The organism is Lysinibacillus sp. FSL M8-0134 (assembly GCF_038069745.1).
Classification (GTDB): domain Bacteria; phylum Bacillota; class Bacilli; order Bacillales_A; family Planococcaceae; genus Lysinibacillus; species Lysinibacillus irui.
In genome coordinates, this window is sequence record NZ_JBBPAJ010000001.1 from 519,043 (window position 1) to 749,728 (window position 230,686).

202 protein-coding genes, 1 pseudogene and 1 other annotated feature (1 of these 204 cut by a window edge) are annotated in these 230,686 nt (G+C 37.0%); of the genes and pseudogenes, 158 read left to right on the top strand and 45 right to left on the bottom strand.

Features of this window, described 5'->3' with window-relative positions; all coding sequences use genetic code 11:
- Window positions 1-131: 131 nt before the first annotated feature.
- The 30 genes from MKY49_RS02655 to MKY49_RS02800 all read left to right on the top strand — a co-directional run bounded on the left by MKY49_RS02655 (window position 132) and on the right by MKY49_RS02800 (window position 26,150).
- Window positions 132-629, top strand: coding sequence for a manganese efflux pump MntP (locus MKY49_RS02655; protein ID WP_274795549.1), 498 nt, complete (start codon window positions 132-134; stop codon window positions 627-629).
- 22 nt (window positions 630-651) lie between these two features.
- Window positions 652-1,092, top strand: a complete 441-nt coding sequence (locus MKY49_RS02660) for a low molecular weight protein arginine phosphatase (RefSeq protein ID WP_322604788.1) — start codon at window positions 652-654, stop codon at window positions 1,090-1,092.
- A gap of 8 nt (window positions 1,093-1,100) precedes the next feature.
- Complete coding sequence (locus tag MKY49_RS02665) at window positions 1,101-2,384, top strand: methyl-accepting chemotaxis protein (protein WP_341385555.1); 1,284 nt, start codon at window positions 1,101-1,103, stop codon at window positions 2,382-2,384.
- Between the two features lie 356 nt (window positions 2,385-2,740).
- On the top strand, window positions 2,741-3,178 hold the full coding sequence (rpiB, locus tag MKY49_RS02670; protein WP_274795552.1) for a ribose 5-phosphate isomerase B: 438 nt from the start codon (window positions 2,741-2,743) through the stop codon (window positions 3,176-3,178).
- A gap of 85 nt (window positions 3,179-3,263) precedes the next feature.
- The gene (locus MKY49_RS02675; protein WP_274795553.1) at window positions 3,264-3,806 is read left to right on the top strand and encodes a TIGR01440 family protein; all 543 of its coding nucleotides are present in this window, start codon (window positions 3,264-3,266) and stop codon (window positions 3,804-3,806) included.
- A gap of 55 nt (window positions 3,807-3,861) precedes the next feature.
- Entirely contained in the window at window positions 3,862-5,103 is a 1,242-nt protein-coding gene (glyA, locus tag MKY49_RS02680) for a serine hydroxymethyltransferase (RefSeq protein WP_274795554.1), read from the top strand.
- Between the two features lie 285 nt (window positions 5,104-5,388).
- Window positions 5,389-7,545 (top strand): EAL domain-containing protein, encoded by a 2,157-nt coding sequence (locus tag MKY49_RS02685; RefSeq protein WP_341385556.1) that lies wholly within the window; start codon window positions 5,389-5,391, stop codon window positions 7,543-7,545.
- A 127-nt stretch (window positions 7,546-7,672) separates the two neighbouring features.
- Window positions 7,673-8,302 carry a uracil phosphoribosyltransferase gene (gene upp, locus MKY49_RS02690; protein WP_004269470.1) on the top strand — a complete coding sequence of 210 codons (630 nt, stop codon included), beginning with the start codon at window positions 7,673-7,675 and terminating at the stop codon, window positions 8,300-8,302.
- A 170-nt stretch (window positions 8,303-8,472) separates the two neighbouring features.
- On the top strand, window positions 8,473-9,594 hold the full coding sequence (gene wecB / locus MKY49_RS02695; protein ID WP_274795556.1) for a non-hydrolyzing UDP-N-acetylglucosamine 2-epimerase: 1,122 nt from the start codon (window positions 8,473-8,475) through the stop codon (window positions 9,592-9,594).
- 536 nt (window positions 9,595-10,130) lie between these two features.
- Window positions 10,131-10,502 carry an ATP synthase subunit I gene (locus tag MKY49_RS02700; protein ID WP_004269472.1) on the top strand — a complete coding sequence of 124 codons (372 nt, stop codon included), beginning with the start codon at window positions 10,131-10,133 and terminating at the stop codon, window positions 10,500-10,502.
- Between the two features lie 36 nt (window positions 10,503-10,538).
- On the top strand, window positions 10,539-11,249 hold the full coding sequence (gene atpB / locus MKY49_RS02705; protein ID WP_322604785.1) for a F0F1 ATP synthase subunit A: 711 nt from the start codon (window positions 10,539-10,541) through the stop codon (window positions 11,247-11,249).
- 65 nt (window positions 11,250-11,314) lie between these two features.
- Window positions 11,315-11,539 carry a F0F1 ATP synthase subunit C gene (gene atpE / locus MKY49_RS02710; RefSeq protein ID WP_004269474.1) on the top strand — a complete coding sequence of 75 codons (225 nt, stop codon included), beginning with the start codon at window positions 11,315-11,317 and terminating at the stop codon, window positions 11,537-11,539.
- A gap of 172 nt (window positions 11,540-11,711) precedes the next feature.
- Entirely contained in the window at window positions 11,712-12,230 is a 519-nt protein-coding gene (atpF, locus tag MKY49_RS02715) for a F0F1 ATP synthase subunit B (RefSeq protein WP_274795558.1), read from the top strand.
- Complete coding sequence (locus MKY49_RS02720) at window positions 12,227-12,763, top strand: F0F1 ATP synthase subunit delta (RefSeq protein ID WP_274795559.1); 537 nt, start codon at window positions 12,227-12,229, stop codon at window positions 12,761-12,763. The genes atpF and MKY49_RS02720 overlap by 4 nt, the downstream gene beginning before the upstream one ends.
- Window positions 12,764-12,791: 28 nt before the next feature.
- A complete protein-coding gene (gene atpA, locus MKY49_RS02725; protein ID WP_274795560.1) occupies window positions 12,792-14,300 on the top strand; it encodes a F0F1 ATP synthase subunit alpha in 1,509 nt (502 codons plus the stop codon).
- Window positions 14,301-14,346: 46 nt separating this feature from the next.
- Window positions 14,347-15,204, top strand: a complete 858-nt coding sequence (gene atpG / locus MKY49_RS02730; protein WP_274795561.1) for an ATP synthase F1 subunit gamma — start codon at window positions 14,347-14,349, stop codon at window positions 15,202-15,204.
- A gap of 51 nt (window positions 15,205-15,255) precedes the next feature.
- The gene (gene atpD, locus MKY49_RS02735; RefSeq protein WP_274795562.1) at window positions 15,256-16,671 is read left to right on the top strand and encodes a F0F1 ATP synthase subunit beta; all 1,416 of its coding nucleotides are present in this window, start codon (window positions 15,256-15,258) and stop codon (window positions 16,669-16,671) included.
- Window positions 16,672-16,695: 24 nt separating this feature from the next.
- Window positions 16,696-17,103 (top strand): F0F1 ATP synthase subunit epsilon, encoded by a 408-nt coding sequence (locus MKY49_RS02740; protein ID WP_274795563.1) that lies wholly within the window; start codon window positions 16,696-16,698, stop codon window positions 17,101-17,103.
- Window positions 17,104-17,174: 71 nt separating this feature from the next.
- Window positions 17,175-17,414, top strand: coding sequence for a DUF1146 family protein (locus MKY49_RS02745; protein ID WP_274795564.1), 240 nt, complete (start codon window positions 17,175-17,177; stop codon window positions 17,412-17,414).
- A 444-nt stretch (window positions 17,415-17,858) separates the two neighbouring features.
- Window positions 17,859-19,169 (top strand): UDP-N-acetylglucosamine 1-carboxyvinyltransferase, encoded by a 1,311-nt coding sequence (gene murA / locus MKY49_RS02750; protein ID WP_312504963.1) that lies wholly within the window; start codon window positions 17,859-17,861, stop codon window positions 19,167-19,169.
- A gap of 136 nt (window positions 19,170-19,305) precedes the next feature.
- Window positions 19,306-20,190, top strand: coding sequence for a stage II sporulation protein D (gene spoIID, locus MKY49_RS02755; protein WP_341385559.1), 885 nt, complete (start codon window positions 19,306-19,308; stop codon window positions 20,188-20,190).
- 37 nt (window positions 20,191-20,227) lie between these two features.
- Entirely contained in the window at window positions 20,228-20,905 is a 678-nt protein-coding gene (locus tag MKY49_RS02760; protein ID WP_274795568.1) for a M23 family metallopeptidase, read from the top strand.
- Between the two features lie 156 nt (window positions 20,906-21,061).
- Window positions 21,062-21,322 carry a sporulation transcriptional regulator SpoIIID gene (locus MKY49_RS02765; protein WP_004269485.1) on the top strand — a complete coding sequence of 87 codons (261 nt, stop codon included), beginning with the start codon at window positions 21,062-21,064 and terminating at the stop codon, window positions 21,320-21,322.
- A 208-nt stretch (window positions 21,323-21,530) separates the two neighbouring features.
- Entirely contained in the window at window positions 21,531-22,526 is a 996-nt protein-coding gene (locus MKY49_RS02770; protein ID WP_274795569.1) for a rod shape-determining protein, read from the top strand.
- A 21-nt stretch (window positions 22,527-22,547) separates the two neighbouring features.
- Window positions 22,548-23,381, top strand: coding sequence for a flagellar hook-basal body protein (locus MKY49_RS02775; protein ID WP_274795570.1), 834 nt, complete (start codon window positions 22,548-22,550; stop codon window positions 23,379-23,381).
- Between the two features lie 24 nt (window positions 23,382-23,405).
- Window positions 23,406-24,245 (top strand): flagellar hook-basal body protein, encoded by an 840-nt coding sequence (locus MKY49_RS02780; protein WP_274795571.1) that lies wholly within the window; start codon window positions 23,406-23,408, stop codon window positions 24,243-24,245.
- A 46-nt stretch (window positions 24,246-24,291) separates the two neighbouring features.
- The gene (locus MKY49_RS02785) at window positions 24,292-24,576 is read left to right on the top strand and encodes a DNA-directed RNA polymerase subunit beta (protein WP_274795572.1); all 285 of its coding nucleotides are present in this window, start codon (window positions 24,292-24,294) and stop codon (window positions 24,574-24,576) included.
- A 55-nt stretch (window positions 24,577-24,631) separates the two neighbouring features.
- On the top strand, window positions 24,632-25,075 hold the full coding sequence (gene fabZ, locus MKY49_RS02790; RefSeq protein WP_274795574.1) for a 3-hydroxyacyl-ACP dehydratase FabZ: 444 nt from the start codon (window positions 24,632-24,634) through the stop codon (window positions 25,073-25,075).
- 154 nt (window positions 25,076-25,229) lie between these two features.
- Window positions 25,230-25,613: a hypothetical protein gene (locus MKY49_RS02795; RefSeq protein ID WP_274795575.1), complete on the top strand. Its 384-nt coding sequence runs from the start codon at window positions 25,230-25,232 to the stop codon at window positions 25,611-25,613.
- A gap of 108 nt (window positions 25,614-25,721) precedes the next feature.
- Window positions 25,722-26,150: a hypothetical protein gene (locus tag MKY49_RS02800; protein WP_274795576.1), complete on the top strand. Its 429-nt coding sequence runs from the start codon at window positions 25,722-25,724 to the stop codon at window positions 26,148-26,150.
- Window positions 26,151-26,856: 706 nt separating this feature from the next.
- Here MKY49_RS02800 and MKY49_RS02805 read toward each other — a convergent pair.
- Complete coding sequence (locus tag MKY49_RS02805; RefSeq protein WP_341385560.1) at window positions 26,857-27,828, bottom strand: nuclease-related domain-containing protein; 972 nt, start codon at window positions 27,826-27,828, stop codon at window positions 26,857-26,859.
- Between the two features lie 82 nt (window positions 27,829-27,910).
- The gene (locus tag MKY49_RS02810) at window positions 27,911-28,336 is read right to left on the bottom strand and encodes a YwpF family protein (protein ID WP_274795578.1); all 426 of its coding nucleotides are present in this window, start codon (window positions 28,334-28,336) and stop codon (window positions 27,911-27,913) included.
- Window positions 28,337-28,634: 298 nt separating this feature from the next.
- Between MKY49_RS02810 and MKY49_RS02815 the strand changes: the two genes are divergently transcribed.
- Window positions 28,635-29,033: a single-stranded DNA-binding protein gene (locus MKY49_RS02815; RefSeq protein WP_274795579.1), complete on the top strand. Its 399-nt coding sequence runs from the start codon at window positions 28,635-28,637 to the stop codon at window positions 29,031-29,033.
- Between the two features lie 245 nt (window positions 29,034-29,278).
- Here the strand turns inward: MKY49_RS02815 and MKY49_RS02820 are convergent, their stop codons facing one another.
- Both MKY49_RS02820 and MKY49_RS02825 read right to left on the bottom strand, forming a co-directional pair.
- Window positions 29,279-32,047 carry a DEAD/DEAH box helicase gene (locus MKY49_RS02820; protein WP_341385561.1) on the bottom strand — a complete coding sequence of 923 codons (2,769 nt, stop codon included), beginning with the start codon at window positions 32,045-32,047 and terminating at the stop codon, window positions 29,279-29,281.
- Window positions 32,044-33,618, bottom strand: coding sequence for a hypothetical protein (locus MKY49_RS02825; RefSeq protein ID WP_312504951.1), 1,575 nt, complete (start codon window positions 33,616-33,618; stop codon window positions 32,044-32,046). Before MKY49_RS02825 ends, MKY49_RS02820 begins: the two co-directional genes overlap by 4 nt.
- 205 nt (window positions 33,619-33,823) lie before the next feature.
- On the opposite strand from MKY49_RS02825, the gene MKY49_RS02830 reads away from it, so the two are divergent.
- Complete coding sequence (locus MKY49_RS02830; protein ID WP_274795582.1) at window positions 33,824-34,300, top strand: transcriptional regulator; 477 nt, start codon at window positions 33,824-33,826, stop codon at window positions 34,298-34,300.
- Between the two features lie 214 nt (window positions 34,301-34,514).
- Complete coding sequence (locus tag MKY49_RS02835) at window positions 34,515-35,345, top strand: flagellin N-terminal helical domain-containing protein (protein WP_341385562.1); 831 nt, start codon at window positions 34,515-34,517, stop codon at window positions 35,343-35,345.
- A gap of 40 nt (window positions 35,346-35,385) precedes the next feature.
- Here the strand turns inward: MKY49_RS02835 and csaB are convergent, their stop codons facing one another.
- The 5 genes from csaB to MKY49_RS02860 all read right to left on the bottom strand — a co-directional run bounded on the left by csaB (window position 35,386) and on the right by MKY49_RS02860 (window position 42,894).
- Window positions 35,386-36,465, bottom strand: a complete 1,080-nt coding sequence (gene csaB, locus MKY49_RS02840; protein ID WP_341385563.1) for a polysaccharide pyruvyl transferase CsaB — start codon at window positions 36,463-36,465, stop codon at window positions 35,386-35,388.
- The gene (locus MKY49_RS02845; protein WP_341385564.1) at window positions 36,465-38,378 is read right to left on the bottom strand and encodes a DUF5693 family protein; all 1,914 of its coding nucleotides are present in this window, start codon (window positions 38,376-38,378) and stop codon (window positions 36,465-36,467) included. Before MKY49_RS02845 ends, csaB begins: the two co-directional genes overlap by 1 nt.
- Before the next feature lie 20 nt (window positions 38,379-38,398).
- On the bottom strand, window positions 38,399-39,955 hold the full coding sequence (locus MKY49_RS02850; protein WP_341385565.1) for a putative polysaccharide biosynthesis protein: 1,557 nt from the start codon (window positions 39,953-39,955) through the stop codon (window positions 38,399-38,401).
- Window positions 39,952-40,692 (bottom strand): WecB/TagA/CpsF family glycosyltransferase, encoded by a 741-nt coding sequence (locus tag MKY49_RS02855; RefSeq protein WP_322604775.1) that lies wholly within the window; start codon window positions 40,690-40,692, stop codon window positions 39,952-39,954. Before MKY49_RS02855 ends, MKY49_RS02850 begins: the two co-directional genes overlap by 4 nt.
- 351 nt (window positions 40,693-41,043) lie before the next feature.
- On the bottom strand, window positions 41,044-42,894 hold the full coding sequence (locus tag MKY49_RS02860) for an S-layer homology domain-containing protein (RefSeq protein WP_341385566.1): 1,851 nt from the start codon (window positions 42,892-42,894) through the stop codon (window positions 41,044-41,046).
- A gap of 630 nt (window positions 42,895-43,524) precedes the next feature.
- Between MKY49_RS02860 and MKY49_RS02865 the strand changes: the two genes are divergently transcribed.
- The gene (locus MKY49_RS02865; protein WP_341385567.1) at window positions 43,525-47,190 is read left to right on the top strand and encodes an S-layer homology domain-containing protein; all 3,666 of its coding nucleotides are present in this window, start codon (window positions 43,525-43,527) and stop codon (window positions 47,188-47,190) included.
- Between the two features lie 421 nt (window positions 47,191-47,611).
- Here MKY49_RS02865 and MKY49_RS02870 read toward each other — a convergent pair.
- Window positions 47,612-48,958 (bottom strand): annotated as a pseudogene (locus MKY49_RS02870) (IS3 family transposase).
- A gap of 324 nt (window positions 48,959-49,282) precedes the next feature.
- On the opposite strand from MKY49_RS02870, the gene MKY49_RS02875 reads away from it, so the two are divergent.
- From MKY49_RS02875 to MKY49_RS02885, 3 genes are all read left to right on the top strand, one after another.
- Window positions 49,283-49,504, top strand: a complete 222-nt coding sequence (locus MKY49_RS02875) for a hypothetical protein (protein WP_341385568.1) — start codon at window positions 49,283-49,285, stop codon at window positions 49,502-49,504.
- A gap of 1,034 nt (window positions 49,505-50,538) precedes the next feature.
- The gene (locus tag MKY49_RS02880; RefSeq protein WP_322611272.1) at window positions 50,539-52,428 is read left to right on the top strand and encodes a copper amine oxidase N-terminal domain-containing protein; all 1,890 of its coding nucleotides are present in this window, start codon (window positions 50,539-50,541) and stop codon (window positions 52,426-52,428) included.
- A gap of 68 nt (window positions 52,429-52,496) precedes the next feature.
- Entirely contained in the window at window positions 52,497-54,989 is a 2,493-nt protein-coding gene (locus tag MKY49_RS02885; protein ID WP_341385569.1) for an S-layer homology domain-containing protein, read from the top strand.
- Window positions 54,990-55,392: 403 nt separating this feature from the next.
- On the opposite strand, the gene MKY49_RS02890 is transcribed toward MKY49_RS02885, so the two are convergent.
- Entirely contained in the window at window positions 55,393-56,652 is a 1,260-nt protein-coding gene (locus tag MKY49_RS02890) for an HlyD family secretion protein (protein ID WP_341385570.1), read from the bottom strand.
- A complete protein-coding gene (locus MKY49_RS02895; RefSeq protein WP_341385571.1) occupies window positions 56,652-57,329 on the bottom strand; it encodes a hypothetical protein in 678 nt (225 codons plus the stop codon). Before MKY49_RS02895 ends, MKY49_RS02890 begins: the two co-directional genes overlap by 1 nt.
- A 489-nt stretch (window positions 57,330-57,818) precedes the next feature.
- Between MKY49_RS02895 and MKY49_RS02900 the strand changes: the two genes are divergently transcribed.
- The 4 genes from MKY49_RS02900 to MKY49_RS02915 all read left to right on the top strand — a co-directional run bounded on the left by MKY49_RS02900 (window position 57,819) and on the right by MKY49_RS02915 (window position 66,346).
- Window positions 57,819-61,811 carry a cell wall-binding protein gene (locus MKY49_RS02900; RefSeq protein WP_445928400.1) on the top strand — a complete coding sequence of 1,331 codons (3,993 nt, stop codon included), beginning with the start codon at window positions 57,819-57,821 and terminating at the stop codon, window positions 61,809-61,811.
- 188 nt (window positions 61,812-61,999) lie between these two features.
- Window positions 62,000-63,067 (top strand): CAP and S-layer homology domain-containing protein, encoded by a 1,068-nt coding sequence (locus MKY49_RS02905; protein ID WP_341385573.1) that lies wholly within the window; start codon window positions 62,000-62,002, stop codon window positions 63,065-63,067.
- Between the two features lie 221 nt (window positions 63,068-63,288).
- On the top strand, window positions 63,289-64,194 hold the full coding sequence (locus MKY49_RS02910; RefSeq protein WP_274795596.1) for a C40 family peptidase: 906 nt from the start codon (window positions 63,289-63,291) through the stop codon (window positions 64,192-64,194).
- A 232-nt stretch (window positions 64,195-64,426) separates the two neighbouring features.
- The gene (locus tag MKY49_RS02915) at window positions 64,427-66,346 is read left to right on the top strand and encodes an N-acetylmuramoyl-L-alanine amidase (protein WP_341385574.1); all 1,920 of its coding nucleotides are present in this window, start codon (window positions 64,427-64,429) and stop codon (window positions 66,344-66,346) included.
- A gap of 359 nt (window positions 66,347-66,705) precedes the next feature.
- Here the strand turns inward: MKY49_RS02915 and MKY49_RS02920 are convergent, their stop codons facing one another.
- Together MKY49_RS02920 and pruA are read right to left on the bottom strand one after the other, a co-directional pair.
- On the bottom strand, window positions 66,706-68,673 hold the full coding sequence (locus MKY49_RS02920; protein ID WP_341385575.1) for an S-layer homology domain-containing protein: 1,968 nt from the start codon (window positions 68,671-68,673) through the stop codon (window positions 66,706-66,708).
- 274 nt (window positions 68,674-68,947) lie between these two features.
- Window positions 68,948-70,492, bottom strand: coding sequence for an L-glutamate gamma-semialdehyde dehydrogenase (gene pruA, locus MKY49_RS02925; RefSeq protein WP_274795599.1), 1,545 nt, complete (start codon window positions 70,490-70,492; stop codon window positions 68,948-68,950).
- A 180-nt stretch (window positions 70,493-70,672) separates the two neighbouring features.
- Between pruA and MKY49_RS02930 the strand changes: the two genes are divergently transcribed.
- On the top strand, window positions 70,673-72,010 hold the full coding sequence (locus MKY49_RS02930; protein WP_341385576.1) for a sigma 54-interacting transcriptional regulator: 1,338 nt from the start codon (window positions 70,673-70,675) through the stop codon (window positions 72,008-72,010).
- Window positions 72,011-72,066: 56 nt separating this feature from the next.
- Here the strand turns inward: MKY49_RS02930 and MKY49_RS02935 are convergent, their stop codons facing one another.
- Window positions 72,067-73,041, bottom strand: coding sequence for a proline dehydrogenase family protein (locus tag MKY49_RS02935; RefSeq protein WP_341385577.1), 975 nt, complete (start codon window positions 73,039-73,041; stop codon window positions 72,067-72,069).
- A gap of 549 nt (window positions 73,042-73,590) precedes the next feature.
- Between MKY49_RS02935 and MKY49_RS02940 the strand changes: the two genes are divergently transcribed.
- Window positions 73,591-74,190 (top strand): TetR/AcrR family transcriptional regulator, encoded by a 600-nt coding sequence (locus MKY49_RS02940; protein WP_274795601.1) that lies wholly within the window; start codon window positions 73,591-73,593, stop codon window positions 74,188-74,190.
- A gap of 50 nt (window positions 74,191-74,240) precedes the next feature.
- Here the strand turns inward: MKY49_RS02940 and MKY49_RS02945 are convergent, their stop codons facing one another.
- Both MKY49_RS02945 and brnQ read right to left on the bottom strand, forming a co-directional pair.
- Entirely contained in the window at window positions 74,241-75,614 is a 1,374-nt protein-coding gene (locus tag MKY49_RS02945) for a S41 family peptidase (RefSeq protein ID WP_274795602.1), read from the bottom strand.
- A 179-nt stretch (window positions 75,615-75,793) separates the two neighbouring features.
- Window positions 75,794-77,113: a branched-chain amino acid transport system II carrier protein gene (brnQ, locus tag MKY49_RS02950; protein ID WP_274795603.1), complete on the bottom strand. Its 1,320-nt coding sequence runs from the start codon at window positions 77,111-77,113 to the stop codon at window positions 75,794-75,796.
- 250 nt (window positions 77,114-77,363) lie between these two features.
- Here brnQ and MKY49_RS02955 point away from each other — a divergent pair, with 250 nt between their 5' ends.
- Window positions 77,364-78,257 (top strand): C40 family peptidase, encoded by an 894-nt coding sequence (locus tag MKY49_RS02955; RefSeq protein WP_274795604.1) that lies wholly within the window; start codon window positions 77,364-77,366, stop codon window positions 78,255-78,257.
- Window positions 78,258-78,353: 96 nt separating this feature from the next.
- Here MKY49_RS02955 and MKY49_RS02960 read toward each other — a convergent pair whose 3' ends face one another.
- Together MKY49_RS02960 and secA2 are read right to left on the bottom strand one after the other, a co-directional pair.
- Complete coding sequence (locus MKY49_RS02960) at window positions 78,354-79,250, bottom strand: accessory Sec system S-layer assembly protein (RefSeq protein WP_274795605.1); 897 nt, start codon at window positions 79,248-79,250, stop codon at window positions 78,354-78,356.
- Complete coding sequence (gene secA2 / locus MKY49_RS02965; RefSeq protein WP_274795606.1) at window positions 79,250-81,613, bottom strand: accessory Sec system translocase SecA2; 2,364 nt, start codon at window positions 81,611-81,613, stop codon at window positions 79,250-79,252. Before secA2 ends, MKY49_RS02960 begins: the two co-directional genes overlap by 1 nt.
- 227 nt (window positions 81,614-81,840) lie before the next feature.
- Between secA2 and MKY49_RS02970 the strand changes: the two genes are divergently transcribed.
- The gene (locus MKY49_RS02970) at window positions 81,841-82,908 is read left to right on the top strand and encodes a glycosyltransferase family 4 protein (protein WP_312504916.1); all 1,068 of its coding nucleotides are present in this window, start codon (window positions 81,841-81,843) and stop codon (window positions 82,906-82,908) included.
- A 420-nt stretch (window positions 82,909-83,328) separates the two neighbouring features.
- On the opposite strand, the gene MKY49_RS02975 is transcribed toward MKY49_RS02970, so the two are convergent.
- Complete coding sequence (locus MKY49_RS02975) at window positions 83,329-84,381, bottom strand: LCP family protein (protein WP_341385578.1); 1,053 nt, start codon at window positions 84,379-84,381, stop codon at window positions 83,329-83,331.
- Between the two features lie 148 nt (window positions 84,382-84,529).
- A complete protein-coding gene (locus MKY49_RS02980; RefSeq protein WP_274795609.1) occupies window positions 84,530-85,165 on the bottom strand; it encodes a YigZ family protein in 636 nt (211 codons plus the stop codon).
- Between the two features lie 165 nt (window positions 85,166-85,330).
- On the opposite strand from MKY49_RS02980, the gene MKY49_RS02985 reads away from it, so the two are divergent.
- The 39 genes from MKY49_RS02985 to prfB all read left to right on the top strand — a co-directional run bounded on the left by MKY49_RS02985 (window position 85,331) and on the right by prfB (window position 122,305).
- The gene (locus MKY49_RS02985; protein ID WP_274795610.1) at window positions 85,331-86,479 is read left to right on the top strand and encodes a sensor histidine kinase; all 1,149 of its coding nucleotides are present in this window, start codon (window positions 85,331-85,333) and stop codon (window positions 86,477-86,479) included.
- 35 nt (window positions 86,480-86,514) lie between these two features.
- The gene (locus MKY49_RS02990; RefSeq protein ID WP_274795611.1) at window positions 86,515-87,189 is read left to right on the top strand and encodes a response regulator transcription factor; all 675 of its coding nucleotides are present in this window, start codon (window positions 86,515-86,517) and stop codon (window positions 87,187-87,189) included.
- Window positions 87,190-87,473: 284 nt separating this feature from the next.
- Window positions 87,474-88,019, top strand: a complete 546-nt coding sequence (locus MKY49_RS02995; RefSeq protein ID WP_312504913.1) for a DUF3225 domain-containing protein — start codon at window positions 87,474-87,476, stop codon at window positions 88,017-88,019.
- A 228-nt stretch (window positions 88,020-88,247) separates the two neighbouring features.
- Window positions 88,248-89,090 carry a DegV family protein gene (locus MKY49_RS03000; protein ID WP_341385579.1) on the top strand — a complete coding sequence of 281 codons (843 nt, stop codon included), beginning with the start codon at window positions 88,248-88,250 and terminating at the stop codon, window positions 89,088-89,090.
- Between the two features lie 45 nt (window positions 89,091-89,135).
- Window positions 89,136-90,524, top strand: coding sequence for a DEAD/DEAH box helicase (locus MKY49_RS03005; RefSeq protein WP_341385580.1), 1,389 nt, complete (start codon window positions 89,136-89,138; stop codon window positions 90,522-90,524).
- A gap of 160 nt (window positions 90,525-90,684) precedes the next feature.
- On the top strand, window positions 90,685-91,107 hold the full coding sequence (locus tag MKY49_RS03010) for a ComF family protein (protein ID WP_341385581.1): 423 nt from the start codon (window positions 90,685-90,687) through the stop codon (window positions 91,105-91,107).
- A gap of 69 nt (window positions 91,108-91,176) precedes the next feature.
- Window positions 91,177-91,590, top strand: a complete 414-nt coding sequence (locus MKY49_RS03015; protein ID WP_274795618.1) for a TIGR03826 family flagellar region protein — start codon at window positions 91,177-91,179, stop codon at window positions 91,588-91,590.
- Window positions 91,591-91,713: 123 nt separating this feature from the next.
- Window positions 91,714-91,974 carry a flagellar biosynthesis anti-sigma factor FlgM gene (gene flgM / locus MKY49_RS03020; RefSeq protein ID WP_274795619.1) on the top strand — a complete coding sequence of 87 codons (261 nt, stop codon included), beginning with the start codon at window positions 91,714-91,716 and terminating at the stop codon, window positions 91,972-91,974.
- Window positions 91,975-92,001: 27 nt separating this feature from the next.
- Window positions 92,002-92,502, top strand: coding sequence for a flagellar protein FlgN (locus tag MKY49_RS03025; RefSeq protein WP_322604745.1), 501 nt, complete (start codon window positions 92,002-92,004; stop codon window positions 92,500-92,502).
- Window positions 92,503-92,518: 16 nt separating this feature from the next.
- A complete protein-coding gene (gene flgK / locus MKY49_RS03030) occupies window positions 92,519-94,165 on the top strand; it encodes a flagellar hook-associated protein FlgK (RefSeq protein ID WP_341385582.1) in 1,647 nt (548 codons plus the stop codon).
- A gap of 30 nt (window positions 94,166-94,195) precedes the next feature.
- Window positions 94,196-95,113 (top strand): flagellar hook-associated protein FlgL, encoded by a 918-nt coding sequence (gene flgL, locus MKY49_RS03035; protein WP_341385583.1) that lies wholly within the window; start codon window positions 94,196-94,198, stop codon window positions 95,111-95,113.
- A gap of 79 nt (window positions 95,114-95,192) precedes the next feature.
- Entirely contained in the window at window positions 95,193-95,756 is a 564-nt protein-coding gene (locus tag MKY49_RS03040; RefSeq protein ID WP_341385584.1) for a DUF6470 family protein, read from the top strand.
- A gap of 16 nt (window positions 95,757-95,772) precedes the next feature.
- The gene (gene fliW / locus MKY49_RS03045) at window positions 95,773-96,216 is read left to right on the top strand and encodes a flagellar assembly protein FliW (protein ID WP_341385585.1); all 444 of its coding nucleotides are present in this window, start codon (window positions 95,773-95,775) and stop codon (window positions 96,214-96,216) included.
- Entirely contained in the window at window positions 96,216-96,434 is a 219-nt protein-coding gene (gene csrA, locus MKY49_RS03050) for a carbon storage regulator CsrA (RefSeq protein ID WP_066036316.1), read from the top strand. The genes fliW and csrA overlap by 1 nt, the downstream gene beginning before the upstream one ends.
- A 187-nt stretch (window positions 96,435-96,621) precedes the next feature.
- Window positions 96,622-97,539 (top strand): flagellin Hag, encoded by a 918-nt coding sequence (gene hag, locus MKY49_RS03055; protein WP_341385586.1) that lies wholly within the window; start codon window positions 96,622-96,624, stop codon window positions 97,537-97,539.
- 86 nt (window positions 97,540-97,625) lie between these two features.
- Window positions 97,626-99,332 (top strand): motility associated factor glycosyltransferase family protein, encoded by a 1,707-nt coding sequence (locus MKY49_RS03060; protein ID WP_341385587.1) that lies wholly within the window; start codon window positions 97,626-97,628, stop codon window positions 99,330-99,332.
- Window positions 99,325-99,672: a hypothetical protein gene (locus tag MKY49_RS03065; protein ID WP_341385588.1), complete on the top strand. Its 348-nt coding sequence runs from the start codon at window positions 99,325-99,327 to the stop codon at window positions 99,670-99,672. Before MKY49_RS03060 ends, MKY49_RS03065 begins: the two co-directional genes overlap by 8 nt.
- Window positions 99,672-100,835: a motility associated factor glycosyltransferase family protein gene (locus tag MKY49_RS03070; protein WP_341385589.1), complete on the top strand. Its 1,164-nt coding sequence runs from the start codon at window positions 99,672-99,674 to the stop codon at window positions 100,833-100,835. The genes MKY49_RS03065 and MKY49_RS03070 overlap by 1 nt, the downstream gene beginning before the upstream one ends.
- 90 nt (window positions 100,836-100,925) lie before the next feature.
- A complete protein-coding gene (gene pseB, locus MKY49_RS03075; RefSeq protein WP_341385590.1) occupies window positions 100,926-101,897 on the top strand; it encodes a UDP-N-acetylglucosamine 4,6-dehydratase (inverting) in 972 nt (323 codons plus the stop codon).
- Between the two features lie 27 nt (window positions 101,898-101,924).
- Window positions 101,925-102,929 carry a TylF/MycF/NovP-related O-methyltransferase gene (locus tag MKY49_RS03080; protein WP_341385591.1) on the top strand — a complete coding sequence of 335 codons (1,005 nt, stop codon included), beginning with the start codon at window positions 101,925-101,927 and terminating at the stop codon, window positions 102,927-102,929.
- A gap of 50 nt (window positions 102,930-102,979) precedes the next feature.
- Complete coding sequence (locus MKY49_RS03085; protein WP_341385592.1) at window positions 102,980-104,119, top strand: CDP-glycerol glycerophosphotransferase family protein; 1,140 nt, start codon at window positions 102,980-102,982, stop codon at window positions 104,117-104,119.
- A 3-nt stretch (window positions 104,120-104,122) separates the two neighbouring features.
- On the top strand, window positions 104,123-104,839 hold the full coding sequence (ispD, locus tag MKY49_RS03090) for a 2-C-methyl-D-erythritol 4-phosphate cytidylyltransferase (protein WP_341385593.1): 717 nt from the start codon (window positions 104,123-104,125) through the stop codon (window positions 104,837-104,839).
- A complete protein-coding gene (locus MKY49_RS03095) occupies window positions 104,840-105,871 on the top strand; it encodes an alcohol dehydrogenase catalytic domain-containing protein (RefSeq protein ID WP_341385594.1) in 1,032 nt (343 codons plus the stop codon).
- Between the two features lie 12 nt (window positions 105,872-105,883).
- Window positions 105,884-106,531 carry a CDP-alcohol phosphatidyltransferase family protein gene (locus MKY49_RS03100; protein WP_341385595.1) on the top strand — a complete coding sequence of 216 codons (648 nt, stop codon included), beginning with the start codon at window positions 105,884-105,886 and terminating at the stop codon, window positions 106,529-106,531.
- Window positions 106,528-107,463, top strand: coding sequence for an ATP-grasp domain-containing protein (locus tag MKY49_RS03105; RefSeq protein ID WP_341385596.1), 936 nt, complete (start codon window positions 106,528-106,530; stop codon window positions 107,461-107,463). Before MKY49_RS03100 ends, MKY49_RS03105 begins: the two co-directional genes overlap by 4 nt.
- A complete protein-coding gene (locus MKY49_RS03110; protein ID WP_341385597.1) occupies window positions 107,460-108,158 on the top strand; it encodes an HAD family hydrolase in 699 nt (232 codons plus the stop codon). Before MKY49_RS03105 ends, MKY49_RS03110 begins: the two co-directional genes overlap by 4 nt.
- A 1-nt stretch (window position 108,159) precedes the next feature.
- A complete protein-coding gene (locus MKY49_RS03115; RefSeq protein ID WP_341385598.1) occupies window positions 108,160-108,882 on the top strand; it encodes a glycosyltransferase family protein in 723 nt (240 codons plus the stop codon).
- Entirely contained in the window at window positions 108,883-109,839 is a 957-nt protein-coding gene (gene pseG / locus MKY49_RS03120) for a UDP-2,4-diacetamido-2,4,6-trideoxy-beta-L-altropyranose hydrolase (protein WP_341385599.1), read from the top strand.
- Window positions 109,836-110,888, top strand: a complete 1,053-nt coding sequence (gene pseI, locus MKY49_RS03125; RefSeq protein ID WP_341385600.1) for a pseudaminic acid synthase — start codon at window positions 109,836-109,838, stop codon at window positions 110,886-110,888. The genes pseG and pseI overlap by 4 nt, the downstream gene beginning before the upstream one ends.
- A gap of 150 nt (window positions 110,889-111,038) precedes the next feature.
- Window positions 111,039-112,175, top strand: a complete 1,137-nt coding sequence (pseC, locus tag MKY49_RS03130) for a UDP-4-amino-4,6-dideoxy-N-acetyl-beta-L-altrosamine transaminase (protein WP_445928413.1) — start codon at window positions 111,039-111,041, stop codon at window positions 112,173-112,175.
- A gap of 260 nt (window positions 112,176-112,435) precedes the next feature.
- Window positions 112,436-112,822, top strand: coding sequence for a flagellar protein FlaG (locus MKY49_RS03135; RefSeq protein ID WP_341385602.1), 387 nt, complete (start codon window positions 112,436-112,438; stop codon window positions 112,820-112,822).
- A 21-nt stretch (window positions 112,823-112,843) separates the two neighbouring features.
- On the top strand, window positions 112,844-115,171 hold the full coding sequence (gene fliD / locus MKY49_RS03140) for a flagellar filament capping protein FliD (protein WP_341385604.1): 2,328 nt from the start codon (window positions 112,844-112,846) through the stop codon (window positions 115,169-115,171).
- 20 nt (window positions 115,172-115,191) lie between these two features.
- On the top strand, window positions 115,192-115,551 hold the full coding sequence (locus tag MKY49_RS03145; RefSeq protein ID WP_341385605.1) for a flagellar protein FliT: 360 nt from the start codon (window positions 115,192-115,194) through the stop codon (window positions 115,549-115,551).
- Between the two features lie 210 nt (window positions 115,552-115,761).
- Window positions 115,762-116,172, top strand: a complete 411-nt coding sequence (gene fliS / locus MKY49_RS03150) for a flagellar export chaperone FliS (protein WP_274795655.1) — start codon at window positions 115,762-115,764, stop codon at window positions 116,170-116,172.
- Between the two features lie 194 nt (window positions 116,173-116,366).
- A complete protein-coding gene (locus MKY49_RS03155) occupies window positions 116,367-116,747 on the top strand; it encodes a PilZ domain-containing protein (RefSeq protein WP_341385606.1) in 381 nt (126 codons plus the stop codon).
- 198 nt (window positions 116,748-116,945) lie between these two features.
- Complete coding sequence (gene hpf / locus MKY49_RS03160) at window positions 116,946-117,497, top strand: ribosome hibernation-promoting factor, HPF/YfiA family (RefSeq protein WP_274795657.1); 552 nt, start codon at window positions 116,946-116,948, stop codon at window positions 117,495-117,497.
- A 141-nt stretch (window positions 117,498-117,638) separates the two neighbouring features.
- Window positions 117,639-120,152 carry a preprotein translocase subunit SecA gene (gene secA, locus MKY49_RS03165; protein ID WP_274795658.1) on the top strand — a complete coding sequence of 838 codons (2,514 nt, stop codon included), beginning with the start codon at window positions 117,639-117,641 and terminating at the stop codon, window positions 120,150-120,152.
- Window positions 120,153-120,536: 384 nt separating this feature from the next.
- Complete coding sequence (locus MKY49_RS03170; protein WP_274795659.1) at window positions 120,537-121,070, top strand: competence protein ComK; 534 nt, start codon at window positions 120,537-120,539, stop codon at window positions 121,068-121,070.
- 130 nt (window positions 121,071-121,200) lie between these two features.
- Window positions 121,201-122,305 (top strand): peptide chain release factor 2 gene (gene prfB, locus MKY49_RS03175; RefSeq protein WP_396631728.1). Its coding sequence is split into 2 segments (ribosomal slippage): window positions 121,201-121,275 and window positions 121,277-122,305, totalling 1,104 coding nucleotides; the frame shifts between segments, so codons are not numbered across the junction.
- A 45-nt stretch (window positions 122,306-122,350) separates the two neighbouring features.
- Here the strand turns inward: prfB and MKY49_RS03180 are convergent.
- A complete protein-coding gene (locus MKY49_RS03180; RefSeq protein WP_274795660.1) occupies window positions 122,351-122,860 on the bottom strand; it encodes a competence protein ComK in 510 nt (169 codons plus the stop codon).
- A gap of 226 nt (window positions 122,861-123,086) precedes the next feature.
- Between MKY49_RS03180 and MKY49_RS03185 the strand changes: the two genes are divergently transcribed.
- The 13 genes from MKY49_RS03185 (at window position 123,087) to MKY49_RS03245 (ending at window position 138,682) form a co-directional block, all read left to right on the top strand.
- On the top strand, window positions 123,087-123,326 hold the full coding sequence (locus tag MKY49_RS03185) for an IDEAL domain-containing protein (RefSeq protein WP_274795661.1): 240 nt from the start codon (window positions 123,087-123,089) through the stop codon (window positions 123,324-123,326).
- An 842-nt stretch (window positions 123,327-124,168) separates the two neighbouring features.
- Window positions 124,169-126,148, top strand: a complete 1,980-nt coding sequence (gene uvrB, locus MKY49_RS03190) for an excinuclease ABC subunit UvrB (RefSeq protein ID WP_274795662.1) — start codon at window positions 124,169-124,171, stop codon at window positions 126,146-126,148.
- 7 nt (window positions 126,149-126,155) lie between these two features.
- Entirely contained in the window at window positions 126,156-129,023 is a 2,868-nt protein-coding gene (gene uvrA / locus MKY49_RS03195; protein WP_341385608.1) for an excinuclease ABC subunit UvrA, read from the top strand.
- Between the two features lie 90 nt (window positions 129,024-129,113).
- Window positions 129,114-129,308, top strand: a complete 195-nt coding sequence (locus MKY49_RS03200) for a hypothetical protein (protein ID WP_322604724.1) — start codon at window positions 129,114-129,116, stop codon at window positions 129,306-129,308.
- A gap of 241 nt (window positions 129,309-129,549) precedes the next feature.
- A complete protein-coding gene (locus MKY49_RS03205) occupies window positions 129,550-130,737 on the top strand; it encodes a DUF4097 family beta strand repeat-containing protein (RefSeq protein WP_341385609.1) in 1,188 nt (395 codons plus the stop codon).
- 247 nt (window positions 130,738-130,984) lie between these two features.
- Complete coding sequence (gene ftsE, locus MKY49_RS03210; RefSeq protein ID WP_341385610.1) at window positions 130,985-131,671, top strand: cell division ATP-binding protein FtsE; 687 nt, start codon at window positions 130,985-130,987, stop codon at window positions 131,669-131,671.
- Window positions 131,661-132,545 carry a permease-like cell division protein FtsX gene (gene ftsX, locus MKY49_RS03215; protein ID WP_274795665.1) on the top strand — a complete coding sequence of 295 codons (885 nt, stop codon included), beginning with the start codon at window positions 131,661-131,663 and terminating at the stop codon, window positions 132,543-132,545. The genes ftsE and ftsX overlap by 11 nt, the downstream gene beginning before the upstream one ends.
- Before the next feature lie 54 nt (window positions 132,546-132,599).
- Window positions 132,600-133,916, top strand: a complete 1,317-nt coding sequence (locus tag MKY49_RS03220) for a murein hydrolase activator EnvC family protein (RefSeq protein WP_341385612.1) — start codon at window positions 132,600-132,602, stop codon at window positions 133,914-133,916.
- A 235-nt stretch (window positions 133,917-134,151) separates the two neighbouring features.
- Window positions 134,152-134,784: a hypothetical protein gene (locus MKY49_RS03225; RefSeq protein ID WP_341385613.1), complete on the top strand. Its 633-nt coding sequence runs from the start codon at window positions 134,152-134,154 to the stop codon at window positions 134,782-134,784.
- Complete coding sequence (locus tag MKY49_RS03230) at window positions 134,781-135,368, top strand: redoxin domain-containing protein (protein ID WP_274795668.1); 588 nt, start codon at window positions 134,781-134,783, stop codon at window positions 135,366-135,368. Before MKY49_RS03225 ends, MKY49_RS03230 begins: the two co-directional genes overlap by 4 nt.
- 346 nt (window positions 135,369-135,714) lie before the next feature.
- Entirely contained in the window at window positions 135,715-137,157 is a 1,443-nt protein-coding gene (locus MKY49_RS03235; RefSeq protein WP_274795669.1) for a S41 family peptidase, read from the top strand.
- A gap of 122 nt (window positions 137,158-137,279) precedes the next feature.
- A complete protein-coding gene (locus MKY49_RS03240) occupies window positions 137,280-138,461 on the top strand; it encodes a PDZ domain-containing protein (RefSeq protein WP_274795670.1) in 1,182 nt (393 codons plus the stop codon).
- The gene (locus MKY49_RS03245) at window positions 138,461-138,682 is read left to right on the top strand and encodes a DUF2198 family protein (protein ID WP_341385614.1); all 222 of its coding nucleotides are present in this window, start codon (window positions 138,461-138,463) and stop codon (window positions 138,680-138,682) included. The genes MKY49_RS03240 and MKY49_RS03245 overlap by 1 nt, the downstream gene beginning before the upstream one ends.
- 34 nt (window positions 138,683-138,716) lie before the next feature.
- Here the strand turns inward: MKY49_RS03245 and MKY49_RS03250 are convergent, their stop codons facing one another.
- Window positions 138,717-139,043 (bottom strand): AzlD domain-containing protein, encoded by a 327-nt coding sequence (locus MKY49_RS03250; RefSeq protein WP_341385615.1) that lies wholly within the window; start codon window positions 139,041-139,043, stop codon window positions 138,717-138,719.
- Window positions 139,040-139,771, bottom strand: coding sequence for an AzlC family ABC transporter permease (locus tag MKY49_RS03255; protein ID WP_341385616.1), 732 nt, complete (start codon window positions 139,769-139,771; stop codon window positions 139,040-139,042). Before MKY49_RS03255 ends, MKY49_RS03250 begins: the two co-directional genes overlap by 4 nt.
- 124 nt (window positions 139,772-139,895) lie before the next feature.
- Here MKY49_RS03255 and MKY49_RS03260 point away from each other — a divergent pair, with 124 nt between their 5' ends.
- The 8 genes from MKY49_RS03260 (at window position 139,896) to MKY49_RS03295 (ending at window position 153,078) form a co-directional block, all read left to right on the top strand.
- Window positions 139,896-140,447: a helix-turn-helix domain-containing protein gene (locus MKY49_RS03260; protein ID WP_312504855.1), complete on the top strand. Its 552-nt coding sequence runs from the start codon at window positions 139,896-139,898 to the stop codon at window positions 140,445-140,447.
- Window positions 140,448-140,458: 11 nt separating this feature from the next.
- On the top strand, window positions 140,459-141,097 hold the full coding sequence (locus tag MKY49_RS03265; RefSeq protein ID WP_341386909.1) for a TVP38/TMEM64 family protein: 639 nt from the start codon (window positions 140,459-140,461) through the stop codon (window positions 141,095-141,097).
- Window positions 141,098-141,376: 279 nt separating this feature from the next.
- Window positions 141,377-144,886 carry a helicase-exonuclease AddAB subunit AddB gene (gene addB / locus MKY49_RS03270; protein ID WP_322611320.1) on the top strand — a complete coding sequence of 1,170 codons (3,510 nt, stop codon included), beginning with the start codon at window positions 141,377-141,379 and terminating at the stop codon, window positions 144,884-144,886.
- 1 nt (window position 144,887) lies between these two features.
- Window positions 144,888-148,604 carry a helicase-exonuclease AddAB subunit AddA gene (gene addA / locus MKY49_RS03275; protein WP_341385617.1) on the top strand — a complete coding sequence of 1,239 codons (3,717 nt, stop codon included), beginning with the start codon at window positions 144,888-144,890 and terminating at the stop codon, window positions 148,602-148,604.
- Between the two features lie 86 nt (window positions 148,605-148,690).
- Window positions 148,691-149,857, top strand: coding sequence for a DUF418 domain-containing protein (locus MKY49_RS03280; protein ID WP_341385618.1), 1,167 nt, complete (start codon window positions 148,691-148,693; stop codon window positions 149,855-149,857).
- A gap of 124 nt (window positions 149,858-149,981) precedes the next feature.
- Window positions 149,982-150,884 (top strand): fumarylacetoacetate hydrolase family protein, encoded by a 903-nt coding sequence (locus MKY49_RS03285; RefSeq protein WP_341385619.1) that lies wholly within the window; start codon window positions 149,982-149,984, stop codon window positions 150,882-150,884.
- Between the two features lie 169 nt (window positions 150,885-151,053).
- The gene (locus MKY49_RS03290) at window positions 151,054-151,422 is read left to right on the top strand and encodes a YisL family protein (protein ID WP_274795681.1); all 369 of its coding nucleotides are present in this window, start codon (window positions 151,054-151,056) and stop codon (window positions 151,420-151,422) included.
- A gap of 129 nt (window positions 151,423-151,551) precedes the next feature.
- Entirely contained in the window at window positions 151,552-153,078 is a 1,527-nt protein-coding gene (locus MKY49_RS03295) for an alpha-amylase family glycosyl hydrolase (RefSeq protein WP_341385620.1), read from the top strand.
- A gap of 78 nt (window positions 153,079-153,156) precedes the next feature.
- On the opposite strand, the gene MKY49_RS03300 is transcribed toward MKY49_RS03295, so the two are convergent.
- Window positions 153,157-154,014: a DegV family protein gene (locus MKY49_RS03300; protein ID WP_341385621.1), complete on the bottom strand. Its 858-nt coding sequence runs from the start codon at window positions 154,012-154,014 to the stop codon at window positions 153,157-153,159.
- Window positions 154,015-154,142: 128 nt separating this feature from the next.
- Window positions 154,143-154,952 (bottom strand): Cof-type HAD-IIB family hydrolase, encoded by an 810-nt coding sequence (locus MKY49_RS03305; RefSeq protein WP_274795684.1) that lies wholly within the window; start codon window positions 154,950-154,952, stop codon window positions 154,143-154,145.
- A gap of 121 nt (window positions 154,953-155,073) precedes the next feature.
- Here MKY49_RS03305 and MKY49_RS03310 point away from each other — a divergent pair, with 121 nt between their 5' ends.
- Both MKY49_RS03310 and MKY49_RS03315 read left to right on the top strand, forming a co-directional pair.
- Window positions 155,074-155,838, top strand: a complete 765-nt coding sequence (locus MKY49_RS03310; RefSeq protein WP_341385622.1) for a prolyl oligopeptidase family serine peptidase — start codon at window positions 155,074-155,076, stop codon at window positions 155,836-155,838.
- Between the two features lie 53 nt (window positions 155,839-155,891).
- Window positions 155,892-156,200: a metal-sulfur cluster assembly factor gene (locus MKY49_RS03315; protein WP_103117491.1), complete on the top strand. Its 309-nt coding sequence runs from the start codon at window positions 155,892-155,894 to the stop codon at window positions 156,198-156,200.
- A gap of 60 nt (window positions 156,201-156,260) precedes the next feature.
- Here the strand turns inward: MKY49_RS03315 and MKY49_RS03320 are convergent, their stop codons facing one another.
- Window positions 156,261-156,956, bottom strand: a complete 696-nt coding sequence (locus MKY49_RS03320; RefSeq protein WP_274795687.1) for a Crp/Fnr family transcriptional regulator — start codon at window positions 156,954-156,956, stop codon at window positions 156,261-156,263.
- Window positions 156,957-157,217: 261 nt separating this feature from the next.
- Between MKY49_RS03320 and MKY49_RS03325 the strand changes: the two genes are divergently transcribed.
- Window positions 157,218-159,344: an ATP-dependent Clp protease ATP-binding subunit gene (locus MKY49_RS03325; protein WP_312504845.1), complete on the top strand. Its 2,127-nt coding sequence runs from the start codon at window positions 157,218-157,220 to the stop codon at window positions 159,342-159,344.
- Between the two features lie 49 nt (window positions 159,345-159,393).
- On the opposite strand, the gene MKY49_RS03330 is transcribed toward MKY49_RS03325, so the two are convergent.
- Complete coding sequence (locus MKY49_RS03330; RefSeq protein WP_004227469.1) at window positions 159,394-159,588, bottom strand: YjzD family protein; 195 nt, start codon at window positions 159,586-159,588, stop codon at window positions 159,394-159,396.
- 171 nt (window positions 159,589-159,759) lie between these two features.
- On the opposite strand from MKY49_RS03330, the gene MKY49_RS03335 reads away from it, so the two are divergent.
- The 5 genes from MKY49_RS03335 to MKY49_RS03355 all read left to right on the top strand — a co-directional run bounded on the left by MKY49_RS03335 (window position 159,760) and on the right by MKY49_RS03355 (window position 163,000).
- Complete coding sequence (locus MKY49_RS03335; protein ID WP_341385623.1) at window positions 159,760-159,903, top strand: hypothetical protein; 144 nt, start codon at window positions 159,760-159,762, stop codon at window positions 159,901-159,903.
- Between the two features lie 226 nt (window positions 159,904-160,129).
- Window positions 160,130-160,336 (top strand): hypothetical protein, encoded by a 207-nt coding sequence (locus MKY49_RS03340; RefSeq protein ID WP_341385624.1) that lies wholly within the window; start codon window positions 160,130-160,132, stop codon window positions 160,334-160,336.
- Between the two features lie 121 nt (window positions 160,337-160,457).
- Window positions 160,458-161,396 (top strand): beta-ketoacyl-ACP synthase III, encoded by a 939-nt coding sequence (locus MKY49_RS03345; protein ID WP_313469404.1) that lies wholly within the window; start codon window positions 160,458-160,460, stop codon window positions 161,394-161,396.
- A 30-nt stretch (window positions 161,397-161,426) separates the two neighbouring features.
- Entirely contained in the window at window positions 161,427-162,668 is a 1,242-nt protein-coding gene (gene fabF, locus MKY49_RS03350; protein WP_274795691.1) for a beta-ketoacyl-ACP synthase II, read from the top strand.
- Window positions 162,669-162,778: 110 nt separating this feature from the next.
- Window positions 162,779-163,000, top strand: a complete 222-nt coding sequence (locus MKY49_RS03355; RefSeq protein ID WP_274795692.1) for a hypothetical protein — start codon at window positions 162,779-162,781, stop codon at window positions 162,998-163,000.
- Between the two features lie 4 nt (window positions 163,001-163,004).
- Here MKY49_RS03355 and trpS read toward each other — a convergent pair whose 3' ends face one another.
- Window positions 163,005-163,994: a tryptophan--tRNA ligase gene (gene trpS / locus MKY49_RS03360; protein ID WP_274795693.1), complete on the bottom strand. Its 990-nt coding sequence runs from the start codon at window positions 163,992-163,994 to the stop codon at window positions 163,005-163,007.
- A gap of 117 nt (window positions 163,995-164,111) precedes the next feature.
- Window positions 164,112-164,333, bottom strand: a binding site (T-box leader).
- Window positions 164,334-164,822: 489 nt separating this feature from the next.
- Here trpS and spxA point away from each other — a divergent pair.
- The 4 genes from spxA (at window position 164,823) to pepF (ending at window position 169,494) form a co-directional block, all read left to right on the top strand.
- Entirely contained in the window at window positions 164,823-165,218 is a 396-nt protein-coding gene (gene spxA / locus MKY49_RS03365) for a transcriptional regulator SpxA (protein ID WP_025116803.1), read from the top strand.
- Window positions 165,219-165,653: 435 nt separating this feature from the next.
- On the top strand, window positions 165,654-166,322 hold the full coding sequence (mecA, locus tag MKY49_RS03370; RefSeq protein WP_274795694.1) for an adaptor protein MecA: 669 nt from the start codon (window positions 165,654-165,656) through the stop codon (window positions 166,320-166,322).
- Window positions 166,323-166,503: 181 nt separating this feature from the next.
- Window positions 166,504-167,625 (top strand): competence protein CoiA, encoded by a 1,122-nt coding sequence (locus MKY49_RS03375; RefSeq protein WP_341385625.1) that lies wholly within the window; start codon window positions 166,504-166,506, stop codon window positions 167,623-167,625.
- A gap of 51 nt (window positions 167,626-167,676) precedes the next feature.
- Window positions 167,677-169,494 carry an oligoendopeptidase F gene (pepF, locus tag MKY49_RS03380; RefSeq protein ID WP_341385626.1) on the top strand — a complete coding sequence of 606 codons (1,818 nt, stop codon included), beginning with the start codon at window positions 167,677-167,679 and terminating at the stop codon, window positions 169,492-169,494.
- A 399-nt stretch (window positions 169,495-169,893) separates the two neighbouring features.
- Here pepF and MKY49_RS03385 read toward each other — a convergent pair whose 3' ends face one another.
- The 4 genes from MKY49_RS03385 to MKY49_RS03400 form a co-directional block, all read right to left on the bottom strand.
- Window positions 169,894-170,703: a DsbA family protein gene (locus MKY49_RS03385; protein WP_274795697.1), complete on the bottom strand. Its 810-nt coding sequence runs from the start codon at window positions 170,701-170,703 to the stop codon at window positions 169,894-169,896.
- Entirely contained in the window at window positions 170,696-171,103 is a 408-nt protein-coding gene (locus tag MKY49_RS03390; protein WP_012292959.1) for a globin domain-containing protein, read from the bottom strand. The genes MKY49_RS03385 and MKY49_RS03390 overlap by 8 nt, the downstream gene beginning before the upstream one ends.
- Window positions 171,104-171,411: 308 nt before the next feature.
- Window positions 171,412-172,194 (bottom strand): lytic transglycosylase domain-containing protein, encoded by a 783-nt coding sequence (locus MKY49_RS03395; RefSeq protein WP_274795698.1) that lies wholly within the window; start codon window positions 172,192-172,194, stop codon window positions 171,412-171,414.
- A 32-nt stretch (window positions 172,195-172,226) separates the two neighbouring features.
- Window positions 172,227-172,814, bottom strand: a complete 588-nt coding sequence (locus MKY49_RS03400; protein ID WP_274795699.1) for a CYTH domain-containing protein — start codon at window positions 172,812-172,814, stop codon at window positions 172,227-172,229.
- A gap of 126 nt (window positions 172,815-172,940) precedes the next feature.
- Here MKY49_RS03400 and MKY49_RS03405 point away from each other — a divergent pair, with 126 nt between their 5' ends.
- The 6 genes from MKY49_RS03405 (at window position 172,941) to MKY49_RS03430 (ending at window position 177,883) form a co-directional block, all read left to right on the top strand.
- On the top strand, window positions 172,941-173,324 hold the full coding sequence (locus MKY49_RS03405) for a UPF0738 family protein (protein WP_274795700.1): 384 nt from the start codon (window positions 172,941-172,943) through the stop codon (window positions 173,322-173,324).
- 54 nt (window positions 173,325-173,378) lie between these two features.
- Window positions 173,379-174,050, top strand: a complete 672-nt coding sequence (locus MKY49_RS03410) for a GTP pyrophosphokinase (protein ID WP_341385627.1) — start codon at window positions 173,379-173,381, stop codon at window positions 174,048-174,050.
- Complete coding sequence (locus MKY49_RS03415) at window positions 174,047-174,841, top strand: NAD kinase (RefSeq protein ID WP_274795702.1); 795 nt, start codon at window positions 174,047-174,049, stop codon at window positions 174,839-174,841. The genes MKY49_RS03410 and MKY49_RS03415 overlap by 4 nt, the downstream gene beginning before the upstream one ends.
- Before the next feature lies 1 nt (window position 174,842).
- Window positions 174,843-175,751, top strand: coding sequence for an RluA family pseudouridine synthase (locus MKY49_RS03420; protein ID WP_312505135.1), 909 nt, complete (start codon window positions 174,843-174,845; stop codon window positions 175,749-175,751).
- Between the two features lie 300 nt (window positions 175,752-176,051).
- The gene (gene mgtE, locus MKY49_RS03425; protein WP_312504826.1) at window positions 176,052-177,428 is read left to right on the top strand and encodes a magnesium transporter; all 1,377 of its coding nucleotides are present in this window, start codon (window positions 176,052-176,054) and stop codon (window positions 177,426-177,428) included.
- A gap of 53 nt (window positions 177,429-177,481) precedes the next feature.
- Entirely contained in the window at window positions 177,482-177,883 is a 402-nt protein-coding gene (locus MKY49_RS03430; protein WP_312504825.1) for a hypothetical protein, read from the top strand.
- 63 nt (window positions 177,884-177,946) lie between these two features.
- Here the strand turns inward: MKY49_RS03430 and MKY49_RS03435 are convergent, their stop codons facing one another.
- On the bottom strand, window positions 177,947-178,471 hold the full coding sequence (locus MKY49_RS03435; protein WP_008174263.1) for a CotY/CotZ family spore coat protein: 525 nt from the start codon (window positions 178,469-178,471) through the stop codon (window positions 177,947-177,949).
- 133 nt (window positions 178,472-178,604) lie between these two features.
- Between MKY49_RS03435 and MKY49_RS03440 the strand changes: the two genes are divergently transcribed.
- The 6 genes from MKY49_RS03440 (at window position 178,605) to MKY49_RS03465 (ending at window position 181,459) form a co-directional block, all read left to right on the top strand.
- Window positions 178,605-179,009 carry a YhcN/YlaJ family sporulation lipoprotein gene (locus tag MKY49_RS03440; RefSeq protein ID WP_274795706.1) on the top strand — a complete coding sequence of 135 codons (405 nt, stop codon included), beginning with the start codon at window positions 178,605-178,607 and terminating at the stop codon, window positions 179,007-179,009.
- Window positions 179,010-179,465, top strand: a complete 456-nt coding sequence (gene spoVAC, locus MKY49_RS03445) for a stage V sporulation protein AC (protein WP_274795707.1) — start codon at window positions 179,010-179,012, stop codon at window positions 179,463-179,465.
- Complete coding sequence (locus MKY49_RS03450; protein WP_274795708.1) at window positions 179,459-180,454, top strand: stage V sporulation protein AD; 996 nt, start codon at window positions 179,459-179,461, stop codon at window positions 180,452-180,454. The genes spoVAC and MKY49_RS03450 overlap by 7 nt, the downstream gene beginning before the upstream one ends.
- A gap of 16 nt (window positions 180,455-180,470) precedes the next feature.
- Entirely contained in the window at window positions 180,471-180,830 is a 360-nt protein-coding gene (spoVAE, locus tag MKY49_RS03455; RefSeq protein WP_274797271.1) for a stage V sporulation protein AE, read from the top strand.
- Between the two features lie 65 nt (window positions 180,831-180,895).
- Complete coding sequence (locus tag MKY49_RS03460; protein ID WP_274795709.1) at window positions 180,896-181,072, top strand: YjcZ family sporulation protein; 177 nt, start codon at window positions 180,896-180,898, stop codon at window positions 181,070-181,072.
- 138 nt (window positions 181,073-181,210) lie between these two features.
- Complete coding sequence (locus MKY49_RS03465) at window positions 181,211-181,459, top strand: stage VI sporulation protein F (RefSeq protein ID WP_274795710.1); 249 nt, start codon at window positions 181,211-181,213, stop codon at window positions 181,457-181,459.
- A gap of 190 nt (window positions 181,460-181,649) precedes the next feature.
- On the opposite strand, the gene MKY49_RS03470 is transcribed toward MKY49_RS03465, so the two are convergent.
- The 3 genes from MKY49_RS03470 to MKY49_RS03480 form a co-directional block, all read right to left on the bottom strand.
- Complete coding sequence (locus MKY49_RS03470; RefSeq protein WP_274795711.1) at window positions 181,650-182,078, bottom strand: GNAT family N-acetyltransferase; 429 nt, start codon at window positions 182,076-182,078, stop codon at window positions 181,650-181,652.
- A 3-nt stretch (window positions 182,079-182,081) separates the two neighbouring features.
- Window positions 182,082-182,597, bottom strand: a complete 516-nt coding sequence (locus MKY49_RS03475; protein WP_274795712.1) for a YjcG family protein — start codon at window positions 182,595-182,597, stop codon at window positions 182,082-182,084.
- An 83-nt stretch (window positions 182,598-182,680) separates the two neighbouring features.
- Entirely contained in the window at window positions 182,681-183,400 is a 720-nt protein-coding gene (locus tag MKY49_RS03480; RefSeq protein WP_274795713.1) for an alpha/beta hydrolase, read from the bottom strand.
- 112 nt (window positions 183,401-183,512) lie between these two features.
- Between MKY49_RS03480 and MKY49_RS03485 the strand changes: the two genes are divergently transcribed.
- Window positions 183,513-184,094 carry a phosphatidylglycerophosphatase A family protein gene (locus MKY49_RS03485; protein WP_274795714.1) on the top strand — a complete coding sequence of 194 codons (582 nt, stop codon included), beginning with the start codon at window positions 183,513-183,515 and terminating at the stop codon, window positions 184,092-184,094.
- A gap of 70 nt (window positions 184,095-184,164) precedes the next feature.
- Here MKY49_RS03485 and MKY49_RS03490 read toward each other — a convergent pair whose 3' ends face one another.
- The 3 genes from MKY49_RS03490 to MKY49_RS03500 are packed head-to-tail and all read right to left on the bottom strand — an operon-like array spanning window position 184,165 to window position 188,929.
- A complete protein-coding gene (locus MKY49_RS03490; protein ID WP_341385629.1) occupies window positions 184,165-185,976 on the bottom strand; it encodes an ABC transporter substrate-binding protein in 1,812 nt (603 codons plus the stop codon).
- Window positions 185,977-185,988: 12 nt separating this feature from the next.
- Complete coding sequence (locus tag MKY49_RS03495) at window positions 185,989-187,485, bottom strand: ABC transporter permease (RefSeq protein WP_274795716.1); 1,497 nt, start codon at window positions 187,483-187,485, stop codon at window positions 185,989-185,991.
- 13 nt (window positions 187,486-187,498) lie between these two features.
- Window positions 187,499-188,929 (bottom strand): ABC transporter permease, encoded by a 1,431-nt coding sequence (locus tag MKY49_RS03500; RefSeq protein ID WP_341385630.1) that lies wholly within the window; start codon window positions 188,927-188,929, stop codon window positions 187,499-187,501.
- 121 nt (window positions 188,930-189,050) lie between these two features.
- On the opposite strand from MKY49_RS03500, the gene MKY49_RS03505 reads away from it, so the two are divergent.
- The 13 genes from MKY49_RS03505 to MKY49_RS03565 all read left to right on the top strand — a co-directional run bounded on the left by MKY49_RS03505 (window position 189,051) and on the right by MKY49_RS03565 (window position 203,890).
- The gene (locus MKY49_RS03505; RefSeq protein WP_313469381.1) at window positions 189,051-190,790 is read left to right on the top strand and encodes an ABC transporter ATP-binding protein; all 1,740 of its coding nucleotides are present in this window, start codon (window positions 189,051-189,053) and stop codon (window positions 190,788-190,790) included.
- A gap of 363 nt (window positions 190,791-191,153) precedes the next feature.
- Entirely contained in the window at window positions 191,154-191,936 is a 783-nt protein-coding gene (locus tag MKY49_RS03510) for a thermonuclease family protein (protein ID WP_341385631.1), read from the top strand.
- Between the two features lie 572 nt (window positions 191,937-192,508).
- Entirely contained in the window at window positions 192,509-193,660 is a 1,152-nt protein-coding gene (locus MKY49_RS03515; RefSeq protein WP_341385632.1) for a Gfo/Idh/MocA family protein, read from the top strand.
- A 19-nt stretch (window positions 193,661-193,679) separates the two neighbouring features.
- A complete protein-coding gene (locus MKY49_RS03520) occupies window positions 193,680-194,672 on the top strand; it encodes an ABC transporter permease (RefSeq protein WP_313469374.1) in 993 nt (330 codons plus the stop codon).
- 13 nt (window positions 194,673-194,685) lie between these two features.
- Window positions 194,686-195,564 carry a carbohydrate ABC transporter permease gene (locus MKY49_RS03525; RefSeq protein WP_313469372.1) on the top strand — a complete coding sequence of 293 codons (879 nt, stop codon included), beginning with the start codon at window positions 194,686-194,688 and terminating at the stop codon, window positions 195,562-195,564.
- A gap of 19 nt (window positions 195,565-195,583) precedes the next feature.
- Window positions 195,584-197,197, top strand: coding sequence for an extracellular solute-binding protein (locus tag MKY49_RS03530; protein ID WP_341385633.1), 1,614 nt, complete (start codon window positions 195,584-195,586; stop codon window positions 197,195-197,197).
- 216 nt (window positions 197,198-197,413) lie between these two features.
- Window positions 197,414-198,079, top strand: coding sequence for a YesL family protein (locus MKY49_RS03535; RefSeq protein ID WP_341385634.1), 666 nt, complete (start codon window positions 197,414-197,416; stop codon window positions 198,077-198,079).
- Window positions 198,076-199,254 carry an N-acetylglucosamine-6-phosphate deacetylase gene (nagA, locus tag MKY49_RS03540; protein WP_341385635.1) on the top strand — a complete coding sequence of 393 codons (1,179 nt, stop codon included), beginning with the start codon at window positions 198,076-198,078 and terminating at the stop codon, window positions 199,252-199,254. Before MKY49_RS03535 ends, nagA begins: the two co-directional genes overlap by 4 nt.
- Before the next feature lie 69 nt (window positions 199,255-199,323).
- Window positions 199,324-200,055, top strand: a complete 732-nt coding sequence (locus tag MKY49_RS03545; protein ID WP_313469364.1) for a GntR family transcriptional regulator — start codon at window positions 199,324-199,326, stop codon at window positions 200,053-200,055.
- A gap of 66 nt (window positions 200,056-200,121) precedes the next feature.
- The gene (locus tag MKY49_RS03550; protein ID WP_341385636.1) at window positions 200,122-200,964 is read left to right on the top strand and encodes a class II fructose-bisphosphate aldolase; all 843 of its coding nucleotides are present in this window, start codon (window positions 200,122-200,124) and stop codon (window positions 200,962-200,964) included.
- Window positions 200,961-201,890 carry a 1-phosphofructokinase gene (gene pfkB, locus MKY49_RS03555; RefSeq protein WP_313469360.1) on the top strand — a complete coding sequence of 310 codons (930 nt, stop codon included), beginning with the start codon at window positions 200,961-200,963 and terminating at the stop codon, window positions 201,888-201,890. Before MKY49_RS03550 ends, pfkB begins: the two co-directional genes overlap by 4 nt.
- Before the next feature lie 40 nt (window positions 201,891-201,930).
- Entirely contained in the window at window positions 201,931-202,926 is a 996-nt protein-coding gene (locus tag MKY49_RS03560) for an SIS domain-containing protein (RefSeq protein ID WP_313469358.1), read from the top strand.
- A gap of 88 nt (window positions 202,927-203,014) precedes the next feature.
- Window positions 203,015-203,890: an ROK family protein gene (locus MKY49_RS03565; RefSeq protein ID WP_341385637.1), complete on the top strand. Its 876-nt coding sequence runs from the start codon at window positions 203,015-203,017 to the stop codon at window positions 203,888-203,890.
- A gap of 450 nt (window positions 203,891-204,340) precedes the next feature.
- Here MKY49_RS03565 and MKY49_RS03570 read toward each other — a convergent pair whose 3' ends face one another.
- Both MKY49_RS03570 and MKY49_RS03575 read right to left on the bottom strand, forming a co-directional pair.
- Window positions 204,341-205,438, bottom strand: a complete 1,098-nt coding sequence (locus MKY49_RS03570; RefSeq protein WP_341385638.1) for an ABC transporter ATP-binding protein — start codon at window positions 205,436-205,438, stop codon at window positions 204,341-204,343.
- 83 nt (window positions 205,439-205,521) lie between these two features.
- Window positions 205,522-206,427: a PucR family transcriptional regulator gene (locus MKY49_RS03575; RefSeq protein WP_313469351.1), complete on the bottom strand. Its 906-nt coding sequence runs from the start codon at window positions 206,425-206,427 to the stop codon at window positions 205,522-205,524.
- A gap of 305 nt (window positions 206,428-206,732) precedes the next feature.
- Between MKY49_RS03575 and MKY49_RS03580 the strand changes: the two genes are divergently transcribed.
- The gene (locus tag MKY49_RS03580; RefSeq protein WP_322611332.1) at window positions 206,733-206,912 is read left to right on the top strand and encodes a thermonuclease family protein; all 180 of its coding nucleotides are present in this window, start codon (window positions 206,733-206,735) and stop codon (window positions 206,910-206,912) included.
- Window positions 206,913-207,023: 111 nt separating this feature from the next.
- Here the strand turns inward: MKY49_RS03580 and MKY49_RS03585 are convergent, their stop codons facing one another.
- On the bottom strand, window positions 207,024-207,899 hold the full coding sequence (locus MKY49_RS03585; protein WP_322611333.1) for a glycine betaine ABC transporter substrate-binding protein: 876 nt from the start codon (window positions 207,897-207,899) through the stop codon (window positions 207,024-207,026).
- Between the two features lie 227 nt (window positions 207,900-208,126).
- On the opposite strand from MKY49_RS03585, the gene MKY49_RS03590 reads away from it, so the two are divergent.
- From MKY49_RS03590 to MKY49_RS03615, 6 genes are all read left to right on the top strand, one after another.
- On the top strand, window positions 208,127-208,699 hold the full coding sequence (locus MKY49_RS03590) for a manganese efflux pump (protein ID WP_341385639.1): 573 nt from the start codon (window positions 208,127-208,129) through the stop codon (window positions 208,697-208,699).
- A gap of 313 nt (window positions 208,700-209,012) precedes the next feature.
- Window positions 209,013-209,540 carry a YceI family protein gene (locus tag MKY49_RS03595; protein WP_274795722.1) on the top strand — a complete coding sequence of 176 codons (528 nt, stop codon included), beginning with the start codon at window positions 209,013-209,015 and terminating at the stop codon, window positions 209,538-209,540.
- 185 nt (window positions 209,541-209,725) lie between these two features.
- Window positions 209,726-210,667 carry an NAD-dependent epimerase/dehydratase family protein gene (locus MKY49_RS03600; RefSeq protein ID WP_322604711.1) on the top strand — a complete coding sequence of 314 codons (942 nt, stop codon included), beginning with the start codon at window positions 209,726-209,728 and terminating at the stop codon, window positions 210,665-210,667.
- 103 nt (window positions 210,668-210,770) lie between these two features.
- The gene (locus tag MKY49_RS03605) at window positions 210,771-212,048 is read left to right on the top strand and encodes an AAA family ATPase (RefSeq protein WP_312504808.1); all 1,278 of its coding nucleotides are present in this window, start codon (window positions 210,771-210,773) and stop codon (window positions 212,046-212,048) included.
- Window positions 212,045-212,620 (top strand): RloB family protein, encoded by a 576-nt coding sequence (locus MKY49_RS03610; protein ID WP_274795725.1) that lies wholly within the window; start codon window positions 212,045-212,047, stop codon window positions 212,618-212,620. The genes MKY49_RS03605 and MKY49_RS03610 overlap by 4 nt, the downstream gene beginning before the upstream one ends.
- A gap of 141 nt (window positions 212,621-212,761) precedes the next feature.
- The gene (locus MKY49_RS03615) at window positions 212,762-214,828 is read left to right on the top strand and encodes a catalase (RefSeq protein WP_341385640.1); all 2,067 of its coding nucleotides are present in this window, start codon (window positions 212,762-212,764) and stop codon (window positions 214,826-214,828) included.
- A 395-nt stretch (window positions 214,829-215,223) separates the two neighbouring features.
- Here the strand turns inward: MKY49_RS03615 and MKY49_RS03620 are convergent, their stop codons facing one another.
- Window positions 215,224-215,379, bottom strand: coding sequence for a hypothetical protein (locus MKY49_RS03620; RefSeq protein WP_274795727.1), 156 nt, complete (start codon window positions 215,377-215,379; stop codon window positions 215,224-215,226).
- A 209-nt stretch (window positions 215,380-215,588) separates the two neighbouring features.
- Here MKY49_RS03620 and MKY49_RS03625 point away from each other — a divergent pair, with 209 nt between their 5' ends.
- The 7 genes from MKY49_RS03625 (at window position 215,589) to MKY49_RS03655 (ending at window position 227,549) form a co-directional block, all read left to right on the top strand.
- Entirely contained in the window at window positions 215,589-216,977 is a 1,389-nt protein-coding gene (locus tag MKY49_RS03625; RefSeq protein WP_274795728.1) for an aldehyde dehydrogenase, read from the top strand.
- A 313-nt stretch (window positions 216,978-217,290) separates the two neighbouring features.
- Window positions 217,291-218,757: a UDP-N-acetylmuramoyl-L-alanyl-D-glutamate--2,6-diaminopimelate ligase gene (locus MKY49_RS03630; protein ID WP_341385641.1), complete on the top strand. Its 1,467-nt coding sequence runs from the start codon at window positions 217,291-217,293 to the stop codon at window positions 218,755-218,757.
- A 135-nt stretch (window positions 218,758-218,892) separates the two neighbouring features.
- Entirely contained in the window at window positions 218,893-220,470 is a 1,578-nt protein-coding gene (locus tag MKY49_RS03635; RefSeq protein ID WP_312504803.1) for a peptide chain release factor 3, read from the top strand.
- A 188-nt stretch (window positions 220,471-220,658) separates the two neighbouring features.
- Window positions 220,659-223,712, top strand: coding sequence for an efflux RND transporter permease subunit (locus MKY49_RS03640; protein WP_341385642.1), 3,054 nt, complete (start codon window positions 220,659-220,661; stop codon window positions 223,710-223,712).
- Between the two features lie 18 nt (window positions 223,713-223,730).
- A complete protein-coding gene (locus MKY49_RS03645; RefSeq protein WP_274795732.1) occupies window positions 223,731-224,816 on the top strand; it encodes an SDR family oxidoreductase in 1,086 nt (361 codons plus the stop codon).
- 322 nt (window positions 224,817-225,138) lie between these two features.
- Window positions 225,139-225,903 (top strand): TerC family protein, encoded by a 765-nt coding sequence (locus tag MKY49_RS03650; protein WP_274795733.1) that lies wholly within the window; start codon window positions 225,139-225,141, stop codon window positions 225,901-225,903.
- Window positions 225,904-226,193: 290 nt separating this feature from the next.
- Window positions 226,194-227,549 carry a TrkH family potassium uptake protein gene (locus tag MKY49_RS03655; protein ID WP_274795735.1) on the top strand — a complete coding sequence of 452 codons (1,356 nt, stop codon included), beginning with the start codon at window positions 226,194-226,196 and terminating at the stop codon, window positions 227,547-227,549.
- 316 nt (window positions 227,550-227,865) lie between these two features.
- On the opposite strand, the gene MKY49_RS03660 is transcribed toward MKY49_RS03655, so the two are convergent.
- Window positions 227,866-229,605, bottom strand: coding sequence for a B12-binding domain-containing radical SAM protein (locus tag MKY49_RS03660; protein ID WP_341385643.1), 1,740 nt, complete (start codon window positions 229,603-229,605; stop codon window positions 227,866-227,868).
- 310 nt (window positions 229,606-229,915) lie between these two features.
- Here MKY49_RS03660 and MKY49_RS03665 point away from each other — a divergent pair, with 310 nt between their 5' ends.
- A protein-coding gene (locus MKY49_RS03665; RefSeq protein WP_341385644.1) for an ATP-binding protein crosses the window boundary here: on the top strand, window positions 229,916-230,686 show its 5' portion. It continues 597 nt past the right edge of the window; the window shows 771 of its 1,368 coding nt (coding positions 1-771); it begins with the start codon at window positions 229,916-229,918; its stop codon lies off the right edge, out of view.

The window sequence follows — 230,686 nt, forward strand, 5'->3', positions numbered from 1 at the left end:
AAAGACATTGAAAATTTCATGTGTTTTGTCCTTTTTTTGTTCATATAAGAAATTCTATAAGAGGCAATTATGATAATAATGTATTTGCTAGCATAAAATGATAAAATATTAGGGAGCGAAGGAGTGCGTTCTTGCAGGGAATTCTTGCAGGTATATTAACGTCTGTTGATGTGATTGGTCTATATGTTTTGCTGCCAAATGTTAGGTATCGCTTATTTTTATCACTATGGACGGCTGCATTGCATATGCTTTTTCCATTATTAGGATTTGAATTAGGGAGTTATTTAGTACGTTTTCTTTTAGAATGGGGACAATGGATTTCAAGTATTTTATTATTTTGTATTGGTATGCATTTACTATTATTCTCTCATCGAGATGAAAAAGTAACGATTTCTCCAGTACTTTTAGCTGTGACTGCAAGCCTAGATACCTTTTCAGTTAGTGTTTCTTTTGGTATGCTTAACTTAGAAAAAACAATTTTTATCATGAGTGCAGGGTTAAGTGCTCTAATTTGTGCTTATGGGTCATTAGTCATTGCACGTAGAAGCCAAGTCTTTTTTGGTAATAAAATTCAAATAGTTGCTGGGATTATATTCATCATCATGGGTATTCTAGCTATTCAACAATAGATCAAACTGGAGAGTGATAAGTGTGAAAATATTATTTGTTTGTACAGGCAATACTTGTCGCAGTCCAATGGCCGAAGTCATTTTAAAACATAAACAAGTAGACAATGTAGAAGTACGATCAGCAGGTATTTATGCAATGCCAAATGCACATATGTCAGCACATGCGCAACAAGTACTAAATGAAGCCCAAATGTCACATCAACATTTAGCAACTCAATTATCATTTGCTGAAATAGAGTGGGCTGACTTGATTTTGACAATGACGTCTGCTCATAAAGACACCGTCATTTCTAATTATCCAGGATCCGAATATAAAGTGTATACATTGAAAGAGTATACAAATGAAGGTAGTCTCGAAAATGTAGTAGATCCTTATGGGGGCAATAAAGCAATATACGAAGCAACATTTGCAGAATTAAAGGAATTGATTGATCAACTAATTAAAAAACTAGAAAAGAATTGAGGGGCCCTATGAAAAAACAATTTGGTTTACGACTTAAATTAGTGTTGTTTGTTAGTGTTCTTGCATTAATTACCTACAGTGTCAGTTTTATATTCATTGAGTTTTTACAACCGACTTTTTTCCCTGAAACTAATGGAAAATTGTTTCAAGTGATTACTTACACATTAGGTATTATATGGTCAGGTATATTGGCTGCTATTTTTAGTGTGATTTTAATCAAACCTTTACAGCAGCTTGAGCATTCTGCAACTCTTGTGGCAGAAGGGAAAATTGGACAGGATGTGCAAATGCCTAGAACAAATGATGAAATTCGATCAGTAGCAGAGGCATTCCAACTAATGGTGTTAAATTTACGTCAAATGGTGGAAAGTATTGATCATAACTTCCAACAAACAAATCAGTCCATTATTCAACTCTCTGATGAGGCAGGAGTGGCGACAAAAAAGGCAGAAGGTATTGCCTCTACAGTGAAGCATATTTCTGCTGGTGCAGAAGCATCTGCAACAGCGGTACAAGATACTGCTGAAGCAATTGAGGATGTACGAGCACTTGCGACTGAAGTAAATAGTAGAGCAGAGGCATCCGCATCGCAATCAAAAGAGATCCTACATAATTTAACGACAACAACAAAAGCCATCGAAACACTAGTAAATAGTATCCAGCAAATTGCAACGGGTAATAATGAAGCATTAAAAAGCATTCATGCATTAGAAGAAAATGCTGGCCAAGTAGAACGCATTATTAGCTTAGTCGGTGACATTGCGGCACAAACAAATTTATTAGCATTAAACGCCTCAATCGAAGCAGCACGTGCAGGAGAGCATGGAAAGGGCTTTGCGGTAGTAGCGGAAGAAGTACGTGGTTTAGCTGATGAAAGTGCGAAAGCAGTCCAAGGCATTACAACTTTAATCCAGTCCATGCAGCAGAATGTAGAAGTAGTTGTTAAACAAATGAACGAACAAGTGGCTTTTGCAACAAAGGAAGCTGATCGTGTTTCTGAAACAACGACAGCAGTAGAAGGAATGGCATCTAATGTCCATGAAATGGCGACAGCAATTGTTGAGATTTCTACTTTAATTGAACAGCAAATGCATAATATTGAAACGACAGCACGACAATCACAGGAAGTCGCAGCCATAGCAGAAGAAACATCAGCGGGAGCACAAGAAGTTCGAAGTGCTGCTGAAGAGCAAGCCCATGCAATTGAACAGGTTGAACATCTTGCGCAAAGTTTAAAAAAGCAATCAGAAGCATTGCATAAAATGATTCAACAATTTGATAGACAAGCATAGTCCTATGGGCTATACATAATTGCGATGAAAATCGGATTATGTATAGTCTTTTTTTCTTCCCTTTTGTCAGTAGTAAACTTCTATCTAAAAGTCGCCTTTATGTCCACTGTAAGTAAAAAGCTGAAAAAACTTTAGTAGATGGAATATTACAACAAAAGACTGTTATCCGAACTTATTAACACGATATTCACATTATCCACAGAAAAATAGGTTTAAAAGTGAATGTTTTTATGTTAATATACAATAAACGTTCGTCTTTCGTGGGAAATCAACGTAAAAATACAAGAAAAATCATGTTATTATTCGAAAAGAAGTGGTACACTAAGGTTGACTATAATTCGAAAAGAGGGAACCCAGTGAGAATAGCAATTTCTTCTGATCACGGAGGCAATAACTTACGTCGTGAGATTATGCAGCTATTAGATGAACTTCAAATTAGCTACGAAGATTTTGGTCCACAATCTGCGGATTCAGTAGACTATCCAGATTACGCAAAACCAGTTTCAGAGGGTGTTGCTAATGGAGAATTTGATAAAGGAATTTTAATTTGTGGTACAGGAATTGGTATGTCCATTGCTGCAAATAAAGTGAAAGGCATTCGTTGTGCATTAGTGCATGATGTATTTAGTGCCAAGGCAACACGTTGCCATAATGATTCAAATATTTTAGCGATGGGTGAACGCGTCATTGGTCCGGGCCTTGCAAGAGAAATTGCACAAACTTGGCTAGAGACAGATTTCGAAGGTGGCCGTCATGCACGCCGCATTGAAAAAATTACAGAACTAGAGCAATAAAGATTTATTATTCCGTGAATGGCATTCGGAAAGGATGTCATTCATGGCATGATTTTAATGAATATAGATGAAGGAGCTGAGCTTAATGGTTGTAAAACAAATACGAACGCATTTGACTCAGTTACTCAGTGAATTTGAAGAGCAAGTCACTTTACGACCCCATACAATTTTTGTCGTAGGATGCTCTACATCTGAAGTGATTGGTCAGAAAATTGGCACAGCGGGTGCATTGGAAATAGCTGAAGCCATTTACGAGCCGTTACAAGAATTTGCATCAAAACACCAGCTATATTTAGCATTCCAAGGTTGTGAACATATTAACCGTGCTATTACGATGGAGGCATCAGCAGCTGAAAAGTTTGGCTATGATCCAGTAGCGGTAGTCCCAATACGCACGGCAGGTGGGTCAATGTCCGCTTATGCCTACACAAGATTTGCAAGCCCTGTGGTTGTGGAAACAGTCCAGGCACATGCTGGTATTGATATTGGACAAACATTAATTGGTATGCATTTAAAAGCGGTAGCTGTTCCAGTTCGAACATCAGTAAAAATGGTGGGCGAAGCAGTTGTCACAATTGCTACAACACGTCCGAAGCTAATTGGCGGAGAACGTGCAGTATATAAATAATTACCACTTTTATCTGTGGTATAGATAAACGATACTTTAGGAGGCTTTTTCTAACATGGCATATGAAAAATTAGCAGTACAAGACAAAGCAGTATTAGATGGAATTCTTGCAGAGAAAAAACGTCAACAAGCAAATATTGAATTGATTGCATCAGAAAACTTTGTATCAGAAGCAGTTATGGAAGCACAAGGCTCTGTACTGACAAATAAATACGCTGAAGGCTATCCGGGTAAACGTTACTATGGTGGATGTGAACATGTAGACGTTGTAGAAGATATCGCGCGTGACCGTGTGAAAGAAATCTTTGGTGCGGAATATGCAAACGTCCAACCTCACTCAGGTGCGCAAGCAAATATGGCTGTGTACCACACAATTTTAGAACCAGGTGACACGGTTCTTGGTATGAACCTTTCTCATGGTGGTCACTTAACACACGGATCACCAGTAAACTTCTCTGGTATTCTATACAATTTTGTGGAATACGGTGTAACAAAAGATACGCAAGTAATTGATTATGAAGATGTACGTCAAAAGGCATTAGAACATAAGCCAAAACTTATTGTTGCAGGTGCTTCAGCTTATCCACGTGAAATCGATTTCTCTAAATTCCGTGAAATAGCAGACGAAGTAGGCGCATATTTCATGGTTGATATGGCGCACATTGCTGGTCTAGTTGCGGCTGGCGAACACCAATCACCAGTGCCATATGCTGATTTTGTTACATCAACAACACATAAAACATTACGTGGACCTCGTGGTGGACTAATTCTTGCTTCAAAAGAATGGGAGCAAAAACTAAATAAATCTGTTTTCCCTGGTATACAAGGTGGTCCATTAATGCATGTTATTGCAGCTAAAGCTGTAGCATTTGGCGAAGCATTACAACCAGAATTTAAAGACTATGCGAAGCAAATTAAAGCGAATGCAAAAGCGTTAGCTGAAGTTCTAATTGCTGAAGGTGTTGAAATTGTATCTGGTGGTACAGATAACCACTTATTACTACTTAATGTTAAATCTCTTGGTTTAACAGGTAAAGTTGCTGAGCATGCACTTGATGAAGTAGGTATTACAACGAATAAAAACACGATTCCTTACGATACTGAATCTCCATTTGTTACTTCTGGTATTCGTATTGGTACGCCAGCTGTTACTTCTCGTGGCTTTAAAGAGGAAGATATGAAAGAAGTTGGAGAAATTATTGCAGCTGTTCTAAAAAATCCTGAAGATGAAGCAGTTAAAGCGGAAGCAAAAGAGCGCGTGAAAGCATTAACGGATAAACATCCATTATACGCATAATAGAATAATAGGGCTGTGTTTAGAGTACATTTTTTACTTTAAACACAGTCTTTTATTTTTCGGAAATATAGGGTTAAACTGTAAAATGCATCTTTTTTCTAATAAAGTAGAATAATCCTCTTATTTTTGAATAAATTTACATAAAACAGGTATAAAGGGATATATTATAGTATGCTGAGGACAGATAATGTCCTAGAAAAGAAGTTTTTTTTCACAAAAGTGAAAATTTAATTAAATTTTATGTACAATGGAAATGGGATGAAGTGATAGAGACGGAGGGGTTGGATGGTCACTAAATCGTTAGACATAGATCATGATGTTTTATTAAACAGCATTCGCAAGTTAGGGGATAATTCGAAAGAAAGTTACGTTATTTTTGATGCAACCAATTGTCAGTGCATACTGGAATGTAGTGATTCTTTTTGTACGCTTACAAATGCTTCGCGGTCACAAATCCTAAATACTAATTTTTTTTCATGGCTTTCTATGGATGAAGAAAAGACAACCATTGAAATGATGAAAGAAAAAATACATAACGGCATAATGGTACAAGCGAAGCTTACTCATAATACCATTAATAAACACCCCTTTTGGGCGGAAATACAAGCATTACCATTTTGTAATGAGGCAAATGTAACGCAATTTGTTCTAGTACTTGTGAAGGATGTTACCTATTATCATACAGAAGATTTCTTTATGCGTTTAGAAAATGATATGTACAAGGCGATTGAAAGAGATAGCAGCTTTGAACAAAAAATGAAAATGATATGCCGTGGACTTGATGAATTTTTCATGCCGAATATTTCAAGTATGGTTCTCATTAAAAAGGACGCAAAACAATTGCAAGTATTTACAGGTGAGGATGAATCACGATGTGTACCAAAATGTTGTGAAAACAATGAATTTTTTACGGAAATTATGCAGTCAGAAACATCTACGTTCATTGAAAATTTAGATGAAGTAGATATTCCTGTAGAACATAAAAAATATGCAACATTGTCTCAAATGCCATATGGTTGGTTTATACCAATACGCAATCAACAACGGCAAGTGATAGGACTTTTTTCGATATTTGGTCAAAAAACGTTAAGTGACCAAAAGTTTTTGAAAAATATGTTTCGGAAAATGGGGGCACTAGTTGCCTTAGCTTTTTCGTATGCGAAGACGCAGAAAAAAATATGGAGTTTAGCCTACACAGATATTACAACGGGTTTACCAAATCGCCACAGCTTCGTTAATTCTCTCGAAAAAGTAGTTGAACAGGGTCAAAGTGGCTTTATTAAAATATTAAAACCAAGTGAATTTCACCAAGTAGTCGAATTATACGGACGGGAAATTGGTGATGAACTTTTAAGACAACTTGCCAAACGACTTGAGCAAGACAAGCCTGAATACCATGAATATGTTGCTAGATTTACAAGTTCTAGTCTCATTATGTCTACAATAGCACAGCATGAAAATTTACAAGATTACGAAGTGCGGATAAAGGAAACAATTCGTCAGCCATTTGTTATTGGAGGAAAGCAAATCTATATAACGTTAAAAACAGGTATTGCTTCTTATAATAATAGTACAAAAATCAATGATGCAATCCGTTTTGCTGACAATGCTCTCTCCTTTGCTATCGATAAGCCAGGTACACATACAGAAATATTTACGACAGAGAAAAATGATGCACTTGTGCAGAAAATGACCATTTTAAACCATTTATCTCAAGCGATTAAAAATAAAGAAATTACAGTCCATTTACAGCCTAAAGTAGATTTACGTAATGGCGAAATTAAAAGTATTGAAGCTCTAGCACGTTGGATTTCTCCTAAGCTAGGTTTTGTTTCACCAGCAATCTTTATTCCAGTAGCAGAAAGTGTGGGAAAGGTTCGGGAAATTGATGTTCAAGTTCTAGAAACTGTACTCTCATGGCTTTCACAGCGTCAACGGTTAGGAAAAAAATTAGTGAGAGTAGCAGTCAATATTTCACCAGATCATTTTTACTATCCACATTTTGTTCAGGATACAGTAAAACTAGTTTGGAAATATAAGATTGATCCTAGTTATATCATTTTAGAGGTAACAGAAAATATTGGCCTAGTAGATTTCCAATCTGCCTATAAAATTATTCAAGAGCTAAAGAGCTATGGCTTTAAAACATCAGTAGATGATTTTGGCACAGGTTTTTCATCATTAAGTTATTTGCAACAATTACCGTTCTCTGAATTAAAGATTGATCGGAGCTTTATTAATGCAATTGAAGATGCTGCAACACTGGCTATAGTGCGCTCTATTATTCAACTGGCATTAAATTTAGGGATGACATCAGTAGCAGAGGGGATTGAAACAGAGGAACAGGTTGAAATTTTACGTACGCTTGGCTGTACTGTGGGACAAGGGTATTTCTACTATAAACCAATGACAATTGAACAATTAGATACAATCCTTGAATAATAACTTATTTTTGTCAAAAGAACTATAACAAAAGGAGTCGTCCTAAATTTATTTTTGAGGCGACTCCTTTTTTCTGTTATACTAGTTGAGATAAAAATGAAATCCGAACGGTTAGGAGAGAATCCCTTTGAGCAAAGTCTATGTATTTGATCATCCACTAATCCAACACAAGTTAACTTATATTCGTGATAAGAACACAGGAACTAAAGAATTTCGTGAGCTAGTAGACGAAGTAGCAACACTTATGGCATTTGAAATCACACGTGATATGCCTGTAGAAGAAATTGAAATTGAAACACCTGTAACCATTGCAAAAACAAAAGTACTATCTGGTAAAAAGCTTGCTATCGTACCAATTCTACGTGCAGGTATCGGCATGGTAGATGGCGTATTAAAGCTTATCCCAGCTGCAAAAGTTGGACATATTGGTCTTTATCGTGACCCTGAAACATTAAAGCCAGTTGAATATTATGCAAAATTGCCTGCAGATGTTGAAGAACGTGATTTCATTATTGTAGATCCAATGCTTGCAACTGGTGGTTCAGCAGTGGAAGCTATCCATTCATTGAAGAAACGTGGAGCTAAAAACATTAAATTCATGTGCTTAATCGCTGCACCAGAGGGCGTAAAAGCTATTCAGGAAGAACATTCGGATGTAGATATTTACATTGCTGCTCTTGATGAAAAATTAAATGATCATGGCTATATTGTTCCTGGTCTAGGTGATGCAGGAGACCGCCTATTCGGTACAAAATAAACATCAATACATGAAATTCCTTTATTTAGGAAGAAACTAATAACTTGTGAAAGCGTCCTTCAAATTGAAGGGCGTTTCATAGTATGTTTGGGCAAGTACATCTCTTGATAGCAATCAACGGATGTGGCTAACCTTCTCATACAATAACAAAAAGGACGGTGCAGATCGTTTTGACAAAGAAATGGAAAGTAATGACGATTTTTGGTACAAGACCAGAAGCAATTAAAATGGCTCCTCTCGTTTTAGAGTTACAAAAGTATCCAGAGCAAATAGAATCTATTGTAACCGTAACAGCACAGCATCGCCAAATGCTTGATCAAGTACTAGAGACATTTAAAATTACACCTAACTATGATTTAAATATTATGAAGGATCGTCAAACATTAATTGATGTCACAACAAACGCTTTACAGGGCTTAGATAAAGTAATGAAAGAAGCACAACCTGATATCGTTTTAGTACATGGTGATACAGCGACGACTTTTATTGCCAGCTTGGCGGCATTTTATAATCAAATAGCTATCGGACATGTGGAAGCTGGTCTTCGTACGTGGAACAAATATTCACCGTACCCTGAGGAAATGAATCGTCAACTAACAGGTGTGATGGCTGATTTGCATTTTGCACCAACAGAGGTATCTAAAAAGAATCTACTAGATGAAAATAAAAACCCAGATACTATTTTCGTGACGGGTAACACAGCTATTGACGCATTAGCAACAACGGTTAGCGAGCATTACACTCATCCAGTTTTAGAAAAAATAGGTGAGGATCGCATGATTTTATTAACGGCACACCGTCGAGAAAATTTAGGTGAGCCAATGCGTCATATGTTCAAAGCGATCACAAGAATACTAGCAGAGCATGAGGATGTACAAGTTGTTTATCCTGTGCACATGAATCCTGCTGTAAGAGAAATTGCCAATGAAATCTTAGGTGAAAATAATCGTGTGCATTTAATAGAGCCACTTGAAGTGTTTGATTTCCATAACTTTGCAGCCAATTCATATATGATCCTAACGGATTCAGGAGGCGTGCAGGAGGAAGCCCCATCATTAGGGAAACCAGTGTTAGTGCTTAGGGATACAACAGAACGTCCAGAAGGGATTGCAGCTGGAACATTAAAGCTAGCAGGAACAGAAGAGGAAACAATTTATGCCTTAGCTAAAGAGTTACTAACAGATAAAAACGCCTACGAAGCAATGGCAAAAGCATCAAATCCTTATGGGGATGGACATGCATCTAAGCGTATTGTAGAGGCATTGCTAGGATTTTTACTAAAAACTAATTAATGTACTAATTTTTATTGTGAAAAATAAGTCTAATGTACCTATTGGAATGGGTAAGCTAATTTACGAGCATAATCATGTCGTAAATTAGCTTTTTTAATGCGTCAAGAAAATAGGAGGTTTTGAAACTATGAAATTTCATACACAAATTTGTCAACAATTTGACAAGAGTATAGAGGCTGTGAAGTTTTTCTCCTTTACCAATTGACTTCAAATATCACCTATTGTATGCTTACAAAGGGTAAGAATGATAAGGGTTTCTGTTCATAAATAGGACGTTGAAACACTTGTTATATCAACTTTCTACTAAATTGACAGTTCAAAATAAAACTGTCGATTTGCAACGTTTTGTGCGTTTCGGTTTTTACCGAGTCGGTAAGGGGTGTAAGTTATTTTTGGGCATTTACACCTGTAATTGAAATGACTCTCCCATTACTATTCCGCTGTGAGTAGTGCTTTTCACTGCTCTTTTCTGATTTCACATAGTGGTCAGCAAACGTTTTCATTACTCGAAAAAATGATTCAGGAGATTACAACCAATGCTAGATTTGCATCACATTTTTGCTGTGCAGAAGAGGGCGTTATTTTTTTTGCTTGCACTCTGCGCATTAGGCTGGGGATTCACTCCCTATCAAACTGTTTTTGCGGGCATCGCAGTAGGTGCATTTTTTGGTACGTATAATTTTTGGATTTTAGTTCGCCGGATGGAAAAGTTTGATCGATCCATTAGTGAAGGGAAGAAAATAGGCTCACTTGGTACAGCGCTTCGCTTTGGATCAGGTGTTGCGGCAGTCGCAATAGCCATTTCGTTGCCAAACTATTTTCACTTAATTAGCACGGTTATAGGGCTAATGATTCCGTACGTTTTTCTCTTTGTCGAGAGAATTGTGTCACATGTAAGGAACCGCTAATGTGCTTTAAATTAGAAAGAGAGGTGAAAAATAACAATGAATCACGGAGCTCCGTTACTAGAAGTCGGTTTTTTAACATTTAACTTATCGACAGTTATGATGTTACTAGTTGCCGCAATTATCGTATTTTTAATTGCTTTTATCTCAACTAGAAGCCTAAAGTTAAAACCTACTGGTATGCAAAACTTTATGGAATGGATTATGGATTTCGTTAAGAATATCATTAAAAGCAACATGGACTGGAAAACTGGTGGTCGATTCCACGTTTTAGGTATTACGCTAATTATGTTTATCGCAGTATCTAACTTACTAGGTCTTCCATTCTCAATCGTCTTTGATCATGAGCTATGGTGGAAATCACCAACAGCTGACCCAACAGTAACGATGACGTTGGCTGCAATGATTTTAGTCTTAACGCATTTCTATGGTATTAAAATGAAGGGTACAGGTCATTATGTTGGTACATTCTTCAAACCAATGTCATTCATGTTCCCACTTAAAATAGTAGAAGAATTTGCAAACACATTAACATTAGGTTTACGTCTTTACGGTAACATTTACGCGGGTGAGATTTTACTTGGCTTACTTGCAGGATTAGCATCATCAGGTGCCGTGGGATTCATCGGAGCAATCGTTCCTATGATGGCATGGCAAGGTTTCTCAATTTTCATCGGCTTCATCCAAGCCTTTATCTTCACAATGTTAACAATGGTTTACATGGCTCATAAAGTGAGCGATGACCATTAATATAAAGCATATATCCTATGCTTGAACCACAAAAAAACAAACAATTCCAAGGAGGAAATTTTCAAATGACAGGTTCATTAGGTTTATTAGCAGCAGCAATCGCAATCGGTTTAGGTGCACTTGGTGCAGGTATCGGTAACGGTCTTATCGTTTCAAAAACAGTAGAAGGTATCGCTCGTCAACCAGAAGCTCGTGGCGTTCTTCAAACTACAATGTTCATCGGGGTTGCATTAGTTGAGGCCCTACCGATCATCGCAGTAGTAGTAGCATTCATCGTAATGAACAAATAATTCAGTTGAACACTGAATTTTACTAGTGGCGAAGCAGGATTCTCCAGATGAAACTTCGCCCTTCATTTTGGAACTGATAAAAGCTATGTGTAAATATAGCTTTTTAAAATAGGTAGTTTTTTAGTTAATAAATTATGTTGAAGTTAAAGCTCTTGAAGGGAGTGAAACAATCGTGTTTTTAGATAATCTTGTACTAGGTGCAGGCGCTGGATTTAATAGCGGAGACATCATCGCAACATTAGTTATCTTCTTAGTATTAATGTTCTTACTTAAGAAAGTAGCTTGGGGTCCACTTATGGGCATCATGCAACAACGTGAAGAATTAGTAGCGAGTGAAATCGAAGCAGCTGAAAAAGCGCGCAAAGAATCGCACCAATTTTTAGAAGAACAAAAGAGCCTTCTTAAAGAAGCTCGTACGGAAGCACAATCGATTGTTGAAGGCGCTAAGAAGCAAGGCGAACTACAAAAAGAAGAAATTCTTACTGCAGCTCGTAATGAAGCAAACCGCTTAAAAGAATCAGCTTTACGTGAAATTGAGTCTGAAAAAGAAAAAGCTATTGCAGCTGTACGTGATGAAGTCGTTTCATTATCTGTACTTGCAGCATCTAAAGTCCTTAGCAAAGAGATTTCTGAGGCAGACAACCGTGCTCTAATTGAAGAGACGATTGCGAAGGCAGGGGAAGCTCGATGAGTAATTCAACTGTAGCAAAACGTTACGCTCAAGCGCTTTTTGAATTAGCGCAACAAAAAAACATGCTTACTGAAGTTGGAGCAGACTTAAGCGAACTAACAAAAGTTATTAAAGAATCTCCTGATTTTTTAACGCTTTTAAATGCGCCTAAGTTCTCCATCGAACGTAAAAAACAAATGGTAGCTGAAATCTTTGCTGGGGCAACACCAGAAGTTTTACACACAGTTCAACTTTTAGTTGAGAAAAAACGTGTAAACGAGATGAAGCTAATTGCTAATGCATATGCTGAACTTGCTGCACAGGCACAAGGCACTGCAGATGCAACAGTATTTTCAACACGTGCACTTTCTCCAGAAGAAAGCGCTAATATTTCGGCAGCGTTCGCGAAACTTGTTGGAAAACAATCATTAAACATTACAAACGAAATCGATCCATCTTTACTTGGAGGTATTCGTGTTCAAATCGGTAACCATATTTATGATAGCTCAGTAGCAAATAAACTTGAGCGTCTGAAACGTGAATTAATCGGTTAATAATTTAGAAATGTGAGAGGTGACATACATGGGCATCAAGGCTGAAGAAATCAGCAGTCTGATTAAACAACAGATTGAGAATTATGAATCTGAACTTAAAGTAAGCGAAGTTGGTACAGTTATCCGTATTGGTGACGGTATCGCTCTTGCTCATGGCCTCGACAACGCCATGGCTGGAGAGCTTTTAGAGTTCTCTAATGGTGTTATGGGTATGGCTCAAAACCTAGAAGAAGGTAACGTTGGTATCGTAATCTTAGGTCCATACACTGACATCAAAGAAGGCGATGAAGTTCGTCGTACAGGTCGTATTATGGAAGTACCAGTTGGTGAAGAACTAATTGGTCGTGTTGTAAACCCACTTGGTCAACCAGTGGATGGACAAGGTCCAATCAACACTACAAAATCTCGTCCAATCGAAAGTCCAGCTTTCGGTGTAATGGCTCGTAAATCAGTACACGAACCACTACAAACTGGTATTAAAGCGATTGACGCATTAGTACCAATCGGTCGTGGTCAACGTGAGTTAATCATTGGTGACCGTCAAACTGGTAAAACATCTGTAGCTATCGATACAATTCTTAACCAAAATGACCAAAACATGATTTGTATCTATGTAGCAATCGGTCAAAAAGAATCAACAGTACGTGGAGTTGTAGAAACTCTTCGTAAACATGGCGCTTTAGATTACACAATCGTTGTGACAGCTTCTGCTTCTCAACCAGCTCCATTACTATTCTTAGCACCATTTGCTGGTGTTTCTATGGCAGAAGAATTCATGTTACAAGGTAAACACGTTTTAATCGTGTACGATGATCTTTCTAAACAAGCATCAGCTTACCGTGAACTTTCACTTCTTCTACGCCGTCCTCCAGGTCGTGAAGCTTACCCTGGTGACGTTTTCTACTTACACAGCCGCTTACTTGAACGTGCTGCGAAGTTAAACGAAACATATCAAAATGGTTCAATTACAGCTCTTCCATTCGTTGAGACACAAGCTGGGGATATCTCTGCATACATCCCAACTAACGTAATCTCAATTACTGATGGACAAATTTTCTTACAATCTGACTTATTCAACTCAGGTGTACGTCCAGCGATCAACGCCGGTCTTTCTGTATCACGTGTAGGTGGATCTGCTCAAATTAAAGCGATGAAAAAAGTTGCAGGTACGCTACGTCTTGACTTAGCTGCATTCCGTGAGCTTGAATCATTCGCACAATTTGGTTCAGATTTAGATAAAGCAACACTTGCTAAACTTGAGCGTGGTAAACGTACGGTTGAAGTTCTTAAACAAGACCTAAACAAACCACTAAAAGTTGAAAAACAAGTTGCGATCCTTTATGCATTAACTAAAGGTCATTTAGATGATATTCCAGTACAAGATATCGTTCGCTTTGAATCTGAATTCTTAAGCTGGTTAGATTCAAACCACACAAACGTTTTAGATCATGTTCGTACTACTAAAGAGCTTGCTCCTGATGCGGATTATGAAGCAGCAATTAATGCATTCAAAAAAACTTTCGCTAAATCAGAATAAGTTCAACGAGTCACTTGATTAAAAAACAGAAGGTGGTGAAATACCAGTGGTAAACTTACGCGAAATAAAAGGTCGTATTACTTCAACAAAGAGTACGAAGCAAATTACAAAAGCGATGCAGATGGTTTCTTCTTCTAAGTTACGTCGTGCAGAGCAAAATGCTAAAGCTTACGTTCCATACATGGAAAAAATTCAGGACGTAGTAGGCGCAATCGCTTCAGGGACAAAAGACAGTGGACATCCAATGTTAACTGCTCGTCCTGTTAAGAAAACGGCTTACTTAGTCATTGGTTCTGACCGTGGTCTTGCGGGTGCTTACAACTCAAGTATCCTACGTCAAGTACAACGTACAATTAACGAGCGTCATAAATCAAAAGACGAATACGTTATTTTAGCAGTAGGTCGTGTTGTTCGTGACTACTTTGTGAAACGTGATCATAATGTCATCAGTGATGTTGTCGGTCTTCCTGACCAACCAACATTTGCTGATATTAAAGAAATCGCTCGTAATGCTGTTGGTATGTTCATTGATGGTACGTATGACGAACTTTATATGTACTATAATCACTTTGTCAGCGCTATTGCTAGTGAAGTGACAGAGAAAAAACTTCTTCCATTAACAGATATTGCCCCTGCAAGCGGTAATGCTTCTTACGAATTTGAACCATCTGGTGAAGCAATTCTAGAAGTGTTACTTCCACAATATGCGGAAAGCTTAGTTTATGGCGCATTATTAGATGGAAAAGCAAGTGAACATGCTTCTCGTATGACGGCTATGAAAAATGCAACAGATAATGCAACTGATCTTATTTCAGACCTTTCTTTGCAATATAACCGTGCACGTCAAGCGGCGATTACACAAGAAATTACAGAAATCGTTGGTGGAGCTGCAGCCTTAGAATAGGCAAGCAGCTTCCCAATGTCGTATAAGAATACGATAGGAGGGTACACAGTAATGAATAAAGGACATGTTATTCAAGTAATGGGTCCAGTTGTTGACGTAAAATTCGACAATGGCCAATTACCAGCAATCTATAACGCATTAACAGTTAAGATTGAACGTCCTAATGAAGAACCAACAATTCTTGCATTAGAAGTTGCGCTTCATTTAGGTGATGATTCTGTTCGTACAATTGCGATGTCATCTACTGATGGCTTACAACGTGGAGCAGAAGTAACAGACTCAGGAAAAGCTATCTCAGTACCAGTTGGTGAAGTTACACTAGGTCGTGTATTCAACGTACTTGGAGAAGTAATTGACTTAGGTGAAGAGATTCCAGCTGACGCACGTCGTGATTCAATTCACCGTGAAGCACCAACTTTCGAGAACCTTTCAACTTCAGTTGAAATTCTTGAAACAGGTATCAAAGTAGTAGACTTACTTGCACCATATATTAAAGGTGGTAAAATCGGTCTATTCGGTGGTGCCGGTGTAGGTAAAACTGTATTAATCCAAGAATTAATCAACAACATCGCACAAGAGCACTCAGGTATCTCTGTATTCGCTGGTGTAGGTGAGCGTACTCGTGAAGGGAACGACTTATTCTTCGAGATGAGCGATTCAGGCGTTATCAAGCAAACAGCGATGGTATTCGGTCAAATGAACGAGCCACCTGGTGCACGTATGCGTGTAGCTCTAACTGGTCTTACAATGGCGGAATACTTCCGTGATGAGCAAGGCCAAGACGTGCTTTTATTCATCGACAATATCTTCCGTTTCACACAAGCAGGTTCTGAGGTTTCTGCCCTATTAGGTCGTATGCCTTCTGCGGTAGGTTACCAACCAACACTTGCAACTGAAATGGGTAAACTACAAGAGCGTATCACATCTACGAACAAAGGATCTGTAACTTCTATCCAAGCGATCTATGTACCAGCCGATGACTATACTGACCCGGCTCCAGCTACAACTTTCGCCCACTTAGATGCAACTACTAACCTTGAGCGTAAATTATCAGAAATGGGTATTTACCCTGCGGTTGACCCACTAGCTTCGACTTCTCGTGCATTATCACCTGAAATCGTAGGCGCTGAGCACTACGCAATTGCTACTGGTGTACAACGTACAATCCAACGTTACCGCGAATTACAAGATATCATTGCGATTTTAGGTATGGATGAGTTATCTGATGAAGATAAACAAACAGTAGAACGTGCTCGTCGTATTCAATTCTTCTTATCACAAAACTTCCACGTAGCGGAACAATTCACTGGTCAAAAAGGTTCTTATGTACCTGTAAAAGAAACTGTTCGCTCATTCAAGGAAATCCTTGATGGTAAATGGGATCACCTACCAGAAGATGCTTTCCGTCTAGTTGGTTCAATTGATGAAGTAGTTGAAAAAGCGAAAAGCATGGGCGTAGAGGTTTAATACTAGGGACGAGGAGGAAAAAATATGAAGACAGTTCTAGTCAATATTGTCACTCCCGACGGCCCAGTATACGATTCTGAAGTATCAATGGTAATCGCTAAAACAACTTCAGGAGAAATCGGTGTTCTTGCAGGCCATATTCCAATGGTTGCTCCACTTGCTATTGGTGCAGTGAAGCTTAAAAAAGAAAACGGTTCGACTGATATTGTTGCTGTAAGCGGTGGTTTCATTGAAGTTCGTCCAGAAAAAATCTCAATTTTAGCGCCGTCTGCTGAAATTGCTGAAAATATCGATGTTCAACGTGCTAAAGAAGCCGTTAAACGTGCTGAAGGACGTCTTCAAGGTAAACAAGACAACATTGATTTCAAACGTGCTGACCTAGCATTAAAACGTGCGTTGAATCGTATCAACGTTCATGAGGGTAATATCTAATTCATTTTTAACGGGCAGATATAGCATCTGCCCGTTTTTTAAGGTGACCTAGGAGAAATGGAGGAGGAAACATGGAAGTATATGAAGCGATAGGACAAGAAGCTTTGTTAGGTATTTTATCTCATATCTTTTTTATCGCAATTACTTTTTATGCATTACAGGCTTTTATGTTAGAGAAAATATTTAAGAAGAATCGAGTTTTTCAAATTCAGCTTATTTATATTTTATTAAGTATTGCAATCGGTACAACCGTATCCAATTTCTTTCTTCAACTATCTAATTGGTCTGGCAAACTTCCCTACTTATTTTAAAGCAGTGAACCCTTCTATATTAATGAAGATGGTTTACTCTACATGTTTCAAAGGACTTTATAACCCGATTTGTGTGGCCCTTTGAACTATGTAATAAACGTGTTCAACGTTAATTGGGCTTGCCCAAACCGTTTAAAATTACCTGGTATTTGCTATAATCATCGCCCACTCTAAAAAAATGTGAGAAAAGTTGTTTTTTATTCATATATCTTGGGGTATGTATTAGAAGCGAACTGGTTATTGGTCATTCACAAAAAAAAATTGGTAGCGTACAATAAATAAATAGCAAAATATCTAATAATGGCTTAAAATAGTGATTTGGACGCTTGAACGAGCGTTAGAAAAGTTGTACTATAGAGTTGTTTGTTTACTGATTATGACATTATACTTCTTTTTAAAATAAAAATTCGATAGGTTAATAGATTGAATTCGGAGGGACATAGGGTGGATAAAATAATAGTGACTGGCGGCCAAAAACTACAGGGAAAAGTACGTGTAGAGGGCGCAAAAAATGCAGTGTTACCAATCCTTGCGGCAGCTTTACTTGCTTCAAAAGGAGAAAACGTAATTAAGGAAGTCCCTAATTTAGCAGACGTCTTTACAATAAACGAAGTACTTAAAAGTTTAAACGCAGCAGTTACATATATACCTGAAGATAATGCCGTGTATATAGATGCATCAAAAGAACTTTCAAGTGAAGCTCAATTTGAATTTGTTAGTAAAATGCGTGCATCCATTTTAGTAATGGGCTCTTTACTTGCTCGTAATGGATATGCTCGTGTTGCTCTACCAGGAGGCTGTGCAATCGGTTCTCGCCCGATTGAATTACACTTAAAAGGCTTTGAAGCAATGGGTGCAAAAATCTCATTTGGTCATGGTTATGTAGAGGCGAAAACAGAAGGTCGCTTAAAGGGGGCTAATGTATATTTAGACTTCCCAAGTGTCGGTGCAACAGAAAATATTATGACAGCTGCATCTCTAGCAGAAGGGACAACTGTCATTGAAAATGCAGCGAAAGAGCCTGAAATAGTAGATCTTGCAAACTTCATTAATAGTATGGGAGGCCGTGTAATCGGTGCAGGTACCAATACAATTCGTATCGAAGGAGTCGATACATTATATGGAGTAGAGCATCATATTATTCCCGACCGTATTGAAGCTGGTACATTTATGGTAGCAGCAGCTATTACTAAGGGAGATGTAGTGATTGAAAATGCAGTACCAGAGCATATGACAGCTTTGATTGCTAAGATGCGTGAGATGGGTGTAGAAATTACAGAGTTGGATGAAGGAATTCGTGTACGTGTTCCACATACATTAAAAGCTGTTGATATTAAAACGATGCCACACCCTGGTTTCCCAACAGATATGCAATCACAAATGATGGCTTTAATGCTAACTGCTGAAGGTACGAGTATTATTACAGAAACGGTATTTGAAAATCGTTTTATGCATGTTGAGGAGTTCCGTCGCATGAATGCTGGTGCTAAAATAGAGGGACGCTCTGTGTTTATCGAGGGGCCAGTTAAACTTCAGGGAGCTGAAGTGATGGCAACGGATTTACGAGCTGCGGCTGCACTAATTTTAGCAGGACTTGTATCTGAAGGAGTAACACGAGTTACAAAGCTTCATCATTTAGATCGTGGTTATGTAGATTTCCATGGCAAATTAGCCGCTCTTGGTGCTAATATTGAACGTATTACTGAAGAAGTTGAAACAATTGAAGAAATTACGGTTGAATTACCTACAAACTAAGCTCATTTCTAAACCCTTTGCTGTTTAAGCAGAGGGTTTTTTGTTTTCTCATAACTAAATAAAGTCTAGCATATTATTCCTTATGAAAAAATGGATGATTAGTATAGGTGTCCTTTGTTTATTGGGAGCATTATATATGCTTCCTGTAGTAGGGTTGAGTGAAAGAAGAGAGGCAGTGAAACCTCCAACTAGTGATGATAATGCCTGTGAAATATTTATAGAAGTGGAGGGACAAAAGGAAAAAATCCCTTTGGAGACGTATATTACAGGTGTTGTTGCAGCCGAAATGCCTGTTTCCTTTAAAAAAGAGGCATTGAAAGCACAGGCGATTGCTGCACGCACCTATGCATTGAAAACGACAAATTACGGTAAAATAGCCATTGCTCCAACTGTAGCAAGACAGGTTTTTTACGATGAAGAGCAAAGAAAGGCAAATTGGGCTAGCAATTTCCTGGGAAATGAAAAGAAAATTGTCGAAGCCATCAATGAAACGAAAGGACAAGTTCTTCTATATAATAATGAACTAATTACAGCTATGTTCCATTCGACGAGCAATGGGAAAACAGAAAGTGCTTACGGTTATAGTGGTAATAATGTTCCATATTTACAAAGTGTTGCAAGTGTATCAGATCAAGATTCACCAAAGTTTACTGCTGAGCAGGAATGGACATTAGCACAATGGAATAAGCTTTGGCCCGTTCAATGGCAAGCTAATGATTTTAATCGTGTCCAGCTATTTTACAATGACTCGGGGCGAGTAGATCGTTTGCAGTTAGGGAATAATGTTTGGACGGGAAGAGAGGTACGAACAATACTCGGCATTCCATCTACTGATTTTACAATTAACTATAATAACACGACAAGAAAGGTTCATGTAAAAACTCAAGGCTATGGGCATGGAGTGGGAATGAGCCAGTATGGAGCAGAAGCAATGGCGAATGAAGGGAAAACCGCAGCTGAAATTTTACACTATTATTATCAAGATATTGAAATAAAAAAAATAGATGCATGTTTAAAATAGCTTCTAGTTGTTCACACTGCAACTAGAGGTGATGAAAATGAGAGAGGATAAAAATAATAAAGCTTCTCAAAACCAAAATCCAAATCAAAAGGAAAATGGTCAATTACAAAAGAAACCTTGGTTTTGGCCAGTAGTTTACACAGGTGGTGCACTGGTTCTAGCAGGATTGTTATTTGGTTACAATAGTCTCGTATCAAAAGTAGAAGAGGCGCCGTTACCAGATTTAGCTGAAGTAGATCCAGGTCCTGTAGTGGAAACAAATGCACTTACGGAAAACATGAAGTATCCATTCAAAGAAGAGAGTTTTAGTAAAGTACAAGTTTTACAAGAATTTTACGAGTTAGAGGCAAATGAAGAGTCTCGCGAAAATGCACTAATGGTATTTAATCAAACATTTACTACTTCTTCTGGTATCTCTATTGCTATGAATGGTGAAGAATTTGAAGTACTAGCTGCTATGAGTGGTAAAGTACTAGAGGTAAAACTAGACGCATTTACGGGTAATAAGATTGTGATTGAGCATCCAAATGGTATGCAAACACATTATAGCTCTGTAAAGGATATCGCTGTGAAAGAAGGCGATGAGGTTACACAAGGTCAGACATTAGGAAAAGCGACTGACAACGAGTGGAATCAAGCGGCTGGCGTCCACATGCATTTCGAAGTTCTTGAAAACGGAAAATATATTAATCCGAAAAAATTACTAGCTTTTTAAGACAAAAAGCTAGTAACGCATAAAAAATCAGCATTTTATCAGGAAAATGCAAAACGTGTTCTGAATAGCTTTGTCCTTACATAAGGTGAAGAAATGCGCAAATGTGCATCTGATTGCCAAAGCATTTTGTGAAATTGTGTGGAAAGGACGAAGAACGTGCATGAGCACATTCGGAAGCGCTGCATACGCCTCGGTGAATTACTGATTGAGACGCGTGAGACTGTGCGTGTCCTCGCGAAAATGACTGGTTATTCAAAAAGTACGGTGCACAAGGATTTAACAGAGCGATTGCCAACAATTCATGAAGGATTAGCTGACCAAGTGAAAGAAATACTCGCCTACCATAAGGCCGTACGTCATATTCGCGGAGGAGAAGCAACGAAAAACAAGTGGAAAGAAAGAGCGAGTCAAGAATGATTCGTTCTTTTTTGCTGTTTGGACAAGCTTAATAGGCAATTTATAAGGAATAGTAAAACTATATTATAGCCGTTCACAACCTAAAAAGAAAACAGTCTTATTCACTAAATTTAGGTGAAATTACCAATAGTATATGATAAAATATTCTAGATAAAGAGATAAAATGAACGTTATGTAGTTGGAACTGGCGGGAAGGAGAAATTATAGAATGTTTTCGAAAGATATTGGCATTGACTTAGGAACTGCGAACGTATTAATCCACGTTAAAGGTAAAGGAATCGTCCTAAATGAACCATCTGTGGTGGCGATTGATAAAAAGACAAACAAAGTATTAGCGGTAGGGGAAGAAGCTCGCCAAATGGTAGGGAGAACGCCAGGTAATATCACAGCAATTCGCCCACTAAGAGATGGAGTCATTGCAGATTTTGATGTGACAGAGGCGATGTTAAGACATTTCATCAATAAGCTAAACGTTAAGGGATTTTTGGCAAAGCCGCGAATTTTAATTTGCTGTCCAACGAACATTACAAGTGTTGAGCAAAAAGCAATTCGTGAAGCAGCAGAAAAATCTGGCGGTAAAAAAGTATATTTAGAGGAAGAACCAAAAGTAGCTGCAATCGGTGCAGGTATGGATATCTTCCAACCAAGCGGCAATATGGTAGTCGACATCGGTGGCGGGACTACAGATATAGCAGTCCTATCAATGGGTGATATTGTAACAAGTGAATCCATTAAAGTAGCAGGAGATGTGTTTGATAACGATATTTTGCAATATATTAAAAAAGAATATAAATTGCTAATTGGTGAACGTACTGCAGAAGCAATCAAGATAACAATCGGTACTGTTTTCAAAGGTAGCCGTGATGATACGATGGATATTCGTGGTCGTGACATGGTAACAGGCTTACCACGTACCATTTCAATTCATTCTGAGGAAATCGAACGTGCTTTACATGAATCAGTAGCAATGATTGTCCAATCAGCAAAAAATGTTTTAGAAAAAACACCACCTGAGCTATCAGCTGATATTATTGATCGTGGAGTGATTATTACTGGTGGCGGTGCATTATTACACGGAATGGATCAGCTATTAACAGAAGAGTTAAAGGTACCTGTCTTTATTGCAGAGCGACCTATGGACTGTGTGGCTATTGGAACAGGTATAATGCTAGAAAATATTGATCGAGTGCCAGCTTCCTTATAAAAATAAATTGAGGTGATTTCTTTGTTTAAAGGGTTTTATACAGTTGCAACAGGTATGATCACGCAACAAAGAAGAACAGAATTATTAACTAATAATTTATCCAATGCGAATACACCAGGATTTAAGGCAGACCAATCCACAATCCGCTCGTTTCCAGACATGTTGATGTCTAGCATTGGAAAAACAAATGCTCCTGCCAATCAACAAGCAGGCGCCGAATATATGAGTCAAGTAGGAGCTTTAAATACAGGGACATATTTACAAGAAACATTGCCAAATTACATACAGGGCCAAATCTATAGCACTGATTTTACAACGGATATGGCGTTGATTGATGGGAACTTACCACAAAATGAAGATGGTGTGTCGGGCTCAATTTTCTTCCGATTAGAACATCCAGCTGGTGGCGAGGCCTATACACGTAATGGTAATTTTACATTAGATGGTCAAGGCTATTTAGTAAATGGTCAAGGTTTATACGTACTTAATGATGCGGGACAGCGTATCCAGCTACCAAATGACGATTTTCGCCTTGCTGAAAATGGAGCCATTTTTGTAAATGATCAGCAAGTAGCACGGGTTGGCGTATCATATGCTGCTAATCCGAACATGCTACTTAAACAGGATAATGGCCTTATTCGTACAGAAAATGGCGAAAACTTACCAACAGCTTATGGAGCAAATGGTGTTTCCTTTACACTTCGTCAAAACTTTTTAGAAGGTTCGAACGTAGATTCTGGTCGCACAATGACAGATTTAATGACAGCCTACCGAGCATTTGAAGCCAATCAAAAAGTATTACAGGCTTATGATCGCAGTATGGAGAAAGCTGTTAACGAAATCGGGAAAATCTAATGAGCGAACAGGAGGCGTTTTATAATGCTACGTACAATGATTACGGCAACGAACACAATGGGTCAATTACAAAATAAAATGGATACGATTAGTAATAATATTGCTAATAGCAATACAACAGGATTTAAAGCAAAGGAAGCATCCTTCAATGAATTACTTTATCAGCAATTCAATAATGATAAGCAGGATCGTGCTGAGCGTCAAACACCTGTTGGTATTCGTTATGGAGCGGGAGCAATGCTTGGACAAATCAAGTCCAATGAAAAGCAAGGTTCATTACAAACAACTAATCGAGATTTAGACTTAGCTTTTACAAAAGCTAAACAATATTTCAATATTTTAATGCCAAATGGTGAAAATGGTACCGAAACAGTGTATACTCGACAAGGTGACTTTTATTTATCTCCGTTAAACAACGGAACAGTGATGTTAGTAACAGCTGATGGTTATCCTGTAGCCGATGCGGCAGGACAAGCCATTACTTTACCAGATACTGTTCAAAAGTTTGCCGTTCGAGATGGTGGTGTATTAGAGGCATCTTATCCAAATGGCGATATTATTCGTACGGATTTAGCTGTAACAGAATTCCAAAAGCCACAGTTAATGGAACATATAGCTGGTTCTTATATAGGATTGCCAGACAACCTAGCTGAACTTGGCTTTACTCAGGCAGAGGTTCTAACAGAGCTAGTTGGTGCCAACCGTCAGCAAATTGGAATGCAAAGTGGTACATTAGAAATGTCCAATGTAAACCTCTCAAAGGAAATGACAGAACTAATACAAACACAACGTTCTTATCAATTTAATGCAAGAGCGGTTACATTAGCAGATCAAATGCTCGGACTAATTAACGGCATTCGATAAAAAGTCATCCAAAACACTTAGTAAGGAATGAAGAGGAGTACAATCTATGACAAACGATTCACGTCGACGTTCTGTGCCGACACAAGAAACCGATACGCAACCAGAAAAGAAAGAACGCCGCTCAAACGATGAGCAACGCGAAGTTCGATGGGTGCAAATCCGACTGATTCCGATTTGGCTACGCATTGTAATTGTTCTCATCTTAGTCGTTGTTGCCGCAGCAGTAGGCGCAATGTTTGGCTTCAGTGTTATTGGAGAAGGCAATGCTATGGATATTTTCAAAAGAGAAACATGGCAACATATATTTGATATTATGAATGGTAAAGAATAAATTTTATTCTTTACCTTACTTTGTGTATACATACTAATTTTGAGGGGGAAATGACATGTTAACAGCAGAACAAATTCAAGCTATTTTACCGCATCGCTATCCTTTTTTATTCGTAGATCGCATTGTTGAATTAGAAGAAGGGAAACGTGCAGTAGGGTTAAAAAATGTTTCGATTAACGAAGACTTTTTTAATGGGCACTTCCCAGGTTATCCTGTGATGCCGGGTGTATTAATTGTAGAAGCATTAGCACAAGTTGGTGGAGTTGCTTTATTAAATGCAGAAGAATTTAAGGGGCGATTAGCATTTCTAACAGGTGTAGATAATTGTCGTTTCAAACGCCAAGTAGTACCTGGCGACCAGCTTAAACTAGAAGTAGAATTCGTAAAACTTCGTGGTGCGATGGGTAAAGGACATGGTATCGCAACAGTTGATGGAGAACTGGTATGTGAAGCCGATATTTTATTTGCGATTGGACCAGAGCAGCCTAAACAAGCTTAATTTGCATTTGTAGACCAAAAGATATAAAATAGATAAAGTCAAGTCTAAAATTGATTAGTAGGTTCTTAAATTGCGATGGCGATAGTAAAGCGATTGTAAATTAAAATAGATATATGTAATTTTTAGGTTTTACAAACGTAGGAGGATTATTAAGATGTATAAGGAATTGTCTTCAGGTATTAAAATTAGCATTACTCGTTCGATTTCGACATCTTTTGAAACATACTTAGCAAGTATCGGTTGGGATGAAGAGCGCTTTTCCATGGAAGACTTCATTGCAAGCTGGCAAACCTATTTCCAGGAGAATGCCGCATGGATCGAAAAAATCCCTGCTGATACATTGATGAGTGCACAGTTTCATGAAGAGATGGCACAAAAAATCGATGAGGTTATTGCCAAAATTTTAAATGAAGAACCAACAGAGCAGCAAATTGAAACAATCGAAGCATTGCAAAAGGAGCTAGGCACAAACTATAGCTATGACTGCAAAGCAGAGGCAGCATACATTGAACAAGTATTAAAAGAAAAACAAAAATAGTTTGTACAAAAATCGGATAGTTCCCTCCTTTCTCGGGCAATCTATGATGGATCACAAATACACACGATGTATTTGATGACATAGACCTAAGAAAGGAGGTTTTTTACTATGTGGAAAATGTCATTTTTAGCCATTATCCTTGCAACTGTATTCCTTGGAGGATGTAACTGGGGAAATAATGCAGTAGAAGATCACCCTGTAAGAGACGTCGAAAATGACGTTCGTCGTGGTGTAGACGATGTTGAGGATGCATTAACTCCAAATGATCGCGACGACAATGCATACGATCGTAATAATGTGAATGGAAATGGTGTTGATCGAGGTACTGTCAATGATAATACAACATTGCCAGAAGCAACAACACCAGGGTCAAACGCCGATATCAACAGCACAAACGGCTTTGATAACACACCAAATGCAAATGGAGTAAACGGTGTTGAACGTAATGACAACATAAACAGCAACAATAATAATGATGTTGTCGACGATAAAGTCAACGACACTGAAAAGTATCGTGACGGCATGAACAACCGATAATATAAAAAAGAGTGTTTCCTTAACGGAAAACACTCTTTTTTCGTTTACTTTAGGTGAGTAGAGCGGAGTCGGAGTGAATACCCGCGGAAGAGAAGTGAATACCCGCGGAAGGAGAGTGAATCCCCGCGGAAGGAGAGCGAATCCCCGCGGAAGGAGAGTGAATCCCCGCGGGAGGAGAGTGAATACCCGCGGAAGGAGAGTGAATACCCGCGGAAGAGAAGTGAATACCCGCGGGAGAGAAGTGAATCCCCGCGGGAGAGAAGTGAATCCCCGCGGAAGGAGAGCGAATCCCCACGGAAGAAGGAGGAATACCCGCGGAAGAGAAGTGAATACCCGCGGGAGAGAAGTGAATCCCCGCGGAAGGAGAGTGAATCCCCGCGGAAGGAGAGCGAATCCCCACGGAAGAAGGAGGAATACCCGCGAAGAGAAGTGAACACCCGCGGAAGAAGAGAAAATCCCCGCGGAAGGAGAGTGAATCCCCGCGGAAGGGGCGAATCCCCGCGGAAGGAGAGTGAATACCCGCGAAGAGAAGTGAACACCCGCTGAAGAAGGGTGAATCCCCGCGGAAGGAGAGTGAATCCCCGCGGAAGGAGAGTGAATACCCGCGGAAGAGAAGTGAATCCCCGCGGAAGAAGGGGGAATACCCGCGGAAGGGGCGAATCCCCTGAAAGCAGAAAAAGTTCCCTGAGCAGAAGAACCCTTAAAATCAATAAAACCTTTCCATATGATCCAATAAATTTTCAGGTAAATGATAAACTCGATTTCTATAGGTACCTGTATAAGGAAACTGAAATTTCCGAAGTAATCGTGTGGCTGTATCACTAGAATGAATACCGAAAAATGTCCTTAACTGTTTGTTTGTAATGTTATGACTAACTAATAAACGATAATCTAATAAGGCTTCAGCGAAAATTTTTATACTACTATAATGACAATATGAACATTTCCATGTACCACGCTGGAAAGACATCGCATGTTGATAGGAACAGTTTGGACACAAAACACCGTGTCGAATTCGCGATGGGGCAATTGATGTTTGCATTCTGGGAGCTGTTTGCTTGGAAAGAAGCATCTGAACCAATTGAGTCAATTGATCCTCAGTTATTATTTTTTGAGGGTATTTTTTGAAAAGCAACTGAAGATGTTTATGAAGACCTGATACATGAAAAATAGGTAAAGCATTAGATGGGTTGATAATGATTGCTGAAGGATTTGCTATAACAACGGCACCTTCAATAGGGAGGGGGTAATTTGCAATTAGACTTTTCAAAAATCGAATATGACGCTCAGTTTGAGTAAGTGCATTCGGAAAGCCTTCAACTGTTCCATCTACCTTTGTACGTGTGCATTGATGTGTGAGTTGATCAAATTCAAGACGGCCATGAATGTTTTTGATCTCTAAAACGAACATAAATTGAGGGCATATAAAGAGTGTATCCAGCTGATGACCATGCTCAGCAGCATTCATAAAATGTAAATTATTTAATACATAAAAGTTATTTGGACATATTAATTCATGCCATTCACGATCAACTTTTTGCTCACCAGCAAAACCCGCATCTAACCGTCGATATTGCTCTTGAAAATAATGAAATTCAACATCATCCTTTAAAAGACGCCTCATTAAAGCTTCAAGCCATAATAACTTTAAAGGTTTTACTCTTCTTGCAATAATCACAATAGAATCCTCCTTTTTTAAATTGTATTTTACATAATAACAATCACTTGTCCAATAAAAAACGATGCGAATTTTCGCATCGTTAGTCATTTTTTAATTTTGGTCGCTGCTTCATATCTTTCGTAAAACGTTCAAGTAAATTTTCTAGGGAAACACCTTCAGCAAGGAGCTCTGAAAGCAATTGTTCAGCATATTTAGAGCGTTTAATTTTGAGAGTACCTTTTAACAGGACAGAAACATGATCACCGATTTCTTGAACAGTATGTACAATTACCTGGAAAGGAGCGGGTTCATTATCTGGGAATGAAATAACCGCGCGTACATTGAAGACAGTATTATTCGCTAATAGCTCATCAAAGGTTGAGCGATATTGTTTAGCTAGAAACAATTCAAGTATCCAAGATTGATGGCTGTTCTCCTGATTAATAATGATGCCATCGACTAAAGGGAATGGTTGCACGCCATCTTTCGTGACAAGGTCAAAGGAAAGCATTTTAAATGTTTTCATTATGTATATTCCTCCTAAGTCTGTCATTCTTTTAGTATAACACATGAAGTAACGGTTGTTTGTTATGCGCACCTGTTACGTTTTTTTTAAAACTGCGAAATTGTCGATTTCATGAAATAGCATTTGCCATTACAGTCTAAAGCATTCGGCTAGAAAATTAATAAAAATTACCAAAAATAAAAATGCTAATTTACCCAATTTATGCTTTAAAACTTATGGAAATTAACAATTTTAAATTTTGTCATAACTAGGATCGTTTTGTAAGATAAGAGCAATCAAAAGCAAAGGAGGTGAATACATGAATCAAGTCGGATTGGTTGGAAGGTTTACGAAAGATCCAGTGTTACGTTACTTATCAGGAGATCGAGTACAGACTCACTTTTCACTCGCCATTAATCGCAACTTTAAAAACAGTCGTGGAGAAGTAGATGCCGACTTTATTTTCTGTACAGCTTGGGGAAGGCTTGCAGAGCATATCGTCAAATATTGCGGTAAAGGCTCATTAATTGGTGCAAACGGCCGAATTCAAACAAGGTCTTTTGTTAATGAAGAAAGCACTAAGATTTTTATGACAGAGGTAGTGGTAGAAGATGTTCGATTTTATCAGCTTAAACAAAGGGATAGTGACGAAACAACTCTTATACCGCCACAACCACCGAATGGACAGGAAAACTTAAAAGACTTTGTATTACCATAGCAAGTTTAGCTTTACATACGGGGCAAGAGAAAAAATCATTACCTGAGTCCGCCATTCTCCTTATATCCTTGCACCGTAGCAACAGAAAGGAATGATGTCTACACAAATTATTAAAGCGTTGCTGAAGACCGCACAGCAATGGGGTTTCAATACAACTAAATAAGAGTTATGAAGTAAGTAGGGAAAAGAAGTAACAAGATTCACTAAAAGAGCGCCAAGAACAATTTTGCTCTTGGCGCATCTAATTAGTATATATCTAGTGTTATTAAATCACGAAGTTCTTGGTCTTCCAATTCTGTTAACCACTGGCTTGATTGAATAAGTTCTTCGGATAATGCAGATTTCTGCACAAGCATTTTGTCTATTTTTTCTTCAATTGTGCCGATTGTTACAAATTTATGGACTTGCACAAATTGTGTTTGCCCAATGCGATAAGCACGGTCTGTCGCTTGATTTTCGACAGCTGGATTCCACCAACGATCAGCATGTAATACATGACTAGCTGCTGTTAAATTTAGTCCGGTACCACCAGCTTTTAAAGAGAGAATAAATATAGGGAAATCTCCTGCCTGAAAAGCCTCCACTAAGCGGTCACGCTGCTGCTTAGGCATGGCACCGGTTAAAAACGGTGCGTCAACATTGATTAATTCACTTAAGCAATGCTGTAGCAATTGTCCCATTCCGATATATTGTGTAAAGATGAGACATTGCTCCCCATTGTCCACAATTTCAGCTGCCATTTGTACAATGCGTTCTAGCTTGGTTGAACGTGCAAGCATTGTTTCGGCATCCTCGAAAGGTTCCTTTAAATATAAGGCAGGATGATTACATAGTTGCTTTAATTTACTAAGCATCTTTAAGACGCGTCCCTTTTTCTGAAAGCCTGTTAACTGCTCTAGCTGATCAAGCGTCTCTAAAATATAGCCTTCATAGAGAGAAGCTTGCTCAGCGGTTAATGGGCAATACTCGTTTGTTTCTAGCTTATCTGGTAAGTTCAGCTGTAAATGTGGATCGCGTTTTGTACGTCGTAATAAGAATGGCTGAATTTTAGCTCGTAGCTTTTGCTTATGAGATTCAGATTCATCTCGTTCAATAGGCAAAATAAATTCCTCATTGAAGCGACCAAAGCTACCTAAATAACCCTTATGAATAAAGTCAAATATAGCCCATAGCTCAGATAAACGGTTTTCTACAGGTGTTCCAGTTAAAGCAATGTGATGGTCTCCGAGTAACTTACGAATGGCTTTTGATTGTAATGTCTGCATATTTTTTATATTTTGAGCTTCATCGAGTACAACCGTTGCCCAATCAATATTTTGTAAAAACTCAGTATCCTGTGACACCGTACCATAGGTTGATAAAATAACATGTGGCTTTTCTATTGCCACTAATTGTGTAAAATCTTCATCCTTTGCTCGATTGGTCTGATAATGCGTATGCACATTTAGGGAAGGTGCAAATCGGGCGAGCTCTTTTTGCCAGTTACCAAGCACGGATGTTGGACAAATAATAATGGACGGCTTTTTGTAATCATCTGCTTCCTCATAAATATGAAGTAAGTAGGTAATTAATTGGACCGTTTTACCAAGACCCATATCATCTGCTAGACACGCCCCAAAACCTTGTTGGCGCATAAAGACTAACCATTCAAAGCCTTCTAGTTGATAGGGGCGTAATTCGGTTTGTAAAGAAGATGGAATCGGTACAGCGGGCAAACCTTTCTTCTCCAAAAGCTGTTCCATATACGCTTTTAATGATTGTTGTATTTCCAAGGCGAAGATAGGATCGTCTCTCATGGCATCATCAGCATCTTCCTCTTCAAGAGGTGTAGTCAAGTCCTCTGGCAATTCTCTAAATAACAATTCTCGTACAGTCCAACTTTCATCTTCTGCCTGCTGCATTAATGCACGCATTTCTTGCATCCAATGGGCGTCAACTCGGAACCATTCAGTACCAATGCGAATAAATTCACGTTTCTCATCTACTAGCTTTTTAAATTGCTCAGCAGAAATTGTTTGACCGTTCATAGAGAATTGCCATTTAAATGTTAAAATATCATCTAATCCAGCCACTTTTTTCGTTGAGACATTGCTAGTTGCTACACGGACACGTATTTTGGATTGCTTTAGGTCCTTTAACCAGGCAGGTAGGACAACATCGAAACCAAGTGCCTGTAATCTAGCGAGGTCTTCACGTAAAAATAATCGCACTTCTGGATCTTCTAGGGTCACCCGTATAAAAGTATCACTGCTGATATCATCGTTAGAAAGTAAATCTGCTATTTGCTGTTGTTGCTGCTGAATTTCAGTTGCAAACATTCGCCATTTTGCAGGAAGTGCATCCTCTATAGGTAAGAATTGCTTACGAATAGCAGGGGTCCAGTAGTTTTTGGTTGTTGCAGTGCTTAGGACTGTTTCTAATAACCAAACATCGGAATCCTCCTCGGGTTCACTTAAGCGTAAAGAAACGGAAATTCCGCCAGCTTGACGCGCCTGATCTAATGGCCATCCACCACGCAAGAAAAAGGGTAGTAGCTTTGGTAAATCAGCTATTATTAACCCAACTTGAGCAAGCTTTTGCTGGACGGCTGTTTCTAATAAAGCTGTATCCATGTCCTCAATAGGAAAGGTTAGTGAAGAAAAATCTTCTGCAATGACAGCGTATGACCAAAGTGATGGCTCATGCCAGTATTCCTGTAAAGCCAATACCTTCTCTAGCCAAGCTTGACTTTCTTCATTTGCACCTAGCCAACTGATAAAGGGATGCTGGAAGCTTGATGAAAAAATATCAAGTAACTCAGCAGTAGAAACTTCAATCGTAAAATCAGCTCGATTTGTTAATAAACCATAGATATTTGCTTCATAAGTAAAGAATAGCGAAGAAATTAATGTATCTACGTCGATTGTTGAACCATTTGCAGTAAAACCCTGCAACGTAAAATATCCTTCCCGAGCTACATCAATACGGAGCTGTTGTGTTTTGGAAAAAGGGGAAGGAGCATTTGTTGTCATCATACTAAGTTTCCTTTCTCAATTTCTTCTTGTAACGCACGTAGTCGTTTATATTCTGCACGAATCGTTTGCATGTATGTTTCAAAATAAGCCGTTTTGCCAGCTCGTTTTGCAGCACTCCGCATACTTTTCCAAATACGCACAGCCTGCTTATAATTCATACGAGATTTCTGTGCAATTTCGGCCATTGCATAGACATGATATAAAGGTAAAACAGTAGCAGGTTCAATTTGTAATACATCCTTTAATCCACACATTTCTAAGTAAGATAAGGACGAAGGGTTTAATTGATGGAGAGCAGCCCACTCGCGGTAACGACCTTTTTTTATTAGAAAGTTTGAGAACGGCTGAAGCCCATATACACCAAAGGCACTGTATAGCGTTGCTTCTTCTTCGTCAGTCAGCTGAATATCATCGAACAAAAGTTGAAACTGCCTTACGTATTGTGCTCGCTGAACAACAGGTACGACATCCTGTAGAAACGTTCCTGTCAATGGGAGCATTGATCGCAAAATGACTGCTAATGAATTAGATTCGCCCGCACGTTGAGCAAAAGTAGCCAGTTCAAATAAATCCTGCATTTGCGGTAAAGAAATTTGTGCCAAACTTTCGAGTAGTAACTCCTCTTTTTGTAAAAGCACATAAAATAATAGCCTTAATGATTGCAAAGAGATTTCAGCAGACGGGTTTTCAAGATTATTTAAATAATCTAATTCCTGTTCACGTCGAGGCTTCTCATAAAAAAGCACTGCCCAAAGCAGCATGTATAGACGAAGTCGATTGGCGAACAGCCCTTGTCGTTCTAATAAAAATTCTCTTATGAGCAATTGAATGCCATCATAAAATGGGTCCGTCGCAAAAAGTCGAGATCGATTCGTGAGCTCTGTGAGGATGCTCTCAAATGATTGGGTACTTTGCTCGATAAAGTACTTCATATAAGGTGTATCTAACGAATGTCCAGGTGTTTCATTTAAATGTCGCCATATTGTATTAAAAATGGCCAACTCCATAAAGAGCTTATAAAGGGGCTGCCATTCACGCTCAAAGGGCATATGTCGACGCAGACGCTCTAATGCATCTGTTCTAACCGCAGAGAGACCGTAGCCTTCTAATACTCTGCCAGGTGGTAATAAGCGCTTCATTACCTCATCGACCATTGTAGCCCAGCTTTGAGGGCTACGTTCATCAGCTAAAGATTTTAACTGAACAGATTTTTGAGCGCGCCAAGCCCCCGACCAATTTTGAACGGAATCAAAATATTGGTAGAGAGCGAGTAGTGCACCAACCTGATGTCGGCACCATTTGGTTTGTGGACAGCTACAATATAGCTCTTCTTTGGAAAAATCAATTTCAACAGAAGCGGGTCTGACATCCTGAACACTTGCATATAATATAGAACTTGCTCCATTAAAACGTTCAAAAACAATGGATTTATTTCTTACAGAAAAGACAGCACGACGCACTAGTTCTTCATCTTCCGTAGAGGAAGGATGTAACGCTTGTTCAGCTTCTTTTAATTTAGTCAGCACAAATGCTTGATGTTCCTTAGCTAATTGCGAGATAGACAATGCCATAACCTCACTCCTTTCATCATGTATGGCTATGTTTAACATTGTGAGTTGTAAAAAAGGAAAAAAAGACTGTCCTTCCATTATACGATTAAAATGCAGTAATGATAAGCTGAATGATCAGAAAGAAAAAAAGGAAAGAAAGATAGTTAACAAGGCTTTTGATTTGTGTTAAAATCTGAATAATCAGATAACTAGGGAGGGATGAAGGATGATGCAAGTTCAATACATGAAGCCGTTTTATACAAAAATTACTGGAGACAAATTACGTCTCGTATTTGCTTATCAATATTTCTCTATTTTAAAAGAGAATGAGATTTTCCATTTCATTCCCATAGAAGGTAAAGAGATGATTATCAACATGAAGACACAGCAAATTGAAAATTTATCTGAGGTATTTGTGTTCCAAAAAGGAAATCGTTTTATCAGATTACCACTGTATCAACTACTGCTCATTACCAATGTTCATGAACACCTAGCACCAATACTTGAAAGCGCTACGCCGAAGCAACAGATCCCAATGGTGTCTACGGTAACGGTTGGCGAGATTGATCAGCTTATCGCAGAGCTAGAGGAGAAAAATTACGATCATTTAATCGATCAAGCATTATTAGAAAATGATAAAGCACTCTTTTTCGAACTACTACAGCAAAAGAACCATCAACTTGGAGGGTTCAAAATTGAATAGATGGAACCGCCAGTAAGCACCCACTTTTCATAAAAGAGAAGCAGGTGCTTTTATTTCTCATTATATAATTGCGCTCTAACTAGCGGAGTGTTGTATCTATGGACGTACAACTATAAATTGTAAAAAATAATTAAAATATTAGAAACAATTACCAACTAATTGATTAATAGTATAAAGGATAAACCGATATAAATGACAATAAGGTGGTGATATCATGCTTGGGAAGTGGTCAGCTACAGGGATGTCGATCCTCAATAATATGAATCGGCATTATGGAGCGATGAGTAAGGCGATGCTACGTATTTCTTCAGGCTATCGAATTAATAGTGCGGCGGATGATCCAGCAGGATTGGCGATTTCTGAGAAGATGCGAGCTCAAATTCGAGGCTTGAATATGGCGGCTAAAAATATACAGGATGGCATTTCTCTTGTGCAGACAGCAGAGGGGGCATTGAATGAAACTCATGCGATGATTCAGCGTATGCGCGAGCTAGCAGTGGAGGCGGCAAATGATACGCTAACGGATGAAGATCGTCAACAGCTAGATTTGGAATTTCAAGAATTAAAGAAGGAAATTCAGCGTGTTTCTACGGATACAGAGTTTAATACGAAGACATTACTGAATGGAGATCATGAAAAAGATGGCATTAAAATTCAGGCAGGGGCTAATGCTGGTCAGCATATTGAGCTATTTATCAATGGGATGGGGTCGGAAGCACTTGGCTTGAAGGATGTTTCGATTGCTACTCGTGAGGAAGCGGATCAAGCTATTTCTTCCATGGATGATGCTTTAAAGCGCGTTTCCACTGAACGATCTCGTTTAGGTGCTTACCAAAACCGTTTGGAGCATGCCTACAATGCTAATGTTAACACCGCAGAGAATTTACAAGCAGCCGAGTCCCGGATTCGGGATGCAGATATTGCGAAAGAGATGATGAATATGGTTAAGGCCCAGATTTTAATGCAGGCAAGTCAATATGTTTTAGCCATGCATATGCAACAAGCACAATCCATTTTAAAATTATTAGTAGTCGGAAAAAAATGATGAATTTCAATTACTTTTGAAATTCATCATTTTTTAATGTTTATTTTGCAAAAGCTTCGAGTGCTAATTTAGCGGTTGCTGTTGCTTCAGTTTGTAAAGGTAGAACGGCCTGACGCATGTTTTCTTGAACCGTTGTATAAGATTCAAGGATTGAGACAGCTTGTTCAAATAATGTTACACCATTCCAATTATCTACTTCAACATGTCCAACAACGGGTTGGCCGACAATGTCAGCAAATGCATCGATTTTTGGATCGTATGAAACCGCAATAAAAGGTGTCGCGTAAATGGCAGAGAAAATTAAAGAATGTAGACGCATTCCAATTAATAATTGGGATTGTCCAATCACGGCAATTTTCTCCTCAATCGATAATTCAGCAGGAGCAGTTATACTCGTTTCTTTCATCAGCCCTGCTACTTCCTGTGAAGTTACAAAATCATGCTCACCATGCATCGGTAAGAAGACAATTTGCTCACCTTGACGCGCTAATTCGTCTAGGCTGTGAGCAATTTTTTCTTTGTACGCTACTGTTGATGGCCAGTCACGAACACTGACAGCGATATAGCTTTTAGGTGCTAAGGCAACCTTTTCTAGCCAATCACAACGAAAGTCACTACCATTAAGCCCCATAACAGGATCTGGTACAATCGTTGTCTCTTTGCGCACACCAATCTCAGTTAAAAGCGCTTGAGAGGCTTTATCTCTTACTGTAATTTGCTCGACCTTATTAAAGACTTTACGAACAATGAATTTACTTAGTGGGTGATTGATCGGCCCCATACCTTGGGCGTAAACAAATACTGGCTTCTTCAACCATTTGGCGATTTGAATAACACCTGCATAGTAAGGAATGGTTTTCATTCCTGTCTGATCCTGCATAAGACTACCGCCGCCGCTAATAAGTCCATCCGCCGTTTTCAGCAGTTGGCGAATTTCTTTCATCTTCCAACGATTAACGGCTTTGACATCGTATGTTTGCTCAGTAGCTGCTGGGTTATTCGATAATACTGTGATCTCAATATCACTCTGCCATTTCTTTAAAGATTGGATAATGGACAGCAGAATAGCATCATCACCGACATTATCAAATCCATAATAGCCAGATAAAACAACGTGCATTATGACCACCTCGCGATTGCCTTAGAAACCCAACGATAACCAATTTTAAAGATAAAGATAAATACTAATCCAATTACAAAGCCAAGAGATACGCTGTATAAAGTACGTAATACTGAAACAGCTACAGGAATGTGTAAGTGTGTAAAAGTATTCACAATAGATAAGAATCCAATGACACCTGGTACAAGTAGGATGCTACCCCATTTGCGGTTGATGCCCATTACATATAACGCTAATACAAAGAATGGGAAACCAATTAAGAATTCCTTCGTTCTTGGTCGTACGTATAATGTATTTTCTAACCATTGTCTAAATGCTAATTCTAAATCACTAACAGAGCCAGAGTTACCTGTTCTGCTAATGTAAAATAATCCGATACCAGCCACGACAATTAGTAGTAGCACATGCCAATATTTTAATTCTTTATTTAACAATGTTACGGTATTAGATAACGATTTTTTAATGTTTTGATCAGCTAATCGGTTGATTTCAATTAATGTAAATAGTAAGACGCCCATAATTGGAATCAGATAAACGAGCTTCACGCCTTTGAACGTAGCAAAGCCTGTCATAAAGGCATTACCATTTAATAAGCCAATAACAATGACAATTCCGATAAGGCTAATCGCTACTGCCTTCAAGTATTGCACAAGTATTTTAGACATTTTCGTAGAACCTTGTGCCGATTTAATGACGGCATAGGTAGGTGCTAGGACTGCAATAATGAGTGCAAATGCTTGTAAGAATAGGGTACCTTTCAGGATAAAGTATGCAATGGCTAAAACCGTCATAAATCCAGCTGCCGCTATACGTAGAGACATCCATTTAACTAATTCTGAAACGATAAAGGTAAATAAAATTCCTGCTAATAATACGGCAGCAGTAACCCATGCTGGTACAGCTACTTTATCAAACAGCTTTGGCTCGCCAGGTTGGAAATGATCTGGCATGGCGTCATGAACACCATTTAAGTAGTCAATTGTTTCTTCTACATTTTCTTTGGCATTGCCAGATGTTTTAATATGATAGAAAATCGAGCGAATATTACGCTCTTTGACAGCTCGCGTTGTGCGGTCGATACTTGCATTTAACTTTAATTTTGTCTCTTTGTTGACGTTGATACTGTGCAAACGAATCATATCATAATCGGTCATTTGGGCGATTTTACTCTCGCCTTTAAGTGGGTTACTTTCAATTGTATAGAAGTAATAGCCAGCATCACTTAATTTTTCAACTAATTGATTGCCTTTTTCTTGTCCAAAGCCAATTGCTTCGTCACCTTGGCCAAGCAAGCGGCCAGCAGAAGTTTCCTTTAAGGCTAGTAATTGATCAACTAACTTTTTGTTAGCAACTTCATTATCTGCATTTTCTACTTTAAAGATATGAGCTAGTCCATGCTTACTAATCATGTCAATAGCGGGCTGATCGTAGCCAATTGGTGTTTTTAAATCAAAGTTATGGTTCGAAGTTGGAAGGAAATAAAAAGCTTCATCTCCGATTTGCACTTCTTCTGGTTCCATGCTATCCATGATAAGCTTTCGGTAGCTTTCATTGTCAGGCACTCGAATATAGTAGCCACTCTTTGCAATATCAACAGCATCTTTATAAGGTGTAAACAATAATTGTGCTGCTAATTCGTTTTCTTCATAAATTGTAATTAAATTTTGTTTTTCCATTTCCTTTAATGTTAAAGGCTCTAGACTTACTGTATTAAGTCCAGCCTTCTTTAAAGAGGAAAGAATCTCATCCATTGTTAAATCGCTATTTTTATCTGCGGTTTGTATTTCATCATAAGGAATGACAATTTCATAAGCATCATTTGATTGCTCAGCATTCCACCTCATCATAATACCTGTAGAGGAAACGACGAGTAAAAGAACAATGATTCCCCAAAGCCATTTCTGTTTCGACATAAGTGTCCTACCTCTCTTATTTATGAAAATCTTTTTCCGATAACAGGGATTTTCTTTAAATCTTGTTTATGAATAGCTTTCATTAGCCATAGTAGCAGGAAGTAAAGAACTCCTCCAACGATAATGGCAACTGTTAAATAACCCATTGCCGCCATTCTTGACCACTGTGTAAAATCAAGCCAAAGTGTTGGTAATCCAACTGCTGCCCCCATAACGATCGAAGCCACAATCATTTTCACCGTATTTTTTCCAAGGACAGTGAAGCGAATCGTACGATAAATAAAGCCAGAATTCACAATAAATAACACAAAATACACAAGCAAAGTTGCATAGGCAGCGCCATCTAAGCCGAATGCTTGAATAAAGAAGATGTTAGAAAATATCTTCAGCACAACACCGCTCAAAATAATGAGGGCGCCTGCCTTGGCAGCATTCATTCCCTGTAAAATACCCGTTCCTAGCAATGTCAGGGAAGTAAAGACAGAGCTTAGGTTAATGATCGCTAACATTAAGCTTCCCTCTAAGTCTTTGAAAAGTGCTAGATTTAAAGGCAAGGTTAAGGCTAGCAGACCGATCGCAGCTGGCCATGAAATAAGATGTGTCATACGATGTGTTTGTTCAATAATGCCACGAGTTTCATCCAATTTACGCTCTGCAAGCTTTGTTGTAATAAGTGGCACCAATGGCAAGATAATGGAAGAAGCAAAAACAGTCGTAATTTGAACTAATGTCAGTCCTCGTCCATAAATCCCGTACAGGTAGCTAATTTCACTCGCATCTGCTCCAGCATTTCTCAATCCATATGTGACCGTAAACGAATCAACAAAGTTAAAGAGTGCCATTGTGACAGAACCAATCGCAATCGGAATCGAAATTTTTAAAATCGTTTTACTATATGTGGAGAAATCCTTACCTGAATATTTCTCCTTGCTCGTCACTTTTACCGAAGAACGGAAATATTTAAAGAGTAAATAGAAAAGTGAACCGAGTGCACCAAGAACAGAGCCGGCCATAATGCCACCTGCGACAATGTCATTTGAATAATCCATCGCAACTAGGAAATACGCAACAATTAAAATTAACGCAACCCGTACTAACTGCTCAATCACCTGAGAGATGGCAGTAGGTCGCATATCTCCGAAGCCTTGGAAAAATCCTCGATAGACAGCCATATAGGGAGCAACAAGTAATGTCAGGGCAACAATGATTAATGCAATCTCTGTTGAAGGACCGCCAAGTGCATTCGCTATTGGCTCTGAAAAGCTATAAATGATTGTAAAACTAATGACGCCAAAGGATAGTGCAAGGATTCTTGCCGTCACGTATATTTTCTTAATTTTGGCAGTATCTTGACTCGTTCTAGCTTCCGCAATCAGCTTAGAAATAGCAATTGGGATACCCGCAACGGATAGATACAGTGCCACCATATAGACAGGATAGACAAGACTGAAAATACCAAGTACTTCATCACCCGCGATATTTTGAAGGGGTATACGGAAAATACTGCCGATTACTTTCGAAAGTAATGTTGCAATGGTTAAGATGAGTGTACTTTTAACAAATGTTGACTGACTCATTTTGTTTTGCCCTGACCTTTAAGCTTTAATGCGAAAACCTTTAAAGCAAAGCGAGGAAGCACAAGCATTCTACCAAAGCGGCTTGGCTGGCGCAGCAGTCGATAGAGCCATTCAAGGTTAAGCTTTTGCCAAATAACGGGCGCACGCTTAACAGTACCTGCAATAACATCAAAGGAACCGCCTACGCCAATAAATACGCCCTTTGAAAACTTCTCAAGATTTTCAGTAATCCATTTTTCCTGTCTTGGTACACCTAACGCTACAAACACAAGATCAGGCTGTAGTGTAGCAATTTCATTGGCAAAATCATTGTTATTCCAATCAAAGTAGCCATCATGATAGCCAACAACATCCACATTTGGATAGTCTTTATTAATATTGGCAACGGTCTTTTCAATTGTTTCTTTTTGTGCACCTAATAAATAAATTTTAAAACGCTTTTGCTGACCAACTTCCAGCAGTCGTACCATCGTATCATAGCCTGTTACACGCTCAGGAAGTGAATCACCTAATAGTTGTGCAGCTTTCACGACACCGATGCCATCCGCACAAATATAAGTTGCCTGCTGTAAATAACTCATCACAGTAGGGTTCTCATTTGCCTGCATGACAACTTCTGGATTGGCTGTCACAACGAAAGTTTTTTCTTGCTGTTCAATACGATTAACGAGTAAATCTACAAACCCTTGCTGACCAATATGTAAAAAGGGTACGCCCATAATCGTTACATGCCTCATATAGTGTTCAAACCTTTCTGTAATTCCTTTTTCACTGCAATCTATCATACCATAAAAGCAATATTGACAGGAAATTTTCGTGAAGGGTTTAACGGTGATGAATGGGGGTATATCAAGGACAAATGAATGGAAGGCGAAAAGAATGTCAATAGTCATAGAGGGAAAGAACCTAGTGCTTAAAATAAAATTTCGTTATCAAGATATGCCTAAATTCCCACTAAATTTTAGGAGAAAAATTTGATATCCATTCCCTAAAATTTCGAGTTTCTTCTATTATATAGTGGTAAAAACGTTGAACGAAAAAATAGCCTAAAAAGAGTGCGAAACCATATCGCACTCTTCACAATCGAATTATTTTTTTACAATATAATCGCCATGCACCCAGCCTGTTTTTCCGTTGTAGATCACCTGATACCAGGCATCCTTTTTAATGAATTCACCCTTATCATCGACAGCACCGATAATAAAGCCATTCGGTTTAACTGTCCCTAAAATTGTACTTGTAGTAGATGGCTCACTTCTAACATTGAGGGTAATAGTCATGTTGACAATTTGTAGACCATTTTCAAGGCTTACATAATCATCAAAGACCCAGCCCTCTTGGCCGTTAACATTTACTTTCAACCAACCACCATTTTCGCCAAGTACTTTGAATGATGTATCCTTCGGCAAATTCGTAATAATTGAAGCATTATCCGTCGTAGTCGGGTACGTTCTCATATTAAGATTGATCGTTGCCTTTCCAGTAGCCCCAGCTAAGCCTGGATCTAGCGCATATTGCTTCGAAGGGCTCGGTAAGGATGGGGCAGAAGACTGACTTTGATAAGCTGGCACATCAAACACTAAATTGGTAGTCGTATGAGCTCCAATTAATTCGTAGATATCATAAATTTTCTTCGCCTGAATCACTGCCCACATTACATGTGTTGCATACTGATGGACTGTTGGATTATCTGGATTCCATCGCATTTTATAGAGCGTATCCTGGCCCTTACTAATATACTGATCCTTTACAAATTGTGCACCACCAATAATGGCATCTTCAACAGTAAACCAGCCATTTGTATAGGCACGCTCAGCACCATATTTATTCGCATCAGCATCAATAGCGCCAATACCGTAAGCATTATATGTTTTCTTGATTTCCGTTAATTTATCACGGTTTTCAGCTGTCACCATCATCGGTTTACCATTTGTATCTAAACCAACCTCAACGCCTTTGATTAGAGTAGAGCCACCATTCGCTGTTTCATGAAGGGCATGGGATACCAAATAAATGGCATTGATGTTGTTATCAACACCTGCCTGAATAAAGGCTTCAGCTGTCCCCGCTAAGCTTCCTTTATTCGCAAGTACCTTATCATTCAATTCCTTTGCATTCAGGTTGTTCACTACAGTAGATAATTTTAAAAATTGATAATATGATGGGCTATCCTGCATAAAACTTTTTGGGTGTACATAGTATGACACTAGTGCCTCGCTAGCCGTGAAAATGCCAGCACCATCGACCTTTGGATTATTCTTTGCCTGCTTACTTACAACTGTTGAATAATCGTGTGAGTAGTTCGTCGTAGTGTACTGCTTACCACCCGTTTCAGGTGCTTCTAGATGGATTAAACGATAGAGCACAGTAGCTGCCTCTGCACGAGTTGTTTGGGCAAGAGGTGCGAATTGATTATTAGGCTTCCCGACAAGTAGTCCTGTTGTTACGACGGCTTGTACATCTGCATAGGCCCATTTGGCAATACGAGCATTATCACTAAACGTAATAGGGGAGGAAGATGTGGTGATGTTTTGATAAGTGAGAGCTCTTTTTAACATAGCCGCCATTTCCTGACGATTAATATGAGCGTTCGGGTTAAATTTGCCCTGCTCATCACCTTTAATCAGACCGTGATAGCTTGCTTGCTCGATGACCCCGTAATACCAGTCACCTTTCTTCACATCTGAGAAGGTTCCTTGACTAGAAGCCGCTGGTAAGTTGAGTGTTCGAACTAGAAAAGCGGCAAATTCAGCTCGAGTCACAGCATCATTCGGACGATAATTGCCGAATTCATCGCCCTTCATTAAATCGTTGGTAATTAGGTAGTTCATTTCATTGTAGGCCCAGTGCTTAGAAATATCTTCTGCTGAAGCGGAAGTAGGTGCAAGATATAACATACCTGCAAGCACTGCCCCGTATAGAGGAAATTTACGTTTCATTTTTTAAGCTCCCTTCAATAGCTGATGATGTTCTATCAAACTATTAAAAGTGTAGCATAAAAAAAGGAAATCTATCATTACAACATAAGGACAGATAGTTTGATCGCATAAATAATAGAAGAAACTCATAAAGAAGAAGAAGGGAAGGCACAATTCGCTAAAAAACGTCTTTTATATTTCTGTTTCTTTACAATTATAACTAAATTATTACGGGAGTCTTTAATTTTTGACAATTTAGTAACCATTCCAGAAAATGCTTGGTTATTATTGAGAGTAAGGTATAATAGGTAACGGAACTATATGTTACCAATACAATTGAGGGGATAATTAGTTGGAATGATATTGGTATCTATTAAATACCATAATAGGTATGGTAAAAAAATCTTCTATAACTAAATTTATGTCCCAATGCTTGAATTTCGGAAAAGATAGTGTTATATTATTGTAGAAAGTGAATAAACTTACTAGAATGGTATTCTACTACGCTTTTTCTAGTAAATTTACTAACCAATTTGCTTTAGTTTTGTATTATTCAAGAAAGCTATAATACATACATTTAGGTAACTAGGCGGTACTATAGTTTTCGTTGGATTAATATCAATTTAAGGAATTTTAGGGAGGAATACATTAATGGCAAAGCAAAACAAAGGCCGTAAGTTCTTCGCGGCATCAGCAACAGCTGCATTAGTTGCATCAGCAATCGTACCTGTAGCATCAGCTGCGCAAGTAAACGACTATAACAAAATCTCTGGATACGCTAAAGAAGCAGTTCAATCTTTAGTTGACCAAGGCGTAATCCAAGGTGATACTAACGGGAACTTCAACCCACTTAACACTGTAACTCGTGCACAAGCTGCAGAAATCTTCACGAAAGCTCTAGAATTAGAAGCTGACGGCGAAGTAAACTTCAAAGACGTTAAAGCTGGCGCTTGGTACTACAACTCAATCGCTGCTGTTGTAGCTAACGGTATCTTTGAAGGTGTAAGTGCAACTGAATTCGCACCAAACAAATCTTTAACTCGTTCTGAAGCTGCTAAAGTTCTTGTAGATGCTTTCGGTTTAGAAGGTAGCGAAAGCCTAGGCCAATTCGCTGACGCTTCTCAAGTTAAACCTTGGGCTAAATCTGCTCTAGAAACAGCTGTAGCTAACGGAATCTTCACTGGTTCTGAAGAAAACGGTAAATTAAACTTAAAACCAAACGCAGCAATCACTCGTCAAGACTTCGCAGTAGTATTCGCTCGTACTCTTGATCTAGTTGACGCTGAAACTCCAGTTGACGCTTCAATCAAAGCTATCAACAGCACAACTGTTGAAGTAACTTTCGATGAAGAAGTTGATACTGATAACGTAACTGCTGGTAACTTCAAAATCGATGGTTTAGAAGTTAAAAATGCAGCTATTAAACAAACAAACAAAAAAGTTGTTGTTTTAACTACTGCTACTCAAACTGCTGATAAAGAATACGTTCTTTCTTATAAAGACGAAGAAATCGGCAAATTCAAAGGTATTGCTGCTGTAATTCCAACAGCAATCAAAATGGTAACTCCATCTGTACAAGGTACAATTGGTAAAGAAGCAACTGTATCTGCACAAGTTACAGTTCCAGAAGGTCAATCTAAAGCTGGTATCCCTGTAACATTCAACATTGCAGCTGATACAAACAACCAATTAAACCAAAAAATCGAAGTTGTAGCTTACACTAACGAAGAAGGTATTGCTTCTTACTCTTACACTCGTTACTACAAATACAACGACCAAGTAACTGCTTATGCTTCTGAAAAATCTTCAGTATATGCATCTGCTAAAGTATACTGGGCTGAAGGCTTAACTATTACTGAAGCAACAACTGGAAACGATTTAGCAAACGGTGCTAAAAAAGTTTACAAAATTAAAACTGATAAATACAACACTCAATATGTTGGTACATCAAACACAGTTGATTACAACTATGTAAACGTTGCTTTCAAAGAAAACGTTGATGTAGCTCCAGACAAATTAGTTCGTGATGTAGAAGTTATCGATACTGGCGTATCAACTAATGCTAAATACCCATCACAAGTTACAACTGGTGGTGTAAATGTTGTTCGTGTTAAAGTGAACAGCAATGGTGAAGCTACATTCACTCTAACTGGTTCTAATGCTTCAGTTACTCCAATCGTATTCGTTGACGAGTCAAAAAACCTAGTTGGTAAATATACAGATACAGCATTACAAGCTGCTGCTCCAACAGTTAAATTTGCTCTTAACCATACTCTAGGTTTAACTGTTAAAGCTGAAGGTGTTCAAAATGCTGCTGCTATTAACTTAACTAACGCTCAAAACAAAGGTACTGGTGAAGGTGGACGTGAATACACTGTAACAGTAACTGATAAAGACGGTAAAGTTGCACCAGCTGGTACAAAAGCTTATGTAACATTTGCTGATGGAAGTTACAGCACTGATAAAGAAGTGAAAATTGTAAGTGCAGATGGTAAAACAACTGCTGTTGCAAACAAAAACACTCGTTTTGAAATTGAAGTTACAGGTTCTAAAGGTGAAGCTAAATTCAAATTAATCGGTGCACGTGATGCATTTGCTGCTCCAACAGTTTACCTAGAAAACGGTAAAGAAGTAGGTTTAGATAAAGCTGACTTACAAACTGTAGGCGAAACTACTTACTTCGTAGACGCTGTAATTGCAAACGCAACTTTAAAAGTTAAAAATGCAGATGGCAAAGAAGTTAAAACATTACCATCTTCTCAAACTGCATACTTCGAGTATCAATCAGTTGATCAAAATGGATTTGACTACTATGCTGGTACTGGAGTATACGAAGTATCTTATCAAGTAACTGCTCAATTCGCAGACGTTACTGTTTCTGGTAATGGTATTACAAAAACAGTTAAAGCTGGTACAACTGAAACTGTAAAAATTAACACAGTAAAAGGTAAAGCAACACTTAACGTTAATTCAACAAACGTTGCATCTAATGTTTCTGTTGAAGCTTCAGCTTCTCAAGTAAGCTTACCAAACCAATCTGCTTCAATCGCGTTCACTAAAGGAACTCAAGTACCAGATGTATACACTGGTAATGTTGCAACTATCGATACAGTTAACAACAAATTAACATTTGCTGGTTTTGATGCAATCACTTACTCTACTTCTACGTTCAAAAATGAAACGGGTGTTGTGATTTCTGAAGCTCACTTCGAAAAATTAGTGTCTGATGCTTTAGCTGCTAAAAAAGAAGTGAAAGTCACTTCTGTTAAAAATTCAGATGGTACTTATACTTTAGAAATTGAATCAATTAAAGATGCAGTTACTTCAGCTGGAAAAATTACATCTGCTGTTCTATCTGAAGATGGTACAAAAGTAACGTTAACATTTGACAAAAATGTTGAAGCTTCTTCAGTTGTTATCGGTGACTTTGTAACTGTAGCAGCTGGCGCTGTGACAGCTGTTGAATCTGTATCAGGTAATAAAGTTGTTCTTACAGCTGCAACAGGCGCTGCTGCTCCTGTAGTTGATACTACAACAGTTGCTGTGAATGGTCTTGACAAAATTACTTTTGTTGATGGCACAACTAATGCAGATACAACTGCAGTGAAAATTACACAAACATTTGTTAACAAAATTACTGCTTTGAAAACTAATGCTGAAAACCTTAAAGCAGTTTCTCAAGTAGATGCTAAAGGTTCAGTAGCAGTAGGTACTAAATCAATTAAAGTTTTAGTTAAAAATTCTGAAATTAAACAATCTGCTTATAATGGTTTAACAGTTAAATTTGAACAAGATGGAAAAGCAACTGCACCAGCTGCAGAATATGATGGTTCAACTCGTCAAATTACGGTTAAATTAGGTGTCGATGATACTAAGAACACAGTTACTGATGTAAATGGTGCAATCGCATTAGCTACTCCAGCAACTCATGGTGATGTAACTATTGCTAATGTAGAACTTGATAGTGCAAGTGATGTACCTACATTTGCAGAAGTTGCTACTCCAGTAACTGTATCACTAACAGGTGGTGTAACAGCTGTTACAGCTCAAGTTGGTAACTATGAATTTAAATTTAACACTAACTTAGTATCTGGTGATAAAGTTGTATTAAACGGTAAAGTTTATATCGCAGGTACTGACTTCCTAATTGGTTCTAGCGCAGATGTTACAGCTACTAACTTAGCTAATGCAATTACTGCTGCAATCAATAATGGTACAGAAGCTCGTTTTGCAACTGCAACTGCTGCAGCTGGCGTTATCACTTTAGTAGATAAAGCTGCTACAGGTGCTGCTGCTCCAACATTATCATTACAATAATAGAGTAATAATTCTCATACATCAGAAACTATTCTCTGATTGTTTGGTAGTATTAGTATTAATGAACTCTGCAAGAGATGTAATCTTATCTCTTGCAGGGTTTTTCTTTAAATTTTTATTTTTATAGTGAATCAATACATAGTAGCCTTCCGCTAAATCGAGATAAATAATATTTTGATGCTACATATTAAAATAATAAAAGAAACTTAGACAATATTAGAATGCTAAACTTCCCATATTATTTTTTTCTATGAAGAAAGTTTAGCCATAAATTATCGTCTCAGATATAAAAATATTTTCTCAGTTTTATTTACCCAAGAAGGTAAAGTCTATTTTAAGTTAAGAAAGAATACTAAAATTGTTTGAAAACTAAAGACTACATATATGAAGTGACCCCTAAAAGTTAGACACGGTTAGTTCATTAGGCAGCTTGAGTAAAATGAGTTCGGTATTGTACCGGACTCATTTTTAATTTTGCCTTCATCCGTTTGTTATTGTAATAATCAATATATTTTTCTAATTCTTTTTTAAAATGACACTTTCAAATTCTTTTAGATAAAGGAATTCTGATTTCATATTCCCAAAGAAATTCTCCATCACCGAGTTGTCGTAACAGTTTCCTTTACGAGACATGCTTTGCACGATATCTCTTGATTGAAGGGTTTGACGATATTGCTTCATTTGATAATGCCACCCTTGATCTGAATGCATCAGTAGCTGGTGGTCCTCAGGTAGATGTTCTAAGGCCTTCTCTAACATTTCTGAAACAAGAGAGTACGTTGGTCTAAAGCCAATTAGGTAATGATTTCACCATTAAATAAATCTAAAACAGGTGATAAATAAAGTTTTTCGCCAAACAATTTAAACTCTGTAATATCCATTACCCATTTCTCATTGGGTGCTTCCGATGTAAAGTTTCGATCTAAAATATTTGGCGAAATTTTACCGACTGTACCTTTATATGATTTATATTTTTTCATGCGTACAATACACTTTAAACCTAACTCTTTCATAATACGTTGAACCTTCTTATGATTCACTTTTTGCCCGCGATTCGCTAGTTCATCACGAATACGACGGTAGCCATAACGACCGTCGTGTTCTACAAAAATCGCCTTTATTTCGTTTTTTAGATCGGCATCTGAATCTGGTAAATCTATTTTCTTTGAGATGTCATAGAATGTACTTCTTGGAATGTCTGCTAACGCCACAAGTGCCTTTACTAAATATTTATGCCTTAATTCACAAATGATTTTTACTTTGTCTTTCGTAGTGATTTTTCCTTGTTTTGAACTAAGGCGTTCAATTTTTTTAAATACTCGTTTTCCATTTCAAGCTGTTTAATACGTGCTTGAAGTGCTTCAGTAGAGCCTTCTATTGGTGCTTGTTTTGGTTGTTTGTTTAATTCTTTTTTCATGGATGGACGCCCCTTTTTCTTCGGAAGGAGGGCGTCAACACCAGAAAAGTCAACCTGCCTTTGCCATTGATGTATGGTAGAAGGGGAAGGAATATTATAGACTGCTGCTGTCTGTGTAAGAGACGCCCCAAATTCGATCATATAATTTAGTACGTCCATTTTAAATTGAATATCATAGTTTGTATAGTTTGGAATTAATCCTTGTACGCCATTTTCTTTGTATAGAGCTATCCAATTTAATAAAGGTGTTTTGCTTATATTGAAACGCTTGGCAATTGCTCGCATTGATTCTTTACCGTCTAAATAGGCAAGTACTGCCTGTAATTTTAATTCGTAAGAATATTTAGCCATAGAAAAACTGCACCTCCAATTGTTGTATGTGTCTAACAATTGGGGTGCAGTTCAATATTGGTCAGTAGTTGTCCTTTTGAATAACTGTAATAACACACACTTCAAACAGTTAATATATTATTCATATAGAAATTTAATCCTTTATTCCTTCTATAGGAAAAACATTATGAAACTTAAAAAAACTTATAAAATCGGTTGAAGTCTTTGATAATGATGTCTTGGATCATTTGATTGGGATATAAAAGAATTGGATCATATGTAAGTGATTGGAGGTTTAAAAGATGGAATCATTACAACGATTTATAGAAGGTATAAGTAAAATTAATGGGAAAGACAATCGCAATAGACGAAGTAGGTTATGAGTCTCTACAGTTTGAGAAAGAAAAAATTGATGAAACACTAATTTCGACAGAAATACTAGCACCTTTACCGAAACCTATAGTGATAACTTCAGTAAATTATACCGATGCAGAGGGTAATTATTATTTGTATTTATCTGTGTCCCGTGATGAAATTGAATTATCACCGTATGTGGTGTGTTACTAAATGGTGAAGTGATTCCCAATGTTTTTGAGGTAGTGATGAGTGCGTTAGATAATATGTACAAATACAGGTGAATGGTGATACCTTCTACAGAGAAAAGAAATCCATCGGCTATTACGGAAAATTTCTATCTGAACCACAAGAATCATTTGAGAATGTAGAATAAGTAACTATAGAAGCAGATGAAATACTTTACTTGTTCAATCGAATACAAGATGTAAAACCACCAGTATAATCCATCATTATATTGCCTATTTAGAAAAATTGCTATTAGGGAAATAGCTGGATTTAGTTGAACTCACGACATTTCTAATGGAAAACTGACGGCATTAGTAAATGTTAAATAGCATAGAAGATGAGAAGTGCATGCAATACATAGCATGTGCTATTTTTGTATGCCTAAAAATTGACGACATTATTATATAACTGTCTCTAGTTGTCTTGATGTAATAACTTGTTTTTTGAAAGGAAGAGAGATTGGAATTTAAGTAGAAATATTAAAAATCGTACTAGTGGCAAGTGGTACAGTCGTAATAGATTAGGTGTTAAGCAAAAAGATATGGTTATCGTATCTTTTTGTAAATAATCTAAAAAAAGGGCGAATAAAAATGAAGAGGTAGAAAGAGTATCGTTCAACCTAGTGATGCCATGTAGGCTGTGATTTTAATATTCTTCAATTACTTCTGTGATTATCCAGAAGTAATGTAACTTTTTTAAATATAAAAAGTCTAATTAAGAAAATAGCTTTAACGTGTGCACTGTTGCATTCAATTATTCAAATTACTCCTCAAATACTATTTATACATAAATGGATTTGAATCCGATAAAAAGCCAGTTTTCTTTATCAAGGATTAAAGAGTTTAATAGTAAATGTTCATAGTATTTTGGAATACCTTTAGTTTTAAATGAAGCTTTTGAAGGAGGGAGGTTAGCACTCTAGTACCGTATTCTACTCTTTTCGATAAAAATCCCACATTTTAGGGGTTTTTCATGTTAAGATGATAAAGACTATTGAATGTGAAAAAAAGGAGATTAGTATGTTTAAGAAACTAAGAACTACCTGTATTGTATCGGCAGTTGCTTTGGCTACGATTTTGCCTGGACAAGCGTCTGCAGCTACTAGTAATAATGGAATTCAAATAAAAAACAACGTTTCTATTACGATTAATGGAGAAACGATTCATGTGTATGATCCTATTTTAAATAAGTCGGATTTTTTACTATTACCAATGCGTGCATTATATGAAGCGGTTGGTGCAAGCGTGGATTGGGATAAGGAAACGTTGACGGCATCGGCTATTCGTAATGGTAAAACAGTCGATTTAACGATTGATTCGATGAAGGCTTTAGTAGATGGACAAGAGGTTGCGATGGATGTTGCGCCATTTATGTATAAGGACCGCACTTACATGCCATTACGTTTCGTCAGTGAAAACTTTGATGGTATTGTTAATTGGGATGAGGCTACCCAATCAGTAGATATTACATTATCCGATGAAACAACAGCACCACCGCAGGAAGACCCATATATCTTACATATCAATAACAAGCGTATTGTGATGAAAGATCCGATTGTTACGAAGGATGGAAGAACATACTTACCTGCTAGCTATATTTATGATTATTTAGATGATTCATCGGGAACATGGCAACCGGATGGTTCCTTTGAATTGTTAGTCGGTGGTATGAGCTTTATTTTCAATGATAATAGCAATCAAGCTTTGATTAACAATGAAGCCGTGACAATGATCGAAAAGCCATTTGTACAAAAAGGCAAAATGTATGTTCCTGCTAAGTTTCTTGTCGATGCATTAGGCGGAAATTTACGCTATATCACGGATAAAAAAGAAATGTATATTTACGTTTATCGATATATGTTCACAAGTCCTTTCCTTGAAAAATCATATGGCTCTACGTCATCACCAGATGTTGTTCCTTCTGCTCGTTTAGAAGGGGATCGTGATTTATTTATTAGTGATAATCCAGAAACGCTAACACGTAAGCTCGTGCCACTTAATAATGCAACGCTTGCACAATATGATGTGAAACCAACAGCCGCAACGAATAAGCATCGTGTCTTTGGCTGGCATTACAACACGTTAGGTACGGATGTCAATCTCGGTATTACGGTTCAAAACAAGTCTACGACAGAGAGCATTAAAGTGACTGACTCGAGAGGCATTAGCCAAAAAACAGGTAATAGCTGGGTAGGTCATGACCTAGGCTTGACGATTGCGGATGCTGTGTTAAATAACAAGCTTCAAAAATCGGAGAGCAGTGGTATTGTTATTGCGCCAGGAGAAACAAAGGTCATTGAAACATATGATTTACACTATGATTATATCATTGGCTTCTTACATGATTTAGATATTCAAGCAGTCAATGGTGGCAAACCAGAGTATACGATTCGTACAGTGCTTACAAAGGATAATAGTGATTTAACGACTATCCAATCTGAGCAGGTAGCTATTGATGAGTATGCTAAACATCCAAGAGGTGCATGGCCAAGCGCTACGATTCTAGCAGAACTACCAGCCTATACAGTAGATTCTCCTGAGGTAGGCTATAACATTTCTAACGGTCGTACTGACAATTTACAAACGGCTGAAAATTCACTATCCCAAATTAATGGGTCGGTAGGAAATCCAGGTCATTTCGGTATGAACTACAAGGTTTCCATCCCTGTAGTCAATCCAACAGGCTCTACAAAAACGATTAAGCTGAAACTAGCTGGTCGAGGCGGCTTATACAGTGGTGCTATTAAAGTAAATGGCACGGTGTATTTAGTGCCTTCATTAAGAGTAGGGACAGAGTATGTTGAATTACCAGATTTCAAAATGAAAGGTTCAAAAGATACGATTGAATTAGAACTGATGCATGCTGGTGGGGTTAATCTTCCAGTTGCTATCTATGTAGAAACAAAATAAAAAAGTCACTGGCACGGGTCATGTGACATGAGATCGTGCCATACTTTGAAAATATTCGGAGTGAAAAAATGGCAAGAAAATTAGTAACAATGGTTGTCGTCCTTTTCATGCTTATGCTGGCAGTTAGCCCCATCAATGGGCAAGCTGCTGGTTTAGGCAATAAAGCCAGTGAAGTGAAAAAAGAAGTTTCACCACAAGTAACACATATACAGCAAAGCTATACTTCAAGTTCTTTACGTCAGTTTGTAAATGTTTTAGATGTCAATTTAAATAATACATATACGAAACTAGAAATTGGTATGCCAAATCCTATTAATTCATTAAAAACAACATCAGCGATGGCGAAGCAAAATACATATGATGGTCATCGTGTTGTTGGTGCAGTCAATGCTTCTTACTTTTTAGGCAATGGTATGCCTGCGAACTTGTTAGCGGAAAATAATGAAATTGTGAACTATGGTATTTTAGGAGATACGTATGATAGTCCAACACAAAAGCCAGTTGCATTTGGTTTATCTAAATCAGGGAAAGCTATTGCAGACTATTATTCTACAAATCTTTCTTTCCAAGTGAATGGCAAAAGCTATCCTATTGATCTCATTAATAGTGAACGAGGAACAAATAAAAACGTTTTATATACACCTGAAAAAAGATCTACCGGTTCGAATACATGGGGTGTAGAACTTGTGGTATCAGGTGCTAGCCAAGATACAAGCGTCTTGCATTTTGGCGATCAATTCTCAGGCACAGTGTCACATGTAACAACTTATGGGGTTGAAGGTAATTCATCTATACCAGCAGATGGCTTTGTTATTTCAGTTCAAAATAAAGAATTAGCTACTGAATTAAGCAAGATCACAGCAGGTACTAGTGTGGATGTTAGTTTATCGATTGATCCAAAATGGATGGATGCACAATTCATTTTAGCTGCTGGTCCAATGCTTGTGCGTAACGGCAAGGTTGATATTTCAATGCCAACGAATTCTGGCTTTGCTTCAACACGAAGCCCACGTACGGCAGTAGCAGTGGATGCAACAGGTACAAAGGTATCTCTTGTGACAATTGATGGTCGCATTAGCGGTCATAGTAATGGTGTTAATTTATCAGATTTAGCATCTCATTTAATTTCAATGGGTGCATCTTCAGCTATTAACTTAGATGGAGGCGGCTCTACAGCGATGGTGGTGCGTAATCCAGGAGGTTATTTCGCCAATCTAGTGAACAGACCATCTGAGGGTAGTGAACGTCGTGTATCAGCCATTTTACAGGTTGTTAATACCGCGCCACCAGGCAAAGCAAAATCGATTACATTAAGTAATGTTGGTCAAGTAATGAAAGGTTCTTCTGTAGAGATGCAGGTTGCTAGTGCCTATGATCAATACTTGAATCCAATGACGATTAACCCAGCGAATATGAACTGGACAGTTGAAGGAAATATCGGCAAGATGGACGGTTCTACCTTTACCGCTACACAAAAAGGTGAAGGGAAAATTATTGGAGAGTATGAAGGGATTCGTACGTCCACACCTGTGAAAGTAGTAGACTTAGCAGAAAAACCTATTGTACTAGATAGCTTCGATAATACGTCATCTTGGACAACAGAAGTGGCGAAAGCCAATGCTTCCTTAGCAAGCTCTAAAGAGTATGCGAGACAAGGAGCGGCTAGTTTACAGTTAAACTATGATTTCACAACAGCCGGCACAGGCACAAAAGCTGCCTATATGGTTGCTAAAGCACCAATTGCTATTTCAGGGCAGCCTAAAAACATTGGGGTCTGGGTATTTGGTGATGCAGGTAAGCATTGGCTAAGAGGTGTTGTGATTGATGGCGCTGGAGCTAAGCATACGATTGATTTCACAAGCCAGGGCGGTTTAGACTGGAGCGGCTGGAAATACGTGACAGCGGATATTCCAAGTGATCTAGCACAGCCATTAAAATTTGAACGTTTATATGTTGCTCAACCAACAGCTTCTCTTCAAAAGAAAGGTAAGCTATACTTCGATCAATTACAGGCTGTCTATAAAGACAATCACGAGGAATTAGTTTATACAGATGTAACAAAAGGGCATTGGGCATTTTCAGAAATCCAAAGCCTATACGATAAATCCCTTATTAAAGGGTACTCAAACGGAACATTTAAGCCAGAAGCATCTATTACACGTGCAGAGGCAGCTACAATCATTGCTAGAGCTTTAAATCTCTCAACGACGAAGGATTCAAGCTTTAAAGATGTAAGTAAAAGCCATTATGCCTACAGTGCCATTGCAGCAGTCGAGCAGGCTGGCATTATTAAAGGGCAAGAAGCAGGGAAGTTCAATCCAAACGGACAGCTTTCACGTGCAGAAATGGCAGCGATTTTAACAAGAGCGTACAAATTAACGGGAACAAGCAAGGTAAACTTCACAGATATTAAACCAACACACTGGGCGTACAGCAATATCCAAGCGCTTGTGGCGAATGATTTAACTGGAGGTTTCCCTGATAATACGTTTAGACCAGATGCACAAATTACGCGTGCTCAATTCGCAAGCTTCTTAAATAGGTGCTTGTCATTAAAATAAACATGAAGAATCCTCTGTAGTAGCTACAGAGGATTTTTTTTCGTGTTGTTTAAAAAGGAATACTTGTTAAAGCGAAGGTTGATTTCCGTTCCGCCAGCGTCCTTTCCAGGGGGCGTCCGATGAGCCGCTTCACTCACTTACGTTCGCTCCAGGGTCTCATCTGTGACGCTAATCCCCTAGGAGTGACGCTGGCTCCACTCCAATCAAACATGTTGCAATAGTGTCCTTTCTGCTATATGAATGGTCGTGAAAAAATCTATTATCACAAGAATAATAATGGGTAACCTTTCTAAAAAGATAACACCTTTGCCGAACAGAAAGTGTTTTCATTGTTTGCAAAAATTCTAGCAATTGATCGAACTAAAAAATCCGCCTAGCCCTCAAAGGGCGAAGCGGATTTAGATTAGAAAACGATGTATTTCACATATTGTTTCCACGTTAAATCTTTAAAGTGGTTCCATTGTATTTTTTCAACGGGTAATGTACGGAAGGTATAGGCATCCATATTACGCTTCTCATTAGTGAGCATTGGCGTTCCTTCATCTACATAGTCCATAAAAATAGCTGACTTAGCAGTATTAAATTGTACATTGATATCGATCAGCTGAATTTTGCCATCCTGATTGATAATATACAGCTTTTTATTGCCCTTTTTAGTCGTTGCCAACCACGATTTATCGACCTTATAGGAATCGAACGCTTCATTGACAATAATAGAAGCTTTACCCGTTGTTGAAAATGGGATGTCCTCTAAAGGAGCGTCTTGTTGTAGTTTGACTTCATAATTTGTTGGTTGTGGCAATGCTGCTGTTTTGGCTAGTTCATTTGCCCAAAATGTTTGATCATCTGTCGCAATCATTTGTTTTTCTAATACGACGCCAGATAATGCATCATCTTTAACATGCTTTACCTTAAAATCAACAGTTTGTCCTTCTTCAACCTTTTGCCATTCACTTTCGGATAAATAAGCATACATGGCTTTTTCATTTGAATAGATTTCAAACGTCAGTGCACCAGCATCTTCTTTAATCGCTGACACAACACCATCGATTGGACTGACAATACCTTGACGGGACTGTATTTGTGTAATCTGTGCCTCAATTAACGCAATTTGACGATTGGTTTCAGCAATATGTCGATTTAACAGGGCAACGGCTGTTGATGGTGAATTTTGCTGAGCAAGCTCTAATTTTAGCGTAACAGAAAGCTTATCATTCATTTGATCTGTATTAATCGAGCTTTTTGGATCGGAGCCATCGCCGTATTCATCCTCAATTTGATCAAGTGCATCCTGTAAATCGCTTAATTCAGTTTCATAGGCTGTACGTTCCGATTCAAGCTTTGTTAGCTCCTCGTCCACTTCATCCGTTTGATAGGTAGCAAGTAAATCATTCATCATGACTTTCTGGCCGCGCTTTACATTTACTGCTGATAAGCTTGTTGCATCAGCGGTAATAGTATATATTTCAGCAGGTGCTACAATCGTTTCCTTGTTAACACGTTCTTTATTTGTTCCGATGTGAGCCTTTTGAAACTCGTCGATAAAGTAGGATCGTGTCACGCTGCTATCATCCTTGAAGACGAAATAGGCATTGATGCCGATTACTAGCATCGCTAACACAATGGTCAAACTTGTCCATGGTCTTGCTTTAATCCATGCCATCATCCTAACCCCCTAGCAATCCATTCTTTAATTGGTAGAACACTTATCATGCCAACAAATAGAGCCATAAATAGCTGTATACCAATCAATTTGACTACTAACATCTTTCTGCTAGCTTCTTCCTCCCATTTGGACAGGAATAAATACTGCACAATAATGATTAAAACGGTTGTTACCGTCAATTGGTTAACAGTGAATAACACGAAATCTGTTTCAATCAGTTGTAAGGCAGCGGGAGCTAAAGAAAAGAACGAAAACATCGTTGTATAGCCTACAGCGTAGAAAACTGCAAAGAGAATTGCTTTTTCAATAAGTAGAAAGACTACAACGTAGAGCTGGACTCTTTTTATCCAAGTATAAGGAATGTCCGTTAATAAATGTAATAGATAAGTAACCCCATAATAATGGAAGCAAAAATAGATGGTCGCCCACAAAATGGCACCGAGCATTGACAGTATACGTGCTACAAAGTATTCATTTTGTAAATCCGAAGCGAATAAGGTCGTTAAATTTTCTGTCCCCATTCCCCAATATTCACGAGCAGCGAATAGCGCGATGAATAGGATAAACACCGTTAATGCGCGTTTTTTATATCCAATGACTTCGCCTTCCTCTACGACGTTTGTAAAGTATGTAGGATTTTTTAAGCTATGCCAGAACTTATAGTGGTAAAACATAAACAGCGTCCTTTCTTCCAAATTAGGCTATCAAAGTTGTAGTATACACCTTGTAAAGACATTATGACATATGAAAATAGCTGTTTTTTTTCATGAATTTCATTGAAAAAAGCATATTTCGTCAGTGTATGTCGCTTGATGCAAAACACCACATCCATTATGTCTCGGCATAATATGTCCAGATTTTTTTCGAGCTTGTCGAAAAGTACCTTTCCAAATCAGTGACATCTCCCGAAGACTTTTTCTTAATTCAGTAAATGGTCAAATCTTTTGCTGAATCTACATAAATCTATTGTATAGTATAATTGAAATAACTTCCTGTTTTTCTAGCTAGTAATTTAGAAAAATTTCATTTAATGCTCAAAATTTTGTAAATGTAGTAGAATGGCTTGAAAACATTTGATTTACACCGATACTAAAGTCATGATTTCTAAATGGAAATGAGCACAATCATTTTTACTATACATAAACGATGAAAGGGTGGTTCGGTTGAATCGAAAATTGACAGCAGGTGTCTTAACAAGTCTATTATTAGCACCTACAGCTATAGCAAACGCACAAGAAAATGATGCCCAATCTCGCATTACAACGCAATCAGAGCAGGTTGCCTATACGAATGAGGTAGCGGCTGCAACGACAAGAGAACAGCTTATTGCACAATTTGGTAAACTGTCGGAGAATTCTACGGCAGATGACATGGTCATTGCGAAAGGAGATCTTCAAGTTCTAAGTGCTGCAGGCTTTAATGGAGACGAAGTGGAATTTATTGAAGCGAAGTATCGCTATGTGGAGGAGCAACGTAGCCTATTAAGTGAACTACAAAAATTAGGGAAAGAAATGACGGGAATCTCGTTTACAAGTAAAACATTTATTGCAGAGGTTGCCTTTTTAGATACGAAATATACTAGCTTTTTAAATGATGGCTTGAATGAGCAAAAAGCGTATATAACTGTTCAAAAGGAATTTGAAGCAGCTGTCAATAAGGCGCTAGTGAATAATGCAAAAGATATTGCCAGTACAATTCGCGGCACCTCTTTACAGTACGGTTATACCGATGCTGAACGCAATGCCTATTTTAAAGGTAAGGGTATGGATGTTGATAAATTAAATAAGTTGAAAGTGGATTCAACTAAAGCAGAAGCAGTAGCTACAGAATTAGTTCTGTTAGTTGAGTTATTGGAAAAATCCTCGGATTACTCAGCTATTTTGCCTAAAATAAATAGCTTTACGGCGAATTATAATGGGCTATCAGCAGAGCAAAAGAAAGTAGTTGAAGCGTACAATCCAAATGATGATAAGGTTACACCTTTTAAAAAGTATAAGGATGCGTTATCAGGTTTGTCTGCTATAGAAAAAGTGACTTCTAGTATTGCCGAGCTAAAAGGGAAGCAGCCTGCAAATTTCACTTCAGCCTCAAGCTTTATTAATGCGGTTGCAACTATTGATAAAGCATATAATAGTTTGGATGCAGCCTCCAAACAATTAGTAGAAATAGAATATAAGAGTATTGAACAATATCGTCAGGCGGCAACTATTTCGAAAAGCATTTCCGAATTACGTGTATCCAAAGAAGACTCTTATCGTACCACAGTTACTGAGCTAAAAACAAAATACGATGACCTAACGATTGATAAAGGATTTGTTAAAAACGCGAATGAATTACAATCAGCATTAGCTAATATTACTGCAGCTAAAAGTATCGAAGATCTTATAAAACTAATTGATTTAAAAGCAGATAGTGAAAAAGTAGATGCTATTAAAGCGGCACGTTTAGCTTATGATAATCCACCTGCTCCAGCTGGAACAACGATCAGTGCAAGCAATGTCAAAAAAATCGTCAATAATCTAGCGGAGCTAACAGCGTGGGAGAAAAAATTAAGTGCGGCATTAAAGGTAGATAAGTTAATTGATAGCTTAGATCCAGCCGCCAAAACATTTGAAAGTAAAACTTTATCTGCATGGACTGCCTTTAATAAGTTGAGTATTAATGATCAAATTTTGGTGCAGGGAGCGACAAAGCTAACGCTGTTTCAAAAATACGCAGAAGCATCGAAAACAATTAGTACATTAAAGCCTACAGCTGACTATGGCACACAGCTTAGCAAGTTGAAAGAGACAATGGAGCAATTAGATACGACATTGCAAGGATATGAAACAGCTCTTATTAATTTGAAAACACAGCTGCAAAACAAAGTAGAGGCTTTGCTTAAAGAGGAAGAAGCGGTACAGGCCGTTATAAAGGAAATTGGTCTGCTAGATAAAAATATAGCGATTGAAAAAATATTGACTGCACGAGCAAATTATGATGCGTTATCAGCAACAGCGAAAAAACGCGTGACAAATATTAAAGTGTTAACAGATTTAGAAAAATCCTATAAATCGGTTGTGAATGTCATTTCGCAATTTGAAAAACTGGATCCTTCCTCTAAAAGCTATATTTCTAAAGCGAAATCAGCTTTTACTGCTTATGCGAAGCTAGATGAGTCCAATAAAACGTTTGTCCAAAATTATAAAGATTTAAAAGATGTGATACCTGTGATTGATGTAATGGTTCAAATCAGTACATTAAGTCCATCTAAAAAAACATATAGAGATGATGTGGCAAAAGCTGATGAAGCGTTTAATAAATTGGGTGAAGCTCTTAAAGCAAAGGTAGTAAATAGCGAAGATCTTACAAAAGCACAGAGCTATATTGCGCTGGCCAAGGCATTTGACGACCGTGTCACAGCATTGGCAAATGAGGGTCCTGATACATTTGTGAAAAAGGTAGCCGAACTAGCTGCTGAATATAAAGCAATGGATAAAAATGCTCAGAAGCTTGTGGAGCAGGCCAAAACATTAAGTGCGTATGAAAAAAGCAATAAGGATGTAATCAAGGTTATTCAAATGATCGATGCCTTAAATCCAACAAATAAGGATTATACAAAAAAAGTGCTTGCTGCACGTAAAGCCTATAATGCGCTAGATCAAGTTTCCCAAAAACGTGTCACAAACTATGCCAGCCTCACTGCTGTTGAGGATGTTGCTTCGTTAATTGGTTTAATTTCTTCATTAAAACCAACGAGTAAAACATTCTATCAGGATATGAAAACGGCTCGTGAAATTTACGATGCATTGCCTAAAGAAAAGCAGGAGGCAATTGTGAATTATGATGCACTAGTGGCAGCTGAAAATGAGCAGGGCTTAGCGCAAGGCGTTATTGAGCTTATTAATTTAACTGAGGAGCAGGATGCGGATTATTTAACGAAGCTAATGAATGCGCGTGTAGCCTATGATAAGCTGTCCTCTAACCAAAAGAAATTAGTGACGAATATTAAAGATTTAACAACACGCGAGAAAGCAGTTAAACCGATTTTAAGTGTGATGGTGCAAATTAATGAATTAGATCCTGAATCGAAAAGCTTTGTAAGTAAGGTAAACTCTGCACGCAAAGCATATGATAAATTATCAAAGGATCAAAAGAAATACATTGATAATATTGATGTCCTTTTAAAATATGAGCCTGTTTCCAATGTCATGGAATTGATTAGCAAGCTAAAAGCTTCAAGTAATACATTCCTTCAGGATACATCACGAGCACGCTCACTTTATGATGCATTGCCTGCCGATATGAAGCAATATGTAACAAACTACTACTTATTACAAGCGGCAGAAACGAGCATTTTAGGTGCTGGTAATGTGATGCAAATGATTGAAGACTTACCATCTGTTGAGCCAAAGCAATATGTGAAACGTGTACAGGAAATTCGTGCTGCCTATAATGCTTTACCAAAGGATCAGCAACGAGCTGTACAAAATTACAGAGTGTTACAGGATCAAGAGAAGCTAATTAAGCCTGTTATTAGTGTGGTGGAGGATATTGACAGACTCCTAACAGCTAAGGATATGAATAGTCAATATCAAAAGATTTTAAAAGCCTACGATAAACTCAATGCTGATCAACGACGCTATGTTTATAACGACCAGCTATTGCTTTCATTAGACAACGTTATCAAGGTTTATAATAATATTGCTAAATTGAATCCAAAGGACAAGTATTATTTCGGTATGGTTGAAGCGGTGCGTAAAGAGTATGACAGCTTGAATACTACGGATAAACAGCGCATCTCCAATTATGCTATCCTTTTAGAGGCAGAGAAAAGTATGGCTGATGTCAAGAAGGTTGTAGAGTTAATAGCGGGACTTACACCAAGCTCACCTACGTATATAGAAGATGTGGCAAATGCTGTAGCTGCTTATAAAGCGCTGGATTCTAAAATGAGAGGACAAGTCATTAATGAGGATGTCTTAAAGCAGGCAGAAAAAGATGTGGCTTCTGTTCTTAAAGTGGTTCAAGCTATAGGCAGTATTGATCCAGATAGCTCATCATTTGAGAAAAAAGTATTAGCTGCACAAAAGGATTACAGTGCATTGTCGATTGAGCAACAGGGGTTAGTGTATAACTACCGCATTCTTGAAGAATATCTTAAAATGATTGAATAGTTTTTAATAAAAAGGAGTTTTCCCAATGCATATTACGGGAAAACTCCTTTTATAATGAGAAAATGATGACTCCATTGATTATTTTCCAAAAAAGTGAAACTATATCATTTGAAATTCGTATCTTATAGTATATGGTGAACTTTTTTTACTGTCCCCATTTTATTTCCCATCGTGAGGAGGTAGCTCTGTTGAAAAAAATACTTTGTATAGTAGTACTTTCAATTGCTGCAACCGCAGGAAGTTTAACTAATTTTAGTCAAGTAGAAGCGGCATCCGCAAAAGCTGTAGATGTGACAAATTCATACTGGGCAAATGCTTCGATTCAACATATGCTCACTAAACAATATATGACTACATACAGTGATAACACATTCAAGCCTGAGCAAGCTATTACGAGGGCCGAGGCTGCTGCTGCCATTGCACGCTCTCTTCAGACAAACGTAGATATTGCGAATTCAGCAAAGTTTAAGGACGTTCCTGCAACGCATCCGTATTACAAAGAAATTTGCCAGCTTGTTCAGCTAGGTATCATTCAAAAAAGCGATGCCTTTCATCCAGAGGAGCCATTACAGCGTATGCAGGTAGCCAAAATGTTGGCATTGGCCTATCAGTTTAAAGTAGACAGCAATAATAACAGCCAATTTGCAGATATTTCTCGCACACATTGGGCAAAAGATTATATCGAATCTTTAGCAGATATAGGTATTATTGGCGGGGTGGATGCTAAACATTTTGCACCTGACCGAATGGTAACACGTGCACAGTTTGCTGTTTTTGTTGAGAGAAGCATTGCATTTCAACAAAAAGTAAAAAAGCTTGAAGTAGCCTATGACTATTTGGCAAAGGATTATATCCCAACTATCAACCTTTCTACTGAATGGTCGAAAAAGGTCATTGAACTAATTAATGTTGAAAGACAGAAAAACAAGCTGGAACCTGTTATCTATGATCCAGAGCTGACACAAATTGCGATTATTAAAGCGCAAGACATGGTGAATCGTCATTATTTTGAACATGTATCGCCATTTTATGGGGCACCTTGGGATTTAGCGACATTATTTGATTATGATTATACGAGCTTTGGAGAGAATATTGCGAGAAATATTAAAGCTCCTGAAATTGCTGTAAAGGCATGGATGGCTTCACCTAGCCATCGAGATAATATTTTAAAAGAACACTATACGAATACAGGTGTTGCAATAGCACAGGATAGCAAAGGAAATTACTATTGGGTGCAAATGTTCTCTAGTCAATAAGTTGTTATGTAACAATCAGTCTCTAATATTACAGGAATGTTACGAAAGCTCCAAATTATGATAAAAAAATCCCCTTTTTAACGCTGGAAATACCTCCAAACGTTGGTATTACAGCGTTTTTTTGCTGTCTAAAACCGTTACACAATTGAAAAATAACTATTGCTTCTTTTGTGATAGTCTATGTATAGGCAAAAAAGTTTTGAGAGGGGTATAACAAAAGTATGAATAAGAAATGGTTATTACCGATTTTTGCATCTTTCATGTTATTTTCAACTACTAATATAAATACTGCTGAAGCAGCGACTAAAGCAGATGTTACAGATACAGCTTCTAAATATTTAGGTGTTCCATATAAATACGGCGGTACAACGACTAGCGGTTTTGATTGCTCTGGCTTTACTTCTAAAGTATTTTCAGACTTAGGTATTCAACTGAACCGTACGTCAGGCTCACAGTATCAACAAGGTACTGCAGTAGCAAAGAGCGATCTTCAAGTCGGCGATTTAGTATTTTTCAATACAAGTGGCAGTGGTATTTCACATGTGGGTATATACATAGGTGATGGTAAAATGATCCACTCTCAAACTGGCCAAGGTGTTAGCTATTCAAATGTTGATGACCCGTACTATTGGGGTTCTCGTTATGTAGGGGCTAAACGTGTTGCTACATTTGATGCAGCGGAAGTAAAACAAGCAGCCATTGACTTTTCAGTCTATGCTTCTCGTGCTGAGGTAGCTGTACAAATTGCAAAAGCTTTGAGCTTAGATACATCCAATACAACTACTAGTTTCGTAGATGTTAAACCGACAAGTGCCAATGCAGGTGCTATCGCAGCAGTAGAGAAATTAGGAATCTTTGAGGGCGATGCTAACGGTAAGTTCAACCCGGCTTCACCTATTACTCGTGCGCAAATTGCAAAAGTATTAGTTTTAGCATTTGGCCTTGAAAATCAAGGTGACACAGTAGCATTTAGTGATGTACCACAAGATAGCTGGGCTAGTAGCTATGTTTCTATTCTTGCATCAAATGGTATTACAAATGGTGATGGAGATGGAAGCTTCGGATCTGACGAGCTATTAAAAATCAATCAACTAAAAGTATTTATTGATAGAATTCAACAACGATAATTTTCTGTAATTTACAGTAAATTATGTTATAGATTGCAAGAAATGATCTTTTGAATAACGTATAATGGAAGAAGGGTTTGCAATCGCAGACTCTTCTATTTTTATGATAATTTTGTAGGAAAGGGGTTGCTTGGAAAAAATTAATTTTAACAGTTCTATTGTATGATGCGTAATTTAGCTAATTTTGTTAAAATGGACACGTTAAGAGAACAAGAAGGGAGGAAATAAGACATTGAACATCAAAAAACTTAGTCTTATCTTGTGCGTCTTATTCATTTCGGCTTCTATGTTAACGATACATAGTGCAAGTGTCAGTGCAGCTACTAATTCAAATATTACATTTGAAGATGTCACTAAAACTCACCCAGCCTATGAAGAAATCAATTATTTAGTAAATTTGGGTGTGATTCAAGGCTACTTTGTAAATGGTAAAAGAGTCTTTGGCCCAAATAATAGTGTAACAAGAGGACAAGCAGCTAAAATGGTAGTTGTTGCTTCAGGTAACAAACCATTAGTCGTGAATAAATCAAGCTTTTCAGATGTTACAATCGGCACAGAAATGTCAGGTTACATAGAACGTGCTGTACAATTAGGATTATTCGACAAAAATATCAAAGGTCAATTCCTACCGAACAAGCCTCTAACTCGTGGTGAAATGAGTTATGTATTAACAAAGGCCTTTAATTTAGATACTAGTGAATATGAGGGAATTGACTCACCATTTACGGATGTAGGAATCACACATGAATATGTGAAATATATTAATACTATTTATTATAATGGTATTTCAAATGGGACAGGTAAAACGTATTTACCAAGCAGCACAGTAACACGTTCACAATTTTCACTATTCGTTGCACGTGCAAAAAATGAAAAATATCGTTTAGAATTGCCCGTGAAAGGCTCGTCTGTGCCTGATACATCTCAAGTGATTGGCTTAGTAAAGGTAACAACAGATGGCTTAAATATCCGTAAAACAATGGATTCTAGTTCTAACGCTAACATTGTAGGTAAAGTGAATACAGGCGGTAAATTATCAGTCTATGCAGTAGAAGGCAATTGGTTAAAAGTAACCTATAAAGGTGCCTACGCTTATGTCTTTAAACAATATGCACAATTTTTAGATGCAGATGGCAATGAATTAGGTTCAGTAGAGAAAGAAGTAACACCTAAATTTAATATCAATTTATATGTGAAACCAACTTCTTCATCTAAAGCCATTTTAACGATCAAAAATAAAGAAAAATTACCAGTTTATAAGCAAGTCGGTGGTTATTACTTAACACAAGTTAATGGTTTACCAGGTTATGTCGTTGCAGCAAGCACAGAAGATGCTGTTGTTGAAGAAAAGCCTGACCCAACACCACCACCAACTACACCTCCAGCTTCAGGAGAAGTACTAGGAAGAGTAACAGTTGATAACCTCAATGTACGTAGTCAAAGTAATTCAACTTCAGCAGTGTTATTTAAATTGAACAAAGGAAAGTATGTCCAAGTTAACAGCATTAATGGTTATTGGGCAGAAATCACATATGATGGTCAAACAGGATATGTTCATAAATCCTATATCAAACTATTAAATCAAAATAATAAGCCTTTACAAAACCGTATTATCATTCTAGACCCAGGTCACGGTGGTAAAGATCCAGGGACTGTAAAAGGTTCTGCTGCTGAAAAGAACATTACATTAAAAGTTAGTACACAAGTGAAGCAATTACTAGAGAATGCTGGTGCAAAAGTTTATATGACACGTACTGGTGATACGTATCCATCATTACAAGATCGTGTAGACTTCACTCAAGCAAACTATGGTGAGATTTTCGTTAGTGTCCATGTCAACTCTGCTGCCAATGCGTCAGCACAGGGTACTGAAACATATTATGCAATATCTACTGGAGATATGTATCAGGAGGACATTGATTTAGCTACATTTGTTAACAACCAAATTGTTAACAATTTAAACATGAAAAACCGTGGTGTGAAGCAAGAGCAATACTACGTAATTCGTAATATGGTCATTCCATCTATTTTAGTAGAACTTGGTTTCTTAACGAATACTGAGGATAACAATAAAATGACAAATGACCAATACGTTAAACTATTTGCAGAATCTATTTACAATGGTATTTTGCAATATTATAAAAAACAATAAGTTTTAAGGAACGATTCCAAAGGTGTACAAGCTTTTGGGATCGTTTTTTCTTACTTTATACATACCCCACTTCGTGAAAATCAAACAAACTATGGAAAGCAGTTAATGGAGATCATTTAAATTTGAGAGTTTGCCTTTGTTTTCGTAGGACGAAGAGTATTATTGAATGATCATAGAGAACGTTTACGATATTTCTCACACAATAAATAAATTTGCGCAAAGCGATAAGAAATCATTGAATGAGTCTTTACAGAAGCGATAGAGAAGAGTAAATAGCACAATGAATCGAGTTGAACATCTCGATTCATTGTGCCGACAGTATAAAAATGGCTGCCTTGCTTGAAGGCAGCCATTTGCTATTATTTCACAGTATTGATGAACTTAATATAATCTTTACTAATATAGGCTGGTTCCGTGTGAAGTTTATCTGAAATCACTTGATACCAACCATTTGCACTTGTATCTATAACAATTACCGGCATATTACTTTTACTAAATGTAAATAATGGGCTTTGACTTGTTGATGCATCTGCACGAACATTCAGACCAGATGTTGTAGTTAGTGCAATTTTATAAGGGTTATTTGCATCTTTAAAGCCTAATGATTTTTCAGCACGATAGTAGTGTCCAGCGATTTTAGCGCCCCAGAAAGGATCAGAGGCATATTTTACGTTAAAGCCGATAGCCTTTGAGCCAACAACTGCACCATTCGTATAACGTCCGCCTGGTGTAATATAATTTGGCTGTAAAAACTTCTCAACAAGCTCATTAATGTTGGCGCTAACACTATCAAACTTCTTGTTCAGTGGATTCGTGTCATAAACATATAATCCAAATAGATTGTTCAAGTTTTGAGCGTGATCACTCATACCATAGGCACTCTCATGCTGTGCAAGAGCTAGGATCAGCATAGCGTTGATGTGAGCGTTAGCTTCTATGTCTTTTAATACAGAGCCTAAGCCAATTAGCTTACTTTTTGTTGTAGCATTCTTATAAATAGAAGCACCAGAGCTTTCTACTTCCGCTAGTTTATTCATAATATATTGATCGATCTCTTCGGCTGTATAGTGGGTTGTAGCACGAGCAGGTAAGAATTGATAGTAATTGTAGCCTTCTCCTTTAGAAGAGCCGTTCGCATTGGTGAAATTAATGCCATCCCAGCTAAAGTATTTTTCACCTTGCTTCATAAAGCTAGGAGCCTTACCGTAGACGTAACTAGATGTATATTTATTTGTTTTATAATCGTATAAAGTATGTTTTACTTCGCCATTCTCATTTGTGTAATAAGAACGTCCCTTTACTAAAGCAGAGGGAATTAAGCTAACGTCAGCCTGTTTTAAATAGCCTACATGACCAGCTAAGCGCACCTTTACTTGTGTAGCATCGCTCCCTAGGTATTCCATTTCTGTATTACCAGCAACTGCGATTTGATCCTTAATTGTTTCAGAATTCAGAGCAACATAATTATTCGTCACAACATAACCTGAAGTCATTTTGATAATTTTATTATTTTGCGTAATCACAAGCGAGCTATTTGACATAGCTTTTTCAGCAGCCTCAAAGCTAGTGAAAGTTTGCTTGTCTACTAGAGTACCATTTGAAATTTCTTTCAAAATATAGGCAGTTGTATTCCCTTCATTCCCCGTATTACCATTGTTATTGGAATTGCCATTCTCATTATTGTCGGTATTTTCACTGTTTTCATTACTGCCTGTATCTACCTGATCAGCAAGAAGAATTAAACGAAGGATGAAAGTAGAAGCTTCGCCGATTGTGGCATTATCTCTAGGTAAGAACATGCCATTAGAGCTTCCTTTAATAAGCCCTAATTGTGCACCAATTGCAACATCCTGACGGAAATCTTTGAAAATAGTGGCATTATCCTTGAATGTAATAGAGGAAGTGCCTTTTGGTATTTTTAAATAATCAACAGCTCTAATGAGCATAACTGCCATATGCTCTCTTGAAATATTTGCGTCTGGCTTAAATGTGCCATCTGTATAGCCTGTGATAATTCCAGCAGTAGCAGCAAGTTTAATTTCTTTTGCATACAAATATGTGTCAGGGACATCTGTAAACGTTATTGCGCTTTTTGTGTCCAAATCTAAAGCTTTTGCTATGTATGTGGCAAATTCACCGCGTGTAACCGTTGCACTTGGACGATAGCTGCCATTTGCATCTTTAAGTAAAGCCTCTTTGGAAATTAAATAACGCAGCCCGCTTTCATGCATATGTCCTGACAGCTCATCAGCATAGGCTGATTGTGGCTGCCAAATAACTAGACCAACAAGCATCATGAGCAACATAAAAATTGATAGTTTTTTCATAGTTTTACCCTCCTAAACTGATATCATTTTAACAAAGTTATACAATCAATATAAGGGTCAAATGTTAGAAATCACTTAAAATATACCAGCTTATTATAGGTAAATAGTATTCTTTCGGCATGTGTAGAGAGAATTAGACAAGAAGCTAAACAGGGGAGTGAACGAAAAATTACATGAGTTTCTTCTATTATATATGTTATTTATGTTAGTACATAAAAATAAAGCCATACTTGTTTACTAAGAAACAATGTATGGCTTTTATGGGAAATGCTAATTAAAGCATTTCTGAAGTTGTTTTAGCTTGCATATGCAGTTGTAGGTAGTCTGGGCCACCAGCTTTTGAGTCTGTACCTGACATGTTAAAGCCACCAAATGGTTGGTAACCTACGATTGCACCTGTACAGCCACGGTTGAAGTAAAGATTTCCTACATGGAAGTCTTGACGAGCTTTTTCTAAGTTCATACGGTTTTTCGTGATAACTGCACCTGTTAAGCCGTATTCTGTGTCGTTTGCGATGTCAATTGCTTGATCGAAGTCTTTTGCTTTTGCAATCGCAACAACTGGTCCGAAGATTTCTTCTTTCATAATACGAGCTGAAGGATCAACGTCAGCGAATACTGTTGGTTGTACGAAGTAACCTACTGAATCGTCAGCTGTACCACCAGCTACTAGACGACCTTCGCCTTTACCAATTTCGATGTACTCAGTAATTTTGTTGAAAGCAGCTTGGTCGATAACTGTTGCCATGAAGTTGTTGTAATCTGTTGGGTCTCCAACTGTTAAAGCATTTGTTAATTCAACCACGCGCTCTACTACTTGGTCATACACATCTTCTACGATGACTGCACGAGAACATGCTGAACATTTTTGACCTGAGAAACCAAATGCTGATTTCACGATCGATTGTGCAGCTAGCTCTAAATCTGCTTCTTTATCAACAACGATTGTATCTTTACCGCCCATTTCCGCGATAACACGTTTAATCCAAATTTGACCTTCATTTAACACAGAAGCACGTTGGTTAATACGTAAACCGACATCACGTGAACCTGTGAAGCTGATGAAGCGAGTTTTTGGATGATCGACTAAGTAGTCACCCACTTCAGCACCAGAACCTGGTACGAAGTTAACAGCCCCAGCTGGAAGACCAGCTTCTTCTAATACTTCGATAAATTTATATGCTACAACTGGAGTTGTTGACGCTGGTTTTAATAACACTGTGTTCCCTGTTACTAAAGCAGCTACTGTTGTACCAGCCATGATTGCAAATGGGAAGTTCCACGGAGAAATCACAATACCGATTCCTAATGGAATGTAGTCATAACGGTTGTATTCACCTGGACGGCTTTCTACTGGTTGTCCATCTTTAATGCGTAGCATTTGGCGACCATAGTATTCTAGGAAGTCGATAGCTTCTGCAGTATCTGCATCAGCCTCTGCCCAAGGTTTACCAGCTTCTTTTGTTAATAATGCAGAGAATTCATGTTTGCGACGACGGATAATCGCTGCTGCTTTGAAAAGAACATCTGCACGAATAGCTGGATCAACTTTTTTCCAAGTTTTAAATGTTTCATCTGCTGCTTGCATTGCTTTTTCAGCTAAATCTTTGCTCGCTTTAGAAACGCGACCAATTACTTCTGTTTTCTTTGCAGGATTGTACGAAACGATTTTATCTTCAGTTGTAATGCGTTCGCCACCGATAATTAGTGGGTAGTCTTGACCTAAGTAACCTTCAACTTTATTTAAAGCCTCTACATAAGCATTATAGTTTGCTTCTTGTGAAAAATCTGTAAATGGTTCGTGTTTGTATGGAATCATGTGAGTTTCCTCCCCTGGATAAAGAGTGCCAAATGATTATGCACCTTTAAAGATTTTATTAATTATATAATGCAATATTATTTGGCATTAATCAACTCAAATATTAAAACTTTTTTTAATTTTTGTATCTGTCTTTCTTATTGGTGTTAGAATAAGCTTAATGGAATGCAGGAGGACAAGATGGATAATAATGTATTACAAAGTATTTATAAATACGTCATTGAAAAAGGTGATATGGGAATTTGCGTAGTAGATACAGAAGGCAAGTTACTCATCTACAATAAAAAAATGCGAGAATTAGAAGGCGTTAATGAAGACGAGTATGAGGAGAGACGAGCCTTAGAGATTATTGATTTCGAAATTGAAAAAAGTGATATTTATAAGGTCCTAAGTTCTGAAACGCCAATTCTCAATGTTAAAAAAACGTATTGGAATAAAAAAGAACAAGAAGTGACCTACATAAGCAATATTTATCCGTTGCACTATGAAGGTGCTTTAGTGGGGGCTGTGGAATTTGCACGAGATATTACACAGCTTGAATATATGATGTATCAGCCATTAAGAAGATATGGTGCCCCTTTGACATTTGATATCATTACGGCTGTATCGCCAGTTATGAAGGATGTTATTGAAAAGGCAAAGATTGTAGCGTTAAGTAGAATGCCTGTTGTGCTAATAGGAGAGTCAGGCACAGGGATTGATATGGTGGCCGAGGGTATTCATCATGATCTAAAGGTGCAAAATGATATGTTTATTGCTTTAATTTGCCGTCGAGACGAGAAAACGGTGTTAAAGCAATTCGAAAAATACATTGTTGAAAAAGAAAAAATCACCTTCTTTGCCGAGCGAATCGAATATTTATCGCTTGAAGCCCAGGAAAAGATTGTTGAGTTTTTCAACAACCATCCAAATCATCAGCATGTTTTAATCGCAAGTGTTGGCAAAGACCCGATAGATTTAATTCAAAAGCAAGAGTTATCCAAAAAGCTTTACCGACTATTTTCAGGGATCACCATTTATGTGCCACCGTTACGGGAAAGAAAAGAAGATATTATGCCCTTTATTGACGATTATTTCAAAAGACATCGTGACAGCTTTGGCTCTTCCATCCAAGGGCTTTCCGAAGAAGTGCGAGAAACGTTTTTAAAGTATGATTGGCCAGGGAATTTAAAGGAATTAGAAGTTCTTTTGGATGAAATCACGTCATTGATCACAAATGAAACGATAGTGGAATCGCATATGCTGCCCGTTCATTTCAAGTGGAAAATCCAAAGCTCCTGTGAGGAAGCCGAACAAGAAGTTCCAACGAGTGACTTGTTTGTTATTAAAAATCAACAGGACATTCGACCGTTAGATGTCTACATGAAGGAAGTAGAGGAGTATTATATTTCAAAAGCATTAGACTTTCATCAAGGGAATATTTCTAAAACTGCAGCAGCACTGGGCATTCGTCGACAAAGCTTACAATATCGTGTGAAAAACTTTAAGCTCAATAAAAAAAGCGAAAACATTGATTAACGATGTTTTCGCTTTTTTGATGTAATGATAGAGCTAAGTATTTAACCCTTCAGTTTTTATTTTCCTTTTTTAGAAAGACGGCCAAGTGCAAATGCTGCTGCACCGATGCCGATTGCTACGTTCGTTTTTTTATTAAACACTTGTTTTGTTACAAGCGTTAAATTTTGAGGACGTTCAGCTAAACGGCGCATAAAGTATCCATACCAATCGTTTCCAAATGGTAAGTATGTGCAGAAGTTATAGCCTTCACGAGCAAGATCTAATTGCATTTCTTTACGGAAACCGTATAACATTTGGAATTCAAATTTATCATTTGGAATATTGTGCTGTTTCACAAATTGCTTCACATGGTTGATCACATTATGATCGTGTGTAGCGATAGAAGTGAATTTACCATGTAACAAATGATGTTCAATTAGTTTTAGGTAGTTACGGTCGATATCGACTTTTGATTGGTACGCTACATTTTCTGGCTCTTTGTAAGCACCTTTTACAATACGTAAACGGAAGTTTTTGTATTTTTCAATATTTTCTTCTGACTCAAAGAAGTAAGCTTGAATAACTGTACCTACGTTATCAAATTCTTTGTGTAACTCCTCCAATAATTCAAAAGAGCTGTGTAAACGTTCGTAGTTTTCCATATCGAAATTCACGAAAATATTATATTGATGTGCAAGAGCTACAATCTCTTTTAAGTTTTCGTAGCAGAATGCATAATCAATATCTAAACCTAATTGTGAAGGCTTAAGTGAGATGTGCGCATCAAGCTGCTCATCATGAATCGCTTGCACGACAGCTAAGATTTTATTTTTTGCAGCAGTTGCTTCTGATTTTTCGTAAACGAATTCACCTAGGTTATCGACTGTACAAGAAATATTAGCTTTGTTTAATTCTTTAATCGATTGCACAACTTCAGGTAAGCTTGTACCGGCAACAACACTTTGAGCACCCATTTTTAGCCCATATTTTTGTGCAGCACTATTTAATAATTTGTTCTCTGATAAGTAAATGAAAAAATCACGTAATACCATCATATGCCTCCAAAATTGAAAATTTTAAATTCTTGGCGATTATAACACTTTTTCTGAAAAGTAAAATGGTTTGATTTTTAGAAAAAAATTTTTTTGAGGGAGGGAAATGGGCTAAAAGTATTGTGGGGATTGACTTTTTATGAGCTAAATATACAAACAAAAAAATTTTTTTCAAAAAAAAGGACTTTTCAAAATAATAGATTTGCATTATGTTGGTAAGTATATGTGTAAAATGATATTATTGTAATTTTCGGAAATTTAAACGAGTAGGTTTTTGGCACTAAACTATTATTTTGACATAGTTTTATGTGAAGAAGAATAGTGGATATCTTAGAAGAAATTCTTGGATATCCACTTTGTATTTATCGATGTAAACAGCATATAAATATTAGTTTATAGTAAAAAAAGGAGGGTGTATTCTTAGTAAATAGTGTATAATTATGGTTAAATTATGAACAAATTGTTAAAAATAGTTACTTTTGATTTAGAATAGTGTGTCTATCATACAGAAGATATATGATTACTCTAAACTAAGATAAGGTGGAAAGTATGCCGAGAGGGAGAAAATTTAATTCAAATGGTGAACGAAGCAAACAACTATTACTTGAAAAAGCGATAGAGCTTTTTTCCGATAAAGGTTATCATCATACAAAAATTAGTGACATTGTAAAGGCAGCTAATGTAACACAGCCAACCTTTTATTTGTATTTTAAAAGTAAGGATGCACTTTATAACGATTTGAATACACAATTTCAAAGTGGATTTTTTGACGTGATGAATAATAAGTCAGCAGAAATTGTTGAAAATGGATTGCAGGGCTTTGTCGCTTTGCTAGAGCAAAAGTTAGTAAACCTATTTGTTTACATCGTTGAAAATCCGAAATTAACGAAAATAGGTTTTATTGAATCGGAGCAATCAAGCTTAGTGAAAATCCAATTGACACAGCAATTGATCCATCTTATTTATCTTCATGATTGCGACAAAGATTTGCAGTTGTGTAATGTGGATATCAAAATAATGATAGATAGTTTAGTAGGTTCAATAGAAAGATTAATAGTAACCAATTTATTAGAACATAAAAGATTACCTGCTGAACTAGCGAATGACATTGTCCAATTATATTTTTGGAAAACAATAGAAGTGGTATAAAAAATCCTCTCATCGATATTTGCTATCGCTGAGAGGATTTATTTATTTATTTATTTATTTATTTTTATATGCTGATAGTAGCCTTTTTGTACTTTGCTATGTGTATTTGGATGAATAAGTAGCATATATTCTTGGTCTGGTGATAACGGCTTTGTTGGTGTAACAATAAGTGTTTGCCCCTCAACTTTAGCAGTTGCCGAAACTTCATTAGCCCCTAAAGCAACAAGCTGAACACGACCCTTAGCAATTTGCGATGAGACTGGTAACGAAACTTTTACCGTTATTTTTTCTTTATTTGCGACGTTCTTCACAGTAGAGAGTTTTTTATATTTTGGATATTGCTCCTTTATTGCATCAAAATGTGCTTGAAAAATGGGAGCGGTTGTCGTTTGAATATTTGGTTTGACACCTACTTCATGAATAGTCTGACGAGCAGGTCCTGTGAATCTACCGACAGTTAGCTTTAGGTAGCTTCCATCATGAAGCGTATAAAAGCCCTGCATAGCACCTTTACCATATGTTGTTTCACCGTATAAAATAGCGGCTTTTTGGTCTTTTAATGATGCAGAAAGCATTTCCGAAGCACTAGCACTATAACGGTTGACTAAAATACGTGTATTTGCTGGGAACTTCGTATCTTGCTGAACTGCTGGGATTGTATAGGAGTCATGTGCTTCCTCCAACAAATAAGCTACTTTTGCAGATGGGAATAGTCCTGTCATTTCTTCCGCTGTTGTCACGTAGCCGCCACCATTATTTTGTAAATCCAAGATGAACGATTTAGCACCAAGCTGTTTTAGGTCAGTAAGAGCTTTTTTGACGAGCTGTGCACCATCTTCAGAGAATGAAGACATTGCTATATAGCCAACATTACCAAACAGTAATTCAGAGTGTACATTTGGTAATGTAAACTGTTTACGGGTAATCGTTTTAATCGATGTCGTTTCATTACTATGTTTCAAAGTAACATTCACCTTAGTACCTTCATCACCGATTAAGAGGGAAGAGGCTTCCTGCGTAGAGCGCCCCGCTATGGTCTCGCCATTTATACCGATAATGATATCTCCTGCCTGAACACCTGCCTCAAAGGCACCGCTGCCTTCAATGACTTGTAAAATATGAATGCCATCTTCATGTTCTTCAATCACTACACCAATCCCAATCGTTGATAGATTGATACTGTTCATGTAATCTTCAAATTCTTTTTTTGTAAAATAAGTTGAATAGGGATCGAGCATATCGATGATTTCTTTGATGGATGTGGCATTCTCTAAATCTCCATTGATTGTCCCCACATACGTATTACGAATAATTTCCTTCATTTCTTTGACTAGCTGAGGTTCATTACTAGCAGCGTGAGTAGTCGCGAATGGTAAGAGGAAAAAGCTTAAAACAAAGACAAAAGACCATATTAATTTTTTCATAGGACACCTCTTTTCTAGAGCTCAATCTTTAAATGCACCATTCTACTAAGGTGTAAGCAGATGGATACATTTAACAATTGACTATCTGATTTTTATTATACATCAAGCGAAGTTGATATGGGGGCTTTAATAAACAGAAAAAATCTGCTTCCTACTAAACAGGAAGCAGATTGAGAGGACTACTTTTTGAAAAGCTTATGAATAATAAAACCAATGAATGCACCGATAATCGCTGGCAATAACCATCCTAGATTTTGCTCATAGAGCGGCAATGCTTTAAGCACATTTTCATATGGTTCGATTGTAATTTTCATTTGCTTGAAGCCATCGTATAGACTGACAAAGAAAGTTGGAATAAGCGCTAAAATATAAACAACTTGTCCACCTTTAAAGAAATGATCAGCTAACGATAACACCATCAATACCATAGCTAATGGATAAATAATTAACAGGACAGGTAGAGATGCACTAATAATTGTTGAAAGTCCAACATTTGTAATGGCTGCACTTAAAATAGTGAATACAATTAAAAATGTTTTATATGAAATTTTAGGGAACAGCTTATGAAAATATTGGGCATTGGCCGTCAATAAACCGACTGCTGTTGAAATACATGCTAGTAAAATAGTCGCAGACAAAATAATACTTCCAAAACTACCGAAGAGCACCTCAGCAGATTTTGCAATAATATCTCCACCATTTGTGGAGGAACCAATTGCCTGAATACTTGTGTTACCGATATGGCTAAGTGAGATATAAACAAATGATAAGCCGATAGCAGCAACGACACCTGCAAAAATCGTCGTATTGACTTGCTTTTTCGTATCTTTCATTCCCATATCACGCAATGCTTGTAAAATAACGATACCGAAAACAAGTGCACTTAGTACGTCCATTGTTAAGTAACCTTGTACAAAGCCTTCTGCAAAAGGAGACCCAATATATTTTCCTACAGCTTCTCCTGGCTCGCCCATTGGAGAGATAAAACTTTTAACAGCTAGTAATAAAATAACAAGAAGCAATGCGGGTGTTAGGATTTTTCCTACTCGGTCGACAAGCTTCGAAGGATTAATAGATAAGTAAAGAATTAAAGCAAAAAACAAAATAGATGTGATGAATAGGGGTGCCCAATGATCCTTCATAGCCTCAGGAAGAAATGGCACAATACCTATTTCATAGGACACGGAGCCAGTTCGTGGTACAGCGAAGAACGGCCCAATGGCTAAATAGACAATTGATGTAAAGATCACTCCAAATGCAGGGCTGACGCGATTGGCTAACAGTTGTAAATCGCCCCCTGCTTTTGCGACAGCAACAATTGCTAGTAAGGGTAAACCAACACCTGTAATTAGAAAGCCGATCATGGCTATCGTAATGTTCTCGCCGGCTTGTTGACCTAATAACGGTGGAAAAATAATATTACCAGCACCCAAGAACAAGGCAAATAGTAGTAATCCTACTGCTAAATTTCCTTTGATGAAATGCAAGATGTTTTTCATAAGTATAAAAACTCCTTTAAGATTGAAAAGATAAAACTTTCTAAAAATTTTAAATACAGAAGTGTATGTTATCATAGGAACGCTAATCTTGCAATGTATACATTATCGCAATATAGTCGGATTTCGTCGTATTTTATAGGTTTGCTAGAATGTTTGAAAAATAGTCAGTATTTCCGATTTTTCTTCAGGTAGTTATCTAGTATGATAGACACACAAGGAAATATTCTAGCACGAACGGAGGCACTTTGGAATGCAAAATACGAAAAAATGGAGAATTCTTGTTTTAAGCACTATTGCAACTTCATTTTTAGCACTACAACCAGCAGAAGCAGCAACATATACCGTACAAAAAGGAGATACTTTATCCAAAATCGCCCATAATCACCAAGTCACGATTGAGGATATCATGAAGTGGAATAATCTATCAAAAGATACGATTTATGTAGCACAAAAGCTAGAGATTCAAAAGCAAGCAACGAATGAGGGGAAAAAACCTTCAGCACCATCACCATCTGTGAAACCAACAGCTAGCTCTCATACTGTAGCGAAAGGTGACACATTATCAAAAATAGCAAAACAATATAATGTGACAATTAAGGATATCAGGGATTGGAACAAGCTTGAGTCAGACATCATCTATATTGGACAGGTGTTAAAAATTACTTCAGCAACAGTGAAACCCGACAGCAATCCTATACATAATAATGTAACTTCAGATGCGGGCACATCATCCAACGTAACAGCTAAAGACCCTACAGCAAATGGACAGGCGATTTATAAAAAAACAGTTGAAGTTGCCAATACATTGGTTGGCACTCCATATCTATACGGTGGTAATACACCAGTAGGATTAGACTGTAGTGGCTTTATTTTTTATGCCTTTAATCAGGGGGGCTTAAAAATAGCAAGAGCAAGCAGTGAAGGATACTATAATGGCAATACAACGCATGTAGAAAATCCGGTACCTGGGGATTTAGTATTCTTCGAGAATACCTATAAAGAAGGAATTTCTCATATGGGCATTTATCTTGGCGATAATAAATTCATCCATGCGGGCACAGATGGGGTAGAAATTTCGGATGTGACATATTCGTACTGGTCTTCTAAGTTAGTAGGCTATAAACGTTTTGATGGCGTGAAATAAGAAAAGAAGCGATTTTTGCTTAGGCAAAGATCGCTTTTTTGTGAGTTCAATAAAACATAAAACCCCCTTCCAGTTAAGTTAGAAGGGGGTTACATGTTATTGTGTTACACGTGCTGTCCAACGAGAAAGGTCAGCATCTTTTGCATCAACAAGCTCGGCTGGGAAAATAAATGTCCAAGGCTTTGTTGAATTAGGTTGTACAGTTAAGATTGGATCCATTTTAAATGAACCCTTGGCAATTTGTTTGCCTGTAGCATCGATAATTTCTAATGGTAATTGTTCTAGATTAATCGCTTTATTGTGACCATTACGGATAAAAATAGAGACGTTTAAATTACCATTGTCAGCTAATTTAGCCTGTAAGCCTGTGAAGTTTACCTCTGTTTCACCTAGCTTTGGTAGTGTTTTTACAATTTTTTCAAGCTCTTCTTTTTGAGCTGCTGGTAGTTGTTTTTCCCATGATGGATCTAATTCTAATTGGTGACCACGAAGGGAAATAAGATTAAAGGCAATTTTCCAGCCATCTTCAGGTACTTCATCTACTTTAATTGAAGATTTTTCGAATTCAAAAACCCAAGGACGAGCACTTTCAGCAGGGATTGTGCCAAGTTCTTTAAAATCGAATTTTTTAGAAGCTACAAGCTCATCATTTTTATCCATGATGAAAAGTTCAATTTCACCTAGTTCAATCGCTTGTGGTAAAGAAGAACGGAAAAATGCACGCACTAGCCATTTTCCACCACGTGCTTCTTCAATACTAATAGAAGAAAGCGATAATTGATTTGGTTTCAATGGTTCTAGCTCATTAGCTAGGAAGTTAAAAATATATTTTTGCTCCTGAGGTACGTCCCATTCTGGGTGGAAGGACAGCTTTGTTTCAACATCACGGTTATCACCTTTATTTGTTGAAACATTTCCTAGTAAGTCCTTAGAGTCAATTGTGTTTTCTTGAACGACTTTGTCCGATTTTTTAAAGAATGAAAATAAGCCCATTATTGTTCCTCCTGTTGTGCCTCAACTGTTTTCATGAAGCCTGTAATTTCTATAATGATAGAACGGCGTAATTCTTGGAAGTTCTTCCCGAATAATTCAAGCCCTTCTCGTTGGTAAATTCGCATTGGATCCTCTTGTTGATAATGACGTAAGCCAATACCTTCTTTTAAATGTGTCATGGCCTCTAAATGCTTGACCCAGCCACTATCGATGTAGCTAAGCATGATTTGAGGTAATACTTCCATGACTCTTTCGTTTTCAGCAAACCTCTCCATATGGTCGAGTAGTTCCTGTTCAGAAGGCTGAATATCAGCTAGGATTTGCTTTACTTTTCCTACTTCACGATCGATTGAAACAGGTGTAATGAACAGAGAGTTAAGAGCTTGCTCCATTTGATCATAATCCCACTCCATAGATGATACATCTTCTGGTGCAGCGTCATGCACAGCAAAATCAACAGTTTCACGCAGCATTTTTTTTAGCTCGCCCATCAAATCTTCACCAGCTAAAATTTTATCGCGTAGTCCATAAAGCACGGTACGTTGATCATTTATAACATCATCTAATTTTAAGTTATACTCTCGCATGCCATATTGTGAACCTTCAACAATACGCTGTGTACGGTCAATAAGCTCTTGAACCTCTTTATTTTGAATGATTCCATTTTCGTCTACGACCATTTTTGCAGAGAATTTTTCAACTTCTTCTTTTGCGTAACGACGGAACATATCATCTTCAATAGAGAGAATGAAGCGGCTTTCGCCTACGTCACCTTGACGACCAGAACGGCCTCGTAGCTGATTGTCCACACGACGGCTTTCATGCTTTTCTGTACCAATTACATATAAACCACCGAGTTCATGAACTTCTTCACCTAGCATAATATCTGTACCACGGCCAGCCATATTTGTCGCTACAGTAATACGACCTTTTTGTCCTGCCTGCGAAATAAGCTCAACTTCTTGCTCTACCGTTTTTGCATTCAGTAATTGGAATGTTAATTTTTCTTTTTTCAGATAGTCAGCCACTGTTTCAGACTGTAAAATCGATGTTGTACCAATTAGAATTGGCTGGCCTTTTTCATGACGTTTTTTAACTTCAGCAGCAACATATTTATATTTTGCTTCCTGTGTGCTAAAGATAATATCAGGTTGATCGATACGTTGTCGTGGACGGTTTGTTGGGATTTGCACAACTTCCATGCCGTACACTTCTCGGATTTCTTTTTCCTGTGTTTTCGCTGTACCCGTCATCCCGGAAAGCTTCGGATACATACGGAAATAGTTTTGAATCGTAATTTGCGCTTGTGATTTATTTTCATCTGTAATTGTTACGCCTTCCTTGGCTTCAATCGCTTGATGTAAGCCATCAGAAAGTGAACGGCCTTCTAAAATACGGCCTGTAAACATATCGACAAGTTCAATTTTATCTTCTTTTACAATGTAATCTACGTCGCGTTTGAACATAACGTGTGCACGAACAGCTTGGATTACATAATGGAAAAGTGTTTGATGTTCTAAGTCATAAAGATTGTCAATATTGAAGGCAGCCTCAACCTTTTCAATACCTTTATCTGTTAGGGAAGTAGCTTTCGTTTCTTCATCGAAATCGTAGTCTTCATCTTTCTTGAAACGTTTAGCTAACATAGCAGCAATGCGGTGTAATTCTTCGTTGGACGGCATTTTACCTGCGATAATTAACGGTGTTTTTGCTTCATCGATTAATACACTATCCACTTCATCAATAATGGCGAAGTGATAAGGACGTTGCACTTTATCTGCTAGGCTATAGGCCATATTGTCACGTAAATAATCGAAACCAAATTCAGTACCAACACCGTATGTAATATCTGCATTATAAGCTTCTTTTTTCGCATCAGCTTCCATCATCGGTACATTTAAACCAACAGTTAAGCCAAGAAAACGATGGATTTGACCGACTAGCTCATAGTCACGCTTTGCTAGGTAATCATTTACTGTGATGACATGAACACCTTTACCTTCTAATGCACGCACATAGGAGGGAAGGGAGGCAACTAGTGTTTTACCTTCGCCTGTTGGCATTTCAGCAATATTACCTTCTGTTAATACAAGACCACCGATCAGCTGTACATCAAAATGACGCATTCCTAATACACGCTTTGAGGCTTCGCGTACAACAGCAAATGCGTCCGGGATGATAGATGTAATAGGCTCACCTTGCTCTAATTGATCTTTGAAAATAAAAGTCATTTCTCGTAATTCGGCATCTGACTTGTTGACATATTTTTCTTCAAGATTGTTAATTTGATCTACTATTTTATAGTAGCGTTTTAATTGGCGAGCACTTGTTTGCTCTTTGTTACTTTTGAAAATTGAGAACATGAAATATACGCTCCTTTAAAGTTGTCTAAATGCTAGACACTCCATTATTCTATCAAATTTTGCGAATGGTGACTACAATTGACTATATAGGAATCTATTAATGCTAAAATGTACAAAATATTTGTGAAATCGTGGAAAATGTTTAGAAAAAGTATATTTCAATGCTTGTTCATGCTATAATCAATGTGGATTTCAATGTAGATTATATTTTTTTGAGGAGGAGAGACATGCTTTACGTGTCTTTAATAGCAGCATTTGTTGCATCCATTTTGTTAACTCCATTAGTGAAACGTTTAGCGTTTAGAATAGGTGCAGTTGACGCACCAAACTATCGAAAAGTACATGCTCGAATTATGCCAAGACTTGGCGGTTTGGCGATTTTTCTTGCCTTTATCATCGGTGTGACGATTTTATATTCGTTTTTAGTCGATACGAAACATGGTAGTAATGAAGCTTTATTAGCTATCATTATTGGTGCTTGTATCATCGTTGTTACAGGTGTTATTGATGATATGCGTGAGATTTCCGCTAAAGCAAAAATGCTTGGTCAGCTAATTGCTGCACTAATTGTTGTTTTTGTAGGCGGTATTGATATTGATATGGTTAATCTACCGTTTTTAGGTACATTAGACTTTGGTTTACTGAGTATCCCATTAACAATTATTTGGATCATCGGTATTACCAATGCCGTAAATTTAATTGATGGCTTAGACGGTTTAGCTGCAGGTGTTTCTACGATTGCACTTATTACTTTAGCTGTCATGGCATTTATTATGAGCAATGTATTTGTATTAGCGTTAGCAGCCATTTTAGCTGTAGCTTCACTTGGTTTCTTATTTTATAATTTCCACCCTGCAAAAATCTTTATGGGTGATACAGGGGCACTGTTCCTTGGATTTATGATTTCCGTGCTAGCATTACTCGGGTTTAAAAATGTTACATTCGTTTCGTTAATCATTCCAATTATTATTCTTGGTGTACCAATTTCTGATACATTCTTTGCGATTGTTCGTCGCGTACGTATGAAGAAAAAATGGTCTGATCCAGACAAATCACATTTACACCACCGTTTACTGGATATGGGCTTCACTCATCGTCAAACGGTCCTAATTATTTACGGTATCGCGATGATGTTTGGATTAGCAGCTATCATATTCTCTATGGCAAAAGTTTGGGGCGCAATTTTACTAGTAGCTGTCATCCTAACAGCCATTGAAATCTTCGTTGAGATCATAGGGCTTGCTGGTAAAAACTATAAACCATTATTAAACTTTGTACGGATCTTTAGTAAATAAAATATATCAATCATACATATTGTGTGATTGCTCCGACCGTAGTCAAACTCAAAAATTTGAGAGTTTGACTACGGTTTTTTTATAGCCATGGCTCGAACTGTTTTTTTATCCAGGGTTTATGGATCCTGCTTTTCTATTATAGGATTGTTGCTCTAATTTTTTTACATAAACACCTTCTATTAAGTACGAAATTAAATCAATGGAGAAATGTTAACGATTGATTAACTGGTACTCCAATCATGAGAAGGAAGATCCTGCGCAGTTTTTATGTATAGGAAATGAAAGGGGAGAGAAACTAAGTGAGCTAGTTTATTTGTGTTATGACAGGGTAAGAGAAAAGGGTAGCTAATTATCAAAGGATTGTAATACAAAAAGACCATAGACAAGAAAGTTTGTCTATGGTCTAAAAGTTTTTATTGTTTATTCAATGATTGAATCATCATCACTAGCAGCACTATTTGTTCCTGTATTGCCACTTGTTAGGCTTGAGGATTGTTCATTTATGCCAAGATGGTTCTTGAAAATTTCTTTTACTTCTTCAACAGAATCCTGATTTAACTGGTAATAATAAATACCAGTAGACATGTCATCTGTACCGTCCAATGTTAAAGAGTCGATACGTGGTGTGCCTTTTGATAAATAAGATAAGAAGGATTTCATTTCAGTGAATGTCATATCCGTTTTCATATTATCACCAAGAGCTTTGATCACATCATCATATTTTGTAATGGAGCCAACAGAAGCGACTTTTTTAATAATCGCTGTGAGAATTTCTTGCTGACGTTTACCACGCTCGATATCGCTATCTTGCTTACGTGTTCTTGCGAGTGCAAGTGCTTGGCTACCATCTAAATGCTGTAAGCCTGGCTGTAAGTTAATTGTATACTTATCGAATTCATCTAATTCATGTAAAGCATAAGGTACTTCTGCTTCAATACCGCCTAAAGCATCAACTACATCAATAAAAGCATTGAAATTCATACGTACATAGTAATTGATAGGAATATCAAATAGGTCTTCTACTGTTTCAATAGTAGTAAGTGTTCCACCCATTGCATGCGCATGAGTAATTTTATCTTTATAGCCTACTTTAGGAATATAAACGTAAGAATCACGAGGAATGCTTAACATTTTAATTGTATGGGTTTTATTATTTAGTGTAGCTAAAACAAGAGCATCGGAACGTGAATGATCCGAACCTTGTCCACGATTATCACTATCATCAACCCCGACAAATAAAATAGATACATTATCATGTACCGGTTCTACTTTTTCTACACTTTGCTTAGAAACCTGTCGACCTTCTAATTCCTCATATGCTGAGTCTGCGGCATGCTCTACCTGTTTAGTAAGGTAAACAGCATAAGCCGTTACACAAATTACCAAGCTGGCAACTAATAGTAGTGTAACTTTTATAATTAATGAAGCTTTAGAAGACCTCTTTTTGTTCGGACTTACAGATCTTTTTTTCATAATAGATATATTCTCCTCTAATTATTGGGAATAATAATGCGATAAAGCTAAATTTTATTCAATTACTAAGAAGTAAACATGTGGTCAATAAAAATAGCCTAACAAAAAAATTATACTATGCGTATTTAGTTTCGACAATTAAAACTAATCATTTGACAATAAATTCTACAAATTGAGCATCTTCGAATGTGATGGCTGCTTGTCCATTTGTCATTTCTGTTATCCAACTTCGGAACTGTTCTTCTTCCTCTTTTAGGACAGAAACTATGATTTCTACACCCTCTAAATAGCGAATTTCCTCTAACGTATAGGACGAACCTCTTATTTCATTTTCTACTTTTCCGAGCCAAGTGTAATCAATGCCAACATTCAGGAAATGATGAAGTTTGCGTTCAACCACCTGGGCAGCTATAAGACCTTCAGTTGTTGCTTTTCCATAAGCGCGAATAAGGCCACCGCCACCTAATTTAATTCCTCCAAAATAGCGAGTCACGACGACGACAGTATCTTTTAAGCCTTGTTTTTTTAAGACCTCTAACATAGGGACGCCAGCCGTACCACTAGGTTCCCCGTCATCATTCGCTTTTTGAATATGATCATGCTCTCCAATAATATAGGCTGAGCAATTATGAGTTGCATTATGATGCAATTTTTTTATACGATCTATAAAAGAAATTGCATCCTCTTCCGTTTCTGCACGTTCTATATAAGTGAGAAAGCGGGATTTTGAAATGACAATTTCGCTTTCACCATAACCTTTTACTGTTAAATAGTTTTCTCTCATCCGTATCAATCTCCTTTTAACTAGAGTTCTATTCTATAATTTTCGTGAAGAAAAAGCATTAAATTTTAGCATGGTAATGCTATAATAGGTGTAGACTATGGAATATATGAATTTGGTCTATTAAAATAGTAAGTAATCATAAGACATTAGACTGGGGAGTATACTATGTTTTCAAATGATACCTTCGATTTAAAGTCGCTTGATGACATTTTTAATCGAATGTTAGATACAATAATGAGCTCGAAGGACGATATCTTTATTATAAGTGAACAGAGCCGAAGAAGCTTTGAAGATATGCAAAAAGAGCTAGAAATTGTTCGAAAACAAATATCAATCGTCATTGATGAAGGCGATGCTTTGGAAAAAAGTACGCAGCTTGCTAAGCAACGACTTGTATTAGTGAGTAAAGCTTTTGATAATTATACCGAAGAACAAGTTAGAGAAGCATATGAAACTGCACATGATTTTCAAGTAAAGCTCTCCGTTATGAGAACACAAGAAAAGCAGCTACGCGATAAAAGAGATGATCTAGAGAGAAGATTAAGAGGGTTACTCGATACGATTGAACGAGCTGATCATATTGTCAATCAGGTAAATGTCGTTTTGAATTACTTAACTTCTGATTTAAAAAATGTTGGTTTAGCGCTTGAACAAGCAAAAATGAAGCAAGATTTTGGCATACGAATTATTGCAGCTCAAGAAGAGGAGCGTAAGCGTTTATCGCGAGAAATTCACGATGGACCTGCTCAAATGCTTGCAAATGTACTAATGCGCACTGATTTAATAGATAGAACGTATCGTGAAAAAGGTATTGAAAATGCATTGGCTGAAATGGCCGATTTAAAGAAAACGGTGCGGAATGCTTTATCAGAGGTGCGACGTATTATTTATGATCTACGACCAATGGCACTTGATGATTTGGGAATTGTTCCGACATTAAAGAAGTATTTATCGACAGTGACTGAATACAATCCTGGTGTTGAAATTCATTTCCAATCGAGAAGTACAGAAAAACGTATACCTTCAAATTATGAAGTATCCATTTTCCGATTAGTACAAGAATGTGTAACAAATGCCATGAAGCATGGAAAGTGTAAAGACATTTGGGTAAAGCTTGAATGGTTAAAGGATGCAGTAAATGTTGTTGTAAAAGATGACGGCATCGGCTTTGACCCACAAGTAGTGAAAGATCATTCCTTTGGGATTTTAGGAATGAAAGAACGTATTGAAATTTTAAATGGTACAATTACCATTACGAGTGAAATCAATCGAGGGACAACGGTGTTATTTAAAATACCGTTAGAAGTAGAATGATGTAACTGTTGCAGAAATTTAGGGGGTAAAGACAAATGACAAAGATTATTATTGTAGACGATCACCAGCTATTCCGCGAAGGAGTAAAACGTATTTTAGACTTTGAAGATACGTTTGATGTAGTCGCTGAAGGTGACGATGGTACAGACGTGGTTACGTTATATGCTGAAAACGAACCAGATGTTGTACTTATGGATATTAACATGCCAGGCAAAAATGGTGTAGAAGCAACATCGGAGTTAATCAGTGAATTCCCAGATGCAAAAGTGATTATGCTGTCCATTCACGATGATGAAACATATGTGACACATGCTTTAAAATCAGGTGCACTTGGTTATATGTTAAAAGAGATGGATGCAGATGAAATCGTTGAGGCCATTAAAGTCGTTGCCAATGGTGGCTCTTACTTACATCCAAAAGTAACGAAAAACCTAGTAGCAGAATTTAAACGCCTATCAGAGCACGAAAATAAAGGAAACTTCCACCAAACAGAAATTCGTCGTCCATTCCATTTACTAACGAAACGTGAATGTGAAGTTTTACAGCTGTTAACAGATGGACAATCTAACCGTACAATTGGTGAGACATTATTTATCTCTGAAAAAACAGTTAAAAACCACGTATCAAGTATTCTACAAAAAATGAATGTGAATGACCGTACACAAGCTGTTGTAACAGCCATTAAAAATGGTTGGGTTGAAGTACGATAATTGCAAAAACTGTTTTTAAAAGCTACTTTATTATGAAGTAGTTTTTAAAACAGTTTTTTATTGTTTTATGGTAATTATTTGTATAGCAGTTACTCTTGGGATAGCGAGTCATTCACAATTTTGTAACATCGCAAAAGGTGCATTTAACAAGAAAACTAACAGACCATGCAACATTTTACATCCTAATGCGTCATAAGGAAGATGTAGCACCTAAATGTTGAAAATGCACAACAAAATTCCTACGACAGCATTTATATGCTACAATATGCGCGGGAGGTTTTTTGATGTTAAAGAAAAGTTTTCTAGCAGTTTTAATCTTATTAGTGTTAACTGCCTGTGGTAATAAAGATGAGAAAATGAGTGACGAAGAACGAGAAAAAGTAATAGATGATGGTACAGTAGGCTTTGAGATGATGGGTGGTAACGTAGAAAAAGCTGAAAACGTACCAGCAGCAGATGAAAAAGCTATATTAGCATCTTTTGATGAGTATATTGCAGCGTTGAACGCTGAAGAAATTGATCGTTATATGAAGACCATTTCGAAAAATCCAAAAGGTTTTAAATACGATGAAGAAAAAACATATGCATCAGAAGTATTTGAGCAATTTGATATTAAGCGTGATGTAGAAAACGTAACGATTGCTAAATATGAACCAGAAGAGGCTCAAGTGTTTGCCAATATGAAAATGCACTCTCTTCAACTTGAGACAAATGTCGAGCATGAAAGTGCAGGACGTCAAGTAACCGTCTTTGTGAAAGAAGACAACGATTGGAAAGTAACAAGTGTCTTTTATATTGGTGATGACTCACAATCAAGTACAGGCAATTAACAGGAGCTATCTTCATTCAACCTAATTGAGTGAAGATAAGCCTACTATACATAAAAAATGAATGTGAAATGGAAGCTGCTTACTAGCACCATTCTGAATGGCAAAAAACGTGAACGTCATTCATTTCACATTCATTTCTTTTTGTTTTCATTTAGTGTAACGACACAACAACAATTGCAGCGAGAAGGAATAGATTGTAAACTAAGAATCATAGGAGAGTGGACTTAGATGAGGACGGCAATCGTAACAGATAGTACTGCATATATTACGGCTGAGGAACGTACACGCTTAAACATTCATATGATTCCTTTAAGCGTTAATATCTCAGGTCAATTATTTGCAGAAGAAGTAGATATCACGGCATCTGAATTTTATGATAAGGTGCGTGGTGCAAAGGAATTTCCGAAAACAACACAGCCTCCAATCGGAGAATTTGTCGCTCTCTTTGATGAGCTGGCGAAAGAATATGACGAGGTTATTTCCATTCATTTATCGAGCGGTATTAGTGGAACATATCAAGGTGCAATACAAGCAGGTGAAATGGTAGAAGGTATTAAGGTTCATGCCTTTGACAGTGAAATATCCTGTGCGGTTCAAGGCTTCTATGTTTTAAAAGCAGCTGAAATGGCGAAAGAGGGCTATTCAGCAAAAGATATCCTTGCAGCATTAGCGGACATGCAGCAATATATTCGTGCTTACTTCATTGTAGACGACTTAGCACATTTACAACGTGGTGGACGTTTATCTGCAGCAGCAGCTTTAATTGGAGGCCTTTTACAAGTGAAGCCAGTCCTGCATTTTGTGGACAAGGTCATTGTACCTTTCGAAAAAATTCGAACGCGTAAAAAGGCATTAAAGCGAGTTGAAGAGCTGCTAGCAGAGGATGCGAAAAAGTATGATGCACTGGATGCGGTGGTCATTCATGGTAATTGCCAAGCAGAGGCACAAGAATGGCTTGAACAATTAGCGAAAACGTACCCACATGTAAACTTTAAACTAAGCTATTTCGGTCCGGTCATCGGAACACATTTAGGTGAAGGATCTTTAGGCTTAGGCTGGACAAAAAAATAATTTGAATTGAATGAGTCTCTACTGCAAAAGTAGAGGCTTTTTTCTATGAAGGGAGAAAGATTAATGAGATATAAAGGCTGGATAGTACCGCCCGCAATGCGTGATTTCCATGAAGGTCGCATTTGGCTGAAAAATCATGCTCCATTTTCAAAAGATGATATGGATAAAGCAATCAATCATAAATACTTCTGTTTAATAGAAGGAATTCAAATGAAGCCAGTTATAAAATGCAATCGTTGCCATAATACAAATCGACAATTATTCACGATATTTGATTGTTCAAAGTGTCAGCATCCATGTATTTATTGTCGGCATTGTATCAAGATGGGGAGGGTAAGTAGCTGTACACAATTAATGGTTTGGACAGGTCCTAAGGCGATAAAGACGAGCAACCATATCTTACAATGGACAGGACAATTTACTACATTACAAGAACAGGCTGCAAATGAAGCATTAGCAAGTGTGCAAGCACAACGCTCGCATCTAATCCATGCGGTTTGTGGCGCTGGTAAAACGGAGCTGCTATTTCCTATGGTTCATGATGCCTTAAAGCGTGGATTGCGTGTTTGTATTGCAACACCACGCACGGATGTTGTGCTAGAACTCTACCCACGCTTTCAGCAAGTTTTTCCTAAAACTATCATTCATGCATTGTATGGTGGTGCATCCAAGCAAGCTGGTTATGCTCAGCTTGTCATTGCGACGACTCATCAGCTCTACCGATTTGAACAAGCATTTGATGTCATGATTGTAGATGAGGCAGATGCTTTTCCTTATAAATTTGATGAAACATTACAAAGAGCGGTAGAAAAAGCGAAAAGAAAAGATGCTCCTATAGTGTATGTCACTGCAACCCCCTCACAAAGATTACTACATTCATTTTACTTGGAAAGCTATTCTTTTATCCCAAAGCGCTATCACAATCATCCATTACCGGTACCTCAATTTCAAGCATTATGGGGCTACGAAAAAAGCTTTAATAGAGGTAAGATTCCTAAGAAGCTTAAACAATGGACAGAGGAACGTTTGAGTCGAAATGAACCTTTTTTAATATTTTTCCCGACAATTAGTTTAATGAAGATTGCAACACCTCTTTTTCAATTAATAAATGAACATATACTTGCTGTGCATGCAGAGGATTCGGAGCGTAAGGAGAAAGTAGTGAAACTACGAAATAAAGAAGTGCCAGGATTATTAACGACAACTATTTTAGAAAGAGGCATTACGATCAGCAATGTCCAGGTGGCTGTTATTGGGGCAGAATCACCCATTTTTACAGCTAGTGCGCTCATTCAAATCGCAGGCCGTGTTGGGAGAAATATTCAGTTTCCTGATGGGGATGTCTTATACTTTCATCATGGTATCACGATAGAAATGGACGAGGCGCGTGCAAAAATTCTTTTTTATAATAAGAAAGGGCTTTTCAATGAATAAAATAGAAACGCGTTGTTTAATATGCTCTCAATCATTAAACACCATGATTTCCTGGAACACACTTTTAATAAAGCAATTCTCTCCGACTATATGTGAAAGATGTACCTCTCACTTTCAACGCTCAAACTCCTCTACCGCACTCTATCAATACAATGATCACATGAAAGATTTCTTACACCAGTTTAAATTTCTACAAGATGTAGCCCTCGCAAAAGTATTTCGTCAGGAGCTATATACTCGCTTTAAGAAAGAAAAGGCGACTTTTATTCCAATTCCCATGCATCCCCTCAAACAACAGGAACGCACCTTTTCGCATACAGAGGAACTATTGAAGGCTGCTCATGTCCCATATATTCAGCTACTAGAAAAGACTACTACCGAGACACAAAGCTCTAAAAATAGAGAACAACGGATACATGCGGCTCCTCTTTTTCGCTTGATGACGGATGTACACGTGGAGCATAAAGATTATCTTCTATTTGACGATATAAAAACTACAGGAACGACTTTACAGCATGCTGCAGATGTGTTAAAACAAGCAGGTGCTAAAAATGTCCAATACTTCACATTAATTGAAGGTTAAAAATACCAAAGTGTAATGTATAATAAATAACATTCATAGATAAGAAATGTTGTAAGAGGAGGAAAATAGATGGCAGAGGTTCGTAATTGTCCAAAATGTAATGAATTTTTCAATTATACAGGGGTCCGAGAGGTTTGTCATAAATGTGCACAATCAGAGGAAGAACTGTATCAAATCGTCTATCGCTTCTTACGTAAACGCGAAAACCGTGCAGCAACAGTTGAACGCATTGTGGAAGCAACAGGCGCAGAAGAAGAGCTATTATACAGATGGGTTCGCAAAGGTCGTTTGCAACCAGCCATGTTCCCTAACCTTGGCTATCCATGTGATAACTGTGGTCACCTGACAACGAAAGGCAAGCTTTGTACGAAATGTCAGGATGAATTAAAGGCCGATTTGCGTACATTTGAAGCGGCAAAGGAATTCCGTGAAAGTGTAGAGCAACGTGATCGTGTCACGTATCACTCAGAGCGAAAACGTTAATAACTGGAATTGTGTGTTAATTTTAAACAAAATTAGCACACTTTTTTATATGTGAAAACTTAACATTATGTGAGACAATCCGAAATAATAGTAAGATAAGATTTTTAGATAGGAGGTTTCGATATGAAAATTACATCTTATGGAATTAATGCGGTGAACGCCTATAAAAACCAAGTGCGCAATGTGAAATCAGATACAAACAAAGCTTCTTTTGCAGATAAAATTGAAATTTCAAAGGCAGCACAGGAATTGCAAGGAGTTTCAACCTACAGTACAGAACGAGCTGACCGCGTACAGCAGTTGAAAAAAGACATTGAATCTGGTGAATACAAAGTAGATGCTCGTAAAGTAGCGGAGGATATGCTGAAATATTATCGTTTCTAGGGAATAGCAGAAAGGGTGTATAGCGATATGTCTGTAGAAGCGATTAGTTCTACACTAACGATGCTAGAGAGAATGCATAAAAGCTTACTTGAACTAGCCTATAAAAAAACAGAAATCATCAAAGCTGGCGATATCGAAGCTCTAGACCAATTGCTCAAGGATGAGCAGGCACACGTAGCAGCCATCGATAAGCTCGAGCAACAGCGTCAGAAACAGGTAACGGACTACCTTGAAGCAAAGGGACTTGCTTCAACTGACAAAACAACTGTAGCAGATGTCATCGAGGCTGCTGAACAACAAGCTGACAAAGCAACACTATCAGCAGTTCGCGAACGCTTAATACAAATCATCAATGACCTACGAAAACAAAATGATCTAAATCAAAAACTCGTTTTCCAATCACTACAAATCGTCAACCTAACACTAGACGCCGTAAGACCTCGCACAGAGCAAATGAATTACTCTAGCAATGAGGTCCGCGGCACAAACAATATAGCTAAAAAATCATATTTCGATTCACAAGCATAACAAGGGAGGAAGAAACATGCGCTCAACATTTATGGGCCTAGAAGCAAGCAAACGCGGCCTCTTCGTACAACAAACAGCTTTATACACAACAGGACACAATATCTCGAACGCTAACACGCTAGGTTACTCTCGCCAACGAGTAAATATGCAGGCAACTCAAGGTTTTCCAACGCCAGGTTTGAATTCGCCTTATTTTCCTGGTCATCTTGGGACAGGTGTGGAAGCAGGTTCAATTCAACGTATTCGCGACGAATTTGTTGACAGACAATACCGTCAAGAAACGAATAAATTTGGTTATTGGGAATCTCGTTCAAATGCCATTTCACAAATGGAAGACATTATGGATGAGCCATCTCAATTTGGTTTAAACGCTGCTTTAGAGCAATTTTGGAAAGGGCTAGAAGATGTTAGTACAAACCCTGAGAATTCATCATCTCGTAAAGTAGCTATTGAGCGTGCTGTGCATCTTGCAGAATCTTTTAACTATATGGATACGCAGCTAAAAACGATTCAAGGAAACTTAGGAAATGAAATTAATGTTGCTACAGATCGTGTTAACTCACTATTAAAACAAATTGCAGCTATTAATAAACAAGTACAGGAAGTTGAACCAAATGGACTAGTACCAAATGATTTATATGATGCACGTGATGTGTTAATTGATGAGTTAAATAGTTATATCCCTGTATCAATTGAACGTGTACCTTCTGGTGGAAATGCAAGTAAAGTAGCTGAGGGGAGTATAACAATTACCTTTAAACCGTATCCATCGGGTACACCAATTGAACTTGTGAATGGTAAAGACTATGTTGCAATGAATACAACAGGTACAAATGCAAGTAGTATCGATGGCAATGATTTGACAAATGTATTTAAACAAATTGATATTTCTGACTTAGGAGATCCACCAACAAAACCAGTCGCGGGTGGAGGGGTTAATAAAATTGAACATAATGAACTTGAGCCAGGAAAAGGAAAGTTATTATCTTTAATTAATACGTACGGATATGAGTATAATGATGGCGGTACAATGCTCGTAAAAGGATATTACCCAGAAACTCTTGCAGATCTAAATAAATTAGCAAGTATTTTTGCAAATACATTTAATGCTGTACATAAAGGTGGCTATGATTTAACAGGTGCTCAAAATGGTTTAGACTTCTTTGAATCAGCTGACGGAACTGGCACAATCACAGCTAGTAATATTAAAGTGAACCAAGCCTTTACCGATGATTCTTCAAAGTTAGCTGCTTCTTCCGCAGCAAATGAAGAAGGAAATGGTAAGTGGGCTATTGAGTTAGCAAATTTACAATCAAAAGCGATTGGTGCAAGCGGATTGACGATTACAGTTGGTTCAAATACTGTAGTAGTTCCAGCATCAACCGAACATCTTGATGGAGCAACTTTCAACTCTTATTATCAGGGGATGATTGGGAAGTTAGGGACTGATGGTGAAGAGGCATATCGATTAAATAAAACGTCAGAAACTTTATTATTATCCATCTCTAACAATCGAGATTCAATTAGTTCAGTATCTTTAGATGAAGAAATGACAAATATGATAACGTTCCAACAAGCTTATAATGCAAATGCTCGTATGATTACAGTTGTCGATGAAACATTAGATAAGATCATTAATGGTATGGGTAGAGTAGGATTATAAAAAAGTTATTAGAAAGGGGATTTTACAGACATGCGCGTAACACAATCTATGTTATCCAATAACATGCTTCTAAACTTAAACCGTAGCTTCGGAAAAATGTCGAAGTTACAAGACCAAATTAACTCTGGTTCAAAAATAACTAGACCTTCTGATGACCCTGTAATTGCTGTTAAAGGAATGGGCTATCGTCGAGATTTAGGTAGAGTTGAACAATATACACGTAATATGAATGAAGTGAACAACTGGTTAGATACAACAGATGAGTCTCTGAATCAAGTAGGAGAACAGATGAAGCGAGTTCGAGAACTAGTAATTCAGGCAGCGAACGATACAAATACTCCAGAAGAACGCGAAAAAATTAGAATGGAGATTGATCAAATTCGTAATCAAATTCAAGATGTGGGCAATACAAAAATTGCAGACCGTTATATTTTCAGTGGTACAAATACGCAACAGCCTTTATTTGAAAATGGTGTTATTGATCCGTCTAAAGTAAATTCAGAATCAGTTGGTATTGAGGTCTATGACGGAATTCAAATGAAAGTAAATACTCCAGGTGTAGATCTCTTCCAAAATGTTGATAAGATGATGGAGAAAATTTCGAATCTATTAGATCCAAATCGTGCTGGTGGTCCAGCTACAGGTGAAGAAATAGGTAATGCCCTCGGTGGAGTAGCCGAACAAAGTACAGGGGATGACATTACTGCAATGCATAATAAAATATTAGAGGCTCAAGCTGATGTTGGGGCACGCCAAAATCGCGTAGAATTAATGGAAAATCGTTTATCTATTCGCGAAATTAGTGTAACAAAGCAACTATCCAATAATGAAGATGTTGATTATGCAAAAGCAATTACAGAAATGGTGACAAGTGAATCGATTCACCAAGCTGCATTATCAGTCGGTGCTAAAATCATTCAACAAACACTAGTAGATTTTATAAGATAGTAATGTATGTAAAAATATCCAATTTTTAAAAGCGTTTGGACACTTTGTTCAGACGCTTTTCTTGAAAGGAGAGATATCCATGAGATTCCCACAAATTCAAATTAGGACAACAGATGCAAAATTAGACCTTAATATAGCAAAACCACAGCAATATATTAAACAGCCAAAAGCTACACAGCATATAGAACAACCAGCAGCCATATTAGAAATTCATACTACAAGAGGTGTGTTGAAAATTGACTCATCACAGGCGAGGCGAGATATAGGAATGATAGGGCCTCTTGAAGCCACAAAAAATGCTGCCGCAGAAGGGAAACAAGCTGTTTTTAAAGGGACTGCAAGACGTGCGAGTGAGGGGCGTCAAATGATGATGTCTGCAGGAAAAGGGCAAGGACGTGCAGCCATCCAAAACATTGCAAAACAAAATCATGGTCCGCATCGTACTCCCTTTAACATTAAATTTGTTCCATCGATAGGTTCTGTAAAAATTGACTATACACCTGGCAAAACAGACGTCAATATTCAGCGTAGGGCACCAATAATTGACGCTAAAGTGAACAAACCTATTCACGAATACACACCAGGAAAAGTAACTGGTACAATGGTACAAAGACCGGATGTTGATATTGATGTCATCATATAAAGGAGTGCAAGATAGAATGAAAATAGATACAAAGTTTTTAGGGGAAATAGAAATAGAACAAACAGATACTCTAACTTTTGAACATGGATTATTAGGGTTGGAAGAGGAAAGAAAGTTTGTATTATTACCAATTGATGCTGATCTCCCTTTAGCAATACTTCAATCCGTTGAGAAAAAGGATATAGGATTTGTTGTGGCTTTCCCCTTTGCTTTCAAAAAAGATTATAGTTTTGAAATAAGTGAAGATGATCTTGAGAAACTAGAAATTGAAAAAGCAGAAGACGTACTAACATACGCTATCGTAACTATGAAGGAAACGCTCCAAGAATCGACAATGAATTTACTCGCACCATTAATTATTAATATGGATAAAAAAATCGGTAAGCAAATCGTTCTTCAAGATAATAAATCTCACCCACTCCGTTTCCCAATGAAGTCATTTGAAGGAAGTGGGAAATAATGCTAGTACTATCACGTAAAAAAGATGAGTCCATTATGATTGGTGATCAAATAGAAATAAAAATATTAGCTGTTGAGGGCGAGCAAATAAAAATTGGAATAGTTGCGCCGAAATCAGTAAAAGTCCACCGTTCAGAGGTATTTGAAGCTATTCAAGCACAGAACCGAGAGGCCCTTTCAACTACATCCAATTTTTTAAAGCAGATAAAGAAAAAATAATATATTACTTAGATTTCAAACTACAAAGTAAGTACATAAAAAAATAAAAAACTTTCTAAAAAACTATTAAACATTTCAAACAAGAAACGATATATAGATTGTAAGGGGCAGGAAGTATACATACTACCTAATCCGAAATTCCACAAGGATGTGGAATACAAAACAAACATTCAAGGAGGAATTCCAAATGAGAATTCAACACAACATTTCAGCTTTAAACACACACCGTAACCTTACTTTCAACAATACTCAAGCTTCTAAAAACCTTGAGAAATTATCTTCTGGTTACAAAATCAACCGCGCAGGTGATGATGCAGCTGGTTTAGCAATCTCTGAAAAAATGCGTGGACAAATCCGTGGTCTTGATATGGCTACTAAAAACGCTCAAGATTCAGTATCTTTAATCCAAACTGCTGAGGGTGCACTAAACGAAACGCACTCAATCCTTCAACGTATGCGTGAATTAGCAGTACAATCTGCTAATGACACTAACGTATCATCAGACCGTGAAGCATTACAATTAGAAATCAACTCTTTAGCTGAAGAAATTACACGTATTTCTACTGACACTGAGTTCAATACTCAAAAATTATTAACTGGTTCATTTGGTGGATTTGGAACTGGACAAGGTTTCAATGCTAAGTCTGCAACAACAAAAGTTGGTGGTAAGATTTTCCATATCGGTGCTAACTCTGGTCAATCAATTAAGTTATCTATCGGTAATATGTCTGCTACTGCTTTAGGTGTAAATGCAATTACAGCTAAACCAGGTGAAGTTGGAAAAACTGCAAGCTATGGTACTGGTATTAACATCTCAACACAATCAGGTGCAGATAACTCTATTTCAATTATTGACAAAGCGCTTAGCCGTGTATCATTAACTCGTGCATCTTTAGGTGCTGTTCAAAACCGTTTAGAGCATACTATTAACAATTTAGGTGCAACTTCTGAAAACTTAACAGCTGCTGAATCTCGTATTCGTGATACAGATATGGCTAAAGAAATGATGGGCTTCACTAAGAACAATATCTTAATGCAAGCTGCTCAATCTATGTTAGCTCAAGCTAACCAACAGCCACAAGGTGTTCTTCAATTACTAGGCTAATTTAGTTTTAAACCTCTAGCTTCCGCTAGAGGTTTTTTTATTAATAAAAAATATTAAATACCGATATAAAAAAAGAGGTGAGAAAAGTGCACTATGATTTAGAAATATTAGAAACTAAAACAAGGGAAAGTACTTTAAAAATTAATAATTATTTTATACATAGTAAATACGACCCTGTTAAAGAGGCAAAACAACAAGCGGATAGATTATATAAGCCACATCAAGCACATATATTGTTTGGGTATGGTTGTGGGCACCTTTTACAAGCTATAGCTAAAGTCAGAAGATTTAATGAGATTATAATTTTAATAGAACCACTTTTGGAACATGAAAAAATAAAAATAGAAAATGTACCATCAAATACCTTGATTTTTGGGAAAGATGTATTGGAAAATTTCGAGTTTTTTTTAGGCGAATTTACAGCAGATTATCGTGTTTCGTATAATGTTATTTGCTTGGCTAATTACGATAAATTGTTTGTATCAGAATATAAATTATTATTATCGAAGGTTAAAGATGTACAAATGAAAAATCAAGTGAATGATTATACTTCTATTTATTTTTCGAAAATGTGGCAGAAAAACTTCGTAGAAAATATTTTTCATCTTTCTAAAGATCATAGTCTTAATGTTCTAGAGAAAGCTTATAATCATCCAGTAGTAATTGCATCGGGTGGACCTTCTTTAAATAAACAACTAACAATACTTAAAGAAAATCGTGAGAAAATGATTTTAATAGCTGCAGGTTCTACTATTAATTCCTTATTAAAAGAAGGCATTGAACCAGATTATGTTGTGTCAATTGATGGGGGCACACCTAATTATAACCATTTTAAGAACTTGGATTTAAAATATTCTAAAATTATCTATACAATGCAAAGTCATCCAGGAGTTAGAGGAGCTTTTAGGAATAAAGGTTACGTAGTGGATTTAAAAGGGCATCCATTGTTATCAAAATATATGATGGAACAACTAAATGTAAACCTCCCTCTATTTGAAGGTGGTGGTACCGTTGCTCACATTGCATTTTCTATTGCACAATATATATCTAGCGGTCCTATTGCTTTAATTGGCCAAGATTTAGCTTATACAAATAATGTTACACATGCTACTGCTAATTTACATAAAAAAGAAATAAATGATCAGTATTTAAAACAAAAGAATGCATTCAAAACATTAGGCTTTGGTGATAAAGAAGTTTGGACTTCTCCTGTTTTTTATTCAATGAAACTAGAATTCGAAGATTTAATTAAAATAAACTATCCTAAAAATAAGTTTTTCAATTGTACAGAAGGTGGACTAGTATTGAATGGATATGAGCAACTTGGATTTAAAGAATTCTGTGTCACATATTTACATGAAAAAATTACTATCATACCTCCTACATCTAAGAAAGAACATTCTTTTAAAGCGATAAACTTTTTAAAAAAGGAAATAAAGTTATATGATGAATTGCAGTCTATTTTATTAACTGCCATAGGAACAGTAAAAAGTAATCCTTCTAACATAATATTTACACAAGGTGTTTTGAAAAAGTTAGATAAACTTGATGCGAATATACATGACATAATTTATAAGTTACCAATTGAGAGTTTATTATCACCTATTACATTAAAAGTTATGAAAAATTACCTTCCGAAACTTAATGAAACAAAGGAGGAAGAATTTCTACGTGTGAAGAATCAATCAATGGATTTTTATAAACATTTGATAGAGGCTACAAAATTGGCAAAACAATATACAACAGAAATAATAGATAAATATGGAGATAATGAGGAGAATTCAGATGAATAATATAGTAATTGAGGCAATTGAAAGTTATAATGAATATCTTTCTAAAGTAGCAAATGGTTGCAATATTATCGCAGAAGATTTGCGAGAAGATAATTTACAAATAGCATTAAAAACTATTTTGCAATTTTCGGAAGGTATGACATGGTTAACTGATATTAGTGAATTATTGAAGAAGAATGAAATTCAAGTAGAATTGAATATCGAACAAATTCATGGATTTTTACATGAAATTAATAATGGATTAGAGATGCAGGACTATATTTTAGTAGCTGATATGTTTGAATATGAAATTGCTCCATTTTTTGACCAGTTATCTCCTATTCAAGGAATCAATAATTAATGCAATGGGAAATTGAAGTGGCTAAAAATGGGGAGCAGACACTGAAACTGAACAATACATACATTTATAGTCGCTATAAGCCACGTGAGGATGCTTACCGTTGGATCGATGCAGAGTTTGATTCTACCAAAAAAAAATACTTGCTGATCGGCTTAGGATTAGGATACCATGCAGAACGTTTAAAAATGTTGGCAAGGGATAAAGATGTATACGTGTTTTATTTTGAGAAAATAGAGAAATCATTCTTCAAATTTGAGTCATTGGTTACTGATATTTCTGAGTTAAAAATAGATGAAGAATGGCAAGTATTAATTCCAAAGTGTTGGATAGCAGCTTTGAATGGGCATCCACTAGAGCCGTTTTTGGATGATATCAAAATGAAGCAACTAAGTTATAAAAATATGTCGTATTTATTAAGGGAAAACTTTGATAAGAATATCGAACTTGGGGATTTAAAGAGATACAGTCCAGAAAGGAAAAAAAATGCAGCTATTGTCTCATCAGGTCCATCGTTAAATGAAACAATTTATTGGTTAAAACAAATAAAACAAGAAGTAGATATTTATTGTGTAGGATCTGCACTTAAAATACTAATGAAGCATGATATAGTACCGAAGGCTGTCGTTATATCGGATCCTAAAAAATCTATTTATGGTCAAATTGCTGGTAGTATGTACAATGGTGTTTTGTTATATTTAAGTACTGCAAGTCATAATGCTGTTTTAGCTCATACAGGAGAACGCTTTTTGTTGTGTCAAAATGGATATATACCAGCAGAAAAAGTTGCTAGAGAAAATAACCTTCAAATTTTTGATACTGGGGGATCTGTTGCAACGCTTGCTTTTAGCTTAGTAGAAAGCCTTCACTATGAACGTTTGGTATTTTTTGGACAAGATTTAGGGTTTAAAGGAAATAGAACACATGCTAATGAATCTACATCTGGAAGAAATGTTATAGAAGAATCATATTTCAAAACAGTAATTTCAAATTCAAACCTCGATATATTTTCTACACCAAATTTGTTATCATATCTACGATGGTTTCAAAAAAAAATCAAATACTCTGATTTGAAGGTTTACAATACTGCTTTAAATGGCGCAAAAATTGACGGTGCAACTTTAATAACAGAAAAAGAACTATATAATTTAGTAGAGAACCTATGATTTTCATAGGTTTTTCTTAATTTATCGTGAGAAATGTCGATACATTCAATATAATACATATAAGAAAGCCTAGATAGGAGTTATAGTAGTATGAGCATACTAAAAGATAAAACAGTGTTAGTTACAGGTGGAACGGGTTCATTTGGTAAAAAATTTACTAAAAAAGCACTAGAGCTTGGAGTTAAAAAAATTATTGTTTTTAGCCGGGATGAGCTTAAACAGTATGAAATGAAACAGGAGTTTAATGATAAACGTCTTCGCTTTTTTATAGGAGATGTGCGTGATCAAGAACGTCTACATCGTGCATTTGATGGTGTCAATATAGTAATTCATGCTGCCGCAATGAAACATGTCGATGCATGCGAGTACAATCCTTTTGAAGCAGTAAAAACGAATATTCACGGTGCGCAAAATATTATTGAAGCAGCCATAGATTGTGGGGTTGAAAAGGTTATAGCACTTTCGACTGATAAGGCTTGTGCACCTGTGAATTTATATGGCGCAACAAAACTAGCTTCAGATAAGTTATTTGTTGCAGCAAATTCCTATGTAGGAGAGAAACCTACTAAATTTGCTGTAGTTCGTTATGGAAATGTTGTAGGAAGCAGAGGGAGCGTAGTACCATTTTTTAAAAAAATTAAACAAACTGGTGTATTACCAATTACAGATGAACGAATGACACGCTTCTGGATTACACTCGAGCAAGGCGTGCAATTTGTATTAGATAATTTAGAGCGTATGCATGGCGGTGAAATATTTGTTCCGAAAATTCCGAGCATGAAAGTAACAGATCTTGCGAAAGCAATTGCACCAGAATGTGAAATTGAGATTATAGGTATTCGACCAGGTGAAAAACTACATGAAGCAATGATTATGGAAGATGATGCTCGCCATACAGTGGAGTTTGATTCGTACTATGTGATTCAGCCAGAGTTTCCATTTTGGTCAGCTAAGTTTGCGAAAGAAGGGAAATCTTTACCTAATGGTTTTGAATATACAAGTGATAAAAATGAAGTATGGTTAGAAATTGAAGAATTAAAAAATTTAATTAATGAAAATTAATTCAAAATATAGAGAGGAGATGTTTTCATGAATAGCGCTATGATTTATGGTACTGGAAAAGAATCTGTGAAAATTAAGGATGGACTTAAAGATACAATAAATTTTAAAGGGTTTATAGTTAGTGATGAGAAAGATCAAGGTACAAATATATTTGCAATAGAAAATATCAATCTAATGGAAGTTGATTACATTATTATTGGTAGTGTGTCATTTGAAAAAGAAATGGTAAATAAACTAATAGCTAATGGCTTTGAGGCACATAAAATTTTAACACCGTTAAAATTTAAAAGTGGTTATAATAGGGTACTATTTAAAGAACATATAGATTTAACTAATCAATATAACACAATATTTGAAAATGAGTATGTCGATAAATTATTTGATAACCTATTTCCGGTATCTATCAATAAAGAACTAGCGGAAAATAGAATTATTAACCCATATCATTATAAAGATTATAATTTTGATGGAGTGGATTTTGTTAGGGTATCGACATTTGAATTACTAGTCAGAGAGATTAAAGAAAAAAAAATTAAAGGATCTGTTGCTGAAGTAGGTGTTTATCAAGGACATACATCTCTGTTATTAAGTCATCTATTTAGTGAACGGAAGCTATATTTATTTGATACGTTTGAAGGATTTCACGAAAGTGATGTTAATTTTGAAAGAGATAATAGTTATGCAAAAACGACCGTAGGACATTTCTCTTCAACAAGTATAGATTTAGTTAAAGAGAAATTAAAGCATCATAGTCAATTAGAGATTAGAAAAGGTTATTTTCCTCAAACGGCTACAAACATAAATGATACTTTTGCATTTGTTAGCTTAGATGCTGATTTATTTCAACCTACATATGAAGGGCTTAAGTATTTTTATGAAAAATTAAATAAAGGTGGATATATTGTAGTGCATGATTATAATTTTAAAGGATATCCAGGAGCAAAAGCAGCAGTACAACAATTTTGTAAAGAAGAATCAATTCCTTATATACCAGTGAGTGATTACTATGGTAGTGTAATTATTGCCAAATAACTGTGTTAAAGAGTTAATACGTATTTTAAAGTTTTCTAGGAGACAATATGATGGAAACAGAACAAGCAATTTTCAGGTTATTATTTGATTTATATAGACATTTACCAATTCGAGAAAACAGAGTTACCTTTATTCATTTACATAACAATAAATTAGATGAAAATAATTATGCGATTCAACAGTGGATAGAAAGAAACAAGTTAAATTTGGAAATTTGTCATATAACGTTAGAAGAAATTAAAGAAGAAGGTTTTGCTTCAGAGAAAAAAATGAATAATAAAGCAAGAATTTCTTACTTATTGTCAACATCACAATATGTTTTTTTAAATGACTTCTATTCACTTTTTTCATTTATTAAAATAAGACCAGAAATAAAAATATATCAACTTTGGCATGGAGGAGGGGCTTTTAAAAAGTTTGGTTTAAATGTATCACATCGCCAAAGTGATAGTTCTACTTTAGAAAGAGTTAAAAGAGCACATTCCCAATACGAGGGTGTATTCGTTAGCTCAAATGAAGTAGTACCTATTTATGCAAGTGCTTTTGGTATCCCTTCCAAAAAAGTACACCCTTTTGGTCTTGTTAGAACAGATTTTTTATTGGAAGCAAAAAATAAAGAAAAAATTATATCCAAATACCGATTTTTATTACCGATAAAAAATAAAAAAGTAGTATTATTTGCTTTAACATACAGGGAAAATGATAGATATAGAGAGGGGATAGGAATAAATTTTAATGAAGTATTGGAAAATATACCAGAGGAATTTGTTTTGTTTATTAAACGCCATCCATTTGAAAGAGGAGAATTTATAATAGAAGAAAAGCAACATAACAGAGTTATAAATGTAAGTGAATATCCAATAAATGAATTACTGGTAGTTGCAGATACATTAATAACAGACTTTTCGTCAGTGATTTTTGATTTTTCATTGTTAGAAAAGCCAATGATTTTTTTTGCTCCAGACTATCCTGAATATGAAGCAATGAGGGGTTTTTACTATCCATACGAATACTTTGTACCTGGACCAATTGTGCAAAATTTACCTTCACTAACTAAACAAATAGTTAATCCGGAGTTCTCTTTAGAAAAAATAAAGGAATTTAATAAGAAATTTCATTATAAATTAGATGGAAAATCTACTGATCGTGTAGCAGAATTTATTTTTAAAGACTTTTTAGAAAGGGGTTAGACTGTGAATTATGCAATTATTTTAGCGTCTGGAACTGGCAGCAGAATGGGAAATGTTGATAAGCCCAAACAGTTTATAGATGTATATGGAAAGCCTGTTATTATTTATACACTTGAGGCTTTTGCTAACCATCCAGAAATAGACCAAATTATTATTGTTACATTAGAAGAATGGATTGAGGATGTTAAAATACTAGTTCGAAAATACGAGATTGATAAAGTAACAACGATTATTGCAGGAGGAAGCAGTAGACAAGCTTCAGTTTATGAAGCTATTAAACACTTGGCTTTTTCTGTAAATAGTTCTTCAGAAGATATTGTGGTCGTTCATGATGCAGTACGTCCTTTAGTAAATCATCGTATTATCACTGATAATATAGCGGCTGCTAAGCAGTATAGTGCAGTTGATACTGTGATTCCTAGTGCAGATACGATTGTAAAAAGTCTATCAAAAGAAATGATTACAGAAATTCCCAAACGAGACTACTACTATTTAGGACAAACACCACAAAGCTTTAAATTCGGACTGATAGAGGAAGCACATAAATATGCATTCAATAATCCAGATATTGTGACAACGGATGATTGTAAATTAGTTCTAGCATTAGAGTATCCTGTTCATCTGGTTATGGGAGACAAATTAAATTTTAAAGTAACAACCTTCGAAGACCTCTTACTATTCAAAGCTATTTTAAAGTTAGGTAAAATAGAGGTGATTTAAATGCTTAGCAAAGTTTTTAAAGTTATTGAGCCTAAAAGGTTTGATATGTACATTGAAGATGTAAAAACAGAAGCAAACGATGTTTTAATCAAGGTTGATTACATATCAATATGTAAGGCAGATCTGCGTTATTATGAAGGTACACGAGATGCGAGGGTATTATCGCTAAAGTATCCAATGAGCTTAATTCATGAAGCAACCGGAATTGTTTTAAAAGATCCACAGGGGCAATATAATGTTGGACAAAAAATAGTAATGATTCCAAATCGTGTCGAGAGAAAAGCTTGTGAACATTGTGTATGTGATCACCCACAACTTGGTGAGAATTATTGTCCGAAAGCATTATTTGCTTCAAGTAATAGCGATGGCTTTTCAAAAGAAATAATCGCTTATCCGCATCAATATATTTTACCTGTTCCAGTAGGTTTGGAAAATAAATATGCTGTTTTTTCAGAGATGCTTTCTGTTGCGATTGCAGCAATTAGAAGAATAGAAATTCCTAACGGTACAATTGCAATTTGGGGAGATGGGGTATTAGGTTATCTAATTGTATCGGCCCTTCGATTTTTAAATAAAGATAATCGAATTATTGTTGTAGGAAAGCATCGAGAAAAAGTAATGAAATTCCCAGTAAATAAATATTTCATGATTAACGAGAATATTGATGAGCAAATTGCCCTAGCTTTTGAGTGCGTCGGTGGTAATGGGGCTGTATCGGCAATTAACCAAATTTTGAAAGAGATTTCAGTAGGGGGAGAGGTTATCCTAACAGGTGTGACGGAACAAGAGGTCCCAATCTCTACGAGGAAAATTTTAGAAAAAGGTATAAAAGTAAGTGGAATAACAAGAAGTCAAAAATCAGATTTTGAAGTTGCCCTTCATTTACTACAGCAAGAGGAATTCTTGCCATTCATAAACTCATTAATCTTAAGTGAAAATAAGATTAGTTCAATTACAGAGTTTTATTATGCTTTTGAAAAGGAATCTAAAAATAAGTTACTTGGAAAACATTTAATGCAACTTCAGTTTTAAGGAGGAAAAAAGTTGTCACTAAAAAGACCAGATAAAACCATGCATATCGCAGAATACATACATACTGTATATCTAGTACAGCCGATATTGCCTATTATAAGTAGAACTTTTATTACTCCTAATATGATAACAATAAGTAATATTCTGTATTCAATATTACTCTATTATTGGGCATATCATAATCAGTTTTCATTAGTTGCAATAGGTATTCAACTATATTTATTTTTGGACATTCTAGATGGTAACTTAGCTAGGTATGCACAACTACAAAGTAAAGTAGGTGCATGGTTAGATAATATATACGATCGAATATTTTATACATTGTTCTTTATCTTTTTAGGAATTAATAACGTACACTATATTCTAATCATTATATTGATTGCTTTTATAAACTTCTATGGCTGGTTGGCGACTTATTATATTGTACCGAGGTTGAAAAGGTTGTCACAGATTAAGAGAAGATCATTAAAAGGGTGGTTTATGGATAAAGGCTTTATTGTAGGAATGGATGTTGGGACACTGATGATACTGTCTACCTTATTTTTATTAGTTAGAGAAGTGCATTTATTATTTATTGTATTAATAATTGGATTAGTTGTAGATATTTTAGCTCGACTTTCTGAGCTATGGCAAAATATGAAGAGAGAAGGTTTAATATGAAGCAATCTCTTTTGGTTTTAAGTGCTGCTAATAAAGTGCCTTTATTACATATAATTAAACAAAGTGTACCCAATATTAAATTAATAGCTGGAGATATCTCCTCTAATGTAATAAGTAGGTTTTTTGTGGATGATTTTTGGGAAATGCCTTTGTTAAAAGATTTAGAAATAGATTATTTCATAGCAAATTGTAAAAATCAAAATGTCAAATATATCATACCTACTAGAGAGGGAGAGTTATTACATTTCGCTAGATGGAAGGAATCATTAAAAAAAGAAGATATACATGTGATGGTTACGAATGCTAAAGGAATTGCAGTAACATCTGACAAACTCCTTTTCTATCAGTCTTTAAAAAAATATGGTTATCCAGTAATTAAAACAAGTTTGAATATTGCTGATATAGAATCCGATTCATACGTAGTTAAAGAACGTGCAGGTGCAGGTTCTAAAAATCTATATATCAATATTTCAAAAGAAGAGGCGATTAGAATATCACCCCAACTTAATGCCCCTATTTTCCAGCCGTATATTGGTGGGAAAGAATATAGTATAGATGTTTATATGATGAAGAATGGAAAGGCGAAAGGGGCTATTGTCCGTGAACGGGTACTAGTAATAAATGGAGAGTCCCAGATTACACGAACTGTAATTAAGACTGACCTTGCTAAATTAGTGATGGAGGTTGCAGAAACATTAAATTTATACGGTCATGTAATGTTTCAAATAGTAGAAGATATAAAAGGTCAACCTCATATTATAGAATGTAATGCAAGATTTGGTGGAGCATCTACATTAAGTATTAAAGCTGGTTTAGATAGCTTTAATTGGTTTATCCGTGAGTCCAATAAACAATCTATATGTGATATGAAATTTAAATCTCCTGTTGAACAATTAACGCAAATACGGTATTCGAAGGATTTGATTATATGAAATATGTTATCGTTTTTGATATGGATGATACGTTATATGACGAACTTACATATGTTCAAAGTGGCTTTCAAGATGTAGCAGAATATTTGGCAAACCTCATTTCTATTGATAAAGATGAGTTGTATAGTTTTATGTGGGAGCGACTTCTTCAATATGGAAGGGGTCGCATTTTTAATGATGTTTTATTAAGATATTTGGGAACAATGGACATTGATTTATTGATAAAATGTATTGATGTTTATCGAAATCATGAACCGAGTATACAATTACCACAACAATCTATACGAGTTCTTGAAGAGTTGAAAAACAATCCATTGTATATTGTTACAGATGGAGATATAGGAGTTCAAGAAAATAAAATTAAAGCGTTAAATTTGAAAGCTTATGTCAAAGATGCGATTGCTAGCTATAAAAAGGGAGTTGACAAAGGGAAGCCTTCCCCATATTGGTTTAATTATATTGCTCAAGTTGAGCGTGTAAAACCGCAGCAAATTGTATATATAGGAGATAATGCTAATAAGGATTTTGTAGGAATTAACCAACTCGGTTTTAGAACTATTAGAGTAAAGCAGGGGCAGTATGTAAATGAAGTCCCTTCTATCCAACATGAGGCTGAATTTGTGATAGAAACTATCGATGAAGTACCAGATACATTAAAAAAAATATGGCCACGTTTTATAACAGAGGGGGATTGAAGTGAATATTATTACTATTATTCAAGCACGTGTGGGTTCTACACGTCTGCCAGGAAAAGTATTAAAATCATTAGGAAATGAAGATGTATTAAGTTATGATATTGCTCGTTGCCGTGCTATCAAAGGTGTAAAGGAGATCATTATAGCTACTAGTACATTACCACAAGACGATGCAATTGTTAAATGGTGTGAGGAGCATCAGGTTTCATATTATCGTGGATCTGAGGAAGATGTTTTAGATCGTTATATTCAATGTGCTGAAGCATATGAACCTGATTTTGTTATGCGTGTTACTTCTGATTGTCCGTTTGTTGATTATGAAATGGCGAGTGAGATGGTTGCGTTGATGGAAAAGGAAGGGAAAGATATAATGTTACTGGATGGCGATCTACCACGTGGATTAGCTGTAGAAATTATATCCTTTGATGCATTATTACGAATTAATGAGGTTGGGAAAGAGCCACGTCATCGTGAACATGTGACATACTATGCTTATGAGTTTAAGGAGCAATTTACAACTGTAACTTATAAAGTGCCTATTAATCGTCAATCACCAGCTCTACGTCTTACTTTAGATACTGAAGAGGACTATAAATTGATAAAGGCTGTTGCAGATCATTTTCAAGATCCATTAGTATCAAGTGTTGAAGTAGTTCAGTATTTAAATAGCAATCCAGATATAGCAAAATTAAATGCCCATATTGAACAGAAACCGGTGATTTAAATGAAAGTTATTATTCGCACAGATGCTTCTATTCAAATTGGTAGTGGTCATGTAATGCGCTGTTTAACCATTGCTAAAAATCTTCGGAATCATGGGTGCAAAGTTTTTTTTTGGATGGAGCATTTAGAAGGTAACTTAATTGATTTTGTAGCACAAGAAGGCTTCTTAAATATTACCTCCGCACAACAGGCAGATTTATATATCATTGATCATTACCAAATAGGGGAAAAGTGGGAACGATCAATGTACCAATATGCAAAAAAAATTGTTGTTATTGATGATTTAGCTCGTGAACATGTTTGTGATTTATTAATAGATCAAAATGTTGTTTCACATTTTAACACACGATATGATAGGAAAGTACCTGAACATTGTGTAAAGTTACTTGGCCCCAAATATTTGATTATGCGAGAAGAGTTTATCCGAGAGCGTGGGCAACTACGTCAGCGTGGTGACAAAGTTGAACGTATACTGGTTTTTATGGGTGGAAGTGATCCTACGAATGAGACAATGAAAATTTTAAATGCATTGGAAACTTCTAATTTTAAACATATAGACATAGTTGTAGGCAATAACAACCTATTGAAAGAACAAATTGAGGTAATTTGTAAAAAACAGAAGTATCATTATCATTGTCAAATCAACTATATGGCAAATCTTATGCAACTTGCTGACTTCGCTATTGGAGCTGGGGGTAGTACGCTTTGGGAACGTTGTTATATTGGGCTTTCTTCAAGTTCAACAATTGTCGCCGATAATCAAAGAGAGACTACGATTTATGCAGGACAATTAGGTGTCACAATTAATTTAGGCTGGCATGAACAAGTTACGGCAGACACATATAGGAAGTTATTAGATGATATACAAGTTGAAGGCATGGGGAATAAAGGACTAGAGCTAACATCTAATAAACTTTCAAATGCATGGTTATATGAAATAATGGAGTTGATAAAATGATAAAAATTGGACATAAGGAAATTGGACGGCACACAAAGCCGTTTATTATCGCAGAAATGTCTGGAAATCATAACCAATCATTAGAGCGAGCTTTACATCTAGTAGAGATTGCCGCTGAATCTGGGGTTGATGCATTAAAGCTACAAACGTATACGCCAGACACAATTACTCTTGATATACATACAGGGGAGTTTTTTATTCAAAATGATTCCAGTCTATGGAAAGGAAACTCTTTATACAATTTATATAAAGAGGCTTATACACCATGGGAATGGCATAAAGCGATTTTTGATAGAGCAAATGAATTAGGATTGTTAGCGTTTAGCTCGCCATTTGATGAAACAGCAGTTGATTTTTTGGAAACATTGAATGTGCCAGCTTATAAAATTGCTTCCTTTGAAAATGTTGATATTCCGTTAATACGGAAAGTAGCGAAAACAGGAAAACCGATAATTATTTCTACAGGTATGGCAACTGTGGCTGAATTAGATGAGGCGGTACAGGCAGCTCGTGCAGAGGGCAATCATCAAATTATTTTATTAAAATGTACAAGTACTTATCCTGCAACTCCAGCAAACTCAAATTTAGCAACTATTTCACATATGCACGATTTATTTGGAACTGAAATAGGTTTATCTGATCACACTATGGGGGTTGGTGTATCGGTTGCAGCAGTAGCCCTTGGGGCAACAGTTATTGAGAAACATTTTACCACATCGCGTGCTGATGGTGGAGTGGACTCAGCCTTCTCAATGGAACCACATGAGTTAGAGATGCTGGTTGAAGAAACAAAGCGTGCATGGCAAAGCCTAGGAGAAATAAAATATGGCCCGACTGAGGCGGAAAAACCATCTTTATTACATCGCCGTTCGTTATACGTTAGTCAGGATTTAAGAGCTGGCGATATTTTAACTGTTGAAAATTTACGAAATGTTCGACCGGGACTAGGGTTGCCTACTAAATATTATGATTTAGTTTTAGGAAAAGCTATAAAAAAAGACGTTGTGAAAGGGACACCGCTTAGCTGGGATCTATTACTAGGGGAATAAGGATGAATTCGGGATGTGGTAAAAAATGTTTTACTTAAATTTACGATTTGTAAATATCTATTTAATTTCTGACAAATTTTTTTATTATAATTTGCCTAAGTACTCTCCACTGATAATCCCTAAGATTAGAAATGAGGAATAATTTTGAAAATGAGTAAAGATTTCATCTCCTACGGTCGCCAATCTATAGATGAAGAAGATATTCAAACGGTAATTGAAACATTGCGTTCACCATTTTTAACACAAGGACCTAAAATACAAGAGTTTGAACAAGCGATTGCTAATTACGTTGGTGCTCAATATGCAGTTGCATTTTGTAATGGAACTGCGGCCCTCCATGCAGCCTGTTATGCAGCTGGAATAGGTGAAGGAGATGAAGTTATTACATCGCCTATTACTTTTGCGGCTAGTGCAAATTGTGTACGTTATATGGGAGGCACTGTTGTTTTTGCTGATATTGATGCTCATACATACAATATTGACCCAGTCGAGATAAGAAAAAAGATAACACCCAATACAAAAGCAATCATTCCAGTTGATTTTACAGGTCAGCCTGCTGAAATGGATACTATTATGGAGATTGCACATGCACACAATCTAGTGGTTATTGAAGATGGTGCTCATTCACTAGGTGCTGAATATAAGGGGGAAAAAGTTGGCACACAAGCAGACATGACCATGTTTAGTTTTCATCCAGTCAAACCTATTACAACAGCAGAGGGTGGTATCATCGTAACGAACAACGAAGATTATTATCGCAAGCTGCAATTATTCCGAAGCCATGGTATCGAACAGACAAAGTATTCAGCTGAACAAGGTGATTGGTATTATGAGATGACAGACCTTGGTTATAATTATCGAATGACAGATTTACAAGCTGCACTGGGCTTATCTCAAATGACAAAAATTGATACATTTATCCAACATCGTCGCGAAATAGCAGCCTTTTACAACGAGGCATTTCAAAACATGGATGGGATTGTTGTCCCGTATCAATTACAAGAAACAAATTCAGGCTGGCATTTGTATATGATTCAGCTTGAAAAAGGGTCTCGTAAGCAAATTTTTGAACAAATGAGAGCATTAAATATAGGAGTCCATGTACATTATATTCCTGTTTATTGGCATCCTTATTACCGACAACTGGGTTATGACCGTGGATTATGTCCAATTGCTGAAAAATGGTATGAAAATGCTTTGACTTTACCTATCCACCCTACTATGAAAACGGAAGATTTAGCAATTATTGTGTCGAATATAAAAGAGTTGGTTAAAGAATTTAATTAAATACGTGTATTTAAATGATTACTTACCAATTTCCTTTAGTATTTAGATATTAACTACAAATAACCGCTAAATTCAAAAAAGGATTTTAAGAATTATAAAATAATAGATTGATTAGTTAACTCCTGAATCTATCCTATATAGCTCAGGAGTTTTTTTTATTAAACAAAGAGCTAACTCAATGTTTTGTTAAAAAACATGAAACAATAGAAAAACCTTCCGATAATAAAGTTAAGAAATGAAAGTTTAGGAGGTTGAATTACATGCGTATTGCATCGCAAGGGCAGTCAGTTGATATGGCTACTGCGCCTTTAAATACAAAAGCAATGAATGTGCAGGAAAATATGACGCCTAATGTTTCAATAGAAACAAGCTCTAAATCTAAGATTGAAAAGTCAAATACTACTGGGGAAGAACATGAAATTTCGAAGGATATACTTCAACAGGCCGTTGATGTTGTAAATGAGTTTTTAGAAATAAATCGCAGTTCCTCAAAATTTGTTTATCATGAGGGTTTGGAACGTTATTATGTAACAATCGTAAATCGTGATACCGATGAAGTAGTAAAAGAAATTCCACCAAAAAAAATATTAGATGCATTTTATGAGATGCAAAAAATGGTAGGAATGATTGTAGACGAAAAAATTTAAAGGAAAATAGGAGGATAAAAAATGGTTTCAAGAATTGGTGGATTAGCATCAGGTATGGATATTGATAGTCTAGTAGAGAAATTGATGCAAGCAGAAAGAATGCCATTGAATAAAGCATTTCAAAGAAAACAAACATTAGAATGGCAGCGTGACGCGTATCGAAATGTGAATGTAGCTACACAGAAACTCAATAAATTTTTAGAAGAAAAAATGTGGTTGCAGAGCCAAATGATGAAAAAAACAGCTACATCTTCTAATGAAAACTTAGCAACGGTTAAGGCTACCAATACAGCAACGGGGTCTCTAAATATTGAAAGTGTTGCCCAATTAGCAACTGCTACTCAGATGATTGGTGAGCAAAGAGGGTACACAGGTACCACAAAGTTATCAAGTTTGGTAGATGAATCGGTTAAATCTATAGAACTAAAAGCTATCGATAAGAATGGTAACTTATCAGAAAAAGCAACTACAATTACCTTCGATCCATCTAAAGATACAATTAATGATTTAGTGAAAAAAATCAATCAGAGCAATGCTGGAGTTACGGCATTATTTGAAAATGGACAGCTTTCTTTAACTGCAAATAATACTGGTAGTGTTAAAAGTGGTAGTGGAGAGATTGTCTTTGGACAAGGGAAAGAACTCTTTGATGCATTAGGGATGGATAAAGCAACTTCTATATCTGGTAAAAATGCGATTCTAAAGGTTAATGGTATTACAATGGAACGTTCATCAAACACATTTACCATTTCAGGATATGAAGTATCACTAAAGTCAACATTCAATGCTAAAGCAGGTGCAGCTGATCGTGTAGCAGCAGCACTAATAGAATTAAATAATGCGAAAGATGCACAGCCAATTTTAGAAGCTGATAGAGATAAAAAGCTTGGAGAATACAATACTTATTATAATGATACGTATAAAAAAGAGCACGAGCGTATTTTTGGGCAAAATAATTTAACAGTAGATCAACAAGAAAAATTTGATAAGTTTTCAGATGTAGGAAAGGTTGCCCTCCTAAATTCTAATGATTTGACTGATTTACAATCTTTGAGCATCGATTATACAGATGGAGATAGTATTAAATCATCGATTAACAATTCAAGCTTAACAGATGAACAAAAAGCAAAACTATTAAGACTATCCGCAGATGACTTAAAATCATTACAAAGTGCAGATGGAGGGGCATTACTCGACCGAGCACACCAAATAGATTTTGAAAAGTCATATAAATCTTTAGATAAGACTTTTTTAAGTAACCTATCAGCAGACGATTTAGCATTTTTATCTGAAATCAAAGGTAAGGATAATATTGAAATAGATCAAATTTTAGCAGGAAAAGATGATGCTATTAAGAATAAATTCGAAAAGATGGATAGAGTGGATTTAGCCCGTTTAGCTGATTTAAGTGGATCCTTAGAAGATTTTAAACAATTTAGTGTAGTTGAAAAAACTAATAATGACAATCTAGCAGCATATAAAACAGCAGAAAATGATGTACAGTCTGGTCTGAAACGTATTGCGGAGGCACAAAAATCTTATGATAATGCTAAGGCTGCAGAGAGTAGCACAGCTGGAGATAATTCTCCTACTGTAGCTCCAGTTAGTTTAACCTCTACTACTGATACTAAAAGCATAAAAGATAGTATTCAAGAATTTGTGAAAACATATAATGAAATGCTTGATACGATGAATGGTCTATTGAAAGAGAAGAAATATCGTGATTATCCACCATTGACAAAAGAACAACGTGAAGATATGTCTGAAAGCGAGCAAAAGTTGTGGGATGAAAAAGCGAAAAGTGGTTTATTACGTAGTGATCCTTTAATTAGAGATGGATTAGCTAAGATGCGTTCTCAGTTTGTTTCGTCTGTTAAAGGATTAGGAGACGATACAATTGATTCTTTAGCTGAAATTGGAATAACAACATCTAAGATATTATCAGATGGTGGAAAGCTAGTAATAGATGACAAAAAACTTGATGCCGCATTAGAAAAAGATCCTGATCAAGTTATTCAAATGTTTACTAACCAAGGCAGTGTTACAACTATAACAGATGAAAAAGGTAGAAAAGTAACCCAAGATTCAAGAGGTATTACAAAACGTCTAAGAGATGAAATAGCTGCTTTAACAAAAAGTATTGAGAAGAAAGCTGGTAAGGAAGGAAAAACAGATCAATCTTATAGTTTAGGGAAACTAATTATAGAATCTGATGATCGTATTTCTAAATTACAAGCTAAACTAGTAGATATTGAAGCTCGTTATTGGAAACAGTTTACAGCCATGGAGCAAGCCATTAATAAAGCTAATCAGCAATCAGGCATGTTCATGCAAGGCGGGGGCTTCTAAAATAAGGTAGGGGAAATAATATGCAGCAAATAGATCAACTATTGCAGGCGTCAGCTAATTTATTTAAGCATTTAGGTGAAATTCCTAAAGGTGAAGACCGCGATGAATATATCGATACAATCAATAGCATGTTGGACAAGCGTGGATTGATTGTTGATAGGTTAATGAAAGAAGGATTTCAATTCGATGAACAAAATCGAATTCATCGTACACTATTAGAACTAGATAATGGCATTAAAGAACGATTGGCTGCCGTAATGAGCGCCGTTAAACAAGACATGGCAAACCTACAAAAAACGAAAAAAAGTGAACAGCAATATTTCAATCCTTATTCAAATGTTCGTGTGATGGATGGCATGTATTATGACAAAAAGAATTAATATTTTATCTTTATTCAGCGTGGTGGAAGTAGTCCGGTGAATGGAAGATAAAGCCCCGGCGGATGTCATGGATTTTAAAAGGAGTGAATTGTGATCGCGCAATTCAAAATCCAGACACAATTACGCCGAGGCGTAATTGATCAAATAGCTTTTCTTCGGAAAATGGTTTAAACTAGTAAATAAGTAACCTTTCAAAGGAGTTGTCCTTTATTGGCAGCAAATTTAACAGCACAAAACGCATATAAACAAAATAGTGTAACCACTGCTTCTCCTGGTGAGTTGACGTTAATGCTTTATAATGGATGTCTGAAGTTCTTGCATAAGGCGAAACAAGCTATTCAAGAGAAGAATATCCAAGAAAAGAACACAAATCTTCAAAAGGCACAGGCGATTATTGCTGAGCTAATGTCTACACTCAATATGGATATTGAGATTTCGAAACAAATGCTTCCTCTTTATGAATATATGAATCATCGTTTAGTCGAAGCGAACATTCAAAATGATGTAGCCATTATTGAAGAAGTAGAAGGATTGGTGACGGAATTCCGCGATACGTGGAAGGAAGTTATTCGCATTAATCGACAACAGCAGTTTGGTCAAGGAAACAGCGGACAAATTTAGACACAACGAGAGACCATCTTCAACGGGTGGTCTCTTTTTTATGGCAAGAATCTTCAACTAAAAATTATCACTAAATAGTCATAAATTAGGCTATTCAACGGTAAAATATGTTACTTATTCCCTCTGGTTGTAAGTAGGGCAGCGTGTCATAATCAAAGCAATATCAATGTTAAATATAGTACTGGGGTGGGAATATGATCTTTAAGCGTCAAGAAGGCTTCCGCTTTAAATTCAAGGAGCCTATTCAAATAACTTTTGCTATGTATGAGAATGGAAAGGTCAATCATGGACAGACAGCCATGGCAGACTTGCTGGATATTAGTCCGCGTGGATTAAAAATGTTTACTGAAGTGGATTTAGGCGTCACCCCTCCACCATTGGACCTCCGATTTGTACTTGATACACTTGAGGTGCGAGCATATGGGGATGTCATTTGGAGTCGCCCGTTTGGTAACGGTAAGCAATATGGCATCCATTTCAATGATCAAGGACCAGTAGAAGATTTGATTGTTGAAGAATTAAAGCTGCGACGTAAAAAGGAAGCGGCAGAAGCGAAGAAACAAAATGATTTTTAATCATAATACTTTCACTGCCATATGACAGTGTGTCTCCATACAGGAGTAGTTTGAACGCACGGTAAATTCACTGATAGAAAATAAAGTTTTCTACTAAATTAAAATAAAAATATTTTGTAAAAAAAAGAATGATTTTAGAGGAATTTCACACACTTGTGTAGAAATATATAGTATAGCAGTTATAAAGGAGGAGTTTACATGTTAAACTTTAACATTCGTGGTGAAAATATTGAGGTAACTCCAGCTATTCGAGAGTATGTTGAGAACAAAGTCGACAAAGTGGAACGTTATTTTAACGAAGATGTTAACGCCAACGCTAATGTCAATTTAAAGGTTTACAATGACAAGCAAACTAAAGTGGAAGTCACAATTCCAATGAAAAACTTAACTCTGCGTGCTGAAGAGCGTCATAACGATATGTATGCTGCTATTGATCTAATTGTTGATAAATTAGAGCGTCAAATTCGTAAGCATAAAACAAAAGTAAACCGTAAATTCCGTGAGCGTGAAGGTGCAGGCCTTTATTTTGCTACTACACAAGCAGCCGCTGATGCCGCTACAGAGGAAGAAGAATACTCCATTGTGCGTACCAAGCAATTTGATTTAAAACCAATGGACCAAGAAGAGGCTGTTTTACAAATGAATATGCTTGGACATGATTTCTATGTCTTTACAGATGCTGAGTCAAATGGCACAAATATTGTGTATAAACGTAAAGACGGAAAATATGGCTTAATTGAAACAACTTAAACTTCATGATGACAAAGGCTCTCGCGATGGCGAGAGTCTTTTTTTGTATGGCTACTACTGTAAACGGGGTGACCGTTTGCATGAAACTGTTACACAATGGTAAAATGAAAGTTGAATCTATATAGGAAGTGAAAAACATTCATGGCAAACCTATTAAATAAATTATTTGATTTCAATAAACGTGAGTTAAAAAAATTAGAAAAAATCGCTGACCAAGTTGAGGGTTTCGCTTCTCAAATGGAACAGCTTTCAGATGATCAATTACAAGCGAAAACAGACGAGTTTAAAAAGCGCTATGCCGATGGAGAGAAGTTAGATTCGATTCGTGCGGAGGCTTTTGCTGTTTGTCGAGAAGCGGCGAAACGTGTTTTAGAAATGTACCCATTCCGTGTTCAAATTATGGGGGCTGCTGCGCTTGATGAAGGTAATATCGCAGAAATGAAAACCGGGGAAGGTAAAACATTAACGGCGACGATGGCTGTTTATTTAAATGCGATCACTGGTAAAGGTGTACATGTTGTTACAGTCAACGAATATTTAGCAAGTCGTGATGCTGCTGAAATGGGACAGCTGTATAATTTCTTAGGTTTATCGGTTGGTCTTAACCTAAACAGTCTTTCAAAAGAGGAAAAACGAGCTGCGTATGAGGCGGATATTACGTATAGTACAAACAATGAGCTAGGGTTTGACTATTTACGCGATAACATGGTGCTTTATAAAGAGGAACGTGTACAACGTCCGTTGCACTATGCTGTTATTGATGAGGTCGACTCGATTTTAATTGATGAAGCGCGTACGCCATTAATTATTTCGGGTCAGGCTGGGAAATCAGCACAGCTTTATAAGCAATCGAATGCCTTTGTACGTATGTTAAATGCGGAAACGGATTATACGTATGAGGAATCAACGAAAGGTGTTACGTTGACGGATGCAGGTGTTGAAAAGGCAGAAAAAGCTTTCGGCATTGATAATCTGTTTGATTTGACACATGTTCGTTTAAATCATGCAATCAATCAATCATTAAAGGCACATGTTAGTATGCATAATGATGTCGATTATGTTGTGCAGGATGGCGAAATTGTGATTGTTGATGGCTTTACAGGTCGTTTGATGAAGGGCCGTCGTTATTCTGATGGCTTACACCAAGCAATTGAAGCTAAAGAAGGCGTTGAGATTCAAAATGAATCGATGACGATGGCGACCATTACTTTCCAAAACTACTTCCGTATGTATCAAAAGCTTGCAGGGATGACAGGTACGGCGAAAACAGAGGAAGAGGAATTCCGAAATATTTACAATATGAATGTTGTAGCTATTCCGACGAATAAACCGATTGCTCGTGATGATCGTGCTGACTTGATTTTTGCAACGATGGAAGGGAAATATAAAGCAGTTGCTGCTGATATTGCAGAGCGCCATAGAGCTGGCCAACCTGTTCTTGTTGGTACAGTTGCGATTGAAACATCGGAGATTATTTCTAAACTATTGGATAAGCATAAAATTCCACATAATGTCTTGAATGCGAAAAACCATGAACGTGAAGCAGAAATTATTGCGAATGCTGGTACAAAAGGTGCCGTGACGATCGCGACAAACATGGCGGGGCGTGGTACAGATATTAAACCAGGTGAAGGTGTATTAGAAATTGGTGGTTTAGCCGTAATCGGTACAGAACGCCATGAGTCACGTCGTATTGATAACCAGCTTCGTGGACGTTCTGGTCGTCAAGGGAATCCAGGGGTTACACAATTCTATCTATCTCTAGAAGATGATTTAATGCGTCGTTTCGGCTCCGATAACATGAAGTCTATGATGATGCGCCTAGGTATGGATGATTCTCAACCATTACAATCTAAAGTTGTGTCGAGAGCTGTAGAATCAGCGCAGAAACGTGTCGAAGGTAATAACTTTGATGCACGTAAGCGTTTATTACAATATGACGATGTTCTACGTCAGCAACGTGAGATCATTTATAAAGAGCGTTATGATGTATTGGAAACAGAAAATATGCGTGTGCTCGTTGAGTCCATGATTCAAGAAACAATCGATAATGTTGTTGGCCTATATACGCAAGGTGAGCAAAAAGATTGGAACTTGAAAGCTATTGAAGATTTTGTAGCGGCTAACCTACTTGATGAAGGTCAACTTAAAGTGTCTGATTTCCAAGGCAAATCTGCTGAAGACATTAATCAAATGATTTCTGATGCTGTTCATGTTCGCTATGATGAAAAAGAGGCAGAATTGACACCAGAGCGTATGCGTGAGTTTGAAAAGGTTATTCTATTACGCTCTATTGATACGAAATGGATTGATCATATTGATGCAATGGATCAATTACGTCAAGGTATCCATCTACGTGCCTATGGACAAAATGATCCTCTTCGTGAATACCAACAAGAAGGTTTTGCGATGTTCGAGGATATGGTTGCTTCTATTCGTGAGGATGTTGCGAAGTATGCGATGAAGGCAGAAATTCGCAATAATCTAGAGCGTGAAGAGGTGGCAAAGGGCCAAGCAGTTAATCCAAAGGAAGAAGGCGGCGGCTCAGCTCCGAAAAAGCAACCAGTTCGTAAGGCTGAAAACATTGGTCGTAATGATTTATGCCCTTGTGGAAGTGGCAAGAAATTTAAAAACTGTCATGGTGCAGCTCAATAAAATAGGTGAAAAAGATCATTTTAACTTTATGTTGAGATGATCTTTTTCTTTGTGAAATCCCTCCATTTTGAAGGAAATTTAGTATAAAAAGTCAGAATTTATAGACAATTGGAAATTATCGGTATACAATAGCTGTAATAATAGGAGGTTAGTTGAGGGAATGAATCCTATTATTATCCTAAATTAAGTTGTTAACATTAAGTCTTAAGGAGGATGAGAAAAATTGAGAGAAGCTTTCTTTGAAAAAGTTGAAAGATTGTTTGCGAAGATCAAGATTCTTAAACAATCTTTCTCGTCGGTAGTATTTGGAATGTACGGATTTTGGTATATTCCTTTTTATTTTGGTTGTAAAGGAAACATAAACTGTTTAAAGGGGGACTATGGATGCATAAAAAAGATATTATGAGTAGTGAAACAATGTTGTATATGCCTGTATATGATTCCTTTGGAAATTTATGTACGCGGGTGTACGAGAAAAATAATGAATATATATCTAAACTAGCTCCGACAAAGTTATTGGACTATAATCTTCGTTATTTTGGTTCTAGTTTAAGAGGAGCTTTCGATGGATCAAAAATGATTCTAGGTAAGCTTAATAAAAACCCAATCATAGTAGATGAACGCGGGAATATTTTATGGTGTCCAAGCAGGTCACCACTACATCCGCTATGTATATGGTTTGCTGTTCATCATATTGATGAATATTCAGCTGTGGATAAAAAGAGGACGAAGATCACTTTTGTGAATGGCAAGGAAATTATTGTGGATATCAGTGAGAAAGTTCTTGAGTACCGGATACAGAGAGCATTTTTATTAAAGTATAGATTAGAGAAACGCACAAAGCATTTACTTGTACAGTATGATCGTGTGAAAGTATTTCAGCGAATGGCTCTTAATATGCTTGAGGAAGAGAAATAAGATCGTTGAATTAATACAATTAACAGCTGCTAGATAGTATGTTTTCCTTTGTAAAAACGTTATAATAAAAAAATACGGAGCTTTGTAAATGAATTTGTAGCTCCATTACTAACGTTCGGAGGATTTAACAATGATTGAATTAGCAGATGTACGCAATGTGTTAGACACTACAGCCAAAAAATTGGCAGACTTTAGGGGGTCTCTTTGACTTAGAAAACAAAGAGGCACGTATTCAGGAGCTAGATGAAATGATGCTAGAGCCAGGTTTTTGGGATGATCAACAAGGTGCACAGGTAATCATCAATGAAGGAAATGGCTTGAAAGCAATCGTCAATGAATATAAAGATTTAGTGGAAACACATGAAAATTTAGATATGACACTGGAACTTTTACGTGAAGAGCCAGATGAAGAATTACAGGAAGAACTAGGCAAAGAGCTAGCAGAATTCCAACAAAAAATAGGAGACTTTGAGCTCCAATTGCTATTAAGTGGTCCATATGATCAAAACAATGCCATTTTAGAGCTACATCCTGGTGCAGGTGGAACGGAATCACAGGACTGGGGTTCTATGCTGTTACGTATGTATACTCGATGGGCAGAAAAACGTGGCTTTAAAGTGGAGACAGTCGATTATCTTCCAGGTGATGAAGCTGGGATTAAATCGGTTACCTTGTCTATTAAAGGTCACAATGCTTTTGGTTATTTACAGGCTGAAAAAGGTGTACATCGTTTAGTACGTATTTCACCATTTGATTCGTCTGGTCGCCGCCATACATCATTCGTTTCTTGTGATGTTATGCCAGAGTTTGATGACAATATTGAAATCGATATTCGTACAGAGGATTTAAAAATTGATACGTACCGTGCAACAGGTGCAGGTGGTCAGCATATTAATACGACGGATTCAGCAGTTCGTATTACACATATCCCGACTGGTACCGTTGTACAATGTCAAGCAGAACGTTCACAGATTAAAAACCGTGAAAAAGCGATGACTATGTTAAAGGGTAAATTATATCAATTAGAGCTTGATAAGCAGCAGGCTCAGCTAGATGAAATACGTGGTGAGCAAAAGGAAATCGGCTGGGGCTCACAAATTCGTTCTTATGTGTTCCATCCATACTCTATGGTGAAGGACCATCGTACGAATGAAGAGACAGGTAATGTCGGTGCAGTAATGGATGGCGATTTAGATCCATTTATTAATGCCTTTTTACGATCTAAAATTAATTAGTAAACATATCCCCCAAGAGTGAGGTGCTCTTGGGGGATTTTCTATTTAAAAGGGTGGATGATAGGGTGCATCTTGGTTTAGTTGTTTTCGTTCATTCATGTAGTATTTATAGAGCATGGATGCGTTCACAAACTGTTTACTAATAGAAGCATACTGAATAGGTAACTCAATTTGTTTCTCATTTTTTAATGTAACGATACACCCCGATTGACTAGGTGTGATATTTATAATTGCATGTAATCCAATCCATATATTGTGAATGGAATTCGGTGAATAGGTTGGTAGAAATATACAGGGATACCCATAATCAAAGGCCACGACAATTGGGAGCTTATGTTGATTGCCAAAGAAACGTTTAGCCGATTGTTTTGCCGCTTCATAGGTTGTGCCTAAAGAGATGCAAGATTTGCGAAGCACATGCATTGGTTTGCGTGTAACAATTAGTTCATTATGTTTGTCAATCACATGGGTGAAAATTTTTGTATCGTGCTGAATAGGTTGTAGCATGTAAGTATTAAATGAAATTAAGTAACCATTTACAAAATTGCTAGTCATATGGGAAATGCCTCCTTTTTCTATTGTTAACGGTAGTGTAGAACAGAAAATGGATTTGTTGAAATAGAGGAAATAGCTAAAGGGCATTCAGAAAAGAATGAAATGCTTAGAGAATTTGCTTTAAATCTCAAGAGATTAATAGCGAATCCAAGTTATTTTCGATTCGTAAGCATTGCATTTTAGTTTCAATTTTCATATAATTTAGAAAAGGATCGAGGTGAGATCGTTGGATAAATATTATTCGTATACCGATTTTCTAAAAGCCGTTGGTCAGTCAAAAAAAGTTGATGAGGCAGAGAAATTATTAAACGAGATTTATTTAGATCTATTTTTAAATCGTATCCAGCGTATGCATCGTCAAGAGCAGCTCATGGTTCTGATTGATAGAGCACTCGATGAAAAGGATGAACACGCATTTTATCAATACGCAGCCGAACTAAATTCCTTGCAGCAAACAGAAGAATAATCATATGGACGAACCCGCTCTCAGATCTATTGGAGAGCGGGATTTTTTATTGGAGGGATAGTTGGTGAGTTTATTGATGATAGGTTTTTGTTTGAAAGAGGGGGAAGTGATTTGAGGGAGAATATAGAAAACCTACTCGGGGATTAGTGACTTTGCTCGTAAAATAAGAAGAGCGCTCCAAAAGTGTAGTCCTCCGCTCGTAAAGAGAAGATAACCGCTCCAAAAGTGAATGTCCCCGCTCATAAAAGGAGGAGAACCGCTCCAAAAGTGAATGTCCCCGCTCATAAAGAGAAGATAACCGCTCCAAAAGTGAGTGACTCCGCTCATAAAGAGAAGATAACCGCTCCAAAAGTGAATGTCTCCGCTCATAAATGGGAAAGCCGCTCCAAAAGTGTAGTCCTCCGCTCATAAGAAGAGGAGACCCGCTCCAAATGTGAGTGACTAAGCTCATAAAGGGAGAAGAGGCACTCCAAAAGTGAATGCCTCCGCTCATAAAAAGAGGAGACTCACTCCAAAAGTGCAAGCCCCTTGCTCATAATAGAAGCGTCCCCGCTCCAAAAATGCGTGTCCCCCATAAAAGAAGACAATCAAAAAAGACTAACGTCATCCCAAAAGATAGTGACTACCACTCTAAAATTAAAATCTAATGAATAGAAAAAGCTTGAAAACCTGATGAAGCGGCTATTATGAGGGTAACAAGTATTAATGGCTTCACGGTTATTTATTACAAATTTACGAGATGAAAAATTTTTTTACAAACATTCGTTCGTTAAATGTTCGAAATTTTAATACTGCTATGCTAAAATATATGTACAAATTGGAAGGAAAGGGCGGGGACATGTGTGCAAACATTTGATTTACAAGCGCCATATCAGCCTAGTGGGGATCAGCCACAGGCAATTGCGGAATTAGTGGAGGGTGTGAAAGCAGGTAAGCGTCATCAGACATTGTTAGGGGCTACGGGAACAGGTAAAACGTTTACCATTTCGAATGTCATCCAGCAGGTTAAGAAACCAACACTTATTATGGCGCATAATAAAACACTAGCTGGTCAGCTATATAGTGAGTTTAAAGAATTCTTCCCAAATAACGCGGTTGAATATTTTGTCAGCTATTATGATTACTATCAACCAGAAGCCTATGTACCGCAGACAGATACCTATATAGAGAAAGATTCTAGCATTAACGATGAAATTGATAAGCTACGTCACTCTGCTACTTCTGCATTATTTGAGCGTGATGATGTCATCATTATTGCATCTGTGTCCTGTATTTATGGTTTGGGGTCTCCTGAAGAATATCGAGAAATGGTTGTATCGATTCGCACAGGCATGGAAATCGAACGGAACCAGCTACTGCGTAAACTTGTTGATGTTCAATACGAGCGCAATGATGTTAGTTTTACACGCGGAACATTTCGGGTACGTGGAGATGTAGTGGAGATTTTCCCTGCATCACGTGACGAGCATTGTATTCGTGTGGAGTTTTTTGGTGATGAAATTGATCGCATTCGTGAGGTAGATGCCTTAACGGGAGAAATTTTATCGGATCGAGATCATGTGGCTATCTTCCCTGCCTCCCACTTCGTAACACGTGAAGAAAAAATGCGAAAAGCCATTGAAAATATTGAAAAAGAATTAGAGGAACGTCTTGCGTTGTTGCGTGCAGAGGATAAGTTACTTGAGGCACAACGTCTAGAGCAACGTACTCGTTATGATTTAGAAATGATGCGTGAAATGGGCTTTTGCTCTGGGATAGAGAACTATTCACGTCATTTAACTTTGCGTGAAGCAGGTGCTACTCCGTATACACTGCTTGATTATTTCCCCGATGACTTTTTACTTGTAGTCGATGAAAGTCACGTTACACTTCCACAGGTTCGCGGAATGTACAATGGTGACCAAGCTCGTAAAGGGGTGCTCGTAGAACATGGCTTCCGCTTGCCATCTGCTCTTGATAACCGTCCATTGCGTTTTGAAGAATATGAAAATCGAGTGCATCAAGCCATTTATGTATCCGCAACACCTGGACCTTATGAGTTGGAGCACACTCCAGAAATGGTCGAGCAAATTATCCGTCCTACTGGATTATTAGATCCAGTAATTGATGTTCGTCCTATCGAAGGACAAATCGATAATTTGATCGATGAGATTCAAGATCGAATTGCGCGAGATGAGCGAGTTTTAGTGACAACGTTAACGAAGAAAATGTCTGAAGATTTAACCGCCTATTTGAAGGAAATGGGCTTAAAGGTTGAATACTTGCATTCTGAAATTAAGACACTAGAACGTATTGAGATTATCCGTGAGCTACGTAAAGGGACGTATGATGTCTTAATTGGTATTAATTTATTGCGTGAAGGACTTGATATTCCAGAGGTATCACTTGTAGCAATTTTAGATGCTGATAAAGAAGGATTTTTACGTTCAGAACGTTCATTGATTCAAACAATTGGTCGTGCTGCACGTAATGCGAATGGTCATGTCATCATGTACGCGGACAATATGACAGACTCAATGAAAAAGGCGATTGATGAAACGAAACGTCGTCGAGCATTGCAAATGGCTTATAACGAGGAGCATGGTATAACGCCTCAAACGATTATTAAGAAAATTCCTGATGTGATTCGTGCAACACAAGTAGCGGAAGAAGAAGAATCTTATGTTACGAAGGCTACAAAAGGCAAAAAGCTGACAAAGGCAGAAAAAGAGCAGCTGTTGGCTTCTTTAGAGGTAGAAATGAAAGAAGCAGCAAAAGCGCTTGATTTTGAACGTGCTGCTGAACTGCGAGATACAATATTTGAATTGAAGGTAGAAGGGTGAATGACTTGTGAAAAATACTGAAATTGTCGTGCAAGGTGCACGTGCTCATAATTTAAAAAATATCAATGTCACAATTCCACGTGATCAATTAGTCGTATTAACAGGTTTATCAGGCTCAGGGAAATCTTCATTAGCGTTTGACACAATTTATGCGGAGGGGCAACGACGTTATGTCGAATCCCTATCCGCCTATGCTCGTCAATTTCTTGGGCAAATGGATAAGCCGGATGTCGATGCAATAGAAGGTTTATCGCCGGCTATTTCGATTGACCAAAAAACAACGAGCCGGAACCCTCGATCGACTGTTGGTACAGTAACAGAAATCTATGATTACTTACGATTACTTTATGCTCGGATCGGTAAACCGATTTGTCCCAATCATGGCATAGAAATCACTTCTCAAACGATTGAGCAAATGGTGGACCGTTTATTAACTTATCCTGAAAGAACGAAAATGCAGCTCCTTGCGCCGATGGTTTCTGGACGTAAAGGAACACATGTTAAACTGCTGGAGGATTTAAAAAAGCAGGGCTTTGTACGTGTGCGTATAGATGGTGAATTACGTGATTTAGATGATGCGATTGATCTTGATAAAAATAAAAAGCATTCGATCGAAGTAGTAGTGGATCGCGTGGTCATGAAGGAAGGTATCGCTGCTCGTCTAAGTGATTCTCTAGAGACGGCTTTACGATTAGCTGATGGCCGAGTACTTGTGGATGTGATGGAGCACGAGGAACTACTATTTAGTGAACATCATGCCTGCCCGTTATGTGGTTTTTCTATTGGTGAGCTTGAGCCTCGTATGTTTTCATTTAATAGTCCGTTTGGTGCTTGCCCAAGCTGTGATGGCTTAGGTTCAACACAAGAAGTGGATTTAGATTTGGTCGTGCCTGATTGGGACCGTTCCTTGTTAGAGCATGCCATTGCACCGTGGGAACCAACTAGTTCGCAGTATTATCCACAATTATTAAAAGCGGTTTGTGATCACTATGATATTCCAATGGATGTGCCTGTGAAGGATTTACCAAAAGACAAGATGGATAAAGTTCTATATGGATCTGGAAAAGACAGAATTCACTTCCATTATGAAAATGAGTTTGGCAATGTGCGAGATCAAATGATTGAATTTGAAGGGGTAGTCCGTAATGTTGAGCGTCGTTTTAAAGAGACAACGTCAGATTATGTTCGTGAGCAAATGGAAAAATATATGGCTCAACAAGCTTGCCCTTCATGTAAAGGTTATCGCTTAAAGCCTGAAACATTGGCGGTAAAAGTAGCGGACAAGCATATTGGTGAAGTAACACAATACTCGATTCAGGAAGCGGACACATTTTTCAAAGAGCTAAATCTCACTGAAAAGGATTTGCAAATAGCTCGCCTAGTTTTACGAGAAATTGAGGAACGATTGGGCTTCCTTGTCAATGTAGGCTTAGACTATTTAACATTGAGCCGCGCTGCAGGTACTTTATCAGGTGGAGAGGCGCAACGTATTCGATTAGCTACACAAATCGGTTCACGTTTAACTGGAGTTCTCTATATTTTAGATGAACCTTCGATTGGTTTGCATCAACGAGATAATGATCGTTTGATTAGCACATTACAAAATATGCGTGATATCGGAAATACGCTAATTGTGGTAGAGCATGATGAAGATACGATGCTAGCAGCAGATTATCTCATTGATGTAGGACCGGGCGCAGGCGTTCATGGCGGTCAAATTGTAGCAGCCGGAACACCACAAGAAGTTATGAATAATGAAAAATCGTTAACTGGGCAATATTTAAGTGGTAAAAAATTTATTCCATTGCCAATTGAAAGACGTCAACCGAATGGTCGTAAGCTTTCCATTAAAGGTGCCAAGGAAAATAATTTGCGCAATGTCAAAGTGGATGTTCCACTTGGTTTATTTGTAGCGGTGACAGGAGTTTCTGGCTCTGGGAAGTCTACACTAATAAACGAAATTTTATATAAATCATTGGCACAGAAGCTGAATCGTTCAAAGGTCAAGCCTGGCGAGCATAAAGAAGTGACGGGTATGGATGAGCTCGAAAAAGTTATTGATATTGACCAATCCCCAATTGGGCGTACACCTCGTTCAAACCCAGCAACGTATACTGGTGTCTTTGATGATATTCGCGATGTTTTTGCTGCAACAAATGAAGCGAAGGTACGAGGATATAAAAAGGGACGTTTTAGCTTTAATGTCAAGGGCGGTCGCTGTGAAGCATGTCGTGGGGATGGCATTATTAAAATCGAAATGCATTTCCTTCCAGACGTTTATGTACCTTGCGAAGTATGTCACGGTAAACGTTATAATCGTGAAACACTTGAAGTGAAGTATAAAGATAAGAGTATTGCAGATATTCTCGATATGACCATTGAAAATGCAGTCGTGTTCTTCGAAAATATTCCAAAAATTCAACGTAAGCTACAAACGATTGTTGATGTTGGATTAGGCTATATGAAATTAGGACAACCTGCCACAACCTTATCGGGTGGTGAGGCACAACGTGTAAAATTGGCCTCAGAATTACATCGACGCTCTACAGGAAAGTCCTTCTATATTTTGGATGAACCAACAACAGGCTTACATGCCGATGATATTGCACGATTACTAGTCGTGTTACAACGACTTGTTGAAAATGGCGACTCTGTATTAGTAATTGAACATAATTTAGATGTTATTAAAACTGCTGATTATCTTATCGATTTAGGACCAGAAGGCGGAGACAAAGGCGGAACAATTGTTGCGACGGGTACACCTGAAGAAGTTGCAGAAGTGGCAGGCTCGTACACAGGGAAATACCTAAAGCCGATTTTAGAACGCGATCGTTTGCGAATGGATGCATTGCTAGCAGAGGCCTCTCAATCTTAAAAGGTGTTTCACTCGGTAGCTAATCAATACGGTGAAAATTGATCAAAAAGTGGAGGGAACCGCTCAATCAGGGTGAGAAGTGATCTAAAAATGGAGAAACCCGCTCAATCAAGGATGAAAAGTGATCCAAAAGTGGAGGGAACCGCTCAATCAAGGATGAAAAGTGATCCAAAAGTAGAGGGAACCGCTCAATCAGGAGTGAAAAGTGATCCTAAAGTAGAGGGAACCGCTCAATCAGGAGTGAAAAGTGATCCTAAAGAGGGGAACCTGCTCAATCAATGGTGAAAAGCGATCCAAAAGTGGAGGGAACCGCTCAATCAGGGGTGAAAAGTGATCCAAATAGGAGAGCCCCGCTCAAACTAGTTTGGAAATTTAACCAAAAAGACAGATGTCCTATAAATTTTTCTGAAAGAAGTAATGCTAGGTTGCTGTAATGAAAAGACCCAATTTATTCAATTTTGCAGTGAAACTTTTCACATGATGAATCGTATAAATAGTATAACGAACTGAGGGAGGCTATTTATTTATGCAAAATGAACGTCAACGAATTTTAGAACTTGTAGAAAAAGGTACGATTTCGGCACAAGAGGCGATTACATTATTGGAAGCATTAGAGCAACCTGGCAAGTCTACTCAAAATGTTATGGATGATGTGACAAAAGAGACACAGTCCTTTTCAACTGAAAAAGAGTCACTCTTTGAAGAAAAACCAAAAGATAATGATAAGAAAAAAGATGATTTTATGAAGCATTTCCAAGATGAAATGCAGGATTTTCGTAAAGATTTAACACAGATCGGTTCTCTTTTTATGGATATGATGAATACGGCTGTTAAAAAGGTTAAGGAATTTGATGTAGCCTCTCCATTTGGAGATAAAATTGAGTTTACACATACTGAAGAAGTGGCTGCTGCCCATGTAGACAATGTTATTGTTGAATTACCAAACGGTAACTTTTCATTGGAAGCTAGTGAAGGAGACACAATCCAAGTTATTTGCAAGGTGAAGGCACCACTGATGAACGATAGTGAGGAAGAGACACGTAATCACTTTTTAGAGCAATTTGTTGTGAAAGAGGATGAGCGTTCATTGCGCATTTTAAGCCAATTGAAGCTAGTTCAAGTTAATGTAAAGGTGTTAGTCCCTAAGGAAAAGCTTGAAAAATTATCTGTTCGTCTTATGAACGGTAGTGTTTCTTTACAGGATACAGAGTTTGAAGAATTAAAAGTGAAAACGTTAAATGGGGCTATTAAAGGTACGAAGTTTAATTTTGGAAAAGCGGAAGTTGATTCATCTAATGGCTCTATTGAATTGACAAATGTCCGTGGTAAAGATTTAGAAGCTGAAACATTAAATGGACGTGTTTATTTAGATGGTGCTTTGGATGAAGTGGAAGCTAAATCTGTCAATGGACATGTAGTGGTGACGACTTGTTCGACAAACTCATCGAAAATAAAGGCACAGACAGTTGCTGGGGCAGTCGAATTATATGTCCCACGATCAATTTCATTAAGCGGTAAAGTTGTCACGAATTTTGGGAAAGTGGATGTAGGAATTCAGGATGTTTCTAAAATGGAATCACAAGATCAATTCCTTTCTAAAGTAGTTCGTTTTGATAAAGAAGTAGAAGGTGCAAATCGTTTATTTATCGAAGGTGAATCGAAAACAGGTGCTGTATTAGTACGCTATACAACAACAGACGAACAACAAATTTAACAACAGAAGCATTTGGGCTATCTTAAAGGCCTGAATGCTTTTTTAAATCAAACAGGATTCGACGCTAAAGGAAGTCGATTTCTGTTTTTATTTTGTGTCATTTTCTTAAAAATAATGGCAAGGAAAGAACGAAATTGAAGGAACTACCACGGATTGAAATGAAACTGTAATAAAAAAACAGAAATAGAGTGCTATAATAGTAAAAGAAATACCTCTTACATAGATGAGAGTTTTAGGTGGTTTAATCATGATAGAAATGAAAGATGTGACAAAGAAGTACCCAAATGGTGTTGTTGCGACAAATGGTATTTCCGTTAATATAAAGCAAGGCGAATTTGTGTATGTAGTTGGTCCAAGTGGGGCAGGTAAATCTACATTTATTAAATTGATGTACCGTGAAGAAAAGGCAACATCAGGGCAAATCATTGTCAATGGTATTGATTTAGCAACATTAAAGAATAAAAAGGTCCCTTTTTTGCGCCGTCAACTTGGCGTTGTTTTCCAAGATTTCAAATTGCTACCTCGTTTGAATGTTTATGAGAACGTAGCATTTGCGCTTGAAGTAATTGAGGAAAAGCCAGATGAAATAAGACGTCGTGTTATGGAAGTATTAGAACTTGTAGGATTAAAGCATAAAGCAAGAATGTTCCCAAATGAGCTGTCAGGGGGGGAACAGCAACGAGTTTCGATTGCACGTTCGATTGTCAATGTTCCGAAAGTGGTGATTGCAGATGAACCTACTGGGAACCTTGATCCTGAAACATCATGGGAAATTATGAATTTATTTGAGGAAATTAATGCACGAGGAACAACGATTGTGATGGCAACCCACAACCGTGAAATTGTAAACACGATTCGTCGTCGTGTAATAGCAATTGAGGGCGGATTAATTGTCCGTGATGAACACGGAGGTGAATACGGCTATGAAATTTAATACAGTCCAACGTCACTTCCGTGAAAGTGTCAAATCACTTGGCCGAAATAGCTGGATGACCATTGCATCTGTTAGTGCCGTAACAGTTACGCTCATACTAGTAGGCGTTTTTGCGCTTATTATGATGAATTTAAATAAAGTAGCAACCGATTTAGAAAACGATGTCGAAATTAAAGTTTTAATTGATGAGACGGCGGATGAAGCTGCTGAAAAAGCACTCATTGAAAAAGTCAAAAAATTGCCTGGTGTCTCTGAGATGAACTATTCCACAAAAGAAGATGAGTTAACCAAGCTAGTCAAAGATTTTGGTGATGATTTTAAGCTATTTGAACAAAGTAACCCATTACGTAATGTAATTTATGTAAAGGCTGCTGACCCGCAGCAAACAGCAAAAGTTGCTAAAGCAATCGATAAATATGAGTATACATATGACGTTATGTATGGCGAAGGAAAAGTTGAAAAACTATTTAACTTCTTAAATATTAGTCGTAATGTAGGAATCGTGCTTATTTTAGGGTTATTATTTACAGCAATTTTCTTAATTTCGAATACGATTCGTATTACGATTATTGCACGTCGAGATGAAATTGAAATTATGAAACTTGTAGGGGCTACAAATTCATTTGTACGTATCCCATTCCTATTGGAAGGTATGTGGCTCGGGATTTTAGGTTCCATCATTCCGATTGCGGTTGTCACAACCCTTTACCACAATGTATATAAAATTATTGCACCACGTTTACAAGGTGAGCTTATTCAAGTACTTGATTTTTCTCCACTTGTGTATCAGGTGAGCGGTCTTCTGTTACTCATAGGGGTACTTATCGGTATTTGGGGAAGCTTTATGTCAGTACGCAAGTTCTTAAAAATTTAATCACAACGGATATTTGTGAGGTAGAACAAGAATAGTCGAAGGGGAGTTCAATCGGTGAAAAGTAAGGCGAAAAACACATTGAAAACACTTGCAGCAGCATCTGCTCTAATTCTTTTTATCCAAACTCCATCAGCATATGCAACAAGTTTGTCGGATTTAAAAGAAGAAAAGAAACAAGTTGAAACAAAGAAAAATGAATTAAACTCTTCGATTAGTAATAAGTCAAATGCCATTACTGCTAATCAAGAAAAGCAACAAAAAATCTTAGATCAAATTCAAGCATTGAACGCTGAAATCGACAAAACCAATAGTAATATTAAAAATGTACAAGCTGATATTCATGCAACAAATGAAGAAATTAAAAAATTAGAAGCGTCTATTAAGGAACTTCTGCATAAAATCGAAGAGCGTGATTTATTGTTACAAGAGCGTGCTCGTGCCATTCAAGCGGGTGGATCAGTAAGCTATTTAGACGTATTGCTTGGTTCTAATAGTTTTGTAGACTTCATCGATCGTTTCTCTGCAGTCAATGCATTATTAGAAGCAGATCGTCAAATTATTCAAGATCAAAAAGAAGATAAACAAAAATTAGAAGAGCAAAAGCAAGCAGTTGAAGAAAAGCGAAAAAAATTGGAAGGTAAAAAAGCTGAGCTTGAAAGATTAAAAGCATCATTAGATGGTCAAAAAGCTGAGAAAAACAAATTAGTCGACCAATTAGAAAAAGAGCAAGAAAAGCTAAAATCAGAGAAAGTATTACTTGAAAAAGAATACTCTGAAGCATTAGAAGTAAGCCAAGAATTACAAGATCAAATTATTGCTGAACAAAAGCGTTTAGCTGAAATTGCTCGTCAACAAGAAGCAAAACGTAAAGCAGCCGCGGCAGCCGCGGCGGCCGCGGCGGCAGCTGCTAACAAAGGTGGTGGCGGTTCATCTGGTGGAACAGTCAATGCGCCTCAATCAAATGGTACATGGATTAAACCAACGAATGGTCGCTTAACGTCACCATATGGCTGGAGAAATCTTGGGGCAGGCCCTGAATTCCATTACGGTGTCGACCTTGCGAATGCAACGGGTACACCAATTTGGGCAGCATCGGATGGCGTAGTTTCTTATGCAGCACCACTTAGTTCATATGGTAATGTTGTCATCCTAACACACTCCATTGATGGACAAATTTATACAACTGTCTATGCGCATTTAAGTGCATTCAATGTTAGTGTAGGACAGGAAGTAACACAAGGTCAGCAAATTGCAGCGATGGGCAGTACTGGTCGCTCCACTGGTCCACATTTACACTTTGAAGTGCATAATGGCCCTTGGAGAGGACAGGCAGTCGGCAGTGTAAACCCACTAAAATATATTCCATTGTAAAAAATAAGCTATACATTAGAGTTTTCTAGTGTATAGCTTTTTGTATGTCTACTATTGTTTCCCTCAAAGCCTTCGTTCCATACTTTTTGTAAAATATGTTATGATGAACATATACATAGTGGGGTATTTTTACGACCCTGATTTCTTAAGAATTTCTGAAAACGTAGGAAATATTCTTATTTTAAAAAGGTTCTATGCTATGCTGTATGTATCTTTTGGAGGAGGGTTTGTTGGAGTGATTAATACGGAGTGGTACTCCATTCGAGCATTAACTTTACCAGCAACTGCTATCGCTTTACTTGCTACATTTTTTATTGTGTGGCTTATATTGCGTATACAATTTTCGAAAAAGTGGTCGGATGTATATAGTGATGCCGTTTTCACATTTATCATTGTGTGGAAATTAAGCCTGTTAGTAACTGATTTCAAGTCCGTTGTATCTTATCCAATTTCTTTGCTTTATTTTAATGGCGGAACCATTGGTGTTTATGTTGGCGTCATTGTAGCATCTTTGCAAATATGGAGAAAGCGTCACAAACTGGGGTTTGATGAACGGGAGATGATACCTTGTAGCTGGGCAATTATTTTAACGCAATCAATTTATCAAATGCTTGTCGTGCTACTCAACGACAACACCACACCGAGTGAAGTTATTACATTAGTTGTGCTAAGTCTATTAACACTCCTCATATTATGGAAACTAGCAGCAATGAAACAAACTTTATTACTCTATACAGTTAGCTATATACTTGTTGCCTTCTTTCAGCCACTAGGTGTATCGCAAACGGCTGTGAGAGTCAGTCTAGTATTACTTTGTATGGGAATAGTCATTCAACGTGAGCGAAACATTGTGGGAGGTAAGGAATGAAAAAAAATATTGGACTACTGATTGTCGTGCTTTTAGTAGTTGCGATGATTGGTACATATGTAAAGCAGCAAATTGACGAAGAACGTGCAATTGAAAAATCGGCCCTCGGTAAGGATATGGAGGAGCGTGAAGTAGGCTTAGGAAATGGGGATACACCACCTGATTTCACATTAACAAGTTTAGATGGGGAAGACATTACGCTAAGTGATCTCCGAGGAAAAAAGGTTGTTTTGAATTTCTGGGCGACATGGTGTCCACCATGTAAGGCGGAAATGCCACATATGCAAAGCTTCTATGATGAGTATGCAAAAGAGAAAAATGTTGAAATCTTAGCTGTTAATTTAACAACGGCAGAGCGTGATGTGACAGATGACGCGAAAGTGGACACAGTCATGACCTTTAGAGATAGCTTCGAGCTAACATTCCCAATTCTATTGGATCAAGATAATTCGGTAGGATTGGATTATCAAATTATTCCCATTCCAACAACTTATTTTATTGATTCCAACGGTTATATTCAACGTGCCATTAAAGGACCTATGGACGTGGACATGTTAAAGGAATATGTAGATGCATTAGATTAATTCATAAAAAATCTGTTCGTTTTCTATAGTAGAAACGAGCAGATTTTTTTATTTATAAACAAGAGTGAAATTAAATACTCGCGGGGCAAGGGTGAATACCCGCGGAACGAGAGTGAATACCCGCGGAACGAGAGTGAATACCCGCGGAACGAGAGCGAACACCCGCGGAGCAAGGCGAAATACCCGCGGAGCGAGGCGGAATACCCGCGAAGCAGGGCGGAATGCCCGCGAAGCATGGTGAAACCCTTAGGGAAAGTGAAATATTCTCCCTTCATAAATTTGAAAGGTAATCTTGTATGTTTGAAAAAATAGAGTCATACAGTAAAAGAGACGGAGGAGGGAAGATTTGCGCAAATTAACGGCTGGTGTCGGAGTCCTACTTAGTAGTTTAGTGGTAGGTAGTGGTATTTACTTTGATTGGTTCAATATTGGCGATAAAAAGGAGCCTGTTACGGAGGTTGATACAATTGGTGAAGCCATGACACTCATCGAAGAGAAATCTGTATACAGTACGAAAAAAGATGCCTTGGTGGAGGGGGCTCTTCGTGGTATGGCTGATGCCATTAAGGACCCTTACAGTACGTATTATTCCAAGGAAGAGGCAGAGCAACATCGGCAAATGCTGGCCGAGGAAAGAGTGGGCATAGGGATTGAACTAACTGAAAATAAAGGAAAATTTATTGTTGTGTCTCCAGTCCGTTCATCACCAGCAGAGAAGGCAGGTATGCGCTCGCTCGATGAAATTGTACAAGTTGATGGGGTTCGGGTTGATGGGAAAACGATGAGTGAGTTAATGCATTTAATTCAAGGTGAGAAAGGAACGAAGGTAACCATTGTTGTTTATCGTCCTAGTGAGGATAAACATATTAAAATGACAATGGAACGCGCTGCCATCTCTAATAAAACCGTATCAAGTGAAGTTGTAATGGTTGAAGATACAGCCATTGGTTATGTGGTTATTTCATTATTTGGTGAAAAGACAGCGAATGAATGGGTTGCTGAAACAAGTAAATTGCTTCGTAAAGATGTTGAAGGAATCGTAATTGATGTACGTGATAATCCAGGTGGTTATTTACATAGCGTCGCAGCGCTACTGAGCACGGTATTGGACAATGGCAAAGTATTTGCATATATGCAAAATGCGGAAGGGGCTATGGAACCATTAAAAACGCAAACAAAAGGCTTTGACGAAAAATATTTAGAAACGATGAACAAAATTCCAATCGTTGTTTTACAAAATCAAGGTAGTGCTTCTGCTAGTGAGGTGTTGAGCGGTGCTTTAAAAGGATGGGGGCGTGCTTCACTTGTGGGGGTTAAAAGCTTTGGGAAAGGAACTGTGCAGGAATCTTGGGAGCTTTCAAATGGTGGGGAATTAAAATTATCAACCAATAAATGGCTGACACCAAAACGCGAATGGATTCATGGGCAGGGTATTGAAGCAAGTTTAGTAATTGAGCAAAATGAATTATTTGCTTTTCAACTCCATCCTCTAACAGGTAAGTTTAAAGTGGGTGATATGAGTGAGGAAATTTCGTATTCACAAAATGCCTTACAGAAACTAGGCTATCAAATTGATCGTTTAGATGGCTATATGGACGAGACAACGGCAGAGGCGGTTAATCTTTATCGTAAACAGAAAAAATTAAAACTTGCAGAAGATGAATTTTACATGGATACAACGTTCTTTAATAGTTTAAATGAGACGTTAAAGGATTTTAAAGCCGATCGTCAAAATGATCAGCAATTCCAAATGGCCACTAGCTTTTTACTACATGCAATTGAACAATAACATCTGCTAAAAGAATAAAATGACCATAATACAAAGCTTTCTATGAGTTTGTACTACGCAAGAGTGTAGTCGTTTGATACAATAAATTCATAGTATTCATGATAGAAATGGCGGGTGTTCGTATGGTTAGTGAGATATTAATAGAAATTGTAACAGCGATTGGCCGCTTTTTACTCAACCCATTACTGTATATAGTCATAATATTTGCTATTTTATTAGGTTATCGTCGTGTAAAACAGGAGCGAAAATATTTTAATAGACGCATTATTTGGGGCTGGACGGAGCTAATCGGACAATGGAAAGATGGGTGGCTTTATGCATTACTCATTTCTCTTATCAGTATGATAGCAGGACTTACTGTACCGAAAGAATTTTTAATTATTTTAATAGCAGTTTCTATAGTAGCACTTATCTTGTATTTCATTAATGCATTGTCACCCATTTTCACAATGGGTATTGCAACATTAGCGATATGGGCTATGTCCTATTACCATTGGTCTTTCTCTTGGTGGAAAATTTCCTTTGAGGATGTCAATTTAGATGATGGAGCAGTCGTTACGATTACCATTCTTGCGGGTCTTTGTGTCATTGCGGAAGGACTATTGATTCGACGTGCAGCAATGAAGGTTACTACGCCTAGTATTGAAAAAACGAAGCGGGGTATGCAGGCTATTGTGTATCGTTCAAGGAATGTTTGGGTGCTTCCGATTTTCTTTGTTATGCCTGGTGATGCTATTTCTGCCGTGTTGCCGTATTGGCCATTGTTTACGATAGGAGATAGTCAATTTGCATTTGTATTGTTTCCGATTGTTATAGGCTTTGCCAAGCTGCTAAGAAAGGAATTACCAGCATTAAAGCTGCCTAAAATAGGGCGATCTGTTTTATTACTAGGACAGCTTATTTTAATAGGCGGTTTAGCTGCTTATTTTGAGCCAATGATCGGTTTCCTGACGCTTGGTATTGGAGCGCTAATCCGTATCATTATGTCTATTTACTTTGCTCAACAAGATAAAACAGATCATTATGCGGTAGCACCAAGTACAAAGGGTGCGATTATTGCAGCCGTACTTCCTGATTCACCAGCTGAAAAAATGGGCTTACTGGCAGGGGAATGTATTCGCAAGGTAAATGGTGTGACTATTTTTACTGAAAATGAACTGTACGAAGCGCTACAATTAAATGCAGCCCATTGTCGTCTAGAAGTGTTAGATCGAAATAATGAAATTCGTCTCACACAGCATGTTATATATAGTAATGATCATTACCGCATCGGATTACTTCTTGCTGAGCCGAGGGATGTATAATGGACGTTTTTGGAAAAATGATGTTAGCATTATTTATACCTGCTTTATTGGTGTTATTGTTTACAAGAATTACGTATAATCGCTATGTTGCATTAGCATTAGCGATTGCACTAATTGCTGCCTCTGTCTATGCAGGTTACACATCTCCATCAATTATTTTTGTCATTGATGCCTTTTCATTAACAGTCGGTTTTTGGCTAGCAAGTAAACTGAAGAAATAAAAGAAGGTCAGTCCTAGCGAAGGGACTGACCTTTTTACATGAAAAATCGTACAGCTGCCATAATGATAACACCAGCAATAACTGTAATGGACAAACTTTTTGTAATAAGTGCAATAATTAGTGTTGGCACAAATGTAACAAAAACGGGCCAATCCAATGTCACCACTTTGCCACTGTCAGTATCTAATAAGTTTTCGATGACAAGAGCACTTAAAATACAAACAGGAATAAAACTGAGCCATTTAAGCACCACATCGGGGAGTGTTACACTACGTACGAACATAAAGGGAATAACACGCGGTAGCCATGTAACAAGGGCACAGCCGATAATGAGCCAGACCATATATGTAGTTGTCGTCACTTATCCGTCACCACCCCAATTGTTGCGACAATGATTGTTGCTAGCAGCACAGCCACATGCGAAGGTACTATATAAGAAAGACCATACATAATGACCACCATATAGCCGATTAATTTAATATAATGCATGATTTTACTTTTGCCAACGCTGCTCAATTGTAGAACTAATAGCGCAACAAACATGGCAATTAACGCAAAATCTAAGCCCCATTTTTCAGGATTGGCGACCCATTGCCCTAAAAAGGCACCAGTAACACAGGAAAGAATCCAGAAAGAGTAGGCAGTAATGTTTAGTCCATCCATCCATTTGCCGTATAATTTGCCTGTTTGCATTTGCTTTGTTACGGCTACGCCAAATGTTTCATCTGTTAATAATGTACCAAAGCCAACATTTCTTAGCATGGAATAGCGCGTAAAATGAGGTGCTAATGTTAAACTCATTAATAAATGGCGTAGATTGACGACAAAAATGGTTACAATAATAGCAGAAGCAGGACTACTTGTTAAGAGAAGCGCACAAAAAATAAATTGTGCAGATCCAGCATAAACAAGGATCGTTAAAAGTGCGATTTCAAGGACAGATAAACCAGAAGCGGAACCTACAACACCGAATGCAAGTCCTATACTAATATAACCGAGTAATGTTGGTACACAATCTTTCACACCTTGTAAAAAGCTATCGTTGGAAGAGCTTGTTGTATTCTGATGAAGCTCTGTTGTACTTGTCATAAATAGGTCATCCTTTCTTGATAATTTCCATGTATACTATTGATGGAATTGTTTGATAGTTCTTGATGTTTATTAAAGTATACATATGTCTGATAAAATAAACAATAGAAAATGGTGAGTAAAAGTGGAACAAATGAGCCGGAATTTAGCATTTCAATTAAAAAAAATTAGACAGCAGCGTCATTTAAGCCTAGATGATGTAGCAAAAGAAACAGGCGTTAGTAAAGCGCAGCTTGCCCAAATTGAAAAAGGAGAGGCCAACCCAACTGTGTCGACGATTTGGAAAATTGCTGCAGGGATGCGTATTTCATTTTCTTCTTTATTGCAGCCACCAACAGCCCATTTCACACGTTATAGCAGTAAAGATGTGCCACATGTCGATGAGGACGAGGGGCGCTATCGAGTGTATTCTATCATTCCGTATAACCCGGAGCGGGGTTGGGAATTCTATAAGGTTGAAATGGAGCCAGGAGCCGTTAGCAGGAGTGAAGCTCATACAGAAGGGGTAGAAGAAACTATAATGGTCATCAAGGGACAAGCAGTTATTTCTGCTGGAGATATGCATGAATTACTGGAAGAAGGGGATACACTAGTATTCTCAGGGCATCAGCCCCATGAATATCGAAATACGTCAGATGAGCTAACAATTTTTCATTTAATTTTACAGTATAAATAGAGGTGTCGATGTTGAGTGAATGGTTTACTGTAGAAAATATTGAACAGATTGCGGCACAGTATCGAACACTTGGTCCAATCATTGGTTTACTGTTACCATTTTTAGAAGCGTTTTTACCATTTCTTCCTTTAGTCGTGTTCGTTGTTGCCAATGCAAGTGCATTTGGCTTATGTTTAGGGTTTTTATTATCTTGGTTAGGCTCCGTAGCTGGCTCCTATGCAGTATTTTTGCTTGTCCGCCATTTTGGTAAGCATCCAAAGCTACAATTTTTAACAGGCAGTAAAAAAGTACAGAAGCTAATAAAATGGGTGGATATGAAAGGTATTAGTCCTCTATTTGTCCTCCTATGCTTTCCCTTTACACCATCTGTTATAGTGAATATTGTAGCGGGGTTATCCCATATTCATAAAAAGTTTTACTTAGTTGTTTTACTGGCTGGAAAGTTTGTCATGATTTTAGGGATGAGTGTACTAGGCTATGATCTTCAATCCTTATTGACAAGCCCCGTAAGATTAGTGATTGCTGCAGTTGCAATTGTTATTTTATGGTGGGTAGGCAAGCTGATTGAGAAGCGATTGAACGCTCGTGTAGAAAGAGATTTAAAGCAAGCGCGAAATTTGACGAAAAACCGTGATCACCATGCCAGTTAACTATTTACTATAGCCTCTTTCTTTATCTGAAGGGGCTGTTTTTTTATGTAAACATATCCTTCTTTTTTATTGTCAGGTGAAGGTTGATAAATAGTATTTACTAGTTTTTTTCGATAGAATTTAAGGTAGACTAGTAAAGTTGATTTTAAATGTAGAAGGGTTCACCCAAAGAGAAAAGGAACCCGTTAATAATAGATGATTCCACAGCAAAAGCACGTTCTCGATTTGGTGAGGTGTTTACTAGAAGAAAAGAAAACCATCTAAAGAGGGGGAAAGGATATGACATTACGTATTGTTTCAGGACGATCGGGAACAGGGAAATCGGCATTTATTCATCAGGAAATTGTTGAACAACTTAAGACGGACCCATTAGGGCATCCAATTTTCATCATTGTTCCTGACCAGATGTCCTATTCTACCGAATATGAACTGACGAATAAGCATGGTTTACAAGGTTTGATTCGAGCACAGGTGATGACATTTAAGCGTTTAGCGTGGTTAGTCTTACAGGAGACAGGTGGTATCGCGCGTAAAGAAGTAAATGGCTATGGTTACCGAATGCTCATTCGTAAACTTTTAGAGGAACAGAAAAGCGAGTTTTCTTTATTTCGACAAGCAGCAGGAAAACGAGGATTTACAGAGGAAATAGAAACCCTTCTAAAAGAATTTAGTCGCTATAGCGTCAATAGTTCAGTCTTGGCAGAAGTAACGGAATCTTTGAAGGCACTTGATGCTCCCAACACCTTACAAGCAAAAACGAATGATTTACATGTCGTTTTGCAGGCATTGGAGGAACGACTTGGTACAACATATGTCGACAGTGAGGGCTATTATCCAATTTTAACAGAACAATTAAAGTACGCTGAAACGATGAAGCAAGCGACAATCTATATTGATGGTTTTACGGCCTTCACTGTACGAGAATTGGAATTGGTTCGAGAGTTATTAAAGGTAACGAAGCAAGTAACCGTTGTTCTTCCATTTGACCATATAGATGAGGCTTTTGATGAGCAGGCACTATTTCATGAAGCAGCTTTAACCAATCAACGACTCCATGATATCGCCAATGAAGAGGGCATTGATGTTGATTTTCCATTACATTTTTATCATGCTAGAAGATTTCATTCTGAAGATTTACAGCATGTGGAGACTAATTTTGCAAATTTAATGCCTAAAACGAAAGAAACCTCAGGAGATGTCATGGTACTTGAAGCATCAAATCGTCGAGCGGAGGTACATGCGATTGCCCGGGAAATAACTAAATTGACAAAAGAAGACGGATATCGCTATCAGGATATTGTACTTTTATATAGACAAGCAGATCTCTATGATCCACTTATCGCAAGTATTTTCCAACAATATGATATTCCTATTTTCACAAATACTAAAAAAACGATGCTACACCATCCATTAATAGAGTTAAGTCGGTCTGCATTAGAGATCATGACGTCTAATTGGAAATATGAACCTGTCTTTCGCAGTGTGAAAACCGATTTGTTTTTCCCGCTCCAAGCTGAACTAACAATTTGGCGCGAACGAGCGGATCGATTGGAAAACTATTGTTTGGCACAGGGAATCTATGGCGAACGTTGGTTTGAGGAGGCTCGTTGGTTTTATAAAAAGTATCGAGGACTAGAATTCCATTCGCGTGTACAAACAGATGAAGAGCGTGCAATGCAGGCAGAAATCGAGGCCATTCGAGATGAAATTCGCCAACCATTAAAAAATTTACAGGACAAGCTTGAAGCTGCACAAACTGGTAGGGAAATTGCCACTGCCTTATTTGAACTTGTGGAGGCATTACAGGTTTATGACAAGCTTCAGATGATGAAAGACCGTGAGCTTGATCGAGGCGACGCTTTAGCAGCGAGTGAGCACGACCAAGCTTGGAATGAATGGATTGCAGTCCTCGATCAATTCGTCTATATGTTTGGTGAGCAGGAGATGACTGTGGAGGAAGCAGCCAAAATACTTGATGAAGGTTTTGATACATTAGAATTTTCTCGAATTCCACCAACCCTAGATGAGGTCATGGTTGCGACTGTTGATTTGGCTCGTCTTTCTAATATAAAGGTTGCCTTTGTTGTAGGGATGAATGATGGAATTTATCCAACACGAATGGAATATGAGGGATTATTGTCAGATTCAGAGCGTGAATGGTTTAGTCAAATTGGCTATGAGCTTGCACCAACCTCTACCAATCGTTTATTACAGGAAAATTTCTTAATCTATCGTGCAGTTACGACACCTTCTAATAAGCTTTATGTGACATATCCAACAGCAGATGAAGAGGGCAAGGCACTGCTACCTTCTTTATATATCAAGAAAATAGTTGGTAATGACAAGGCGCCAGGTCTATTAAGTGATGTTGCTATAGAGCGAGTAGTTATTGATCCGATTGAATTACTGGATGGAGATGTTTTACCTTATTTACGCCATCCACGTACCGCATTAGCCCACCTTATGATACAGCTACGTCAAGCAGAGCATAGTCGTGAATTAGCACCTGAATGGCTAGCATTACAAAAATTTTATAAACAAGATCCTTATTGGACACTTATTTTTGAGCGTGTACGCTATCCGATTACACATAAAAATGAGGCTGAGCCACTTGAAACCTATATCACACAGGAGTTATACGGACAAAAGCTTACATCAAGTGTGTCACGAATAGAGAAATATTTTAGATGTCCATTTTCTCATTTCACTACGTATGGTCTACGTTTAGAAGAGCGTGCAGAGTATCGCTTGGAAACTTTTGCAATGGGTGATTTATTCCATGAGGCGTTAAAGTGGATTACAGAGGAAACACATAGACAACAGCTTTCATGGATACGTTTGACGAAGCAGCAAATTAAACAATTAGCACGGCAAGCAGTCGAGCAAATTGTACCTGTTTTTTCACATCAAATCTTATTATCTAGTGCCCGCTATCGCTATATTCAGCGGAAGCTTATTCGTATTGTTGAACGCACGATGACGGCATTGACACAGCATGCTAATGTATCTCATTTTAAACCTATTGCCATTGAGGCATCGTTTGGCCCAGGGCAACATGAACAGCTACCACCACTTGAAATTGATTTGACTGGTGGGAAGAAAATGTTTATGCGAGGACGTATCGATAGAGTGGATAGTGCAACGATAGATGATCGCTCTTATTTGCGGATTGTTGATTATAAATCTTCAGCCCGTGATTTAGATTTAAACGAGGTTTATTATGGATTATCTTTACAGGTCCTTACTTATTTAGATGTGGCGATGGAAAATAGCTCTTATTGGTTACCAGGTCAAACAGAGCCAGCAGGGGTACTGTATGTGCATGTGCATAATCCAATGCTAAAACTAGATAAGGATTTAACGGATAGTGAAATAGAAGAAGATCGTTTAAAGCAATACAAAATGAAGGGCCTACTTTCAGAAAATGCTGAGGCCATTTTATCGATGGACGAGCAACTAGAAGAAAGTAGCGGCCACTCTAAAATCATTCCTGTTTATATGAAAAAAGATGGGACACCATCTGAATCACAATCACGTATTGTCCCAGTAAATGATATGAAAAAGCTACAGCATTTCGTTCGTCGTAAACATCAGGAGGCAGGCAATGGTATTTTGTCTGGTGATACAGCTATCAGCCCCTATAAATTAAAGGCAAAAACAGCATGTGATTATTGTCAATTTGCTGCAGTTTGTCAATTTGATCCGTCTGATGGTAAACAAAGCTATCGTCAATTGATGCAAGCGAAACCGAATGACATTGTTGATAAAATTCGGAAGGAGGTAGAATAGCATGGTACAAACAATTCCAGCAAAGCCGGCAGATGTCACATGGACAGATGATCAGTGGAAGGCGATTTATGCAAGTGGTCAAGATACGCTTGTATCTGCTGCAGCAGGTTCTGGGAAAACGGCCGTACTAATTAATCGTATGATTGAAAAGGTCATTGCTACTGAAAATCCCATCAATGTAGATGAACTATTGGTAGTGACCTTTACGAATGCTTCAGCTGCTGAAATGCGCCATCGTATGTCAGAGGCATTAGAAAAGGCTATAGCAGAAAACCCGACATCCAATCATTTAAGACGGCAGCTCAGTCTGGTCAATAAAGCGCAAATCTCCACACTGCATTCCTTCTGTTTAGCCATTGTGAAGCAATACGCCTACTTGCTTGATATTGATCCAGGCTTCCGTATCGCCAATGAAGCGGAAATTGCTTTATTAAGAGATGATATTTTAGCGGATGTTTTAGAGGATGCTTACGATTCAGAGGACGAAGCTCAAGTGCAGGCAATCTATCGTCTTGTCGATAGCTTTACGTCGGATCGTGATGACCAAGCCATCGAAACGTTGATTAGTAAACTATATGATACTTCTCGTGTACATGCTGAGCCTTTAAAGTGGTTGTTAAGTCTACCGAAAGCCTATGATTTAGCGGATGATGTGACCATTGATGATTTAGAGTTATCTCATTATGTCAAATTAACCGTTCGACATAGCTTGGAAGAAGCTTTTGTTTTAATTTCAGAAATGCGAGGGATAACCTTACAGCCAGATGGACCTGCCCCCTATGCTGAAACGGCAGAAATTGATTTTGCTATGATTCAAGAGGGGATACGTATTAGTCAAGAAGGGACATGGCAGGAGCTGTTTGATTATTTTGCAACGGTCAAATGGTCCACATTGAAACGAGTATCTAAGGATGCTTTAGTAGATGTAGATTTACAAGAGCTTGCCAAGAAAAAACGTGAAGCAGCCAAAAAAATAATGAATAAAATGAAAGAAACATATTTTGTTCGTACACCTGCACGCTTGCTTGAGGAAATAAGATTAATGGCACCAACAATTACCACATTAGTGGAGCTAACTGCTGCGTTTAGTGACCAATTCCGACAAGCCAAGTTAGAACGGGGTATCATTGATTTTTCAGATTTAGAGCATTATGCCCTGCAAATTTTAACGGTCGAAGTAGAAGGCGAGCTTCAGCCATCTCCAGTTGCGCTAGATATGAAAAAACGTTTTAAAGAAGTTCTTGTGGATGAATATCAAGATACAAATATGCTACAGGAAACGATTTTACAGCTTGTCAAAACAGGTGAGGAGCAGAATGGCAACTTATTTATGGTTGGTGACGTGAAACAAAGTATTTATCGCTTCCGTTTAGCTGAACCAAAACTCTTCATGCGAAAATATAGTGATTTTTTAGAGACGCCTGAAATGACAGGAATGCGAATTGATTTAAATGCTAACTTTCGAAGTCGTAAAGAAGTGTTGACTGCTACGAACTATATATTTGCACAAATAATGGGCGAGCGTGTGGGTGAGATTCTTTATGATGACAATGCATCATTAAAGCCAGCTGCTCCTTATGATGAGAAAGAAATGCCCGTAGAACTTGTCGTGATGCATCCGCCACAGGAAGAGGAAACAACAGAAGAGCTAGAGGAAATGAGCAATGAAGCCACAGAGCTAGAGGAATTGAAAAAATCACAATATGAGGCGCGCTTTATTATTGATCGTATTCGACAGATGATGGAGGATGGCACAACTGTTTATGATACGAAAACAAAGACAGAACGGCCCCTACAATATCGTGATATTGTAATTCTAATGCGCTCTATGACATGGTCAACAGATTTAGTGGAGGAATTTAAGTTAGCAGGGATTCCATTATATGCAGAATCCTCTAAAGGGTATTTTGATGCTCTTGAAGTGATGATAATGTTAAATGTCTTGAAGGTTGTTGATAATCCCTATCAAGATATTCCATTAGCTTCTGTACTACGTGCACCATTTGTTGGTTTAACGGAAAATGAGCTGGCGAAAATACGGTTAGCCGATCAAAAGGTACCTTTCTATGACGCTTTACGCCAATTTATTCGTAGTGAAGGACATGGAGTGCAAACCACTACGTTTGAGAAGCTGCAACGCTTTATGCTAGCCTTTGAAAATTGGCGAGATTTAGCACGTCGTGGATCATTGTCAGATTTAATTTGGAAGATTTATTTAGATACACACTATTATGAAATGGTTGGGGCAATGCCAAATGGTAAGCAGCGTCAGGCCAATCTACGTATCTTACATGATCGTGCACTAATGTATGAGCAGACTGCGTTTCGTGGATTATTCCGCTTTTTACGCTTTATTGATCGGATGCGAACGCGTGGGGATGATTTAGGCACTGCCAAATCCATTGGTGAAAAGGATGATGTGGTACGCCTTGTGACGATTCACTCTTCAAAAGGATTGGAATATCCTGTAGTCTTTGTCGCAGGTATGGGACGTCCGTTTAACAAAATGGATTTCCATCAACCTTATTTATTCGACCAAGACTTTGGCCTTGCGGTAAAGGCCATTGACCCGGAAAATCGTATCACGTACACATCGTTACCGTTTTTAGCATTGAAGGAAAAAAAGGAGCTGGAAATGCGTGCAGAGGAAATGCGAGTTTTATATGTAGCTATGACGCGTGCAAAGGAGCGACTGATTTTAGTGGGCTCTGTAAAGAGTTGGGAGAAAACGCTTGATTACTGGCAGGATGCGCAAAATTTACCGAAAGATGCACCGCTTCAGGAATATTTACGTGCCAGAGCTAATAGTTATTTGGACTGGATAGGCCCAGCGGTAGCAAGGCATGCAGATTTTGCGGCTGTTGCAACTACTTCGTATAAAGAAATGGATGACCCTTCTCGTTGGTCGGTACAAGCTATCAATACGAGCCATTATTCGTATGAAATACAAGCATTGGCTGATGAGGTACAACAGGCACTTGAGATGCCTGAGGATGAGGCATTGTTGGCAGTAATAACGGAACGTTTTCAAGCACAGTATGCCTATCAAAAATCCACAAGAAAACGCTCCAAAACATCGGTAAGTGAAATTAAGCGTTTAGAAAATCTACAGCGCCAGGAGGAACCGGAATATTACTTTGCGACTCCAGCCAAGCAAACAGGCTCTACTATTGCGCCTCGACCAGCTTTTTTACAGGAGCAACAGCTAACGGGTGCTGAAGTTGGAACAGCTGTACACACAGTGATGCAGCATGTCCCACAGTTTGGCTTTCATGATATGAACGAAGCAAAGGTGTTTGTAAAAGATTTAGTAGCAAGACAGCTTTTAACAGAGGCAGAAGGAAAAGTGATTCCACTAGCGAAAATTTATCATTTCTTTACTACAGAAATCGGACAACGCTTCAAAAAAGCAAAGCAGATACGTAGGGAAATGCCCTTTACCATTAGTCGAGTAGATGACGATGGCGATGCACAAATTGTGCAGGGGATTATCGACTGTTTATTTGAGGATGAGTATGGTAATTGGGTATTGTTAGATTATAAAACAGATCGTATTCTGCCGCATTTTGCACAGGAGCCGGCTTTGTCAAAGGAAATACTAGGTCGTTATGCGGTTCAGCTTCGTGTTTATAGTGAGGCAATTGAATCCATTCTACACATTAAAGTAAGCGATAAAGTGTTATATTTATTCGATAATGAACAGACCATTCAGGCTTAAAGAATTAGTTATGGTCAAAGCAGAGCAAAGAAAATTTTAGCTTGCTCTGCTCCCACCATAACTGCTATTCAAGAGGAGGCTATTTTGTGGAGCTAAAACCAACAATGTTGCAAGAACGAATCGCAACATTAGATATTTTACGAGGGGTTAGTTTAGTGGGCATTTTACTCGTAAATATGTATACATTTTATTTGCCAATGCCACATATTGATTTGGCATCATGGTTTACAACGCCATCCGATATTGTTTGGCAGCAAAACATTGATATTTATGTACAAGGAAGCTTTTACCCACTATTTGCAATGCTATTTGGTTATGGCCTTGCCATACAGTGGCAAAAGGCTCAAAGCCGTGAACAAAATTTTTATACGCTAGGACTTCGTAGACTTTCTGTATTGTTTGTTTTCGGTTTTATTCATGCCGTGCTGATTTGGTGGGGCGATATACTCATGATGTATGCATTTTGTGGCATATTTTTACTACTTTTACTACGTTTAAGTCCCTTGTGGTTATTAGTCAGTGCTGTAATCATTAACGGTTTAATGCAGGTTTTCATGTTATTTTTAGTAGGCATTATTAATTTTAATACGAAGGTTGATGACTATTTAGATATTGTTTCGGTAGAGAAGGCAATTACTGCTTATGGTACAGGAAACTGGGTCGATGCCTTTATGCAACGCTTAACAGATCTCTCTACCCAGGCAGGGATAGGGATGTGGTTTGCAGCTTTATTCACTATTTTACCTTATATGCTAATTGGTGCAGCGGCTTCTAAATGGCGTTTAGTGGAACGAGCTAAAGAATTAAAGTGGCTCTGGCTGACATTGGCGATAGCTGGATTAGTCATTGGTGTTGTTATTAAAAGTTTACCTATTATGTTTACGAGAACATATTTATTAGATTATTTAAAGACATACATAGGCGGTCCAGTCTTATCAGTAGGCTATATTGGCATCATTGTATTACTTTGTTTATTGCCAATTGCACAAAAACTGCTCAGTCCATTTGCAAAATTAGGCCGAATGACATTAACGATGTATATTATGCAATCCATTATTGGAACTTGTCTATTCTATCAATTTGGCTTTGGCTGGTACGGTAAAGTAAGTGTTGAGACAGGGGTATTAATTACCATTGGAATCATTGTAGTGCAAATGATCATTGCAGAAATTTGGCTATCTAAATGGAGACAAGGACCGTTAGAGGCATTATGGCGTAAAATAACTTATAAGAAAAAAGTGGAAGCACGATAATATTTTCCTCTTGAAATGCATATTCTATGAAGATCTAGTAACTTATAAAATTATTGTCGCAAAAGTAAGGCAATTTCTATCATATTGTTGTATTATGTAGAAAAAAGAAGGAGCTCTTAAAATCATGAAAATTTTATCATTCAAATTAGGTGGACATGTTAGCTTTGGACCAAAAGTAAAAAAAGAAGAAGCGGTATGGGATGTACTCGCTATTCAAAATGAACTTCAAGTTCTCCCTTCTTTTTCAAGTTCAATCGTGGATGGCATAGCTTTAGGCTTTGATTTTGTTGAACAGATTCGTAAATTAGTAGAAGCAGCAGAAAAATCAGATCGTGCTGATAGCTTTAAACGTGAATTTACAGAGATCGAGTGGCTTTCACCAATTCCACGTACACCCAAAAATATTATGTGTATTGGTAAAAACTATGATGAACATGCCAAAGAAATGGGTGCCGAGGCAGCACCTACAGATTTAATGGTCTTTACAAAATCTCCAACTGCTATTGCTGCGGATGGACAAACGATTTCCATTCATGCGGATCTTTCTTCAAAGATGGACTATGAAGGAGAGCTAGCTGTCGTTATTGGAAAACGTGGTAAAAATATTCCTAAAAACCTAGCATATGATTATGTATTTGGCTATACAATTGCTAATGATCTAACAGCTCGTGATTTACAAGATAAACATAAACAATTCTTCTTAGGTAAAAGCTTAGATGGTACTTGCCCTCTTGGACCATACCTAGTGACAAAGGATGAAATTCCTAACCCACAAGATTTAACAGTTGTAACAAAGGTCAATGATGAAGTACGCCAAAACGGTTCTACGAAGGATATGATGTTCTCTGTAGAAACTTTAGTATCTATCCTATCTCAGCATGTTACTTTAGAGCCGGGAGATGTTATTTTAACAGGTACGCCAGCAGGAGTTGGTAAAGGCATGAACCCGCCGCAATACTTAAAGGCTGGAGATACAGTCAAAGTTTCTATTCAAGGCATCGGTACTTTAGTCAACCATTTTGAATAATATTGATTGTCATCCGCGAGAGATTACTACTCGCGGATTTTTTAGCTTCTTCAGCATTGGATTTACGTTCAATTGATGTAAATTATGTGAACACTATTGTAATATTTGAAACCCTTTCCATCGCATGGTAGGATAGAGTTTGATAGAAAAAGAATGAGGTGGGACAAACATGAGTTTTTTAACTAGCCAAACGCATTTGCATATTACTACGTGGGTAGTAGGTATTGTCATTTTTTTAATTGCGGCGCTAATGGGCAAGCAATCTAAAGGATTACATATGACATTACGTCTGTTTTATGTATTAATTATCATCACAGGTGGAGCATTATTTATTGAAGCAATGGACTATGGACAAGGCATGCTTTACGGCTTTAAATTCTTAGGTGGTATTCTTGTTATTGGTATGATGGAAATGGTATTGGTACGCCAAAAGAAAAATAAACCAACAGGTATGTTTTGGATTTTATTTGCAGTATTTTTATTAATTACACTGTTCTTAGGATTTAAACTACCGATGGGTCAAAATTTCTTAGCATAATGATGTAAAAGTCGTGAAGTGTTTGCTTCACGGCTTTTATTTTGTCAAAAAAGCAAATAGGAGGGAACTGACACCTTTTTGCCGTAATTCATTTCGCATTTTCGTAAAATCTTTTGAAAAGATAGCGACGTGACAGTGTTATTTGGTAAAATGACGATGGATTGGTTTGAAAGAGAGGGAATTACAGTGAAATTTAAGAAGTGGATAAGTGCGACGGCTGCATCACTTTTATTAGCAACTTCCTTCGTCAGTACTACACCAGTAGCACATGCGGACGAAGCTGCGTCAACATCAATTGCAGAAGAGAGCATCTATGATTTACTCGTTGACCGTTTCTTTAATGGCTCAGGTACAAACGATTTTGATACAAACACGCAAGATCCTTCTAAATTTGCAGGAGGCGATTTTACAGGTCTGCAAGATAAATTAAAATTTATCGGTGAGATGGGCTATACAATTGTTTCCATTGGACCTATTTTTTCAACAGAGAAATATGATGGCTCAATGCTAACAAGCTACACGACAATCGAACGTCACTTTGGAACTACAGAAGAATTTCAAAGTGTTGTAGAGGCCTATAAAGCTAAAAATATGTCCATTATGGTGGATTTCCCACTCAACAATGTAAGTCCAAATCATGAATGGGTAAAGGATACATCAAAAGCAGACTGGATTGCTTCAACAAATAATGGACAAGTACAGTGGGATTTATCGAACAAAGCTGTGCAAGAGGCACTTATTCAGTCAGCAACTGATTTTGTTTCTACATATGATGTCGGAGGTATTCGTTTAACTAATATTGCAGAGGCCGATACAGAGTTTGTTAATTCGATGATCGCGGCATTAAAAGAAACAAAAGAATCTCTATACGTGATTGCTAATGAAGAAAGTGATGCTAATTTTGATGCGACGTTTTCACCAGCAACAGCTGATATCTATCGTAATATATTTAAAAACGTTGATATGGATTCATCTAAATTAATGGAGCCTTTTACAGGCGAGAAGCCAACACAAATAATGGTGGATTCGCTGGAAACTCATCGTTTTACATTCGACTCTGCTAATGAAAATATGTTTCCACCTACACGCTTAAAAATGGCAATGGGTGCTTTATTTATGCTACCTGGAATTCCTGTTGTACAGTATGGCACAGAAATTGCTATGAATGGGGAAGCGAAACCAGATACACACCAGCTTTACAACTTTAAAACAGACGAAGAATTGATTGATTATATTAAAAATGTTCAATCTTTACGTAATAAATCAGCTACTTTACGTAATGGTGATTTTGAAGTCATTACAAATGAAAACGGCCTACTCGTCTTTACACGTACTTCAGACGAAGAAAAGTGGGTAATCATGGTCAATAATACAGGAAAAACACAACGTGTGGACTTAACACCTGAACAACTTGGTGAAGGGAAAATGCTGAACGGTATTTTACATGAGGAAAAAGTTCGCATAAACGAAAAAGAAGTTTATCCTGTTATTTTAGACCGAGAAATGGTAGAAATTTATCAAGTTCGAAATGATGAAGGCTTAAACATGCCGTATATGATTGCACTAGGCTTAGTGTGGGTCATCTTTATTGGCTTTGTTGTCATCATCATTAAACGAGGAAAAGTTCGACGTCAAGAACAAGACGTACAACAATAATAGAACAATAAAAATAGCATGCTAGGAGTTATCCTAACATGCTATTTTTTGTTGAAGCGATTATATCGAGGGTATTGCTTAGCCTTGATAGCTTTTATTCGTAAAGAAAATAGCAATCGTACCAGGACCAACGTGTGAACCGATTGCTGAGCCAATCATGGTGATTTGAATAGCTTGCGGTGAAAAACGCTCCTGTATAGATGCTTTTACTTCATTTGCAAATGCCGCATCATCACTATGACTAATACCAACGATTTTATTTGTAAAAGTTCCACCACGTTCTTGCATTAAATCTAACATACGATTAAGTGCTTTTTTTCGACCACGTGATTTTTCAATTGGCACAAGCTTGCCATCTTCTACATTTAAAATAGGTTTAATGCTTAGCAGCCCACCTAAAAATGCACTTGCTTTGGATACACGTCCACCTTTGGCAAGATAATCTAAATCTTCTACTGTAAACAAATGCTCCATTTGAGGTGCGATGGAGCCAATTTTATTGGCCATATCTTCTAAGGATACACCCATATTTCGGAGTCGAACTGCTTCCTCCACGACAAGACCATGTCCTAATGAGGCACATTTAGAGTCGATAATGACTAATTTTAAAGATGGATATTGTTCTAATATTTGATTGCGAATCATCTGAGCAGTACTATATGTGCCCGATAATTCTGATGAGAAGGCGATGTAAATACCTTCTTCGTCATTTTTAGCTAGTTCCTCAAAGTGCTTTAAAAACAGCTCAGGTGACACTTGAGATGTTTTTGGCTGAGCCCCTTGGCGTATAGCATCGTATATTTCTTTGGAATCAATTGAAATCACATCTTCATATTCTTTGTTGTTCAATTGCACTCGTAAAGGGAGTAGCACGACATCATGTTCTTCGTAATAAGACTTCGGTAGATCACATCCACTATCCGTAAAAATCTTCATTCTCTTGTCCCCCTAATTTCAACTTACTGTTTAACTTTATTCAGTTAATACTCACTAACTTTAAAGGGGTACCACTGAATAAAGTTAAACTGGTAAAAATGGAATGTTAACTTGAACTTACTACTTAACTATGATAATTTCAAGCGTTCGATGAGTATTTTTGCGATTCCATCCTCATTATTTGTTGATGTAATTTCATTGGCAATGTTTTTAAGACTTGGAATACCATTCCCCATTGCTACACCAAGTCCGGCATATTCAATCATTTCTAAATCATTGTCTTCATCACCAAATGCGATGATGCGCTCACGTGGGATACCTAAATCTTTAGCCACATGCGCAATACCTACCGCTTTATTTAAGCCGCGGCGCACAATTTCAATAATATGAAGAGGTGCACCCCATCGACGATGCTCAATAACTTCTGCGTGCACCGCTTGTAAATGGTCACGTATAATAACCGAATTCGCTTCGTTGGCTTGTATCAATAAACTTGTAGGATTTTCTAAGAGGTGTGTATATAAATCCCCAAGTGTAATTTTGGGATTGCCCATATTAAAGATATTTAAGATACGATCGTCCTCTGTATGAACATAAACCTCATCTTTTACCTCAGCAATAATATTTTCGTATTCGTAACCTTTGATGGAATCAACGACATCATGTACGACACTTAAATCAATCGGAGTATGCATATGTTGCCAAGAGGCATTTTTAGGGTGATGCACATAAGCTCCATTAAAATTGACAATGGGTGTAGTCAGTCCTAGTTCCTGATAATAAATTGTACTTGCTCGGTAAGGACGTCCTGTCGCAATCATGACTTGATGACCTTGTTCCTTAGCCTGCAATAATGTTTTTTTCGTTTTTGCTGAAATTTGTTGTTGGTCTGTTAATAAAGTACCGTCTAAGTCTAATACGATTAAATGCGGTTTCATAGCTCGTTGCCCCTTTCCTATAGTTTGAATAGTATCTCTTTGTCTTTCATTCGTCAAAATTTTGTCACAGTGAAAAAAGTTTGCTAACATAAAGATGAGACAAGAGTTGGGAGTGACAAAAATGTTTGTAGAAAAAGAAGTGTGGGGAAATATTCCTTTATTACATATACATTCAGACAATATGAATGAAGAAACCCCGGTAGTGATTTTTTTACACGGCTTTATGAGTGCAAAAGAACATAACTTACACTATGCATATCAATTGGTGCATAAAGGGGTGCGTGTCCTATTACCAGATGCAAAATTCCATGGTGATCGCAGTGAAGGCCTATCAGAGATGCAAATGAACTTAAAATTTTGGGACATTGTCTTAAATTCTATTCATGAAGTGCAACAAATATATGATGAGTTAAACAATAAAAATTTATTAGCTAATCATAATATTGGCATAGCAGGCACTTCTATGGGGGGCATTGTCACATCAGGCTGTCTTAAACTGTATGATTGGATACAAACAGCTGCAATATGTATGGGTGCGCCTAATTTTGTTAAATTGGGTGAGTATCAGTTACAGCAATTCGCAAAAAATGGTGTGAATTTGCCGATGTCAGAGGAAGAAGTAGAAAAAATAAATGAGCACCTAGCAAAATACGATATCAGTCTAACACCAGAAAAGTTCGCAGGTCGCCCTGTCTTCTTTTGGCATGGAGAATTAGATAAAACGGTACCTTTCCGCGAAACGTATAAATTTTATGAGACTTTACGGGAATACTATCAAGCAAACCCTGAACATTTAAAGTTCATGGTAAATAAAAAGGCTGGACATGCTGTACCACGTGACGGTATGCTAGCAGCAACTGACTGGCTTGCACAGCATTTGGCATAATATGATGCATCTGCTATGATAAGGTTAACACTATGATGGAAGGAGAAATACGAATGGATCAGGATATGAAAGACAGCATGTTAGGTGCATTAGAAAACGTAATTGACCCTGAGCTTGGAATTGATATTGTCAACTTAGGTTTAGTATATGATGTAGATTTAGATGATGAAGGGGTAGCGACTGTAACAATGACGTTAACATCTATGGGTTGCCCACTTGGACCGGTCATTGTGGACCAAGTAAACACAGCATTAGGGGAGCTTCCAGAAGTGAAAAGTACAAATGTTAACATTGTATGGAACCCACCTTGGTCAAAAGATAAAATGTCGCGCTATGCAAAAATGGCACTAGGCGTACGTTAATCTGAAACAGAAGAAAATCCCTGCTTATTTTAATAGGCAGGGATTTTGCATGTAACGAAATTAATCGATACGGCATATTTGTAATGGACAATTTTCACAAGCAATTTCATTTTTTAAAAACTGTAAATCATGAATTGTAATAAAACCTTTATCGAAAGTGACAATGTCGTGTTTTTTTAGATCATTTAACATCCGATTAATCATCTCACGACTGGTCGCACACAAATTCGCTATTTCAGTATTTGTTAGCTGGAAATCAATATAAATAGAGCCATTTTCTAATGATTTACCATACGTATTAGAAAGTCGAATGAGCGTTGAAAATAAAGCACCTTTTTTACCATTTAACACTAAATCACGCAAACGGCTTTGATGCTTCAAGTTTTCTGTTTGTAACCACTTCATATATTCCACCATGACAGTAGGCTGTTCTTCTAATAAATGCTCCAAAGATTTGCGACTTAAAACATACAGCGTAGAAGGTTCTAAAACTTTTGCAGTCATGGAATTATAGACGAGATTACAAAACAACGATCCCTCTCCAATTATACTGTCAGGACCACAAATACGGATGGTTAACTCCTTGCCAGTCTCCGTTTCTTGGCTAATCGAAATTACACCTGATTTGATGTAATAAATTTCTTTTGCCCGTTCACCCTCTAGAAAAATTTTATTCCCTTTATTCACCTTGATAAAGACACCGTGCTTTTGAAAAAGATCCTTAATTTTTTCAAACATATTATCCAATAAAACCATATCTCCAACACATCGCTTTCTTTTTGTAATAAATGTCGATTATTACAAAAGGATAGTGGATTTTTCGATACTAAAACATAGAAACATACCTACTATTATAACGTAAATTTCCATTTTTAAGTGATAAATTTTAGAGCTATTTCTTTGCTTAGAATTGTCGAGTGATGTAAAATAAAGTTAGTCAAAAAAGGTCAAACCTTTCGAAAGAACAAGAATGGGTATAGAAATTATGCGAAACATTAAGGTAAAGGAGTGCTAGCTATGCAATTTCAACAAACTGATAATAAAAAACCATTAGAGCAATTTGGACGAAATTTAATTGAAGAAGTAAAAAATGGCAAAATGGATCCCGTTATTGGACGTGATGAGGAAATTAGAAATGTCATTCGTATTTTAACACGCAAAACGAAAAATAATCCTGTATTAATTGGTGAGCCCGGTGTTGGTAAAACAGCTATAGTCGAGGGTTTAGCACAGCGTATAGTGAAAGGCGATGTGCCAGAGGGCTTGAAAGAATGTGTCCTATATGAGCTAGATATGAGTGCTTTAATCGCGGGTGCAAGTTACCGTGGTCAATTTGAAGAACGCTTAAAAGGTGTCTTAAAAGAGGTAAAAGATTCGGAAGGGCAAATTATTTTATTTATTGATGAAATCCATACCATTGTTGGTGCCGGTAAAACAGACGGCGCTATGGATGCAGGAAATATGTTAAAGCCTATGCTGGCGCGTGGTGAATTACACTGTATAGGGGCTACGACATTAGACGAATATCGTATGTATATTGAAAAGGATCCTGCATTAGAACGTCGATTTCAGCAAGTACTTGTGCGTGAGCCTTCTATTGAAGATACAGTGTCTATTTTACGTGGCTTAAAAGAACGTTTTGAGTTACATCATGCTGTACGTATTCATGACAGAGCCATTGTTGCGGCAGCAGAACTATCTAATCGGTATATTACAGAGCGATTTTTACCAGATAAGGCGATCGATTTGATTGATGAGGCGTGTGCAATGATTCGTACGGAAATCGATTCCATGCCACAGGAATTAGATGCTGTGACCCGTCGTATCATGCAGCTAGAAATTGAGGAACAGGCATTACGTAAGGAAAAGGACGAAGCAAGTAAAAAACGCCTTGAGCAATTGACTGAGGAATTAACAAAGTTAAAAGAATCCTCTGAAGGAATGCGAAAACAATGGGAAGCTGAGAAGGAAATGCTGCATGACATTCAGAAAAAACGAGAAACATTAGATAAATACCGTCGAGATTTAGATGAAGCGGAAAGTAAATATGATTTAAATAAAGCTGCTGAATTACGTCATGGCAAAATTCCAACTCTTGAAAAAGACATTCAGGCATTAGAAAAACAATTAGAAAATGGCGCAGAGTCTCGTATTTTACGAGAAGAAGTGACGGCTGATGAAATTGCTTCAATTGTTTCACGTTGGACTGGCATCCCTGTGACAAAATTAGTGGAGGGTGAGCGTGAAAAACTTTTACGTTTAAAGGATACATTGCATGAACGTGTAGTAGGGCAAGATACAGCGGTTCAACTAGTGACAGAAGCTGTGTGGCGTGCACGTGCAGGCATTAAAGATCCACATCGCCCGATTGGAAGCTTTTTATTTTTAGGTCCAACAGGTGTTGGTAAAACAGAGCTTGCCAAAGCCCTTGCTGCTCAATTATTTGATTCTGAGGAACATTTTATCCGAATTGATATGAGTGAATATATGGAGAAGCATAGTGTATCTCGTCTAGTTGGTGCCCCTCCAGGCTATGTCGGCTATGAGGAAGGGGGACAATTAACCGAAGCCGTTCGCCGCAACCCTTATTCTGTCGTCCTACTTGACGAAATTGAAAAAGCTCACCCAGATGTGGCTAATATTTTATTGCAAATTTTAGATGATGGGCGTATCACTGATAGTCAAGGTCGTATGGTTAATTTTACAAATACAGTAGTTATTTTAACATCGAATATTGGGTCTAGTTATTTAATGGAGGCAAAAGAAGACGATGCCTCTGTTGAGGACTTAGTTATGGCTGCGCTTAGACAACATTTTAAACCAGAGCTGTTAAATCGAATGGATGATATTATTTTCTTCCATGCACTATCGACTAAGCATTTTACAGCAATCGCTTGGAAGTACGTTGAGCAACTGATTAAACGTGTGGCAGAGCAAGAAATTACATTATCTGTTGAGCAAGAAGTGATTAATTGGGTAGTACAGCAAGGTGCCGATGCTCAATTTGGCGCAAGACCACTAAAACGCTTTGTCCAACGACATATTGAAACAGCAGTGGCAAGAGAACTCCTACGTGGTGAGGTTTTACCGGGGGAAACATTGCATGTAAAAATGTGTGATGGTCAATGTGTGGTGGAAAAATAACAGAAAAAACCTGTTCGGCATGATGCTGAACAGGTTTTTTCTAGCTGAATTAATGATGGTCTGCAGCTTCTGGTGTAGGATCGTTTGGAATGATTGCTCCAATAATAAAGATAAGAATAGAGAATACAACTGAAACGATTGCCCCTGTTTTAAAATCAAATGGTACACCAAGTACAGAGCTGACTACATAGTTTAACATAGAAACTAGTAGGAATGACCATATGAACGTTACGATATATTGCATTAATTTCACCTCAACCGAACTTTTTTCATCATAAGATTTTACTCATATTCATTATCATATCATAACATAAATCGAAAAAAAATGAATCATTTATGTGAAACATGGCGAATTTGTCACAACAACTACGAGGTTTTGTATTTTAGTATTTGATGTTTTTATGAGGCCTAAGAATTGGTAATAGATTTAGGGGACTCGCTCCAAAGCAAGCTGAACCCGCTCCAAAAAGGTGTGGAAGCGCTCCAAAATAGGTTGAGCCCGCTCGAAAATGGTGGAGAAGCGCTCCAAAGTAGGGTGTCCCCGCTCGAAAATGGGTGAGAAGTGCTCCAAAGTAGGGTGTCCCCGCTCGAAAATGGTGGAAAGGCGCTCCAAAGCAGGCTGCCCCGCTCGAAAATGGTGGAGAAGTCTCCAAAGTAGGGTGTCCCCACTCGAAAATGGTGGAGAAGCGCTCCAAAGTAGGGTGTCTCCGCTCGAAAATGGGTGAGAAGCGCTCCAAAGTAGGATATCCCCGCTCCAAAAAGGTGTGGAAGCGCTCCAAAGTAGGATGTCTCCGCTCCAAAAAGGTGGAAAAGCGCTCCAAAGTAGGATATCCCCGCTCGAAAATGGTGGAGAAGCGCTCCAAAGTAGGCAGAACCCGCTCCAAAGTAGGCAGAACCCGCTCCAAAGTAGGCAGAACCCGCTCCAAAAAGGTGTGAAAGTGCTCCAAAGCATGACCAACCCGCTACAAACCCCGACAATCCTGTCGAATTGAACAAACAAAAGCCTCTCTAAAACACATTAATTTTAATTCATCTTGCGTCCTTCCTTTTGTATGCGTTATAATTATGACCAGTTACTAATAATTGATAGTAAGAAAGCTGAGGGGTTGCTATATGAACGCAGGTATTATAGGAATAGGCAAATATGTTCCTGAGAAGGTCGTTACAAATTTTGATTTGGAAAAAATAATGGATACTTCGGATGAATGGATTCGTACTCGAACAGGCATTGAAGAACGTCATTTTGCGGCAGATGATCAGGAAACTTCAGATTTAGCAGTAGCTGCTGCTAAAGAAGCTATTGCAAAAGCGGGTATTACGCCTGAGGAAATTGGTTTAATACTTGTAGCAACTGTAACACAGGATCAAACTTTTCCAAGTGTAGCATGTATGGTTCAGGAACAACTCGGAGCAGTGAACGCTGCGGCGATGGATCAAGCTGCAGCATGTGCAGGATTTATATATAGCTTAGTGACAGCGAAGCACTTTGTAGAGGCAAATGCTTATAAATATGTCTTAGTAGTAGGTGTTGAAAAGCTGTCGAAAGTCATTGACTGGAACGATCGCAATACGGCTGTATTATTCGGTGATGGTGCGAGTGCAGCTATTGTTGGACCAGTATCTGAAGGCAGAGGTATTTTATCATTTGAACTTGGTGCTGATGGTACAGGCGGCAAGAATCTTTATTTAACAAAGCAAGACACGATTGCGATGAACGGTCGTGAAGTGTTTAAATTTGCTGTTCGTCAAATGGGTGAATCAGCGGTTAATGTGTTAGATAAAGCAGGATTAACAAAAGAAGACGTTGATTTTTTAGTGCCGCATCAGGCAAATATACGTATTATGGAATCTGCTCGTGAGCGATTAGAGCTACCACCAGAAAAAATGTCAAAAACGATTCATAAATACGGAAATACTTCCGCAGCTTCTATTGGTATTTCCTTGGTAGATGAGCTCGAAGCAGGTAAGATAAAAGAGGATGATTTATTAGTCCTTGTTGGTTTTGGTGGCGGCTTAACATGGGGTGCCGTAGCCATGAGATGGGGAAAATAAGAAGGAAAAATGCTTGAGGGGAGTAAGACAATGAGTAAACGACGAGTAGTAATTACAGGAATTGGCGCAGTTACACCACTAGGAAATAGCATCGAAGAAACATGGGCAAACATTAAAGCTGGTAAATCTGGTATTGGTGAGCTAACACGTTTAAATAAAGATCTTTTTGCAGCAAAAATTGCAGCAGAAGTGAAAGATTTTGATATTGAAAAATATATTGATCGTAAAGAAGCTCGTAAAATGGATCGTTTTACGCACTACGCGTTAGCGGCTTCAATTATGGCAATGGAAGATGCACAGCTAACAATTGATGAAGAGCTAGCTCCTCGTGCAGGTGTATGGATTGGCTCTGGAATCGGTGGTATGGAAACTTATGAACAGCAGTTTTTAACGTTCCAAGAGCGTGGCGCTAGACGTGTTAGTCCATTCTTCATTCCAATGATGATTCCTGATATGGCTTCAGGTCAAGTATCCATCCACTTTGGTGCGAAAGGTATTAACTCTTGTTCTGTAACGGCATGTGCTTCAGGAACAAACTCAATTGGTGATGCTTTCAAAGTAATCGAACGTGGAGATGCAGATGTTATGATTTCAGGTGGTGCTGAATCACCAATCGTAACAATGGCAGTAGCAGGCTTCTGTGCCAATACTGCTTTATCATTAAATCAAGATCCACAGGCTGCATGCCGTCCATTTGATAAAAATCGTGATGGTTTTATTATTGGAGAAGGTGCCGGTATTGTCATTTTAGAAGAATATGAACATGCAAAAGCTCGTGGTGCTAAAATCTATGCTGAAGTTTTAGGTTATGGTGCAACAGGAGATGCTCACCATATTACAGCTCCTGCTCCAGAGGGCGAGGGCGCAGCACGTGCGATGATGCAAGCATTGGAAGATGGTGGAGTAGAGCCATCACAAGTTGATTATATTAATGCGCATGGCACAAGTACGCCATATAATGACTTATTTGAAACGCAAGCGGTTAAAACTGCTTTTGGTGAGCATGCTTATAAGCTAGCGATGAGCTCAACAAAATCTATGACAGGTCACTTATTAGGTGCAGCTGGTGGTGTGGAAGCTATTTTCACAGCATTAGCCCTTAAAGAAGGTATCTTACCACCAACAATCAATTTAACGGATCCAGATCCTGAATGTGATTTAGATTATGTTCCAAATGAAGCGAGAGAAGCAACGATTCAATATGCAATGAGTAATTCTCTTGGTTTTGGTGGTCACAATGCAAGTCTTCTATTCAAAAAATATGAAGCATAATAGTATCTAAACTAGAAAAAACGTCAGCCAAATTTAAACGGCTGACGTCTTTTTTTATAGTTTTGTGAATACATGATAAGTAAGAAGAAATAGAAAGGATGCCTCTACTTATGTTTCGTCTCTTTTTATTTTTAGTAAGCTATGGCTTAATGATCCTCTCTGTAGGGAATCTCATATTGTATTTAAATTACCGTACGCTAGGTTATTCCTGGAAGGTTGTTTTTAAATTTATTTTTCAAACAACGGAATTTTATATGGCGATAGGGGCCTGCATCATCATATGCGCTGTCGTTCTTGATTTAGGCTTTGATCGTTCCACTGATAAGCTTTAAATTGTTAGCGACGCGCACGGCCTAAGCCCATTGCTTCTTCCATACGTTTTAAAGTGGCACTTGCAATGGCATTTGCTTTTGCTGCACCTTCATCTAGAATGGCATCTAATTCAGATGACTCTACTAAATGATAGAACTTTTCTTGAATAGGAGTTAGGTGTTCAATAACCGCTGTTGCAACACCTTGCTTGAATCCACCATAACCAATGCCTTCATATTTTTTCACTAAGTCATCAATAGATACACCTGAAATAGCTGATTCGATTGTCAATAAATTTGAAACACCTGGTTTATTTTCCACATCAAATGCTACAACACCGTCTGAATCCGTAACAGCTGATTTGATTTTTTTCTCAATTTCTTTCGCTGTATCAAGTAAGCGGATTGTTGCCTTTGTATTTGGATCCGATTTACTCATCTTTTTTGTTGGCTCTTGTAGTGATTTAATACGAGCGCCTGCTTTTGGTAATTGAATTTCTGGAATCGTTAGGACATCCCCGTAACGTTTGTTAAAGCGTTCTGCTAGGTCACGTGTTAATTCAATATGTTGTTTCTGGTCATCGCCGACAGGAACAATGTTTGTATTATAAAGTAGAATGTCTGCAGCCATTAACGGTGGGTATGTTAAAAGAGCGGCAGAGACGCTTTCCTTACCGTGTGACTTATCTTTAAATTGTGTCATACGTTCAAGCTCCCCAATTGAAGCCACACATTGTAACATCCATCCTGCCTGAGCGTGTGCAGGTACCTCTGATTGAATGAATAATGTAGATTTTTTAGGATCAATGCCAGTAGCGATATAGGTAGCTGCTAGCTTGCGAATGCTTTCGCGTAATTCCTTTGGATCTTGTGCCACAGTAATTGCATGCTGGTCAACGATGCAATAAATAGCGTTTCCTTCATCTTGTAATGCAGGGAATTGCTTAAATGCCCCTAAATAGTTCCCTAATGTTACGATTCCTGTAGGCTGTACGCCAGAAAAAATAGTTGTCATGAAAATTTCCTCCTCGAATTCAAGTTCCGCGGCTTTTAGCCAGCGGCGTAACTTTCATCATTCCACCGATTGATGAAAATAAAAAAACATCATGCGTCCTCATTAGATTTTTTCTAAAGAAGGGACGAATGATGTTTGAATCCGCGGTACCACCCAGCTTGCCTAAAAAGGCCACTCTGCTTCGTAACGTGAAGTGACGAGCTTTGCTAGTTGCTCAAGTAGCGTTCACAAAGCTAACTCGGAAGTCCATTCCACATGCCTCCACGATCTGTTTGCAGCGACCACAGACTCTCTAAACGTGAAATATGCATATGTACTACTCTTCGTCAGCGTTTTTCTCAATTCAAATTGTTTAAATTGATTTTATTGCAATGAATTATATTATAAAGATTCCATTGTGTAAAGTCAGACTTTTGACTGTGTTTTTTTTCATAAAAAAATTATATGCTTTTTCTGTTGTGTAATAATGTTATAAATTTATACTTTTTTATTAAAAATATGTTTCGCTGTACACACCAAATTGACAATTTTCTCGTTTAATTTTTATAAATGAGAACAACTAAGATACAAGCCTAGATGTTTAAAATGCATTGAAATTGGGAATGTTAATAGTAGCACATAAGATAGTAGAAAATACGCTACATTAAAAGATGTATAAAAAGAAAGAATATTTAGTTGTGGGTTCAGTCTTTTTTTATTGGAACTATATTCAAATACAGCGGAGTACTGTATAATGGTACTGTGTATTTTACTTTACATTAATTCTAATTTAACACTCTGGTTCTGGTTTTAGATAATAATTTCGAAATGAAAGGATGTGTCAGAATGATCGTAACCCTATTTACATCACCAAGTTGTACCTCTTGTCGTAAAGCGAAAGCTTGGTTAGAGGAGCACGAAATTCCATATACAGAACGTAATATATTTTCTGAGCCACTAAGTATTAGTGAAATTAAAAAAATTTTACGTATGACTGAAGACGGGACAGATGAAATTATTTCTACTCGTTCAAAAATATTCCAAAAATTAAATGTAGATGTTGAAAGTTTACCACTACAACGTTTATATGAATTAATTCAGGAGTATCCTGGTTTATTACGCCGACCAATCATTTTGGATGAAAAACGTCTCCAAGTTGGCTATAATGAAGATGAAATTCGTCGCTTCCTACCTCGTAAAGTTCGAGCATATCAGCTTCAAGAAGCGCAGCGAATGGTGAATTAAAACTATCCATTTTGAATAATATATGTAGTAGATGTTACAAATGTGGAATGCATGTTGTGACATCTATTTTTTTATGTTTTACTTATGTAAAACCTTCTATATGAAGTATAATAATTAATAGGAAAAGTCATATATTTCCGTTAAAGTATGTTAAACTTGATTTAAGTTAAATAGTTTACTACAATTTCAATAATTCAAATATCTTCTGTGAAACGGTGTATATCCTTTTCATTTTATGACAGAACAGCATACAATAGAGTTAGAGACAACTGTGAACAAAATAATCGATGTTTACGGTGTACTCGATGGTTTAACTGTAGTGTGGTCAAAGGTTGAAAAACAAATGCGGTATGAAGGTTAAAAACAAAGAATAAAAGCATACTAATGAAACAAAACTGTTTTTCGACATATGACAGTGAAGGGAGATGAGGTCTAGTGGACATCGAACGTGTAAATGAAAATACACTCAAGCTCTTTATTACGTACAATGATATAGAGGATCGCGGCTATAGTCGTGAAGAGATTTGGTACAATCGAGCAAAGGGTGAACAACTTTTTTGGGATATGATTGATGAAGTAAACACGGAGGATTATTTTGATGTAGAGGGTCCGATTTGGATTCATATCAATGCATCTGAAGTTGGCTTAGAAATCATTGTCACACGTGCACATATTTTAAAAGACGGTGAAACATTAGATGGTCATTCGAATTTTGATGAACACAAAGATATGTTTGCACCATTCGATGAAGTTGGGGAAGATCTTCTTAGCCAGCTAACTCAATTTGGTGACATGGATGAGTCAGAATTATTTATGGATACAGACATTTATGTTTATAAATTTAAAGATATTGATGAGTTAATCCCTGTCGCAAAACGAATGACAGACGAATTAGTGGATTCCTCATTATTCAAATATGAAGATTGGTACTATTTAGTTGTTGATTTTGGTAATGCAGATGAGGAGTTAAATCGTCATGATAGAAATGCGGTCATCAAAGAATTTTTAACACCATCCAATTTCACAATTCATCGTCTAGAGGAGTACGGTGAAAAGATAATGGAATTTAATTGCTTTGAAACAATCCGAAAATATTTTGCTTAAGCAGTGGATTACCTGATTTGTTAGACTGCAGTGAAACTCGTTCATGATCGAGTTTCACTGCAGTCCTTTTTTTATCCTTATAAATTTTTAGACCGCATTTCTTTAATTTCAAGAAAAACAGCTTATTTCTTTGTGATAGCCATTCCTCTCTACTATAGTTGGCTAAAAAGGAGCTGATTCGATGCTTATTGCTTATAACAATCAACAGCAACTATTTCTCCCATATCAATATACGAGGAAAGCTTTACAGCGATATAGGCGACAGATGAAATTTTTTTGTCCACAGTGTCTTGAACCTGTTCAATTGAAAATAGGTCACTCTAAAATTCCACATTTTGCCCACCTCACAAATAATAAATGTTCACAATTATTTTCAGAAGGGGAATCTAAGTTACATCTACAAGGTAAAATTCAATTATATGAATGGTTAAAAAAGCTTAAATATAAAGTGAAACTGGAGCCATTTTTAAATAAGCTTTCTCAGCGTCCAGATATACTTGTTACAATGGATGACAAGCATTTTGCTTTTGAATATCAATGTAGTACAATCCCCCACGAAATATGGGACCGACGAACAGAGGGTTATGAAAAAAATAGCATACAAGCAATTTGGCTTTTTCAAACGCCTCAAAGCAAAGATACTTTAAGTGGTATATGCAAAATTAGAATTCCTCCTTTGCTGCAAAAAGCGTTTATCTTGGACGCAGAAGAATTACCTTATTTAATAACCTATAACGCTAAGACAGCACATTTTATTTATTGGACGAATCTTCTTCCTATTCATGGGCATACTTTCATAGGCAAAGTACAAGTAATTCCAATCGATCAACAGCTCTTCCCTTTTTATCTACCCAAGCGTATTACCCAAGCAGAATTTCAACAATATTGGCAGCTGTATAAACATGCTTGTAGACAGTTTGCATACGGACGCCTTTTACATAGCAAAAAGGGTACGCAAGATTCGTTTTTACGGACCTGCTATGAGTTAAAGCTTTCTTTAACTGCTATGCCTTCTTACATTGGAATACCAGTAAAAGAAGGAGCAGCAATCTCTTTGTTTACAAGTGAATGGCAGACGATGCTGTTGCACTTTAGTAAACGACTAGGCATGCAGTCATATGAATTAGATAGGGACCTTATTCAGCAATTTTTAAGGGAGCACCAAATAGAAAGGACGGAACAGGCAATTAACGCTGTTCAGCATTACGGCCACTTCCTAAAAAACATAAAGCAAGGAAATCATTCGCAAGATATTTATAAGCAAGTGTATGCACATTTATTTGCAATTGTCGCAATATATTGAGAAAATATGAGAGTAAAAGGAAAAAAGCACATATTAAGGGGGCTGGCATACTTGGCTAGTAATAGTAATAAAGTTTTGGTAAGAAATGAAGTACCAGAAGAATTAACTTGGCGTTTAGAGGACATCTTTGCAACTGATGCAGCTTGGGAAGAGGAGTTTAAGGAGGTTGCAGAGCTTGCTAAACAAGCATCTAGCTATGCAGGTACTTTAAACAATGGAGCAGAGGCATTATTAGCGGCTTTACAGTATCACGATCATCTTTATGGACGTGCCATGAAGCTCTACACATATGCTCACATGCGTTACGATCAGGATACGGCAAATGGCTTTTATCAAGATATGAATAGCCGTATTCAAACATTGGCAACTAGTATCTCAGCTGGCCTAGCGTTTTTAACACCAGAGATTCTGTCTTTAAGTGAAGAAACAATTGAAAGCTACCTAGCAGAAAATCAAGATTTACAATTATATAAGCAATCTTTAAAAGAAATTACCATGGCACGTCCACATGTACTACCAGCTGAACAAGAGGCATTGCTAGCTCAAATGTCTGAGGTTACTGGTACAGCTTCCAATGCATTCGGCATGTTAAATAATGCCGATATGGTTTTCCCTCATGTGAAAAATGAAGAGGGCGAAGAGGTACAGCTTACACATGGTAACTATATCAAGTTTTTGGAGAGCAAGGATCGCTCTGTACGTGAGGGTGCGTTTAAAGCCATGTACGAAACTTATGGTAAATTTAAAAATACGTTTTCAGCCACATTAACTGGTAATGTAAAGAAGCATAATGTAAACGCTCGTATTCGTCATTATGATTCTGCTCGCCATGCAGCGATGTCTAATAATTTCATTCCACAAAATGTTTATGATCAGTTAATTGAAACGATTCATAAGCATTTACCAGCAATGCAACGTTATATTTCATTGCGTAAGAAGTTATTAGGTGTGGATGAATTGCATATGTGGGATTTATTTGCTCCTCTTGTTAAAGAAGTGGAAATGAAGGTTACTTATGATGAGGCGAAAGATATTTTAGTGAAAGCATTAGCACCATTAGGTGAGGAATATCAAAGCATCGTCCAAAACGGCTTGGATAATCGTTGGGTAGATGTTTTAGAGAATAAAGGTAAACGAAGTGGAGCCTATTCATCAGGTGCATATGGTACGAATCCGTATATTTTAATGAATTGGCAAGACAATGTAAATAATCTATTTACATTAGCACATGAATTTGGCCATAGTGTTCATAGTTATTATTCACGAAACAATCAGCCATTTGTATATGGAGACTATTCAATCTTTGTGGCAGAGGTTGCTTCTACATGTAATGAGGAGCTATTGAATGACTATTTACTGAAAACAATTGATGATCCTCAACAAAAGATATACTTACTAAATCATTGGTTAGATGGTTTTAGAAGTACGGTATTCAGACAAACAATGTTTGCGGAGTTCGAACATCTTATTCACCAAATGGATAAAAATGGTGAGTCATTAACGGCAGATCGTTTAACTGAAGTTTATTATGAATTAAACAAAAAGTACTTTGGTGATGATATTGTTGTGGATGAGGAAATTGGTTTAGAGTGGGCACGTATTCCACACTTCTACTATAATTACTATGTATATCAATATGCGACGGGTAAATCAGCCGCTACAGCGTTAAGTAAACAAATTTTAGAGGAGGGTCAACCAGCTGTAGAACGTTATATTAATAACTTCTTAAAAGCAGGATGCTCTGATTTCCCAATTGAAGTACTAAAGGCTGCAGGTGTAGATATGAACGTTGCTAAGCCAATTGACGATGCATGTAAGGTTTTTGAAGAGCGTTTAACTGAATTGGAAAAATTATTGTTAAATAATTAATTAAAAGGACTGTAGGAATATTCCTATAGTCCTTTTTTAGTTATTGTCATTGTAATTTGAAATAAAAGAATAATGATTTTTTTTGATTTATAAACAGTTTAAAAGTGTGCATGTTGGATAAATACTGTTTGTAATCGCTTTCTATTTGACAAATTTGTGAATCTACTATTAGTTTCATTGCTAAATATATTATTCCATGATAGAGTAATTCTTGTGAAATAAATCACAAAACAAACATACACCCCTTTGTTTGAACGTGAACATTTCTCCCATCCCCTTTGTGAAAAAGAAGCGTCTCTATCGGTCGAGGATAGAGGCGCTTCTTTGTTTTTTGAGTAATTAAAAGCAACAGGGACCCCATTATAAATTAGTGGAGTCCCTTCCTTGTTGCTTATTGTATTATTTAAGACGCCATAACGTAGCGTGAGTTGTCTGAATTCGTTCAAGTTTTTGTTGTAGCATGCGTTTCTTTAGTTCACGCTCTGCTGCTTGCTCTGTTAATGAATAGATAAAAGCTATTTCATTTGTAGAAAGAGTATGGAATTTAGAAAATAAGTCCTCTATTGATGGTAATGGCTGGCGTACAAGTTGTTCGCTCAGCATTTCTTGTAAAATATGTTCATAAACTTCATAGGAATAGCTGCCACTAACTTTAAGCCCCTCATCTTCAATACATTCATTGAAAAATACGATGCTTGGCACTTCGTCAACTTCCATTTCACGTTTAATATATAAATCGCATTGGAAGGCTCGTGCTGCTTCCTTTGAGCCAAAGTCTACAGTGAACTCATTCATATCAAGCTGAACATCCTCTGCAATTTTTAAAAGAGTAGCATAGGAGTTTACATCTTGATGGCTTAATAAAACATATTCTTGTAGTTTCGATAAATAGCGTGCACCTGCACGTTTTCCCTGTAATTCAGCTGCTTTAATCGCAATAGAAGGTAACACAGGGTGATTAATATCAAGTTCGATCCCTGAAATACAACCTTTGACACGCTTACTTAAGCAGTTTAATGAAGTAAGCTCTGTGCTTAAAACATAGCGCCATGTAAAATAATGGTTGTATTCAAGCTGTAATTTACGAAGAGTCGCTTGCATACTGAAAGCTTCAGGGCAAAGTGGATCTACGAAAATATACAATTCAATTGGCTTATTAGCAGTAGAAATCGTTGGCGTCGGCTCTTGTAGCATTTGAATATTATTCACGTAACAATTCCCCCTCATCGTCATTAGGCGTATTAACCATGTGATGAGCTGTTAATACTAAACGTTGATAATAAGTTTCACGGAACTTCCCTTCCAAACCTACCTCATCCATTGCTTCTGACATACACTCTAGCCAAGCTTGAGCGCGGTCAGGTGTAATCGGAAAATTCATGTGACGTGCACGCATCATTGGATGTCCATGTTCTTCAGTAAAAAGATTGGGTCCACCTAAATACTGTGTTTGAAATTGAATTTGCTTACGGGCTGTCTCTGTCAAATCCTTTGGAAAGATTGGAATAAGATCAGGATGCTGAGCAACTCTTTTATAGAACGCATGAATAAGTTCTTCCAGTTTTTCAGCTCCCAGCTCCTCATAAGGAACAGTGTATTTTCGACTCATAAGTTATATGCTCCTTTAATTCTTTATATCGTAAAGTATCATTTTTTCTGATCCAACAAATGTTTTTGTACCTAATGCGAAGCGTCAGGCACAGAAGACTATGAATGCTTGTTTTATCAGCGAGGCAAATTGATATACTTCGTCATCAGTAAAATGTGAATTTCTTGTGACTACCTTCATTCTATCAACGTCTTTTCGTTAACACAAACAAAGAGCTCTTTCGAATTGTTGTTCGCTAAAAAAGCACAAATTTCACCACAGAGGGTGAAATTTGTTGGAAAAGGCATAGAGAACAGGGAATATGCGGTTTACACCGTAAAGTAATTCATCACTTTTTTGACATAATTCTGTGTTTCCTTGAAAGGAGGGATACCTCCATATTTTGTAACACGTGATGCGCCAGCATTGTAGGCAGCTAATGCAAGTGTAGGATCATTATTAAATTTATCTAGCATTTGACGCAAATATTTCGCTCCAGCCATAATATTTTGTTCTGGGTCAAAAGCGTTTGTCACGCCTAAATATTGAGCAGTTGTAGGCATTAATTGCATTAAGCCTTGTGCTCCCGCATGGCTTACTACGGTTGGATTAAAATTAGATTCTTGTTTTATAACAGCTGCAATAAGCTTTGCAGGTACTTGATAAGTAGCAGCTGCTTTTTCAATAATAGCGGCATACTGATTAGCTCCTGCTAGTGAATTGGCATAAGCGGTAGAGCCTATTACATCATCGGAAACATAGGAATCAAGCTTTTTACTAGTAGATGTGTTAGCTAATGCATGTTTGACGGATTCAGGGATAAAAACAGCATTAGAGCCTTGGTAAAGCAATGATTCCAATGGACTTGATTCGGACGTATTTGCTAGCATTGCCAGCTGATTGACGAAATCTGAATTATTAGCTGTCCCTGTTGCAAGCAAGCTAGATAATTTGGCATTGCTTGCAGTCGAGGCATTTCCTAATAACTCATTGATCATGTCAGAAAAAATAGAATTATTGTCAGTCAGGTTGTTTGGTGATGAATTTTCAGCAGCGCCAAGTGTTTGCAATGCTTGAATTTCTAGTAAAGATTTTAGTGATTGAATATCCAAGGAGTTAGTCACCTTCCGTTATATTTATACTATTATGAATTTTGTGCTTGTAGGGCCTTCATAAAGCGCGCTATTTTTTTATCTGTAGCTTGTTTTTTAATTCCGTATTGTTGTAAAAATTCGTCGAAAATTGTATTTCCTTTTATTGCATCTTTTGCTTCATATTCTACCTCATAATCGTCACACTGCAAATAGTAAGAATGGTCAAAAACGAGAAGTCCCTCTTTATAAGGAATTTCGACACGATCCGTAGTGAGAGAACCAAAAACCTGTAATTGTTCCAAAGGAATTTGATAGAAGTCCAATCTTTTAGCTACCTCTATGGCGTAAAACCCTTTGCCATCTAGCATTTGCTGTGCTTGTGCTGCTGTAAGTTCATCCGTCGTTTCAAGATGAGCGTGCTCGGCATTTTTCTCTTTGAGGGTACATTCATAATAATCACCAATTTGTCTAATACGCAGTCCACTCTGTAGTTTGCGAATAGCCTGAGTTGGTGTGTCAAAATAATGATTTGTTTGTCGATGAATAGCATTTTGACTAATGTGGAAGTCTTCTAATAACTGCTCATATTGTTGTTTTGTTAATAGATTTTTAAATTCAATTTCAATCTCTTGTGTCATTTATATTCACCTATTTATTTTTTTATTTTTCATTCGTTGTTTCGCTTGAATTAATATTTACACACTGCAACTATTTACCCTGTGTGATAAAATAAGAGGAAGAGTACAACGAAAAGGGGAACCGCAGTGCGTAAAATTTATACAATAGAAACATCGAATTTTGAACAAGATCAACTTCATTTTAGTTTAAACGACAATGAAGTAAATTTACAGTTAAAACCTGCTGGACAACTCATTGCAGATTCAGATGACTTTGCATTTATTTATTTACTTGATGCAGGTGAAGACTATCATTACTTGCGTTTTCCGCCGAGTAGTTGGGAGAATCTTGTACATATTTTACAAAAAAAGAAAAATCCAATACTACGAATAGGGAAAGAAACGATTGAACTGACAAATTTTTACGAAGAATTGGAAATGCTCGTGTATAATATTGAAGGAAATTTCAATTACGGGGCAGAATTTGTCCAAGCGGTGGAACAACACTTCAAGACAATTCTCGCTGAATAGAAAGACAAAACGAACAGACGGTGATGTTCGACCGAATGTCGGGAGGTTTTTACAATGGGACAATGGGAAATATTTTTAAGTCCTTATAAACAAGCAGTAGACGAATTAAAAGTAAAATTAAAGGGCATGCGTTCTCAATTTGGAATTGTGAATACCAATTCTCCAATTGAATTTGTAACTGGACGTGTAAAGCCCTTAGCAAGTATATATGATAAAACGTTAGAAAAAGGATTAGCTTTTGAACCTTCTAAACAACTTGGTGATGAACTTGGCGATATTGCTGGCCTTCGTATTATGTGTCAATTCGTTGATGATATTGCAACGGTAACAGAGCTTATTCGTCAGAGGAAAGATATGCGTGTAGTAGAAGAACGTGATTATATTACACATAATAAACCAAGTGGGTATCGCTCTTATCATATGATTGTTGAATACCCGGTTGAAACGATTCAAGGGAAAAAAGTAGTATTAGCTGAAATTCAAATACGAACACTGGCCATGAATTTCTGGGCATCTATTGAGCATTCTTTAAATTATAAATATAAGGGCATGTTCCCAGAGGAAATTAAAAACCGCCTGCAAAGTGCAGCCGAGGCAGCATTTCGATTGGATGAGGAAATGTCATCAATTCGTAGTGAAATTCAAGAGGCACAGGCTTACTTTAGTGAATACAAAGAGGCATCGAATCCTAATTTACTATCGGAGAAGGAGCGTGACGCACAATGAAGTTTTCGATACAATCACGTAGAGATGCACAATCCAATGAGCTAATGGAGCTAGCTAAAACCTATTTACAGGACTTTGGCTTAACATATGATGAGGAAACACCAGAAATCGTAGTTTCTATTGGAGGAGACGGTACGCTGTTGCATGCCTTTCATCGATATTCTCATTTATTAGATCAAGTAGCCTTTGTAGGTATTCATACGGGTCATTTAGGGTTTTATGCGGATTGGAAGCCATCAGAGTTAGAAAAGTTAGTTTTGTCCATTGCTAAAAAAGACTTTAATGTTGTAGAGTATCCACTGCTAGAAGTAAAGGTAGAGCATCATAATGCTGAATCCAACACGTATCTTGCTTTAAATGAAGCAACGGTCAAATCGCCAGATGTAACACTTGTTATGGATGTCGAACTCAACGGTAATCAGTTTGAGCGTTTCCGTGGAGATGGTCTTTGTGTGTCAACTCCTTCTGGTAGTACAGCTTATAATAAAGCGCTCGGTGGGGCGATTATCCATCCTACGTTAGCGGCACTGCAGATCACAGAAATTGCGTCGATTAATAATCGTGTGTTTCGGACTGTTGGTTCACCATTAATTTTACCAGCGCATCATCATTGTGTCTTACGTCCAGTAAATGATCAGAATTTTAATATGACCGTTGATCATTTACAAATTACACAAGGTGATGTGAAGGCCATTGTATTTAATGTAGCAAATGAAAGAGTACGCTTTGCTCGTTTCCGCCCCTTCCCATTTTGGGAACGTGTGCATGAGTCCTTCGTCGCGAATGAGTAAGATGGATACAAGATTTAAACTACGCTTTATTGCTAACAAAAAGGGCCAATTATTACGAGAAGCTCTTCAAGAATGGCGTATTTCTAAGCGAGCTTTAACCGCCATTAAATTTGATGGCGGCTTGTTGACTGTGAATGGTGTTGAACGTAATGTAAGACATGTTCTTGATATTGGTGATTGTGTGGAAGTGACCTTTCCCCCTGAGGAAAGAAGTGACGGGCTTGCTATTGAAAATGGTGATTTGACCATCGTATATGAGGATGACGCAATCCTCGTCCTTGATAAACCAGCTCATCAAAGTACGATACCCTCACGAGAGCATCCAACCAATAGCATTGCAAATGTAGTTTGTGGTTATTTTCAGCAACAAGGATTAGCTTCCACTGCTCATATTGTCACAAGGTTAGACCGAGATACATCAGGCTTACTCTGTATTGCCAAGCATGCACATATTCATCATTTAACGGGGCTTGCTCAACGTCATGGTCAAATTTCAAGACAATATGAAGCCATTGTGCATGGACATGTTGTACAAGATGTCCAATCAATTGTGGCCCCTATTGGACGCAAAGAAACCAGTATTATTGAGCGAGAGGTACGTCAAGATGGGCAATATGCACATACTGATGTAACGGTGTTAAAAAGGTTTTATTTTAATAATGAACCAATGACACATATAAAGCTTCGACTCCATACAGGACGTACGCATCAAATTCGTGTTCATATGTCTTATTTAGGATATCCACTTATTGGAGATGAACTTTATGGAGGAAATCGCCAATATATTGGCCGCCAAGCATTGCATTGTGTGTCTTTAGATATGGAGCATCCTTTAACAAATCAAACATTAAAGTTCTCAAGTTTGCTCACTGAAGATATGCAAAGATTGCTAAATGAATCTTCCGCTTAAATTAATGACATAAGGAGATGTTCGCACAACGGGCATCTCCTTCATTTTTGCTATAGAATTAGGATGGAGAGATTTTCTTTACATCTTTTTCATAAATAAATGACAAATATAAGGTATAGTAATATAGAAATCTTCACTTTTTTAGGGGCAATATCCAATTTCAAGGAAGTTCATGAAAATACGCATTGAAAAGATATAAAAAAGGGTTTGCAGAAAGGGTATAATACCCTCTATTATATAGAAGGTAGATTTACGGCATTGCCCGTAAAATGATTGAAAGCTCGGAAGGAGGGGACAAGCATGATAGAGGAAAGAAATGAAAAGGATGATGTGCAATTTGATGAGGCACATCTACGAGAAATGCTCGAAGCACATAATATTGACGCATTCCGTGATGAGTTTTTAGAACTTCATCCATATGATCAGGCAACGTTTTACGAAAAGGTGGAACCTGATATAAGGAAGATTATCTATTCGTTCTTGTCTCCGACGGAAATGGCTGATATTTTTGAGGCAATCGATATCGAAGATGATGAGTATAAAGCATATCTTGCTGAAATGGATCCTTCATATGGTGCAGAAATGCTTTCTCATATGTATGCTGATGATGCGGCTGATGTCTTGAATGAACTGGATATGGCCCAACGCGAAAGTTATTTAGAAATGATGGATGAGGAAACGGCTGAAGAAATTAATGAGCTACTAAGCTATGATGAATATACAGCTGGTTCTATCATGACCACTGAATATGTCGCTATACCAGAAAATTCAACCGTACGTTCAGCGATGGCCATTTTACGTAAAGAGGCACCAGATGCAGAAACTGTTTATTATATTTTTGTAGTAGATGAAGAACACCGTTTGACAGGTGTTATCTCATTACGTGATTTAATCATTGCTGATGAGGATACACTTATTCGTTCCATTATGAACGAACGTGTTGTCATGGTACATGTAGGTGATGACCAAGAAGAGGTTGCACAAATTATGAAGGATTATAATTTCTTAGCAACACCGGTTATTGACGATAAAGGTGAACTTCTTGGTATTATCACAGTTGATGATATTATTGATGTTATTGATGAAGAAGCGTCGGAGGATTACTCAAAATTAGCCGGTATTTCGGATATGGATAAGTTTGATGTAACTCCATTCCAAGCAGCTAGAAAACGTCTGCCTTGGTTAGTGGTACTACTGTTTTTAGGTATGCTTACGGCCAATTTAATGGGCCAATTTGAGGATACTTTAGATAAAGTAGCTTTATTAGCTGTCTTTATTCCGCTAATTTCAGGGACTTCCGGAAATAGTGGAACACAAGCATTAGCTGTAGCGATCCGAGGTATTGCCACAGGAGACGTGGAGGAACATAGTAAATTTAAGTTACTACTTCGTGAAGCGGGTACAGGCTTAATGTCTGGTATTGTTTGTGGATTAATTGTTATTGGTATCGTTTATTTTTGGAAACATGAACTCGTTCTAGGAATGCTAGTAGGAGCAGCCCTTTGTGGATCCATTTTAGTAGCGACATTAGCAGGCTCATTTATACCGTTGTTAATGCATCGTTTGAAAATAGATCCAGCGGTAGCATCAGGGCCGTTTATTACAACTTTAAATGATATTACAAGTATTTTGATTTACTTAGGGCTAGCGACAGTTTTCTTAAGTCAAATAGGCTAAGAACCAATTTGCTTACTTCCGCATATTGTATGGAAAAAAGGGAAGTGAGTAAAGTGGATCGAGAACCACGCTTGTTTATAAAATCACCATCATATTTTTTAAATATTTCTAAGGTGTTACATGAACTTGATTTGGATGAAAGTACATCTGTATATGTAAAGGATCACATTTTCGAAGAGGAAACAGTTGAAGAAAAAGAAGATGTAGTAGAAGATGTACAAATTGATCCGTATTTACTGAAACAACTCCAATTTTTAGAAAAGCCATTTCGTCAGAGAGCCTACCAGCCATTATTAGTTTGTTTAAAGGATGGTAGAAAATTAACTGGTACTGCTTCAGATGTACAGAGTGATTCTTTAATGCTGACGTCATTAGAATTAAAATCACAGGAAATCATTTATTTTGAAGATATACAACAAATACTTTGGCGTGGAAGAAAGTTGCCAACATTATAAAAAAAGTGTACAGCAGAGGATGCTGTACACTTTTTTTATGTGTGTGTGTCAAAGGTGAAAGAATTAGTCACAAATCCCTAAGTCAACATCAGCGATACATTGTACAGCGCAGAAGCAAGATAAATCTACAGTAATACAGCTATCTGTTGAGTTCCAGTCATCTACTTTACAGATTTTCTTCATGTTTACGCAACAGCCGTCACGACTTAATAAGTCTACTGTACTTTCACTAGAGTCAAATGTACATAATGGCTCTAAAACACGTAAAGTCGCACAGCACTCATCAAACATATCTTCTACGCGGAAGAATACGGATGTACAGATACAAGGATCTGCTGTTGGTGAATTAAAGAATGCTTTGAAAGGAGTACCATCTTTTGTAATTAACATGAATACACGTGTATCTGCTTGTGAGCGTGCAGGACTAACAATCCCGCCTAGTGGTTCTAAGAAACAGTTAGCTGTACATGGAGAACACTCATCTCGCACCGCTTGATTTTGAATATCTAAAATAGCGCGAACTACGTCACAAACGCAGCCTGCTGAATGGATTGGTCCAATAGGATTTGTTGGCTTACCACAACCCATATTGTCACCTCCTTTCCTCGTTACTACTTCTACAATATGTACTTTTGAAAATTGGACTCGGGCTTTCGTATATATCTTCGTATGAATAGTTTTTTTATGTGTGGAGAAACTGTAAAGAAAAGGAGGGTAAAACTTGAGGCTACTAAGAATGTCGTTACCTCTTTTAGTCGTTTTATCACTATTAAATGGTTGTGCTGAAAAAGAAAAATTTATTGTCTATGGATCACTACAAAATGAAAGTGAAGTCGAAGCCCTTATTAAAGAGGAAGACTATGTCGATCGTTCAACAGTTATCCAATATGACGATAGTATGCTTGTTGCAGTACAAATTAAACCATGGGAAAAGTGGAAAAAGACTAAGTTAGAGAAAAAGCTACAAAAGAAGTTTGATGAGAAATATCCAAACAAAGAGGTGTTTGTCTCAGCTGATTATAAAATTTTTTATGAAGCCAATAAAATAAAAAAGGATCAGATTGAAGATAATAAATTGAGCGATAAAATTACAGAACTTAAGGAGCTTGCAAAGGAGGAGACCTAAATGGAAAAAGAGCAATATCAACAGTTAGAGCAAAATGTTACGCCAAAGCCTCCCTATTTAAAGAATGTAGCAAAGGCATTCTTTGTTGGTGGTTTTATATGTGTAATTGGTCAAGCTGTGTCCCTTTTTTATATTATTTTCTTCAATTTTACAGAAGCGACAGCAGGAAATCCAACTGTTGCAACAATGGTGTTTTTTGCCATGATTTTAACAGGTCTTGGCCTTTATAAAAAAATTGGTCAATTTGCTGGGGCTGGAACGGCTGTACCTGTCACGGGCTTTGGTAATGCCGTTATCTCGGCAGCTATCGAACATCGATCAGAAGGGCTCGTCCTAGGAGTAGGCGGAAATTTATTTAAATTAGCAGGGTCAGTCGTATTATTTGGGGTAGTATCTGCTTTTTTCGTAGCCCTCATTAAATATATCCTTGTGACGATAGGAGTGGTTTCATGGTAATCGTTTTTCAATCGAAGCCATCTCTATTAGCTGGTGGTGTTGTAGCTGGTCCTTTAGAGAACCGGAGTATTTTTAGTCAGTATTTCGACTCCGTCTATGATGATGAACGCTGGGATATGAAAACCAATGAACAAGGTCATCGCAAAATGATCGAAGAGGCCTGTGAATTTGCTATGAAGAAGATTGGTGTACAAAAAGGAGAAATCGATTATTTCATGGGTGGAGATTTGGTCAATCAAATGACGCCAACCAATTTTGCAGCAAGAGATTTAGAAATCCCTTTTATTGGATTGTTTTCTGCCTGTGCCACATCCGTATCTTCAGTGATTATTGCGTGTCTGTTAACAGAGATGGGAGCTGCTAATTTTTCACTAGCGGGTGCCTCTAGTCAGCATAATTCAATTGAACGTCAATTCCGCTATCCTATCAATTATGGTGCACAAAAGCCAAAAACTGCTCAATGGACTGTAACAGCTGCTGGCTATGCGCTCATCGGTAAGCATCGTGAGGAGTATCCTACAATAGAAGCAGCAACGATTGGAAAATCAGTAGACTATGGTATGGATGATCCTTTTCATATGGGCGCAGCAATGGCACCAGCTGCCTTCCAAACTATTCAATCTCACCTACAGCAAAGAAACCAAAAAATTTATCATTATGATTTAATTTTAACCGGTGATTTGGGTCAGCTTGGTTTAAAACTATTGAAGGGAATGCTTGTTGAAAACGGTGTGAAGAATGAAGAGCTAACGTTATTACGTGATGCAGGTGCCGAATTTTATGGACAAGATGAGGCATTCCAATCTGGTGCAAGTGGGGCAGGCTGTTCAGCAGCTGTTTTTTTTAGTTATGTTATTCAACAATTGCGTGCAGGCAGCTATAAGCGAGTATTACTTGTCGCAACAGGAGCGTTATTATCTCCATTATCGTATCAGCAAGGTGAAACCATCCCCTGTACAGCACATGCGATAGAAATTACGATGAAATGAGGCAAAAACTATGGTAATGACATTTGTATTTGCATTTATTGTTGGAGGCATTATTTGCGTCATTGGCCAATTATTAATGGATGTTGGCAAATTAACCCCAGGGCATACACTCAGCACATTAGTTGTTGTTGGGGCCATATTAGATGGTATGGGCCTATATGAGCCATTGATCAATTTTGCTGGTGCAGGTGCGACAGTGCCTATTACTTCCTTTGGTAATTCTTTAACACATGGGGCATTAGCTGAGGCAGAAAAACATGGACTGGTGGGTGTATTAACAGGAATGTTTGAAGTAACAAGCTCGGGAATCAGCGCAGCTATTGTTTTTGGCTTTATTGGTGCATTAATTTTTAAACCAAAAGGAAATATTGACTAGACGAATACCCCTCCCATTTTTACAACCGAAACATATTATAGGTTGTAGAAGGGAGGGGTGCTTTTATGGGATATCAAGGCTGGTGCTCACAACCGTATGGAAATAATGTTGGTGGCTGGAATAATAGCTATTGTGGGGGTTACTCTGGAGGCGGAGGCAACAACTATGGCTATGGTTCTACATTCGTTCTAATTGTTGTCCTATTTATTCTATTAATTATTGTTGGCGCTACTTATATCTAATTTGATAAACATATAGTTAAGGCTTTAACTTTTATTTAGTGGGAGCTTAAAACTAAATAAAGTTAAGGCCTCCACCATTTGTGAAATGTTTCGTGCAAGATGCAAGGTCAATTTGTGTTTAATGATAGGAGGGAAAACATGCATCGCTCGTTTTTTAATTCGATTGAGCAAAAAACAGGTGTATCGATGGATGAAATTTTCGCATTAGCCAATGCCATTCAACATGCGGATTTTACCAATGAAAAGCAAGTAAGAAAAATTGTACGACGTGTTGCTAAAATATCTAATAGATCCATTACTCAAGAGTTAGAAGATAAATTAGTGCAATCTATTATTCAAGATGGTGGATCACTAGATTTCGATAAAATCACTAGAATGATGAAGTAGCGCATGGCATATCTACTTGGCAAAGCAGCTTGTTACGATAGAGTAGATAAATGGTGGCAAGCGAATTCGTCTCTTTATAAAAAATGGTGTTACGATAAATGCAAAAGTGCATATCGTAACACCATTTCAACTTGCTAGGTACTAAAAAAAGCAGGATGGCACCTCTGGCCGATTGTAACAGAGAGATTGATTAAATTAATTTCTCCATTGCACGATGTGGAATGCCTGCATCCATAAATTCAGGAGAGGTTACCGTATAGCCAAGCTTTTCGTAGAAGGGAATCGCATAGCTTTGGGCATGAAGCTTTAAAGTTTTTTTATTAATGGAAATGGCATGTTTCTCCATTTCATTCATAATTAATGCTCCTAATTTTTTGCCGCGCTGAGATTGTAAAATACAAACACGTTCAATTTTAGCTGTAGTATTGTCAATACTACGTAAACGTGCTGCTCCGACTGGTTCATCATGATTATACATAATGAAATGTGTTGCTGTTGCATCCTCTGCATCACATTCTAGATGAAGCGGAACACCCTGCTCCTCAACAAAAACTTTTTTACGAATAGCGAAGGCATCATCGTATTCGTGCTTTGTTTCAACAATTTTAACGTTATACAATCATCACTCAGCTCCAGACAAACGGAATGTTTCGTATGTTGTCCATGAACCATCTTCTAATTGGTATAAAAGATGAATGCGATCAATTGTATCCTTTTCATCAACGCCAGTCATGCGTAATTGTCCGAAGATGTCGTCATGCTCGGAGTCTGACATTTTTTGAGCGATTGTAATATGAGGAACAAATACATGTTTCGTTTCCCCATAAGGGATTTTCTCTTGCAGAGCATGTTGGAATGCTGCTAATTGTTCAGTTGGTTCAATGCGGAAGTAAATTGCATTGGTTGTAGGGAAAAACGAACTTATGCGAGATGCATGAATGTTTAATGGTGCATATTTAGCAGCAAGTTCATCTAATTGCTTGACGATGGTTTGAATCTCTTCTTCAGACGCATCGAAGCTATCCTTTAACGTTATATGCGGTGTAATCTTCGCATAGTGTGGATCATATCGTTTGCGATAAGTGTTCGCTAAATCTTGCAATTTTTTTGATGGAAATGCCACAATACCGTACTTCATAGTCCATAACCTCCCGAAAATAAACAATTTTTCTATTTAAGTATAACAGAAATTTCAGTTTTCGTAATTTTAATCACCCAATATTAATTGAAATTTTCAATTAATGCACGGCGAAGGTCTGGTTTCCAGTATTTCCATGTATGATTGCCGTCGAACTCATCATAAAATGTAGTAAACCCTTTCCGAATCATTAGCTCATGCAATTGACGATTAGGTGTTAAAAAGTCTTTGATCGTTTTATCCATTGTTACAACCTGATCTTCACCTTTACCTACGATATGGTAGATAGAAATAGAGCCTGGATCTTTAAAATTTTCTACAGCCTTTAATACATCTTCGTCCACATATGGTGATTGTAGTATGACTTTGCCGAAGATACTTGGGTATTTTAGGGCAGCCATTAAGGAAGCCGTAGCGGCCATAGAATCACCAATTACACCACGACTCATACCCATCTGGTAAGTAGCATATTCACTGTCTAAATAGGGTACTAGCTCATGCGCTAAAAAGCGTAGATAGGCTTCGTGTTGCACACCGCTTGGAATATATTTATGACGTCGATCTTTAATATCTTTGTAAGGAACAAAAGCTATAATTAAATTTTCGATTTCATAGTCATCAATCAGTTCATCAGCTAGCTTTGTAATGCCGCCAAGTTGGAAATAATCTTTACCATCTGATGCGATTAAAATATTGTATTTATAAAGTGGAGAATAATTTGCAGGAACATAAATATAGAGCTGTAATTCTTCCTGTAATGCTTCACTATAAAATGTTAAATCCTGTACTGTTCCCTTATCCAATGATGACACTCCTTCTTATGTTTGTAACAAAATTGTACCATATTACGAAAGTAAAGGTATAATAGGTTGGGCTAGCGTTATACTAGCAATAAAATCGAAATGAGGGTTAATTATGCATAATAAAAGTATACGTGTGCACTCTGACGAAGTAGCGAAGGCAGCTCAAGCCGCGTTAATTCGTAGAGGTGTAGCGATAGAGGATATCGCACAAATTGTTTACGAAATGCAAAAAACCTATAATGAAGGTTTAACATTGGAGCATTGTGTTCATTCTGTTGAGCGTGTATTACGTAAACGAGAAGTGCAACATGCTTTACTAGTAGGAATTGAATTAGATGAACTAGCAGAAAAGAAATTATTATCTTCACCACTACAACAAATTATAGAATCAGATGAAGGGTTATTTGGTGTAGACGAAACAATTGCCCTAGGATCCGTTTTTACATATGGCAGCATTGCAGTTACCACTTTCGGCCATTTAGACAAGCAAAAAGTAGGGATTATCAAAAAACTCGATACAGAACCTGGACATCACGTTAATACATTTTTAGATGATTTAGTTGGCAGTATAGCAGCATCAGCGGCTTCTCGAATTGCGCACCGTATGCGTGACTTAGAAGAAGAGGGCGAAACATTTGCTGATATCGAGCCGGAAGAGCTAGGTCCAAAACCAAAATCACATAACGAAATATAAAAGAGTTTCTTCTATAATAAAAGGAGCCTTCTCACATTTTGAGAAGGCTCCTTTAGTATGCGATATTGACTTACTTTTTATCGTTATACGCTTTTACAAATTCTTTTACTTTTTCACTATCCGCTTCAAGTTTCAAGCCAGTATCAATTAATGGAGAAACTGTAGATACAGCTGGTTTTTTATTGCCTTGGTAATAGCTAATGAATTCATCTTGGTTAATGGAGTATAGAATCGCTTTACGTAAATCTGCTGAATCAGAAACTGCACGTCCAGAAGTATTCATTTGTAAGTAAGCTACTGCATTACTATCTGCTGTATTTAATGTTAATTTAGCATCTGATTTAACTATATCCAGTTTTGTTTCTGGTACTGTTTGAAGAACATGAATTTCACCATTGCGTAATGCAGATAGAGCACTATCAACATCAGAAATAAAACGGACATTGATTTTAGCAATTTTTGGCTCATATTCACTGCCAGCACGGTAAGCAGGGTTTTTCACAAATTGTGCTTCATAATCGTTTTTCTTTACTAAAATATATGGTCCACTTGCATATAGCTGGTTGTTGAATGTTGCTGAACCTTCCGTGACAGTAGCTTGATCACCATAGGCAATGTCTTTGTCAGGGTCGTAGCTAGCCACATCGTACGTATTAATACTTGTTACTTGTTTTTCAGATACAATACCACCAGATTGGTGTGCTAAATAATTTAACACTTGAGGGAATGGTGTTGGTGTTGTAATTTTGACAACTTGATATGCACCTGCCGCGTTATTTACAGCCCCTTTATCCTTTGCTAACTGGGCAACAGAAGCAGGTAAGTTTTGAGATAATGCTTCTAAAACGGATTGCTCAGAGCCTGCTACCTTTTTATTTTGTAATTCAGTTAAATTAGAAACGATTTCAACTGTTTCAATGTTTTCGTGAATGCTATAAGTACGATGATCTGGTACTGAGTTTGCATCTTTTGCACGGTTTAATGAGAAGACCACATCTTCAGCCGACACTAATTCGCCCGTATCAACTGCTGCACCTTCCTTGACAGCTGCAAAATTAATATCATCGCGTAAAATAAAGTAATATTCTTGATTACCTTCAGCCATTACATGGTTATACGATAATGAACCATCTGAAACAACTTCATCAGAGTCTGTTAAGTTAACTAAACGAACATACATATTTGTATTTAATGTGTTGATGGAACCATCATTCCCTTTAATTGGATCAAGTGAAGTTAGAGAATTAATTGTTTGGTGTAAAATTAAAGGTTCTGTCGCATTTTTAGATGCATCATTAAATTCGATTTGTTCCCATACTTGTGCACGAGATTTTGGTAAATGAACCGTTTTAGGATTTACTAGTTCAGAGTAAATACCTTGATACTTATTGGAAATATATAAAGGTGCAATATAAGCTTGATCGAAAACTAATAATTGCTCTAAATCTTTATATTTAGCTGCTGCTTCCTCGCCTGTTAAAGTGCTCGCTTCATCGATTAAAGCATCTAATTTGGAGTCGGCTACAACACTGTAATCCCCACCAGTTTTAAATAAACCACGAACAGCATAGTCAGGGTTCCCTGTAACTGTCGTCCAGCTTGAGAGTGCCAGATCATAGTTCCCAGCTTCTTTTTGAGCTGAGAATGAGCCGTAGTCTGGTTGAATATTTAGTTTCACATCAAAGCCATTTTTAACTAATTGGTCGCGGACAATATTCATATCTTCTTCAGAGGCTGCCATTCCTAATACTTCAATAGCAACCTTGCCATTGCTCTTGTCACTATCTTTTGAATCTTTACTGCCTTCTACGTCAGTTTTTGTTTGTACGCAGCCAGCTAAAGCTAGTACTGCAACGAATAAAAATACAAGTAATTTCTTCATTGTTACCTCCAATTAATTTGTTTTTGGATCTAAAGCATCTCGTAAACCGTCTCCTAAGAAGTTAAAGGAGAGAACAAGAAGCATAATACAAAGACCTGGGAAAATTGCGACATATGAATGTGTCTCCAGGTACGTACTACCAACTTTTAAAATGTTGCCCCATTCAGGAATATGTGGCTCAATACCAAGTCCTAAGAAACTTAAGCTACTTGTTGAAATAACAGCTCCACCGATTGTTAATGTTGCTTTTACAATCATCGGGGCTAATGAATTGGGAACGATGTGCTTGAAAATAATCGCAGCATCAGATGCCCCTAAAGCTCTAGCGGATTCCACAAATTCAAAATTAGCGAGTTGCATCACATTGGCCCGCATTGTACGAGCATAGGTTGGAATGGCTCCAACACTAAGTGCGATAATAAGATTTACCGTATTAGCACCAAATGCAGCGATAATAGCAATAGCTAATAAAATACCAGGAATGGCATATAAAATATCAAGACTTCGCATGATGATATTGTCAGTTGATTTACCGTAATAGCCAGAAAATGCTCCTAATGCGCCTCCAACAATTGCTGGTATAATTGTTGAGAAAAATCCGACGATTAATGATATTTGGGCCCCAAATACAATACGTGAAAATAAATCTCGTCCGTAATTATCTGTGCCTAGCGGATAATCTAAAGATGGAGTTTGCAGTAATGCACCATAGTTATTTTCTGTTGCGAAGTCATAATCAAAAGTCCAAGAGCTTGTAATGGACAATGAAAACATAAAAATAATGAAGAATAAACCGAATACCGCCATCGTATTACGTAAGATTTTTTCCCAGATTTTTTGCCACTTTTCTATAGAAGATGGGTTTGCCTTTCGAGCCTTTTGAATAAGACTATAGCCTAGTAATGTTGCAAATAGATTGCCAGTAAAAGTAGCTAATAGCAGAATAATACCTGGGATGAGCATCCATTTTGGTGCCTCAGTCGGCGTGACATATTTTGTACATACAAGAGCCATCACGATATAAAAAAGTGCAAGTACTAAGAAAAGACCCATAGCAAGTAAAAAGGTATCTGTTACATACGGTTTAAATAAATTCAACGCTGCAATACCAATGATGAATAATTGTGTAATAAAGGCATAGGCAGCAAAAGTATATTCTGCAGTCTTTCTTTTCGACACAAGCATAAATGCAAAAGATGTCGAAAAAATATTGCCTGACAGAATAGTTACTAACAGTGGATAGCCAAGTAGACGGGTGCTTTTTTGAATGTCTCCATGCTTTGCCAAATCCTTTTTAATTCGTAAATTGACGATGGCAACATATGCCGTTGTAATAGCGTAAATAATAAAAAAGAGCAGAACTACCTGTCGCCAGCTATTGGTTGAAAAATTATAACTATAAGCTAGAAACAATAAAGAAAACAGTAAGGAAAAGACAAAAGTAAAATGAGAATTGACATATTCCTGTGTGATCTTCAAGAGTAGTTTGACATGTAAGATGTTTTTCACAGGTGATCCTCCTTTAAGACTTCTTCATTTTTGAGCGAATGCGTGGATCAAAAAAGGCATACATGATATCAATTACTAAATTAACAATTGAGATCGTGATGGCAATATAAACAACGCCTCCAAGAATGGCCGGAATATCGGGGATAAATTGTTTATCGACGATATAGCTCCCAATCCCACTAATGTTGAATACCTTTTCCGTTACAGATGCTCCTCCCAACATACCCCCAAAAAGAAGTCCAATCACCGTAATAATCGGAATCATGGCATTACGAATGGCATGTTTTGAAATCACTTTAAATTCATTTAAGCCTTTTGCTTTTGCAGTAATAATATAATCCTCGTGTATTACCTCAAGCATACTCGATCTTGTCATTCTGGCAATGGATGCCGTAATGGATGTTCCCAAGACGATAATTGGCATGATGAGCGATAACCAATTATGAGGATTATAGGTTGCTGGGAACCACTGTAGCTTTAATGCAAAAGTCAAAATAAAAATTAAACCTTGCCAAAAGCTTGGGATAGATAATCCGATTAAAGCAATGAACATAAATGTATAATCCAAATAGGAATTTGGACGAACTGCTGAAATAATACCGACTGGAATGGCAATTGCAATAGCCATTAATAATGACAAAACGGCTATTTCCAATGTGACAGGAAATTTAGTAGCAATGCTGTGCGTAATATCTTCTTTACCTGCAAAGGATGTGCCTAAATCAAATGTAAATAGGCCTGATAATGCGTTCCATAGCTGAGATAAATAAGGTTGATCCAAACCGTGAATCCGATTAAAGTTTGCAATTTGCTCTGGTGTTGCTTCGACTCCAAGAAGATTTCTTGCTGGATCGAATGGTGATAAATACAAAATAGTAAATACTAAAGTAGCCACACCAACAATAACAATGAAGCTTTGCAAAATACGTTCAATGATAAATTGCAGGAATGGATTCGCAAATAAGATAAGTACTACATAAAATAAAACAGCTGGTAGAAAGGTAAGAGCAACAAATCGTTTGTTTGTTAGTAGATGAATAAAAAATTGGTCATAAGTTAATTGTTTTATGCCATCTTTAAGTAAATCTTGCTCTACTTGCTGTTGGAGCTTTCCTTGAGCTAATTGCTTAGCTGTTGACTGAATTTGTGACGCTGCTACTGCCTCTTTAAAAAAATTGGCCTTTGCTATTTCTTGTTGTTCGAAATCTTTTTGCCAATGGGCAACCAATCCATTCTCCAGGTAGTGCTGACTACGCAATGCAAAAGCCTGATCAAAGGTATTAGAATGATTCCTTTTCCGATAAATAAAGTATGTAAAAGGGTGGACTAAAATACTAAAAAGAAAAAGAATGAATTGATAAGGCTTTTGATGCATTAGTTTTTGATAAACCATAGAAAAGAAAATAAATTCTTTTGGTTTTAGATGAATTTTTGAAGTAACCATGCATTTCCTCCAAACGTAAATAAAATATTCAGTGGTATATTGTATAATTCCTATCAGTATTGTAAAGTATGGATTATACTTGAAAGTAAGTCAATCACTAATTTTAAAAAGGATGGGTCGAATGAGTGAAAAGCTTTTAGAAATCAATGATCTGCGCGTGTCCTTTATCACAGGAGAGACAGAATTTGAAGCGGTGAAGGACGTGAGCTTCCATCTAAATAAGGGTGAAACACTCGGAATTGTGGGAGAGTCAGGTAGTGGGAAAAGTGTAACGGCACGTTCCATTATGCGTTTATTGCCATCACCACCATCATTTCTGAAATCTGGCACGATTGTGTTTAAAGGGCAAGAACTCACTGAATTAAGTGAAAAACAAATGGAGGGGATTCGTGGACAAGATATTAGTATGATTTTTCAGGATCCGATGACCTCTACAAACCCTACTATTCGAATAGGGGATCAAGTTGCTGAAAGTTTAATCAAACATCAGTCCATGTCAAAAACAGAAGCCTATCAGCAAACAATAGAATTATTAAAACTTGTTGGCATTCGAGATGCAGAAGAACGGTATCGACAATACCCTCATGAATTTTCAGGTGGTATGCGTCAGCGCGTGATGATTGCCATGGCCCTCGCATGTAACCCCTCACTACTTATTGCAGATGAGCCAACAACAGCACTCGATGTAACCATTCAAGCTCAAATTTTAAAATTGATGCGAGATATGCAAAAGAAAATGGGTACATCTATTATTTTAATTACGCATGATTTGGGCGTTGTTGCCGGTATGTGTGATCGAATCATTGTGATGAAAGAGGGGGAAATTGTTGAACAGGGTACAACAGAAGAGATTTTTGCAAATGCTCAACATCCGTATACCCAAAAATTATTGAATGCGTTGCCAAAGCTACATGAGAAAAAGCAGCCAAAAGAAATGGCCAATATTCAGGCGGGTATTGATAAACATAAGCCACTAATCGAGGTAACACATTTATCAAAGGAATTCTCATTAGGCCGAGGTCAAACGCTGAAAGCAGTTAATGATTTATCATTTTATATATACCCTGGTGAAACACTAGGCCTGGTGGGTGAATCGGGTTCTGGTAAATCTACCACTGGTCGAACAATACTACAGCTTCATCAGCCTACAAACGGTGAAGTTTTGTATCAGGGGATACCCGTAACAAGGCTAACGAAAAAGCAATTAAAGGCCATGCGCCGACATATGCAAATTATTTTCCAAGATCCATATTCATCGTTAAATCCTCGCAAAAAAATTCTAGATATTATTGGGGAGGCTCTTGATATTCATGGCTTAGTAAAGAACCATGAAGAGAGACGACAACGAGTAGAGGAATTGCTAGAGCTTGTTGGTTTAAAGAAAGAACATTCTATGCGTTATCCTCATGAATTTTCAGGTGGTCAACGACAACGTATAGGTATTGCTAGAGCATTAGCAGTGGAACCAAATTTTATCGTTTGTGATGAGCCCTTATCAGCACTAGATGTTTCGATTCAAAAACAAATTGTTGATTTATTGAAGGAATTACAACATAAACTAGGTTTGACGTATTTATTTATTGCACATGATTTATCAATGGTGAAACATATCAGTGATCGTGTAGCAGTCATGTATGGTGGTAAAATTGTAGAATTAGCGGAAAGCGAGGAGCTGTATGCTAACCCTCAGCATCCCTATACACAAGCATTATTACGCTCTATTCCAATTCCAGATCCGAAAATTGAGAAACAGAAATATAATGACGCAGAACATACAGAAGATATGAAAGTTCGATACGAAGTAGAAAATAGTCAACTAGTAGAGGTCTCTCCGAATCATTGGGTAGCTGTATCAATGTGATAGCTTGGAAAGATAATGTCTCCAATTTTATTCAGAAATCTTCGTTTGTTTTATGTTTAAAATATCGTATATCTATACCTAAGAGATTATGTATTTACAGTACATAATCTTTTTATTTTGAAAAATTCCTGAATCTATCTAAAAGGAACTAAGGCATGTTATTATTAGTTTAAATAAATAACTGAGGGAGATAATAGTGAAGCAATCAGATATTAAGACACTAATAACTAGTGGAACAATAATTTTGGCTGTTGTTTTATATTTAATATTTAAATAAATATATGTATGAAAATCTTCAGTTGTTACAATGGCTGAAGATTTTTTATTACAGTAACATTTTTATATGGAAAGAGGAATAAATTTATGAAAAAAGTTTTCTTTTTATTATTGCTTTCAACACTACTAATAAGTGCTTGTACAGAAGAAACTACAATACGTAATGACAACCAGAATCAAATTGTATCAGAAGCCTCTAAAGAAGCAGGTTCAAAGCACAATATAAAATCCTTTGAAGAATTTCCACTTGAAGGGGTAATAGATGGAGATACATTGAAAATACAATATAATGGTTCAACTGAGAAGGTAAGGCTACTATTAGTTGATACACCTGAAACTAATCATCCTAGTTTAGGGGAACAACCTTTCGGCCAAGAAGCCAAAGAATTTACTAAGCAATTATTAAAAGATAAAAAAACAGTATACTTAGAATTTGATGTTTCATATAGAGATAAATATAAGAGACTTTTAGCTTACGTTTACACAGATGAAGGTATTAATATTCAAGAAGAACTTTTGAAAAATGGACTTGCCCGTGTAGCTTATATATACGAACCAAATACTAAACATGTTGATTGGTTTGAAACAGTACAAAGAACTGCTCAACAACAGGCAATAGGTATATGGTCAGTTGAGAATTATGTAACGGATAGAGGATTTAGAAAAGAAGTATTTAATAGTAAGGATGAAAATAAAAATAATAACTACAATAATAAATCACAATGTAATATAAAAGGGAATATCAATGCTAAAGGTGCTAAAATTTATCATTTACCTGGCCAACAGAATTACGAAGATGTAAAAGCAGAAGAGCTATTCTGTTCTGTAGTCGAGGCTGAAAATGTAGGTTTTAAGGCAGCAGAAAGATAATATGAAGTTCATCACTAATTCAATAGCAGAGTTTGGTATTTCACTAAACTCTGCTATTTTTATTTTTGTAAATTAGTAGATTTAAATACAAATAAAACGACATTTCAAGTTAACTATTTAGCACTCAAAACTTGCAAAAAGGAAGTAGATGCTATAAAAAATAACAATTGGAGAGGTTCTGTCTCTAAATTAAAAGCTTCCTAGATAGGATACTTTTATATGAAGGTAATTTAAAAGTCTTTATTTTCGAAATTTTTTTTATTTATTTTAAAAGAAAAGTGTAATGGATTGAGCTATTGAAGAAGTGATATACTTTCTAATTTTTTGAATGAGTTAACTCATATTGATACCAAATAGTTTATACAGGCGGATAAAACCTGGGGTATTGACATATTAAGTGTTAGAATTATATATTTATTCCAGTTAAATTTTTAGAATATTCATTACATACTTATAATTTAACTTGTACCTACAACGTGTTGACGTGTAGTTGTGTTGTTATGGATAGTTAGTCTAATTTGTAAACGTTTTCGAAATACATGGGCAAAAGTAAGATAAAAGGGGGAATTATAATGAAAAAATTACGAATTGGTGTAATTGGAGCCGGTTTAAGAGGGGGTTTGGCACAATACTGGCATAAACCTGACGGGGAATCGGAAGTAGTGGCATTAGCTGATATCTCTCAAGAACGATTAGATAAGTTTCAGGAAAAATTCGATACTCCTTTATTTTTAACGAAGGATTATAAGGAATTATTATCAAGAGATGATATTGATGCAATAGCTGTTTTATCGCCAGATTATTTGCATGAAGAACATATTATTACTTGCTTAAAAGCAGGGAAGCACGTATATGCTGAAAAACCATTAGCCATAACAGTGGAAGGTTGCGATCGAATATTAGATGCATGGAAAAAATCAGGGAAGCATCTAATGATTGGCTTTAATATGCGCTATATGGCTATGTATCAAACGATGAAAGGCTTAATTGACTCAGGTGCCATTGGAGAACTAAAGGCTATATGGGTGCGTCATTTTGTTGGATTCGGAGGTTATTTCTACTATCACGATTGGCACGGAAATTCAAAAAATACAACATCTCTATTACTTCAAAAAGGCTCACATGATTTAGATGTAATTCATTGGATTTCTGGGAAATATGCAACGAAGGTATCTGCATTTGGGAGCTTGGATTATTATGGTGGAGATAATCCAAATACGTTAACGTGTCCAACATGTGATCAGAAAAAAACTTGCCCAGAATATGTTCCCCATACATTTACGGAATGTGCTTTCCGTGAAGAAATTGATGTAGAGGATAATAATATGCTCATTATGGAATTGGAAGGTGGCATAAAAGCTTCGTATCTACAATGTCACTTCACCCCCGACTATTCACGAAATTATACTTTCATTGGTACGAAAGGGCGTATCGAAAATGATGATGTAAATAATAAAATTTATTTAAAAACGAGAAAGTCGAATACTTGGGAAGAACTTAGTGATGTTGTTTACGAGATGAAGCCTGAGGAAGGAGGTCATGGGGGGGCTGATCCAAAAATTGCTCAAGATTTTGTAGAGCTCATCCTCTATAATAAAGAGCCTTTAACTACGCCATTTGCAGGACGGATGAGTGTTGCAGTAGGTTGCGCGGCAACAGAATCTATTCGTAATGGAGGTAAAGTTATTGAGATCTTACAGGAATCTACAATTCTGCAACATTGATAAATAGGGGGTGTAGTTTATGACGCTTTTAGATAAAACAACTGTTGAAGAAAAATCATCTAAAACAAAACGTTTTTTCAAAAAGCAATCAAAAGTAAAGAAAAATCACTTGGTAGAATGGAAAAGATCTATCAAAAAAAATTGGGAGCTTTATTTATTACTAGCCCCTGTCATACTTTACTTTTTGGTTTTCCATTACTATCCACTATATGGGTTGCAAATTGCCTTTAAAGACTTTATTGCTACAAAGGGAATTATGGGGAGTCCGTGGGTAGGGTTTAAGCATTTTGAACGTTTTTTTGATAGTTATTATTTTTGGCGTTTAATAAAAAATACAATAGGGATTGGTGTATTCACTTTACTCATATCTTTCCCAGTACCAATCATTATTGCGTTGCTTTTAAATGAAGTAAAAAGCCTTCGTTTTAAAAAATTTGTACAGACAGTTATTTATGCCCCTCATTTTCTATCTACAGTAGTAGTTGTTGGTATGCTGTTACTATTTTTAAAGTCAGATGGGATGATTAATCAAGTAATTATGTTGTTTGGCGGTACACCAATTGATTTTATATCAGAACCAGCATGGTTTAAATCAATATACGTACTATCTGATGTTTGGCAAACGATGGGATGGAGTTCTATCATATATATTGCAGCTCTAGCCGCCGTAGATCCAGCACAGCATGAAGCGGCAATGATAGACGGGGCATCAAAATTCCAAAGAATCATTCATATTAATATTCCTGCAATTATGCCGACGATTGTAATTTTATTTATCTTAAATGTAGGATCTGTAATGGCAATAGGATTTGAGAAGGTATTTTTAATGCAAAATGACTTAAATATGTCGGCGTCAGATGTTATATCAACATTTGTTTATCGTAGTGGGATTTTAGAAGCGCAGTATAGTTTTTCAGCAGCTGTAGGTCTATTCAACTCTATCATTAATTTTATCCTCCTTATTATGGTTAATAGGATAGCTAAAAAAGTGAGTGATACAAGTTTATGGTAAAGGAGAGATTAAAATGAAAGAATCAAAGGGCGATCGAGCGTTTACAATCTTTAATTATATTTTTTTAGCAATTGTAGCACTTGTTGTATTGTACCCACTTATTTTTGTTTTGAGTGCTTCCCTAAGTAATCCAGAGTACGTAATCTCGGGAGATATATGGTTATGGCCAAAGGAATTTACAGTGGAGGCGTACCAAAAAGTATTTCAAAATCCTGATATTACCAATGGATTTGTTAACACACTGAAGTACACATTTTTTGGAACATTGTTAAATATCTTCATGACAATTTGTGCAGCCTATCCACTTTCTCGTAGAAATTTAAAAGGAAAAGGCTTTATTATGGCATTTATGGTATTCACAATGTTCTTTAGTGGGGGACTTATTCCAACATATTTATTAATTCGTGATTTAGGCATGATTAATACTTTTTGGGTCATGATTATTCCGAATGCTGTAGCTGTATGGAACATCATAATTATGCGGACTTTTTTCCAGTCCATTCCTTATGAGTTAGAGGAATCTGCCATGATTGATGGAGCGGGGAATTTCCGTATTTTATGGAGTATTGTACTACCACTATCATTACCTGTTATGGCTGTCATGGTTTTATTTTATGCAGTGGGACATTGGAACTCTTATTTTCAAGCATTGATTTACTTACAAGATCAAGATAAGTTTCCACTTCAACTTATCCTAAGGCAAATTTTAATTCAAGGACAAGCTGACGATATGATTAAAGCCACGTCAGAAAGCTTTTTAGCTCAAAAACTTAGCGTTGAAGGGTTAAAGTACGCAGTTTTAATCGTTGCTAACCTACCAATGTTAATGCTTTATCCATTCTTACAACGATATTTTGTAAAAGGTGTAATGATTGGTTCATTAAAAGGTTAAAGAATAGGAGCGAATTAAAATGAAAATAAAGAAGAAGCATGTTTATGGTTTAGCTGCAAGCCTGCTGTTAGCTACGAGTTTACTAGGAGCATGTTCTGACACAAAAGAAACTGGAGAAAAAACCGGCAATATAGATAAATTGAATGCAACGGGTATGCCGATTACAAAAGAGAAAATAGAAGTAGACGGTTTTGCTGCAAAATTTTTCGCATCGCAAGATTGGAACAATCTAATGTTATGGGAAGAATACGAGAAAATGTCTAACATCCATATTAATTGGACAACGGTTCAAACAGAAGTATTAGCGGACAAAAAGAACTTGCTTTTAGCTGCGGGAAATTATCCAGAAATATTTTTTGCATCAGCATTTTCGAAAACTGATTTAATCAAGTATGGTCAACAAGGCGTATTTTTACCGTTAAATGATTATATTGAACAATATGCTCCAAATTTTAAAAAGCTATTAGATGAATACCCATCTGTAAAACAAGGTGTGACGATGGCAGATGGAAAAATTTATGGCTTCCCTACAATTTACGATCCGAAATTTACATCACTGCGTGTAGGGGCACCATGGATTAACCAGAAATGGCTTGATAATCTAGGTTTACAATCCCCAGAAACAACAGATGATTTGTATAAAGTATTGAAAGCATTTAAAGAAAATGACCCAAATAGAAATGGTTTACAGGATGAACAAGGCTGGGGGACTGGCTATGGTATCGAACAAATTATTTATTATTTAAGAGGTTCATTTGGTTTGAATAAACAAGGAACGATGAATGTGAACTTAGACTTTAAAGAAGGTACTGAGGAATTTCGTTTCGTGCCAACGACAGACGAATATAAACAATTACTTGAGTTCTTAAATAAACTTTACAAAGAAGGTTTAATTAATAAAGATGTATTTACGACAGAGCCTCAGAAATTTGCGGCAGAAGCAGCTAAAGGAACGTTTGGTATGCTTAGTGAAGTGGACCCAAAAGAGTTATTTAAATTAGATGGTTATACTGGTGCACATGTTTTAGAAGGACCGAATGGAGATAGACAATTTACTGCGATGACTAATGGTCTTGGGAATTTAGGAATGTTTGTCTTAACAGATAAAGCAAAAAATCCAGAAGCGATGGTTCGCTGGATTGATCATTTATATGGTGATGAAGGGACTAAAATGTTCTTTATGGGCTTTGAGGGTGTCACTTATGAAGAAAATGCCGATGGTACTATTCAATACGTAAAGGATATTACGAACAATCCAGATGGCAAAAACTTAGATCAAGCGATCAGTGATTATTTAACATGGCCGGGCGGTTATTATCCTGGAATTGTAACACAAAAATATTTCCAAGGTGCAGAGGCGAAAGAAAATTCTATTAATAATGCTAATCAAGTAATGCCATATGCGTTGAAGGATGAGGAAATTATTCCAGGGTTGAACTATACAGTAGAAGAAAATGATCGAGTGTCGGCAGTTTTAACAGACATTCAAACGTATGTAAATGAAATGACGGCAAGCTTTATTACAGGTAAAGAAAGCTTTGATAAATGGAATGACTACAAGAAAACAATTGAGAAGATGGGATTACAAGAATATCTAGAAGTAGCACAGGGGGCATATGACCGTTCAAAATAACTAGGTACAGGTTTTCCTTCAAGCTCAAGATGTAGTAGGTCGCATAAGCCAAATGTTCACTTTTGTTAATAAGGCCTATGTGACCCTCATTTTCTAAACCTTCAATTATTGGTGTATCTAGTGGTTGATAAGCTATAGCTTTTCAGACTTAAAATATAATATGCATGATATAAAGTTGTGTTTGAATTGAATCTCTATCGTTAGGAGGTAAAGTACATGGTATTTGGAGGATGGAAAGGAAAATTGTACTGGGTAGTAGAGTGGATCACATTGTTAGCAGTGTTACAGTTATTATGGACAGGCCTCACTTTACTTGGACTTGTTTTATTTGGAATATCCCCAGCAACCGTCGCAATGTTTACCACTTTACGTAAAAGGTTACAAGGGGAAGATGTCTTAAAACGATTAGTTAAAATCTTTTGGAATACATATAAAGTAGAATTTATTCCATCCAATAAAATAGGTATTATCTTACTGGTTTTTGGATATTTTTTATCTATTAACTTCCAAATTATCACATCATTTCATGGCATACTTGGTTTATTGTTACTAACTTCGATTATTACAATTAGTATTCTTTTCGGTATTATTATAGTTAATATTTTCCAATTATACGCCTATTATGATTTGCCAACATTACGGTACTTTACTGCTTCGATCATATTTAGTATAGCTTATCCATTACAAATGATTAGCACTATCGTAGGGCTTGCTATATTATATAAAATTTATAGTTTGATTCCTGGCCTATTACCGTTTTTTGGTATTAGTTTAACTGCATTATTTTTATCTTGGATATCATTCCAGATGTTTAAGAAAGAATTAGAATTAGAGGAACAAACCCATCTATCAAACTGTTCTGGGGGAGGGGTAACCTCATGAATAGCACATTTATTATTAATGCTAATATTGTTTTGGAAAATCAAATTTTAAACAATGGATTCCTTGAATTATTAGATGGAAAAATCGCTGAAATTGATATAATGGAAAACTGTCCTCAACTAGCATCGATAGAGAATGTGATAGATTGTCGACTAGAAGGCTATATTATTCCAGGAATGATCGATATCCATGTACATGGTGCTTTAGGACATGATTTTATGGATGCTGACCATATTTGTTATTCAAAAATTGCAAAGCATTTAGCAAGTGAAGGTGTAACAGCTTTTTTAGCAACAACGATGACTGGCCCTTTGTCAGAAATTGAAGCGGCTATTGAGGCGCTTTCCTATTATTATAACAATCAACCTACAGCAGTAGCTGAAATGTTAGGAATTCACTTAGAAGGTCCATTTATTAATCGAGCTAAAAAAGGCGCTCAATCAGAAGAATTTATTTTAAAGCCAAATGTACAACAATTTAAATATTTGTACGATAAGTCCACTCAATTAATTTGTCTTGTTACATTTGCACCTGAGGAAGATAGCAACTTTGCATTACTTCAAGAGTTAAACAGTAAAGGTGTTATTGCATCTATTGGTCACTCTGACGCCGATTATAATACAGCAATCCATGCATTAAAAGCTGGTATTACTCATGTAACACACCTATTTAATGGTATGAGTGGTCTTCATCATCGTGATCCGGGAGTTGTAGGAGCAGTACTTTTATCAGAAGATGTGTATATTGAAGTAATTCCAGATAATATCCACTTTCATAAAGATTTACTACGAATGGTTTACAAAATGACAGGCTTACACCGTTTGCTAGTTATTACAGATGGTATGCGTGCAAAGGGAATGCCAGATGGTATGTATGATTTAGGAGGCAATGAAGTAGAAGTAATCAATAATCAATGTATTCAACATAAAACGGGATCCTTAGCAGGGAGTGTATTGAATATGAATACGGCAAGGAAAAACATAGAAGAGTGTCTTTCACTTTCAATCGTTGAACAAATTCGTCTTGTTTCTTTGAACCAAGCAGTCCATTTAGGGTTGGACAATCGTAAAGGGTCTATTGCTGTTGGAAAAGATGCAGATGTTGTTTGGTTGAATGAAGAAGGAGAAGTGGAGAAAACTTTTTGCTTAGGGAAACTTGCCTTTGAAAAGGATTGATATATCAATAGGCATCTTTTTATATAGATGGTATATTGATTACAAAACCTAGAGAAGGAAGGAAAAAAGATGCATTTGTTAGATCAATCCAGTGTAATCCCACTTTATCACCAATTAAAACAAATTTTATTTGCGAAAATTCAATCAGGTGAATGGAAACCGGGTGATAAAATTGACTCAGAAAATCAGTTAATGGAAATGTTTCGAGTTAGCCGAAATACAGTAAAAAAAGCAATTGAGGAATTAGTAAAGGAAGAGAAATTATATCGTATACAAGGAAAAGGGACTTTCGTTTCGAAGCCAAGACTTGAACAATCTCTTGGTGGATTTTACAGTTTTAGTCGCATGATTCAGGAAAAAGGTTTAAATCCTAGAGATGAAGTGTTAGACATACAGAAGGTTTATCCCTCGACTAAGGTTAGAATCAATTTAGAATTAGAGGAAAACGAACAAGTGGTAGAAATGAAGCGTTTGCGATTTGCAGATAATGAACCCATTATTTTGGAATCATCATTTTTACCTTTAAGCATTATTAAGGATAGTGAAATATTACAAGAAGTAACTACTTCTTCTTTATACAGCTTATTAGCAGAACGGTTTAACGTTATTGTTGTAAGAGCTAGAGAAGCTTTTGAACCTGTACTTATTAATAAAGATGAAGCGCACTTATTGAAAACAGATGTTGGAAAACCTGCTTTATTATTGGAACGGACTGCATTTGATACTTCAGGAAAACCAGTTGAATTCTGTATTTCGATTGTAAGAGGAGACCGTTGTCGATTTTATACGGAATTAAATTAATATAGCTTGCTTAATCTTTTTATATTTTCAATTATACCAACAACCCATTGAGGGAGGAATTCTATTATGCCATTAGTGACAACTAAAGAAATGTTAGAAGACGCTTATAAAAATAACTATGCAATAGGGGCTTTTGGGGCACATAATTTAGAAATTATAAAAGCAGTAATTGCTGGAGCAGAAAAAGTAGGTGCACCTGTAATTTTGCAAACAACTTCAAGTACCTATAAATATGTAGAGATGCCTTATATGATTGCACTTGCAAAAACAGCAGCTGAACAGGCAAAAGTACCCGTAGCATTACATCTGGATCATGGTGAGTCTTATAAGGTTGTTATGGAATGTTTACGAGCAGGTTATACCTCTGTGATGATTGATGGTTCTTCCTTACCTTATGAGGAAAATATTATATTGGTTAAAAAAATAGTAGAAGCTGCAAGTGCTTTAAATGTGCCTGTTGAAGCGGAGTTGGGGACAATCAGTGGTGTCGAAGATAGTTTGAGCATAAATGAGGGGACTGCATTCTTTACTGATCCAAAGGAAGCAGAACATTTTGTGAAGGTTACAGGAATTCAATCATTGGCCCCAGCATTTGGTACAGCACACGGTAAGTATAAACAAAAGCCAAAATTGCAATTTGATCTTTTACAAAAAATTTATCGTTCTACAAATGTTCCTTTAGTCATGCACGGAGCATCTGGAGTGCCAGAAGAAGATGTGCGTAAATCCTTGAATTATGGCATTGCAAAAGTTAATTTTTCTACGGAACTAAAGGACTTGTTTGCTGAGCAATTAAGAGCTTTTTTTAATGATAATCCAACAGAAAATGATCCAAGAAAATATTTCCTTCCAGCACGTGAATCTTTAATTGAATTAGTAGAGCAAAAGATTGTGATGTTACAAAAATGATTACTACATTAACCTTAAACGCTGCTATTGACAAAGTGCATGAGGTAAATTCTTTAATGGTTGGTCAGACTAATCGTGTATTACAGAAGTCACAACAAGGTGGGGGGAAAGGTGTTAACGTAGCCCGTGTTATCGTAGCACTTGGTGGTGAAGTGACTATTGGCGGTTTTGTAGGCGGATTAAACGGGAGTAAAATAACTGAACTTTTACAGGACGAAAATTTACAAACAGAATTCATACAAATAGAGGAAGAAAATCGAATTTGTTTAACCATTATTAATCAGCAAACGAAGGAAATGACGGAGCTTTTAGAGGTAGGACCAACTATTCAAGAACATGAATGGCAGAAAATGCTTAATTGGGTTGTGAAACAAGCCGAACATGCCACTTATTTTGTGTTGTCAGGAAGCTTACCTAAAGGTGTACAAAAAAAAGCATATGCGACAATTATCCATTTATTAAAGGAAAAGGGTATTCGAGTCGCACTTGATACAAGTGGAGATGCTTTGAGACAAGGTGTTAAGGCATTACCATTCATTATTAAGCCTAATGAGGATGAAATTGCTCAATTGATTGGTAAGTCAGTTCTGACTCAAGAAGACTTAGTTCAAGCTGGTATAAAACTACAAAAATTAGGAATTGAACATGTGTGTTTCTCATTGGGTGAGCAAGGTGCTTTATTTGTTAATTCGTTAGGGATTTACAAAGTTAATGCACCACAAATACATGTTGAAAATACAGTTGGAAGTGGCGATGCCTTTTTAGGAGGGCTTATTTATAAACTCTCTCTTGGTGCAGACCATACAGAGGCATATAAATGGGCTGTCGCATGTGGTTCTGCGAATGCAGAGAATAAAGAGATTGCTAAAGTACAACGAGAGGCTGTTGAAAGACTCTTAGACGAAATACAGATAACTAAAATATAAGAGAAGTAGGGATTTGTTTATGTACACTTACAATGAGATTATGACACAAGATCAAAAGTTAGAAAAAACAAAAGATATTGTTCAATCAATTACATTTAATGAAAGTGCTGTAGATGTAGTTCTATTCACCGGATGTGGTACATCATTTTATTTAGCTATTGCAGCAGCACGTTATTATCAAGCTGTTACTGGAGAGTTTGCTATTGCAGTACCTGCATCTGAATTATTCTTACACACTGAAACGTATATTCTAAAGAATAAAAAGTATCTTATTATTGGAATTTCACGTTCCGGAACAACTTCGGAAATAATTATGTCATTAGAACATCTAAAAGGTGACGAAAAAATACGTACTATGGCAGTTACATGTAATGGTGGCACTCCTATGGCTAAATTGACAGATGAATTAATCGCTTTAAATGATATATCAGAAAAAAGTGTTGTAATGACTCAATCATTTTCTAATATGTTATATGCTCTCCAATTATATGCAGCGAAAATTAGCCGACGAACGGATATGATGGAACAACTAGAAAAAATTCCTGCACTTGTTAAATCGGCATTAGGTAATGGAAAACAGCTATTACAGGTAACAGAGGATGCCACAAAAAAACGTTTTATATTTTTAGGATCAGGTGCATATAATGGGTTGGCTAAAGAAGCGACATTAAAGCTTAAGGAAATGACACAAACTGAATGCGAAAGCTACTCAAATTTAGAATTCCGACATGGTCCAATTTCTATTGTAGATCATGAAACAGTTGTGATTTTATTTACACAAAATGAAACTAAGGAATATGATCAGGCATTAATAAAAGATATTCAAAAGCTTGGAGGTTTTGTTGTTGTCATAGGTATAGTTTCAAAAGAATTACAAGCAGATTTAATTCTCAATTTATCAAATCAAGTAGATGATTTGAATAGACTAGTAGAAGCTGTTCCATACTTCCAACTAATAGCTTATCAAAGTGCTATATTTAAAGGTTGTAATCCAGATAAGCCACGTAACTTAACGCAAGTCGTAAATCTATCATAACAAACGCATAGTCATTGAATTTTAGGCATAAGGATAACTTTTACTTTCAGAAAATTGAAATTTCTAGCGAGGGACTGGCGGTGGAATAATGGGTAATATCTTAGTAGCAGATGTTGGTGGAACAAAATTAGCCACGGCTTTATTCAATCAAAACCTGCAGTTAGTAATTAAAAGAGATGTACCTAGTGACGTTTCAAATAGGGAAGCTTTATACCAGTGTTTAATTGATAGTTTTAAAATTCTCTGTTTAGAGAAGCAAATTTCATTTAATGAAGTCTCTAAAGTATGTATTGGTGTACCTGGGATTGTTGATATACAAAAAGGTCTAGCGGTTTATCAAAATAATATACCGTGGAGTAATTTCCCGATTTATGAGCGTTTGTTTGAAATTTTTGCACATGCGCAGATAATGATTGATAACGATGTTAACATGGCAACCTGGGGAGAATATAATGCTAGAGGATTTAGTAAAGAAACAATGATATATGTAACATTAAGTACTGGAATATCATGTTGTACTGTAGTAAATGGCGAATTTCTAAGAGGAACAGGATTATCTGGTGAAATAGGTTTTAATATCGTAGGTAAAAATGGAGAAACATTAGAAGAAAGTGTCGCAGGACCTGCTATAGAAAAGTTGGGAAGAACGTTACTGGGGAATTCGGAAATCCGATTAAAAGATATGATGGAACTCTATTACAAAGGAGACCCTATCATCGATAAGATTTTGCAACAATTAATTTATTGCATGGTTAAACAATTGCATCAAATGATTTTGATGCTTGACCCTCATAGCATAGTGTTAGGTGGAGGTTTTTTTAATCACCACCCGAAAATTATAGAGCAGATTAAAGAAAAGATTCAGCAACGATTATTAAACACACCTTTTGAGGGAAAAGAACAAATTATAGGTAGCAGTATTCATAAAAGTGATGCTGGACTATACGGTGCAGCCTTGAAATAAAAAAGCATAGTATAGTTTTTACCTTAAAGATACTTAAGGAAAATAGAGATTTACACGAATAAGAAAATTTAACCCAACTTTTTCAAAAGTAATGAGAAAGTTGGTTTTTTATTTATTGCTGAAGCTAATAGGATTTTTATCTTTTTTTATAATGTGTAGAAAATTGTATTTTATTTCACAAGAGGTAGCATTTGAATCTTTGTTAAAATAGTTAGAATTTTATTATCAAAGCTTTTGTTGATTAATTTCTGTCTTTTCTAATAAAAAGTACTAGCAAAGTTTCATCTAGAAAGGGAAAAATATTTGTTGTGAAAATAATTATTGGTTATTTTCTAAAATTGGACCAGCACAACTTGTAAACCAGTTTAAGTTGAAAAAGTCGAAGAAGGGGAACAGACAATTTGTCTGAATCCCTATCTTTGAAGATAATACTTGTGCAATTTATTGCTCCTAACGAATCCGTTTTTCTGTTTCTAAGTCAAAGAAATGCGCTCGAGACATATCAATTAGTAGATTTACGACTTGACCTTGTGTGATTTTTTTATCAGAATTAACACGTGCAATATAGGGTTGTCCATTTAACTGTGCATGTAACATCAGCTCAGTACCCGTTAATTCGGATACTTCAATAATAGCTTCGATAGACGATAGGGGCAGTTCAGAAATTACTGAAGAATTTTCATAAATATGCTCCGGACGAATGCCGAGAATCAGTTCTTTTTGTAAATAGCCTTGTTCTTTTAATAACTTAGATTTTTCTGCTGGAATAGTTAATAAAATATTACCTATTTGAAATCCCTTTTCATGGAAAACCCCTTTAAAGAAGTTCATTGATGGAGAGCCTATAAAACCGCCAACAAATTTATTTTCAGGTAAGCCGTATACTTCTTCAGGCGTACCGATTTGTTGAACAATACCATCCTTCATCACAACAAGGCGTGTTGCCATTGTCATTGCTTCTGTTTGATCATGTGTTACGTAAATTGTAGTTGTTTTTAAACGCTGATGAAGTTTGGTAATTTCTGCACGCATTTGTACGCGTAGTTTTGCATCTAAATTGGACAATGGCTCGTCCATTAAGAAAATATTAGCATCTCGGACGATTGCTCTACCTAGGGCGACTCTTTGCCTCTGACCTCCAGATAAAGCTTTTGGCTTGCGATCTAAATAATTTTCTAAATCAAGAATGGCTGCAGCATTGTGGACACGTTCCTTAATTTGTTGTTTTGAAAATTTTCGAAGCTTTAAGCCAAATGCCATGTTGTCGTATACCGTCATATGTGGGTAGAGTGCATAGTTTTGAAAAACCATTGCAATATCACGTTCCTTTGAAGGCACATCATTCATTTTCTTGTTATCAATTAAAAAATCTCCTTCTGAAATTTCTTCTAAGCCGGCTATCATATGCAATGTTGTTGATTTCCCACAACCCGAGGGACCAACAAGTACAATAAACTCTCTATCTTGAATAGTTAAATTAAAGTCGGATACAGCCGTTACACCACCGTCATATATTTTATAAATATTATTAAGTATAATCTTCTCCATGTTCAATCCCCTTTGTTCTTTTTTTACAGTTTAAAGAAAGTGAAGAAGAAAACCAATGTTTAAAATGCATAATTTTCAGTCAATTAATTTTGTGCATTTTGTAAAGATGACCAAAGATAACTAGCAAAGTAAACAAGTATAGCACCATCTAAATTTTTCGTGTTAATATTCGTAATTTCTTGGAATTTTGATAAACGATAAGTTAATGTATTGCGATGCATATGTAGTTCCTTGGATGTCAACGTAATATTTAAACCGCATTCATAAAAAGTTTTAACAGTATCAAGTAATTCTTTGTCAGACTTCAAAGGTATAATAATTTGTTCTTCTATAAATTTTAGTATAGAAACAGGCAATTGTTGTATTAAAAAAATAGGAAATATTGATTGAAATGAATAATAAGGTTCAGCGAATCTTAAATTTAAGCATTCCTTGAACCATTGAGCTTCTCTTTGGAATTTAATTGGGAACTCTTTGTTGATTTCATAATACTCACCCACATACAAATGGATTCTGATATAAAAATCTGTTTCAATGGTACGAATAAGTGCGATGAAATCTTCTTTCTCATTCATTGAACGACTCGCAGGTTCCATAAGTAAAAAATGATTAGTAGCAACTTGTATTAATATCGTATCTTCCTGAAAAAAATTATAAAGTGCTTCTTTTAATTCCTCTAAAGGAGGGTTTTCGTTTATAAAAGTTAGTTGAATAATTCGAGCTTTGTTAAAGGATAAATTAGATGGTATGTTACCATTTGAATAAATAAAGTTGTACCAAGTATCCGATGACTGAAATAGTGACGAGGTAACTTCAGTATAGAAAACGGTAAGCCATTGGTAATCTCGCTGTGTAACCTCATGCTTGGAGACAGAAAACCATTCTTTAGTTTGATGATGATAGAAAATGAAAGTGCTATTTGGTAGCTGAGTTGGTTTTGTTCGATAATACTGATATGAAGGAAACAATGCTTTGAGATTTAGGTTCATTAAATACACCTCTTCATTTTAAAATGTAGAAAAATATACAACAATTAAAATTCTTACCTTGAAAAATCATAAAGGGCATAGTCTAGGTAAAATATGTACAAATATAAAATATTTATTTAAAGAATTTCCTACTATAATAATAAGTGGTGGGTTAAAAAAAGTTAATAAGAAAGCCACTAATATTAATGTTGCCAAACGGAAAATTCAACTTCTCATGACTGTTTCCTCAAAAAAGCGATGCCCAGCTAAATGCTGTAAAAACAAATGAGGCGAATGTTGTTGGAACCGAAACAGAAAATTAGCTCTTGCAGGAGTCCTTATTAGATGAAGGTCTTGCTGTGGTACGGTATATTCTTAAACCAAATAAAACATTTGAAGATGATTTCAGAGCTATTCAACAAAAGGCACAAGAGGCAAAGTTAACTATTTGGTCACATGATGATTACTTCCAAAAAGATGGCTTCCATCCAGAAGTCATTGACTAAAGGCTGAACGAAAATTAACCTGTCTTGCCAAACGTTCTTTATTGCAGTGACACCATCCTTTTTAACAACATAAAATCCATTTACTAGTGATTAGTAAATGGATTTTTTCATTTATGCTTTTGCGTCTTGTGTCCAATCGGCTACTTTGTCCTGATTGTTGTCAATCCATTTTTTTGCAGCTTCCGTGGCACTCATTCCCTCCATAATATCAAACATCACACTTTCTATATCCTCGGGGGTCCAGTGGAAACGATCAAGGACATTGTAGGCTTCAGGGGAATCTTCTTTTAAGCCATTGCGAGCAAAGGTACCAATATACTCTTCCGTACCATATAAACCTTTTGGATCGTCTAAATATTTTAAATCGTATGCATTAAAGATCCAGTGTGGTGACCAGCCAGTAATGATAATTTCTTCATTATTAGTGATGGCTTGACTCAAGGCCGCCGTCATTGCCCCAGCTGAAGAGGTCAATACATTCCAGCCTTCCAGATTTTTATATTCTTTATAAGCATTTTCCGTTGTGGCCATCATATTAGCTCCTGGCTCAATACCAGTAATAGTTTGATTAGCTTGGTTTGTTAAATCCTCAATTGAATCTACATCCATATAACTCGGAACAACTAAGCCAATCTTTGCACCCGTTAGATTTTCTCCTAGATTATCAATCTTAGTTTTGTATTTCTCTACTTGTGGGGCATGTGTCTGGGGCAACCAGGCAGATACCATACCATCGACTTCTCCGTTTGCAAGTGCTTCCCACATAATGCCATTATCGAGTGGTGTCAATGTCACCTCATATCCTAAATCCTCTAAAACTTGTCCTATTACATGGGTAGAAGCTACCTCAGTATCCCATTCAACATAGGCTAAGTTTATTGCATTTTTATTACTACTTTTTGAATCTGCATCTGCTGAACTACATGCAGTTAAAACTAGTAGACATGCTATAGCTAATCCTATTTTCCACAATTTCAAATATCTCATAAATATACCCTTACCATCCTTTCTTACTTTCTAGTGAAAATTAAATAATATTAACAAGTAACAACTTAAGTTTATATACAAGTTGTTACTTTTGTCAAATTGCAATTTTCAAACAACTCAGCCTTTAAGATGAGATTCGACGAAAGCTATATTGGGCTGCCCATAAATATTTCAAGCGTTAACATATGATAGGTGAAAATGGAGATTGGGCTTTGAGGAGGCTTAGTATGCATTGGGTTACCATTATTCTAATAGGAATTGCAGCAAATTTAGATAATTTGGGGATTGGCTTGGCTTATGGAGTTAAACAAGTTAAAATTCCGATTTTATCAAATGCTGTGATTGCTATCATGTCAATGATTATCACATATGTTGCAGTAACAGCTGGCAGCACGGTTGTTGAATATATTTCACCGCATACTGCCAATTTATTAGGAAGTTTACTATTGTGTGTAATTGGTATATGGACCTTGATGTCCAAAAGTTTTTCTAATCAACGGATAGCTGGAAATCCTGAATTATTTGATGAAGATAAAAACTTAGTGATTTCAACTCGAGAGGCGATGGCACTAGGCTTCATTTTATCAGCGAATTGTTTAGCAGGAGGCATTGCTATTGGAGCTAATGGTATATCTGCCCTTTGGACTGTTATTTCGATTGGTGTGTTCTCGTTTATAACGGTGGGAGTGGGTAGTCGATGCGGCTCTTTACTTTCAAAAACGTTTATTGGTAAGCATTCAACAGCGATATCAGGATGGTTGCTTATTATGATAGGTATTTTTGAGATTTTTGCTAAGTAAATAATGTATCATTTTAAATTTAAAGATGGAAAGTGAGAATCGTCTCATAGTACAAGGCAATAAAATCTAAGATAAAGGATGTACCGAAAATTCGGACATCCTTTTTAAATAATTTTATTTAATTACTTGACGTAACTTAATTATTAATATATAGTAGGTTACAGAAAGTAATTAATTACATTCGTTTCTTACAATAAAGTAACTACAAATGTTTATCCTATTAAATTTTGGGTAACATAAATTATGTAGTTGCTTCATATTTTAAAATATATCTCGAAATCGAGATAAAATCAACTTATTGGAGGAATTTAAAATGGCAAAATGGAATATTGATTTAGGACACTCAGCAATTAACTTTCAAGTGAAGCACATGATGGTATCAAAAGTTAAAGGTGTATTTGACAGCTACTCAGCAGATATTGAAGCAACAGATCTTGCAGATTTAACAACGGCTAACATTAGCTTTACAATTGATCCAGCAAGCATTAATACGCGTAGTGAGGATCGCGATAATCATTTAAAAGCAGCAGATTTCTTTGATGCTGAACAATATCCAACAATTACGTTTAAATCTACAAACATTACTAAAAAATCAGGCGATAAATATGCAGTAACTGGTGATTTAACAATTAAAGACGTTACAAAATCAGTAACATTTGATACAGAGTTCAATGGAAAAGGTACAAATCCATGGGGTCAAGAAGTATATGGTTTCGAAGCTGAAACAACAATTAACCGTGAAGACTTTGGCTTAACTTGGAACGCAGCTTTAGAAACTGGTGGAGTTCTAGTTGGTAAAGATATTAAAGTATCTGTTGAATTAGAAATTAACCCAGCTTAATAATAGGGATTCGGGCATGCTTGAAATAATATTCAAGCATGCTTTTTTTATATAAAAACATAGAAGGTTATTAAATAAAATGTCTAGTAATACTATTGTGGGAAAAATTACTATCAAATAAGTTTCTTGCATATTTTTAGTAAATACTGCATATAAATCATCATATTGTTTTTGGGGGCGATAGGATGAATGTATTAGTGACAGGTGGCTATGGTTTTATTGGGAGTGCGGTAGGAAGGCGTTTTTTTGAAGAAGGTGCCACGGTTTATATTATTGATAATTTAAGTACGGGTCATTTGCGAAATGTTGACTTTGAGCATAAATCCTATCTCTTAAATGTAGAGGATGAGGTTTGTGAACACCTTTTTAAAGAAATTCACTTTGATGTGGTCGTCCATTGTGCAGCACAAACGAGCGTACAACAATCCATCCACGAGCCAGTAAAAGATATTTTGACAAATATAGTTGGACTTAGCCAAATGCTTTTTTTATCATCCAAATATAAAATTCAGCACTTTGTCTTTGCCTCATCGGCAGCTGTTTATGGGGATAGTCATTATCCGCCATTAGAAGAATCAGATGTCTGTGAACCAATATCTATGTATGGATTAAATAAAAGCATTGGCGAAACCTATTGTGAAAAATGGCAAAAAGATTATCGTTTACCTATTCTTATTTACAGATTCGCTAATGTTTTCGGGCCAAGACAACCAATGCAAGGCGACGCAGCAGTGATCCCAAGTATGTTAAAAAGCAGTATGGAGGGGAAACCCTTTACCATTTATGGTGATGGTGAACAAACGCGTGATTTCATTTATGTCGATGATATAGCAGATGCTATTTATGCTGGTGTATCCGCCCGTTTACAAGGTACGTATAATGTTTCCACAAATGAAGCTTGGTCTATTCACCAAGTTATTTTACTGCTCCAACATTTAAATCATCCACTTGAGATTCAATATGCCCCAGCACGAGAAGGAGATATTGAACATTCTTTCTTAAATAATGATAAATTGGCCAAGGCCATTGGTTGGAGACCTAAAACTTCTTTTGCAGAGGGAATTGAACGTACATTGCAAGCAATCGAAAATGAAAGACTAGCAGAAATTCAACAAAAAAGTGGCTAAAGGCGCTTCAAAATGGAGGCATATTACATTGCGTAATATGTCTTTTTCAATGTCTATAGTATAATAATTCATTAAAGAAATGGTTGTGGACGGAGGTTTACGGATGCTTGTAGATTTTAGAGTAAAAAATTGCTTAAGTTATAAAGATGATACATTATTTTCAATGGTAGCGGGCAGTCGTCTGCGAAAATGGAAGGATACCCACACAATGCAGTTTGAATCACTGCGCCTTGTGAAAAGTGCATTTATTTTTGGTCCAAATGGCAGTGGAAAATCTAATCTATTTACGGCTATAAAAGTGTTACGTACCTTACTATTTAATTTTGAAAATTTAAATAATGTAAAACAGTTACGTCTACCCTATCAACCATTTAAGCTAGGGCGGCAGCAAGGTAAACCAACAGAATTTATGATATCACTTTTTTTAGACGGGGCTTTATATGATTATGAAATCCAGTACAATGCATCACAAGTTCTCTATGAGCGTCTTGTGAAAACAAGCAAGTCATTAAAAGAGGAGTTGTTTAGTAGACAATGGGATGGTACACAGTATGCGTATACAACAGCCCAAACAACAGCACAGGAATTGACAAAATATACTCGCAACAATACCGCCTTTTTGTCAGTATTACATGTATTTAATGATCCAGATGCTTTAAAAATATTCGATTGGTTTTTACATAAAATTCTGTTTCTTGATGAAGCAAATCGGTTATCAAGTCATCCTCTGATTCGTAAACTTGAAGAAGAACCCTTTAAAAAGGAAGTAATCAAACTACTAAAAATTGCAGATCTGTCAATCCAAGACGTCACAGCTAGACGTGTGGAACGCAGAGAGAAAAATACGATCGGCTATGAATTTGATTCATCAGAAGTCATTCAAGAAGTAGATATTGATTTACATTATTTATCATTTGACGAAGTCGGTGCACCGATAGGGACAGAAACGATTAATTGGACAATGGATTCAAAAGGTACAGTGCGAATGCTACATTTAGCATGTGTAATGGTGGATGCTTACGATAAAGGAAAGACGATTCTGATAGACGAATTTGATACGGCATTCCATGTATCAATTTGTGAGTTTTTAATGGCTATTATGAACAGCCATCGTAATAGGAATAATCAATTTATTGTGACCAGTCATGAAATAGAACTGCTAGATCAGCCGCTGCGATCAGACCAAATTTGGTTTGTGAATAAAAGTTTTAAAAATGAATCGGAGCTGTACTCTTTATTTGATTTTGCAGACTTACAAAAGAAACGTGGAGATCTTTCATATGCAAAACGTTATCTAAAAGGGGAATTTGGTGCAACGCCTATCATCAATGAGTATTTATCTGACCAATACTTAAAAGAAGCGGAGGTATCGGAGCCGTGAGAATACGTCAACAAGGGAGCCGAACATTACGTAAAACCGTTTTAATTTATTGTGAAGGTGAAACAGAAAGAATTTATTTTGAACAAATGCGTATATTAAAACGCTCTAAAATGGTAAGTGTCAAAATAAAAAACGTCAAACGTTCCGCAATTAAGCTTGCTCAACATGCTTATCGAGATTCTAGCTATCAATATTTTGATGAGGTTTGGATTGTATTTGATAAGGATGATTTAACCGAAAGGCAATTAGAGGAAGTGAATCAATTTTGCGCGGAAAAAAATATTCATATTGCCTATACAAATGAAGCATTTGAATTGTGGTTACTCTTGCACTTTGAAGAAGTTGACAGTACAGAAAAGTATCCTCGTGCGGTCTTAAATGACAAAATGGAACAGCATCTAGGCGTCAGTCGTTATTTTCGTCATAAGGCTGATGAGTCCGTCATTGCGCCCATAGCATTACGACATGAGGTAGCCATTAAAAATTGCACAGACATGATGGCTCTTCGAAAGACGGAGAGCCGTGATAACCCCTACTGTAACATACATGAAATGATACGATACATATTTTAAGGATGAGTAGGTTTTCTATTTTTGAATAGAAACCTACTCTTTTATTTTTGAAGGAGAGCTTTGTCGAATGAAGGCATGTTTATTTTTTAAAAACATATAGTGGATATGGAGCGATAGTAGTAATGACTGAAAGGGGATTGCGTGGATAACTCAAAGCCAAATCAAGGTAAAAATATAGAGGGAAATGCCAAGGATCATCAATTAGAGCCGTTTCGTGTTGAGAACGATGGAACAAAAATGACAACGAATCAAGGGCTAAGGGTGTCCAATGATGAGGATTCCCTTAAAGCTGGAGTTCGTGGACCAACCATTATGGAGGATTTTCATCTTCGAGAGAAAATCACCCATTTTGACCATGAACGTATTCCAGAGCGTGTCGTGCATGCAAGAGGATTTGCGGCACACGGTGAATTTGAATTGTATGAATCGATGAAAGAGTATACGAAGGCAAAGTTTTTACAGGATACCAAAAAGAAAACGCCTGTCTTTGTCAGATTCTCGACAGTAGTAGGGAGTTTGGGGTCAATGGATACAGCTCGTGATGTACGCGGGTTTGCAACGAAATTTTATACGGATGAAGGAAATTATGATTTAGTAGGGAATAATATTCCAGTCTTTTTTATTCAGGATGCCATGAAGTTTCCTGATTTAATTCATGCTGTCAAGCCAGAGCCACATAATGAAATGCCACAAGCAGCCTCAGCCCATGATACGTTTTGGGATTTTGTGGCGAACAATCAGGAAATTGCCCATATGATTATGTGGCATATGTCTGATCGAACAATTCCTAGAAGCTTCCGCATGATGGAAGGATTTGGTGTGCATACATTCCGCTTTGTTAATGATAAAGGTAGATCAAGATTTGTTAAATTCCATTGGAAGCCTGTGTTAGGTGTGCATTCTCTCGTGTGGGATGAAGCACAAATTATTGCTGGGAAGGACCCCGATTTTCAACGACGTGATTTATGGGAAGCCATTGAAATTGGAGATTACCCGGAGTTTGAGTTAGGTGTACAAATACTTGAACCAGAGGATGAATTTAAATTTGATTTTGATATTTTAGATGCGACAAAGCTTTGGCCAGAGGAACTTGTACCGGTGAAAAAAATTGGCAAGATGACATTAAATCGCAATGTGGATAATGTCTTTGCGGAAACAGAACAAGTTGCGTTTCATCCAGGGAATGTTGTTCCAGGCATTGACTTTACCAATGATCCACTGTTACAAGGTCGACTCTTCTCTTATTTAGACACTCAGTTGATTCGTTTAGGGGGACCTAACTTTACAGAAATTCCTATTAATCGCCCGATTTGTCCCGTTCACAATAATCAGCGAAATGGCTTTAGTCGACAGACAATTAACTTAGGAAGAGTTAGTTATCATAAAAATTCCCTAGCAAATAATACGCCTGCTACCTCTACTGCACGAGAAGGAGGGTACGTTCATTATGAGGAAAAAGTTGAGGGACGAATTACAAGAGCACGAAGTAAATCCTTTGATGATCATTTTTCACAAGCAAGACTATTTTGGAACAGTATGTCCCCACCCGAAAAACAACATATTATCGATGCCTTTAGCTTTGAAGTTGGAAAAGTAAAAAGCAAAGCAGTTCGACAGCAGGTAGTCGATATGTTTGTCCGTGTGGATAAAGAAATGGCTACAATTGTTGCGGACAATGTCGGTGTAAATCGCCCTACTGGAGAACAGTCTAAGGTTACAGCCTCCTCACCTGCACTTAGTCAAGCCAATACGATTAAATTACCATACACACTTAAAGTAGGGGTCTTAATTGGGGATGGCTTTGATGCCAATGAGGTCGGTGAAGTATTAAAATACTTAACAAGACAAGGTGTACGCTACAGTATTATCTCTGATCGTTTAGGTGTTGTCACAGGTAATAACGGTGTTCAATTAACGGCAAGTGACACCTTTATCACAACCGATGCAGTATTATTTGACTCGTTATATGTTGTTGGTGTTAAGGGAAGTAATCAAGCAAAATTCAATACGTATATCGTCAATTATATAAATGAAGCCTATCGTCATTATAAGCCAATAGGTTTCGCTACAACTGGCACAACATTTTTCAATATGTCGAATGCTAATGTAGGGCCAGGTATTGTGTTAGCTACTGGTAATAAAGATTTTGCAAAAAAGTTTGTAGATGCCATTGCTCAACAACGATTTTGGCAACGAAATATTTATTAAATATCTTTAGACGTTAGGATTGGATACTTGGGGAAGCGGAGCGAATACCGCGGAAGCGAGGGGAATAACCGCGGAAGCGAAGCGAATACCCGCGGAAGTGAGGGGAATACCCGCGGAAGCGAGGCAAATACCGCGAAAGCGAAGCGAATACGCGCGGAAGCGAGGCGAATACCGCGAAACCAAAACGAATACCCGCGGAAGCGAAGCGAATACCCGCGGAAGTGAAGCGAATACCCGCGGAAGCGAAGAGAATACCCGCGGAAGTGAGGCGAATACCCGCGGAAGCGAGGGGAATATCCGCGGAAGTGAGGCGAATACCCGCACAATCGAATTAGCAGTATTTAAACATGATAAAAGCGCATTATAAGGATAGTCCTCCCTATAATGCGCTTTTTTTAATTAACTTCTGAATTTTCATCATTCTCTACAGGTGTTGTAGAGAGATATAAGAAAGCTTCATCTTGCAATAGCGCTATCTTTTCTTCACAAATTCCATGTGATAATGGTCCAGAAAAAATGGACTCCCACCATGTTCCAGTTGTTGTTGTCATTCATCTACGCCCCCGTTTCGGTTTTAATATGTAGTTGTATATTTCCCGAGATGAAAAAACTAAAACATTTATTTTGACATAAAGCCAGTTCACCCCCTGATGCAGAAAGAGGATTTTTGCCTCTCGATGTTGTATCGTATAGACAAAGATAGTTTGTTTCAAAACGAAAAAACTATGTATGCCATTTTTAAAAAAGGGGTGCTTTATTGATGAATTTTACGTCTCAAGATGTGGAAAATATGATAACAGAGCAACGTCAATTTTATTTTTCTCGCGCAACGAAAAGTGCGAAATTTCGAAAAGAGCAGTTAAAGAAATTAAAAGCTTCCATTTTAAAATATGAGAAGGACATATTGAACGCGTTGTATTTAGATTTGCGTAAAAGTGAATTCGAAGCTTATGCAACAGAAATTGGTATTGTATTAGATAGTATCTCATATATGGTGAAGCATGTGGAAGAATGGATGGAGCCAACAGCAGTTAAAACACCGATTCAATATCAGATGGGTAAAAGTTTTATCGTTCGTGAACCATATGGTGTTACTTTAATTATTGGACCTTTTAATTATCCTTTTCAACTCGTAATGGAGCCACTGATAGGTGCCATTGTTGGAGGAAATACAGCAATTGTTAAACCGTCAGAAACATCTGTACACACAGCTTCCATCGTCAAAAAAATAATTGAAGAAACATTCCATCCTTCCTTTGTACGTGTAGTTGAAGGTGAGAAAGAAGAAGTTACAGCTCTGATTCATGCTTCATTTGATTATATCTTTTTTACAGGCAGCGTAGCCGTTGGAAAAGTAGTAGCCAAGGCAGCGGCAGAACGTTTGACACCAGTTGCCTTAGAACTTGGTGGAAAAAGTCCCGCGATTGTCGATCAAACAGCTAACCTTGAAGTAGCAGCGAAGCGAATAGTATGGGGCAAATTCACAAATACTGGACAAACGTGTGTGGCACCCGATTATTTGCTTGTTCATAAAGATGTTTATGACCGCTTTATGAAAATATTAAAAGAAACTATCCGTTCGTTTTATGGCAAAAATCCTTTGAAAAGTCCTGATTACGGTCGGATTGTGAATTTAAGACAATTCGATCGACTACAGCAAATTATTAGGGAAGAACGCGATGCCATTACATTTGGTGGAAGAATTGATCGTGATGATTTATATGTTGAGCCAACAATCATCGAATATGTAAAATGGACAAGTCCATCTATGCAAGAAGAACTCTTTGGTCCTATCTTACCTGTGATGATGTATAATGATTTACCACTTGCAATTCATCAAATTCGTCAGTTACCAAAGCCTTTAGCGGCGTATTTCTTCTCGGAACATGAAAAAGCAATACAATATTTTTTAGAGGAATTACCATTTGGTGGGGGATGTATAAATGATACCATCACCCATGTTGGAAATTTACACTTACCATTCGGTGGTGTTGGACCATCAGGCGTGAAAGCTTACCATGGGAAAGCGAGCTTTGAAAACTTTACACACCCTAAATCTATCTTAAAGAAATCCTCCAAGCTCGAGACGAATGTATTGTTCCCACCGTATAAACAAAAAGTGAAAATTGTACGATCCATTATGAAATAGATTAATTTGGGAGATATCTTTGGATGTCTCCCTTTATAAGCCTCATGTGCATGTAAAATTGTTCTCTAATAAACCATCCTTCAAATGTCGAAAAATGCCGATTTGTGATTATAAATGAAAATTTCGAGGAAAATAGGATTTTTTCTTCAAATGAAAGCGTTTTCGTTAAAAAAACAGACCGGAGGCATTTTATTTATCGTGAAATAAGTAGTAAAATAAGTTCAATAGAACGTGGGGGGATTCATATTGTCGTTTTTTGTCGAATGATCAAAAATGATGACATGAGTGTAGAGATTGATTGGAGGACTATGAAATGTATGCAGAGGAATTGTTAAGCGCATTACCTTTGAAAAAAATAATTGGCGTACTGCCAGATCAAGTTAGTGATATCGTAGTGGATTCTAGAAGTGTGCAACCAAATAGCATGTTTGTTTGTATCAAAGGCTACACAGTGGATGGGCATGATTATGCACAAAAAGCTGTTGATGGTGGCGCAACAATTGTGGTAACGGAACGAAAATTACCATTAGGAGAGTCGATTGCACAAGTAATTGTAAAAGATACAGATCGCGCAGTAGGCTTACTTGCAGCAAAGTTCTTTGATTATCCTTCTAAGGATATTACGATGATTGGGGTAACTGGAACGAATGGTAAAACATCCGTCACAGGGATTATACAAAATATCATGCATGGGATGGGTGAAAAATCCGCCCTATCTGGTACAATTGGCTTTAATTTAAATGGTATTTTATATGAATCAGCCAATACTACGAGTGATGCGCTATCGACACAGCAAATGATTTTTCGAGCAAAAATGGAAGGCTGTCGGTTAATGACAATGGAGGTTTCATCACATGGGTTAGCACTTGGACGTTTAGCAGGTGTTGATTATGATGTTGCTATTTTTACAAATCTAACGCATGATCATCTTGATTTCCATGGTACGATGGAGGAATACGGCCATGCAAAAGGCTTATTATTCTCCCAACTTGGACAAGATTTAGAAAAGAATAAATTTGTTGTGTTAAATGCAGATGATGCCTGGTCAGAGCGGTATGCAGCGATGACACCATTTCCAGTGTGGACATATGGTTTAAAAAACGAAACGGCAGATTTCCGTGCCATTAATTGTGAATATCACGATTATATGACATCATTTGATGTGGAAATGCCAGAGGGAATTTATCGTGTGAAAATGAATTTACTTGGTGAATTCAATATTTACAATGTGTTGGCGGCAATGGTTGCATTTTATGCACGAGGTTATTCTATGGAATCTATTATTGAGCAAATTGAACAACTACCACCTGTCAAAGGACGTATGGAAAAAGTATGTTCAGATCTTCCAGTGCAAATGTTTATTGACTATGCTCATACACCAGACGCGATTGAAAAAGCGATTGAAGCAGCGCAGCCTTATAAAAAGGGCAAATTAATATTCTTAGTTGGAACAGGTGGTAATCGGGATAAATCAAAACGTCCTGCGATGGCTGAGAAAGCGTCAGCTGCGGAGTATGTTATTTTGACGACAGATGATCCACGCTATGAAGACTATGATAGTATTACAAGTGATCTTGCTAAAGGGATGCTTCATGATAATTATGCATGTATTGGCGATCGTGCAGAGGCTGTTCGTCATGCCATAGAAGTTGCAGAACCTGGAGACATGATTATTTTTGCTGGAAAAGGCCATGAGGATTATCAAATCATTGAGAATACAAAATTCCCACATAGTGATGCAGAAATTGCAATAGAAGCTGGCCGATTAAAATTCGTTTAATGAAAGAGAAAATCCTTGGAAACCCTTTTAGTTGTAACTAAAGGGTTTTCTTTTTGGAGATTTCATGTAAAAAGGTTGTACGAAAGGCAAGTCTTCTTTTATTATTATTAAGTATGAAAAAAGGAGAATGACGAGATGAATTCAAATTTAGAAAAAGATATACTATCGCGTCGTACTTTTGCCATCATCAGTCACCCTGATGCTGGGAAAACGACGATTACAGAAAAGCTTTTACTATTTGGTGGCGCCATTCGTGACGCAGGGACAGTAAAAGGGAAAAAAACAGGTAAGTTTGCAACATCTGACTGGATGGAAATTGAAAAGCAACGTGGGATTTCAGTTACCTCTTCAGTTATGCAATTTGATTATAACGGTTCACGAGTAAACATCTTAGACACACCTGGTCACCAAGATTTCTCTGAGGACACATATCGTACATTAATGGCTGTTGATAGTGCTGTCATGGTAGTAGATGCTGCCAAAGGGATCGAGGCACAAACATTAAAGCTATTTAAAGTTTGTAAAATGCGTGGTATTCCTATTTTTACATTTATTAACAAATTAGACCGTCAAGGGAAAGAGCCACTTGAGCTAATTGAAGAGCTTGAGGAAGTTCTTGGAATCCATGCCTATCCAATGAACTGGCCAATTGGTATGGGTAAAGAGTTCCTTGGTATTTATGATCGATACAATAAGCGCATAGAGCAATTCCGTACGGAAGAAGCTGAACGTTTCCTACCAATTGACGACAATGGAGAGCTTGCTGTGGAGCACCCGATGAAAGTAACTTCTTACTATTCGCAAGCAATGGACGATATTATGTTGCTTGATGAGGCTGGGAATCAATATTCAGAGGAAAAAATTCGTCGTGGGGAATTGACACCTGTTTTCTTTGGTTCAGCATTAACAAACTTTGGTGTGCAAACATTTTTAGAAACGTATTTACAATTTGCACCGACACCACAACCTAGAATTACGGAAGATGAGCAATTTATTGACCCTGTTGAACATGAAGAGTTTTCAGGTTTCATTTTCAAAATTCAAGCGAATATGAATCCTGCACACCGTGACCGTATTGCTTTTGTACGTATCGTTTCAGGGAAATTTGAACGTGGTATGAATATGACACTATCTCGTACAGGTAAATCATTTAAAGTAACACAATCTACACAATTCCTTGCAGATGACCGTGAGACTGTGGATGAAGCCGTTGCTGGTGATATTATCGGTTTATATGATACAGGAACATATCAAATTGGTGACACGGTTGTAGGTGGTAAGAAAACATTCCAATTTGAGAAATTACCACAATTTACACCAGAGTTATTTGTACGTGTCACAGCGAAAAACGTTATGAAGTCGAAGCAATTCCATAAAGGGATTTTACAACTGGTACAAGAGGGCGCCATTCAATATTATAAAACATTGCATACAGAGGAAGTTATTCTTGGAGCAGTTGGTCAATTACAATTCGAAGTATTTGAGCATCGCATGAAGAATGAATATAATGTTGAAGTGAAGATGGAGCCAATTGGTTCAAAAATTGCACGTTGGATTGAAAATGAAGAGGACGTGAAAGAGTCTATGTCTTCAGGTCGATCTATGCTAGTGAAAGACCGATTTGACAATCTTGTTTTCCTATTTGAAAATGAATTTGCTATGCGTTGGTTTGCAGATAAAAACGAAAACATTAAACTATATAGTCTTTTATAATAGTGAAACACGAGTCGACAATTTTGCGATTCGTGTTTTTTTGCAAGGGAAATTGACACTGTTTGTAGAATAAAACAGTATGAGGAAATATATTACACAAATTACTCGAAGGGAGCTTAGTCTATTTATAAAATAATCTCCTTTTCGGCTATCCTGAAAGGAAGAGGTAGAAAAAGGAGTTTGTTTATATGAATATTAGTCATTTTTCAATTAAAAGACCCGTCTTTACTATTGTTACAATGCTTCTTGTCATCTTACTAGGAGGCGTATCTTTATTAAAAATACCAATTACACTAATTCCAGAGTTAAATCCCCCTATTGGTGTTGTTGTCACTTCTTATCCTGGTGCAAGTTCAGCAGAGGTAAATGAGAAGATAACAAAGCCTTTAGAAGCTACACTTGCCACCTTACCAGGTATCAAAAAAATCCAATCAACCTCTCAAGAAGGTTCTAATTTAATTGTACTTGAGTTCAATTGGTCTACGAACCTGGAAGATGTCCAACTTGATATTCTTCAAAGAATAGATATGACACCACTGCCAAATGATGCAGGGAAGCCTAGCTTCTTAAAATTTGATCCATCACAATTCCCTATTATTCAACTATCATTGCGTGCTGAAAATAAAAATGTAGATGTGCGTTTGTTAGCGGAGGACTTAGAGCAAGAGCTTCGACGGACAGAGGGTGTTGCTAGTGTAAATGTTTCTGGCAAATTGATAGAGGAAATACAAATCATATTAGATGAAGCAAAGCTAGTAGAAAAAGGTCTAACACAAACAGACATTGTGCAAATAGTTCAAGCCAATAATGTTTCTCTTCCTGGTGATCCTGTCTCAACAGATGATGGCAAGATGTTAACAACACGTATTGTAAGTACATTATCTTCACCAGAAAGCATTGCTGATTTAATCGTTTCGGTAAACCCTTTAACAGGTGAAGCCATAACTGTTGGTGATCTTTCAACAGTGGAAAGAACAGAGCAACAATCTAGTACGACAACACGCGCAAATGAGTATCCAGCAGTCCTGATGTCTGTTTTGCAGGAATCTGGTGCAAATACCGCAGAAGTTTCGAAAGCGTTTCAGCAGACATTAGATGATTTATTAAAAAAAGAACAGTATGAGGGTATTACAGCAGATATATTAGTCGATCAAGGTAACTATGTAGATTTAGCTATTAGTAATATTGGTACTTCCTTAATTCTAGGTGGACTATTTGCGATGTTTATCCTATTTGTTTTTTTACGTAGTGTAAAAAGCCCGATTATTATTGGTATTGCCATCCCTTATTCGGTTATTGTGACATTTGTGTTGATGTTTTTTGCAGATTTTTCGCTCAATATTATGACGCTAGGTGCCCTGGCATTGGGAATTGGTATGCTTGTAGATAATGCCATAGTCGTGATTGAAAATATAGAAAGACATTTAGGCTTAGAAAAGGATCCGATTACTGCAGCTAAAGAAGGGACGAAGGAGGTAGCTCTTGCTATTACAGCTTCGACGTTAACAACAATAGCTGTATTTATTCCTGTTATGTTTATCGAAGGCTTGATAGGTCAAATTTTTACAGAATTTGCCTTAACCATTTCGTTCAGTTTAATAGCTTCGTTAGTCGTGGCCCTTACAGTTGTGCCAATGTTAGCAAGTCGACTTTTGAAAACGAAAAGTAGCAATTTTGATGTACAGCGCAGTAACTCGTTATTTTATAAGCGTTTCAAATCTTCGATTGTATGGGTATTACAGCACCGAATGTTAATCCTTGTTTTCACAGTAGTCTGTTTTGGTCTATCCTTTTTTGGGCTTACAAAAATAGGAACTGAATTTTTACCACCTACCGATGAAGGATTCACATCTATAAATATTAACCTTGAGAAGGGTGTCGCTGTCTCTGAAACAGAAAAAGTTGTTAAGCAAATTGAGGAACGTTTAAAGCAGGAAAAAGATGTGGAAGTTTATGTTAGTTTAATTGGCGGTACACAACAATCACAGGCACGTGGACAAGCCAGTCCTAATCAGGCCGAAATGTATGTGAAACTAGTGCCGTTAGAAGAAAGGCAACGTTCCATTTTTGAATTTGTTGAAGAGCTGGAGCAAGATTTACAGGGAGAGCTTGGGGAGCAAGCAGAGGTTACCTTTAATGTATCGACGGCAACAGGCTCTTCACCACATACGTTAACGTTCCGATTAACCGACTCGGACGAGCAAAGACTTCAGCAATCTGTTGATAAAGTGCTGCCAGCGCTACAAGCAATTCAAGAAGTAACAAATGTCACAACAGACTTAGATAATACTGTGGAAGAAATTGAAATTGAGGTTGATCGCGAAAGGGCAAAAGACTATGGTTTTGTACCCGCACAAATTGCTCAAAACGTCAATCAAATGACAAAAGGACAATTAACATCCCAACTAATTACAGAGGACGGTGCTGTGTTACCGGTTTATACAAGTTTTGGACAGACATTTAATAATAGTATAGATGCGCTCAAAACGATGCAACTTCGTTCCCCAGCAGGACTGTTTGTGAAATTAGAGGATGTAGCTACTATATCTATTCAGGAAGGTCCAGTATCCATTCGCCGTTCTGACCAGGCAGCAGCAGTAGCCTTTTTTGTTGACTATGAAACAAAGGAATCATTAGGGGGAATATCGGCAAAAGTAGATAAAGCATTAGAAGAAGTTAATTTACCACCTACTACGGAGATTGTTTTTAGTGGGGATCGTGAGCTTTATGATAGTGCAATTGATGACATGCTACTAGCAGTTATGTTAGCAATTGTCCTTGTATATATTGTTATGGCTGCTCAATTTGAGTCTTTTAAATATCCATTTGTTATTATGTTTTCAGTCCCATTAATGATTATAGGTGTCGCTATAGCTATGTTTTTAACACGAACTTTAATTGGTGTGACGTCTGTCATAGGCATCCTAGTGCTTGTAGGAATTGTCGTGAATAATGGTATTGTGCTGGTTGATTATATTAATCAACAAAAAGCGAAGGGTATATCAACTTATGAGGCTATTTTACAGGCTACTCAAGATCGTCTTCGTCCAATTTTAATGACAGCGTTAACGACTATTTTAGGGTTGTTACCACTTGCATTAGGTATAGGTGAAGGGACAGAAATGAACCAACCGATGGGGATAGCTGTAATTGGAGGACTTGTAACCTCTACTTTACTTACGTTGTATATTGTACCCATTATTTATAGTTTAGTGGATAAAGAAACAAGAAAGATGCGCTAGATATAGGGGGAATGAGATATGAAAGTTCACTTTTTTACTGGTTTTCCAGGTTTCATTTCGAGTCAGCTCATTCGAACATTATTCCAAGAGAAACAAACGCAGCAGGTGATTGCCATTGTGCTGGCTGGTGAAACCATTAAAGCACAGAAGGAAAAAAACAAAATAGTAGAAGCGTTTCCTGACTGTTCGATTCGTATTATAGAGGGCGATATTACGTTGCCGAATTTAGGTTTAGACGATCAAATAATCAAAGAGATTGTCCCACAAATCGAGGTATTTTGGCATTTAGCCGCTATTTATGATTTAGCGGTGCCGCGAGATATTGCATGGAAAGTGAATGTCCATGGAACAACAATGGTCAATGACTTTGTGCGCACCTTACCTAATTTAAAACGCTATATGTATTTTAGCACGGCCTATGTAGCAGGTACTCGAGAAGGAGTCTTACGTGAAAATGAACTTATTCGACCACAAGCATTTAAAAACTATTATGAGGAAACAAAATATGAGGCTGAGCTTCGAGTGGAAGATTTAAAATCAGAAATACCTCTGACGATTATTAGACCTGGGATTGTAAGGGGGCATTCTAAAACTGGTGAAACCATTAAATTTGATGGACCTTACTTCTTTTTGAATTTGGTGGAACGCTTGAAGGGTCTACCGTTGATTCCGTATATTGGTCAATCTACATCGACGATTAACGTTGTGCCAATCGATTATATTTTAAATGCCTCTATTTTTTTGGCAAACGAACAAGGTGCAGAAGGTAAGACTCTTCATTTAACAGATCCCAAACCTCATCCTGTGCAGGAAGTATACCGTACAATGGTGAAACTGATGACAAATTCTTATCCAAAAGGGCGTATACCATTTACTCTGGCAAAGCTATCATTACAGATTCCTTTTATTCGAAAAAAACTAGGTGTCGAACAAGAAACATTAGATTATCTAACATGGAATGCCACATTTGACACCTCTGAAGCACAGTATATTTTACAAAAAGGTGATATTACATGCCCGGATTTTATACAGACAATGCCAAGAATGATTGATTTTTATTTAGCCCATAATAAGGATGAGAGCTATCACATTCAAATTAAGTAAAAAATAATATAGATATTTTTGTCAGTAGTAAATGATAGTGCTATAATGATTGAAAGAAGATACCTTCGACATTTGTCAAAGGGGAGTAGCTAACAGGAAATTAATTTACCTGGTTTCACATTCGTCAAGACATGGTTTTTGCCATCGGATGTGATAGTGAATGGCTCTATACGTAATGACGTGTAGATTGATGTACCAAAAAGAAATAAGGTACGAATTTACTTAGCGAGACCTTTGCCTGAATAAAGGCAGGGGTTTTTTTCTTTTGTACTTTAGATGAAATGGTCGTTTTTGGTATATAGAGCTTAGAGGAGGCACTAGAATGGAAACAATTTTATTACAATATGGCTGGGTATTGATTGTCCTTGTTGTATTAGAAGGATTACTCGCGGCTGATAACGCGGTAGTGATGGCTGTTATGGTCAAGCATTTACCACAAGAACAGCAAAAAAAGGCACTATTTTATGGATTATTTGGAGCACTGATTTTCCGATTTTCAGCGCTTTTTGTAATAACAGTGTTGGTAAACTATTGGCAAATCCAAGCGGTAGGAGCTGCCTATTTACTATTTATGTCTGCGAAAAACATCTATGATTTGCGTAAACATAAAGACGATGATGATGAAGAATCTACTGAAAAATCTGGGAAAAAGGGTTCTGGATTCTGGTTAACGGTTCTGAAGGTTGAAGCGGCAGATATTGCATTTGCTATCGATTCAATGCTGGCAGCAGTTGCTATTGCCGTAACTTTACCGCATTTAGGAGAATTTGATATAGGTGGTATCAATGGAGGACAGTTTATTGTTATGCTCCTTGGTGGATTTATCGGCGTCATTATGATGCGTTTTGCAGCACAATGGTTTGTTAAAGTATTAAATGACTATCCTTCACTTGAAACAGCCGCATTTTTAATCGTGGGATGGGTAGGTGTGAAGCTGGTTGTTTTAACATTAGCCCATGAAAAAGTTGGAATACTACCTGAAGAGTTTCCACATTCCACTGCGTGGGAGTTAACATTCTGGGTTGTCTTGCTAGCCATTGCATTTGTTGGCTATCTAGTAGGAGTTCGTAATAAAAAGAATAATTAGGGTTTTAAATACAATAAAGACAAGCATGAGAAAAAGAATTCTCATGCTTGTTTTTATTATTAAAATTTATTAACCTCGATACTATTCCTCCCCCATTTGACCACTTACTCCTTATTTTTTCTCCTCTGATTTGGTTATTCAACAAATGAATAAAGGCTTTAGTATACAAATTAAACCTTTGTCGACAAACTAGGATGTTTAGGTGTAACTATTCCTCTTTCTTTTTTTATGTATTTTTTCTATACTATTATCTATCTAGTTGGGCATCATATGTGGAAGGGGTTGTTAAAGTGCCTTGGAAAAAATCATCAAATAAACTTGTCACACCATTTCAGGTACTTGTTTCTTATTACTTTATAGCCATAGCGATTTCCTTCCTGTTATTACGGCTTCCAGGCGTTCAGCAAGAAGGTGTAAAAGTTTCGTTTTTAGATAGTTTGTTTACCGCAGTGAGTGCAGTAAGTGTCACAGGTTTAACAACTATTAATATTTCAGAAACCTATACAACCTTTGGACTTGTGATGATTCTTGTTATTTTACAGTTAGGTGCCATCGGTATTATGTCACTCGGTACCTTTGTATGGCTGCTAGTAGGGAAAAAAATTGGAATGCGTGAACGTCAATTAATTATGATTGATCATAATCAGTACAGTGTGTCAGGTGTTGTTAAATTAATTCGTGAAATTTTGAAAATTTTATTTGGTATTGAAGTGGTAGGTACGGTTATTTTAACACTACACTTCACCAATTACTTTGATACATTGGAAGAAGCGTTCTTGCATGGTGTGTTTGCTTCAATTTCGGCAACAACTAATGGTGGGTTTGATATTACAGGAATGAGCTTATTGCCTTTCCATGATGATTATTTTGTTCAAATGGTTACGATGGTGCTTATTGTGTTAGGTGCTATCGGTTTCCCGGTATTAATCGAATTGAAGACGTTTTTGCTTAATCGACGTGCGAATTTTCGCTTCAGTCTGTTTACCAAAATTACGACATCAACATACGCGGTATTATTTGTTGTTGGTGCTCTTGTCATTTTACTCCTTGAATCATTCCATTCCTTTAAAGAAATGTCTTGGCACGAGGCTCTTTTTTCAGCGATGTTTCATTCAGTATCAACGCGCTCCGCTGGATTAACAACTTACGATGTCACGACATTCAGTGAGGCAACAGATATTTTTATGAGTTTTCTCATGTTCATTGGTTCTTCGCCAAGTTCTGTTGGTGGGGGTATTCGAACAACGACATTTGCCCTGGCCATTTTATTTTTAATAACCTTTGCAAGGGGAAGAGAAGATATTCAAGTATTTGGGCGGGAAATTCATTTAATAGACGTCTTTCGTTCATTCGTGGTAATCCTATTAGCATTTTTTATGGTGTTAATTGCAACGATCATTTTGCTCATTACAGAACCACAAGCGTCACTTATTCAAATTATTTTTGAAATTACTTCTGCGTTCGGAACATGTGGTATGTCGTTAGGAATCACTTCCGATTTATCTGTGATTGGAAAAATCATTATCATTATTTTAATGTTTATAGGCCGAGTAGGTTTAATTTCATTCCTTTATACACTTGGTGGTGGGGGACGAGGTAAAAAATCAAGCTTCCATTATCCAAAAGAACGAGTTATTATTGGCTAATTTTTTAGAAGTATACGATGCTAATGTGTCATCATTTCATCGTATACTTCATATAAAAAAGTAAATTCCTTAAATTGTCATATAATTTTCAAAAAATTTAAAATTATATTTCCCGAAAGTAAAATTTCCTTGTGGGTATTATTTACAAAGCTTTTAGAGTATGTCTTTAAGGCATTTGCCCTAAAGTTTTGAAGCTTAGCTATGAATACTTGACTAATTATCTATTGATTCAGGAAGTCCATAAATAAAGGTTTTAGAAAAGTTTAAGACAGAAAAAAAGCTAGTCCTGATCGTTAGTAAGGACTAGCATTTCGTATTATATAGAATGAATTGTTGCAAAATAAGGTGCTTGGCCGTGACGGAAATAGGTTAACAAATAGCCGTTTTTTTGTACAATTTTGCCATTCATAAAATCTTGGTAATCAAGAGCATGAGGGATAATTAGTGTATGCTTAAATAATTCCTTCTCAGACAGCTTAAAGCTTGCAAATTCCTCACCTGCGATAGTTGGATCTTCACGTAAGGCATGATAAAGGGCCTTTTGTTGTTCTTCAGTTGGGCGTTCATTCCACCATAGTTTACGTGGCTGGAACTGCTGAGCCATTAAATAATCAAGCTGCATTAAGCTTTTGACAATGTTTAAATTTACACCATCCACCGTTTCTAAAAACATTAATAAGCGTTGGAATAAATCCTCCAACTGATGACCAATACGGGACCAACCTTTTGTTTCCCAATAAGTTCCGAAGTTTTGGAAAAAGTCAAAAGGTGTGTCAAAGACCTCTGTAACTAAATATTCGATGGTATGATCCATACGGTGATCATTCCAGTATTTCTCAAGAACATCCTCTGCATGTTTAATGCGAACGATATCATCAAATGTTAGAACATTATTAGAGAAAATTTCATATGGAGATATATCTACATAGGTATAGCCAAACTTTTCAGCCTCTAATCGAAGTCCAGTACCACGTAGAAGCTTTAAAAATCCAAGCTGTAATTCCTCTGGACGCATAGCAAAAACGTCATTAAACGTCTGACGGAAGCTTGCATAATCTTCCTCTGGTAAACCAGCAATTAAATCTAAATGCTGATCTATTTTTCCGCCCTCTTTTACCATTGTCACCGTTCTTTTTAGTTTTTCAAAATTTTGGCGGCGTTTAACGAGTGTATTTGTTAAATCATTTGTAGATTGAACACCTATCTCAAAACGGAACAACCCTCTTGGTGCATTGTCATTTAAATATTGGATAACTTCAGGTCGCATGATATCGGCAGTAATCTCAAACTGGAATACAACACCAGGTTGATGTTCATCAATTAAAAATTGGAACATTTCCATTGCATAGCTACGGCTTATATTGAAGGTACGATCTACGAATTTAATTGTACGAGCACCATTATCCATTAAGAAACGAATATCTTCTTTAATTTTTTCCCGGTTAAAATAGCGAACGCCTACTTCAATAGAAGATAAACAAAATTGGCAACTAAACGGACATCCTCGACTTGTTTCGATGTACTGTATTCGTTTGCTAAGATGGGGAAGGTCCTCCTCGAAACGAAATGGGCTTGGCAATTCACGTAGATCAATTTTTGGCGGCTGTGCGTGAATCTTTACTTTTCCATCCTCTAAATAACAAATCCCAGGAACATCCTCCAACAGTATCTCCCCGTGGAAATATCGCAATAATTGTTTAAATGAAGTTTCGCCTTCACCCATAACAATAAAGTCTACTTCAGGTATACGGCGTAGCCAATGGTGAGAATCATAAGAAACTTCAGGTCCACCGAGCAAAATTTTAACATTTGGACAGACCGTTTTTAACATTTTAATCACGTGAATGGTTTCTTCGATATTCCAGATATAACAGCTAAATCCAACAATATCAGGTTTTTTTTGGAACAAATCTGATACAATATTAAAAGCAGGGTCTTTAATTGTATACTCTGCTATAATTGGATTAAACTCTGGTAAAGCTGCGCCTTTTAAATAGCGCAATGCTAAATTTGTGTGAATATACTTTGCGTTTAAAGTAGTTAAAATAGTATTCATTTAATAATCTTCCTTTCAACATCTTATTGTATCAGTCAAGTATCTGACATACAATATAATTCTTTTTACCTATTTATTTTGTGAACGGTTCGTGAAATAATTTAAAATACTTAAATTTACTAAATTTTGTAATAATAGAATCGTGCTGTCATAAAGTATAGTAAAGGCTCAAAATTCGATTTAGAGGTTTTTTACTCTTGTGAAAGGTTCGGTGAGAAAGTTGAAGCAAAATGATATTAATCAATGTTTTGGAAATCTTATGAAAAGTACTTCGTCACCAACACTTATACTGAATAAAGCAGGGAAAATTTTGAACGTCAATGAAGCTGCTATTAAGCTTTTTAATCTTAATTTAACGTATATTGGCTATTTAGCTATGGACGAGCAATCTAATTTTAAATGGACTAAATTCGTCAAACAATTACAAAATGATTTGCGCTCGGAAGAAATTTTCAATATCCGCACAGCTGGAAACGACTACGAAATGCTATCTTTTAAATGTTTTTATGATCCGAATACAGAGGAGATTGTTGCGCAAATTTCAACACTAAATGATGATGTTGCCCATAAATTATACGTTAGCCATGCGCATGAAAGATCAAATTCCTTCAATGCGTACGATTACTTACCTTATGCTGTTATTGTAAGTGATGCTAGCGGTATTATTCTTGGGCTTAATAAGTATGCGGAAATGTTTTTAAAAGTAGAGAGCACGCAGCTACTTCATAAAGCGCATCAACATATATTTGATTCATTTACCTTAAAAAAGGGACAAATCACTACGTACCTTTCAAAGCTGATGGGTGAAAAGCATGCAAGTATACATGTAGTAGATGAAACTCAAGTAAGTAGAACATGCTATTATGAAATTTCCAGTATTTTTGATGAATACAATAATATTATTGTCACAGTAATTAATGATGAAACAGAGAAAAAGCAACTTCAGCATAAAGTCGAGCATCAGCAAGCTTTAAATGTTGTCGGACAGATGGCAGCAAGTATTGCGCATGAAATCCGTAACCCATTAACTTCTTTAAAGGGGTTTACAGAATTATTAAAGTTAAATGCGGATGATGAATCA

What these genes read in the sequence shown, in the direction of transcription:
- MKY49_RS02665 (WP_341385555.1), top strand. Translation starts at nt 1,101, where the DNA reads ATGAAAAAACAATTTGGTTTACGACTTAAATTAGTGTTGTTTGTTAGT.
- MKY49_RS02675 (WP_274795553.1), top strand. Translation starts at nt 3,264, where the DNA reads ATGGTTGTAAAACAAATACGAACGCATTTGACTCAGTTACTCAGTGAA.
- glyA (WP_274795554.1), top strand. Translation starts at nt 3,862, where the DNA reads ATGGCATATGAAAAATTAGCAGTACAAGACAAAGCAGTATTAGATGGA.
- MKY49_RS02685 (WP_341385556.1), top strand. Translation starts at nt 5,389, where the DNA reads ATGGTCACTAAATCGTTAGACATAGATCATGATGTTTTATTAAACAGC.
- MKY49_RS02700 (WP_004269472.1), top strand. Translation starts at nt 10,131, where the DNA reads ATGCTAGATTTGCATCACATTTTTGCTGTGCAGAAGAGGGCGTTATTT.
- atpB (WP_322604785.1), top strand. Translation starts at nt 10,539, where the DNA reads ATGAATCACGGAGCTCCGTTACTAGAAGTCGGTTTTTTAACATTTAAC.
- atpE (WP_004269474.1), top strand. Translation starts at nt 11,315, where the DNA reads ATGACAGGTTCATTAGGTTTATTAGCAGCAGCAATCGCAATCGGTTTA.
- MKY49_RS02720 (WP_274795559.1), top strand. Translation starts at nt 12,227, where the DNA reads ATGAGTAATTCAACTGTAGCAAAACGTTACGCTCAAGCGCTTTTTGAA.
- atpA (WP_274795560.1), top strand. Translation starts at nt 12,792, where the DNA reads ATGGGCATCAAGGCTGAAGAAATCAGCAGTCTGATTAAACAACAGATT.
- atpD (WP_274795562.1), top strand. Translation starts at nt 15,256, where the DNA reads ATGAATAAAGGACATGTTATTCAAGTAATGGGTCCAGTTGTTGACGTA.
- MKY49_RS02740 (WP_274795563.1), top strand. Translation starts at nt 16,696, where the DNA reads ATGAAGACAGTTCTAGTCAATATTGTCACTCCCGACGGCCCAGTATAC.
- MKY49_RS02745 (WP_274795564.1), top strand. Translation starts at nt 17,175, where the DNA reads ATGGAAGTATATGAAGCGATAGGACAAGAAGCTTTGTTAGGTATTTTA.
- spoIID (WP_341385559.1), top strand. Translation starts at nt 19,306, where the DNA reads ATGCTTCCTGTAGTAGGGTTGAGTGAAAGAAGAGAGGCAGTGAAACCT.
- MKY49_RS02760 (WP_274795568.1), top strand. Translation starts at nt 20,228, where the DNA reads ATGAGAGAGGATAAAAATAATAAAGCTTCTCAAAACCAAAATCCAAAT.
- MKY49_RS02770 (WP_274795569.1), top strand. Translation starts at nt 21,531, where the DNA reads ATGTTTTCGAAAGATATTGGCATTGACTTAGGAACTGCGAACGTATTA.
- MKY49_RS02780 (WP_274795571.1), top strand. Translation starts at nt 23,406, where the DNA reads ATGCTACGTACAATGATTACGGCAACGAACACAATGGGTCAATTACAA.
- MKY49_RS02785 (WP_274795572.1), top strand. Translation starts at nt 24,292, where the DNA reads ATGACAAACGATTCACGTCGACGTTCTGTGCCGACACAAGAAACCGAT.
- fabZ (WP_274795574.1), top strand. Translation starts at nt 24,632, where the DNA reads ATGTTAACAGCAGAACAAATTCAAGCTATTTTACCGCATCGCTATCCT.
- MKY49_RS02795 (WP_274795575.1), top strand. Translation starts at nt 25,230, where the DNA reads ATGTATAAGGAATTGTCTTCAGGTATTAAAATTAGCATTACTCGTTCG.
- MKY49_RS02800 (WP_274795576.1), top strand. Translation starts at nt 25,722, where the DNA reads ATGTGGAAAATGTCATTTTTAGCCATTATCCTTGCAACTGTATTCCTT.
- MKY49_RS02810 (WP_274795578.1), bottom strand. Translation starts at nt 28,336, where the DNA reads ATGAAAACATTTAAAATGCTTTCCTTTGACCTTGTCACGAAAGATGGC.
- MKY49_RS02815 (WP_274795579.1), top strand. Translation starts at nt 28,635, where the DNA reads ATGAATCAAGTCGGATTGGTTGGAAGGTTTACGAAAGATCCAGTGTTA.
- MKY49_RS02820 (WP_341385561.1), bottom strand. Translation starts at nt 32,047, where the DNA reads ATGATGACAACAAATGCTCCTTCCCCTTTTTCCAAAACACAACAGCTC.
- MKY49_RS02825 (WP_312504951.1), bottom strand. Translation starts at nt 33,618, where the DNA reads ATGGCATTGTCTATCTCGCAATTAGCTAAGGAACATCAAGCATTTGTG.
- MKY49_RS02830 (WP_274795582.1), top strand. Translation starts at nt 33,824, where the DNA reads ATGATGCAAGTTCAATACATGAAGCCGTTTTATACAAAAATTACTGGA.
- MKY49_RS02835 (WP_341385562.1), top strand. Translation starts at nt 34,515, where the DNA reads ATGCTTGGGAAGTGGTCAGCTACAGGGATGTCGATCCTCAATAATATG.
- csaB (WP_341385563.1), bottom strand. Translation starts at nt 36,465, where the DNA reads ATGCACGTTGTTTTATCTGGCTATTATGGATTTGATAATGTCGGTGAT.
- MKY49_RS02845 (WP_341385564.1), bottom strand. Translation starts at nt 38,378, where the DNA reads ATGTCGAAACAGAAATGGCTTTGGGGAATCATTGTTCTTTTACTCGTC.
- MKY49_RS02850 (WP_341385565.1), bottom strand. Translation starts at nt 39,955, where the DNA reads ATGAGTCAGTCAACATTTGTTAAAAGTACACTCATCTTAACCATTGCA.
- MKY49_RS02855 (WP_322604775.1), bottom strand. Translation starts at nt 40,692, where the DNA reads ATGAGGCATGTAACGATTATGGGCGTACCCTTTTTACATATTGGTCAG.
- MKY49_RS02860 (WP_341385566.1), bottom strand. Translation starts at nt 42,894, where the DNA reads ATGAAACGTAAATTTCCTCTATACGGGGCAGTGCTTGCAGGTATGTTA.
- MKY49_RS02865 (WP_341385567.1), top strand. Translation starts at nt 43,525, where the DNA reads ATGGCAAAGCAAAACAAAGGCCGTAAGTTCTTCGCGGCATCAGCAACA.
- MKY49_RS02875 (WP_341385568.1), top strand. Translation starts at nt 49,283, where the DNA reads ATGGGAAAGACAATCGCAATAGACGAAGTAGGTTATGAGTCTCTACAG.
- MKY49_RS02880 (WP_322611272.1), top strand. Translation starts at nt 50,539, where the DNA reads ATGTTTAAGAAACTAAGAACTACCTGTATTGTATCGGCAGTTGCTTTG.
- MKY49_RS02885 (WP_341385569.1), top strand. Translation starts at nt 52,497, where the DNA reads ATGGCAAGAAAATTAGTAACAATGGTTGTCGTCCTTTTCATGCTTATG.
- MKY49_RS02890 (WP_341385570.1), bottom strand. Translation starts at nt 56,652, where the DNA reads ATGGCATGGATTAAAGCAAGACCATGGACAAGTTTGACCATTGTGTTA.
- MKY49_RS02895 (WP_341385571.1), bottom strand. Translation starts at nt 57,329, where the DNA reads ATGTTTTACCACTATAAGTTCTGGCATAGCTTAAAAAATCCTACATAC.
- MKY49_RS02910 (WP_274795596.1), top strand. Translation starts at nt 63,289, where the DNA reads ATGAATAAGAAATGGTTATTACCGATTTTTGCATCTTTCATGTTATTT.
- MKY49_RS02920 (WP_341385575.1), bottom strand. Translation starts at nt 68,673, where the DNA reads ATGAAAAAACTATCAATTTTTATGTTGCTCATGATGCTTGTTGGTCTA.
- pruA (WP_274795599.1), bottom strand. Translation starts at nt 70,492, where the DNA reads ATGATTCCATACAAACACGAACCATTTACAGATTTTTCACAAGAAGCA.
- MKY49_RS02930 (WP_341385576.1), top strand. Translation starts at nt 70,673, where the DNA reads ATGGATAATAATGTATTACAAAGTATTTATAAATACGTCATTGAAAAA.
- MKY49_RS02935 (WP_341385577.1), bottom strand. Translation starts at nt 73,041, where the DNA reads ATGGTATTACGTGATTTTTTCATTTACTTATCAGAGAACAAATTATTA.
- MKY49_RS02940 (WP_274795601.1), top strand. Translation starts at nt 73,591, where the DNA reads ATGCCGAGAGGGAGAAAATTTAATTCAAATGGTGAACGAAGCAAACAA.
- MKY49_RS02945 (WP_274795602.1), bottom strand. Translation starts at nt 75,614, where the DNA reads ATGAAAAAATTAATATGGTCTTTTGTCTTTGTTTTAAGCTTTTTCCTC.
- brnQ (WP_274795603.1), bottom strand. Translation starts at nt 77,113, where the DNA reads ATGAAAAACATCTTGCATTTCATCAAAGGAAATTTAGCAGTAGGATTA.
- MKY49_RS02955 (WP_274795604.1), top strand. Translation starts at nt 77,364, where the DNA reads ATGCAAAATACGAAAAAATGGAGAATTCTTGTTTTAAGCACTATTGCA.
- MKY49_RS02960 (WP_274795605.1), bottom strand. Translation starts at nt 79,250, where the DNA reads ATGGGCTTATTTTCATTCTTTAAAAAATCGGACAAAGTCGTTCAAGAA.
- secA2 (WP_274795606.1), bottom strand. Translation starts at nt 81,613, where the DNA reads ATGTTCTCAATTTTCAAAAGTAACAAAGAGCAAACAAGTGCTCGCCAA.
- MKY49_RS02970 (WP_312504916.1), top strand. Translation starts at nt 81,841, where the DNA reads ATGCTTTACGTGTCTTTAATAGCAGCATTTGTTGCATCCATTTTGTTA.
- MKY49_RS02975 (WP_341385578.1), bottom strand. Translation starts at nt 84,381, where the DNA reads ATGAAAAAAAGATCTGTAAGTCCGAACAAAAAGAGGTCTTCTAAAGCT.
- MKY49_RS02980 (WP_274795609.1), bottom strand. Translation starts at nt 85,165, where the DNA reads ATGAGAGAAAACTATTTAACAGTAAAAGGTTATGGTGAAAGCGAAATT.
- MKY49_RS02985 (WP_274795610.1), top strand. Translation starts at nt 85,331, where the DNA reads ATGTTTTCAAATGATACCTTCGATTTAAAGTCGCTTGATGACATTTTT.
- MKY49_RS02990 (WP_274795611.1), top strand. Translation starts at nt 86,515, where the DNA reads ATGACAAAGATTATTATTGTAGACGATCACCAGCTATTCCGCGAAGGA.
- MKY49_RS02995 (WP_312504913.1), top strand. Translation starts at nt 87,474, where the DNA reads ATGTTAAAGAAAAGTTTTCTAGCAGTTTTAATCTTATTAGTGTTAACT.
- MKY49_RS03000 (WP_341385579.1), top strand. Translation starts at nt 88,248, where the DNA reads ATGAGGACGGCAATCGTAACAGATAGTACTGCATATATTACGGCTGAG.
- MKY49_RS03005 (WP_341385580.1), top strand. Translation starts at nt 89,136, where the DNA reads ATGAAGGGAGAAAGATTAATGAGATATAAAGGCTGGATAGTACCGCCC.
- MKY49_RS03010 (WP_341385581.1), top strand. Translation starts at nt 90,685, where the DNA reads ATGAAAGATTTCTTACACCAGTTTAAATTTCTACAAGATGTAGCCCTC.
- MKY49_RS03015 (WP_274795618.1), top strand. Translation starts at nt 91,177, where the DNA reads ATGGCAGAGGTTCGTAATTGTCCAAAATGTAATGAATTTTTCAATTAT.
- flgM (WP_274795619.1), top strand. Translation starts at nt 91,714, where the DNA reads ATGAAAATTACATCTTATGGAATTAATGCGGTGAACGCCTATAAAAAC.
- MKY49_RS03025 (WP_322604745.1), top strand. Translation starts at nt 92,002, where the DNA reads ATGTCTGTAGAAGCGATTAGTTCTACACTAACGATGCTAGAGAGAATG.
- flgK (WP_341385582.1), top strand. Translation starts at nt 92,519, where the DNA reads ATGCGCTCAACATTTATGGGCCTAGAAGCAAGCAAACGCGGCCTCTTC.
- flgL (WP_341385583.1), top strand. Translation starts at nt 94,196, where the DNA reads ATGCGCGTAACACAATCTATGTTATCCAATAACATGCTTCTAAACTTA.
- MKY49_RS03040 (WP_341385584.1), top strand. Translation starts at nt 95,193, where the DNA reads ATGAGATTCCCACAAATTCAAATTAGGACAACAGATGCAAAATTAGAC.
- fliW (WP_341385585.1), top strand. Translation starts at nt 95,773, where the DNA reads ATGAAAATAGATACAAAGTTTTTAGGGGAAATAGAAATAGAACAAACA.
- csrA (WP_066036316.1), top strand. Translation starts at nt 96,216, where the DNA reads ATGCTAGTACTATCACGTAAAAAAGATGAGTCCATTATGATTGGTGAT.
- hag (WP_341385586.1), top strand. Translation starts at nt 96,622, where the DNA reads ATGAGAATTCAACACAACATTTCAGCTTTAAACACACACCGTAACCTT.
- MKY49_RS03065 (WP_341385588.1), top strand. Translation starts at nt 99,325, where the DNA reads ATGAATAATATAGTAATTGAGGCAATTGAAAGTTATAATGAATATCTT.
- MKY49_RS03070 (WP_341385589.1), top strand. Translation starts at nt 99,672, where the DNA reads ATGCAATGGGAAATTGAAGTGGCTAAAAATGGGGAGCAGACACTGAAA.
- pseB (WP_341385590.1), top strand. Translation starts at nt 100,926, where the DNA reads ATGAGCATACTAAAAGATAAAACAGTGTTAGTTACAGGTGGAACGGGT.
- MKY49_RS03080 (WP_341385591.1), top strand. Translation starts at nt 101,925, where the DNA reads ATGAATAGCGCTATGATTTATGGTACTGGAAAAGAATCTGTGAAAATT.
- MKY49_RS03085 (WP_341385592.1), top strand. Translation starts at nt 102,980, where the DNA reads ATGGAAACAGAACAAGCAATTTTCAGGTTATTATTTGATTTATATAGA.
- MKY49_RS03095 (WP_341385594.1), top strand. Translation starts at nt 104,840, where the DNA reads ATGCTTAGCAAAGTTTTTAAAGTTATTGAGCCTAAAAGGTTTGATATG.
- MKY49_RS03105 (WP_341385596.1), top strand. Translation starts at nt 106,528, where the DNA reads ATGAAGCAATCTCTTTTGGTTTTAAGTGCTGCTAATAAAGTGCCTTTA.
- MKY49_RS03110 (WP_341385597.1), top strand. Translation starts at nt 107,460, where the DNA reads ATGAAATATGTTATCGTTTTTGATATGGATGATACGTTATATGACGAA.
- pseG (WP_341385599.1), top strand. Translation starts at nt 108,883, where the DNA reads ATGAAAGTTATTATTCGCACAGATGCTTCTATTCAAATTGGTAGTGGT.
- pseI (WP_341385600.1), top strand. Translation starts at nt 109,836, where the DNA reads ATGATAAAAATTGGACATAAGGAAATTGGACGGCACACAAAGCCGTTT.
- pseC (WP_445928413.1), top strand. Translation starts at nt 111,039, where the DNA reads ATGAGTAAAGATTTCATCTCCTACGGTCGCCAATCTATAGATGAAGAA.
- MKY49_RS03135 (WP_341385602.1), top strand. Translation starts at nt 112,436, where the DNA reads ATGCGTATTGCATCGCAAGGGCAGTCAGTTGATATGGCTACTGCGCCT.
- fliD (WP_341385604.1), top strand. Translation starts at nt 112,844, where the DNA reads ATGGTTTCAAGAATTGGTGGATTAGCATCAGGTATGGATATTGATAGT.
- MKY49_RS03145 (WP_341385605.1), top strand. Translation starts at nt 115,192, where the DNA reads ATGCAGCAAATAGATCAACTATTGCAGGCGTCAGCTAATTTATTTAAG.
- MKY49_RS03155 (WP_341385606.1), top strand. Translation starts at nt 116,367, where the DNA reads ATGATCTTTAAGCGTCAAGAAGGCTTCCGCTTTAAATTCAAGGAGCCT.
- hpf (WP_274795657.1), top strand. Translation starts at nt 116,946, where the DNA reads ATGTTAAACTTTAACATTCGTGGTGAAAATATTGAGGTAACTCCAGCT.
- secA (WP_274795658.1), top strand. Translation starts at nt 117,639, where the DNA reads ATGGCAAACCTATTAAATAAATTATTTGATTTCAATAAACGTGAGTTA.
- MKY49_RS03170 (WP_274795659.1), top strand. Translation starts at nt 120,537, where the DNA reads ATGCATAAAAAAGATATTATGAGTAGTGAAACAATGTTGTATATGCCT.
- MKY49_RS03180 (WP_274795660.1), bottom strand. Translation starts at nt 122,860, where the DNA reads ATGACTAGCAATTTTGTAAATGGTTACTTAATTTCATTTAATACTTAC.
- MKY49_RS03200 (WP_322604724.1), top strand. Translation starts at nt 129,114, where the DNA reads ATGGAGAAACCCGCTCAATCAAGGATGAAAAGTGATCCAAAAGTGGAG.
- MKY49_RS03205 (WP_341385609.1), top strand. Translation starts at nt 129,550, where the DNA reads ATGCAAAATGAACGTCAACGAATTTTAGAACTTGTAGAAAAAGGTACG.
- ftsE (WP_341385610.1), top strand. Translation starts at nt 130,985, where the DNA reads ATGATAGAAATGAAAGATGTGACAAAGAAGTACCCAAATGGTGTTGTT.
- ftsX (WP_274795665.1), top strand. Translation starts at nt 131,661, where the DNA reads ATGAAATTTAATACAGTCCAACGTCACTTCCGTGAAAGTGTCAAATCA.
- MKY49_RS03230 (WP_274795668.1), top strand. Translation starts at nt 134,781, where the DNA reads ATGAAAAAAAATATTGGACTACTGATTGTCGTGCTTTTAGTAGTTGCG.
- MKY49_RS03240 (WP_274795670.1), top strand. Translation starts at nt 137,280, where the DNA reads ATGGTTAGTGAGATATTAATAGAAATTGTAACAGCGATTGGCCGCTTT.
- MKY49_RS03245 (WP_341385614.1), top strand. Translation starts at nt 138,461, where the DNA reads ATGGACGTTTTTGGAAAAATGATGTTAGCATTATTTATACCTGCTTTA.
- MKY49_RS03255 (WP_341385616.1), bottom strand. Translation starts at nt 139,771, where the DNA reads ATGACAAGTACAACAGAGCTTCATCAGAATACAACAAGCTCTTCCAAC.
- addB (WP_322611320.1), top strand. Translation starts at nt 141,377, where the DNA reads ATGACATTACGTATTGTTTCAGGACGATCGGGAACAGGGAAATCGGCA.
- addA (WP_341385617.1), top strand. Translation starts at nt 144,888, where the DNA reads ATGGTACAAACAATTCCAGCAAAGCCGGCAGATGTCACATGGACAGAT.
- MKY49_RS03285 (WP_341385619.1), top strand. Translation starts at nt 149,982, where the DNA reads ATGAAAATTTTATCATTCAAATTAGGTGGACATGTTAGCTTTGGACCA.
- MKY49_RS03290 (WP_274795681.1), top strand. Translation starts at nt 151,054, where the DNA reads ATGAGTTTTTTAACTAGCCAAACGCATTTGCATATTACTACGTGGGTA.
- MKY49_RS03300 (WP_341385621.1), bottom strand. Translation starts at nt 154,014, where the DNA reads ATGAAGATTTTTACGGATAGTGGATGTGATCTACCGAAGTCTTATTAC.
- MKY49_RS03305 (WP_274795684.1), bottom strand. Translation starts at nt 154,952, where the DNA reads ATGAAACCGCATTTAATCGTATTAGACTTAGACGGTACTTTATTAACA.
- MKY49_RS03310 (WP_341385622.1), top strand. Translation starts at nt 155,074, where the DNA reads ATGTTTGTAGAAAAAGAAGTGTGGGGAAATATTCCTTTATTACATATA.
- MKY49_RS03315 (WP_103117491.1), top strand. Translation starts at nt 155,892, where the DNA reads ATGGATCAGGATATGAAAGACAGCATGTTAGGTGCATTAGAAAACGTA.
- MKY49_RS03320 (WP_274795687.1), bottom strand. Translation starts at nt 156,956, where the DNA reads ATGGTTTTATTGGATAATATGTTTGAAAAAATTAAGGATCTTTTTCAA.
- MKY49_RS03325 (WP_312504845.1), top strand. Translation starts at nt 157,218, where the DNA reads ATGCAATTTCAACAAACTGATAATAAAAAACCATTAGAGCAATTTGGA.
- MKY49_RS03330 (WP_004227469.1), bottom strand. Translation starts at nt 159,588, where the DNA reads ATGCAATATATCGTAACGTTCATATGGTCATTCCTACTAGTTTCTATG.
- MKY49_RS03340 (WP_341385624.1), top strand. Translation starts at nt 160,130, where the DNA reads ATGTCTCCGCTCCAAAAAGGTGGAAAAGCGCTCCAAAGTAGGATATCC.
- MKY49_RS03345 (WP_313469404.1), top strand. Translation starts at nt 160,458, where the DNA reads ATGAACGCAGGTATTATAGGAATAGGCAAATATGTTCCTGAGAAGGTC.
- fabF (WP_274795691.1), top strand. Translation starts at nt 161,427, where the DNA reads ATGAGTAAACGACGAGTAGTAATTACAGGAATTGGCGCAGTTACACCA.
- MKY49_RS03355 (WP_274795692.1), top strand. Translation starts at nt 162,779, where the DNA reads ATGTTTCGTCTCTTTTTATTTTTAGTAAGCTATGGCTTAATGATCCTC.
- trpS (WP_274795693.1), bottom strand. Translation starts at nt 163,994, where the DNA reads ATGACAACTATTTTTTCTGGCGTACAGCCTACAGGAATCGTAACATTA.
- MKY49_RS03375 (WP_341385625.1), top strand. Translation starts at nt 166,504, where the DNA reads ATGCTTATTGCTTATAACAATCAACAGCAACTATTTCTCCCATATCAA.
- MKY49_RS03390 (WP_012292959.1), bottom strand. Translation starts at nt 171,103, where the DNA reads ATGAGTCGAAAATACACTGTTCCTTATGAGGAGCTGGGAGCTGAAAAA.
- MKY49_RS03400 (WP_274795699.1), bottom strand. Translation starts at nt 172,814, where the DNA reads ATGACACAAGAGATTGAAATTGAATTTAAAAATCTATTAACAAAACAA.
- MKY49_RS03410 (WP_341385627.1), top strand. Translation starts at nt 173,379, where the DNA reads ATGGGACAATGGGAAATATTTTTAAGTCCTTATAAACAAGCAGTAGAC.
- MKY49_RS03415 (WP_274795702.1), top strand. Translation starts at nt 174,047, where the DNA reads ATGAAGTTTTCGATACAATCACGTAGAGATGCACAATCCAATGAGCTA.
- MKY49_RS03420 (WP_312505135.1), top strand. Translation starts at nt 174,843, where the DNA reads ATGGATACAAGATTTAAACTACGCTTTATTGCTAACAAAAAGGGCCAA.
- mgtE (WP_312504826.1), top strand. Translation starts at nt 176,052, where the DNA reads ATGATAGAGGAAAGAAATGAAAAGGATGATGTGCAATTTGATGAGGCA.
- MKY49_RS03435 (WP_008174263.1), bottom strand. Translation starts at nt 178,471, where the DNA reads ATGGGTTGTGGTAAGCCAACAAATCCTATTGGACCAATCCATTCAGCA.
- spoVAC (WP_274795707.1), top strand. Translation starts at nt 179,010, where the DNA reads ATGGAAAAAGAGCAATATCAACAGTTAGAGCAAAATGTTACGCCAAAG.
- MKY49_RS03450 (WP_274795708.1), top strand. Translation starts at nt 179,459, where the DNA reads ATGGTAATCGTTTTTCAATCGAAGCCATCTCTATTAGCTGGTGGTGTT.
- spoVAE (WP_274797271.1), top strand. Translation starts at nt 180,471, where the DNA reads ATGACATTTGTATTTGCATTTATTGTTGGAGGCATTATTTGCGTCATT.
- MKY49_RS03460 (WP_274795709.1), top strand. Translation starts at nt 180,896, where the DNA reads ATGGGATATCAAGGCTGGTGCTCACAACCGTATGGAAATAATGTTGGT.
- MKY49_RS03465 (WP_274795710.1), top strand. Translation starts at nt 181,211, where the DNA reads ATGCATCGCTCGTTTTTTAATTCGATTGAGCAAAAAACAGGTGTATCG.
- MKY49_RS03475 (WP_274795712.1), bottom strand. Translation starts at nt 182,597, where the DNA reads ATGAAGTACGGTATTGTGGCATTTCCATCAAAAAAATTGCAAGATTTA.
- MKY49_RS03485 (WP_274795714.1), top strand. Translation starts at nt 183,513, where the DNA reads ATGCATAATAAAAGTATACGTGTGCACTCTGACGAAGTAGCGAAGGCA.
- MKY49_RS03490 (WP_341385629.1), bottom strand. Translation starts at nt 185,976, where the DNA reads ATGAAGAAATTACTTGTATTTTTATTCGTTGCAGTACTAGCTTTAGCT.
- MKY49_RS03500 (WP_341385630.1), bottom strand. Translation starts at nt 188,929, where the DNA reads ATGGTTACTTCAAAAATTCATCTAAAACCAAAAGAATTTATTTTCTTT.
- MKY49_RS03505 (WP_313469381.1), top strand. Translation starts at nt 189,051, where the DNA reads ATGAGTGAAAAGCTTTTAGAAATCAATGATCTGCGCGTGTCCTTTATC.
- MKY49_RS03510 (WP_341385631.1), top strand. Translation starts at nt 191,154, where the DNA reads ATGAAAAAAGTTTTCTTTTTATTATTGCTTTCAACACTACTAATAAGT.
- MKY49_RS03515 (WP_341385632.1), top strand. Translation starts at nt 192,509, where the DNA reads ATGAAAAAATTACGAATTGGTGTAATTGGAGCCGGTTTAAGAGGGGGT.
- MKY49_RS03520 (WP_313469374.1), top strand. Translation starts at nt 193,680, where the DNA reads ATGACGCTTTTAGATAAAACAACTGTTGAAGAAAAATCATCTAAAACA.
- MKY49_RS03525 (WP_313469372.1), top strand. Translation starts at nt 194,686, where the DNA reads ATGAAAGAATCAAAGGGCGATCGAGCGTTTACAATCTTTAATTATATT.
- MKY49_RS03530 (WP_341385633.1), top strand. Translation starts at nt 195,584, where the DNA reads ATGAAAATAAAGAAGAAGCATGTTTATGGTTTAGCTGCAAGCCTGCTG.
- MKY49_RS03535 (WP_341385634.1), top strand. Translation starts at nt 197,414, where the DNA reads ATGGTATTTGGAGGATGGAAAGGAAAATTGTACTGGGTAGTAGAGTGG.
- nagA (WP_341385635.1), top strand. Translation starts at nt 198,076, where the DNA reads ATGAATAGCACATTTATTATTAATGCTAATATTGTTTTGGAAAATCAA.
- MKY49_RS03545 (WP_313469364.1), top strand. Translation starts at nt 199,324, where the DNA reads ATGCATTTGTTAGATCAATCCAGTGTAATCCCACTTTATCACCAATTA.
- MKY49_RS03550 (WP_341385636.1), top strand. Translation starts at nt 200,122, where the DNA reads ATGCCATTAGTGACAACTAAAGAAATGTTAGAAGACGCTTATAAAAAT.
- pfkB (WP_313469360.1), top strand. Translation starts at nt 200,961, where the DNA reads ATGATTACTACATTAACCTTAAACGCTGCTATTGACAAAGTGCATGAG.
- MKY49_RS03560 (WP_313469358.1), top strand. Translation starts at nt 201,931, where the DNA reads ATGACACAAGATCAAAAGTTAGAAAAAACAAAAGATATTGTTCAATCA.
- MKY49_RS03565 (WP_341385637.1), top strand. Translation starts at nt 203,015, where the DNA reads ATGGGTAATATCTTAGTAGCAGATGTTGGTGGAACAAAATTAGCCACG.
- MKY49_RS03570 (WP_341385638.1), bottom strand. Translation starts at nt 205,438, where the DNA reads ATGGAGAAGATTATACTTAATAATATTTATAAAATATATGACGGTGGT.
- MKY49_RS03575 (WP_313469351.1), bottom strand. Translation starts at nt 206,427, where the DNA reads ATGAACCTAAATCTCAAAGCATTGTTTCCTTCATATCAGTATTATCGA.
- MKY49_RS03585 (WP_322611333.1), bottom strand. Translation starts at nt 207,899, where the DNA reads ATGAGATATTTGAAATTGTGGAAAATAGGATTAGCTATAGCATGTCTA.
- MKY49_RS03590 (WP_341385639.1), top strand. Translation starts at nt 208,127, where the DNA reads ATGCATTGGGTTACCATTATTCTAATAGGAATTGCAGCAAATTTAGAT.
- MKY49_RS03595 (WP_274795722.1), top strand. Translation starts at nt 209,013, where the DNA reads ATGGCAAAATGGAATATTGATTTAGGACACTCAGCAATTAACTTTCAA.
- MKY49_RS03600 (WP_322604711.1), top strand. Translation starts at nt 209,726, where the DNA reads ATGAATGTATTAGTGACAGGTGGCTATGGTTTTATTGGGAGTGCGGTA.
- MKY49_RS03605 (WP_312504808.1), top strand. Translation starts at nt 210,771, where the DNA reads ATGCTTGTAGATTTTAGAGTAAAAAATTGCTTAAGTTATAAAGATGAT.
- MKY49_RS03620 (WP_274795727.1), bottom strand. Translation starts at nt 215,379, where the DNA reads ATGACAACAACAACTGGAACATGGTGGGAGTCCATTTTTTCTGGACCA.
- MKY49_RS03625 (WP_274795728.1), top strand. Translation starts at nt 215,589, where the DNA reads ATGAATTTTACGTCTCAAGATGTGGAAAATATGATAACAGAGCAACGT.
- MKY49_RS03630 (WP_341385641.1), top strand. Translation starts at nt 217,291, where the DNA reads ATGTATGCAGAGGAATTGTTAAGCGCATTACCTTTGAAAAAAATAATT.
- MKY49_RS03635 (WP_312504803.1), top strand. Translation starts at nt 218,893, where the DNA reads ATGAATTCAAATTTAGAAAAAGATATACTATCGCGTCGTACTTTTGCC.
- MKY49_RS03640 (WP_341385642.1), top strand. Translation starts at nt 220,659, where the DNA reads ATGAATATTAGTCATTTTTCAATTAAAAGACCCGTCTTTACTATTGTT.
- MKY49_RS03645 (WP_274795732.1), top strand. Translation starts at nt 223,731, where the DNA reads ATGAAAGTTCACTTTTTTACTGGTTTTCCAGGTTTCATTTCGAGTCAG.
- MKY49_RS03650 (WP_274795733.1), top strand. Translation starts at nt 225,139, where the DNA reads ATGGAAACAATTTTATTACAATATGGCTGGGTATTGATTGTCCTTGTT.
- MKY49_RS03660 (WP_341385643.1), bottom strand. Translation starts at nt 229,605, where the DNA reads ATGAATACTATTTTAACTACTTTAAACGCAAAGTATATTCACACAAAT.